The sequence below is a fragment of the Ligilactobacillus salivarius genome (genome assembly GCF_035231985.1).
GTDB classification, from domain to species: Bacteria; Bacillota; Bacilli; order Lactobacillales; family Lactobacillaceae; genus Ligilactobacillus; species Ligilactobacillus salivarius.
In genome coordinates this window covers 230,686-440,000 of the sequence record NZ_CP117983.1, presented here as the reverse complement: position 1 = coordinate 440,000, position 209,315 = coordinate 230,686, and the positions used below count along the sequence as shown (strand labels likewise).

At 34.3% G+C, this 209,315-nt stretch carries 158 protein-coding genes, 15 tRNA genes, 5 rRNA genes, 4 pseudogenes and 1 riboswitch (2 of these 183 only partly in view); of the genes and pseudogenes, 36 read left to right on the top strand and 146 right to left on the bottom strand.

Annotated features, from left to right (window positions below; translation table 11 throughout):
- The 12 genes from PTA89_RS01815 to PTA89_RS01760 form a co-directional block, all read right to left on the bottom strand.
- Positions 1 to 190: ribosomal RNA gene (locus tag PTA89_RS01815) — 23S ribosomal RNA — on the bottom strand (it extends 2,726 nt beyond the left edge of the window).
- 158 nt (positions 191 to 348) lie between these two features.
- Positions 349 to 421, bottom strand: a tRNA-Ala gene (locus PTA89_RS01810).
- A 31-nt stretch (positions 422 to 452) separates the two neighbouring features.
- Positions 453 to 527, bottom strand: a tRNA-Ile gene (locus tag PTA89_RS01805).
- 85 nt (positions 528 to 612) lie between these two features.
- A 16S ribosomal RNA gene (locus PTA89_RS01800) occupies positions 613 to 2,174 on the bottom strand.
- Together the 16S and 23S rRNA genes with 2 tRNA genes alongside form the textbook arrangement of a ribosomal RNA operon.
- A 317-nt stretch (positions 2,175 to 2,491) precedes the next feature.
- Positions 2,492 to 4,561, bottom strand: coding sequence for an LTA synthase family protein (locus PTA89_RS01795; protein WP_324177301.1), 2,070 nt, complete (start codon positions 4,559 to 4,561; stop codon positions 2,492 to 2,494).
- 111 nt (positions 4,562 to 4,672) lie between these two features.
- Positions 4,673 to 4,906 (bottom strand): YkuJ family protein, encoded by a 234-nt coding sequence (locus PTA89_RS01790; RefSeq protein ID WP_003699512.1) that lies wholly within the window; start codon positions 4,904 to 4,906, stop codon positions 4,673 to 4,675.
- Between the two features lie 127 nt (positions 4,907 to 5,033).
- A complete protein-coding gene (locus tag PTA89_RS01785; protein ID WP_003710704.1) occupies positions 5,034 to 6,053 on the bottom strand; it encodes a lysylphosphatidylglycerol synthase transmembrane domain-containing protein in 1,020 nt (339 codons plus the stop codon).
- A gap of 4 nt (positions 6,054 to 6,057) precedes the next feature.
- Complete coding sequence (locus PTA89_RS01780) at positions 6,058 to 7,068, bottom strand: glycosyltransferase family 4 protein (RefSeq protein ID WP_034998230.1); 1,011 nt, start codon at positions 7,066 to 7,068, stop codon at positions 6,058 to 6,060.
- A 2-nt stretch (positions 7,069 to 7,070) separates the two neighbouring features.
- Positions 7,071 to 8,270, bottom strand: coding sequence for a glycosyltransferase family 4 protein (locus tag PTA89_RS01775; protein WP_044004569.1), 1,200 nt, complete (start codon positions 8,268 to 8,270; stop codon positions 7,071 to 7,073).
- Between the two features lie 176 nt (positions 8,271 to 8,446).
- Positions 8,447 to 10,168: a phosphoenolpyruvate--protein phosphotransferase gene (ptsP, locus tag PTA89_RS01770; protein WP_003699518.1), complete on the bottom strand. Its 1,722-nt coding sequence runs from the start codon at positions 10,166 to 10,168 to the stop codon at positions 8,447 to 8,449.
- Positions 10,168 to 10,434: a phosphocarrier protein HPr gene (locus tag PTA89_RS01765; RefSeq protein WP_003699522.1), complete on the bottom strand. Its 267-nt coding sequence runs from the start codon at positions 10,432 to 10,434 to the stop codon at positions 10,168 to 10,170. The genes ptsP and PTA89_RS01765 overlap by 1 nt, the downstream gene beginning before the upstream one ends.
- A 258-nt stretch (positions 10,435 to 10,692) precedes the next feature.
- A complete protein-coding gene (locus PTA89_RS01760) occupies positions 10,693 to 10,887 on the bottom strand; it encodes a hypothetical protein (protein WP_003699525.1) in 195 nt (64 codons plus the stop codon).
- Positions 10,888 to 11,035: 148 nt separating this feature from the next.
- On the opposite strand from PTA89_RS01760, the gene PTA89_RS01755 reads away from it, so the two are divergent.
- The 3 genes from PTA89_RS01755 (at position 11,036) to PTA89_RS01745 (ending at position 14,817) form a co-directional block, all read left to right on the top strand.
- On the top strand, positions 11,036 to 13,228 hold the full coding sequence (locus tag PTA89_RS01755) for an ATP-dependent Clp protease ATP-binding subunit (RefSeq protein ID WP_081533727.1): 2,193 nt from the start codon (positions 11,036 to 11,038) through the stop codon (positions 13,226 to 13,228).
- 121 nt (positions 13,229 to 13,349) lie between these two features.
- Entirely contained in the window at positions 13,350 to 13,628 is a 279-nt protein-coding gene (locus tag PTA89_RS01750; protein ID WP_003708317.1) for a DUF1827 family protein, read from the top strand.
- 148 nt (positions 13,629 to 13,776) lie between these two features.
- Positions 13,777 to 14,817: a MucBP domain-containing protein gene (locus PTA89_RS01745; protein WP_324177300.1), complete on the top strand. Its 1,041-nt coding sequence runs from the start codon at positions 13,777 to 13,779 to the stop codon at positions 14,815 to 14,817.
- A gap of 42 nt (positions 14,818 to 14,859) precedes the next feature.
- Here PTA89_RS01745 and PTA89_RS01740 read toward each other — a convergent pair whose 3' ends face one another.
- The 4 genes from PTA89_RS01740 to PTA89_RS01725 are packed head-to-tail and all read right to left on the bottom strand — an operon-like array spanning position 14,860 to position 20,779.
- Entirely contained in the window at positions 14,860 to 17,055 is a 2,196-nt protein-coding gene (locus PTA89_RS01740) for an alpha-galactosidase (RefSeq protein WP_324177299.1), read from the bottom strand.
- Between the two features lie 31 nt (positions 17,056 to 17,086).
- The gene (gene galT, locus PTA89_RS01735) at positions 17,087 to 18,574 is read right to left on the bottom strand and encodes a UDP-glucose--hexose-1-phosphate uridylyltransferase (protein ID WP_081540576.1); all 1,488 of its coding nucleotides are present in this window, start codon (positions 18,572 to 18,574) and stop codon (positions 17,087 to 17,089) included.
- Between the two features lie 18 nt (positions 18,575 to 18,592).
- Positions 18,593 to 19,588, bottom strand: coding sequence for a UDP-glucose 4-epimerase GalE (gene galE / locus PTA89_RS01730; RefSeq protein WP_324177298.1), 996 nt, complete (start codon positions 19,586 to 19,588; stop codon positions 18,593 to 18,595).
- 27 nt (positions 19,589 to 19,615) lie between these two features.
- On the bottom strand, positions 19,616 to 20,779 hold the full coding sequence (locus PTA89_RS01725; protein ID WP_003699538.1) for a galactokinase: 1,164 nt from the start codon (positions 20,777 to 20,779) through the stop codon (positions 19,616 to 19,618).
- A gap of 171 nt (positions 20,780 to 20,950) precedes the next feature.
- Between PTA89_RS01725 and PTA89_RS01720 the strand changes: the two genes are divergently transcribed.
- Positions 20,951 to 21,949: a LacI family DNA-binding transcriptional regulator gene (locus tag PTA89_RS01720; protein WP_087448892.1), complete on the top strand. Its 999-nt coding sequence runs from the start codon at positions 20,951 to 20,953 to the stop codon at positions 21,947 to 21,949.
- A gap of 59 nt (positions 21,950 to 22,008) precedes the next feature.
- Here PTA89_RS01720 and PTA89_RS01715 read toward each other — a convergent pair whose 3' ends face one another.
- The 8 genes from PTA89_RS01715 to rlmD form a co-directional block, all read right to left on the bottom strand.
- Entirely contained in the window at positions 22,009 to 23,943 is a 1,935-nt protein-coding gene (locus tag PTA89_RS01715) for a PTS sugar transporter subunit IIA (RefSeq protein ID WP_324177297.1), read from the bottom strand.
- 201 nt (positions 23,944 to 24,144) lie between these two features.
- Entirely contained in the window at positions 24,145 to 27,168 is a 3,024-nt protein-coding gene (locus PTA89_RS01710) for a glycoside hydrolase family 2 TIM barrel-domain containing protein (protein ID WP_324177296.1), read from the bottom strand.
- A gap of 177 nt (positions 27,169 to 27,345) precedes the next feature.
- Entirely contained in the window at positions 27,346 to 28,923 is a 1,578-nt protein-coding gene (locus PTA89_RS01705) for a peptide chain release factor 3 (protein WP_003704258.1), read from the bottom strand.
- Between the two features lie 88 nt (positions 28,924 to 29,011).
- Positions 29,012 to 30,454 (bottom strand): ATP-binding cassette domain-containing protein, encoded by a 1,443-nt coding sequence (locus PTA89_RS01700; protein ID WP_003699545.1) that lies wholly within the window; start codon positions 30,452 to 30,454, stop codon positions 29,012 to 29,014.
- Positions 30,455 to 30,589: 135 nt separating this feature from the next.
- The gene (locus PTA89_RS01695) at positions 30,590 to 31,606 is read right to left on the bottom strand and encodes an NAD(P)H-dependent glycerol-3-phosphate dehydrogenase (RefSeq protein ID WP_003704207.1); all 1,017 of its coding nucleotides are present in this window, start codon (positions 31,604 to 31,606) and stop codon (positions 30,590 to 30,592) included.
- 84 nt (positions 31,607 to 31,690) lie between these two features.
- Positions 31,691 to 32,821, bottom strand: coding sequence for an AI-2E family transporter (locus PTA89_RS01690; RefSeq protein ID WP_003704251.1), 1,131 nt, complete (start codon positions 32,819 to 32,821; stop codon positions 31,691 to 31,693).
- A gap of 101 nt (positions 32,822 to 32,922) precedes the next feature.
- Positions 32,923 to 33,468, bottom strand: coding sequence for a nucleoside tri-diphosphate phosphatase (gene ntdP, locus PTA89_RS01685; RefSeq protein WP_003710725.1), 546 nt, complete (start codon positions 33,466 to 33,468; stop codon positions 32,923 to 32,925).
- 127 nt (positions 33,469 to 33,595) lie between these two features.
- Positions 33,596 to 34,975 (bottom strand): 23S rRNA (uracil(1939)-C(5))-methyltransferase RlmD, encoded by a 1,380-nt coding sequence (gene rlmD, locus PTA89_RS01680; protein ID WP_324177295.1) that lies wholly within the window; start codon positions 34,973 to 34,975, stop codon positions 33,596 to 33,598.
- A gap of 85 nt (positions 34,976 to 35,060) precedes the next feature.
- Here rlmD and recX point away from each other — a divergent pair, with 85 nt between their 5' ends.
- Complete coding sequence (recX, locus tag PTA89_RS01675; protein ID WP_324177294.1) at positions 35,061 to 35,864, top strand: recombination regulator RecX; 804 nt, start codon at positions 35,061 to 35,063, stop codon at positions 35,862 to 35,864.
- A 68-nt stretch (positions 35,865 to 35,932) separates the two neighbouring features.
- Entirely contained in the window at positions 35,933 to 36,511 is a 579-nt protein-coding gene (locus tag PTA89_RS01670; RefSeq protein WP_003705743.1) for a sigma-70 RNA polymerase sigma factor region 4 domain-containing protein, read from the top strand.
- A 55-nt stretch (positions 36,512 to 36,566) separates the two neighbouring features.
- Here PTA89_RS01670 and PTA89_RS01665 read toward each other — a convergent pair whose 3' ends face one another.
- A complete protein-coding gene (locus PTA89_RS01665; RefSeq protein ID WP_003699572.1) occupies positions 36,567 to 36,800 on the bottom strand; it encodes a cytochrome b5 domain-containing protein in 234 nt (77 codons plus the stop codon).
- Positions 36,801 to 36,960: 160 nt separating this feature from the next.
- On the opposite strand from PTA89_RS01665, the gene PTA89_RS01660 reads away from it, so the two are divergent.
- The gene (locus tag PTA89_RS01660; RefSeq protein WP_324177293.1) at positions 36,961 to 37,890 is read left to right on the top strand and encodes a diacylglycerol/lipid kinase family protein; all 930 of its coding nucleotides are present in this window, start codon (positions 36,961 to 36,963) and stop codon (positions 37,888 to 37,890) included.
- Positions 37,891 to 37,938: 48 nt separating this feature from the next.
- Here PTA89_RS01660 and PTA89_RS01655 read toward each other — a convergent pair whose 3' ends face one another.
- Positions 37,939 to 38,655: an SAM-dependent methyltransferase gene (locus PTA89_RS01655; protein WP_193524705.1), complete on the bottom strand. Its 717-nt coding sequence runs from the start codon at positions 38,653 to 38,655 to the stop codon at positions 37,939 to 37,941.
- A gap of 98 nt (positions 38,656 to 38,753) precedes the next feature.
- Here PTA89_RS01655 and PTA89_RS01650 point away from each other — a divergent pair, with 98 nt between their 5' ends.
- Genes PTA89_RS01650 through PTA89_RS01640 form a run of 3 tightly spaced genes read left to right on the top strand, consistent with a single transcriptional unit; the run spans position 38,754 to position 41,123 of the window.
- Positions 38,754 to 39,164, top strand: coding sequence for a peptide deformylase (locus PTA89_RS01650; RefSeq protein ID WP_324177292.1), 411 nt, complete (start codon positions 38,754 to 38,756; stop codon positions 39,162 to 39,164).
- 13 nt (positions 39,165 to 39,177) lie between these two features.
- The gene (locus tag PTA89_RS01645; RefSeq protein ID WP_324177291.1) at positions 39,178 to 40,269 is read left to right on the top strand and encodes a phosphoesterase; all 1,092 of its coding nucleotides are present in this window, start codon (positions 39,178 to 39,180) and stop codon (positions 40,267 to 40,269) included.
- Between the two features lie 17 nt (positions 40,270 to 40,286).
- Positions 40,287 to 41,123 (top strand): DUF72 domain-containing protein, encoded by an 837-nt coding sequence (locus PTA89_RS01640; protein WP_069468639.1) that lies wholly within the window; start codon positions 40,287 to 40,289, stop codon positions 41,121 to 41,123.
- 41 nt (positions 41,124 to 41,164) lie between these two features.
- Here PTA89_RS01640 and PTA89_RS01635 read toward each other — a convergent pair whose 3' ends face one another.
- The 14 genes from PTA89_RS01635 to PTA89_RS01570 all read right to left on the bottom strand — a co-directional run bounded on the left by PTA89_RS01635 (position 41,165) and on the right by PTA89_RS01570 (position 53,688).
- Positions 41,165 to 41,533 (bottom strand): type II toxin-antitoxin system PemK/MazF family toxin, encoded by a 369-nt coding sequence (locus PTA89_RS01635; RefSeq protein WP_003699581.1) that lies wholly within the window; start codon positions 41,531 to 41,533, stop codon positions 41,165 to 41,167.
- A gap of 15 nt (positions 41,534 to 41,548) precedes the next feature.
- Positions 41,549 to 41,797 carry a hypothetical protein gene (locus tag PTA89_RS01630; protein ID WP_003699582.1) on the bottom strand — a complete coding sequence of 83 codons (249 nt, stop codon included), beginning with the start codon at positions 41,795 to 41,797 and terminating at the stop codon, positions 41,549 to 41,551.
- Between the two features lie 46 nt (positions 41,798 to 41,843).
- Complete coding sequence (alr, locus tag PTA89_RS01625; protein WP_003699584.1) at positions 41,844 to 42,959, bottom strand: alanine racemase; 1,116 nt, start codon at positions 42,957 to 42,959, stop codon at positions 41,844 to 41,846.
- 18 nt (positions 42,960 to 42,977) lie between these two features.
- Positions 42,978 to 43,385 carry a holo-ACP synthase gene (gene acpS / locus PTA89_RS01620; protein WP_283473643.1) on the bottom strand — a complete coding sequence of 136 codons (408 nt, stop codon included), beginning with the start codon at positions 43,383 to 43,385 and terminating at the stop codon, positions 42,978 to 42,980.
- 129 nt (positions 43,386 to 43,514) lie between these two features.
- Positions 43,515 to 44,993 (bottom strand): DEAD/DEAH box helicase, encoded by a 1,479-nt coding sequence (locus tag PTA89_RS01615; RefSeq protein ID WP_324177290.1) that lies wholly within the window; start codon positions 44,991 to 44,993, stop codon positions 43,515 to 43,517.
- A gap of 135 nt (positions 44,994 to 45,128) precedes the next feature.
- Positions 45,129 to 46,499, bottom strand: a complete 1,371-nt coding sequence (locus PTA89_RS01610) for a UDP-N-acetylmuramoyl-tripeptide--D-alanyl-D-alanine ligase (protein WP_003699588.1) — start codon at positions 46,497 to 46,499, stop codon at positions 45,129 to 45,131.
- 137 nt (positions 46,500 to 46,636) lie between these two features.
- On the bottom strand, positions 46,637 to 47,410 hold the full coding sequence (locus PTA89_RS01605) for a TIGR02452 family protein (RefSeq protein ID WP_324177289.1): 774 nt from the start codon (positions 47,408 to 47,410) through the stop codon (positions 46,637 to 46,639).
- A 142-nt stretch (positions 47,411 to 47,552) separates the two neighbouring features.
- Complete coding sequence (locus PTA89_RS01600; protein ID WP_003710749.1) at positions 47,553 to 48,866, bottom strand: NCS2 family permease; 1,314 nt, start codon at positions 48,864 to 48,866, stop codon at positions 47,553 to 47,555.
- A 400-nt stretch (positions 48,867 to 49,266) separates the two neighbouring features.
- Complete coding sequence (locus PTA89_RS01595) at positions 49,267 to 50,610, bottom strand: RNA-guided endonuclease InsQ/TnpB family protein (RefSeq protein WP_113896079.1); 1,344 nt, start codon at positions 50,608 to 50,610, stop codon at positions 49,267 to 49,269.
- Positions 50,603 to 51,208: an IS607 family transposase gene (locus PTA89_RS01590; protein ID WP_101898091.1), complete on the bottom strand. Its 606-nt coding sequence runs from the start codon at positions 51,206 to 51,208 to the stop codon at positions 50,603 to 50,605. Before PTA89_RS01590 ends, PTA89_RS01595 begins: the two co-directional genes overlap by 8 nt.
- 8 nt (positions 51,209 to 51,216) lie before the next feature.
- Positions 51,217 to 51,471: a hypothetical protein gene (locus PTA89_RS01585; RefSeq protein ID WP_223657469.1), complete on the bottom strand. Its 255-nt coding sequence runs from the start codon at positions 51,469 to 51,471 to the stop codon at positions 51,217 to 51,219.
- A gap of 10 nt (positions 51,472 to 51,481) precedes the next feature.
- Positions 51,482 to 52,519: a DUF916 and DUF3324 domain-containing protein gene (locus PTA89_RS01580; protein WP_324177288.1), complete on the bottom strand. Its 1,038-nt coding sequence runs from the start codon at positions 52,517 to 52,519 to the stop codon at positions 51,482 to 51,484.
- A gap of 17 nt (positions 52,520 to 52,536) precedes the next feature.
- Entirely contained in the window at positions 52,537 to 53,160 is a 624-nt protein-coding gene (locus PTA89_RS01575; RefSeq protein ID WP_324177287.1) for a WxL domain-containing protein, read from the bottom strand.
- 324 nt (positions 53,161 to 53,484) lie between these two features.
- Positions 53,485 to 53,688, bottom strand: coding sequence for an LPXTG cell wall anchor domain-containing protein (locus PTA89_RS01570; protein ID WP_003708362.1), 204 nt, complete (start codon positions 53,686 to 53,688; stop codon positions 53,485 to 53,487).
- Between PTA89_RS01570 and PTA89_RS01565 the strand changes: the two genes are divergently transcribed.
- Entirely contained in the window at positions 53,603 to 66,508 is a 12,906-nt protein-coding gene (locus PTA89_RS01565; protein WP_324177286.1) for a hypothetical protein, read from the top strand. The two genes, PTA89_RS01570 and PTA89_RS01565, sit on opposite strands and share 86 nt — an antisense overlap.
- A gap of 2,735 nt (positions 66,509 to 69,243) precedes the next feature.
- Here the strand turns inward: PTA89_RS01565 and PTA89_RS01560 are convergent.
- Positions 69,244 to 69,465 (bottom strand): annotated as a pseudogene (locus PTA89_RS01560) (KxYKxGKxW signal peptide domain-containing protein); the annotation flags it as partial.
- Positions 69,466 to 69,970: 505 nt separating this feature from the next.
- Here PTA89_RS01560 and PTA89_RS01555 point away from each other — a divergent pair.
- Positions 69,971 to 72,340 (top strand): ATP-dependent DNA helicase, encoded by a 2,370-nt coding sequence (locus PTA89_RS01555; protein ID WP_324177285.1) that lies wholly within the window; start codon positions 69,971 to 69,973, stop codon positions 72,338 to 72,340.
- 24 nt (positions 72,341 to 72,364) lie between these two features.
- On the opposite strand, the gene PTA89_RS01550 is transcribed toward PTA89_RS01555, so the two are convergent.
- The 9 genes from PTA89_RS01550 to PTA89_RS01510 form a co-directional block, all read right to left on the bottom strand.
- A complete protein-coding gene (locus PTA89_RS01550) occupies positions 72,365 to 73,021 on the bottom strand; it encodes a hypothetical protein (protein WP_113896077.1) in 657 nt (218 codons plus the stop codon).
- 85 nt (positions 73,022 to 73,106) lie between these two features.
- Positions 73,107 to 73,355, bottom strand: a complete 249-nt coding sequence (locus PTA89_RS01545) for a type B 50S ribosomal protein L31 (protein WP_003699599.1) — start codon at positions 73,353 to 73,355, stop codon at positions 73,107 to 73,109.
- A gap of 105 nt (positions 73,356 to 73,460) precedes the next feature.
- A complete protein-coding gene (gene rho, locus PTA89_RS01540; RefSeq protein ID WP_178847649.1) occupies positions 73,461 to 74,744 on the bottom strand; it encodes a transcription termination factor Rho in 1,284 nt (427 codons plus the stop codon).
- A 10-nt stretch (positions 74,745 to 74,754) separates the two neighbouring features.
- Positions 74,755 to 76,026 (bottom strand): UDP-N-acetylglucosamine 1-carboxyvinyltransferase, encoded by a 1,272-nt coding sequence (locus PTA89_RS01535; RefSeq protein WP_003699603.1) that lies wholly within the window; start codon positions 76,024 to 76,026, stop codon positions 74,755 to 74,757.
- A gap of 255 nt (positions 76,027 to 76,281) precedes the next feature.
- Positions 76,282 to 76,482, bottom strand: a complete 201-nt coding sequence (locus tag PTA89_RS01530; RefSeq protein WP_003699605.1) for an LBP_cg2779 family protein — start codon at positions 76,480 to 76,482, stop codon at positions 76,282 to 76,284.
- A 111-nt stretch (positions 76,483 to 76,593) separates the two neighbouring features.
- A complete protein-coding gene (locus PTA89_RS01525) occupies positions 76,594 to 78,192 on the bottom strand; it encodes a CTP synthase (RefSeq protein ID WP_034983749.1) in 1,599 nt (532 codons plus the stop codon).
- Between the two features lie 174 nt (positions 78,193 to 78,366).
- On the bottom strand, positions 78,367 to 78,957 hold the full coding sequence (gene rpoE / locus PTA89_RS01520) for a DNA-directed RNA polymerase subunit delta (protein WP_003708857.1): 591 nt from the start codon (positions 78,955 to 78,957) through the stop codon (positions 78,367 to 78,369).
- Positions 78,958 to 79,002: 45 nt separating this feature from the next.
- Positions 79,003 to 79,440, bottom strand: a complete 438-nt coding sequence (locus PTA89_RS01515; RefSeq protein WP_324177284.1) for a DUF1934 domain-containing protein — start codon at positions 79,438 to 79,440, stop codon at positions 79,003 to 79,005.
- A 101-nt stretch (positions 79,441 to 79,541) separates the two neighbouring features.
- Positions 79,542 to 80,210, bottom strand: coding sequence for a type 1 glutamine amidotransferase (locus PTA89_RS01510; protein WP_094371949.1), 669 nt, complete (start codon positions 80,208 to 80,210; stop codon positions 79,542 to 79,544).
- Positions 80,211 to 80,425: 215 nt separating this feature from the next.
- Here PTA89_RS01510 and PTA89_RS01505 point away from each other — a divergent pair, with 215 nt between their 5' ends.
- From PTA89_RS01505 to PTA89_RS01485, 5 genes are all read left to right on the top strand, one after another.
- A complete protein-coding gene (locus PTA89_RS01505) occupies positions 80,426 to 81,757 on the top strand; it encodes an HD domain-containing protein (protein WP_275066595.1) in 1,332 nt (443 codons plus the stop codon).
- 15 nt (positions 81,758 to 81,772) lie between these two features.
- Positions 81,773 to 82,594, top strand: coding sequence for a Cof-type HAD-IIB family hydrolase (locus PTA89_RS01500; RefSeq protein ID WP_324177283.1), 822 nt, complete (start codon positions 81,773 to 81,775; stop codon positions 82,592 to 82,594).
- Positions 82,595 to 82,657: 63 nt separating this feature from the next.
- Entirely contained in the window at positions 82,658 to 83,425 is a 768-nt protein-coding gene (locus PTA89_RS01495) for a DMT family transporter (protein ID WP_324177282.1), read from the top strand.
- Between the two features lie 177 nt (positions 83,426 to 83,602).
- Complete coding sequence (locus PTA89_RS01490) at positions 83,603 to 84,823, top strand: RNA-guided endonuclease TnpB family protein (protein WP_087251119.1); 1,221 nt, start codon at positions 83,603 to 83,605, stop codon at positions 84,821 to 84,823.
- 141 nt (positions 84,824 to 84,964) lie between these two features.
- Positions 84,965 to 85,168 carry a DMT family transporter gene (locus PTA89_RS01485; protein WP_087251151.1) on the top strand — a complete coding sequence of 68 codons (204 nt, stop codon included), beginning with the start codon at positions 84,965 to 84,967 and terminating at the stop codon, positions 85,166 to 85,168.
- Between the two features lie 68 nt (positions 85,169 to 85,236).
- Here the strand turns inward: PTA89_RS01485 and PTA89_RS01480 are convergent, their stop codons facing one another.
- The 8 genes from PTA89_RS01480 to PTA89_RS01445 all read right to left on the bottom strand — a co-directional run bounded on the left by PTA89_RS01480 (position 85,237) and on the right by PTA89_RS01445 (position 96,985).
- A complete protein-coding gene (locus tag PTA89_RS01480) occupies positions 85,237 to 86,322 on the bottom strand; it encodes a DUF4767 domain-containing protein (protein WP_324177281.1) in 1,086 nt (361 codons plus the stop codon).
- A gap of 53 nt (positions 86,323 to 86,375) precedes the next feature.
- Positions 86,376 to 88,991 (bottom strand): DUF7017 domain-containing protein, encoded by a 2,616-nt coding sequence (locus tag PTA89_RS01475; protein WP_324177280.1) that lies wholly within the window; start codon positions 88,989 to 88,991, stop codon positions 86,376 to 86,378.
- A complete protein-coding gene (locus tag PTA89_RS01470) occupies positions 88,984 to 90,996 on the bottom strand; it encodes an ATP-dependent helicase (protein ID WP_324177279.1) in 2,013 nt (670 codons plus the stop codon). Before PTA89_RS01470 ends, PTA89_RS01475 begins: the two co-directional genes overlap by 8 nt.
- A complete protein-coding gene (locus PTA89_RS01465) occupies positions 90,989 to 92,284 on the bottom strand; it encodes a hypothetical protein (protein WP_324177278.1) in 1,296 nt (431 codons plus the stop codon). Before PTA89_RS01465 ends, PTA89_RS01470 begins: the two co-directional genes overlap by 8 nt.
- A gap of 3 nt (positions 92,285 to 92,287) precedes the next feature.
- Complete coding sequence (locus tag PTA89_RS01460) at positions 92,288 to 93,895, bottom strand: AAA family ATPase (RefSeq protein ID WP_069468661.1); 1,608 nt, start codon at positions 93,893 to 93,895, stop codon at positions 92,288 to 92,290.
- Positions 93,895 to 94,920, bottom strand: coding sequence for a hypothetical protein (locus PTA89_RS01455; RefSeq protein WP_324177277.1), 1,026 nt, complete (start codon positions 94,918 to 94,920; stop codon positions 93,895 to 93,897). Before PTA89_RS01455 ends, PTA89_RS01460 begins: the two co-directional genes overlap by 1 nt.
- Positions 94,921 to 95,138: 218 nt before the next feature.
- Positions 95,139 to 95,888: a YibE/F family protein gene (locus PTA89_RS01450; RefSeq protein ID WP_081536719.1), complete on the bottom strand. Its 750-nt coding sequence runs from the start codon at positions 95,886 to 95,888 to the stop codon at positions 95,139 to 95,141.
- Complete coding sequence (locus tag PTA89_RS01445) at positions 95,885 to 96,985, bottom strand: YibE/F family protein (protein ID WP_324177276.1); 1,101 nt, start codon at positions 96,983 to 96,985, stop codon at positions 95,885 to 95,887. The genes PTA89_RS01450 and PTA89_RS01445 overlap by 4 nt, the downstream gene beginning before the upstream one ends.
- Positions 96,986 to 97,113: 128 nt before the next feature.
- Between PTA89_RS01445 and PTA89_RS01440 the strand changes: the two genes are divergently transcribed.
- A complete protein-coding gene (locus tag PTA89_RS01440; RefSeq protein WP_324177275.1) occupies positions 97,114 to 98,079 on the top strand; it encodes a biotin--[acetyl-CoA-carboxylase] ligase in 966 nt (321 codons plus the stop codon).
- 49 nt (positions 98,080 to 98,128) lie between these two features.
- Here PTA89_RS01440 and PTA89_RS01435 read toward each other — a convergent pair whose 3' ends face one another.
- The 3 genes from PTA89_RS01435 to PTA89_RS01425 all read right to left on the bottom strand — a co-directional run bounded on the left by PTA89_RS01435 (position 98,129) and on the right by PTA89_RS01425 (position 101,329).
- Positions 98,129 to 98,788, bottom strand: a complete 660-nt coding sequence (locus PTA89_RS01435) for a metal-dependent hydrolase (RefSeq protein WP_324177274.1) — start codon at positions 98,786 to 98,788, stop codon at positions 98,129 to 98,131.
- Positions 98,789 to 98,861: 73 nt separating this feature from the next.
- Positions 98,862 to 100,484: an ABC-F family ATP-binding cassette domain-containing protein gene (locus PTA89_RS01430; RefSeq protein WP_003702586.1), complete on the bottom strand. Its 1,623-nt coding sequence runs from the start codon at positions 100,482 to 100,484 to the stop codon at positions 98,862 to 98,864.
- A 74-nt stretch (positions 100,485 to 100,558) separates the two neighbouring features.
- Positions 100,559 to 101,329, bottom strand: coding sequence for a nucleoside phosphorylase (locus PTA89_RS01425; protein WP_087118578.1), 771 nt, complete (start codon positions 101,327 to 101,329; stop codon positions 100,559 to 100,561).
- Between the two features lie 142 nt (positions 101,330 to 101,471).
- Here PTA89_RS01425 and PTA89_RS01420 point away from each other — a divergent pair, with 142 nt between their 5' ends.
- Both PTA89_RS01420 and PTA89_RS01415 read left to right on the top strand, forming a co-directional pair.
- Positions 101,472 to 101,708, top strand: a complete 237-nt coding sequence (locus PTA89_RS01420; protein ID WP_003699642.1) for a hypothetical protein — start codon at positions 101,472 to 101,474, stop codon at positions 101,706 to 101,708.
- A 5-nt stretch (positions 101,709 to 101,713) separates the two neighbouring features.
- Complete coding sequence (locus PTA89_RS01415) at positions 101,714 to 102,553, top strand: aldo/keto reductase (RefSeq protein ID WP_324177273.1); 840 nt, start codon at positions 101,714 to 101,716, stop codon at positions 102,551 to 102,553.
- Positions 102,554 to 102,726: 173 nt separating this feature from the next.
- On the opposite strand, the gene PTA89_RS01410 is transcribed toward PTA89_RS01415, so the two are convergent.
- From PTA89_RS01410 to PTA89_RS01375, 8 genes and pseudogenes are all read right to left on the bottom strand, one after another.
- A complete protein-coding gene (locus PTA89_RS01410) occupies positions 102,727 to 103,227 on the bottom strand; it encodes a GNAT family N-acetyltransferase (RefSeq protein WP_087251100.1) in 501 nt (166 codons plus the stop codon).
- A gap of 71 nt (positions 103,228 to 103,298) precedes the next feature.
- A complete protein-coding gene (locus tag PTA89_RS01405; RefSeq protein ID WP_003699646.1) occupies positions 103,299 to 104,276 on the bottom strand; it encodes a ribose-phosphate diphosphokinase in 978 nt (325 codons plus the stop codon).
- Positions 104,277 to 104,366: 90 nt separating this feature from the next.
- Positions 104,367 to 105,776 carry a bifunctional UDP-N-acetylglucosamine diphosphorylase/glucosamine-1-phosphate N-acetyltransferase GlmU gene (gene glmU / locus PTA89_RS01400; protein WP_324177272.1) on the bottom strand — a complete coding sequence of 470 codons (1,410 nt, stop codon included), beginning with the start codon at positions 105,774 to 105,776 and terminating at the stop codon, positions 104,367 to 104,369.
- Between the two features lie 142 nt (positions 105,777 to 105,918).
- Complete coding sequence (locus tag PTA89_RS01395) at positions 105,919 to 107,136, bottom strand: MFS transporter (protein ID WP_324177271.1); 1,218 nt, start codon at positions 107,134 to 107,136, stop codon at positions 105,919 to 105,921.
- A 132-nt stretch (positions 107,137 to 107,268) separates the two neighbouring features.
- Positions 107,269 to 108,108 (bottom strand): pur operon repressor, encoded by an 840-nt coding sequence (gene purR, locus PTA89_RS01390; protein ID WP_003709294.1) that lies wholly within the window; start codon positions 108,106 to 108,108, stop codon positions 107,269 to 107,271.
- Positions 108,109 to 108,424: 316 nt separating this feature from the next.
- Positions 108,425 to 108,769 (bottom strand): annotated as a pseudogene (locus tag PTA89_RS01385) (MerR family transcriptional regulator); the annotation flags it as partial.
- A gap of 192 nt (positions 108,770 to 108,961) precedes the next feature.
- The gene (locus PTA89_RS01380) at positions 108,962 to 110,308 is read right to left on the bottom strand and encodes an RNA-guided endonuclease InsQ/TnpB family protein (RefSeq protein WP_003709287.1); all 1,347 of its coding nucleotides are present in this window, start codon (positions 110,306 to 110,308) and stop codon (positions 108,962 to 108,964) included.
- Positions 110,298 to 110,903 (bottom strand): IS607 family transposase, encoded by a 606-nt coding sequence (locus PTA89_RS01375; RefSeq protein WP_034984098.1) that lies wholly within the window; start codon positions 110,901 to 110,903, stop codon positions 110,298 to 110,300. Before PTA89_RS01375 ends, PTA89_RS01380 begins: the two co-directional genes overlap by 11 nt.
- 349 nt (positions 110,904 to 111,252) lie before the next feature.
- Here PTA89_RS01375 and asd point away from each other — a divergent pair, with 349 nt between their 5' ends.
- Positions 111,253 to 112,344, top strand: coding sequence for an aspartate-semialdehyde dehydrogenase (asd, locus tag PTA89_RS01370; protein ID WP_003699652.1), 1,092 nt, complete (start codon positions 111,253 to 111,255; stop codon positions 112,342 to 112,344).
- A gap of 80 nt (positions 112,345 to 112,424) precedes the next feature.
- Here asd and PTA89_RS01365 read toward each other — a convergent pair whose 3' ends face one another.
- Genes PTA89_RS01365 through PTA89_RS01355 form a run of 3 tightly spaced genes read right to left on the bottom strand, consistent with a single transcriptional unit; the run spans position 112,425 to position 115,673 of the window.
- Complete coding sequence (locus PTA89_RS01365) at positions 112,425 to 113,474, bottom strand: PTS sugar transporter subunit IIC (protein ID WP_324177270.1); 1,050 nt, start codon at positions 113,472 to 113,474, stop codon at positions 112,425 to 112,427.
- 18 nt (positions 113,475 to 113,492) lie between these two features.
- Entirely contained in the window at positions 113,493 to 114,482 is a 990-nt protein-coding gene (locus PTA89_RS01360; protein ID WP_003709274.1) for a D-2-hydroxyacid dehydrogenase, read from the bottom strand.
- A gap of 15 nt (positions 114,483 to 114,497) precedes the next feature.
- Positions 114,498 to 115,673 carry an aminotransferase class I/II-fold pyridoxal phosphate-dependent enzyme gene (locus tag PTA89_RS01355; protein ID WP_324177269.1) on the bottom strand — a complete coding sequence of 392 codons (1,176 nt, stop codon included), beginning with the start codon at positions 115,671 to 115,673 and terminating at the stop codon, positions 114,498 to 114,500.
- Between the two features lie 562 nt (positions 115,674 to 116,235).
- Here PTA89_RS01355 and PTA89_RS01350 point away from each other — a divergent pair.
- Complete coding sequence (locus tag PTA89_RS01350) at positions 116,236 to 117,447, top strand: argininosuccinate synthase (RefSeq protein ID WP_324177268.1); 1,212 nt, start codon at positions 116,236 to 116,238, stop codon at positions 117,445 to 117,447.
- A gap of 23 nt (positions 117,448 to 117,470) precedes the next feature.
- Positions 117,471 to 118,853: an argininosuccinate lyase gene (gene argH, locus PTA89_RS01345; RefSeq protein WP_003701659.1), complete on the top strand. Its 1,383-nt coding sequence runs from the start codon at positions 117,471 to 117,473 to the stop codon at positions 118,851 to 118,853.
- A 51-nt stretch (positions 118,854 to 118,904) separates the two neighbouring features.
- On the opposite strand, the gene PTA89_RS01340 is transcribed toward argH, so the two are convergent.
- Complete coding sequence (locus PTA89_RS01340) at positions 118,905 to 120,212, bottom strand: ammonium transporter (protein WP_324177267.1); 1,308 nt, start codon at positions 120,210 to 120,212, stop codon at positions 118,905 to 118,907.
- Positions 120,213 to 120,427: 215 nt separating this feature from the next.
- Here PTA89_RS01340 and ispE point away from each other — a divergent pair, with 215 nt between their 5' ends.
- Complete coding sequence (gene ispE / locus PTA89_RS01335; RefSeq protein ID WP_003699663.1) at positions 120,428 to 121,297, top strand: 4-(cytidine 5'-diphospho)-2-C-methyl-D-erythritol kinase; 870 nt, start codon at positions 120,428 to 120,430, stop codon at positions 121,295 to 121,297.
- A gap of 38 nt (positions 121,298 to 121,335) precedes the next feature.
- On the opposite strand, the gene PTA89_RS01330 is transcribed toward ispE, so the two are convergent.
- The 10 genes from PTA89_RS01330 to PTA89_RS01285 all read right to left on the bottom strand — a co-directional run bounded on the left by PTA89_RS01330 (position 121,336) and on the right by PTA89_RS01285 (position 130,972).
- Positions 121,336 to 121,806 carry an arginine repressor gene (locus PTA89_RS01330; RefSeq protein ID WP_003702207.1) on the bottom strand — a complete coding sequence of 157 codons (471 nt, stop codon included), beginning with the start codon at positions 121,804 to 121,806 and terminating at the stop codon, positions 121,336 to 121,338.
- Between the two features lie 43 nt (positions 121,807 to 121,849).
- Positions 121,850 to 122,968, bottom strand: a complete 1,119-nt coding sequence (locus PTA89_RS01325; protein WP_003707040.1) for an aminotransferase — start codon at positions 122,966 to 122,968, stop codon at positions 121,850 to 121,852.
- A 12-nt stretch (positions 122,969 to 122,980) separates the two neighbouring features.
- Positions 122,981 to 123,829, bottom strand: a complete 849-nt coding sequence (locus tag PTA89_RS01320) for an alpha/beta hydrolase (RefSeq protein ID WP_011475603.1) — start codon at positions 123,827 to 123,829, stop codon at positions 122,981 to 122,983.
- A 95-nt stretch (positions 123,830 to 123,924) separates the two neighbouring features.
- Positions 123,925 to 124,158: a Veg family protein gene (locus tag PTA89_RS01315; protein ID WP_003704867.1), complete on the bottom strand. Its 234-nt coding sequence runs from the start codon at positions 124,156 to 124,158 to the stop codon at positions 123,925 to 123,927.
- A gap of 87 nt (positions 124,159 to 124,245) precedes the next feature.
- Positions 124,246 to 125,136: a 16S rRNA (adenine(1518)-N(6)/adenine(1519)-N(6))-dimethyltransferase RsmA gene (gene rsmA / locus PTA89_RS01310; protein ID WP_324177266.1), complete on the bottom strand. Its 891-nt coding sequence runs from the start codon at positions 125,134 to 125,136 to the stop codon at positions 124,246 to 124,248.
- Between the two features lie 11 nt (positions 125,137 to 125,147).
- On the bottom strand, positions 125,148 to 125,705 hold the full coding sequence (rnmV, locus tag PTA89_RS01305) for a ribonuclease M5 (protein ID WP_080767637.1): 558 nt from the start codon (positions 125,703 to 125,705) through the stop codon (positions 125,148 to 125,150).
- A gap of 10 nt (positions 125,706 to 125,715) precedes the next feature.
- Positions 125,716 to 126,486 carry a TatD family hydrolase gene (locus PTA89_RS01300; protein WP_069468680.1) on the bottom strand — a complete coding sequence of 257 codons (771 nt, stop codon included), beginning with the start codon at positions 126,484 to 126,486 and terminating at the stop codon, positions 125,716 to 125,718.
- A gap of 133 nt (positions 126,487 to 126,619) precedes the next feature.
- Positions 126,620 to 128,647, bottom strand: coding sequence for a methionine--tRNA ligase (gene metG, locus PTA89_RS01295; protein ID WP_014568129.1), 2,028 nt, complete (start codon positions 128,645 to 128,647; stop codon positions 126,620 to 126,622).
- A 103-nt stretch (positions 128,648 to 128,750) separates the two neighbouring features.
- Entirely contained in the window at positions 128,751 to 129,707 is a 957-nt protein-coding gene (locus PTA89_RS01290) for an IpaB/EvcA family protein (protein ID WP_147759547.1), read from the bottom strand.
- Positions 129,707 to 130,972: a hydroxymethylglutaryl-CoA reductase, degradative gene (locus PTA89_RS01285; protein WP_081561251.1), complete on the bottom strand. Its 1,266-nt coding sequence runs from the start codon at positions 130,970 to 130,972 to the stop codon at positions 129,707 to 129,709. The genes PTA89_RS01290 and PTA89_RS01285 overlap by 1 nt, the downstream gene beginning before the upstream one ends.
- A 79-nt stretch (positions 130,973 to 131,051) precedes the next feature.
- On the opposite strand from PTA89_RS01285, the gene PTA89_RS01280 reads away from it, so the two are divergent.
- Positions 131,052 to 131,855, top strand: coding sequence for a substrate-binding periplasmic protein (locus PTA89_RS01280; RefSeq protein WP_268857706.1), 804 nt, complete (start codon positions 131,052 to 131,054; stop codon positions 131,853 to 131,855).
- Positions 131,856 to 131,891: 36 nt separating this feature from the next.
- Here the strand turns inward: PTA89_RS01280 and PTA89_RS01275 are convergent, their stop codons facing one another.
- The 5 genes from PTA89_RS01275 to trpS form a co-directional block, all read right to left on the bottom strand.
- On the bottom strand, positions 131,892 to 132,539 hold the full coding sequence (locus tag PTA89_RS01275) for a TetR/AcrR family transcriptional regulator (RefSeq protein WP_268857705.1): 648 nt from the start codon (positions 132,537 to 132,539) through the stop codon (positions 131,892 to 131,894).
- Positions 132,540 to 132,551: 12 nt separating this feature from the next.
- Positions 132,552 to 133,664: an ABC transporter permease gene (locus tag PTA89_RS01270; protein ID WP_268857704.1), complete on the bottom strand. Its 1,113-nt coding sequence runs from the start codon at positions 133,662 to 133,664 to the stop codon at positions 132,552 to 132,554.
- A 2-nt stretch (positions 133,665 to 133,666) separates the two neighbouring features.
- Positions 133,667 to 134,392, bottom strand: coding sequence for an ABC transporter ATP-binding protein (locus PTA89_RS01265; RefSeq protein WP_268857703.1), 726 nt, complete (start codon positions 134,390 to 134,392; stop codon positions 133,667 to 133,669).
- A gap of 126 nt (positions 134,393 to 134,518) precedes the next feature.
- The gene (locus PTA89_RS01260; protein WP_069468687.1) at positions 134,519 to 135,448 is read right to left on the bottom strand and encodes a Ppx/GppA phosphatase family protein; all 930 of its coding nucleotides are present in this window, start codon (positions 135,446 to 135,448) and stop codon (positions 134,519 to 134,521) included.
- Between the two features lie 88 nt (positions 135,449 to 135,536).
- Positions 135,537 to 136,556, bottom strand: a complete 1,020-nt coding sequence (gene trpS, locus PTA89_RS01255; protein ID WP_003699680.1) for a tryptophan--tRNA ligase — start codon at positions 136,554 to 136,556, stop codon at positions 135,537 to 135,539.
- Between the two features lie 317 nt (positions 136,557 to 136,873).
- Here trpS and PTA89_RS01250 point away from each other — a divergent pair, with 317 nt between their 5' ends.
- The 3 genes and pseudogenes from PTA89_RS01250 to PTA89_RS01240 all read left to right on the top strand — a co-directional run bounded on the left by PTA89_RS01250 (position 136,874) and on the right by PTA89_RS01240 (position 140,432).
- Entirely contained in the window at positions 136,874 to 137,899 is a 1,026-nt protein-coding gene (locus PTA89_RS01250; protein ID WP_268857702.1) for a cation diffusion facilitator family transporter, read from the top strand.
- Positions 137,900 to 138,022: 123 nt separating this feature from the next.
- A pseudogene (gene helD, locus PTA89_RS01245) lies at positions 138,023 to 140,291 on the top strand (RNA polymerase recycling motor HelD).
- A gap of 68 nt (positions 140,292 to 140,359) precedes the next feature.
- A tRNA-Thr gene (locus tag PTA89_RS01240) sits at positions 140,360 to 140,432 on the top strand.
- A gap of 104 nt (positions 140,433 to 140,536) precedes the next feature.
- Here PTA89_RS01240 and htpX read toward each other — a convergent pair.
- The 5 genes and pseudogenes from htpX to PTA89_RS01220 form a co-directional block, all read right to left on the bottom strand.
- The gene (htpX, locus tag PTA89_RS01235) at positions 140,537 to 141,424 is read right to left on the bottom strand and encodes a zinc metalloprotease HtpX (RefSeq protein WP_003699683.1); all 888 of its coding nucleotides are present in this window, start codon (positions 141,422 to 141,424) and stop codon (positions 140,537 to 140,539) included.
- Positions 141,425 to 141,435: 11 nt separating this feature from the next.
- Entirely contained in the window at positions 141,436 to 141,993 is a 558-nt protein-coding gene (locus tag PTA89_RS01230; protein ID WP_003699684.1) for a LemA family protein, read from the bottom strand.
- Between the two features lie 99 nt (positions 141,994 to 142,092).
- Complete coding sequence (locus PTA89_RS10305) at positions 142,093 to 142,611, bottom strand: O-acetyl-ADP-ribose deacetylase (RefSeq protein ID WP_442916314.1); 519 nt, start codon at positions 142,609 to 142,611, stop codon at positions 142,093 to 142,095.
- Positions 142,612 to 142,875: 264 nt separating this feature from the next.
- A pseudogene (locus PTA89_RS10300) lies at positions 142,876 to 143,319 on the bottom strand (tetratricopeptide repeat protein); the annotation flags it as partial.
- 411 nt (positions 143,320 to 143,730) lie between these two features.
- Positions 143,731 to 144,165 carry a GNAT family N-acetyltransferase gene (locus PTA89_RS01220; protein ID WP_268857698.1) on the bottom strand — a complete coding sequence of 145 codons (435 nt, stop codon included), beginning with the start codon at positions 144,163 to 144,165 and terminating at the stop codon, positions 143,731 to 143,733.
- Positions 144,166 to 144,277: 112 nt separating this feature from the next.
- Here PTA89_RS01220 and PTA89_RS01215 point away from each other — a divergent pair, with 112 nt between their 5' ends.
- On the top strand, positions 144,278 to 144,418 hold the full coding sequence (locus PTA89_RS01215; protein ID WP_003699688.1) for a hypothetical protein: 141 nt from the start codon (positions 144,278 to 144,280) through the stop codon (positions 144,416 to 144,418).
- A gap of 55 nt (positions 144,419 to 144,473) precedes the next feature.
- Here PTA89_RS01215 and PTA89_RS01210 read toward each other — a convergent pair whose 3' ends face one another.
- The 14 genes from PTA89_RS01210 to rpsL form a co-directional block, all read right to left on the bottom strand.
- Positions 144,474 to 146,297 (bottom strand): ABC transporter ATP-binding protein, encoded by a 1,824-nt coding sequence (locus PTA89_RS01210; RefSeq protein WP_268857697.1) that lies wholly within the window; start codon positions 146,295 to 146,297, stop codon positions 144,474 to 144,476.
- The gene (locus PTA89_RS01205; RefSeq protein WP_081540523.1) at positions 146,297 to 148,030 is read right to left on the bottom strand and encodes an ABC transporter ATP-binding protein; all 1,734 of its coding nucleotides are present in this window, start codon (positions 148,028 to 148,030) and stop codon (positions 146,297 to 146,299) included. The genes PTA89_RS01210 and PTA89_RS01205 overlap by 1 nt, the downstream gene beginning before the upstream one ends.
- 21 nt (positions 148,031 to 148,051) lie before the next feature.
- Entirely contained in the window at positions 148,052 to 148,702 is a 651-nt protein-coding gene (locus tag PTA89_RS01200) for a TetR family transcriptional regulator (RefSeq protein ID WP_081540522.1), read from the bottom strand.
- 10 nt (positions 148,703 to 148,712) lie between these two features.
- Positions 148,713 to 150,698, bottom strand: coding sequence for an ABC transporter ATP-binding protein/permease (locus PTA89_RS01195; protein ID WP_268857696.1), 1,986 nt, complete (start codon positions 150,696 to 150,698; stop codon positions 148,713 to 148,715).
- A gap of 119 nt (positions 150,699 to 150,817) precedes the next feature.
- Positions 150,818 to 152,578, bottom strand: a complete 1,761-nt coding sequence (locus tag PTA89_RS01190; RefSeq protein ID WP_268857695.1) for a 1-deoxy-D-xylulose-5-phosphate synthase — start codon at positions 152,576 to 152,578, stop codon at positions 150,818 to 150,820.
- A gap of 120 nt (positions 152,579 to 152,698) precedes the next feature.
- Positions 152,699 to 153,868 (bottom strand): MFS transporter, encoded by a 1,170-nt coding sequence (locus PTA89_RS01185; protein ID WP_201898505.1) that lies wholly within the window; start codon positions 153,866 to 153,868, stop codon positions 152,699 to 152,701.
- Positions 153,869 to 153,988: 120 nt separating this feature from the next.
- Complete coding sequence (locus tag PTA89_RS01180) at positions 153,989 to 154,858, bottom strand: aldose 1-epimerase family protein (protein WP_201898506.1); 870 nt, start codon at positions 154,856 to 154,858, stop codon at positions 153,989 to 153,991.
- Between the two features lie 91 nt (positions 154,859 to 154,949).
- Positions 154,950 to 156,101 carry a sensor histidine kinase gene (locus PTA89_RS01175; protein WP_098034777.1) on the bottom strand — a complete coding sequence of 384 codons (1,152 nt, stop codon included), beginning with the start codon at positions 156,099 to 156,101 and terminating at the stop codon, positions 154,950 to 154,952.
- A gap of 27 nt (positions 156,102 to 156,128) precedes the next feature.
- The gene (locus PTA89_RS01170; protein WP_003699697.1) at positions 156,129 to 156,818 is read right to left on the bottom strand and encodes a response regulator transcription factor; all 690 of its coding nucleotides are present in this window, start codon (positions 156,816 to 156,818) and stop codon (positions 156,129 to 156,131) included.
- A 154-nt stretch (positions 156,819 to 156,972) separates the two neighbouring features.
- The gene (locus PTA89_RS01165; RefSeq protein ID WP_201898507.1) at positions 156,973 to 158,157 is read right to left on the bottom strand and encodes a MalY/PatB family protein; all 1,185 of its coding nucleotides are present in this window, start codon (positions 158,155 to 158,157) and stop codon (positions 156,973 to 156,975) included.
- A gap of 17 nt (positions 158,158 to 158,174) precedes the next feature.
- Positions 158,175 to 158,906, bottom strand: coding sequence for an NAD-dependent protein deacylase (locus PTA89_RS01160; protein WP_201898508.1), 732 nt, complete (start codon positions 158,904 to 158,906; stop codon positions 158,175 to 158,177).
- Between the two features lie 104 nt (positions 158,907 to 159,010).
- Complete coding sequence (gene fusA / locus PTA89_RS01155) at positions 159,011 to 161,104, bottom strand: elongation factor G (protein WP_011475578.1); 2,094 nt, start codon at positions 161,102 to 161,104, stop codon at positions 159,011 to 159,013.
- A 120-nt stretch (positions 161,105 to 161,224) separates the two neighbouring features.
- Positions 161,225 to 161,695, bottom strand: a complete 471-nt coding sequence (gene rpsG / locus PTA89_RS01150) for a 30S ribosomal protein S7 (RefSeq protein WP_003699701.1) — start codon at positions 161,693 to 161,695, stop codon at positions 161,225 to 161,227.
- A gap of 34 nt (positions 161,696 to 161,729) precedes the next feature.
- Complete coding sequence (gene rpsL, locus PTA89_RS01145) at positions 161,730 to 162,143, bottom strand: 30S ribosomal protein S12 (RefSeq protein ID WP_003703807.1); 414 nt, start codon at positions 162,141 to 162,143, stop codon at positions 161,730 to 161,732.
- A gap of 284 nt (positions 162,144 to 162,427) precedes the next feature.
- Here rpsL and PTA89_RS01140 point away from each other — a divergent pair, with 284 nt between their 5' ends.
- Entirely contained in the window at positions 162,428 to 163,144 is a 717-nt protein-coding gene (locus PTA89_RS01140; RefSeq protein ID WP_081533569.1) for a prepilin peptidase, read from the top strand.
- Between the two features lie 45 nt (positions 163,145 to 163,189).
- On the opposite strand, the gene rpoC is transcribed toward PTA89_RS01140, so the two are convergent.
- From rpoC to PTA89_RS00985, 31 genes are all read right to left on the bottom strand, one after another.
- Positions 163,190 to 166,855 (bottom strand): DNA-directed RNA polymerase subunit beta', encoded by a 3,666-nt coding sequence (gene rpoC, locus PTA89_RS01135; RefSeq protein ID WP_003701972.1) that lies wholly within the window; start codon positions 166,853 to 166,855, stop codon positions 163,190 to 163,192.
- A gap of 28 nt (positions 166,856 to 166,883) precedes the next feature.
- Positions 166,884 to 170,483: a DNA-directed RNA polymerase subunit beta gene (rpoB, locus tag PTA89_RS01130; RefSeq protein ID WP_003707088.1), complete on the bottom strand. Its 3,600-nt coding sequence runs from the start codon at positions 170,481 to 170,483 to the stop codon at positions 166,884 to 166,886.
- A gap of 287 nt (positions 170,484 to 170,770) precedes the next feature.
- The gene (locus PTA89_RS01125; RefSeq protein ID WP_201897352.1) at positions 170,771 to 173,257 is read right to left on the bottom strand and encodes an ATP-dependent Clp protease ATP-binding subunit; all 2,487 of its coding nucleotides are present in this window, start codon (positions 173,255 to 173,257) and stop codon (positions 170,771 to 170,773) included.
- A 21-nt stretch (positions 173,258 to 173,278) separates the two neighbouring features.
- A complete protein-coding gene (locus tag PTA89_RS01120; protein WP_003701965.1) occupies positions 173,279 to 173,746 on the bottom strand; it encodes a CtsR family transcriptional regulator in 468 nt (155 codons plus the stop codon).
- A 191-nt stretch (positions 173,747 to 173,937) separates the two neighbouring features.
- Positions 173,938 to 174,011 (bottom strand) — tRNA-Pro (locus PTA89_RS01115).
- A 36-nt stretch (positions 174,012 to 174,047) separates the two neighbouring features.
- On the bottom strand, positions 174,048 to 174,992 hold the full coding sequence (locus tag PTA89_RS01110) for a dihydroorotate dehydrogenase (RefSeq protein ID WP_324177264.1): 945 nt from the start codon (positions 174,990 to 174,992) through the stop codon (positions 174,048 to 174,050).
- Between the two features lie 18 nt (positions 174,993 to 175,010).
- Positions 175,011 to 178,196: a carbamoyl-phosphate synthase large subunit gene (gene carB, locus PTA89_RS01105; RefSeq protein WP_268857694.1), complete on the bottom strand. Its 3,186-nt coding sequence runs from the start codon at positions 178,194 to 178,196 to the stop codon at positions 175,011 to 175,013.
- Positions 178,189 to 179,277, bottom strand: coding sequence for a carbamoyl phosphate synthase small subunit (locus PTA89_RS01100; RefSeq protein ID WP_003709212.1), 1,089 nt, complete (start codon positions 179,275 to 179,277; stop codon positions 178,189 to 178,191). Before PTA89_RS01100 ends, carB begins: the two co-directional genes overlap by 8 nt.
- The gene (locus tag PTA89_RS01095; RefSeq protein ID WP_003699711.1) at positions 179,277 to 180,566 is read right to left on the bottom strand and encodes a dihydroorotase; all 1,290 of its coding nucleotides are present in this window, start codon (positions 180,564 to 180,566) and stop codon (positions 179,277 to 179,279) included. Before PTA89_RS01095 ends, PTA89_RS01100 begins: the two co-directional genes overlap by 1 nt.
- Positions 180,566 to 181,516, bottom strand: coding sequence for an aspartate carbamoyltransferase catalytic subunit (locus tag PTA89_RS01090; protein WP_087367019.1), 951 nt, complete (start codon positions 181,514 to 181,516; stop codon positions 180,566 to 180,568). Before PTA89_RS01090 ends, PTA89_RS01095 begins: the two co-directional genes overlap by 1 nt.
- Before the next feature lie 402 nt (positions 181,517 to 181,918).
- A tRNA-Pro gene (locus PTA89_RS01085) sits at positions 181,919 to 181,992 on the bottom strand.
- 4 nt (positions 181,993 to 181,996) lie between these two features.
- A tRNA-Arg gene (locus PTA89_RS01080) sits at positions 181,997 to 182,070 on the bottom strand.
- A gap of 47 nt (positions 182,071 to 182,117) precedes the next feature.
- Positions 182,118 to 182,191, bottom strand: a tRNA-Arg gene (locus PTA89_RS01075).
- Positions 182,192 to 182,199: 8 nt separating this feature from the next.
- Positions 182,200 to 182,285: transfer RNA gene (locus tag PTA89_RS01070), tRNA-Leu, on the bottom strand.
- A 9-nt stretch (positions 182,286 to 182,294) separates the two neighbouring features.
- Positions 182,295 to 182,366, bottom strand: a tRNA-Gly gene (locus PTA89_RS01065).
- Between the two features lie 4 nt (positions 182,367 to 182,370).
- Positions 182,371 to 182,443: transfer RNA gene (locus PTA89_RS01060), tRNA-Thr, on the bottom strand.
- Positions 182,444 to 182,451: 8 nt separating this feature from the next.
- A tRNA-Leu gene (locus PTA89_RS01055) sits at positions 182,452 to 182,537 on the bottom strand.
- 15 nt (positions 182,538 to 182,552) lie between these two features.
- Positions 182,553 to 182,625, bottom strand: a tRNA-Lys gene (locus tag PTA89_RS01050).
- Positions 182,626 to 182,628: 3 nt separating this feature from the next.
- A tRNA-Val gene (locus tag PTA89_RS01045) sits at positions 182,629 to 182,701 on the bottom strand.
- A gap of 5 nt (positions 182,702 to 182,706) precedes the next feature.
- Positions 182,707 to 182,823, bottom strand: a 5S ribosomal RNA gene (rrf, locus tag PTA89_RS01040).
- A gap of 76 nt (positions 182,824 to 182,899) precedes the next feature.
- A 23S ribosomal RNA gene (locus tag PTA89_RS01035) occupies positions 182,900 to 185,815 on the bottom strand.
- A gap of 158 nt (positions 185,816 to 185,973) precedes the next feature.
- Positions 185,974 to 186,046: transfer RNA gene (locus PTA89_RS01030), tRNA-Ala, on the bottom strand.
- A 31-nt stretch (positions 186,047 to 186,077) separates the two neighbouring features.
- Positions 186,078 to 186,152 (bottom strand) — tRNA-Ile (locus tag PTA89_RS01025).
- Positions 186,153 to 186,237: 85 nt separating this feature from the next.
- A 16S ribosomal RNA gene (locus PTA89_RS01020) occupies positions 186,238 to 187,799 on the bottom strand.
- Positions 187,800 to 188,300: 501 nt separating this feature from the next.
- Positions 188,301 to 189,578 carry a serine--tRNA ligase gene (gene serS, locus PTA89_RS01015; RefSeq protein WP_003700886.1) on the bottom strand — a complete coding sequence of 426 codons (1,278 nt, stop codon included), beginning with the start codon at positions 189,576 to 189,578 and terminating at the stop codon, positions 188,301 to 188,303.
- A 293-nt stretch (positions 189,579 to 189,871) separates the two neighbouring features.
- Positions 189,872 to 191,323 carry an amino acid permease gene (locus tag PTA89_RS01010; RefSeq protein WP_003704926.1) on the bottom strand — a complete coding sequence of 484 codons (1,452 nt, stop codon included), beginning with the start codon at positions 191,321 to 191,323 and terminating at the stop codon, positions 189,872 to 189,874.
- A 111-nt stretch (positions 191,324 to 191,434) separates the two neighbouring features.
- Positions 191,435 to 191,619, bottom strand: a riboswitch (Lysine riboswitch).
- A gap of 47 nt (positions 191,620 to 191,666) precedes the next feature.
- On the bottom strand, positions 191,667 to 192,383 hold the full coding sequence (budA, locus tag PTA89_RS01005; RefSeq protein ID WP_003709207.1) for an acetolactate decarboxylase: 717 nt from the start codon (positions 192,381 to 192,383) through the stop codon (positions 191,667 to 191,669).
- A 21-nt stretch (positions 192,384 to 192,404) separates the two neighbouring features.
- Positions 192,405 to 194,090 carry an acetolactate synthase AlsS gene (alsS, locus tag PTA89_RS01000; protein WP_003707103.1) on the bottom strand — a complete coding sequence of 562 codons (1,686 nt, stop codon included), beginning with the start codon at positions 194,088 to 194,090 and terminating at the stop codon, positions 192,405 to 192,407.
- A gap of 222 nt (positions 194,091 to 194,312) precedes the next feature.
- Positions 194,313 to 194,783 (bottom strand): GNAT family N-acetyltransferase, encoded by a 471-nt coding sequence (locus tag PTA89_RS00995; protein ID WP_003704932.1) that lies wholly within the window; start codon positions 194,781 to 194,783, stop codon positions 194,313 to 194,315.
- Between the two features lie 14 nt (positions 194,784 to 194,797).
- Positions 194,798 to 195,463 (bottom strand): phosphatase PAP2 family protein, encoded by a 666-nt coding sequence (locus tag PTA89_RS00990; protein WP_003700878.1) that lies wholly within the window; start codon positions 195,461 to 195,463, stop codon positions 194,798 to 194,800.
- A 17-nt stretch (positions 195,464 to 195,480) separates the two neighbouring features.
- Positions 195,481 to 196,338 (bottom strand): LysR family transcriptional regulator, encoded by an 858-nt coding sequence (locus PTA89_RS00985; RefSeq protein WP_324177263.1) that lies wholly within the window; start codon positions 196,336 to 196,338, stop codon positions 195,481 to 195,483.
- Between the two features lie 122 nt (positions 196,339 to 196,460).
- Between PTA89_RS00985 and PTA89_RS00980 the strand changes: the two genes are divergently transcribed.
- From PTA89_RS00980 to PTA89_RS00970, 3 genes are read left to right on the top strand one after another with little or no spacing between them, the layout of a single operon-like run.
- Entirely contained in the window at positions 196,461 to 197,306 is an 846-nt protein-coding gene (locus PTA89_RS00980; protein WP_161022987.1) for a sulfite exporter TauE/SafE family protein, read from the top strand.
- A 1-nt stretch (position 197,307) separates the two neighbouring features.
- Positions 197,308 to 197,673: a DUF1634 domain-containing protein gene (locus PTA89_RS00975; protein WP_003704937.1), complete on the top strand. Its 366-nt coding sequence runs from the start codon at positions 197,308 to 197,310 to the stop codon at positions 197,671 to 197,673.
- A 13-nt stretch (positions 197,674 to 197,686) separates the two neighbouring features.
- A complete protein-coding gene (locus PTA89_RS00970; protein WP_324177262.1) occupies positions 197,687 to 198,769 on the top strand; it encodes an LCP family protein in 1,083 nt (360 codons plus the stop codon).
- 61 nt (positions 198,770 to 198,830) lie between these two features.
- Here PTA89_RS00970 and PTA89_RS00965 read toward each other — a convergent pair whose 3' ends face one another.
- The 6 genes from PTA89_RS00965 to menB form a co-directional block, all read right to left on the bottom strand.
- On the bottom strand, positions 198,831 to 200,249 hold the full coding sequence (locus PTA89_RS00965) for a C69 family dipeptidase (protein ID WP_324177261.1): 1,419 nt from the start codon (positions 200,247 to 200,249) through the stop codon (positions 198,831 to 198,833).
- 95 nt (positions 200,250 to 200,344) lie between these two features.
- The gene (locus PTA89_RS00960) at positions 200,345 to 200,749 is read right to left on the bottom strand and encodes a MarR family winged helix-turn-helix transcriptional regulator (protein WP_225359942.1); all 405 of its coding nucleotides are present in this window, start codon (positions 200,747 to 200,749) and stop codon (positions 200,345 to 200,347) included.
- A 22-nt stretch (positions 200,750 to 200,771) separates the two neighbouring features.
- Positions 200,772 to 202,142: an MFS transporter gene (locus PTA89_RS00955; protein WP_324177260.1), complete on the bottom strand. Its 1,371-nt coding sequence runs from the start codon at positions 202,140 to 202,142 to the stop codon at positions 200,772 to 200,774.
- A 133-nt stretch (positions 202,143 to 202,275) separates the two neighbouring features.
- The gene (locus PTA89_RS00950) at positions 202,276 to 203,016 is read right to left on the bottom strand and encodes a L,D-transpeptidase (protein WP_069468715.1); all 741 of its coding nucleotides are present in this window, start codon (positions 203,014 to 203,016) and stop codon (positions 202,276 to 202,278) included.
- Positions 203,017 to 203,090: 74 nt separating this feature from the next.
- Entirely contained in the window at positions 203,091 to 204,524 is a 1,434-nt protein-coding gene (locus tag PTA89_RS00945; RefSeq protein ID WP_161022991.1) for an o-succinylbenzoate--CoA ligase, read from the bottom strand.
- Positions 204,524 to 205,345 carry a 1,4-dihydroxy-2-naphthoyl-CoA synthase gene (gene menB / locus PTA89_RS00940; RefSeq protein ID WP_003704061.1) on the bottom strand — a complete coding sequence of 274 codons (822 nt, stop codon included), beginning with the start codon at positions 205,343 to 205,345 and terminating at the stop codon, positions 204,524 to 204,526. Before menB ends, PTA89_RS00945 begins: the two co-directional genes overlap by 1 nt.
- 81 nt (positions 205,346 to 205,426) lie before the next feature.
- Between menB and PTA89_RS00935 the strand changes: the two genes are divergently transcribed.
- Positions 205,427 to 205,786 carry a PaaI family thioesterase gene (locus PTA89_RS00935; protein ID WP_003704948.1) on the top strand — a complete coding sequence of 120 codons (360 nt, stop codon included), beginning with the start codon at positions 205,427 to 205,429 and terminating at the stop codon, positions 205,784 to 205,786.
- A gap of 44 nt (positions 205,787 to 205,830) precedes the next feature.
- On the opposite strand, the gene PTA89_RS00930 is transcribed toward PTA89_RS00935, so the two are convergent.
- Complete coding sequence (locus tag PTA89_RS00930) at positions 205,831 to 206,496, bottom strand: type 1 glutamine amidotransferase (protein WP_003709201.1); 666 nt, start codon at positions 206,494 to 206,496, stop codon at positions 205,831 to 205,833.
- 28 nt (positions 206,497 to 206,524) lie between these two features.
- Positions 206,525 to 207,460 (bottom strand): glycosyltransferase family 2 protein, encoded by a 936-nt coding sequence (locus tag PTA89_RS00925; RefSeq protein WP_003700854.1) that lies wholly within the window; start codon positions 207,458 to 207,460, stop codon positions 206,525 to 206,527.
- Positions 207,461 to 207,681: 221 nt separating this feature from the next.
- On the opposite strand from PTA89_RS00925, the gene PTA89_RS00920 reads away from it, so the two are divergent.
- Together PTA89_RS00920 and PTA89_RS00915 are read left to right on the top strand one after the other, a co-directional pair.
- Entirely contained in the window at positions 207,682 to 208,545 is an 864-nt protein-coding gene (locus tag PTA89_RS00920) for a DegV family protein (RefSeq protein ID WP_081537714.1), read from the top strand.
- Between the two features lie 132 nt (positions 208,546 to 208,677).
- Positions 208,678 to 209,315, top strand: the start of a protein-coding gene (locus tag PTA89_RS00915; protein ID WP_003704955.1) for a heavy metal translocating P-type ATPase. It continues 1,177 nt past the right edge of the window; only the first 638 of its 1,815 coding nucleotides appear in the window; the start codon lies at positions 208,678 to 208,680; the stop codon falls past the right edge of the window.

Below are 209,315 nucleotides of genomic sequence, written 5' to 3'. Positions count from 1 at the left end.
CCACGTCTACCTTCAACTAAGCTATGAATTCACTTAGTGATAACAGGCGGTAAAACCTGTTAGGTTTCCCCATTCGGAAATCTCCGGATCATAGTTTACTTACAACTCCCCGAAGCATATCGCAGTTAGTCACGTCCTTCATCGGCTCCTAGTGCCAAGGCATCCACCATACGCCCTTAATAACTTAACCTAATATTATCTAACGATAATAGGTTATGAGTTTAGCGATTAAGAACTATAATTCTTGTTTTAAACTCTTTAAAACGCGGTGTTCTCGGTTTATTTTTAAGAAATAAATCAATATCTAGTTTTCAAAGAACAAAATCATTTGATAACTCTCGTTATCAATGGAGCCTAGCGGGATCGAACCGCTGACCTCCTGCGTGCAAAGCAGGCGCTCTCCCAGCTGAGCTAAGGCCCCATAAGAAAATTATGAAATTTTCATAAAAGAATGGGCCTAAATGGACTCGAACCATCGACCTCACGCTTATCAGGCGTGCGCTCTAAACCAGCTGAGCTATAGGCCCATAAGCCATTCTTTAACAGAGAGTAAATCTCTGGAAACTAAACAAAGTATTCAATAAATGTACAGGTTCCGTAATTATTCCTTAGAAAGGAGGTGATCCAGCCGCAGGTTCTCCTACGGCTACCTTGTTACGACTTCACCCCAATCATCTGTCCCACCTTAGACGGCTGGCTCCTTGCGGTTACCCCACCGGCTTTGGGTGTTACAAACTCTCATGGTGTGACGGGCGGTGTGTACAAGGCCCGGGAACGTATTCACCGCGACATGCTGATTCGCGATTACTAGCGATTCCGACTTCATGTAGGCGAGTTGCAGCCTACAATCCGAACTGAGAACGGCTTTAAGAGATTAGCTAAACCTCGCGGTCTCGCGACTCGTTGTACCGTCCATTGTAGCACGTGTGTAGCCCAGGTCATAAGGGGCATGATGACTTGACGTCGTCCCCACCTTCCTCCGGTTTGTCACCGGCAGTCTCGCCAGAGTGCCCAACTTAATGCTGGCAACTGACAACAAGGGTTGCGCTCGTTGCGGGACTTAACCCAACATCTCACGACACGAGCTGACGACAGCCATGCACCACCTGTCACTTTGTCCCCGAAGGGAAAGCCTAATCTCTTAGGTGGTCAAAGGATGTCAAGACCTGGTAAGGTTCTTCGCGTTGCTTCGAATTAAACCACATGCTCCACCGCTTGTGCGGGCCCCCGTCAATTCCTTTGAGTTTCAACCTTGCGGTCGTACTCCCCAGGCGGAATGCTTATTGCGTTAGCTGCGGCACTGAAGGGCGGAAACCCTCCAACACCTAGCATTCATCGTTTACGGCGTGGACTACCAGGGTATCTAATCCTGTTTGCTACCCACGCTTTCGAACCTCAGCGTCAGTTACAGACCAGAGAGCCGCTTTCGCCACTGGTGTTCTTCCATATATCTACGCATTTCACCGCTACACATGGAGTTCCACTCTCCTCTTCTGCACTCAAGTCTTCCAGTTTCCAATGCACTACTCCAGTTAAGCCGAAGGCTTTCACATCAGACTTAAAAGACCGCCTGCGTTCCCTTTACGCCCAATAAATCCGGACAACGCTTGCCACCTACGTATTACCGCGGCTGCTGGCACGTAGTTAGCCGTGACTTGCTGGTTAGATACCGTCATCGAATGAACAGTTACTCTCACTCGTGTTCTTCTCTAACAACAGAGTTTTACGATCCGAAGACCTTCTTCACTCACGCGGCGTTGCTCCATCAGACTTGCGTCCATTGTGGAAGATTCCCTACTGCTGCCTCCCGTAGGAGTTTGGGCCGTGTCTCAGTCCCAATGTGGCCGATCAACCTCTCAGTTCGGCTACGTATCATCACCTTGGTAGGCCGTTACCCCACCAACTAGTTAATACGCCGCGGGTCCATCTAAAAGCGATAGCAAAACCATCTTTCATCTAAGGATCATGCGATCCTTAGAGATATACGGTATTAGCACCTGTTTCCAAGTGTTATCCCCTTCTTTTAGGCAGGTTACCCACGTGTTACTCACCCGTCCGCCACTCAACTTCTTACGGTGAATGCAAGCATTCGGTGTAAGAAAGTTTCGTTCGACTTGCATGTATTAGGCACGCCGCCAGCGTTCGTCCTGAGCCAGGATCAAACTCTCATTTTAAAGTTTGTGACTCATTATTTTTTACTAGCGAATTGACTTCGCAAATGTTTTTGCTTCTTTCATAGAAGCCCTGCACATTTGTTTCATCGAAACTTTGTTTAGTTTTCAAAGATCTACTCATCAGCTATCAACAACTGACAACTTTTATATCATATCAAGTTGTCATATATTTGTCAATAACTTTTTCATTTAATATTTTTTATCACTTTCTAAATCAGCGACAAGTAATATAATAGCAAACTTATTTTTAAGAGTCAATTATTTTTTTACAAAAAAATACTGTTAAGTATCTCTTACGACACTTAACAGTATTTATATTATTTCTCTTTTAGTTCTGGAGCATCAGTTGAGAACATATCCTCTGTCGATTTACTATTATTCTTTGTTAATAAACTTGTTTTCTTTTTCTTCTGTGCTTCTTTCAATTCCTTCATGGCTACACTCTTCTTATAAGTATATTGTGACTTGTCTACTTTCTTAAAGCCTTCCAAATTGTAGAATCTCAGTAAATCACCTGTTATTATCTTATCAGACATATTCAACTCACTGTCTGCTTCATCTTGTTGCTTTTCAACTTCCTTAGACTCCTTAGAAGTTAACTTAGAATTTACAACTTCACCATTATTATTATAAACTTTGCTTCCAATTTTACTATAAACAGGAGATACAAAGTCACCATTTCTAAACGCAACTGTCTGACTTCTATTATTTGATAACAAATCTTGTCCAAGTTGAACAGTTCCTGTATCTTTTATTCCTAGTAAGTCCATTAACGTAGGCATTACATCAATTTCTCCACCATATGTATGATTAATGCCACCTTTCAATCCATTTAAGTGGATCATGAATGGAACTTTTTGGAACATAGCCAAATCATAACTAGTTACTTTCTTTTTACCCAATAATTGCGCAATTGCTTTTTTATGGTTATTTGAGATACCATAATGATCACCATATACAACAATCATTGAATTATCATATAATCCAGCCTTCTTCAAATAATTAATAAATTCTTCAAATGACTGATCGAGGTAGCGTGCAGTTTGGACATAACCATCAACAGTTGCATCTCCTGTTGTTGTTTTCGCAATTGATTGATTCTTTTTATCCAATTCATATGGATAATGGTTTGTTAGAGTAATAATTTTTGCATAAAAAGGTTGTGGCAATTGTTCAATATATTTTACGGATTGTTTTAAGAAAATCTTGTCTTTTAATCCATAACCTATATTATAATCTTTCTTACTCTTATAGTAGTCTTTACTAAAGAAATATTGATATCCCCAAGACTTATAGGTATTATCTCTATTCCAGAAACTTCCTACATCTCCGTGGAATGCAGCTGTGGTATATCCTCTTTGATCTAACATTGCTGGCAATGCTTGGAACGTATTTCCAGCTCCATAACTTGTCATAGCAGAACCTGATGGCAATCCATACAATGAATTCTCTAACATAGTTTCTGCGTCAGAAGTCTTACCCTGTCCTACTTGATTAAAGAAATTATCAAATGCTAATGTATTAGAATCATGATAAAACTTATTTATATTTGGTGTTACTTCTTCACCATTAACTTTATAATCAATCATAAATTGTTGGAAACTTTCTAAATGGAAAATAAACACGTTCTTTCCTTTAGCCTTTCCATAATACTCAATATTAGGAGATGTTCTATTTTTATTAATTTTCTTCAGAATTTCATCTAGGTCTTTCTTGCTAGCATTAGCTCTAGTTGCAGATTCTTGATGAGCTTGATATGTACTGTAACCCGCAAAGAAATCTAAACCTAAGTACTTAACAATGTAATTATTATCAAATGTTCTTGTTAATAGTTGCGAACGGTCTTTCTCGGCTAAACCTAAATTAATAGCAAATAAAACTAGTGAAGACACCGTAATTATTATAGGTCTCCAAATTTTCACAGGGCTCAAATCAGGTTTGATTACTTTAAAAATCACCAATAGGGCTAAAATAATTACATCTAAAAATACTAAAAAGTCTGTTCCATGTATAATCTGACTAATACTTAAACTTAAGTTATTTGAAACAGAACCCGATGATTTTATGATACTCATCGATAGAAAATCTGAAAATTCTCGATAGTATAAAATATTGGCAAACAACCATAACGATTGTAGCAGATTAATGACTATCATAATCCAATAAGATTTTCTACCTCTGAAATAAAGTGCTATTCCAAATAATAATAATCCTGCCGGTATCGGATTCAAAGCTAACAAGAATTCTTGCATTCCATCCGATACTCCCAAAGTGAATTTAGTATTGTATACGATATAAGTCTTCATCCAAAAAAGGAAAAGCGTTAATGTAAAGAAACCTATTCGTGTACTCAATCCATCTCGAATTTTTCTTAATGCTAATCGCATCTCTTTTTGCCTCCATAACAGATTAATACAAAACGATTATAATAGAAAAGATGGCCTATTTAAATAATAGTAAGCCATCCTTCATAATTACTTAACAAATTAAAGTTAAGACTAATCATCCAACAAATCAAAAATTTCAATAGCTGCTAGATCAATATCATCAAATTCAAACTTTTGATGTGTCTGCATCTCTTCAAGAGTGTAAGTATTTGTAGTTGGATCATATGCTACTTGACCACGTTCAGAGCCATTTTTTTCAAAACGTCTAACTTGAACTTCATCGCTATCACTTTTAGCCATAGCATCAAGACGTGTGATAATCGCTACAAGTTGTGAATTTTCCATAAATTACAGCCTCTTTTCTTTAAACAATAATCGTTATTGCAATACTTATAATATACAAACATGATAATATCATGTTTACCATATTTTTACATTAGATTTTATTAAAAATTTCCCTTTTCTATACAATCTATTTTTTTGTTACAATTTGTTTAGGTTGAATTAACATTGCTATCAAGCCACTCAGCATCCCAAAATAATAAGTAACTATTCTCCATAAAAGCATTGCTAAAACTAACTTACTTCCAGTACCGATAAAACTACTAAAGATTACCGAAAAGCTATATTCAGCTCCTCCAGCTCCTCCAGGTATTGGAAATAAAGATACAACCATAACTATCAAAACATGCATAGAAACTACCATAATGACGTTAACATGTGTCACTCCTAACGATAATAGGATGAAGTATGGAATAATATAATATACAGCTAACTGTACAAAAGTTATTGCACTTATTTTTAATAATAATTTCCAATTAGATTTCAATTTTAAACTCTCTTCATAGAAATTATCAATTTTCTCATCAACTATTTTATTCCAATTTTGATATTTTTCGTCATTAAATATCCATTTTATTGGTAATAATGTTACTTTTATAAACTTCTTAGTAAAATCATACCAATACATCACCATTAGCAAACTAACGATAACAGCTAGGTGTATAATAAAACCAAATACTACCAACCACGCTAGCGTATGTATTTTTTCTTGAATAAAATTAAAACCTATTAATAAACACAATACAAAATTAACAACTATCATAGCTTGGTAAACAATAAATTTCATCAATGTACTTGACGTTGCACGTCCAGCATCTAAGCCTGATTGCATTAATGCAAATAATTGTGCGGGTTGTCCCCCTGTTGAAAAAGGTGTTATCCCATTAAATAGTTGCTCTAACATTGGCACTCGTAACGCATCAAAAAATGGATAACTTTTAATCTGCCTTTGAACTAGTATTTTTATGACTAACGCTTCAAATACTAAAGAAAGAAACATACACAAAAATGCTATTCCTAACCACCACAAATTTAAGGTGGTAACATCATGTACAAAGCTACGAAAAGATATTTCTCGTAAAGAGAGTAAAAAAATCGCTATTCCTATACCAAACATTATGAATAACACTATTCTATTTTTTCTTGTCATAATCTTACCTACTAAATTTTTGATAATAAGCTAGCCATATTTTTGCTAGTCTTCTTTCAGAATAATATTCTGCAGCTTTTTTAGACTTTTCTTCCAATTTTTCTAATTTTTTTCTATCTTGCGATAAATTAATAATTTTTCTATTCATATCATTTACATCCTTAGCCGGTTCATAGTAACCATCAATGATTGAATAATATAAATCTAAATCACGTAACATAACTGGCAGACCTGCACTAAATGCTTCTAATACACTCATTGGAAACAATTCATTGTATGAAGGAAGCAAAAATAAATCAGCAGCATTATAATACTCATTCATTTTATTCCTATCAACTATTCCCGGAAATTTCAAATTTGCAGGAGGATTCTTTATAACTTTTTTTAGTTCGTCATATCCATCAGTAATAGCTCCAAAAGAAAACCCACCTACCCAAACAAACTGTATGCCAGGATTTAGTTTAGCTAGTTTCACAAAGTCAGGTACTCCCTTACGTTCTTGTACTTGTCCTACACCAACTATTGTAAATTTATTATCTAAATTCAATTTCTTTCTCAAATTCTCTTTTGAATCTGAAATTTTATAAAAAGTATCACTAGATACAAAATTAGGTATATATGTTATTTTTTCTCTCTTTATTCCATAAGCCGTCAATTTCTCAATAAATGATGGATTAACAACTACTAGCTGATCCATTCTTTTATAAAAAGAAATTATATATTTAAAAAAAACTTTTTTCGCTAACCAAGGTAATTTCAAACTTCCATCTATCGTTTCCGGTAAAAAATGTACATATCCAATTTTACAGCCTCTTCCCGGAAAAAAAGTAGATAAATAAAATTGTGGATCAATAGTGTGATAATGGCTAATATTTACACGGTTAAATTTATTAATCTCTATATTAAGTTCTTGCGAATAATATTTTTTTAATAAATTTATTAACTCTGTATATGCACTTCCAACACCTTGTCCTTTAACCTTAGTTGCCGAAGAAAACATCCCTATCTTTATCAAAATTATCTTCCTTTCGCTTTGTTCAGCTCATCAGAATTAAATCTTAATTTCTTTTTCATATCAAAATCTAGCATGCATTTTTCATAAAAAGAAACAACTTTTCTCCCAAAATTATCTGCAGAAATACTATTCAACAATTCTTCTCTCGGTTTAGAATCATTATATTTTTCACCATTTAATAGATAATCAACAACCTTGTTAACCAATTCATCTTCGCCTGTAAAGGTCATACCTATACTTGCATCTGTCAAAATTGAATCTGTATATGGACTGTGAGTAGTAATTACTTTTGTACCTGAAGCAATTGCTTCTATATAGGTCAATCCTTGTGACTCTGATACTGAAGTTGAAACGAAAACATCAGCTGCCTTATAGTAGCTACCTACTTCATCATTGTTAATTTCTCCAGTAAAAATAACGCTATCAGTTAAATTCATATCAGATACCTGTTGTACCAAACTCTCTCTAGCAGGTCCATCGCCACAAATCATCAATTTAGTTTCTGGAACTCTAGCTAAAATATCCGGCATAGCATTTAGTAACTTATCTATATTTTTTTCAAAGGCCAATCTACTCAAAGTTAGTAGTAAAGGTTGCTCTGAATTTATTTTATATTTTTCTCTAATATTTTCATTTGTACTTTTAGAAAATTTAGAGATATCTACTCCAGTTGGAATTATTTCAATAGGTTCATCAATTCCATATCGTTCTAATGTCTCTTTAACTCTTAAACTAGGTGCTACTATTCCTGACATGTGGTAACAAAAAGATTTAGACATTTGTTTAACATGATAAGGCTTTAATAATCTTCCTTTAGCCACATAATGTAGATAGTCCTCATACATTGTATGATAAGTATGTATGCATGGAATTTTCAAATTTTTAGCGACGAATTTCCCAATTAATCCCATCGAAAATTCTGTTTGAGTATGAATAATATCTAAATTTAATTCTTTAGCTACTTGATAAGCATGAAAAAGTCCCCTTACAGCAATACGTCTATCTGTAAATGAAATGAATGGAATACTTGAAAAGCGAAAAATATTACGCTCATAAATACTTTTGTCAACATTAGGATCAGTTGTCGTAAAAATGTACGCTGTGTGACCTTGTTTCTCTAATTGTTCTCGTAACGTTTTGATAGAGGTCGCAACACCACTTACTTGCGGATAATAAGTATCCGTAAATATTCCGATATTCACATATATCCCCCTCTGTCATTTTATAGTCATTGTTAATTATATGTTTTTAACAAAACCATTGCAATTAAAACCCATAATTTGATCAACAAATATCCCAAATTTTACAAATAATTTACAAATCAAAAAAGCTCGAGAAGGTATTCCCCTCTCAAGCCTTTTATATAAGTTATACTAAACTATTTTGTGTATTGATTTACAAGTTCTACAACTTCATCAGCTGTTTCACAATCATTAACTGCTTTATCAGCTAATTCTTCCATCTTCTTAGAATCTAGTGTCTTCAACAAACTACGTGTCTTCAAAATTGAAGTAGCACTCATTGAGAATTCATCTAAACCTAATCCTAATAAGATAGGAACTGCAACTTGATCTCCAGCCATTTCACCACACATACCAGTCCATTTACCTTCTTTGTGTGATGCTTCAATTGTATTCTTAATTAATCTCAAGATTGAAGGGTTATATGGTTGGTATAGGTAAGAAATCTTTTCATTACCACGGTCAGCAGCCATAGAATAACCGATTAAGTCGTTTGTTCCAATACTGAAGAAGTCAACGTACTTAGCTAATTTATCTGCAACCATTGCAGCAGCTGGAACTTCCATCATCATACCTACTTCGATATCATCAGATACTGGAACACCATCTGCAACAAGTTTTGCTTTTTCTTCTTCAAAGATTGCTTTTGCATCCTTAAATTCTTGGACAGTAGCAATCATTGGGAACATGATAGCTAAGCTACCATAATGGGATGCACGCAACAAAGCTCTTAATTGTGTGCGGAAAATATCTTGGCGATCTAAAGAAATACGAATAGCTCTATATCCTAAGAAAGGATTTTGTTCTTCTGGTAATGGAAGATATGGTAATTCCTTATCTCCACCAATATCCATTGTACGAACAACAACTTGCTTACCATTCATACCTTCAACAGCAGCTTTATATGCCTTAAATTGATCTTCTTCAGATGGCAATTCAGAAGCATCCATGTAAAGAAATTCAGAACGGAATAAACCGACTGCTTCTGCACCATTATCATTTGCACCTTCAACATCTTTAGGTGTACCAATGTTTGCAGCTAATTTAACTTCTTTACCATCTGCTGTAACTGACTTAGCATCCTTCAATAATTTCCATTCTGCTTTTTGATCAGCAAAAGCTTTGGCTCTAGCCTTGTAATCTTCTAATTCTTCGTCAGTTGGTTCTACTAATGCTTGTCCATCTAAACCATCAATAATAACCATTTGACCTTCAGAAATTTCACTTGTAGCATTACCAGAACCTACAACTGCAGGAATTTCTAATGTACGAGACATAATAGCAGAGTGAGAAGTACGTCCGCCAATATCTGTGATAAATCCCTTAACAAAATTACGATCCAATTGAGCTGTATCGGAAGGAGTTAAGTCATGAGCAACAATAACTACTTCTTCATTAATTAATGCAGGGTTAGGAATAGATACTCCCAACAAGTGACCCATAACACGCTTAGTAACATCGCGAATATCACCAGCACGTTCTTGCATATAAGCATTATCTTCCATTGCTTCGAACATTTGAATGAACATATCAGTTACACTCTTCAAAGCAGCTTCAGCATTTACTTTGTCATTTTTAATTTTATCGTTAATTTGTCCAAATAATTCTGGATCAGATAAAATTGTCAAATGAGCTTCAAAAACTTGTGCTTCTTCAGCACCTAGATTTTCAGTAGCTTTTTGCTTAATGACTTCAAGTTCTTGTTTGGAAGTTTCAACAGCTACACTTAAACGTTCGATTTCAGCATCTGGATTATCAATAGTTTTTTCTTCAAATGATAAATCAGGTTGAACGAGCATGTAAGCTTTAGCAGCTGCAATACCATCACTAGCTGCGATACCGTTTAAAACCTTAGTCATTATTCAGCTAAACCTTCCTTTTTCATTGTTTCTTCAATAGCAGCAATTGCTTCTGCTTCATCTGCACCGTCTGCAGAAATTACAACATCAGCATTTTGGCCTACACCTAAGGACATAACACCCATGATAGACTTCAAGTTTACAGACTTGCCATTGTATTCCAATGTTACATCTGAGTTAAATTTGCTTGCTGCTTGTACCAACAATGTAGCTGGACGTGCGTGAATACCTGTTTCTGCGATTACGTGAAATTCTTTCTTTTCCATTATTAATCAATCTCCTTTGAATAAGTAAATATATGTGATTAAGAGCCTTGTTAAGAACACGTTTACATTAACAATATGCAAACGATAACAATCTCGATACTATGATAATAACATGAAAACCTTAGTAAGACAAGACTTACTTCATTTTAAATTTATACATATTTTTTAGGTATTTTTACTGTTAAATAACTGTCTTTACTGATTTATACTTAAAATATACTTGCTAAAATCATTATCATGCACAAAACATAATTAATACTAAATTAATTTGGATTCCTTACTATAAATATAGGTAGCTCCCCCACCTCGTTTAGCTGTTCCAACAATATTCTTTCTATGACTATAATTCATAAAAGCTTTTTGAAAATCCATGAATTCTTCTGTATTTATTTCTAACTTATCTAGTGTTCCTTCTCTAAGTTCGTCTAACAATGCAGTATAATCTTTTTCCATAAAAATCACCTCGCGCACAAAATTATAACATATATTTTATCCAAGTCTTTATACTTGAACTTTATACCTAACATTGTATAATGAAGTCATTAAGGTCAAAGTTGGTCAAAATAACTTTGATATGTTGATAGAAAGGTCGTGAAAATCAATGTTATGTCAAAATTGTCATAAAAATCCTGCGACAATTCACTTAACAACTAATTTAAACGGTCGCCAAACCTCTATTGATCTTTGTCAAAATTGTTACCAAGAAATCAAAAATGAAGCTAACGGCTTTAATAATATCGGACAAGATCCATTTGGTTTTGGTAGTTTAGATGATATTTTCAAAGCTATATCTAATCCTAATTTTTCTAACCAACAAAGTATGTCTCAAGAGCCACCTACACAAAGTGGTCGCATAGGTGGAAATAACGGTAATCGTAATGGTGATTCCTCTATTCTGGGACAATATGGATTAGATTTAACAGAAGAAGCAAAAAATGGTCAAATCGATCCAGTTATTGGACGTGATAAAGAAATAGCCAGAGTAATTGAAATTCTAAATAGACGTACTAAAAATAATCCTGTTTTAATTGGTGAAGCTGGTGTTGGTAAAACTGCTGTTGTTGAAGGACTCGCCCAAAAAATTGTTAATGGCGATGTTCCTCAAAAACTAATCGGGAAAAAAGTTATTCGTCTAGATGTTGTTTCTTTAGTACAAGGAACTGGTATCCGTGGACAATTTGAACAAAGAATGCAACAACTAATGAAAGAATTGAAACAACAAAAAGATGTAATCTTATTTATTGATGAAATTCATGAAATTGTTGGTGCTGGTAATGCTGAAGGTGGAATGGATGCTGGTAATGTGCTCAAGCCATCTCTTGCTCGTGGAGAATTCCAATTAGTAGGTGCTACTACCCTAAATGAATTCAGAACAATTGAAAAAGATGCCGCACTCGCTCGTCGTCTTCAACCAGTTCAAGTTGATGAACCTAGTGTAGAAGAAACTATTAAAATTCTAAATGGTATTCGTAATAAATATGAAGCTTATCATCATGTAAAATATACTGATGAAGCTTTAAAGGCTGCTGTAACTTTATCTAATAGATATATTCAAGATAGATTCTTACCGGATAAAGCAATTGATTTATTAGATGAATCTGGATCTCGTAAGAATTTAACGATTCATGCAACTGATCCAAAAATTATTGAAGAACGCATTAAGAATGCCGAAAATCAAAAACAAGCTGCACTAAAAGAAGAAAATTATGAAAAAGCAGCTTACTATCGTGACCAAGTATCACGTTTTGAAAAGATGAAAGACAATGCTTCAGATGAAGATACTCCAGTTGTTACCGAAAAAGATATGGAACATATCATAGAAGAAAAAACTAACATTCCTGTTGGTGAGTTAAAAGCTAAAGAAAAGGAACAACTTCGTGATTTAGGCTCTTCACTTGAAAAACATGTTATTGGTCAAGATGAAGCTGTAGATAAGGTTGCTCGTTCAATTCGAAGAAATCGTATAGGTTTCAATAAATCAGGACGTCCAATTGGTTCATTCTTATTCGTTGGTCCTACTGGTGTAGGTAAAACTGAAACAGCTAAGCAATTAGCCCGCGAGTTATTTGGTACTGAAGACTCAATGATTCGATTTGACATGAGTGAATACATGGAGAAATTCTCAGTTTCTAAATTAATCGGTTCTCCTCCTGGATATGTTGGCTATGAAGAAGCTGGCCAATTAACTGAACAAGTTCGTCGTCATCCTTATAGCTTAATTTTACTTGATGAAGTTGAAAAAGCTCATCCTGATGTAATGCATATGTTCTTACAAATTCTTGATGATGGACGCCTAACTGATTCTCAAGGAAGAACAGTTTCATTTAAAGATACTATCATCATTATGACAAGTAATGCTGGTAGTGGTGATTCTGTAGTATCGGTTGGTTTTGGAGCTGAAGCAAATGGTTCATCTCATTCAGTTATTGATAAATTAACCAAATACTTTAAACCTGAATTCTTAAATCGTTTTGATGATATCATTGAATTTAATCCATTGTCTAAAGATGATTTAGTCAAAATTGTTCGGTTAATGCTAGATGATGTTAATAAAATGATGGCTGATCAAAATATGCACATTGATGTTAGTGATAAGGTAGCAGATAAACTTGCAGAATTAGGTTATGATCCTAAGATGGGTGCTAGACCACTTCGTCGTGTAATTCAAGAACAAATTGAAGATAAAATTGCTGATTTTTATCTTGATAATCCAAATGTTCAAAATTTTGTTGCTGATTTAGATGAGAATGATGATATCGTAATTAAATCTAAGTCTAAAAAAAATGAAGACTAATTTTTTGAGAGAGTTAATTTTTTAACTCTCTTTTTTATGCTTTTTTATTCAATATTTTTGATAAAATTAATATATTTAGCTATAATATAATTAGAGATATAGGAAAGGTTCGGTGATTATTATGATGCATTTAGTTGATGTAACTGCTAGTCATGCTAAAGACATTCAACGTGAATTAGCAGCCACCCCTGTCCACTTCATTAAAGTTTATACTTTAGGAAATTCACGTGTTGTATATAAAAAGAAACATGGATTTTCTGAAATTATAATTTCTAATAAATTACGTGGAATAACTGACAAAGAAATAAATTTTGTTGTTGAAAAACTTTTGAAGAATGACACTAAAAATATGGAGATTACTAAACAAAAGAGTTTAGTTGAAATCATCGTTAATAACTAATTCATATATGACTACTACTTATTAGCCCCAGATTGATATTTTACATCAAATTTGTCGGGCTTTTATTATTTCACAAATTCATTTAAAATCTTGTTTATTTTAATGATATAATAGAAGATAATAGTTCTTCATGAAATGAGGTGAAATAATGGCATTCTTAGACTCAGTAAAAAACTTGATGAAGTTTAATAAAAATAATGAAGCAAAACAAAAAAATGATATATCCACAGTTGAAAAAAGTGATCTCTCAGATAAAAATAAAGAACCTATCACTAAAGTTGGACATAACGCTACTTTAATCATCATATATCAAGATGATCGTGGTCAAAGTCTGACTACTCCACAAATTATTTCTGGATATATTGGCGAAGAACTTCATTTAAGATTCAAAGAATTTCCCAACTATGACTTAATTAATATTTCAGGATTTACCAGTGCCTTTGTTGATCAATATGGTTCTATAACTCTTACCTATCGTAAACATCAAGGGGCTGATGTTTGGCTATTTTCACAAGATATTGATAAGCAAAAGTTACTGATGCGTCCTGTCTTTATCCGAGGAGATTTTGGGGAACGTTTTGAATTAAATGCCCCTACCATCCCTGACTATTCACTACAAAAAGCTGTTGGTCCTACTCGTGGTGTCTTCTCAGATAAACAACAATTAGTCACATACTATTATCGTAAATCACGTTGGAAAATTGTTGATCATAATGTGCATTATCTTCGTATCAATTCTTATTGTTTAAGTTATACAGAACCCGAAGGACATGATATATCTGTCACACTTGCTCCAGATACTGTTTGGCAAACATTTGAGTCTATTCAGCTTATCAATAATGATTGGTGGTATAACATTGGCGGAAATGCCTGGGTTAAATTTGATGAACAACGTATGGAATTACTAGAAAACAATCCATATACTTTATCAGATACATTAAAGATCGCTCCTATCCAGGATGATCCTGAACTAAGTATTCCTGAACCAGTTAAATTATCTGTTACTGCTGAAATTAACTTTGTACCTAACCAAAAACTTGCTCTTTATGATCGACCATTCGGTAAAAAAATTAATGAGATAGAAAATGGAAAAACTGTGCTCATAACTGCTCGTAACCGTGTCGGTCATATGCTTTGGTTTGAAGTTGATGGTCTAGGTTGGACAATTTGGGAATATCTACAATTTTAAAAAGAGATGTAGTTGAAATTCAACTTACATCTCTTTTTTTATTTATTCAGCTTTTAAATGATACATTGTAGCAGCATAGTCATTACGGATAATAGGATCATAGAATCCTAATTCCATTAATTCATCGCCACCATAAACCTTATTAGTTTCAACATCACGGTAGTTCCTATTGGTATCTAATCCATATAATTTAGTTTTCGTTAATACAGGTTGAGCTTCTGCTAAAACTTTACATACCATTACTACTGCTTCATCTTTTTGAGGGCTTATAAACATCCAAGCTGTTTTATTACCATCTTTAGAAGATTGTAAACGATAGAAATCTCCATATTGGACTAATTTTCTAATACCCTTGTATTGATTTACTTGTTTTTTAACAATTTCTTTTTCTTCGTCTGTCAATGTTGTTAAGTCTAACTCATAACCAAAGACTGCACTCATAGCAACTGCACCTCTAGTATCGATTGGTGTCACTCTACCAGTTTGATGATTTGGAACTGCAGACACATGAGCTGTCATCATTGATGGTGGATATACTAAACTTGTACCATATTGAATAGTTAATCTGGCAATCGCGTCCGTATTATCACTAGTCCAGCTTTGTGGCATGTAGTAAACAAAGCCTGCATCAAATCGTCCACCACCGCCAGAGCAGCCTTCAAATAAAACATCTGGGAACTTGCTAGTTATTCTTTCTAAAATATCATAAACCCCTAAAACATAGCGATGATAAACTTCACCCTGTCTATCTGCAGGTAGATTTTGTGAATAGATATCAGATAAATTACGATTCATATCCCACTTAACATAATCAATGTCATTATCAGCAATAATAGTTGAAATCTGATCAACTATGTCATCTCTGACATCTTTTCTTGTCATATCTAAAATATATTGATTACGTGATGGACTTGGTTGTCTTCTTGGAACTTGCATCAAATATTCAGGATGGCTTCTATATAATTCCGAATCCATTGAAATCATTTCTGGTTCAAACCAAATACCAAATTTCAAATCTTTGCTGTGTACGTAATCTGCAAAATGTTTTAAGCCTTGAGGGAATTTTTTCTCATATACATTCCAATCACCTAATGATGAATTATCGTCATCGCGATGACCAAACCATCCATCATCTAATACAAACATCTCTATCCCCAGTTCCTTGGCTTCGTCTACGATTGGCTTTAATTTATCTTCATCAAAGTCAAAATATGTAGCTTCCCAATTATTAACTAGAATTGGGCGTTCCTTATATTTATATTTGGAACGTGTAATTCTATCTCTGACAATATTATGAAATGCCTTACTCATAGCATTCAATCCATTATCAGTATATGTCATTAATACTTCTGGAGTTTGGAAACTTTCCCCTGCTGGCAATTGCCAATTGAAATTATAACCATTAATCCCTACTAATAATCGAACTTGATCAAGTTGATCTTTTTCAATTTCAAAAGCATGGTTTCCTGAGTAAACTAACGCAAAGCCATACGCAGCACCATTGAATTCATCAGTATTACTATCAACCAAAGCAACAAACGGATTCATTTGATGACTAGAAGTACCACGAATGCTACCAAATGTTTGAATCCCATATCCTAATTTTTGTCTTTCTAAATGACGTTCGTTTACATGGGCTCCTGGTAAACTAATTACATCAAAGTCTCGTTGAGAGAAATCTATTTGCATGGATGCAACTTTTTCCAAGTTTACATTTTCTTGTCCTAGATTCTTAACCTTAACTGAACGTGTAATAATTGGATAATCACGATATATTGTATATAGTAAGTCAAATAAAACTCCACTTTTCTCGTCTTCTAGCGTAACAATCAAAGTATTAGCTTCCGATTCTGACTCTACATAAGCTGCTGGAAGTCCTGTCAATTCAGGTTTTCCTTCTTCAACTTTGTAAGTCTTATATTTTAGCATTAATCCATTTGAGCCATCTTTTTGACGCACTACTGTTGCGGGAACTCGATAATCCATCTCACCGGCACTACTATATTCTTGTGGCAAAGTATCTTTGGAAAAGGTTCTATCTAAACTACCTGGTAAATTACCAGAAAATCCTCTATCTACTCGTGGATAACGTAATTGTCCATGATAACTTTTTACCCTTTTACCAAAATATAAATGACTAATAGTATCGCCATCTTCAATTGAAAAAATATATGAAAGTTGCTCATTATGCAAATGAAAAACTCGATTTTCTTTATCTACTGTAATTAAATCTACCATTTTACCAAACCTTCCTTAGCTATAGTTTACTTTAATCCACAATGCCTACTTCTTCTACAAAACGTTTAAATGCCATTCTACCGGTTTCATCATGCTTATAAACTCCAGCATCTTCTAGCACTCTAGCAAATACTCGACCTAATTCTTGATGAATAATTGTATCAACATTATCTTGATTTATATCTGAATATTTTTGTTTAATATCATCAGCCCACACTTGATGATATTCTTCCATTTTATTTTCTTGACCTAATAAGTATTTCTCAACTTCTTGAAGTTCACCTTTCAAACGAGGAGGTAAAATTGCTAATCCCATTACTTCAATTAACCCAATATTTTCTTTCTTAATATGTTGAACATCTGGATGAGGATGGTAGATACCATCTGGATATTGTTCTGAAGTTTGATTATCACGCAATACCAAATCTAATTCTAACTGTCCATCTCGTTTGCGAGCAATTGGCGTAATCGTATGATGTTTTTCACCATTAGATTCAGCTAAGACAGAAACTTTTTCATCTGAATATCCACGCCAAGTTTTTAGAATTTTATCAGCTAGATCTACTAAATCTTCTTTTGAATTTCCACGTAAACGAATAACTGACATTGGCCATTTAACAATTCCTGCTTGTATATCTTCATAACCTGCAAATTTTAATTCTGTTTCTATTGGTGCTTTTTCCATCGCGAAAGTATGACGTCCACCTTGATAATGTTCATGTGTTAATATAGAACCACCTACAATTGGCAGATCAGCATTACTTCCTACAAAATATCCTGGAAATTGCTCAATAATACCTAACAAATTATTGAATGTTTGCTTGGTGATTTCCATTGGTTCATGAATTGTATCTAAGAAAATACAATGTTCATTAAAATAAGCATATGGCGAATATTGGAATCCCCATTGTTTATCATCTAAATCGAAACGAATAATTCTATGATTTGCTCTTGCAGGATAATTAACTCTTCCTTGATAGCCTTCATTTTCCATACAAAGTTGACATAGGGGGTATCCACTTGCCTTCATCTTTTTAGCCAAAGCAATTTGTTTTGGATCCTTCTCAGGCTTCGATAAATTAATTGTTATCTCTAATTGTCCATATGATGTTTCAACTGGAAAATAAATATTTTTCGCAATAGCTTTTGTCTTAATATAGTCATTTCGCTTACTTAAATCATAAAAATTCTGAATAGCTTCTTCTGGTGAATTTTGTTGGTAAGTTTGCCAAAAATCTTGATTAACTTTACTTGGTAAAGGAGTAATGAAATTCATCAACTCTGCGCCTAAACAATCTTGTTCATTCAAAGTTTCACCAACTTTACCATGTTGGACAGCATATTCGACTAGCTCATCTTTTAAGTCAATAATTTCATTTTTAGTAGTTGTTAGTTTTTCAACACCTTCTCCTACCAAATTCAAAATCCGATTATATAAGTAATTCCTATCAAGTTCTGTATAATTTCCTTGTTCAATTACTTGTTTTATAAATGTATCTAATAGTAATTTATCATCCATCTTTCTCAGAACCTCTCTTTACTTATCTTGATAACCTTCTGGATGTAAAATGTGCCACTTCCACGCTGTCTCAATGATTTTACTAATATCATCAAATTGGGGTTTCCAACCTAAAACTTCTCGTGCTTTTGCAGAAGAAGCCACTAATACATCTGGATCTCCACCACGTCTAGGTGCTATTTCAGCTGGGATTTCTTTATTTGTAACCTTTCTTGCAGCTTCTAAAATTTCTCGATTAGAAAAACCTGTAGACGAACCTAAGTTAAATGCCGTACTTGGATTACCGGCTTTTAGATAATCTACCGCTAGAATATGCGCATCTGCCAAATCTAAAGGATGAACATAATCTCTTATATTAGTACCATCTGGAGTATTATAATCATCGCCAAAGATTTGTAGCTTATCTCTTTTACCCATTGCTACTTGTAACACAATTGGTAAAAGATGAGTTTCAGGCATATGATCTTCACCGATTGATCCATCAGGTTTAGCACCAGCCACATTAAAGTAACGTAATGGTACAAATTTTATTCCATATGCTTTATCAGCCCAACGCATAATCTTTTCCATCATTAACTTACTTTCTCCATATGGATTGATTGGATTTTGTGGAGTTGTTTCCTTAATGGGAACTTCTTCTGGAATACCGTAAGTAGCTGCTGTAGATGAAAAAACAATTTTATCAATTGAAAATTCATTCATTACTTCTAATAACTTAACCATTCCAGCAGTATTGTTATCAAAATACTTCAATGGCTTTTTCATGGACTCTGCTACTAAAGAATAGGCAGCAAAGTGAATGACCGCATCTATATCAGAGTTTTCTTTAAAAACTTGACGCATAAAATCTTTATCTGCAATATCTCCTTGATAAAACTTAGCATCCTTGTTAACCGCTTGACGATGTCCAGTCACCAGACTATCAACAACGATTGTTTTTTCACCCTTCTCTATCAATCTATCCACTGTATGTGAACCAATATATCCAGCTCCACCTAAAACTAAAGTAGCCATCAAAATCCCTCCATTAATTATTCTTTATTAAAGTACTTTTGTTCCATCTGCAATTTCTGCAATATAGAATGCAGGAGCATAACCTATCTTTTCTGTATAAACCTTACCCACATTTTCTTTAAATGCTTCAACTTTGTCTTTATCAACAATTGCGATACCACAACCACCAAAACCAGCACCAGTCATACGAGCTCCAAGTACACCTTCTTGTTTCCAAGCAGTATGTGCTAATGTATCAAGCTCGATTCCTGTAACTTCATAATCATGTTCAAGTGAAACATGTGATGCATTTACTAAGCGACCGAATTTTTCTAGGTCACCTTCTTCTAATGCAGCTTGTGCTTGCATTGTACGTTGATTTTCCCATACAGCATGGCGTGCTCTCTTCAAACGATTTTCGTCTTCAATTAAGTAAGCATATTCATCAAAAGTTTGAGCATCTAGTTCACCTAAAGTATTAATATCTAATTTAGCTTGCAATTCACCTACTGCAGTTTCACATTCACTACGACGTTCATTATACTTAGAATCAGCTAATTCACGACGTTTGTTTGTATTCATAATAACAATTACGTTATTTCCCATATCTACTGGTGCATATGAATATTCAAGAGTATTAGTATCTAATAAGATTGCTTGGTTTTGTTTACCCATTCCTACTGCAAATTGATCCATAATACCAGAATTTACACCAATAAATTTATTTTCTGTTTCCATTCCTAACTTAACTAAGTCAACACGATCAATATCTAAGTTAAATAATTCTTGGGCAATTACACCAATTAACATTTCTAATGAAGCAGATGAAGATAAGCCGGAACCATTAGGAATATTTCCTTCAATAAAGATGTCCATTCCTTTATCAACATCATGACCAGTTTCCTTTAAGAAATAAATCATCCCTTTAGCATAATTTACCCAATTGTCTTTTTTGTCGTACTTTAAATCATCAAGTGATGTTTCGATAATTCCTAAATCTTCAAAGTTAGCGGAATAAAAACGTAATTTATTATCTTCACGTTTACGAGCAGCACCATAAGTTCCTAAGCTAATTGCACATGGGAAAACATGACCACCATTATAGTCTGTATGTTCACCAATTAAATTAATACGTCCTGGTGAGAAGAATGTAGCTTCAGCTTGTTCACCAAAAATTTCTGTAAATTTATCATTAATTACCTTTTTATCCATAATAGAATCCTCCTCGTTATCTCGTATAAAGAAAACGTTTTATTAACAATTTTATTGTAGTACTTTTTAGTAAACTTTTCAATAAAATTTACTAAAAATATGAGAAAAATTTATTATTATATCAATCTATGATACAATATATATTGAAGTTACTTAGAAAGATGGGGTTATATGGCTACTATTAAAGATATCGCCAAACTTGCAGGCGTTTCACCAGCAACCGTCTCTCGTGTTTTAAATTATGATGAATCGTTATCTGTTGGTGATGAGACTAAAAGAAGAATTTTTAAAACTGCTGAAAAGTTAAATTATTCTAAACATAAAAAGAAGAATAAAGAAGAACATTTAAATAAGATAGCAATTGTGCAATGGTATACTGAAGCTCAAGAATTAACAGACTTGTACTACTATTCAATTCGTCTAGGAATCGAAAAAAGAGCTCAAGAATTGGGATATGAAGTTGTTCGTATTTTCCACGATGATCCTTTAGATGCAATCCAAAATGTCGATGGAATCATTGCAATTGGAAAATATAGTACTAATGAAATACAACAACTTGATAATCTAAATGCTAATTTAATCTTTGTTGACAGTGATTCCTTAAGCAATGGTTTTAGTTGTGTCGTAACTGATTTCCAAAATTCCGTTATCACTGTTTTAGATCACTTCTTAGAAAAAGGTCAAAAAAACATCGGATTATTAGCAGGTGAGGAACATACTTCTGATAATTCTCAAACTTTGATTGATTTACGTTTTACTATATTTAAAGATTATCTTAGTCGTTTAAATCTTTACAACCATCAAAATGTATATGTTGGAAGTTTTAATCCTGAATCTGGATACAAAATGATGAAAAAAGCTATCGTAGAATTAGGCGATAACCTTCCAGAAGCATTTTTTGCTGCTAATGATGCTATTGCTATTGGCGCAGTCAGAGCGCTTCAAGAAGAAAAGATTTCTATTCCTGATCGAGTAAGTATCATTTCTTTTAACGATACTTCTATTACTAAATATGTTTACCCATCATTAAGTAGTATTAAAGTATTCACTGAAGAAATGGGCGTTGAAGCCGTTAACTTACTATTGGATTACATCGCTCATCCATTTAACGTTGCAAAAAAAGTTATCTTAGGAACAAAATTGGTTCTTAGAGATAGCACTATCAATTAATTATTTATCTTCACAAAAAAAGTATGAGTTCAATCGAGCTCATACTTTTTTATTAATCTCTATTTCTTTATTTCAATAGCTGTATTTGTATTAACAACTTCTGAACCAACTGGTACTTTTACATCAAATTCCTTAAATAAATCTGAATGTGTAAAGGTCATTAATACTGTATCATCTAAACCAGCTTTCTTAATTGCTGGATCCCAGAATTCAAGAATTTGTTGACCTTTCTTGACATGTTGTCCTTCTCTGACATATGTTACAAAACCTGTACCCTTCATAGAAACAGTACCAATACCTACGTGAATTAGAACTGGAATTCCGTTATCAGAAACCAAACCAATAGCGTGACGAGTTGCAAAGACTGTCTTAACTTCAGCATCAAATGGGGCATATACTTTACCATCTGTAGGTTTAATTGCAATACCTTGTCCCATCTTACCCGTTGAAAATACTTCATCAGGTACATCTTTCATAGCAATAACTTTACCTGCTACTGGAACCATTGCAGTTAATTTGTCAGACTTAATTAACTTATCGTTTTCTGCATTAGATTGATCAAATTGATCGCCCCAAGTCTTTTCAAGTTCTGCAACGATTTCTGCATGTCGCTCTTCAGTTAAAGTAATCTTCTTCCAGAAAACAAACATCCCAATTAAAATGAAGATTGCTGGAACACCAAACATCATAAATTTGAAGACCATTTGTTGATGCATAGTGATAGAAGCAGCAGTTGCACCAGTAGTCATTCCTGCTAAAACAGCAATTTGTCCTACAACACCGTTAGAAACAGCTCCACCGAACTTATCAACTAAAGGACGAACTGATAAAGCAAGTGATTCGTCACGATGCCCTAACTTCCATTGACCATATTCAACGGAGTCAGTAATAATCATTAAAATAACTAAGAAAACAATTGGTTGAGGAATGTAGAATAATTCAGCGGCAATCAATACAAGCAATAAACTCTTGCCAGCGACAGTGAATAAACCAATTCCAATTAACATAGTTACTAAACACCAAATAAATAATGGCTTACGATTTAATTTATCTGCTAATTTAGGGAAGGCACTTACAGCAAAAATACCTACAAACATGTTTATAAATTGTAGTAGACTGAAACCTTTTGGATTCCCCATAATATATTGGAAGTAGTAAAGTTCTAGAGCATTTACTAAGTTAACTCCTACACCATATAGTAAGTAAGCCAAAGCTACCCACATTAATTGGTCATTCTTAACTAACATCTTGAAAACTGCACTTACACCAGCTGTATCTTCTTTATTTTCACGTAATTTATTGTCAACTTCACGTGTTCCAATACCAACTGCTAATGCTGTTACAAAAGCAACTGCAGCTACAATAAAGCCAAACCAGAACCAACCCCTGTCATCACCTGTTCCTCCATTACTTTGAAGGGAGAAGAATAATACAAGAGGCATAACAACAACACCAACTAAGGAACCACCGATTGAAGAACCGATACGAGCAAACGTAGCTGTCTTTTCACGTTCTCTTGAATCAAATGATAGCGCTGGCAACATAGACCAGAAACCGACGTCTTTAAATGAATAGAATATATCCATTGCAATATAAAGAAATGCAAAAATTACTAAATATAACCATGGATGTGTTTTAGTTAAACCACCCATATTTGAGAATAATGCCAATAAAGCAATTGATGAAACAGTACCACCAATTACTACCCAAGGACGAAAGTGTCCCCAGCGTGTCTTGGTACGGTCGATAGCGTTACCAATAAATGGATCAATTAATAATTCAACAATACGTAAAACCATGATAATCAATGTAACAGCACTAACTAAATGGTTATTTAACGTTTTATCCCCTGTATCAAACAAATGAGATGTAATAAAATTAATTAAATATGTAGACATCGCTGCATAAAACACATCGTTACCAAAGGCACCAAAGGTATATGCAATACGAGAAGTAATCTTCTCACTTTTACTTTGTGAATTTCTTATTTCCATATAACGAAATCCCCTTTACTATTTTTTACAACTTTATAGTAAACGATTTCAACGATTAAGTCAATAATATTTAGTAAATTTTCAGGGTATTTTTTATTATTTTTTACTAAAGTTATTTTAGTGACATCATATATATTTACCACCTGTTCTTTTGTATCAAAAAAGTCTCATACTTCATAAGAAATAAGAGACTCTATTTTGTTAAATTGTTGGTTCAATTGTAAATGATACTGTCAAATCTTTATTTGATGGAATCCAAAATTGTTTTTGTACAGGTGCACCCCAAGAATCATCTCCACCTACACCCATTTGAGCAGCTAATAATCTTACCCAAGTATAATGAGGATTACTCAATTCTTCTTGATGCATTGCTTGTTCTATTTCATATTCGCTATATGGAAGTACTGAACTTTCGAAAGTATCACCGTTCGCCACAAATCTTAACCCTTCTCCATATACATCAGTTACTTCCAACCATCTAGTACCACGATGATTCCCTGTTTCTTGTGGTACTAAATATGGAGCTAAATTAGTATCAGCATCACCTTCATATATGCCTAGTTTTACCCCATTATCTCGATCGATATAGTTTTCATCTGGACCTAATCCGTAGAATTTATACTGATTGTATTTACGTTTTAATTTTAACTCATAACCATATGCAGGTAATGATGGTAGTCCGTCAACTCCAAAATATTTAGCAGTTACTTTTACTTTTCCATCTGGTGTAACTGTATAACTTATTACGTTATATACTTCTTTAGCTAATGGCAATTTCCATTTAAATGAAACAGTTATCTCACTTAATTCTTCCTTTACATTAACATCAACTAATTTTTGATATAAACCTGCTTGCAACCATACCCCACGATCGAAACCATGCTTAACACCACGATCATTATCAGTCATCGCTCTCCAAAATGTTGTTTTAGGTGTACGTGTAATATACTCTTTACCATTATAAGCCAAAGATACTATTCCACCTTCAGCTCTAGAAAGTAGCACACTAAACCCATCACCATTTATACCAATATTAACATCACCATGCACAACATTTAATTTCCCAGATACTATTTCATTATCCTTAGACGATACTTTAGTTACTAACTGTCCGAATGATAATTCATGTCTTTCATTTGCCCAAGCAACGCTCTCTTTTAGACAAACATTTACTTCAAAAATATATTCTCCTGGGATTTTTTCAATGTTTGGCCAATCAATGACTTCTTCTTGTTTTGTTTGTGGTAAAACGTTAAATGAATAATCTTTCTGCCATATTTTTTGACCATCACGTTTTACAATAGTTTCAAAAATATATGCACTTGTGTCAATGAAGAGATTGTCATTCTTTATAATTACTCCTTCTTCAGTAACTTTCACTTTAACATTAGCATACAATTGCTTAACTTCAGCAGCTTTAGGAGACGGTGTACGATCTGCAAAAACAATACCGTCTCCAGAAAATTCATAATCAGTTGCCCTCTCATCAAAATCTCCACCATAACCTAAAACTTTTTCGCCAAAGTCATCAGTTTTTAACATTGCTTGATCAACATAGTCCCATATGAAACCACCTTGATATTGTGGATATTTATCTTCTAAATCTGTATATAACTTCATACCACCTGTGGAATTTCCCATCGAATGCATATATTCACAAGATATATATGGTTTTGAAGGATTTCCTTGCAAATACTCTTCGATTTCTTGAGGTTTAGCGTACATTCTACTTTCCATGTCAGTTGCTTCCTCAAAATCACGATTCCAAGTTACACCTTCATAATGTACTAAACGTGAATCATCTACTTTATGGAAGAAATCATGCATTTTTACGATATCATCACCAGCATAGGATTCATTACCACATGACCATATAATTACAGATGCATGATTCTTATCACGCTGAAACATTGAATTTGCCCTATCTAAGACATTATCTAACCATTCTTCTTTGCTTCCAGGCACATTCCAAGATGGTTCACATTCACCCAATTTTTGCCATGAACCATGACTTTCTAAGTTAGTTTCATCAATAACATAAATACCGTATTCATCACATAGTTCATACCATCGTGTTTGATTAGGATAATGTGAAGTTCTTACAGCATTAATATTATTTTGTTTGAAAAACTTAATATCATGTAGCATTACATCCTCAGAAATTGCTCTACCATGGAGATAGTCAAATTCATGACGGTTAACCCCTTTAAAAACAATTCGCTTCCCATTGATTAGCATGATTCCGTCTTTCATTTCAAATCTACGGAAACCTATTTTTTGAGTTGCTACTTCGATTACTTCTCTATTCTTTACCAATGTAATCTTCAAACCGTAGAGATAAGGCGTTTCAGCACTCCATTTTTTTATATTTTCCAGTTTTATGTCCATAAATGTTTTCTCACGTGCTTTTTCTTTTCGAGACCAAACTACTTGATCTTCATCATATAACTCTACATTAATTTCTGTATTTTCTAGATTTCCTTCTAACTTAGTATCTAATAGCAAAATTCCATCCTTATAGCTATCATCTAAAGTAGTTTTTGCAAATATATCACGCACATGAACCTCTGGAATTGCATAAAGGAATACATCACGGAAAATTCCAGAAAATCTGAACATATCTTGATCTTCTATCCAACTTGCTGATGAACGTTTATATACTTCAACTGCTAACCTATTTTCTGAATCTTCTCTAATAAAGTCAGTAAGTTCAAAATCATGAGGTGTAAATGAATCTTCACTATAGCCAATAAATTTTCCATTTAACCAAAGATACATCGCAGTTTCAACGCCCTGAAACGAGATAAAGATACGCTTATTCTTTAAAGATTTATCTACTGTAAATGTCTTAACATAGCTTCCAACTGGATTATATTTTCTTGAAATATATGGTGGTCGTAGTTCATCTAATCCATCCCATGGATATTGTGTATTGATATACTGCAAATGATCATATCCCTGAGTTTGAATGTGACCAGGAACCTTTATCGTATCAAACCCACTATCGTTAAAATCTTCTTTATAGAATTTTTTTACTCTTAAATCTGGATTTTGTGCATAAGAAAACTTCCATAATCCATTCAAACTTTGTTTTAAACTTGTTTCCTTATTTTGATATTCTTCTTGACTAGCATAAAATTTATGACTTGAATAAGCCTCCAAACGATTTATTGCAAAAACATCGGGTTTCTCTAGCCAACTTAACTTTGCTTTTGTATTTTCCATTACTATCAACCTTTCTAAGAAAATGCTTACATTGTTGATTATAACTCATAGTTTTTATATAACCAACCTATTTTTACTAAAATATTAGTAAATTTAATAAAAATTTTACTTAGAAAGTGTCTTTGTCTTTATAAAAATAAAAAGCCATTAGAAATTTTTCTAATGACTTAGTTATTATTATAATTTAGCTGTTAATTTAACATCTGGATATTTATCCATAAACCATCTTTCAGCGAATTCATTTTCGAATAAGAATAATGGCATACCAGCTCTATCCTTAACTAGAAGATTTCGTGAACTAGACATCTTTTCATCTAATTGTTCTGGATCAATCCAACGTGCAATCTTATGTCCCATTGGAGTCATAACAACTTCAGAGTTATATTCATTTGCCATTCTAAATTGGAACACTTCAAATTGAAGTTGTCCTACAGCACCTAAAATATAATCTCCAGTACTGTAACTTTGATAAAGCTGAACTGCACCTTCTTGTACTAATTGTTGAATTCCCTTATGGAAAGATTTTTGTTTCATAACATTCTTGGCAGTCACACGCATAAATAATTCTGGTGTAAATTGTGGCAATTTTTCGAATTTAACAGCTTTTTTACCTGTATAAATTGAATCTCCAATTTGGAAGTTACCAGTATCATATAAACCAATAATATCCCCAGCAACAGCGGTTTCCAATGTTTCACGTGTATCAGCCATAAATTGAGTTGAATTAGATAATCTTAGTTTCTTGCCTGTTCTTTCTAGGAACACATCCATTCCTCTATCAAATTCACCGGAACAGATTCTAACAAAAGCAATACGGTCACGATGATTTGGATTCATGTTGGCTTGAATCTTGAAGATAAATCCAGAGAAATCTTTTCTATCTGGCTCTACTTCTGAACCATCTTCTGTTTTATGTGCTGCAGGCTTTGGAGCGTATTTTAAGTATGCATCTAAGAATGTCTTAACACCAAAGTTTGTCAGTGCAGATCCGAAAAATACTGGTGTCAATTCACCTTTAGCGATTTTTTCTTCATCAAATTCACTACCTGCACCTTCAATAAGTTCTATTTCTTCTAAAACTTGTTTGTAGATACTTTCATCTTTTAATGGGTTATCTCCTTTTATTTCACCATTATCGTCTAATTCTAAAAAGGCTTGACCTTCATCTTCAGAACGGTACAATTCAATGCGATGATTATAAATGTCATATAACCCCTTCAAACCTTTACCCATACCAATTGGCCAGTTCATAGCATAGGATTCAATTCCCAAAACATCTTCCAATTCAGCTGTTAAATCTAATGGTTCTCTACCATCGCGGTCCAATTTATTAATAAAAGTAAAAATTGGAATACCTCTCATACGACAAACTTGGAATAATTTCTTTGTTTGTGGTTCAATACCCTTAGCTGAGTCAATAACCATGACAGCTGAGTCAACCGCCATCAAAGTACGATATGTATCTTCGGAAAAATCTTCGTGCCCAGGTGTATCAAGAATGTTGACTCTTTTCCCAGCATAGTCAAATTGCATTACCGAACTTGTTACAGAAATTCCACGTTTCTTTTCAATTTCCATCCAGTCAGACTTAGCAAAATTTCCACTTTTTTTAGCTTTAACAGTTCCTGCTTTTCTTACAACTCCACCAAAAAGTAATAATTGTTCAGTTATCGTAGTCTTACCAGCATCCGGGTGAGAAATAATCGCAAATGTACGACGATTATTAACTGATTCTTCTAATTGTTTTTTATCCATTTTAAACCTCTCTAATTAATTCTTTTCAAATACCATTTTCTATACTACATAAGAAAAGAGCAGGTTTCAACACCTACCCCTTATATTTCTAATTACTATTTGGAACTCTAATAGTTTGCCCAGCCGTTAATGAGTTACTTGTCCCCATATCATTCAAATCTTGAATAGCTTGTGCTGTCGTTCCATATTGGCTAGCTAACGTTGCTAAAGTATCACCATCATTAACTGTCACTTCCTGTGAGTTTGATAACATAGAAGCTTTACTTTCACTGGCAGCACTCTCACTAGCTTTTCTAGCACTTTCACTTGCAGCGGCAGCACTTGAGGCTGCTGCTTCACTTGCGCGTTTACTTTCTGCTAAACTTTGCTCTTTCTTTGAACTCTCAATCTTACTTTGCTTGCTTGCTTCCTCAGCTTTAGAGATAGATACTGATTTGCTATAGCGTTTCTTAGCTTCAACTTTTTTACTAGATTCCACTTGTCTGTTTTTTGTTTCATGGTGTGAATGCAACACCTTACCTACACCTAGTAATAAGATTAGAACTAGTACAACACCTACAACTCTAACTAATCCCTTATTACCTTTTTTCTTTTTATGTCCTTTAACATTCTTATTCAGATTGTTATTTTTTACTTCTTTCTCTGCTTCAGATATTACTGGGTCTTGGCGATGATTGTGATAAAATGCTTTTTTCATTCTAGGTTCATCGCGTCTAGTATATCCATGCTCAAATTGTTCAACTTTGAACTCATTATACACTTTAGTAATATCAAAATTTTCTTGTTCTATTTGCTTTTCTTTTAAGTATTTATTTTTTTCAGGTAATGTTAGACCATTATACCAATCATTTTGATACTGGAATTTACTCATTACAATTTGAGTAGGACCTAATTCTTTTACTTCACCAAAGTCTAACCACATCGAACGTTCACATAGAGTTTCTAATACTAAACCAGTCGTAGCTGTAATAATAAAAGATACTCCATGATCTTTTAAATCTTGAATTTTTCGAATAACTTTTTCAAAGAATGCTCTTTCTAACGATGCAAATACTTCATCCAACAAAACTACTTCAGGTTTGTTAAATAAAGCTATCGATAATGCTAGTCTAGACAACATTCCTGTTGAGTATTCTGATACTGGTCGATATACCCATTGCCCGATCTCAGTAAAATCAATAATCGCCTTAACTACATGATCAGCTTCAATTTCATCATCGTATGCTTGGTCTACTTGTTTTTTTATATTTTCAAGTCCTGTTAACTGAAAATTAATAGAATTTGTCATTGATGCTAAATATATATGGGACTTTGTTGATATAAATCCTGTAGTAGGTTCTTCTAGCCCTGCTAATATTTTTAGTAACAAGGCTTTTCCAGAACCATTCCTCCCAATCAAACCTATCGCTTCGCCTTCAGTTACGCTAAAAGTGATCCCTCGTAAAGACCAAAAATTATTTTCTGATTTTTTATTCTTATCGCTTAAAAGCGGACTTTTTTTAGTTAAATACTTTATACTTATCTTTTCCATGTCCACTACTCACCTTTTATTTTAATAATAACTATTATCATTATACCTGTAATTTTTGATTATTAAAATACTCTAGTTTTTTATCGTTAACTTATATAAAAAAGGTAGCCTCAATCAGACTACCTCAAAAAATAATTATTTAATTTCTTCTTTTCCTTCGCGTTGCATCAATAAACTAATTTCATCTTTAATATCTTTACCATTATAAAGAACATTATAGATAGCTTCAGTAATTGGCATTTCAATATTTTTTTGTTGAGCTAATTCATAGGCTGCTTTACAAGTATTGATACCTTCAATAACCATGCCCATATCTTGAATAACTTCATCAAGTGCCTTACCCTTACCTAGTTGATTACCTGCACGCCAGTTTCTTGAATGAACACTAGTACATGTAACGATTAGATCACCTACACCTGATAAACCGATAAATGTTAGTGGATCAGCACCAAAAGCAACACCTAATCTACTAATTTCAGCCAAACCACGTGTCATTAAAGCGGCTTTAGCGTCATCACCATAACCTAAACCATGCAAAGCACCTGCACCAATCGCAATAACATTCTTAAATGCTGCTCCTGTTTCAACACCTATTACATCTTTATTTGTATAAATTCTTAAATAATCATTCATAAATAAAGATTGTACCTTCTTAGCTGAATCTAAGTTTTCACAAGCTGCCGTAATTAAAGTAATATCTTTACGTGCTACTTCTTCAGCATGACTTGGTCCAGATAAGACTACTACATCTTTACGATATTCACTTGGAATTTCTTCTTCTATTACTTCAGAAATTCGTTTGTGAGAACCTAATTCAAGCCCTTTACTTGCATGAATAATTAATGGCTTTTGTCCTAGTTCTTTTAAAACTTCAACTAATTGTTGAGCAACTAGTCTTATTACTTTAGTAGGTACTACGAATAAAACTGCTGAAGCTCCATCAACTGCCTCTTTAAGATTTGTTGTAGCCTTAATTGTTTCTGAATACTTGTGTCCTGGTATGTAATGTTCATTAGTATGGTTTTCATTTAATTCTTTGGCTTGTGATTCTTTATTAGTCCACAACCATACTTCGTTTTTATTTTCATCTAAAACACCAGCCAAGATACTTCCCCAAGATCCAGCACCAAGAACTGCAATTTTTTCTGTCATCTCGCTCATCCTTACTTTTTAGAGTTCTACTCTTATATGTTATCACTAATCATTAATAGTTTCAGATAAATCTTAATATTTTAATTATTTTTCAATTTTTGCTTCATCTGAAGATTCATTCTCTAAAATAATAACTTCCCTTACATGTTTAACAATTACCTTGATGATTGCATAAAATGGTATACATAAGATAATACCTAGTAACCCAGCAATTTTTCCAGCTACCAACAACAATAAGATAATTGTTAGAGGATGGATATCGACTGATTTTCCGATAACATTTGGATATATCAGATTACCATCAATTTGCTGTACGATAATGCAGACTATTATTGCCATTACTGCAGTGTTAAAAGAATCAGTTAAGGATAGGATCAAAGCTGGAACTAATCCAATATAAGGACCGATATATGGAATAATATTAGTTGCCCCAGCAAATATTCCTGTCAATAAGGCATAAGGTACACCGGCAAGTCCATAACCAATAGCTGTACAAATACCAACAAAAATACATTCAATTGCTTGCCCACTAATGTATTTTGATAAAGTATTGCTCATATCTTGTAACATTGCTTCAACTTGAGCAGTACGTTTACGCGGTACAAACTTTAAAATACTAGGCATTAATTTATAACCATCTTTTAACATATAAAATAACATAAATGGAACAGTTAAAACTGTAACTGTGATATTAGTTATTGCGGAGATAATACTTCCTAAACTGTTAGTTAATGACTTCATAAATTTAGCTATCATCTCACTACCGGATCCTTCAAAACGGTTTAAGTAAGATTGCAAATCAATATCTTTCAACCAACTACTTCGACTATCATATTTCAAAAAATGTTGGAAATTCTTCTCCAACTGAGAAACATAGGTTGGAGATTTTGTAATTAAATTTTCTACCTGCACAATAATTTTGGGTAAGAGGAAAGCAATTGACATCGCAATAATCGCAAACACTGCTATAAAAACAATGGCGACTGCTCCAGTTCGATTAATTTTAAATTTCCCAATCTTAACCTTCATTAGTAACTTCACTAATGGTAGTAGCATGTAATACAAAAATCCTGATATGATTACCGGGATAAATAAGGTTGAAAAGAATGCTGCTACTGGTTGAAAAACAAAATTTATCTTCATACAAACCCAAATTAATGTTGCAACAATCAAAATTTCTAACGACCAAAACATCAAATTCTTTTTATTAGGCATAGAAACCTCCTCAAAAAACTATTGCTAAATAAGAGAGAGGCTGTGATATAACATCGCAACCTCTTTTTACTCCTTAGAATATATTACATTACAGCGGTAATTCACTGTTGACGCGACAATTCTAAATAACGGTTATACCAAATTTCAACATATTCTTTTGAAAATGGACCTTTACCATTATTTATCCAATCAACTAAAACCCTAACGTTATGTTTCAAAATCTTATCAATGTCTGCCGAATAATGCCACTTATTTCCATGATCCTCATATTCATCGACATCTAGCAAACGTTTTTCACCATTAGGAAAGACTTTGACATCTAAATCATAGTCAATATACTTCAAAGCCTCTTTATCTAATACAGCAGGTGAGGCTAAATTACAATAATATGATACTCCGTTCTCACGAATCATTGTCACAATATTAAACCAATAATGTTTATGAAAATAAACTAAAGCTGGTTCTCTTGTAATCCATCTTCTTCCGTCAGATTCTGTTACTAAAGTATGGTCATTGCAACCAATTAACGCATTCTCACTGGTTTTAAGTACCATTGTATCTCGCCACGTTCGATGTAAACTACCGTCATGCTTATAACTTTTAATAGTTATGAAATCGCCCTCTCGCGGACCAGATATATTCATCATAAGAAAATCCTCCGCTTCTTCATAAACACGAATGTAAATTACACCGATATTCATTGATATTATACCAGATATTTCTCTAAATACACAAAAAGAGCTAATTAATTTACAAAAAATGTATATTATTTAATTACTTTTTACTCAATTTAACAACGGCTTCTACTCTTGCTGTTTGTGGAAACATATCTACTGATTGAATGTACTCAACATTATATATTTTGACCAACTTCACTAAATCTCTAGCTAAAGTTGACGGATTACATGAAACATATACAAATTTATTGGGACGATACTTTAAAATAGTCTCTATCATCTTATCATCCAGTCCAGTTCTTGGAGGATCAACTACCAAATCATCTGGCACAAAATTATTTTTAGTCCATTTGGCAAAAAGATCTTCTGCCTTCCCTACTTCGTAATGAATATTCTTTCTACCTGATAATTCTGCATTTTTCTTAGCATCTTCTATTGCTTCAGGAATAATATCCATTCCTCTTACTTCTTTGGCGTCTGGTGAAACAAATAAACCAATTGTCCCTACTCCACAATAAGCATCTACTAGTGTTTCATCTTCTTTCAAATCCAATGCTTTTTTTACTTCTGTATATAATACTTCAGTTTGACTAGGATTTAATTGGAAAAATGAACGTGCAGATAATTCAAACTTTATATCTCCTAATTGTTCTAGTAATCTATCCGTTCCAGCTAACTTAAAGGTTTCTTCACCCCAAACCAAGGAAGAACGGCTTGGATTAATATTTTGCATGACTGATACGATTTGTGGATATGCTGACATAATTTCGTTTACAACCTGATTTAAGTTAGCACAATTATTTCTTGCCGTTACAAATACTACTTGAACTTGTTCTGTCTTTAGCGTTTGTCTGATTACAACCGTTTTTAAGATTCCAGAATTTCTTCTTTCATCATAAATTGAAATATTCCATTTTTCTAATAGCTTAACTATCTTTCTCATTATTTCCATTGTTAATGGCATTTGAGTTTTAAAAGTTGGTAAATCTACTAAGATATGGCTATTAGGTTTGTATAATCCGGCAATTACCTTATTTCCCTTAACTTTTCTTACTTGAAATTGGGCTTTATTTCGATACTCATAAGGTACTTCCATCCCTAAGGTTGGACGTAATTCCATATTTTCATAATTGGTTGGTTTGAATTTTTCTAAAGATTGACGAATAACATCCGTTTTAAATTCTAACTGCTTGCTATACGCTAAATGTTCAAGCTCTATCCCGCCAACATCATAATTATCAACAGGTTCTACCCTATCAGGACTTGCTTTTCTAATTTTCTTTATTTTCGCATTTAAATACTTAGGATGAACTTTAGTTACTTCAGCCAAAATTACTTCACCAGGAAGTGCTTGCGGAACAAATGTTATCTTACGCTTAAAGTATCCAATTCCTTCACCATTTATTCCTAGTCTTTTAATTGTTAAAGGAAACTTCTGTCCAACTTTTATTTTTATATCATTCTTTACCTTTTGCATGAATAATCTTAACCTCTCGAATTTTTCTCTGATTTATTATAACATGATAACAGTAAATATTAGTTGATTTAGGAAGGTTGATTGTGTGGTTAAGAAAATAACGATGATTCAAACTCAAAAAAAAGTTGGACGTTTCAATATTTATATTAATAATAAATATGCATTTCCAGTTAGTGAAAGTGTCCTAATTAAGTATCGTTTACATAAAGGACAAGAACTTGACGAAAATTTAATAGAAGAAATTAAATTAGCTGATGACATTTCTAAGGGCTATAATGCTGCTTTAAATTATCTATCCTATCAACTCCGTACTAGAAAAGAAGTCGAAGATAAATTACGCTCTCTTGATATTCATGAAGATTATATTCCTGAAATTATCAACAAGCTTATTGATCTGGATTTAATTAATGATAAAAATTACGCTGAAAGTTATGTTAGAACTATGATGAATACTTCTGACAAGGGACCTAAAGTTATTAAACTTAATCTCTTAAAAAAAGGAGTTGATGATAATATAGCTGAAGATGCTTTAATTCTTTACACTGACAAGTTACAAGTAGAAAAAGGTGTCACTTTAGCTGAAAAACTAGCTAATCGCTATAATCATGATTCATATCGTAATAAACAAAATAAAATCAAACAATCATTACTAACAAAGGGATTTTCATATGATATTATCGATACAATCATTCAAGAATTAGATTTAATTTTCGATGATGATACAGAACGTGAGATTTTATTGGAAAAAGCCAATAAACTTTGGTCACGTTATGACAATTTAGATATTAAGAAGAGAAAATTTAAGATTCAACAAGCTCTTTTTAAGCAAGGATTTTCTTTTAGCGATATTACATCAGCTTTAGATGAAATAGAAGATACTAACATATAATTATGTAAAAAAATATACATCATTATATTTTGATATATGCTATATTCTTCTCTAAAGGAGGATGTGGCGTGAATTTAAATTTAGATAATATTCTTTTAGAGAACTTCAAAGAACAACCTAGCGATGATAATTTTAACAAACTATTTCAAAAATATACTCCCCTTGTTTTTAAATTAATAAATAGTTATCATTTTACTTTTTACGAACGAGACGATTTAATTCAAGAAGCTAAAATTGTTTGTTATTCCTCAGCCTTACGGTATAGGTTGCCATCTAATATTACTTTTGGATATTATTTTCAGATTAATCTTCGCAATAAATATAATTCCCTCTACCGACTAGAACATGCCTATAAGCGTAAATCCGAAAAGGAATCAACCTCCTACGAACAATTGTCTTCTAACTTAAAAGAAGTCGTCATTGGTTCTGATTATAAAAATCACGCTCCTGATAAGAATATTCTGGTGAAAGAAGCTATTCAGGCATTTCTTCACTCTTTAGATGAAAAAAATTGTCGCTTATTTAGAGATATAATTTCTGGTAAAGTTCAAAAGAAGGATATTTTACAAGACTCCAAATTACGTTATCGCTATTATAAGCTTAAAAATCAATATAAAAATAATGTATTTGATATTTTTTTCAAGTAAAAAGCATCTGCTTTATTAATCATAACTAGATTAATAATAAGTAGATGCTTTTTTACTATCCTAATTTTCCTACAATTTCTAATTTTTCTAATGTTGACTTACCATGTGGTGCTTTGACGATTCTATCCGAAACATCATTTCCAGCATTATTTCCATGATGAGTCCCACCTTGCCAAGCAGCAACGTTAGTAACATCATAAACAACACCATCAACTGCAATATATGCTTTGCGACCTTCCTTACCATCATAATTCTTTAACTCATCTAAAGTGAAAATTTTTTCTGTCATATTAAACGCTTCCTTCCTTTATATTTCTATGTTTATATTATCATAGATATGATTTTTAGTATTGGAAAAAGACTAAATTTTCTTTTTGTTATACTATATTTTTTCTAGTCCAATTAAATTTTTTACTATATAATAGCTTTATGTGTATTTGGAGGAAAATATGATTGAAAAAAAATATTTCTTTATTATCAATCCTATCGCTGGCAATGGTCGTGGACTAGCAGCATGGAAAAAAATAAGAAAGACATTACAAGAACAAGGTATTTCTTATACTCATAAATATACTTTTCCAAACCAAGAATCTAATCAAGAAATGATTTTAAACACTGTTGATAAAAATCATATAATTGTTGTACTTGGTGGAGATGGAACAATTAATGAAATTCTAAATATTTTAATTGATTGTCATCTACAAAATCCTTTAAGCTACATTGCCTGTGGTTCTGGAAATGATTTTGCTAGAGCAATTTCACTTCCTTCTAACCCTCTTAAAGCTTGGGAATATATTCATCATCAAGCTACTATTAAAAAAATTTGTGTTGGAAAAGTTAAAATAAACGATACAGAACGCTACTTTTTAAATAATGTTGGTATTGGCTTTGATGCTAGAATTGTTTATTCAGCTAATCATTCTAAATTAAAAATGTTGTTGAATAAAATCCATTTAGGAGCTTTAGTATATGCATCCTTTTTCTTAAAAGCACTTATTATTCAAAAATTTTTTCCTACATTGTTTAAAAATGATGGAACCTCTGTCCAGAAATATAAAAAAACTTTTTTATGCACGATAACTAATCACCCTTTCTTTGGCGGTGGAGTTAAATTAGTTCCTAAAGCTAGTGTTTTTAACCAAAGTATCGATGCAATTATTTTAGAGAAAAGTACTAAATTAGGCTTTTTAATTAATTTTCTTCGTACAATCTTACCATTAAAAAATCCTAGTAATAGTAAAAATTGGCATCATCAATATGGTAAAGAGTTTAAAATAACTATCAACTCTCATCAGCCTATTCATATTGACGGTGAAGCAAGTATTATCGACTTAGATACTGTTTCTTTTGATACAATTACTTTTCCATTCCTAGCTTAAAATCCCTTATATCATGGTAGTTTTTTCTCCATAATATAAGGGATTTTATTATTTAACTAAATAAACTTGATCTTTAATAAAATCAAATGGCTTATGATGTTGATTCAAGTTAACTGGTCTTTCAAGATGAGCCTCTTTCCAAAAAGCTTTCGAGTTTGTAGCACCCTGTTTTTCTCCAAGTACTATCAAATTTCCCTTCCATTTTTTCTGACGTAAATAATGCAAAATTTGCATGTCTATGTCAGTACCGTCTGGACACCATTCTATAATAATATTGGAAACATTATTCAAATACTTCTTCACTGCCTCTAAAGCGTCCAATTGCTCTACCTTAGTCCAAGGATTAGGATGTTCATTATCTTGATGACGCCAATCTAAATTGTCAGTACAAATAATATTTTTCAAAAATTTTCCCAACATTGCATTTCCAGCCATTACCATTAAAGTTAATTCATTGCCTAAAAACTTCTCTAAATCCTGTAACCACTCTTGCGAATATATATGCCAGATTCCATATTCTTCAATTATATATTCTCTAAAATCTAGTAAATGACTCTCTAGTTCCATAATATTTGGGAATTCTGTTAAATGTTCTAAAATCTCTGTTTCCGTAAATTCTAAATTAGGCAACGATTTAGTTGGAATATTACCTTTCTTATAACAGTTATCCGCTTCAAGTAAAGCAGTTATTTTCTTTTTAGCTATTGGTAATTTATCGAATTCCACTAAATAGTTTTTCAAATTTTGAATATATTCTTCTTCCATCACATCTAACCTCTTATATGCCGTTTACTTTTCTTTAACCAATATAACCCAACTTTTGCTATAATAAAATAGAAATACGCTAGAAATGGGGTTTACTCATGATAAGAGATATAAATCACGATGTTAAAATTCTTTCTAAAAAAAGTACACCTGCTTCAAAAAATGATATAGCAATCGTTCAAGATTTAGTTGATACTTTAACCTATCATCGTGATCATTGTGTTGGCATGGCCGCTAACATGATTGGTAAAAATAAATGTATTATTGCGTGTCAATTCGGTCCTTTAATTGTTGCTATGATTAATCCAGTAATAACTAAAAAATCTCAAAAATATTCTACTTCTGAGGGTTGTCTTTCTTTAACTGGTGAACGTGAAACCACTCGTTTTAATAAGATTGAAGTTAGCTACTTGAACCAATCTTTTCAAAAAGTTCATGCTACTTTTGAAAGCTTTAATGCACAGATTATCCAACACGAAATAGATCACTGTAATGGTATCTTAATTTAGGGGGAGACTTACTTTGGTAAACAAACAACATATTAAAATTTTTTCTCATAATGATTTAGATGGTTTTGGTGCTCCAGTTTTACTTAAAACACTTCAACCATACTTATTTAAAAATGCTACCTTTGACCTAACTACTTGTTCAGCTGGAAATTTAGATAGAGAGTTATCTTACTGGTTTCGTCAACCTTCATTACACCAATATACCGATATTTTCATCGCTGACATGACACCTGATAGTGACTACTCATTCCAACAACTTGAACAACATTTTCCAAATCATTGGTTAATTTTTGATCACCATGAGAGTAAAGAAAAACTTCGCCAAAAATATCGTCAAAACTGTATTATACCTACTAATACAGATATTAATCCTAGCGCAACAAGTTTAGTCTGGGATTGGGTAAGTCAAAATGTTAATTTCAGTAATATTCCTAGTAAACGTCAAAATGACTTACATTACTTAGTAGAACTTATCCGCGCTTATGATACATGGGATTGGAAAAATGATCCTAACATGGACAGTGCTACACGTTTAGCTGCTGATGAATTAAACCAATTATTCTGGTTCTATCCATTAAGTCGTTCAGAAATGTTTGTCACTGAAGTCTTTGGGACTAGTTGGGAACAATACCGTCAAAACAACAGTCTTTTGATTAATACCTTGAATGGTAGAAGACAACGTTATTTAGATAAACACCTCAAAAGTGTGCTTACCTTTGAACTTGATGGCCACAGTTTTGGAATTGTTTATGCTAGTGATTATAAGTCTGAAATTGCTCATGCTTTATTAAAGAATCATCCAGTCGATGCCGCACTAGTAATAGACAATCGCAGTATTTCCTTACGTAGTAACGGTAAGTTAGATGTTGCTTCCTTCTCTGAAAAATATTTTAATGGTGGTGGCCACTCAGATTCAGCTGGTGGCACCTTAGAATTCAATCCTGTTGAAACGGGAGAACAAGCTGTAATTGATGCTTTAAAACACCAATTTGAAATCAATAAAAAACTAGAGAAGCAAGAAAAAGAAGAAAGTAGCAGTACTTTCGCTGATAATCTTGATCCTGAAATGGCTGCTAAATTGGCTAGTCTATTTAATAATAATTAAGTAAAGAATGTGATTATTTGATAACATTAGGTCTAACAACTTGGAATGAACATCCTGCTTTGATTCACAATGAAGATCGTCCGGTTACACTTTCCGAATATTCTGCTTACTTTCCAACAGTAGAATTAGATACATTTTTCTATGGCATTCCTAGAATTTCCACTGTTGAAAATTGGCAGGCTCAAGTTCCTGAATCTTTTCAATTTGTTGTCAAAGCTAACAAAGTTCTAACCTTACATGAACAAAGTGATATTCAGCACATTAATTTAACTTTTCATAACTTTCTGGAGAGTTTACAACCTTTAATAGACAAAAATCAATTAAAAACTGTACTATTTCAATTTCCGCCGTACTTTACTTTAAACAAGAAAAGTACTAATTATTTACGTTATTTAAGGCAGAAATTGCCAAATATTTCTATTTCTCTGGAATTTAGACATAAAAGTTGGTATAACGATACTAAAAAATTAGTTAATTTTTGTCGAGAATTAGGTTTTACTTTAGTTATTGCTGATGAACCATCTCGTCTAGACTCTTCGGTTCCTTTTCTCCCAGTTATAACTAATCCTGATCTAACATTTTTCAGATTACATGGGCGTAACATTGAAGGTTGGGAAAATCCCGGAAAAAATTGGCGTGCCAAACGTACATTGTATCGCTATTCTGATGATGAGTTGTTGGAACTTAAACAAGTAATTCAAAAATTACAGAGCGATACTAAAGAAATTTGTGTAATCTTTAATAATAATTCTGGTAAAGATGCTGCTCCTAATGCCTTAAAATTACAAGAGTTTCTAAATATTACTTTTGATAATTTGGGACCAAAACCACCTGAACAACTTAATTTCTTTTAAAATAAATAAGAGGATGATTAACCATAAAAGATTAATCATCCTCATTTTTTATGTATAGAGGCCAACCCCACACTGATTTTCAGTGCGTTATTGACTCTCTGCATTAATTTTTCATCTATATGTGTTACTTTATCTTTTAATCTTTGCTTATCAATCGTTCGTAACTGTTCTAGTAATACTACTGAATCTTTTTCCAAACCAACCTCTTTAGCAACTAATCCTATATGTGTAGGCATTTTTGGCTTTGAGATTTTTGAAGTTATTGCAGCAATTATTACTGTAGGACTAAATTTATTACCAATATTATTTTGAATAATTAATACTGGCCTAACTCCCCCTTGTTCCGAACCAACTACAGGTGATAAATCAGCAAAAAAGATATCCCCACGTTTCACCTCAAAATCACTCATATCATCGACTCCACTCTATTCTTTTAACTCATCTGCATGATCTGAAGAACACTCACAATTCCAAAATTCACCACAAATTTCTTGATTTAAAGCTCCCATTTCCATATAACCAGCTATCAGTTGTTCCAAGCTAGTCTGGTTTTCTTGGATGTGATTCATCAAACTATCATCATTTACAACTTCATTGCTGTCAACAGAATAAAAACTACAATATTCTACAAAATTCTTATCTTTAATAATAGCTTTTACACTTTTCTTAATCATAAAAATTACCTCGCCTTACATTATAATTAAGATATTCTTTTACCTACTACTTGTAAATTCTTGGAACTCTCTCCGTTATATTACACATAATTTCATAATGAATTGTATCGGCATAGTTAGCCACATCTTGAGCTGTAATAACTTTACCATTATTTTCTCCAATTAAAGTTACTTTTGTACCAAGATCATACTTTTTAGGTAGTCTAACCATAAATTGATCCATACAAACTCTACCGACAATTTCACAATATTGACCATCAATCAAAACTTTAAAACCTTGCATTCTTCTTAACCAACCATCAGCATAACCAATTGGCACAGTTCCAATCCATTCTGATTGAGAACTAGTATAGGTAGCACCATAACCAATGGATGAACCAGCTTCTACTTCTTTAACTGCTACTAATTCACTTTCCAAACTTAATGCTGGCTCTAAATTCCAAGTTTCATCAATCACATCGCCAGAAGGATTTAATCCATACATTGAAATTCCCATTCTTACTAGATTTCCTTCAAAATTTGGATGCCATAGAGCTGTAGCTGAGTTAGCTTGATGAATATATTTTGGTTTCTTTTTCAATACTCCCACTAACTCATCAAACTTTTGAGATTGCTTTTCAAAATATGCTGGGTCCTTACTATCAGCAGTTGAAAAATGTGTAAATACTCCTTCACACTTTAATTGATCAGAATGTTTTTCAATAAAATCAACAGCTTCTTTCAAATCTTCAGTATTTCTAAAGCCAATTCTTCCCATACCTGTGTCTAATGCTAGGTGGATCTTTAAGCTTTGTTTTTCTTCTTGAAGTAGCTTTTGAGCTTCAGTCAAAAATTCTAAAGTCCCTACAGCCACAGACAAATCATGTTTAGCCATACAAACTGCTTCACTCGCTGGATTTACACCTAAGATCAAAATCGGATCTTTTATTCCACTTTCTCGTAAAGCTATTCCCTCATCAATAATAGCCACACAAAAGCCGTTAGCTCCTGCTTCTTTAGCAGCTTTGGCTACAGGAATCATTCCGTGCCCATAAGCATTTGCTTTAACTACTGCAAATAAAGATTGACCATCCTTTAATTTTGAAATTTGGGTTGCTACATTATGCTTAATTGCTTCTAGGCTAATTATAGCACGCGTATTGCGATGTCTTCCAATTACCATTCCTACACTTCTTCTCTCTTACTTTTGCTTAATTAAGAATTTTTTTATCTTAGTCTGCCATGTTAATTTTTCTAATATCACTTCTGTAACTACATATTCACCAGAGTGAGAAATCGAAATCTTGGCTTGCAATTTATTATCTCCAGGGAATTTTATAATTTCTGGTCTTCCAGTTTGACTATCATTTAAAATCTCAATATCTTGAAAACCAACCTTTTTTCCAATTCCAGTTCCATATGCCTTACTAAATGCTTCTTTAGCAGAAAACCGACCGGCTAAAAATTCATACTTTCGATTTCCTTTATATTTTTCAAATATAGCTAACTCATTTACAGTTAGTATACGTTTAGCAAAACTCTCACGCTTCTCTTGCGCTTTTTGAATTTTCCTTATTTCTTGTATATCTATTCCATTTCCATAAATCATAGTTATCGTTAGCTCACCCCTCAGAATATCACACCTATTTTACCAAATCATCTAAGAAGTTGCACCAATTTATTGTAAACAAAAACTGATATATACTTTTTACCAGTATACATCAGTTCTTAAACTTAATTAAGCTTTCTTTGTTCTAATAGTAAATCTATTTTTTTTGCCACTTCTGCGCTTATTATCACGATTATTTCTATCGTGCTTATTAAATCTCTTACTACGCTTAAAGTTATCATTACCGCGACGATAATTTCCGTTACGACGACCTTTTTTACGGCGAGGCAGTGGTTTTTCTGGTGTAATCTTAACAGGAACGTCAGAAGCATCCTTCTTAGTCATATTATTCAAAAAGGCTGCTACTACTTCAACTGCATCATATTGTTCCAATAGTGCTTGTGCTTGTGCTTCATAGCGTTCTGTATCTGTATCAGCTATTAAATCTTTAATATCATCTAAAGCACTTGAAACTTGTCCAATAAATGCTTCATCTTGAGTTGGTGGCTTCAATGGATCCATGCGTTTCTTAGTTAATTTCTCGATAACACGTAGGTAATCCATTTCGTTAGGTGTAACAAATGTTACGGAAGTTCCATGGTGTCCTGCACGACCAGTTCTACCAATACGGTGAACATAACTTTCCGGATCTTGTGGAATATCATAGTTGTAAACATGAGTAACTCCTGAGATGTCTAAACCACGGGCTGCGACATCAGTTGCTACTAAGATATCCAAATCTCCATTTTTAAACTTACGTAATACGTTCATACGACGTTGTTGAGTCAAATCACCATGAATGCCAGCTGCATTGTAACCACGTGCTTCTAAACCTCGAGAAAGTTCATCAACACGACGCTTAGTTCTACCAAAAACGATTGTTAATTCAGGAGCTTGAACATCAATCAATCTAGTCATAATATCGAATTTTTCGAATTCTTTTGTCTTCACAAAATATTGATCAACTAAATCTGTTGTTAACTCTTTAGCTTTGATTTTTACAATTTGTGGATTAACCATAAATTTTTCGCCAATCTTCAAGATTTCTTTAGGCATAGTTGCTGAGAATAATAAAGTTTGACGTTCAGCTGGTACTGCTTGGATAATCTTTTCAATATCATCCAAGAATCCCATGTCTAGCATTTCATCAGCTTCATCTAAAATCAAATGTTTAACATGAGCCAAGTTAATTGTTCCTCTTTGAATATGATCAAGTAATCGTCCTGGTGTTCCTACTAAAATATGTGGTGTGTGTTGTTCAAGTTGCTTAATTTGACGTCTAATGTCAGCTCCGCCATACACAACTTGGACCTTAGCTTTTTTTTCTTTTCCTAAATGAAAAAGTTCTTCTTGTGTTTGAATTGCTAATTCACGAGTTGGTGAGATTATTACTGCTTGAATTTGTCTCAAATCCAAATCTAATTGTTGTAATACTGGCAAACCAAAGGCTGCAGTTTTACCGGTACCTGTCTGTGCTTGTCCAATTACATCATTACCAGCTAAAACAAGTGGTATTGTTTCTGCTTGAATAGGAGTAGCTTCTTCAAAACCACTTCTCTTTACAGCCTTTAACAAACTTTTATCTAATCCTAATTCGCCAAATTTCAAAATTCTTCCTCCTAAAAACAATAGAAACCGAAATGGTCTTGCGCGTCATAACCATTCATTCGGCTTCTATTAACGTTCAGCCATTATTAAGGCTTCTTTCTCATCATAAATTTACTCTAGATTGGCATTCAATGCTTAAATTAATTCACTTACAACGTTTTCCAAATGAATTCCGTGACTAGCTTTTAATAAAACAATATCATCAGGCATTAATTCATTTTTTAAATCAGAAGTTAAAGTTAGTAAATCATCTTTTTGATAGTGATGAATTTGAGTTTCATCAAATTTCTCTCTTAATTTTTCAGCTAAATATCCCATAAGTTCTCCACATAGATAGACACTGTCTATTCTATCAGGATTAATAGCTTGGGCTAAATCACTGTGCATTTCAGCAGCTTTCTCACCTAATTCAAGCATATCACCTAGAACAATAATTCTCTTTCCTTCAGTTGGAACTTGTTCAAAAGCGTATAAAACTTCTTTAACTGCTGTTGGATTTGAATTATATACATCGCTCAAAATCTTTGCACCATTTTTAGCTTCTAACCATTCTGTTCGATTGGCTGTTAAATCAAATGATGCTAAAGCTTTTTGCATCTTATCTACTGGTATATGATAAATATTACCCACACTTAAAGCTGCTAAAGCATTGAAAACATTATATGCACCAATCATATTGATCGTGAAATCTACTTCAGGCCAAGTTGCTACTTTAAAACTTGTCTTAGTAGCATCACTAACAATATCCATTGCACGCATATCATTATTATCAAGGCTACCAAAGGTTAGTACTTCTTGACTAACTTCTTTAGCTTTCGTAGTCAATAATGGTTCGTCACCATTAATTACCAATTCTCCATCTTCTTTTAAACCATGTGTAATTTCCATCTTAGCGTCAGCAATATGATCTCTTGTTCCAAAGAATTCTATATGCGCTTCACCAATCATAGTAATTACTGCAACATCAGGTTCAGCTAATTTACTCAAAAAATCCAATTGACCATAACGATCCATACCCATTTCTACTACTAGAACTTCTGTATTAGGTTCCATACTTAAGATTGTCATAGGTACTCCAATTTCATTATTGAAATTAGCAAAAGTCTTATGAACATTGAACTGTGTAGCCAACACTGCTGCTGTCATATCTTTTGTTGTAGTTTTTCCGTTACTTCCTGTAATAGCTACTACTTTAGGATTAATTTTCATTAAATAATGCTTACCTAATTGTTGTAGAGCAACTAAAGTATCAGAAACAGGTAATACTGCAATACTATCTGGGATATTTTCAGAATGATCTTCTTGCCATAGTGTAGCAACTGCCCCACCATTGATTGCAGCTTCTACATACTTATGACCATCATTTTCAGCCACCAAAGGAATAAACAAAGCACCAGACTCGATTTTACGGCTATCGAAGCAAACACTTGTAATTGAAATATCTTCCCATTCTTCTTTAGCTTCGATATTGAGTGCTCGTGCTACTTCGGCTAATTGCATTTTCATGCTCAAACCTCTCCCTTTCAATATTATCAATTTGCAGGTATATTTAACCTCTTAATCATTATAATTATAGTAATCTACCAATTTAGAGTTCTAAATCATTGTAACATATTAACCAGAGTAATGCTTTAGATTTATCATCAATCTTTCAAAGTATTTTCAAAAATTTTCAAGACTTGTGGATTTTTCATAATATCAAAATATATTTCTTCAAATACGCCCTCGAACTCTGATCTATCTAGGACTTGCTTAAATATTTTTGCTACCATCTGTGGATCGTTTCCAAATGCACCACAACCAAAAGCACCTAATATTAAAACTTTAGTTTCATGATTTTTGAAAACACGCAAAGTTGCTAAAACTTTATTATATATATCTTCAGCAATCTTTTCTGCCGGTAAAACTTTATTATTTTCTCGCATTGAAGTTACATCAGGTGCTGCCACAGATACAACATCAGCAAACTTTCCTTTCAAGATTTGGTCTTCTTTTTCATCGCGAATAAATTTAATATCACTAGCATAAATTAAATATGGACTAAATAAAAAATCATTGGGGTTTTGAATATTATGATAATAATATGTCCTGCGGTACTTCTTTAACTCTGGGTATAGAAAACTATTTCGGCAAATTGTTTGTTCTTGCGCATTTACACCATATTGAAAATTTCCGCCAATTGTAACCGGACTTGCAAAACTCATTACTCCTAGTTTCTTATCTTCAGGAACCTTAAAAATTCTATAAAGTAAATTTTCATCCTTTACCACTATCTTAGTTTCATATTGATTTAATGTTTCCGTTTCTACAGGTAATTCTGTAATTAATTCCGAAGATTGTGGTAGTTGTCGCATTTCTACTTGATATATATTCATCGTTTTATGCGCTAATAATTGTAATCTCTCTTTATTCATCATTTCACCCCTCTATTTTTTAATCTAATTTTAATTTTATCATATAAAAAATAAAACTCAAATTTCTTATCTTAGTAGCAAAAAAACAGCATTAACAAGATTATTCATCAAGTTAATGCTGCTTTTTAATATTCATTTAAATTAATTATTCGCCTGTTTGCAAAATCCATAAGAAGATTAAAAATACGAAGAATAATACATACATCAAAGGTGGAACTTCTTTACCACGTTTTGCAGTAATCATTGTGATTGGGTAGAAGATAACACCTAATGCAATACCGTCAGCGATACTATATGTCAATGGCATAGTTGCAAGGATAACGAATGATGGAATAGCAATTTCCAACTTATCCCAGCTAATACGTGCCATGTTACCTGCCATTAAAACACCTACCATAATCAAAGCTGGTGCTGTAACGTATGATGTAACTACTGTTAACAATGGTGAGAAGAACATACCTAAGATGAACAATACACCAGTTGTAACAGCCGTTAAACCTGTACGTCCCCCTACCGCAATACCAGCAGATGATTCAACATAAGCACCAATTGGAGATGTACCTAAAACAGAACCCACTAACATAGCACTGGAGTCAGATAGTAAAGCCTTACCTACACGAGGCATCTTATTATCTTTCATAAAACCGGCTTGTTGTGCTAAACCAACTAATGTACCAGCTGTATCAAAGAATGTTACCAATAAGAAAGTAATTACAACTACGACTAATTGCATTGTATTAATATCTGTAACATGCTTGATTGCTTGACCAAATGTTGGTGCTAAACTTGGAGCAGATGAGATGAATTGATGTGGTGCTGGAATTAAACCTGTTACCATACCAATGATTGCAGCTACAAGCATAGCGATAAAGATTGCACCTGGAACGTTTAATAACATTAATACTGCCATTAAAACAAAACCTATAATTGATAACCATGTTTGACCTTGGAATGTTCCTAAACCAACTAATGTAGATTTGTTAGCAACGATAATTCCTGCACTCTTCATACCGATAAAAGCAATGAATAAACCAATACCAGCAGAGATAGCATATTTCAAGTCTTGCGGAATAGAGTCAATGATCATTTCACGTAACTTAAATACTGTAATTAATAAGAAAATAATGGCTGCAACGAATACGCCAGCTAATGCTGTTTGCCATGGAATACCCATACCAATAACAACTGAATAAGCGAAGAATGCATTAACACCCAATCCTGGAGCTGTTGCAATAGGATACTTAGCATAGAGTCCCATCATTAAACATCCAAAGGCACTAGCTAATGCCGTAGCTGTAAATACGGCCCCCTTATCCATATGAGCAGCACCTAAAACTGTTGGGTTAACAAATAAAATATAGGCCATTGAAATAAATGTAGTAAAGCCGGCTAAAATTTCACGTTTGATAGTAGAACCGTGCTTATCAATGCCAAAGTATAAAATAACTTTATCTTTCAAAATAATTCTCCTCTTTCGGTTTTAATAAGAAATAAGTACATTAGACTTAACTTACAATGTAAATATACACTAAAAACCGAATATTGTAAATAGTATTTAGCAAAACATTCTAAAAAAAATAATGGAAACTCTTTTTTCATTGAGTTTCCATTATTCTTCATGATTAATTCGATGCCATGATCGGTGTCTCAGGTGAGAGATTCCAATTAAGATTAATAATTTTCTAGTCTTTTTAAACAAATCATATCAAATGATACTAATTAAAAAGACACTTCACTCAACCTAATAGAGTCAACCAGTCTACAAACTTTTGGACTAATTCTAAAAGTTCTCGTGGACAACTTTACAACTCGTTTGGCAGTCGTGTTTTGTTTCGAAAATTGTTCGTAAGCCTCCTAAATTAGAAATTTAAGTTTAGCTTAACTGGAACTAATCCGATTCCATCTATACCGTCAGCAAAAGCATTCGGTACTACTTTTCTTAATATCTGTAACGCTCCATTAACGTCGGCGTTAATTAAGATACCCTTATTCGATTTAAATAAACCACGTTTAATGCGTCTTTTGACAGGACTTAACCCTTTACGTTTACGAGCTTTATCGCCATTTTGGTTAATTGGTAATTCATTATCTAAAAATGAGGTTTGACTTGTATAAGCTTCGTTAGCTTGAATTACGACTATCCCTGCTAAATTAGCTTTATATTCAATCATCTCAATCATTTTTTGATGTGGAATGCCAATAAAGTTTTGATTTATTCGTTTTCCCATATTACTAGAGCGTTTTTGTCCTTTATTTTTACCAATAACAATCGTGTTTAACTCATGGCTTAACGCTATCTCAACAATGCGTTTACTTGCTTCATGAGCGAATTTTAACATTTTTTGATTACGATAAAAATCAAGTTTATTTAAACGTTTAGTATTACGATTTTGTTTTGACAAGTCATAAATTCTAGTTAATCTAGCTTTTTGCTTGTTATAGTATTGATTGACTGACTTTAAAGGACGTCCATTAATAATGACAGGTTTAAATCCTTTAACATTAGATGCCAACGTAAAAGCATTATCAAGTCCTGGGTCAATCGTTAAATAGCGTCCATTATCTTCTTTGTAGTCAATAACCTTGTTAGTTTTATAAACTATTTCAATTACAAAAGTATTATTTTTAGGAATGACTCTAACTTGTTGAATTTTATTAGTTTCTTTGTGTTGTAACTTAATTTTCAAGCTATCCATCACAGGTATTTCTACAATTCCATTAGCTCTTAATTTAGCAGTTTGGTTATCTACGATAACAATATTTTTACCGCCTTTAGTTTTATATTTGGGTATTTTAGGCTTGCCAGTGAACTTTTGCGGTGTCTTTAAATATGCTTTACGAGCTTTATTCCAAGAAGTCATATTTTGATTGACTAACTTTAAAATTTGTTGAGCTAAATGTACACTTTTCATAGAACGATACAGCATACAGTCCTTTTGATTAAAAGATTGTTTAAATGATTTGTCTAGTTTTTCGTAACTCAGCCACTTACCCTTAAAGAAAGCTTGTCTAAAACGATATAGAGCTTGGTTGTAGATATTATTGGATAGATGAGAGTATTTATCTAAAATAGCATAACGTGCATCATTAGATTTAATAATATGCTTTTCCACCAAATACTCATATTGAACTTCCGTTTTCTCTGCTCTTACTTCTTTAAAAGTTTTTATGACTTTCTTCTTTGATTTTTGCTTTTTAACCATCCTTGTTCACCTCCTTATCTTCCAAAGCTTCTTTAATTTTCTTTCTTCTACTCGAGTACATTCTCATTGAAAATGCATTCAACAAGCTAATGATTTCTTCAAATATTTCTTGTTGGTCTGTCTTTTTATCGGTTAATTCTGACATCACAATTATCTCGGTATGATACTTGGAAAATAAGTATTTAAACAGATCGAAACCAACACGACTTAATCTATCCTTGTAGGTGATAATAACCTTTGATACTTTACCACTAATTACAAGGTCTAATAATTCAAAAAACTCCTTTCTTCTTTCAAAAGAAATTCCACTAGCTATATCTTTGTATAGACCTTTAACTTGATAACCATTTTTCATCGCAAAACTTTGCAGGTTTTCAATTTGGTTTTCAAGGTCTTGTTTTTGTTTAGGTGTAGACACTCTAGCATATAAATAAACACCACGAACTTCACCTTTATTTAATATTTTAAAAACAGAATTAGCGTCCCAATCATATTGCCCAGAAGGCAATTTAGTAGCTTTTAAAATTCCATCTTTTCGCCATCTTAGTAAAGTGGAACGACTAATTTGTAATAATTTCATTACTTCATTTGCTTTCATACCATAGATTATATCATATAACATAGTTTGATATAAAATAAATAATTAAAATTAACTATATAGTAACCTTCATCTTTATTAATTATAAAACCATATATATTTCTCGTTAAACTTCCATCTAACCTTCTACCTTGTGTCCAAGTTGCAAATGAAGTTGTCGGCCAAGTTACCGCTGCTTTAACAGTATTGGTATTCATTATAGTAAATAGCAATATTAATGCCATACCTGAAATAAATAATAGTAATTTTCTCTTAGTATTCATTTGTATCACACTAACTTTTTAATTTTTTTCTCTGCCACATAATAACTGCAACTAGGCTTGCAATAATCAAAATTAAAATTATTACTACTATCCACAGCATCATTGATATACCTAACCATCCTGTTTGCTTAGTCAATGGTACTCCTTGTTTTGATGTAATTACAAAATCTTTTACCAGATGCCATTTTCTTTTTCCTGACTGCAGATGCATATCTAATGTGTATTTACCTGCTCCAAGCTGATTACTACTATCAGAAACTAAATAATCAAAACTAGAATTAGGAGCTACTTGATAATTATTTACTTTCTTATGTACTAATACCGTTGAACGATTCTTTTTTGTTATTTTTGAATCTATCGATAGTTTTCCAAACATTACTGGCTTTACATTATGTAATTTAGCAGTTATTTCTGGTCCTTTTTTTACAACTACATTATCTAACTTCATTTTTGCAATTCTTTTAGCTTTTGCCTGTTCAGTTATGACAACTGGTAATGTCATAGAAAAATGATTCTTAGTATTTACACCATTTTTAGTATTGTCATAAGAATTGGTTAACCGTTCTACATAAATTCCTCCAACGATTACCCCAGCAAAAGCTTGTTTGGGTACATTTAAATTTACTATAACTTCTGTACTTTCTCCTGCTTTTACCGTAACTTTTTGTTTCAATTCTTTCTTTGATACTAAATCAGTAAGTTGATATTTTGCAGTTTTATCTTTTTTATTTTTAAAATCTGTGTAATTAATCGTCCCATTATTGTTTGTAATTGCATTTCCAACTTTTACAATATAATCTATATCTTGATTTTTATTTAAATTAGAAATTTTTACTTTTACAGGTACCTTCGTTGATTTTTTTACATTTAAATCAAAATATCCTGCATCATCCTCCTTTTGTTCACGAGGATATACAGGACTTATCGTAAATTCAGCCGCGTTGTTAGCTATACTATCAGCACTTACATTTGGTACCTTGAAAAAACAAATACATAGTACAATACACAGAAATAGTTTTACTATTGAATTTGTTTTCAATCTTACCATACCTTATCTATTTATTATTATTCACTCTCAATTGATGAATCTTTTGTTGCTGCAGTTAAATTCCATGTCAAATTAGCTGTGTAGCTACCCGGAACAATTGCATCATGCCCATTAAATTTCAAAGTTGCATGTTGAATTGTTGAAGTTGCTGTACCTTTTTTAGCACCTGTTGAAGTTGCTACTTGATTAGATACACTACTTGGTAATTCCAAACTAGTTTGTGCTTTAGACCAAGTCCAGCCTTCTGCCGCACCGTCACTAAACTGGAATGCTGATGGTGTAAATTGAATAGTACCATTAATTTTACTATCACCATTCACAAACGCTGTCGTATTAGTAACTGCCAAATTCCATCCAATATTGCTTAAACGTGTGTCAGTAACTACTACATTATTATTGTTAGTCAATCCTTGATCCACTGATTGACCACTAAAAATAGTACCTGCTTTAACATTATTAAATGGAAAACTTGGTACTTTGTCTAATGATAATTTAGCAGTTGTATCTGTATTCTCATCTTGAATATTAAGAGTTGCTGTACTCTGTTGATTAGTAGTATCAGCTTTTACCATTGGTACACTCAAAACCAAAGTTCCACCAAGTACTAACGTTAATAAATTTAACTTTGAAAATAACTTCATTGTGTTAATTCCCCCAAAAAAATTATATTCTTTACAGTCATATTATAGCACTATTTATAAAAAAATTGATAATACATTTTTTTATAAATGTTTTTTATTATCTTTATTTATTGAATTAATCTAATAGAATTGTACAATTCCACTCTTTTAATTTAACTTTTACTGATATTCAATAAGCCTTTTAATTAATGATATTTTTTATAATTTAATTAATTATTATTTAATGATAAAGTTATTATATTCAAAAAGGGCAAGCAGTTATAACTGCTTGCCCTTTCTTAGATTCAATCTAATTCAACGATATTTAGGGGGGATTATCGTTTATTAGTCTTTTTTCTTCTTAGCTTTCATTAATGCTAAGCTTGTCAATACGAATAGTCCACCTAGAACTCCTGCATTAGTTGAACTATCACCTGTTTGTGGTAATTCTTTACGTTGTACCGTGTGTTTCAAACTATCACTTGAAACTTTATTCACTGCTCCAGGATTTGTAGTTCCTATCATATTTCCGTTATTTCCATCATTCATGTTTTCAGATGAAATAGTATTAGATAGACTTTCACTCAAACTATCAATTAGAGATGCACTTGCACTCAACGAACTTGATGTACTTAAGCTTTCGCTTTCGCTCAAGGATCTACTCAAACTATCTGATGCATCTGTATTCATTGAAGAACTTCCACTCAAGGATTTACTCAACGAACTTGATGTGCTTAAGCTTTCACTCAAGGATTCACTTTCGCTCAAGGATCTGCTCAAACTATCTGATGCATCTGTATTCATTGAAGAACTTCCGCTCAAGGATTTACTCAACGAACTTGATGTACTTAAGCTTTCGCTTTCGCTCAAGGATCTACTCAAACTATCTGATGCATCTGTATTCATTGAAGAACTTCCACTCAAGGATTTACTCAACGAACTTGATGTGCTTAAGCTTTCACTCAAGGATTCACTTTCGCTCAAGGATCTGCTCAAACTATCTGATGCATCTGTATTCATTGAAGAACTTCCGCTCAAGGATTTACTCAACGAACTTGATGTGCTTAAGCTTTCACTCAAGGATTCACTTTCACTCAAGGATCTACTCAAACTATCTGATGCATCTGTATTCATTGAAGAACTTCCACTCAAGGATTTACTCAACGAACTTGATATGCTTAAGCTTTCACTCAAGGATTCACTTTCGCTCAAGGATCTACTCAAACTATCTGATTCATCTGTATTCATTGAAGAACTTCCACTCAAGGATGTGCTCAATGAACTTGATGTGCTTAAGCTTTCACTCAAGGATGTGCTTGCACTTAAGCTTTCGCTTAATGATGTGCTTGCACTCAAGCTCTCACTCAAGGATGTACTTGCGCTCAAACTCTCACTCAACGATGTGCTTGCACTCAAGCTCTCACTCAAGGATGTGCTTGCACTCAAGCTCTCACTCAAGGATGTGCTTGTGCTCAAGGATTCACTCAAGGATGTACTTGCACTCAAGCTCTCACTCAAGGATGTACTTGCACTCAAGCTTTCGCTTAGGGATGTGCTTGCGCTCAAGGATTCACTCAACGATGTGCTTGCACTCAAGCTTTCGCTTAGGGATGTGCTTGCGCTCAAGGATTCACTCAACGATGTACTTGCACTTAAGCTTTCGCTTAGAGATGTGCTTGCGCTCAAGCTTTCACTCAACGATGTGCTTGCACTCAAGCTTTCGCTTAGAGATGTGCTTGCGCTCAAGGATTCACTCAACGATGTGCTTGCACTCAAGCTTTCGCTTAGAGATGTGCTTGCGCTCAAGGATTCACTCAACGATGTGCTTGCACTCAAGCTTTCACTCAAGGATGTGCTTGCGCTCAAGGATTCACTCAACGATGTGCTTGCACTTAAGCTTTCGCTTAGAGATGTGCTTGCGCTCAAGGATTCACTCAACGATGTGCTTGCACTTAAGCTTTCGCTTAGAGATGTGCTTGCGCTCAAGGATTCACTCAACGATGTGCTTGCACTCAAGCTTTCGCTTAGAGATGTGCTTGCGCTCAAGCTTTCACTTAAGGATGTGCTTGCACTCAAGCTTTCGCTTAGAGATGTGCTTGCGCTCAAGGATTCACTCAACGATGTGCTTGCACTCAAGCTTTCACTTAAGGATGTGCTTGCACTCAAGCTTTCACTCAAGGATGTGCTTGCACTCAAGCTTTCACTCAAGGATGTGCTTGCACTCAAGCTTTCGCTTAGAGATGTGCTTGCGCTCAAGGATTCACTCAACGATGTGCTTGCACTCAAGCTTTCGCTTAAGGATGTGCTTGCGCTCAAGGATTCACTCAACGATGTGCTTGCACTCAAGCTTTCACTCAAGGATGTGCTTGCGCTCAAGGATTCACTCAACGATGTGCTTGCACTTAAGCTTTCGCTTAGAGATGTGCTTGCGCTCAAGGATTCACTCAACGATGTGCTTGCACTTAAGCTTTCGCTTAGAGATGTGCTTGCACTCAAGCTCTCACTCAACGATGTACTTGCACTTAAGCTTTCGCTTAGAGATGTGCTTGCGCTCAAGGATTCACTCAACGATGTGCTTGCACTCAAGCTCTCACTCAACGATGTACTTGCACTTAAGCTTTCGCTTAGAGATGTGCTTGCGCTCAAGGATTCACTCAACGATGTGCTTGCACTCAAGCTTTCGCTTAGAGATGTGCTTGCGCTCAAGCTTTCACTTAAGGATGTGCTTGCACTCAAGCTTTCGCTTAGAGATGTGCTTGCGCTCAAGGATTCACTCAAGGATGTGCTTGCACTCAAGCTTTCACTTAAGGATGTGCTTGCGCTCAAGGATTCACTCAACGATGTGCTTGCACTCAAGGATTCACTCAACGATGTGCTTGCACTTAAGCTTTCGCTTAGAGATGTGCTTGCGCTCAAGGATTCACTCAACGATGTGCTTGCACTCAAGCTTTCACTCAACGATGTACTTGCACTTAAGCTTTCGCTTAGAGATGTGCTTGCACTCAAGCTTTCGCTTAGAGATGTGCTTGCGCTCAAGCTTTCACTCAAGGATGTGCTTGCACTCAAGGATTCACTCAAGGATGTACTTGCACTCAAGCTTTCGCTCAAGGATGTGCTTGCACTCAAGCTTTCACTCAACGATGTGCTTGCGCTCAAGGATTCACTCAACGATGTGCTTGCACTTAGGCTTTCGCTTAGAGATGTACTTGCGCTCAAGGATTCACTCAACGATGTGCTTGCACTCAAGCTTTCGCTTAGAGATGTGCTTGCACTCAAGCTTTCGCTTAAGGATGTGCTTGCGCTCAAGGATTCACTCAACGATGTGCTTGCACTCAAGCTTTCGCTTAGAGATGTGCTTGCACTCAAGCTTGCACTCAAGCTTTCGCTTAAGGATGTGCTTGCGCTCGAGGATTCACTCAACGATGTGCTTGCACTCAAGCTTTCGCTTAAGGATGTGCTTGCGCTCAAGGATTCACTCAAGGATGTGCTTGCACTCAAGGATTCACTCAACGATGTGCTTGCACTCAAGCTTTCACTCAAGGATGTGCTTGCACTCAAGCTTTCGCTTAAGGATGTGCTTGCACTCAAGCTTTCACTTAGGGATGTGCTTGCGCTCAAGGATTCACTCAACGATGTGCTTGCGCTCAAGGATTCACTCAACGATGTGCTTGCACTCAAGCTTTCGCTTAGGGATGTGCTTGCGCTCAAGGATTCACTCAACGATGTACTTGCACTTAAGCTTTCGCTTAGAGATGTGCTTGCGCTCAAGGATTCACTCAACGATGTGCTTGCACTCAAGCTTTCGCTTAGAGATGTGCTTGCGCTCAAGGATTCACTCAACGATGTGCTTGCACTCAAGCTCTCACTCAAGGATGTGCTTGCGCTCAAGGATTCACTCAAGGATGTGCTTGCACTTAAGCTTTCGCTTAGAGATGTGCTTGCGCTCAAGGATTCACTCAACGATGTGCTTGCACTTAAGCTTTCGCTTAGAGATGTGCTTGCGCTCAAGGATTCACTCAAGGATGTGCTTGCACTTAAGCTTTCGCTTAGAGATGTGCTTGCACTTAAGCTTTCACTCAAGGATGTGCTTGCGCTCAAGGATTCACTCAAGGATGTACTTGCACTCAAGCTTTCGCTTAGGGATGTGCTTGCGCTCAAAGATTCACTCAATGATGTACTTGCACTCAAGCTTTCACTCAAGGATGTGCTTGCACTTAAGCTTTCACTTAGGGATGTGCTTGCGCTCAAGGATTCACTCAACGATGTACTTGCACTCAAGCTTTCACTCAAGGATGTGCTTGCACTCAAGCTCTCACTCAAGGATGTGCTTGCGCTCAAGGATTCACTCAAGGATGTGCTTGCACTTAAGCTTTCACTCAAGGATGTGCTTGCGCTCAAGGATTCACTCAAGGATGTGCTTGCGCTCAAGGATTCACTCAACGATGTGCTTGCGCTCAAGGATTCACTCAAGGATGTGCTTGCACTTAAGCTTTCACTCAAGGATGTGCTTGCACTCAAGCTCTCACTCAAGGATGTGCTTGCGCTCAAGGATTCACTCAAGGATGTGCTTGCGCTCAAGGATTCACTCAAGGATGTGCTTGCACTTAAGCTCTCACTCAAGGATGTGCTTGCACTTAAGCTTTCGCTTAGAGATGTGCTTGCACTCAAGCTTTCACTTAGAGATGTGCTTGCGCTCAAGGATTCACTCAAGGATGTGCTTGCACTTAAGCTTTCGCTTAGAGATGTGCTTGCGCTCAAGGATTCACTCAAGGATGTGCTTGCACTTAAGCTTTCGCTTAGAGATGTGCTTGCGCTCAAGGATTCACTCAAGGATGTGCTTGCACTCAAGCTTTCACTTAGAGATGTGCTTGCGCTCAAGGATTCACTCAAGGATGTGCTTGCACTTAAGCTTTCGCTTAGGGATGTGCTTGCACTTAAGCTTTCACTCAAGGATGTGCTTGCACTTAAGCTTTCACTCAAGGATGTGCTTGCACTCAAGCTCTCACTCAAGGATGTGCTTGCGCTCAAGGATTCACTCAAGGATGTGCTTGCGCTCAAGGATTCACTCAAGGATGTGCTTGCGCTCAAGGATTCACTCAAGGATGTGCTTGCACTTAAGCTTTCGCTTAGGGATGTGCTTGCACTTAAGCTTTCACTCAACGATGTGCTTGCACTTAAGCTTTCACTCAAGGATGTGCTTGCACTCAAGCTCTCACTCAAGGATGTGCTTGCGCTCAAGGATTCACTCAACGATGTGCTTGCACTTAAGCTTTCGCTTAGAGATGTGCTTGCGCTCAAGGATTCACTCAAGGATGTGCTTGCGCTCAAGGATTCACTCAAGGATGTGCTTGCACTTAAGCTTTCGCTTAGGGATGTGCTTGCACTTAAGCTTTCACTCAAGGATGTGCTTGCACTTAAGCTTTCACTCAAGGATGTGCTTGCACTCAAGCTCTCACTCAAGGATGTGCTTGCGCTCAAGGATTCACTCAACGATGTGCTTGCACTTAAGCTTTCGCTTAGAGATGTGCTTGCGCTCAAGGATTCACTCAACGATGTGCTTGCACTTAAGCTTTCGCTTAGAGATGTGCTTGCGCTCAAGGATTCACTCAAGGATGTGCTTGCACTTAAGCTTTCGCTTAATGATGTGCTTGCACTCAAGCTTTCACTCAAGGATGTGCTTGCACTCAAGCTTTCACTTAGAGATGTGCTTGCACTTAAGCTTTCGCTTAATGATGTGCTTGCACTCAAGCTTTCACTTAGAGATGTGCTTGCGCTCAAGGATTCACTCAAGGATGTGCTTGCACTTAAGCTTTCGCTTAGGGATGTGCTTGCACTTAAGCTTTCACTCAAGGATGTGCTTGCACTTAAGCTTTCACTCAAGGATGTGCTTGCGCTTAAGCTTTCACTCAAGGATGTGCTTGCGCTCAAGGATTCACTCAAGGATGTGCTTGCGCTCAAGGATTCACTCAAGGATGTGCTTGCACTTAAGCTTTCGCTTAATGATGTGCTTGCACTCAAGCTTTCACTCAAGGATGTGCTTGCACTCAAGCTTTCACTTAGAGATGTGCTTGCACTTAAGCTTTCGCTTAATGATGTGCTTGCACTCAAGCTTTCACTCAAGGATGTGCTTGCACTCAAGCTTTCACTTAGAGATGTGCTTGCGCTCAAGGATTCACTCAAGGATGTGCTTGCACTCAAGCTTTCGCTTAGGGATGTGCTTGCGCTCAAGGATTCACTCAAGGATGTGCTTGCACTTAAGCTTTCACTCAAGGATGTGCTTGCGCTCAAGCTTTCACTTAGAGATGTGCTTGCGCTCAAGGATTCACTCAAGGATGTGCTTGCACTTAAGCTTTCGCTTAATGATGTGCTTGCACTCAAGCTTTCACTCAAGGATGTGCTTGCACTCAAGGATTCACTCAAGGATGTGCTTGCACTCAAGCTCTCACTCAAGGATGTGCTTGCACTCAAGGATTCACTCAAGGATGTGCTTGCACTCAAGCTCTCACTCAAGGATGTGCTTGCGCTCAAGGATTCACTCAAGGATGTGCTTGCACTCAAGCTCTCACTCAAGGATGTGCTTGCACTCAAGCTTTCACTTAGGGATGTGCTTGCACTTAAGCTTTCACTTAGGGATGTGCTTGCGCTCAAGGATTCACTCAAGGATGTGCTTGCACTCAAGCTTTCGCTTAGGGATGTGCTTGCGCTCAAGGATTCACTCAAGGATGTGCTTGCACTTAAGCTTTCACTCAAGGATGTGCTTGCGCTCAAGCTTTCACTTAGAGATGTGCTTGCGCTCAAGGATTCACTCAAGGATGTGCTTGCACTCAAGGATTCACTCAAGGATGTGCTTGCACTCAAGCTTTCACTCAAGGATGTGCTTGCACTCAAGGATTCACTCAAGGATGTGCTTGCACTCAAGCTCTCACTCAAGGATGTGCTTGCACTCAAGGATTCACTCAAGGATGTGCTTGCACTCAAGCTCTCACTCAAGGATGTGCTTGCGCTCAAGGATTCACTCAAGGATGTGCTTGCACTCAAGCTCTCACTCAAGGATGTGCTTGCACTCAAGCTTTCACTTAGGGATGTGCTTGCACTTAAGCTTTCACTTAGGGATGTGCTTGCGCTCAAGGATTCACTCAAGGATGTGCTTGCACTCAAGCTTTCGCTTAGGGATGTGCTTGCGCTCAAGGATTCACTCAAGGATGTGCTTGCACTTAAGCTTTCACTCAAGGATGTGCTTGCGCTCAAAGATTCACTCAAGGATGTGCTTGCACTTAAGCTTTCACTCAAGGATGTGCTTGCGCTCAAAGATTCACTCAAGGATGTACTTGCACTTAAGCTTTCACTCAAGGATGTGCTTGCACTCAAGCTTTCACTTAGAGATGTGCTTGCGCTCAAGGATTCACTCAACGATGTGCTTGCACTTAAGCTTTCACTTAGGGATGTGCTTGCGCTCAAGGATTCACTCAAGGATGTGCTTGCACTTAAGCTCTCACTCAAGGATGTGCTTGCACTTAAGCTTTCGCTTAGAGATGTGCTTGCGCTCAAGGATTCACTCAAGGATGTGCTTGCACTTAAGCTTTCACTCAAGGATGTGCTTGCACTTAAGCTTTCGCTTAGAGATGTGCTTGCACTCAAGCTCTCACTCAAGGATGTGCTTGCACTCAAGCTTTCACTTAGGGATGTGCTTGCACTTAAGCTTTCACTTAGGGATGTGCTTGCGCTCAAGGATTCACTCAAGGATGTGCTTGCACTCAAGCTTTCGCTTAGGGATGTGCTTGCGCTCAAGGATTCACTCAAGGATGTGCTTGCACTTAAGCTTTCACTCAAGGATGTGCTTGCGCTCAAGCTTTCACTTAGAGATGTGCTTGCGCTCAAGGATTCACTCAAGGATGTGCTTGCACTCAAGGATTCACTCAAGGATGTGCTTGCACTCAAGCTTTCACTCAAGGATGTGCTTGCACTCAAGGATTCACTCAAGGATGTGCTTGCACTCAAGCTCTCACTCAAGGATGTGCTTGCACTCAAGGATTCACTCAAGGATGTGCTTGCACTCAAGCTCTCACTCAAGGATGTGCTTGCGCTCAAGGATTCACTCAAGGATGTGCTTGCACTTAAGCTTTCACTCAAGGATGTGCTTGCGCTCAAGGATTCACTCAAGGATGTGCTTGCACTTAAGCTTTCGCTTAATGATGTGCTTGCACTCAAGCTTTCACTTAGAGATGTGCTTGCGCTCAAGGATTCACTCAAGGATGTGCTTGCACTCAAGCTTTCACTTAGGGATGTGCTTGCGCTCAAGGATTCACTCAAGGATGTGCTTGCACTTAAGCTCTCACTCAAGGATGTGCTTGCACTTAAGCTTTCGCTTAGAGATGTGCTTGCACTCAAGCTTTCACTTAGAGATGTGCTTGCGCTCAAGGATTCACTCAAGGATGTGCTTGCACTTAAGCTTTCACTCAAGGATGTGCTTGCACTTAAGCTTTCGCTTAGAGATGTGCTTGCACTTAAGCTTTCACTCAAGGATGTGCTTGCGCTCAAGGATTCACTCAAGGATGTGCTTGCACTTAAGCTTTCGCTTAGAGATGTGCTTGCGCTCAAGGATTCACTCAAGGATGTGCTTGCACTTAAGCTTTCGCTTAATGATGTGCTTGCACTCAAGCTTTCACTTAGAGATGTGCTTGCGCTCAAGGATTCACTCAAGGATGTGCTTGCACTCAAGCTTTCACTTAGGGATGTGCTTGCGCTCAAGGATTCACTCAACGATGTGCTTGCACTCAAGCTTTCACTTAGGGATGTGCTTGCGCTCAAGGATTCACTCAACGATGTGCTTGCACTCAAGCTTTCGCTTAGGGATGTGCTTGCGCTCAAGCTTTCACTCAAGGATGTACTTGCACTTAAGCTTTCGCTTAGAGATGTGCTTGCGCTCAAGGATTCACTCAACGATGTGCTTGCACTTAAGCTTTCGCTTAGAGATGTGCTTGCGCTCAAGGATTCACTCAACGATGTGCTTGCACTTAAGCTTTCGCTTAATGATGTGCTTGCACTCAAGCTCTCACTCAAGGATGTGCTTGCACTTAGGCTTTCGCTTAGGGATGTGCTTGCACTCAAGCTCTCACTCAATGATGTACTTGCACTTAAGCTTTCGCTTAGGGATGTACTTGCACTCAAGCTCTCACTCAAGGATGTGCTTGCGCTCAAGGATTCACTCAATGATGTACTTGCACTCAAGCTCTCACTCAATGATGTGCTTGCGCTCAAGGATTCACTCAATGATGTACTTGCACTCAAGCTTTCACTCAAGGATGTGCTTGCACTTAAGCTTTCGCTCAACGATGTGCTTGCGCTCAAGGATTCACTCAATGATGTACTTGCACTTAAGCTTTCGCTCAAGGATGTGCTTGCGCTCAAGGATTCACTCAACGATGTGCTTGCACTCAAGCTTTCGCTTAGGGATGTACTTGCACTCAAGCTCTCACTCAAGGATGTACTTGCACTTAAGCTTTCGCTTAGGGATGTACTTGCACTCAAGCTTTCGCTCAAGGATGTGCTTGCGCTCAAGGATTCACTCAAGGATGTGCTTGCGCTCAAGGATTCACTCAACGATGTACTTGCACTCAAGCTTTCACTCAAGGATGTGCTTGCGCTCAAGGATTCACTCAAGGATGTACTTGCACTCAAGCTTTCACTTAAGGATGTGCTTGCGCTCAAGGATTCGCTCAAGGATGTGCTTGCACTTAAGCTTTCACTCAAGGATGTGCTTGCGCTCAAGGATTCACTCAAGGATGTGCTTGCACTCAAGCTTTCGCTTAGGGATGTGCTTGCGCTCAAGGATTCACTCAAGGATGTGCTTGCGCTCAAGGATTCACTCAACGATGTGCTTGCACTCAAGCTTTCGCTTAGGGATGTGCTTGCACTTAAGCTTTCACTTAAGGATGTGCTTGCGCTCAAGGATTCACTCAACGATGTGCTTGCACTCAAGCTCTCACTCAAGGATGTGCTTGCACTCAAGCTCTCACTCAAGGATGTGCTTGCACTCAAGCTCTCACTCAACGATGTGCTTGCACTCAAGCTCTCACTCAACGATGTGCTTGCACTTAAGCTTTCGCTTAGGGATGTGCTTGCGCTCAAGGATTCACTCAACGATGTGCTTGCACTCAAGCTTTCGCTTAGAGATGTGCTTGCGCTCAAGGATTCACTCAACGATGTACTTGCACTTAAGCTTTCGCTTAGAGATGTGCTTGCGCTCAAGGATTCACTCAACGATGTACTTGCACTTAAGCTTTCGCTTAGAGATGTGCTTGCGCTCAAGGATTCACTCAACGATGTGCTTGCACTCAAGGATTCACTCAACGATGTGCTTGCACTTAAGCTTTCGCTTAGAGATGTGCTTGCACTCAAGCTTTCGCTTAAGGATGTGCTTGCGCTCAAGGATTCACTCAACGATGTGCTTGCACTCAAGCTTTCGCTTAAGGATGTGCTTGCGCTCAAGGATTCACTCAACGATGTGCTTGCGCTCAAGGATTCACTCAACGATGTGCTTGCACTTAAGCTTTCGCTTAGAGATGTGCTTGCGCTCAAGGATTCACTCAACGATGTGCTTGCACTTAAGCTTTCGCTTAGAGATGTGCTTGCGCTCAAGGATTCACTCAAGGATGTGCTTGCACTTAGGCTTTCGCTTAGAGATGTGCTTGCACTTAGGCTTTCGCTTAGAGATGTGCTTGCGCTCAAGGATTCACTCAACGATGTGCTTGCACTTAGGCTTTCGCTTAGAGATGTACTTGCGCTCAAGGATTCACTCAACGATGTGCTTGCACTCAAGCTTTCGCTTAGAGATGTGCTTGCACTCAAGCTTTCGCTTAAGGATGTGCTTGCGCTCAAGGATTCACTCAACGATGTGCTTGCACTCAAGCTTTCGCTTAAGGATGTGCTTGCGCTCAAGGATTCACTCAACGATGTGCTTGCGCTCAAGGATTCACTCAATGATGTACTTGCACTCAAGCTTTCGCTTAGGGATGTACTTGCACTTAAGCTTTCGCTCAAGGATGTGCTTGCGCTCAAGGACTCACTCAATGATGTACTTGCACTCAAACTCTCGCTCAAGGATGTGCTTGCACTCAAGCTTTCACTTAAGGATGTGCTTGCACTCAAGCTTTCACTTAAGGATGTGCTTGCGCTCAAGGATTCACTCAAGGATGTACTTGCGCTCAAGGATTCACTCAAGGATGTGCTTGCACTCAAGCTCTCACTCAAGGATGTGCTTGCACTTAAGCTTTCGCTTAGAGATGTGCTTGCGCTCAAGGATTCACTCAAGGATGTGCTTGCACTCAAGCTTTCACTTAGAGATGTGCTTGCGCTCAAGGATTCACTCAATGATGTACTTGCACTCAAGCTTTCGCTTAGGGATGTGCTTGCGCTCAAGGATTCACTCAAGGATGTGCTTGCACTTAAGCTTTCGCTTAGGGATGTGCTTGCACTCAAGGATTCACTCAAGGATGTGCTTGCACTCAAGCTTTCGCTTAGAGATGTGCTTGCACTCAAGCTTTCGCTTAGGGATGTGCTTGCGCTCAAGGATTCACTCAAGGATGTGCTTGCACTTAAGCTTTCGCTTAGGGATGTGCTTGCACTCAAGGATTCACTCAAGGATGTGCTTGCACTCAAGCTTTCGCTTAGAGATGTGCTTGCACTCAAGCTTTCACTTAGGGATGTGCTTGCACTTAGGCTTTCGCTTAGGGATGTGCTTGCACTCAAGCTTTCACTTAGAGATGTGCTTGCGCTCAAGGATTCACTCAACGATGTGCTTGCACTTAAGCTTTCGCTTAATGATGTGCTTGCACTCAAGCTCTCACTCAAGGATGTGCTTGCACTTAGGCTTTCGCTTAGGGATGTGCTTGCACTCAAGCTCTCACTCAATGATGTACTTGCACTTAAGCTTTCGCTTAGGGATGTACTTGCACTCAAGCTCTCACTCAAGGATGTGCTTGCGCTCAAGGATTCACTCAATGATGTACTTGCACTCAAGCTCTCACTCAATGATGTGCTTGCGCTCAAGGATTCACTCAATGATGTACTTGCACTCAAGCTTTCACTCAAGGATGTGCTTGCACTTAAGCTTTCGCTCAACGATGTGCTTGCGCTCAAGGATTCACTCAATGATGTACTTGCACTTAAGCTTTCGCTCAAGGATGTGCTTGCGCTCAAGGATTCACTCAAGGATGTGCTTGCACTTAAGCTTTCGCTTAGAGATGTGCTTGCACTCAAGCTTTCACTCAAGGATGTACTTGCACTTAAGCTTTCGCTTAGAGATGTGCTTGCGCTCAAGGATTCACTCAAGGATGTGCTTGCACTCAAGCTCTCACTCAAGGATGTGCTTGCGCTCAAGGATTCACTCAACGATGTGCTTGCGCTCAAGGATTCACTCAACGATGTGCTTGCACTCAAGCTTTCGCTTAAGGATGTGCTTGCGCTCAAGGATTCACTCAACGATGTGCTTGCACTCAAGCTTTCGCTTAAGGATGTGCTTGCGCTCAAGGATTCACTCAACGATGTGCTTGCGCTCAAGGATTCACTCAACGATGTACTTGCACTCAAGCTTTCACTTAGTGATGTGCTTGCGCTCAAGGATTCACTCAAGGATGTACTTGCACTTAAGCTTTCACTCAAGGATGTGCTTGCACTCAAACTCTCGCTCAAGGATGTACTTGCACTTAAGCTTTCGCTCAAGGATGTGCTTGCGCTCAAGGATTCACTCAACGATGTACTTGCACTTAAGCTTTCACTCAAGGATGTGCTTGCACTCAAACTCTCGCTCAAGGATGTACTTGCACTTAAGCTTTCGCTCAAGGATGTGCTTGCGCTCAAGGATTCACTCAACGATGTACTTGCACTTAAGCTTTCGCTCAAGGATGTGCTTGCACTCAAGGATTCACTCAAGGATGTACTTGCACTCAAGCTTTCGCTCAAGGATGTGCTTGCGCTCAAGGATTCACTCAAGGATGTACTTGCACTCAAGCTTTCGCTCAAGGATGTGCTTGCGCTTAAGGATTCACTCAAGGATGTACTTGCACTTAAGCTTTCGCTCAAGGATGTGCTTGCGCTCAAGGATTCACTCAAGGATGTACTTGCACTTAAGCTTTCGCTTAGGGATGTGCTTGCGCTCAAGGATTCACTCAAGGATGTACTTGCACTTAAGCTTTCGCTCAAGGATGTGCTTGCGCTTAAGGATTCACTCAAGGATGTACTTGCACTTAAGCTTTCGCTCAAGGATGTGCTTGCACTCAAGCTCTCACTCAAGGATGTGCTTGCACTTAAGCTTTCACTTAGGGATGTGCTTGCGCTCAAGGATTCACTTGCACTCTTACTTAGCGATTGAGATACACTCATTGATTGTGACGAACTTGTAGACAAGCTTAAACTTTCTTCTTTTTCATCTTTTAAATTGTAAATTGCATCATTCAAACCTGAAAGAGCATCAAATATTTGTGAGTAAGTTCCTGTTGCTCCAGCATTCCCCATTTGTCCAGGTTGAATTAGATCTATAACCTCTTGTTTAGCTTTCTCATACTCTGCTCTAGTCGCAGCACTTGCTTTTTCAACAGTTACACCCTTAGCATTTTGTGTAATATCCAGTAAACGGTTAGCTTCTTGTGTAACAGACGCATTATATGATCTAAAAATGTCTTGCCAATCCTGTAATGCTTCATTGGCTAGATTCTTCCCTGTTTTAAGATTCTTATAGGCATCATTTCCAATATGAGGTCTTAAACCCTTTACCGAATCAAGATATAAGTCTCTAACATCGCCTAACTGTTCACCAGTAAGCTCTGCAACCTTTTCCATGGACTCGGTTATTTGTTTGAGAACTTTTAATTCTTCGGCATTGCTAGGATTAGTAGCCAATAGTGCATTGATTTCCGAAATAATATTCCCTTTCATTTCGGCAATATCATAATAATCCTGTCTAACTTTACTTTCTAAATCACTTCCGTTTAAAGTTGAAAGGGCAGTTCCATCTAAACTTTTCAGCTGGTTTGTTTGATTTGCTACATTTTTTGTAAATGCTACAATTTTTTCCTGTAAGTTACCAATATCCGTTCGCAATTGTCCTGTATCATTAATTTTACTGGTATCTATTTTGGTAAATGTAAACGTATTTACTTGCGTTTGAATACCATCAATAATCTTAATTTCTGAGGTAAGACTTCTTCTAAACCCTTCAATAGTTGGTAAGGTAGAATCATTTAAGACTTTTTGGAAATATTCTTTTATTTGTTCTGCGGTATATTTACTATCAATATCCGTGAAATCAACTACATTGCGTTCCTCTCCATTTACAACAGCGGAGTTAGTAACATCAAAAGTTTTATTATTAGTAATTCCCCTCATCACATACTGATGTTGCGGAATTTCCATACTAGATTGTCCGCCTAAAACGTATTTTTCCTTAAATATGACTCTAATTGGTGTAGTTCGGCTACTTGCTTCTTCTCCTTCATAAATCGAGAACATATTCTGCCATGCATTTTGATAAGATTTAACGGCTGCTGTTAAACCAGAAAATGTTTGGTAACCATCTTTTCCTACTTGTAGATTTGCTTGATGTTGGAGATTATGCTCTGTTTCAAAACTTATTGTGAATGAAGAACGCTGTGAACCACTTGTTATTCCCCATGACTTAAAGTACATCATGGTGTGGTAGTTATTTGAACTATAGTGTCCAGGGTCATCCTTCCCACCATTGGTAATGAGTACTTTATCGTTGGTAGAAACTGCATTACTGCTATTTCTAGCTGTTTGCCCCTGTAAATTAAGTCCATCTGTAACAATACCTGTTCCGGCTTCCGTCTTACCTTCTGTAATTAATGCAGACTGAATCGTTTTGGTGAAAATATCAGGCGTTACTTTGTCAGAGACAAAATACACTTTTTGCAAATATGGGTTCATTACAGTAGCAGATGGATTAAGTGTTGTAACCGCACCACTATTTGCATCAACATCTTTATTAGGATCAAATTCCATTTCCTTATGTGGTTCCACATCAGCTTGTTGATACTCAGTCCCGAATGTCAAATCATTAGGATCAGTATCTACAACAATCTTTACTGGTGAAACAACATTGTAATCACTGGTTAATCCAATACCAAATTTCGCATTAACAAGACCATTTCCGCCTTTATCTCCTGGATTTCCACTATTAAATGCTTTTTCCGGAAAGAAGGTTACCGTCCATCTATCGCGTCCATTCTCTAATGTTTCACGGTTGACCTTAATATTTGCCTCAACATAACCCCATCCTTGGCCTGAATCTCGCGAAGCAACTAAATGAGGCTGTGGCGAACCAGTAGTAAAATCGGTCCAAATTCGTCCGTATTTATCACCAACAATATATCTACCACCCTTACCATTTTCAAGCATTGTGGCAGTTTGTTGAGTATCTTGCGCTGCTCCCACAGCAAATACTTGAGGTTGAAGCGTTGTTGTTCCGGTAAATACGCCTTGTAGTTCACCTAAACTTGCAACACCATATTGGTAATCTTCTTCTGATAAATTGTTTGCAGAATCAGACAAAATTTCTCGATAATATTGAACAGCCGCAATGTAAGCAGTCTGATATTCTTGGCTCGCATTTTGGAAGCCTTCTGTATGCATCATTGAATCTGCTTGCATAAGCATTTGTTCAAGTTGTGCTTTAGAACTTGTTACATTACTACTATTATTTATGCTGCTAGAAGATGCTAGTGATTCACTTCTACTAATGCTTTGAGAAGTGCTTGCTTGACTTTGTGAATTAGACTTACTTTCAGAAATAGATTCACTACTGGAATTACTATTTGATTTAGTTTCACTTGTTGAACTGCTATTAGTATTTAGAGATACAGATTCACTCTTGGAAACAGATGCTTCTGATTGCACGTCGCTTTCACTTGTACTTAAACTATCACTTACACTACTGCTACCAGATCCTGAACTTAAGTTAACAGTCTCTTTATTTACTAAATTTTGATTGCTGTCTAACTGCTTTGTATCAGCTAAAGCAGTGTTAGCAGTTAATACCGTACCTCCGGCAACTGCTCCCAATGCCGCAGCACCTTTCAATGCTGCGGTTATGCCATCTGAACTTAATTTATCCTCTGATTTCTTATCCTTTTCTTTGCTAACAAGTTGAGTATTCATAGTAGATTTATCTAATTTACCTTTAAATACTCTTATTAATCCTATAGAAGAGATTAAGGAGCTTACCCATTGCTTGCCAGCTTTATAGAGTTTGACGTGTGTCTTTCTATCATTTTCAAATTCAAAGAAATCTTTCTTATTTCTTCTGAATTTCAATGTTCAATCCCCCATATCTAAATTGAATTATAGAATCAATCAAAACAAAAATATTTTAATCGATCTATCCCCTAATTATATACGTTTCACACAATTATTTCAATATTTAAAAATGTCAAAAAAATAAAAAAAATAGCCCTATTAAACAACTAAAAAAAGCTATAATGTAAAGCTTTTTACAGTTATAATCAACACTGTGTTGATTATGTTAAATAGAAATTTTTCCGATAAAGCTTGGTATATAAACTTTATCAACTGTAACCAATTATGTCAAAATATTTTATTTATAATTTTATTGTATTTTTAAAAATGTAAATTAGTCACTATAACTTCTTTATATAAACTTAATATTTAATGTAAAATAAAAACTTCACTCTTTATTATAAAGTTATATAAATGATAAATATTTAATTATAACACAAGCATAATGACTACTTATAAAATTTATGCTACGATATCTATGAATCTTTTTTTGATACTTAATATGTAAGGGGATGGTGTTAGTTTGCAAACTTCTATTGGTGTCAGAAAATTAGTTGAATTTATTTTAAAGAAGGGAAATCTAATATCTAGTGTTAATTCTCAGAATACTGCCTTAGATGGAATTAATATCCACCAACAATTACAAAAAAAATTTTCTAAAGATACTAAAGCTGAATTTTCTTTAAAAAAAGAATTGCTTATCGATGGCGAGTCTTGGATACTTCATGGACGAGCTGATGGTCTTAAATGTATTGATGACATTCCAAGTCAAATCGTTGAGATTAAAACTTCTAGTCTCGAATTTGAAGAACTCTCTGCTAATACACTTGAACTTTATTGGGCACAGGCTAAAATTTACGCTCACATAATCATGGAAAAAGAAGGTTTATCAGAATTATCACTTAAATTAATTTATGTCCAAACAACTACTAATGTAACAACTGAAAAAATTCAAGTTATAAACCAAAATAAAGCTAAAGACTTCTTTAATGAAGTTATTGAATCCTTTACCAATTGGATAAAACTCCAACATCAACTAAAAAAAGAACGTGATTTGTCAATTAATAATTTAGACTTTCCTTTTTCATCTTATCGACAGAATCAATATGAATTTGCTACTGCAGTTTATAAAACAATTGCTTTAAATAAAAAATTATTGGTTGAAGCTCCCACTGGAACTGGAAAGACTATTTCAACTATTTTTCCTGCAATTAAAGCTTTAGGTACCAGTAAATGTCAAAAAATATTCTATCTAACTGCCAAACAAAGTACTCGACAGGTAGCAGAAGAAACTTTGCAGTTATTAGTAGACCATGGTCTTTCTATTTCAACTATTACTCTAACTTCCAAAGAACAAATTACCTTCGCTGAAGAAATAGATATACCAGATGATGAAAATCCCTATTATTTAGGTTATTATGACCGTTTACGTCCAGCTTTAATGGATATTTTAACCAATGAAAAAATTATCACTCGACAAGTCATTGAAACTTACGCTAAAAAACATTTACTAGATCCATTTGAATTTTCTTTAGATGTTAGTAATTTCTGCGATTTAATTATATGTGATTATAATTATCTTTTCGATCCCTTAGTTAAATTACAACGCTTCTTTACAGAAAAAAATTATGGCTATACATTTTTGATAGACGAAGCCCATAATTTAATTGATCGCTCTCGAGCCATGTACACAAAGGAAATTTCTTCTGAAGAAGTTAAAAACTTATTAGATAAACTTCACTCACTTCCACAACCTCCACAAGAAGTTGTGAATAAGTTAAACACACTTTTAAATGCTTTTGATTTAATTAAGGAACCACTATTAAATTATCAACAACAGGATGTAATAATTAAAGAAAAGCTTTCTTCAATAACAAAAAAATTGATGTACTTTTGTGACTTTATTACAGAATGGTTAAAAGAAAATCCAGAATTTTCACTTAAAGATGAGTTATTGGAACTTTTCTTCACTGCTTATACTTTTGTCAAAGTTAGCGACTATTATACTGAAAGTTTCAGAACACACCTGTTAATTACAAAAAATTCTGAATTATTAATTAGGGTATTTTGCTTAGATTCTAGCAGCTTAATTGCTAATAGTCTTAATTTAGGGGGTAGTGCTATACTATTTTCAGCTACCCTATCTCCTTTAAATTACTATCAAGAAATGTTTGGCTTAATTGATGACAGCTTATTATATCAACTAACTTCACCCTTTAATGAAAGTAATCTTAACTTGTTGATAACTTCATACATTCCTGTGACTTATCAACAAAGACAACATAGTTTAACTAAAATTATTACGGCTATTTATACCATGATTACTGCCAAAACTGGTAATTATCTGGTATTTTTACCTTCATATACTTTTTTAAAGCAAGTGGTTGTAGCTTTCAATCAAGCTTATCCACATGTAGATACTATAATTCAAGAAACTAATATGACTAGAATACAACAAGAGGAATTTTTAAAGCAATTTGTTTCAAATCCATCTAAAGTTTTACTTGGTTTTGCCGTATTAGGTGGTAGTTTTGCTGAAGGTATTGATTTGAAAGGTGATCGTCTAAATGGCGTAGCTATAGTTAGCGTTGGACTTCCAATGTTGAATTCAGAAACTAATGAACTAAAAGAATACTTCGATAATAAGCAAAAGAATGGATTTCAATACGCTTATCAGCTGCCTGGACTTAATAATATTTTCCAAGCTGCTGGTCGTGTCATCAGAAGTTCTACTGATATTGGTGTTGTACTCTTAATAGATTCTCGTTTTTCAACAGCTCGTTATACACAATTTTTTCCACCACATTGGAAATATGCACATATAGTCCACAATAAGCTCGAATTACAAAATAACCTATTTAAATTTTGGGATAATAAAAATACAGGCAGCTAAAATTCAAATTAGCTGCCTGTATTTTTAAAATCTAAATGACTTATGAAAATAAAATCCCTGTAACCATCGTGATGAACGTTTAATATTAAAATATGCATAAATACATAGCAATCCTGCACCAATTGTATCAGCAATTAGATCTCCCATAGTATCCATCAATGCTGCTCGACCTAGAAAAGCTTTCCCTGCACTGCTAGCATAACGCTGTAAGTTCATTCCAAATAAACCATCGCAAGTAAACTCATAAAATTCCCAACACACTCCACAAAAAATTGCAAATGATAATGCATAAAGTACTAAGAATCCAGCTGGCATATGTTCTCTTAAGTGCTTAGGAACAAGCATGCCATATAGTGAAAATCCAAAACTAGCCAATAAGGCACCACTTATTAAATGAAGTCCCTTATCCCAATAAGGCACGCTATAAAAATGTAATAATGTACCTAGATAAACTGAACCATATATAAATAATAAATAAAACGCATTTAGGAATTTAGGCAAGTTAAATCTAAAAAGGCTTGAGGCAATCACAGGAGCCAAAGCTAGTAAAATCCCTGCAATTGTTTCTGCTATGTATAACATACTTTTATGTTCAATAAAACTTGAAACTAATGATACCAGCATTGAAATTTCAATAAATATTAGCATAATTATATCAAATGACCAATTAAATTTTTTCATATTATAATTCACCTCACAACAAAAAAATCTGTTACCCACCTCAATTATGAGGCAAGTAACAGATTTTGACAAGTTATCCACAATCTTAGTTTGTGAAACCGTACTTCTTGTTGAAACGATCCACACGTCCGTCTGCTTGTGTAAACTTTTGACGACCTGTGTAGAATGGATGTGAATCACTAGAGATTTCAACACGAATCAATGGATATGTGTTGCCATCTTCCCATTCAATTGTTTCTTCAGAATTCTTTGTAGAACCTGATAAAAATTTATAACCTGTTGCAGAGTCCATGAAAACAACTTCATGGTAATCTGGATGAATTCCTTGTTTCATTTCATTTCGCTCCTTTGCCCTGAGTCATTTGCTGAGTCAGAGTTATTCTGTGTATTACAACAAGAAACATAATAACATGTTTCAAAACATTCTGCAATAAATTTTTTATTTCATCATTTTTTCAATTTTACCACAAAATTCAACATTATCTTGCGAATTACGTAAAAGTTGTAGCACCTGTTCAGTGTCAGAAACTAAATCATTACTCAAGTTTTTACGCAATTTCCATAATGCATCCAATTTCTCTTGTGATAATAATAATTCTTCTTTTCTTGTTCCTGAACGCTTTATATCGACAGCAGGAAAGACTCTTCTTTCTGCCAATTCACGTGATAAGTGAAGTTCTTGGTTACCAGTTCCCTTAAATTCTTCATAGATAACATCATCCATACGAGAACCAGTATCTACTAATGCAGTCGCCAAGATCGTCAAGCTTCCGCCCTCTTCAATATTCCGTGCTGCACCAAAGAATTTCTTTGGTTTATATAAGGCTGCCGGATCAATCCCACCAGAAAGTGTACGTCCACTTGGCGGAACTACTAAGTTATAAGCTCTGGCTAAACGAGTCAAAGAATCCAATAAGATAATAACATCTTGTTTATCTTCAACTAATCGCATCGCTCTTTCCAGCAATAATTCTGCTACACGTACATGATTTTCAGGACGTTGGTCAAAAGTTGAGTAAACAACTTCACCGTTAACTGTTCTTTCTAAATCTGTAACTTCTTCTGGACGTTCATCAATTAGTAATAATAACAATTTCGCATCTGGGTAATTTGCAGAAATTCCCTTGGCAATTGCTTTTAACAAACTAGTCTTTCCAGCTTTAGGTGGCGCAACAATTAAACCACGTTGACCAAATCCAATCGGTGCAAACAAGTCTATTACACGTGTAGATAATTGTCCCTTAATTGTTTCCAATTCTATCTGTTTATCTGGATAAATTGGCGTTAAAGCTGGAAAATGATCGCGTTTCTTGGCTTCTTCAGGATCCTTATTATTTACAGAATCAACGTGTAAAATTCCATAAAATTTTTCGCCTTGTCGAGGTGGGCGAGCTGTCCCTGCAACTTCATCACCATTTCTTAAACCAAATCGTCTAATCTGTGATGCTGAAATATAGATATCCTCTTGTGATGGTCCATAATTGATAGGTCTCAAGAATCCATAACCATCTTGATTAGGAACTATTTCTAAAATTCCTTTCATATAGAAACCATTTTTATTTGCTTGTGCTCGAATTACCGCTAAAGATAATTCTTTTTTATTCATTTTGCTATAGTAAGGAATTTTATAAATTCTTGCGTAATTATAAATTTCCTTTAGCGTCATGTTTTCCAATTCAGCAATTGTTAATTCTTTGATATCTTTATTTTCAGATGTCGCCATTACATTTCCCCTATTCTCGGTTATCTGTAATAATTTCTACTTTTACAGACAGACCTTTTAATTTATCTACTATTCTGTCATAACCACGTAAAATATTATCAGCCTTTGTGATCACAGTTGTTCCTTCTGCCATTAATGCTAAACCTAGTAATGATACTCCAGCTCTAATTTCGCTAGCTTCAACTGTTGTTCCTAGTAAGTCTTTAGATCTCTTAACAGTAATAATTCCATCTTTACTAGAAATCTTTGCACCCATTTTACGCATTTCAGGAATATGTTTAACTCGTTCAGGATATAATGTATCAATAATTCTAGAACTACCTTGTGCTTTTAATAATAGTGGAGTTAGTGGTTGTTGCAAATCTGTCGCAAAACCTGGGAAAGGAGCTGTTTTAACTGTGACAGGGACTAATAAATCGCCACCAGGAACATAGATGCTATCTTCATGAATTTCTAAACGCACGCCCATCTCTTGTAATTTGGCGATGAATGGATCTAAATGTTCTGTAATAACATTTTTTACTAATACACCGTTACCGTTTGCTGCTGCAAATGCTAAGTATGTACCTGCTTCAATTCTATCAGGAATAATTGTATGAGTATTTGTAGCTCTTAATTCATCTACACCCTCAATTCTAATAACATCTGTACCTGCTCCACGAATTCGAGCTCCCATATTATTTAAAAATGTAGCTAAGTCGACAATTTCAGGTTCTTTAGCTGCATTTTCAATAATTGTAGTTCCTTTAGCTTTAACTGCTGCTAATAAGACATTAACTGTAGCCCCTACTGAAACTAAGTCAAAGAAGATTCTTGCACCCTTCAAACCTTCAGGACCAGTCTTGATATATACTTTATCTTTTTCTTCTACAACTTTTGCACCTAAAGCTTCGAAGCCTTTAATATGTTGATCAATAGGACGTGGACCAATATTATCGCCACCAGGAAAATCAACAATTGCTTCACCAAATCTACCTAACAAAGCTCCCATGAAATAATAAGAAGCTCGCAAACTTCTAATAGCTTTACCAGGAAGTGGAGCTTTCTTAATTTCAGTAGGATCTATCATCAATTCCCCATGTCCAAAATGGGAAGAAACATTCATAGACTTTAAAATAATCATCAAATTATGTACATCTAAAATATCCGGTACACTATCAAATCTTACAACTGTGTCCGCCAAAATAGCTGCTGGAATCAGTGCCACTGTACTGTTTTTAGCACCTCCAACAGTTACTTCTCCAGATAAGGTCTGCTTACCTTTAACAATCATTTTTTTCATTTATTTATCTATCCTCTATCTAAATTAATATCATTAAATGGTGCATCCTTAATCACTATAAAGCTTCATGATGCACAGAGCGTACTCTTCTCTTTATCTTACAAGATTGACGCTCTGTTTTCAACGATAATACGGCGTTTTCATTAATATTTAACAATAACTAATATTACTGGAATAATTATTACATATATAACAATATATTAAAAAAACTACTTCCAAATCATCAACAGATTCGAAAGTAGTCTCTATCTATTTTTAATCCAGCTTTTGTCCATTAATGACTGCTGTAATTTCGCGATACTCATCGTTAGTAGGTTCAGCTTCCATTGTCTTCAAGGCATGGATTCTTTCAACTGAGCGATGACTTTCCAAAGAAAAATCAGCATCTGTTAAATGATTTTTTTCTTGATATTCAATGATTGATTTTGCAAATGGACTTAACTCTCTAGCTACCATTTTCCCTACCTCCAATTCTATACAATTTAATCATAGCACAATTTACAGAATTGGATAATAAAAAACAATATATCCATAATCAAATACAGATATATTGTCTTTAAATCAATATTACTTACCAGCACTAGCATTAATAAATGCTTGGAATAGACCTTCTGGACGTTGTGGACGTGATAAGAATTCTGGATGGTATTGTGCAGCAACAAAGAATTTGTTTTCTGGAATTTCAACAACTTCAACTAAACGGTTGTCTGGAGAAGTACCAGAGAATACTAAACCTTTAGCTGCCAATTCATCGCGATACTTGTTGTTAAATTCATAACGGTGACGGTGACGTTCTTGAATTACATCTTGGTTACCGTATGCAGCAGAAGCAACAGAACCAGCCTTCAACTTGCATGGGTATAGACCTAAACGTTGTGTTCCACCCATATTTTCAACATCTTCTTGATCAGCCATCAAGTCGATAATCTTATTAGCAGCCTTTGGATTTACTTCACCAGTTGTTGCATCTTCAATACCAGCAACATCACGAGCAAATTCAATACATGCCATTTGCATACCTAAGCAAATACCTAAGTAAGGTACATCATTTTCACGAGCATAGCGAATTGCTTGAATCATACCTTCAAGACCTCTATCGCCAAAGCCACCAGGAACAATGACACCATCATAACCCTTCAATTCATCAGCAACATTTTCAGCAGTTAACTTTTCAGAATCGAAGTAATCAATCTTAACGTTAGCTTCAATTGTGTATCCAGCATGTTTCAATGCTTCGTTAACAGAAATGTAAGCATCTGGTAATTGAACATACTTACCAACCAAAGCAATCTTAACTTCACCTGAAAGATTCTTAACTTTATCACGTAAAGCAGCCCATTCAGTCATATCTGCAGCTGGTGTATCTAAGTGTAATTTCTTACATACAATTTCATCCATGTTTTGAGCTTGTAGATTCAATGGAATTGAGTAAAGTGTATCTACGTCCATAGATTCAATTACTGCTTCTGGTTCAACGTCACAGAAGTTAGCAATCTTATTACGCATGCTTTGAGAAATTGGCTTTTCAGTACGTACAACTAAAATATTTGGTTGAATTCCTAAACCACGTAGTTCTTTAACACTATGTTGAGTTGGCTTAGTTTTCATTTCTCCAGCAGCATGTAAGTAAGGTACAAGTGTTGTGTGGATGTAAACTACATTTTCACTACCTACTTCAGACTTCATTTGACGTAAAGCTTCCAAGAATGGTAATGATTCAATATCACCAACAGTACCACCAACTTCTGTAATTACTACATCAGCATCTGTGATTGTACCTGCACGCATGATTTTTTCTTTAATCATGTTAGTGATATGTGGAATAACTTGAACAGTTGCACCTAAGTAATCGCCACGACGTTCTTTCTTCAACACTTCAGAATAAATCTTACCTGTTGTTACGTTAGAATACTTGTTTAAGTTAATATCAATAAAACGTTCATAGTGACCAAGGTCTAAATCCGTTTCTGTACCGTCATCTGTCACGAAAACTTCTCCATGTTGATATGGACTCATTGTCCCTGGATCTACGTTGATATAAGGGTCAAACTTTTGAATTGTAACTTTCAAGCCACGATTCTTCAACAAACGTCCGAGTGATGCAGCTACGATTCCTTTACCTAATGAGGAAACAACACCACCAGTAACAAAAATATACTTGGTCATTATAACTCTCCTTGTGTTAAATTAATTATTTAAGGACTATCACAAAAACAAGAAACTCCCTATTCGCTTATCTTTGAATAGGGAGCCTTATTATCCGTTCTTTACTTCATAACTCATATGAAGTGCCCGTATTGTATTCTACATACTCTTTAGGCACACGTCAAGAATTAAATCTTAATCTTGATTTTCTTCATCAAGATCTGCGTCAGAAAATTCTGTTAATTGACCTTCAATTCCGTCAGCTAATTCATCTTCTGGATCATCGCCATCATCAATATCATCTAAATCTTTAGTATATTGTTTTAATTCATGACTACCTTCATCGTCGTCATCATCTTCATCATCATAATCATTGTCAAGATCTTCATCTTCTGGATCATCGTCATCATAGTCGATAACATCATCATCATCAGAAACATCGGCCAAGAAGGCGTTAACTTTCTTACGTTTCTTACGTGGACGTTCCTCGTCTTCTTCGTCTTCGCCATGAACGAGTGCTTCGTCAATGGAATCATATGGATACCATGAACGTAACCCCCAAACATTATCCCCTAATGAAATGAAGCTACCATCAATATTCAAATCTGTATAGAATTGTGCTAGACGGTCACGGATCTCTTCATCAGACTTACCAAGATAGACTTGGATTTCGTTAGTTAAATCAACAAATGCCATTGTTTCGCCACGTTGATGTAAAATCTCGTGGGCTACTTCAATCATAGACAATTCATCTTTATTTGCATCTTTGAATTTTTCAAGCTCCAAACTGGTACACGTCCTTTCAAACAGTTTACTCTTCATACTACAATATTAAGCAGTAAATTGCAATCTAATTTTGTATTCCCCAACAATTTTTTCTTGGGAATATAGTAAATAATCTACTTCTACTTTAGCAGAAATTGGCATATCTTTCTTGGAAATATTGACTTTATTAGTCAAAGTTTCAATTGGGATTACTCCATATGGTGTTTTATATGTTGTAGATACTCTTTTTTGACCAGCAAAATATAATCGCATCTTCATCTCACCTTGTTGACGGTTTAATTGAACTTCACCATCATCAGTGATCTTAAAGGTTACTGTTGCATCCTCGTGTTGATCATGCTTTTCTTGATAGCGCAAATAAATATTTGATCCCATTTTTACATATTGTCCATTAAAAGTCTCAGTATACTTGGATACTTCACCATCTTGTTTACGAATTGTTTCCACTTTTACAACAATAGGTGTTCCATTCTTTAATTCCATATGATCCTTCCTTCAAAGTTAATTATATGTTTTGTGATTACATTCAAAAAAGACAACTAACACTTCCAAAATAAAAGTTAAATTGCCCTTTATTTTCTATCTTAAACTAATAAATAGTCCAATAATTTAAACAAAATTTCTTTATTTTCCTTAGGTACTCCATGTTTTATTATATCTTCTGGAGTTTGATGTAATGCATTATTTTGTAGTGCATAATTACCGTCATTCAAAGCTACTTCTCGCACAGAATCTTCATCTTGTTCAAAATGAAATTGCAGACCGACTACATTATCTCCCAATATAAAGCCTTGATTTTTAACTAAATCGCTACTAAATAACAATTTAGCTTCTTGTGGTACCTCAAACATTTCCTCATGCCAATGAAATGCAGTAAAACTATCAGGTAATTCTAAATTAATATCACATTGTCGATAAACTTTTGCCCAACCAACTTCCTTGTATGGTGATTTAGTTACTTTATACCCTAAAGTTTTAGCAATTTGTTGTGCCCCATAACAGAATCCAATAATTGGCTTCTTTCTAGCTAACAGTTCTGCAATTATTTTTCTTTCTTGCACAATCCAATCTAAATCATCATTAGGACTCATAGGTCCACCTAAAATTATTAAAAAGTCAATCTCGTTTGCTTGTGGTAAAATCCCAAATTGATAAGGATGATAAACATATAACTCATGCTTATGCAAATGAGCATAATCTCTAATCATGCCTAAACCTTCATTGGGTGTATGCTGCAAAACAGTAATCTTCATGTTTTTCCTTTCTATCAACGGCAAGGTTGTGAGTAGGTTTCGCCTGCAAATACCTATATTTACAAATATATTATAGCTTAGATATTATTTTTTTCAATTTAAACGGCATTAATCTGATTTCAATTAGTATTTTATGCTAGTATTAATATTGAAATCCATTACATTATATTTGGAACCTAGGAGGCGAATTTTTGATTTCCGATTACAAACATCAAATGTTACCTATGGAGAAAGTTCTTCGTGACCCAATCCATAATTACATTTACATTCAACACCAAGTTATTTTAGATTTAATTAACACTAGAGAATTTCAACGTTTACGTCGTATTCGACAATTAGGCGTCGCAAATTATGTATTTCATGGTGCTGAGCATTCCCGTTTTACTCATTCTGTAGGTGTTTACGAGATAACTCGCAAAATTTGTGATTTATTTCAACGTAACTACCCTTCAAAAGAAAAAGGAGACGGTCTTTGGAATGATGATGAAAGATTAGTAGCTTTATGTGCAGCACTTTTACATGATGTTGGTCATGGAGCTTATTCACATACTTTTGAACATATTTTTCATACCAATCATGAAAAAATGACGACTGAAATTATTACTTCATCTCACTCTGAAGTTAATGCTGTTTTACGCAAAGTGGCTCCCGATTTTCCAGAAAAAGTTGCGAGTGTTATTGAAAAAAGCTATCCTAACCCTCAAGTTGTTCAAATGATTTCTAGTCAAATTGATGCTGATCGAATGGACTACCTTTTAAGAGATTCTTATTTCACTGGTACAAATTACGGAACTTTTGATCTAACTAGAATTTTAAGAGTTATGAAACCATACCCTGATGGAATTAGCTTTGATATGAGTGGTATGCACGCTGTTGAAGATTATATCGTTAGTCGCTTTCAAATGTATCAACAAGTGTATTTCCACCCTGTATCACGCTCAATTGAAGTTATTCTGAGTCACTTATTAAAACGTGCCAAATATCTTTATAAAAATGGTAAAACAAATTGTCTCGGTCCAACTAATCTACTCTTTCCGTTTTTCGAAGATAATTTTAGTTTATCAGACTACTTGAAACTTGATGATGGTGTTTTAAATTCTTACTTCTCCCTTTGGCAAGATAGCGATGATAAAATTTTGAGTGATCTGGCAGACCGATTCTTAAATCGCAAACCTTTCAAATCTGTAAGAGTAAGCGAAGATACTCGTTACTTACTCCCTACTCTTCGAAAATTAGTAGCTGACGCCGGATTTGATAGTGAATATTATACGGCTACCAATGATAGTTTTGACTTGCCTTACGACACTTATTCACCATCGCAAAATAAACATCGCACTCAAATAGAGCTTATGCAAAAAGATGGATTATTAGTTGAATTATCTCAAGTAAGTAATTTAGTAGCCGCTATTTCTGGTAAAGTTTCTGGCGATGAACGTTTCTTCTTTCCGAAAGAAATGAAATCATCTGAACAGCAATTGGAATTATTCGGTCCAATATATTCTGAATTTCAGAGTTATCTAAAAAATGACACATTAATCAAAAAATAAAGGATGAAATTAACCATGAGTAAAATCAAACTGATCGCAACTGATATCGATGGAACACTAGTTGATGATGCCAAAAATCTTTCACCTAAGACAATCGACGTTTTAAAAAAAGCAAGAGCTAATGGCATTTATGTTGTCTTATGTACTGGACGTCCGCTAAGTGGCGTCGCTAATCTCCTATCTCAATTAGGTTTAGATAATGATGATAATTTTGTGATTACACACAATGGTGCCCAAGCTGTCAGTGCTAAATCTGGCAAGGCTATTTTTAAACATTTATTAGACTTTTCTGATTTCAAACGTCTTGACACTATTAGTAAGGAATTAAAAGTTAATATGCAGACAATTACTACTGATTCTCAATTATTTGTTACTTCTCCTGATATTAACTACTATTCTGTTTTAGATACTTTCTATACACATATGCAGCTGAAGTATCGTCCTGTAACAGAAATACCTGAAGATATTGAAATTGCTAAAATTATGTGGGCAGATTATCCAGAAAATATCGATTCAGCCCTTCCAAACTTGCCAAAAGACTTACGTGACAAATTTGATTGTATTCGCAGTGAAAAATGGTTCTTTGAATTTATGAATCCATTAGCAACTAAGGGAAATGCTGTTATTGAATTAGGTAAACATTTAGGTATAAGTGCTGATGAAATCTTAACAGCTGGTGATCAAAATAATGATCTTTCCATGATTGAAAAAGGCGGATTTAGTATTGCGATGGGAAATGCAATCGATACAATTAAAGAAAAAGCTGATTATATCACTGATACAAATAATAACGATGGTTTAGCAAAGGCTATTGAACAATTTGTTTTTGATAATTAGCTATTGACTTGTAGCTAACTTCAACTTGTATAGTAAGAGTAATAATTATTAGGATGTGATTACATGTTACTACTAGCTTTAATTCCCGTTTTTATGGGAAGTGGACTAGCTATTCAAACTGCAATTAATTCCAGACTAGGTAGTGTATCTGGCTCTTCCTTTCTTGCTTCAATGGTTTCATTTGTAGTTGGAGCTATCTTTTTAAATATCCTGCTCATACTTATAGGTACTTCTCCTTTAGTAAATATAACCACAATTACTAGCAACCCTTGGTGGATTTGGCTAGGTGGTGTTTTAGGAGTAGTTGGACTAACTACTAATATCTTACTTTTTCCTAAATTAGGTAGTGTACAGACTGCTGTATTACCTATCTTTGGTCAAATTGTCATGGGGCAAATTATTGATCAATTTGGTTTATTTGAATCTCCAATTTCTAAATTCACTTTCATTAAAATGGTGGGTTTATTATTAGTAGCAGGTGGCATGCTACTAGCAACAGGAGCTTTCATGCCTAAAGATAAAATGGCTAAAAAGCAACATCATTTACTACCTTATCAATTGTTAGGAATCTTCGCAGGTGTCCTAATGGCTACTCAAACAGCTATTAACGGTCACTTAGGTGTTATTTTAAAATCGTCATTACACGCTGCGATGATTTCTTTTACTGTTGGTGCTCTATTGCTAATAATTATTGTGTTGATCCTTCCTGTACAGATTTCAAATTTAAAGTTAGCTTACCAAAATTTTAGTAAGCAATGGTGGCTTTGGATTGGAGGATTTTTAGTGACAAATGAGGCTGGGAAAAAAGTCTCAAGACTTAAAAACCGTTAGAAATCACGTTACTAAAAACGTTGATTCCTAGCAGTTTTTAATATAACTATTTTCTAAAATTTATCTGAAAATATAGTTTTTTTCCAGCCTCTAGTAATAGCTCCTTTTGGAGCTATTTTGTGTCTTTTTTATCCAATATGTTATAATAAAAATATGGATAAAAGGTGGTGAAATCAAATGAAAACAGTAATTATAGCTAAAGTACGTTTATATCCTAATCAAGAACAAGTTGCTCAATTTAAAGCCGTAACTAAGGAATATCAACGTTTATGTAACCTTGTTAGTCAGTGGTATTTTGATAATGATTGTAAGGTAAATCGTAAAAAATTCAACAAAGAGATGTATCACTATTTACGTGCTGAATCTAAAGAAATTAATTCAGCTATGGTTCAGTCTACCTACCGTACCGTTGAAGCTCGTTACAAGACTGTTGAAACTCAATTAAAACAACGTCCTTATCGTTATCAAGACCAAAATACTGGTGAATGGTACCATGAAAAGCGTGATTTATCTTGGCTACATAAAGCAGTTAAATTCTCACGTCCACAAGCTGATTATGTGCGTAATATCAACTATTCTTTTGTTGAACAAGGCTCAAAAATATCTATGAATGTCTTAGGACAAAGAATAAAAGTTGCTTTTAATGGCAATTATTTAAACTTTTTTGATCCTAATTACAAACTAGGTACAGCTAAGTTAGTTCAGCTTAAAAAACATTGGTTTTTACACATTCCAGTTACCATTGAAACTGATGACTGGGAAAAAGAACATAATCAACACATTATCGGTCTTGATCGTGGATTAAGACAAATTGTTACTAGCTATGACGAAAAAGGTAAAACCAGTTTTAAAAATGGTAAAGCTATTGCTTATAAACGTAGAAAGTATGCCTATTTACGTAGTCAACTCCAAAGTAAAGGAACTAAATCTGCCAAGCGAAAACTAAAAAGACTAAGTCAAAAAGAGAACCGTTGGATAAGTGATGTTAACCATTGCCTATCTAAGACACTTGTTGACACTTACGGTCAAAATAGCTTGTTCGTTTTGGAAGATTTATCTGGAGTTACTTTTGAAAAAACTAATTCTAACAAGAATCAAACTAGAGAATTACATTCATGGGCTTTTTATGATTTACAAACTAAATTAGCTTATAAAGCACGTAAAAGCCAAAGCCAAGTCTTGATTGTATCAGCTAAATACACTAGCCAAAGATGCCCTAAATGCGGTCAAATTAGAAAAGAAAATCGTAATCATAGAATACATAGATATGACTGTGTTTTCTGTGGGTTTAAAACTAATGATGACCGTGTTGGAGCTATGAACTTGTACGAATTAGGTAAGCAATATATTTCTGGAATTGAAAACCCTAAATTTGAATTAACTAACGTTACCGACTGACATGTTGGTAATCTAGGGTGTTGTCAACCACCCAAATGTAGCCACGTATAGTGTGGGAGCAACGAAGTTGCGCTATTACCACTGACCGTAAGGTCGTGAGCTACAAGCCCCATGTCTTTAGACTGGGGCAGTTGACGTGCCATATACGTTTTAGGATGCTCTTGGTTAGTTCCACAAATTGGTACTGGTCAAGTAATTGTATTAGTATTATTCGGACAACTTTTCTTCAGTGCAATAATTGATAACTGGGGACTTCTCCATTCCAAAGTTAATCCTATTAATCTAATGCGTATTTTGGGACTTATTACTATGTTTATTGGCGTAGTTGTACTTCACTTTATATAAAGAATATTAAAAGACTGATAATCTATTCTAGTTTTGTAGATTATCAGTCTTTTGTTATTAGCTATGATTTAAAATTTATAATTTATATCATCATATTTAGCATCACTTTGTTGGTTAGCCAAATCTTCACTTGGATAGTAAACATAATCTGTAAGATTGTTTGCCCCAAAACCGTAAAGAACAAGTGGTACTTTTTGTCCGTCAATTTCTTCTTCATGTGTAAAGAAATGTTCACCACCGCCTTGAAGTTGATACCAGCCTCTCATACTGATACCATTAGTACCTATATTACCAGCACTTCTCCATTCTTCCTTACTTTGACGTTCAGATTCACTGACATCAGAAGGAGTATCTTTAGTTCTTTTATATAAAACAGCATGGTTTGTTTCACCATCTGCACTAATAAGTGTAATTTCATGTTCAGAAATCACTAATTTTTTCATTCCATCTTCGCCTTTAGAATACCATGTTCCTCTCATTGCCTCTGGCGTAGTCACATATCCCCCACGTCCTTCGCCTAAATCTTCTGTTGCTTTAGTCGAACTCGAACTTTTTGCACTACTACTTGATGATACTTTTGGCTTTTCAACATGAGTAGCTTTACCATCAAAGATGTTCACGAAATTTTCTTTAAGTGATTTATTCTTAGTTTCACTCCAGTTATTCCCACTGCCCTCATTTACTAAAACAATAGGTTCACCATCAGCTAAAGTAAATGCATAAGTTATACTAGAACTTGAAGATTTATTGTAGTTATAGATGGCTACAACATTGTAATCATTTTTACCTGTTCCTTTTTTATCCCATGCCATTGAAACATTTTGTCCATTTACTGTAGTACTATTAAAATCTTGAGGATAATTCATTCCCGAAGCCGTTTGAATATTATTGGTTCCATCATACTTTGTGTAGGTTTGGTTCATGACCTCTCCCCATTGTTTCATAAAATCTTCTAGGCGGCTGTCCTTATCGTTATTCCATAAAGAACCTGATTTCTTCTTAGCTACACCTTTTTGACTCTTTTTACTTGATGATTGTTTAACAACTTTAACCTTAGAAGTTACATTTGACTTCTTACTAGAATTAGATCCACAACCAGTCAATATGAGTAATGAACTTAGTATGACTGAACTAATGATAGTGAGTTTTTTCATAAGCAATCTATCCTTTTCTATAGTATCCACTTCCATTATATCAAATCTAACTATCACTCAGTCTCTAATTTTTTAATATCAACAATTTGCCACAGTAGTTTATTTTTCTTTTGCTTAATCTTTTGGGTTACCTTCACTTTATCATTATTTTGTAAATGATATTCTTCAACCATCCATGCTGGGATACGTTTATTTTCATAATCTGTCACAATGAGATCTCTATTATCCCAAGGATCCAAACCTTGTTTATAAACACCCTCATAATTTTGGATAAACTTCACTTTAAATGTATAATCTGTAGTTTCTTCTACATCGCCCACCAATTCAAAGCGTGGTTTCATTCCAGCTTTTTTCACTTTCTTAGGTACCAATCTAGCGAAATAACATTCATATAAGCTTATTTTTTTCAGCAATTCTTCGTCAATAATAATTCCTTCAACTTTTTCGCCATTTTTGTCTAAAACGACAACATCAATGAATTTCTTTCCATCCGAACCAGCAACATAAAAATTACGCTTTTCTATTTTCTCATTGAATTTCTGCTCAATCATCTTAGTAAATTTACGATAAAATTTCTGGTTACTTTCAGGCAATTGAGTTTCTGCATACCAAGGAAGATTTTCAAACTTAGCCTTATATTCTTTATCCTTAATCTTAGATAATTCAAACTTAATTGGACCATAGTATTCTGAATTTTTAGCTGCGATTAAATATTCTATAATTTCTTTTCTAACTTCATCGCTATCACCTTTAGTCTTTAGGAATTCAAATAAAGCTGCTATTCTAAGCTCATTATCATCTTTTACAAAATCTGCATAAGCTTTCCAGAGCCAACTATTACCTCTATCAGTTACCAAGAATTTATCGAATGCTTTACCAGTTTCTTCATCAAAGTCATGATCCAATAAAATCTTGCAATAATAGTATCCAATCCATTTATTTTCCTTATAGTTTTCAAAAACTACACTACCTAATTTATCGATAATAACTTGTACTTGTTGTTGAGTTAGAGAAGCAGATTTTTCTTTAGCTAATTTCAAGAATATCCTTAAAAACTCTCCAACAGCTTTATTACTAGTATAAACTTTCCTCACTTCAGAAAGTTGCTCTAGCCATAAATCCAAGCTCGCTAAAACATCCGTATTTGTTCTTGATACTGCTGCATAATAACTACTCAATAATTTTGCAAAGTCGCTTGGATAAGGGCGAGAGGGATCATCAGGATTCTCTACTTCTTTAAAATTTTCAGCTACAAATGACTCATCATTCGATAGTACCCAAGTCATTAATCTGAGGTATTCTTTAGGGTTGCTGATATTAAATTTAGTAATTACTAAAGCCTTGTTAAATTCTGTGACTCTATTTTCAAAGATTGTTACTGGCAATTCAGCTATCAATGTATCTGTTAAATTCTCTAATTCCTTAGGAGTAGTTTTATACACGAGATAGATTATATTCTCACCAATACTTTCACGTACCAAGTCATCGTTATATGATAACTGTTCCTTTTTCTTCAAAAAGCTACCATATTCTTGAATTAAATTTTTTTTATCTTGCACATATTCCACATATCCATAAACTCGAATAAAATCATTAATCAAGTTCTTGCCATAATGTCCTCTATATTCGCGTAATCTTTTCGTCTTTTCCAAAGCAAAGATTTCAAGCACTACCTTTAAGTATCTTTCTACACTATCTGCTCTATTACATAGCGATTTTGCGTAGCCTTGCATAATCTGGATAATTTTACTAGAATACTCTTTGTCTTCCATCACATTTTTAGTAGGCGACAAATAATCATCAGGTATTTTGCTAAAATCTAATACTTTTTCTACTAGATAAATATATCCATTTTCTCTTTTAGTAATCTCAGCTTTATTGTTACCCAATTGGTAGTATTTAATCTGTGATAAGACCAGAATCAACTCAAATGGTGTTTCAGAAAGATGCTCCCTATCTATTTCTCTAACAACCAACTTGCAACATCTATCAATTGCTGCATAATCTTTGGATTTATATTTTTTCCAAATGACCGCTGTTAGCATTATTCCTAGGACTTTACCCATATAAATGTAGTTATCTTTATACTTTGAATAGAAATTCAAAACTTCATTCATAATAGTTTGGATATCAGCATGTAAAAAATGCTCACTTCTTACATAACAACTTATTAAATCGCTTAAAAAGCCACTTATCCCTACCATTTGATTTTTTCCAGAATAATAGTTATAGGTACTTGTTAATTCGCTATCCCAATCAGATAAATTAAATTCTTGATTTACAAAAAATGTAAATGAGGTTGTTACTAACTCATGTAATTTATCCCATTTTTCTTGCTTACTAAGTTCCCAAGCTTTCCTCATTATTTGTGCTTGTGTGAGTTTTATATACAATGAGAAATATCCAATTTCATAATCATCAGAGAATATAGTCTTTTGAATCTCGTAGTTTTCTTGAACAATTCTCATGTATTTCGTAAATTCACTATCAGCTTTTAGAAAATCATACAATACCCATACTGCAGATGCAGTTACATCTAGGTTGTTTTGCTGTGCCAATTTACATACATGGTAAGCTTCTGCTAGTCTACCATCTTTTCTTAAAAAACTAATCGCATCATTTAATCCATCAACATCGCGAACTGCTATCATTTTTTCAACATCATTCATTGTCCGCACTTCCTCTAAAATTTGGATTTATCTTCTTAAATTCTGCTCCAATCAACTCTAATTTATCAGCTATTTCTAGCTTGCTACGAAGTGTTGCTTTAGTCCAAAATTTTCGACTATTATAATATGCTTGCATGACATAGTTGTTATTTTCAACATCACTTAGATAAATCAAAACAAAATATTGTTTTTCAAAATTTCTATCATCGATATTAGTAACAACTAAACCATTATTTTCAGAAATTTCTTCCACCTTATCTACTAAGCGAGCAATCTTTTCATCATTAAATTGATACTCTTCAATCTTAGTTGCCATTTCTCTTTCTTTTTCAAGATTCTTCTTTTTGCCAATAAATTCATTTGAGATATCAAAGTTACCAAATAAACTGGTTGCGTTAAATACTAATACATTCTTTATCGCTCTTGATAAAGCTGTATAAGTCCAACGTAAACTAGATTCATCTAATCCATTTCTGTCAGTAAAATCTACATATACATCATTCCATTCATTTCCTTGAACTTTATGACCAGTCATCGCATAAGCATATTTCACTTGGATACTATTATAAAATTTATCCTGATAAATCTTGTCTAGTAGTTGATATCTTTCACATTCATTTTTAGGATCACAAATCGGATGTTTTCTCAAAAGTTCTCTTATCCTATCCTTATCTGATACAGATAATCCACTTTCTCCAACATTTGCTAATTTCTTTATGGCTGTTTCCCAGTATTCATTATTACTTTTAATATGACGACGATGTTCTTCTGGAGTTTCTGTAATTCCTATACGTTCTTCAGCATCGTAAAATAGTGCTGTCCTCTCATCTGATGAAAGTTGAGAGTCATCTGAATTTAGAACATTTTCTAATAAGTAGCTCACATACTCTTTTCCTGTTCGTTCTAAACGATATTTAACCTTTACATAAGACAAAGTTACATCTTGGTTATTAACTCTTACATTACTTGATTTTCGATCATAGGTTGCGATTATTTCAGCAATATCTCCAGTGAAAAAGTCCTCATTGAACTCATTACTTGCAGCATCCATTACAAGTAAATCATATTGATTTTTAGAAAATACTACTAAATCACCACTACTAATCGGTGCATCTTCCATATTTTGAAGTTTTCTACGAATCAATTTATTATATTCTTGAGCTGCTCTAGTTGAATAAGTTACTACTACCTTATTTCTCTTATTGTCACGATTAAATTGCCCAGCAATCTTTTGTTTCTTTTCTTCCTTGCTCCAATCAGCCTCATCAATATTTCTAACATTACCAGTATTTTTAAATTCATAAGGTATTATTTTTTGATGATTTTCTACACTAGTAATCAATTCGGCATATTTATCTATACCTCTAGCTAGTTCCCCATGCATACGATATTGGGTTTTCAATTCGTATTTCATAGTATTTAAGCCTAACTCTTCAAAATAAGTTTGCTTTAAAGCTTTAGCACTAGTATCTCTAATTGGTAATAATCGATATTCATCGCCAATAAATATTATTTTGACATTACCTTTTTCAAAAATCTGAGTAGAAGTCAACAAGTCCGTTAATAATTTTCCAGAACCAAAATGCAAATTTCCCCTATTGTTTTCTTCATCAGAAATGTAAGAAGCATCGTCTATAATAAAAACATTCTTATCTTCTTGTTTGTTTAATTTGAAATCAAATATCAAATTATCTCCATCATCAATCTTTTTTGTTGCTCTTCGATAGATTTTACGATAGATCGTTTGACAATCTTGTTCTGGAATTTGAGGAAATTTTTGTTTAATTAGACCTACAGATTGCCCCGTAGGAGATAAGATCTGTGCTTGGAAATATTCATACCCATTATTCTTATTAGCTAATTCATAAATTTTTCCAGCTAAAGTCGACTTTCCACTACCAGCTCGCCCAGATACTATTAATACCTGCGTATTACTCTTTAAAAAATTCTCTACTACTTGCAACGCTTCTTTTTCAAATTTCTCGTTATCCATAGTTTCACTCATTTCTCTTTACGATTTCCTCAGCACTTTTTATTTGCTGATTTATCCATTCTTTAAATGATATCTCATCTTTTGAGTCTTCATCATCTTGCTTTTCTTCTCTATTAACAACCTTTTCAGCTAAACTTATTTGCTTTTCTATCCACTCGTCAAATGTTAATTCAGGCTCATCTGAAATTCTCGGCTTCTTTAAGTTATGACCTGTTCTTTCTTCACTCGTAACTTTTAACTCTATATCTCGTACATTTTTCCCTTTTTGCATCCAAGATACTTTACCATTACTTGCGATAGTTAAAACATCAATGCTTCCACCTACTGTTTGATTATTGTCAAAAAAGTTACGCCTAATCATAGTAGCTAAAACTAATTGTTTAGCAAAATTAGCCACCTTATCTAAGGTTAAACCATTAATGTATGCTCGATAAAATTTGTTATAGTAATCATCAACTGTTCTTTGAAATGCTTTTGTTATTTCGATAGTATCCGTACCTTGATATTTCATATACAACTTATCATAAAAGGCATCGCTAACTTTTCTATCTACACCTAACAATAAAGCATCGGCACCATCACTTTGGGCAAATTTGTATAAATTACTATAATTAGGAGAACTTAATATTTCTTTTATTGAGAAAATTTTACTGTCTAAAACACCATATAATTCATTATTCCATAATGAACAATAATTTTCTTCCTTGCCTTTTCCTGCTAATACAATTCCTGTCGTATAAAAATTGGATACAGTTTGACTAACTAGCATATAATACGCATACTCTAGTTCCTCAGTAGTATATTTATTGTCTTCACTAATCAAAAATTGACTCATTCGATCTTGATTCACGAATTTCTGAAACTCTTGAAAAGTATAAGGTATTTTTTCTTCTTGAATTTCTTTTTTTACTTCAATCAGATTTCCTAACAAGTCTTGAGTTTTGTAAGTGCTATGTAAGTTGTTCAATATATCTTCTAGTTTCTGCTTAATATATTGCTCATATTCTCTGTTTGCTGATTTAATCAAATATTCCTTAAACAACTGAACGTATTCTGTAAATTTATTTAATGGCTCTTCACCTAAGTATTGGTTAAACCCTTCAACAATTGATTGTATTTTTTGACCATTGATTGTAGCATTTCCATAAAACATAATAGCTACACTATGCTTCAATGATAACTTAAAAATTTTTTGGCCAGTTATATAATATTTTCGGGCGCTATGGTCTTGCATTGTTAGACTACTATCAGCAGCCAGAACTACTCCATAACCATTTGTTATTCCTAATTCTGCAGTCATAGTCTAACCCCCTATTTGCCAATTAACGCTATCTCTTAGAACTTCATTAAACAATCTATTTCTAGGAAATTGTGGATGCTTAGCACAATAACTCAATTGCTTTTCTATCAATTTTTGAGCATAATTTCTTGCCCAACGCGCATTAGACTTTTTGTCATCTGGAATTTGATCATAAAGATTAATCGCCACTGCTTTTACATATTTTTCATTAAACTCTATTTTGTTCTTCTTTAAAATGTTAACCACTATTTGAGCTACAACCTGGGGCTTATATGATTCAAAAATTATTTTATGTTGAAAACGTGAAGCTAATCCTGGATCAAATTTCAAAAATTCTTCCATTTCTTTAGTATATCCTGCAATAATTGCGATAAACTTTTCTCCGTCATTTTCTAGTCGAGGTACAAAAGCCTGAATAACTTGTTTTCCTTTGTCATAAGGATCCTCTTTGTTATAAAGTTGATGGGCTTCATCAATGAAAAGTACTCCACCTAAAGCAGAATCTACCTTTTCATTGATTTTTCCACTTAAATCACCAACCCATTTACCTTCTAATTCATTACGTTTAGTTTCAATTACCGTTGTATTCTCTAAAATGCCTAGTGCATAGAATAAACGTGCAACTATTCTAGCAACCGTCGTTTTACCAGTTCCAGGTGGTCCTTCAAAAATCATATGATGTCTTCTAGATAATTCCATATTTCCAATATTTGCCTGTGAAACTTCCACTGCCTCACAAATCTCATGAATTTGTTGCTTCACATTATCCAATCCTTGTAGACTATCTAATTCATCCAAGATTTGCTTAACTAGCTTAGGATTATATACACTTGTGGCATCCAAAATCGATTTTTTGTCAATTACATTCGACATTCTGCTGTTTTTAGCAAAACTATTTAATATCTTTTTATTAAAACGTTCAACAACAAGCTTGGTCAAATGCTTGCTTTTTTGCACATATGACTTTAATACATTTCCATATAAAATATCATCTTCTAAACTTAGACCTTGATTATATAGGAGACTCTTGCCATAATTGATAGCTTCTTCAATTGTCAAATCTCTAATTACGAAATAATTAGTAAGATTGTTTTTCACTTCTTCTAAAGAATTTATATAGCTAATATTTTCTTCCGTATCTTCTAACAAGATTATTTTTTGACTATCAGATTTTTCAAGTATTCCCATTACATAGTTTTTATAATCGATCTTATATCCACGTCTATCTTCAGGTAAATCTCCACCAAAGGCAGACTTAGCATCTTGAATTATTATAAATGCATTATTTTCTACACTTTCCAGATATTCATACTGATCAGGAATAATATAAGTTTTATCACCAAAACTAGGGTTGAGTACCTTAATGAGTTTATATAAGATGTCTAAAAAGACTTCTGATTGTTCTTTTCCATTAGAAACTAAACAAATATTTATATCTATACTTTGAGAAACACTACTATTGCTAAACTTATGAATTACCTTATTTAAATAATCAATAACTTCATCTCTCAAATTATTATCGGAATATTCATTATTAAAAGCCTCTATATATTTTGTCGTATATGGGTATATACTGCAGAATATTCTTTGTTTTTCCGTCATTTTTTCCATTAATTGTTCACCCCTAACTCTTTTTCTATTACTATCGGTTCATCTAATAAAGAAAATTTTACTAGCTTTACTTTATTTGCTTGTAAATCTTCCCCTACCTGTGCTATTTCTAACTGGCGATGTATCCCATATACATTGAATAAAAAATCACTGATATCATCTAAACTCTTATTTCTTAAAATTTCTTGTGAGATATTATATTCATTTTGAGCAATTTCAGATAATGAACTTGTGGCTTGTAATAGATTAGGATTATTTCTATTATTCAAATTCCAGTAAAAATCATCCATAAAAGTTTGAGAAATGCCACCAATCATAATTTCAGTTGCTTCAGATTTTTCAAGATTGATAATACCCTTACCTATCTGTTGAACACTAACTAATAATTTATTATTTTCTGTTACTCCATATAATCTATAACTTGTTGCACTAATACTGGTTTCGTCATTGCCCACACCTACAAGACAAATTCCCATATAATCCTGCAAATTCTTTCTAGGATATAAATAGGCGTCCTTAACAATTTCTACTAATTTATTAAAACTTTCCTGATTAATGGAGATTTGATTTTGATTTAAAAAGTTAATTAGTTCATTAATCAAAATTGGAGTAGTTTCTTCATTTACTTGTTTATCAATTGATAATGTATCATATATTCGGTTAATATTTTCGACCAAACTTTGGATTCCGCCATTTATAGTTAGGTTATTTAAAACTGTCCAAATTATTCTTTGAATATAAAGATCTTTTCTATAGTTATCTTTTAAACTTCTTAGATATTCTTCAAATCTAAGTATACATTCTTTAAACGTGGCTATTGGTTGGTTAACTCTCATCTGAAATCCTTTTATCAAACTGTCCCAAACTAACCCATCTAATTCATACTTTCCAAAAGAAACTAAGTATATTTTGGCTTCTTTGTTTAATTGAATTATTTTATGTTCAGCTTTATTTCGTTTGGTATCAATATTATCAGCTATAATAACTGCCCCTTCATCTTTAGTAACAATTGTTGAATACGCCATAATTATCACATCCTGTCCATATAAAAAGCATAAAACTAGATAAGAAAACCCCATCTAATTTTATGCTTTACTTACTATTCGATTTTCTTATCGGATAACTTAGAGTAGACTCTTCATTTTTATATAATTTCAGCATCTTATTAATGCTGATTAACTGTACTAACTTAGTTCAAATTCTACTCTTGATAAGAAAATTTTGTCAATATTTTCAGAGAATTTTATGTCCGTCTGACTTTCTTTCCCATCATATAAGTTGTTATCCAAATTACTAAGATTATTGAAATCGATGAGAATAAAACTTCCATTGATTCTGCTACAAATATTTTGGAATTTAAGTAATATCCAAATGTCGCATCTAATTTATATAGCAAGATGAACAATGCTAAATCTCCACCAAACATTCCAAAAAATAAAGTGTTAAATGTCATACCCATAATTTGTAATCCTATATTTCGTCCACTTGTGTATAAAGCGGGCAACGTTATGTCTGGTTGTTGTTCAATTATTTCATCTAAACCACTTGCAATAGCAATCGCAGCTTCTGCAATTGCTCCTAAAGTACTCAAGATCATAGTTGAAATTACGATACTTTCAAAATTTACTCCGATTAATAAATTAAAAGCTTCTATTTCTTCAGATTGTTCCGGACTAAAGCCTTGAATTCCAACTAGTTTAATGAAAGGAACCATAACTACAACAACTATCGCTAATGAAATCAAAGTAGCTTCAAAAGCAATATTAGTGGTTTTTTCATCGCTATTTCCCATATAAATAGTAACAGCTAAAATCGCAATTCCTGCAAAAATAGTTGTCCACAAAGCTGGTACCCCTATTGAAATAAAAATTACAGTTAGAAATAAAAGTATGAAGTTTAATGCTACGCTGGAAAAAGAGGCTAATCCTCTTTTTCCACCAACTATCCACATTAGTATAAATAAAATTATTGTTAGTAGTGTGATTGTACTCATTTGTTATCACCACCCAATACTAATGAACTCAGTAAACTAGCCGAAGGAATAACTAACGTAATCCCTATTCCACTAATTAAACTTTGAATAATTCCCAATGACATTGTCCATTCAAATGTATATGCAATTGAATTTCCAGTCCTGAAGAATAAGACTGCCATTGTTACTGTTTCAGCAAAAAAGATTAATAACAAAACATTTACCAAAGGTCCCATTATTGATTTTCCAACATTTTGTCCTGAAATAAATAATTGTTTTCTAGAAATTTCAGGTTGAGTACGTTTCATTTCAAATAAGGTTGATACAATATCAGTAGCTGCATCCATAACAGCCCCTAATAATCCAATCACAGTAGCTGCTAAAAATAATTGTTTTGGTGACTGAGTAGCAAAGTCTAAAGCTTCATAATGTACTCCCTTGTCATTGGTTACTTGCATCGCCACTACTCCAATTATCATCGCTAAAGTTGTTCCGATAAATATTGAACTAAATGTTACTAGACATTGCCAATTGAAACCTATTACTAATATTAAAGACAAAGCAAGGAAAATTACTGCAACTGTAGCAAATATCCAAAAGAAATTATTGATATTCCACTTAACATCTAGTTGTACACATAATAGAAAAATTATGAAATTTAAAATAACACTTATTAGCGATGTAAATCCTCGAATTTGTGTAACTAAGAATAGTAGTACTACTACCGCCCAACATAACATTATTAAGTAAACATCTCGTTTATAATTATTTATCATTGCCATCAATTTACCGTCTGACTTTTCAAACTTTATGAAAACTTTTTGTCCGCGGTAAAATCTCTGATCATATCCACCTGATTTAGAAAAAGTATTCTTGGCTATTAACACTTCTCCTTTTCTATGACCATTGAGAACTTTTACTTTTAAGGTTTGTTCCGTCGTTATATCCTTATTTTTGTATGTATCTTCCGTTTTAGTTCCTTTTGAATTTGTTACACTTACAATCTGAGCAATAGGATCTTTATAAAAAAAAGCATCATTATTAACAAAAAAATAGATAAGAATACCACTTAAAATTATTAATAGCCATTCTATTAAATATTTTTTCTTTACTCTCATCAACTCTACACCTCTCAATCTTTACTAACGTACCACTTTTTATTTCTCAGAAAAAGAATCTGAATTAAACTTTACTAAGTCTTTGAATTTGCTACAATTAGTATATCATTGATATCGAGGTGTATTACATGAACACTGAAAAAGCTGTTTTAAATTATTTTATCCAAAATCTAGGAAATTATACATCTGGAGAAGAATTATCAAATAAACTAAATATCTCTCGCACAGCGGTCTGGAAAGCTGTCAAACAATTAAAAGAACAAGGCTATGAAATTTCCAGTAAAACAAGAAAAGGATATTGTCTAGTTGATAATGGAGTATTGAATACTGCGTTTATTAACAAATATTTACATACTGATAATCTTGATTTACATGTTTATGAAACTATTAACTCTACTAATTCTGAAGCTAAAAATATCAGTAGTCAACGTCATTCTACTGAGCCACTGGTAATTATTAGTGACCAACAAACGGCAGGTTACGGACGCTATGGCAGAAAATTCGAATCACCTAAGAATACCGGTATTTATATGAGCATCTTGCTTGAAAATCAACATCAAAATGATTTAAATCCTGGTTTATTGACTACTGCTGTCGCTATTGCGGTTAGTCGTACTATCAAAAAGTTATTCCACAAAGATACAGAAATTAAATGGGTTAATGATGTATTACTTGACGGTAAGAAAATTTGTGGCATTTTAACTGAGGGTGTTGCTAACCTTGAAACTCAAAGTATCTCACAAGTTATTATCGGAATTGGTATAAACTATACCACTCCCCTAGAAGTATTCCCTGCTGAACTTAGGGAAAGAGTTGGTTCACTTAAAGAGTTAGCTGAAAAATACCATGTATCCAGAAATATGTTTATTGCATGTTGCTTAGATGAATTTTTCGCTATTTATCGTAACTATACTTCTGCTGATTTTATGGATGAATATCGTAAATTATCTGTTGTTATCGGTAAAGAAGTTCGCATTAAACAAGGAAATAAAATAATAACTGGTGTAGTTTCTACCATTGATGATTTGGGAAGAATTGTTCTTACTGACGGACAAATTTTCAGTTCTGGTGAAGTTACCAAAATTAGATATTAAGAAAAAGACCTGGAATTTTCATTCCAGGCTTTTTTGTCAATTTAGTATTTTATAATTCAAATGGTTTGTCAATTTCAGTTATAAATTTCATATTTTCAGGAACGTCTTTCCAAAAATCATTTACATCTTGCTTAATTGGTGGGAACGTATTGAAGTGATATGGAATAACTTTTTTAGCATCAATTAATGAAGCAGCATAAGCAGCATCGTCAGGTCCCATTGTATAATAATCGCCAATTGGTAAGAATGCCAAGTCAATTTGTTGCTTACGTCCAACTAGCTTCATATCACTGAATAAACCAGTATCTCCAGCGATATAAATTAATTTTCCTTCAATTGTTAAAGCTAAACCTGTTGCCATACCTAAAGGCACATTAGCAGTAGTATGCCAAGCTGGGATGATCTTAACATCGCCCCAATCAAAATGCACTGTTCCACCATAATTAGGACCTTCAACTTTGAAACCTTTTTGTGCGTAATCATTAGCCATATCCATTTCTGTTACAATTGTCGCACCTGATTTTTTAGCTAATTCTTCTGTATCACCTACATGATCATGATGTGAATGAGTTAATAAAATATAGTCTGGATTGAAATCTTCTGGTCTAGTCTTAGTAAATGGATTTCCTGTGATAAAAGGATCAATTAAGATTTGCTTTCCATCAACTTGAATTTCGATAAAAGCATGTCCATGCCAAGTAATTTTCATATTAATCACCTCAAATTTATTATAAGAAAAAAAGCCATGCACTTCCAACAGAAAGGCATGACCTTGTATTTTCTTAATATAATTTTTCAACTTGTTCTTGAACTGAATCTAATGCCAAGAATTCATCGTAAGTAGTGTCAAAACGATCAACAATTCCCTTAGGACCTACTTCAATAATATGATTTGCGATTGTTTGAATATACTCATGATCATGAGATGTAAAAATAATCGAACCTTTGAAATCAATCATGGAATCATTAAGTGAAGTAATTGATTCTAAGTCTAAATGGTTAGTTGGATCATCCATCAATAATACATTAGCACGTTCTAACATCATTTTAGCTAGAATACAACGAACCTTTTCGCCACCAGATAATACTTTAATTTGCTTATCAATGTCATCACCTGAGAACAACATCTTACCTAAGAAACCACGTAAAAAAGTATTATCATTTTGTTCTTTAGTAGCAAATTGACGTAACCAATCTAAAATGCTTAATTCATCATTATCAAAACTAGCATTTAAGTCTTTTGACATGTAACTTTGACTTGTTGTTTGTCCCCAAGTTACAGTACCTTCATCGGGTTCAATTTCACCAGCTAAGATTTGCATTAAAGTTGTGGTTGCTAAGTCATTACGTGATAATAAAGCTACTTTTTCGCCAGGACGAATAATAAAACTTACGTTATCAAGAATCTTCTCACCATCAATAGTATGGCTAACATTTTCAACCTTAACTAAGTCATTTCCTAATTCACGTTCCATTTCAAATTTGATAAATGGATATTTTCTTGATGATGGCTTAATGTCATCCAAAGTAATTTTTTCAAGTTGTTTCTTACGTGATGTAGCTTGTTTAGATTTAGAAGCATTAGCAGAGAAACGTGCAATAAATTCTTGCAATTCCTTAATTTTTTCTTCTTTCTTAGCATTTGCATTTGCTTGAAGTTTAGCAGCTAACTGACTAGATTCTAACCAGAAGTCATAGTTACCAACATATAACTTAATCTTGCCATAGTCCACATCACACATATGTGTACATACTTGGTTCAAGAAATGACGGTCATGAGATACTACAATTACGATATTTTGATAATCTGCCAAAAAGTCTTCTAACCATGAAATTGTATGTACATCTAAACCGTTTGTTGGTTCGTCTAATAATAAAATATCAGGTTCACCAAATAAAGCCTGTGCTAATAAAACTTTAACCTTATCACTTTCAGGTAATTCGCTCATCTTAGCATCATGCAAGGATTCTGGTATGCCTAAAGATTGTAGAAGTTGTGATGCTTCTGCTTCTGCATTCCAACCATCCATCTCTGCAAATTCAGCTTCAAGTTCTGCAGCCTTAATCCCATCTTCTTCAGAGAAGTCAGGCTTAGCATAAATCGCATCTTTCTCTTTCATAATTTGATAGAGCTTTTTATGGCCTTGAATGACAGTTTCCATTACTGTGAATTCTTCAAAACCAAAGTGGTCTTGGTTCAAGCTTGAAATACGTTCATTACTACCAATTGAAATATTTCCAGTTGTTGGTTCTAACTTTCCTTCAAGTAACTTTAAGAAAGTAGACTTTCCAGCACCATTAGCACCAATAATACCGTAACAGTTTCCTGGAGTGAATTTCAAATTAACATCATCATAGAGTAAACGTCCAGAAAAGTTTAAACTTAAATCACTTACAGTAATCAAATAAATTTCCTCGTTTCATTAAAAGTAATAAGTTCAATTTAGCATAATTCTATTGTTAAAGACAAGCTAAATTATTAGTTTTTTAATTTCGCCATAACTTTTGTCGCTATTTTTAATACTTTTAGATGTGAATCAATTCCAAAATCTCGTTCATCATAATTATCAACATCTTTCAGTGAATCAGCTGTGAATAAAATCTGGGCAAAATCCACATTTCTAAACTGTGAACATGCGGCTAAAGCAGCACATTCCATCTCGACTGTAGCGACTCCTTGTTTACGATAATGATTGACTAACTCTATAGTTTCTCTATAAAATCCATCGGTTGTCCATGTTATAACTTCATGAATTCGATAGTTAAAATCTTGTAGTATTTGTTCTACTCGCTGTACAAACTTTGAATTTAATTCAATACTTTCACTAGCTGGTAAATAATGCAACGATGTTCCTTCATCTCTAATTGCTTTTGTTGGAATAACAAACTCATTTTCTTCAAAATCTTCTAGTGAACCACAAGAACCAACAGCTAATACCTGTTTTACTCCATAACCAATTAGCCAATCTAATAGTTGTGTAGCTGCTGGTGCCCCAAGTGGAGCTTGGCATAATCCTATTTTTTGTCCTTCATAATCAATTTCATAGACATTAGGATTAAAGGAAATTGTCTCCATGCTCCCTACAATTCGATAAGAATATCTTGCTAAAAATTTATCAATATTTTCTTTAGTTACAAAAGCATAAATTAATTTTTTTGGCAGCTTATAATTCAAACTCTCATGGTCTGGATTGATTACTGCGTCCTGTGGATAATCATGTATAAATAATGGCAATTTTTGATAGTCCATTCTATCATCTCATTTCAAAATTAATTTACACAATCTTAGCATATCAGTATCACTCTCACAAGTTTGGAATATAGAAATTTTTGACAATAATGGTACAATTATAGTATGAAATCATTTACACAATTTATAAGGAAGTGATCTTATGAGTGAAAATGTATTTTTCAATCCAGGACAATCAATTTCCAGCTCTTATGATTTCGATAAAGCTTATACTGCAGCTAAAATCTATCATATGAAAGCTGATAATTCTGTTCTGATCGTTCAAGAAAAAGATGGTCAACCTTATGTCATCTTTGATGAAGCTAAAGCTCTACAACAAGAAGCAGCTGAAGGCAAGAAGTATTCTGTAATCAAACGTGTTTCCCATGATAAGGAGTGATTATTTTGGCAAAAATTCCTAACTATACTTTAAATGATGGTAATCAAATTCCTGTACTTGGATTTGGTACTTATAAATTGAATGGTACTACAGGAGTTAACGCTATTAATAGTGCTTTAAATAATGGTTATTCATTATTAGACTCTGCTTTTAATTATGAAAATGAAGGTGCAGTCGGCGAAGCAATCAGACGTTCATCTCTTAAGCGTGAAGATATCTTCGTAACATCTAAACTTCCAGGAAGACATCAAGTATACGAAGAAGCTATCCCTACTATTCAAGAATCACTTTATCGTGCAGGCTTAGATTATTATGATCTATATCTCATCCATTGGCCTAATCCTAAAGAAGATCATTATGTTGAAGCATGGCAAGCTTTAATTGATGCACAAAAATTCGGTCTTGTTCGTTCAATTGGGGTCTGCAACTTCTTACCTGAACATCTTGATCGTTTAGCTAATGAAACAGGTGTGATGCCAGCTGTAAACCAAATTGAATTACATCCATATTGGTCTCAAGCTGTTCAAAGAGAATATGATAAAGAACATGGTATTTTCACACAAGCTTGGAGCCCACTAGGTAGAGCTAATTCAGTATTACAAGATCCTGTAATCGTTGAAATTGCCAAGAAGCATCATAAATCTGTTGCTCAAGTAATTTTGCGTTGGGAATTCCAATTAGGTGTAGGTATTATTCCTAAAGCTAACTCTACAAAACACCAATTATCCAATTTGGATATTTTTGATTTTGAATTATCAGCTGATGAAGTCGCAGCTATTACTAATTTGGATAAACCTAATGGCAGAACTAAGAATCAAGATCCTGCTGTTTACCAAGAATTCTAAAATTAAGATCCAAATAAAAAGGCATCTAAAAAATAATAGATGCTTTTTTATTATACGAATTTGTCTAATTTGCGTTTTAGACACAGGACCAATTTTTTAATTTCTGCAAATTCTACAATTTTTGCGTCAATTTTTGAATTGGTCCTATGTCTAGATTTGACATTTTGACTTTTTTAGAATTTTTTAGCACATACTATCCATTTAACTTCTCCGTTTTTCCAAGATGTTAATTTTTCAACCTCTTGATATCCTAATTTATGTGCCATTTTCAAACTATTAACATTATTAGCTTTAATTAACATTTTCAGAGTATTTATCTTTGTTTTTGATTTAGAGTACTTTTCAATCTCACTTATAACAGCACCTGCAATACCTTTTCCCTGATACTCTTCACTTAGCCAAAGTCCAACCTCACCCATTTTGCCATCTGGTGATATATCGCTAATATCTGCCATTCCAATAACTTTTTCATTCAGTAAAATTACAAAAGTTATTGTTGCTTCTTTACGTTCAGTGTGGATAATTTTTTGAATATATGTATGCATCTCATCTTCATTGTGAATATCTCTTATCCACTCAATCCATTTTTCCAAATTATTACGATTATCCACAATCAATTGATATAATTCTCCACTATCAGCTTCAGTTATTAACCTAATTCTTACATTATCCACCTAAATTCCCCCTTTTTGTGTAAAAAATAAGCCAGCTACATAAAGTAACTGACTTATCAACATGTTTATTATTAATCTTCCTTGTGGAAACGATTCTTGAACAATGGACTAACTGGCTTGTGTTCATGAATACGTTTAATAGCGTCACCAATAAGTGGACCTACAGAAACTTGAACAACTTTGTCAATCTTCTTGTCTTCTGGAAGATTAATAGAGTCTGTAATAACCATTTCCTTAATTGGAGATTTTTCAATACGTTCAATGGCTGGACCTGAGAATACAGGGTGTGTAGCACAAACATATACTTCTACTGCACCAGCATCTTTCAATGCTTGAGCTGCTAAAGTAATTGTTCCAGCTGTATCAATCATATCATCAATTAAGATACAACGTTTACCATCAACAGAACCAATAATGTTCATAACTTCAGCTACATTAGCCTTAGGACGACGCTTATCAATAATAGCGATTGGTGCTTTCAAGAATTCTGCTAATTTTCTAGCACGTGTAACACCACCATGGTCAGGAGAAACGACAACTGCGTCTTTTTCCAAACCATTAGTTAAGAAGTAATCAGCCAATAATGGTGCACCCATTAAGTGGTCAACAGGAATGTCAAAGAATCCTTGAATTTGAGCAGCATGTAAATCAAGAGCTACCACACGAGTTGCACCAGCTTTTTCTAACATATCTGCAACTAATTTAGCTGTAATTGGTTCACGTGAACGAACCTTACGATCTTGACGTGCATATCCATAGTAAGGAATTACAACGTTGATAGTTGCTGCACTAGCACGACGAAGAGCATCAATCATAATTAATAGTTCCATTAAATTATCATTAACAGGAGCAGATGTTGATTGAACGATAAATACTTCATCGCCACGAATACTTTCTTCAATGTTGATACGGATTTCACCATCACTGAAACGATCAACAGAGATTTTTCCCAAAGGTACCCCAACAGCTTCAGCAATTTTTTCTGCTAAAGGCTTATTTGAATTTAAAGCAAAAATTTTAAGCTTTGGATCAGAATATTGTCCAGACATAACGGCCTCCAATTATTTATACCTATTATTTTACCTACTACAATAGTACGTCAAAATATAGTCTAAAATCAAGCAAATTTAGTTTTTTTCTTACTCTTCTTTAGCTTTTTCTTCAGCAATACGTGCAGCTTCAGCTACTGGATAACGGTCAAAATAACCTTTTTTGTTAACTTGACGTCCACGAGCAATTCCCATATCATGTGCATCAATATCATCTGTAATTGTTGAACCTGCTGCTACATAAGCATGATCAGCAATATTTACAGGTGCGATAATATTTGAAGCACTACCAATGAAGGAGTAATCTCCAACTGTTGTATGGTGCTTGTTAATTCCATCGTAGTTAACAAATACTGTGCCACAACCAACATTAATATCTCTACCTAATGTTGCATCGCCAACATATGTTAAATGACCAACTTTAGTATTCTTTCCAATTGTAGCTTTCTTAACTTCTACAAAGTTTCCGATATGAGCATTTTCGCCAATTTCAGCTTTAGGACGTAAATGACTGTATGGACCAATGTTAGAATTCTTATGCATTACAGCATCTTCAATATAAGAACTTGTAACCTTTACACCATCTTCAATTATACTGTCTATAATTTCAGATTGAGCACCAATATAGCAATCAGCACCAATTTCTGTCTTACCTTTTAACTGTACTCCAGGTTCGATAACTGTATCTGATCCTACTTTTACATCAATATCAATATAAGTTGTATCAGGATCAATTAAAGTTACACCTTGACGCATCAAGTTTTCATTAATACGACGACGCATTACTTTGGTTGCATTAGATAAAGCAATACGATCATTAACACCCATTGATTCTTCAAAGTTCTTCATTTGGTAAGCAGCAACAACTTTACCTTGTTTTTGGAAGATTTCCATTACATCTGGAAGGTAATATTCACCTTGTGCATTATCATTTTTAATTTGGTGTAATGCTGCAAATAATTCTTTATTATCAAAGCAGTACACACCAGTATTGATTTCTTTTACTGCAGCTTCCTCAGCTGTTGCATCTTTTTGTTCAACAATTTTTTCCACAATTCCAATTTCATTACGGATGATACGACCATAGCCAAATGGATTTTCAGCATGAGCTGTTAAAACTGTAGCTACCGCACCTTTAGATTTGTGATATTCAAATAATTCTTCAAATGTCTTTGCTGTAAAAAGAGGTGTATCTCCACAAGCAATTAAAGTCATACCATCTTTATCACCAAGTAACTTTTCAGCTTGTAAAACAGCATGACCTGTTCCTAATTGTTCTGCTTGTAAAGCGTATTTTGTACGATCACCTAAAGTCTTTTCAACCATTTCAGCACCGTGACCTACAACTGTCACAATTTCATCCATGTTATTCTTTTCAATTTCAGTTAATACATGATCTACCATTGGCTTTCCACATACTGGATGTAGTACTTTATATAGCTTTGATTTCATGCGTGTTCCTTGACCAGCAGCCAAGATGATAGCATATTTAGAAGTCATAATATTTCTCCTTGTCAAATTAATATTTACTACTGTATCATACTCTATTTTTACCACTGATAACAAGGTTTGAAACTGAAGTCAAAATAAATCTTAATCAAGATTAGATTGCGTTCTTAGTATTCTCTTTAATTTCTAACAATTATACTAAATTCTTAGATTTTTTTCCTAAGAAAAGTAGTACAACGATAACGATGATGTTAACTACAATTCCACTAATTAGAAAGACTGTTGGATAATCAATTTTAGCGAATAAAGTACTGTAAATCAGCACTCCAACTGGTGTGAGAAGTTGTGCTAATGTATACAAGAATGTCATAACTTTTCCTAAATTTTCTTTAGGAATTACTTCTTGAACATAGGTAAATAATGGAGGATCGGATAATGCAGTTGAAATTCCTAAAATTAGTTCAAATACGATGAAGATTATCAAAGTCTCATGTTTAAAGAATGATAATGAGATCCCTAAGATCAATAACGCTACCGCAAAAGAAGAATATAGTCTTATGATAAATCTAGTAATATTCTTTATATTAATTGCAGCTATTACTGCTCCTCCTAGAACTACTCCAATAGAATACAAACTTTGAATATCTCCACTGACTACTGAGCTATATTTCAAAACATGAATAACAACATATGGAACACCAATCGTTAATGAAGTTACTGCTAAATTCAAAAGCATAGCTATCATTGTTAATCTAGTTAATTCCATATTACCTTGTAAAATTTCAATTAACTTTCTACCCGTTTCATGTACTTTTTCTTCATTTCTATGAGCTTTAAATTTAGTTATTACTGTCAAAAAGATAGTCAGAATTTCAGTTATAATTTCAATTAAAATTATGTATTCAAATGCGATTTCCCCGTAAATATATCCTGCTAATGGTAGTGCAGCAATCCCTGCAATCGCAACCCCTGTCGTTTGAATCGCATTTAGCTTCTGCAAGTAATCTTTAGAAACTATGTCTGGAGTTGATGAAAGATATGAAATTGAGAAAAATCTAGCACAAATATTACTAATGCTTACAAATACTACTGATACAACCAATAGATTAGTTTTCACTGCTAGTGGGTAAATAATTAAGAAAATTGCCAAGCAGATTACCAAAGCTATCTCTGCTACAATCGCGACATTTTTGCGTGGATATTTATCCACAACTTTACTAATAACTGGCGATAGAATTAGGCCAATGATTGGTCCAATAAATATATTCACTCCATAACCTAAAGCTGAACCTGTTATTTCTAATAGCTTTAATGACAAAGCATAAGTAAATATCGCTGCTCCTAACGCATTAATGATTGTTGTCGTTCCAGCTTTTAGTAACTGAAATAAATTAAATCTTTTATCCCCCATACAATCCACTCTCCATATATTATAATTAATTTATAATTAGTTTATCATTTTTTTTGGAAAGTTTCATTAAAAAAATGAATTATTTACTAAGTACACATATACCGTAAATAATTCATTCCTATTTTTTATATTTTAATCTTCTTTTTTGCCAAAGACTTTTTCTAAATAATTTCCTGGGCTTACGTGAATAGTTTTATCAATTGTATTGACACTATCAACTTTTAATAATGATGTGTAATCTTCAACCATTCGACGACCATCAAATGCACCTTCTGCAAAAACGGTAATTCCCACAAGTTCAGATTCAAATTCTTCAATCATGGACTTCATACCGTTAACAGTACCGCCGCCCTTCATGAAATCATCCACTACTAATACGTGAGAACCACGTTTCAAACTGCGCTTGGATAATTCCATTTTTTCAATGCGTTCACTAGACCCAGATACATAATTTACTGATACTGTAGAACCTTCAGTAATCTTAGAATCACGACGCACAATTACGAATGGAACATTTAAATATGAAGCTACACTTTGTGCAATTGGAACACCTTTAGTAGCTACTGTCATTACTGCATCAATTTGCTTATCTATATATTGACGTGCAATCACACGACCAACGTATCTCAAAACGTCTGGTCTGCCAAGTAAGTCAGATAAATATACGTATCCCCCAGGTAATAATCTATCTTGGTGTGAAAGTTGTTCAGTCATATCTTCGATAAATGCTCGTGCTTCATCTTCATCAATAGATGGGATAAAAATAGCTCCCCCTGTAGCACCTGGTATTGTTTCTAAAATTCCTATACCTCTTAACTTAACAGTACGTTTTATAATAGCCAAGTCTTCACTGATTGATGATTTAGCAGATTCATAACGTTCGGCAAAAAAAGTTAATGACACTAATGTATGTGGTCGTTCCATAAAATAACGCGTCATATCAATTAATCTGTCGCTTCGTCTTGTTTTCAAACTAATACCTCCTAAAATATCCATCTCAATTCTATTTTATAATACTTAGATATTATACGTCATTTTACGGTATTTTCCTAGTTTTTTTATTATTTTTTATAATAAAGTTCGTTTTTTAATAAAATAGAAATTTAGAGGTACTAATCTAAGAAAAAGATTAAGGTAATTTTATTTTATATCTTCAGCAATTAATTTAGGAATAAATTTTCCAATTTCAAAATATTTTTTAAACCATTGGCGATGCTTTCCTAATCTATCATCAGTTATTTGTTCTTTTTTAATCTAACTGTTAGTAAAAACATTATTCAAAATATCCTTATTTATCTTCCATAATTTTGTATTCTGTAAAATAACTTCTATGCTGTTTAATCTCTCCAGATTCATATAAACTAATCTTATGTTCTAAACGTGCAATTAAACGATTAAGATTGTGTTGTTTTTCTTTTAAATTTGCCAGTTGCTCTTTCAACAAATCTTCACGTGCTTGTAACGTTGAATCGCCTTTCTGAATCATTTCAGCATAGTCAATTAATTTTTCAATAGGTACACCCGAATGACGCAAGCAAACAATCATTTCAATCCATTCTTGCACACTATCATCGTAATAACGATTTCCATTACTTTGACGTGGAACTTTAGGTAACAGTCCTATACGTTCATAAGATTAATAATTTTCTAGTCTTTTTAAATAAATCATATCAAATGATACTAATTAAAAGGACACTTCACTCAACCTAATAGAGTCAACCAGTCAACAAACTTTTAGAATTAATTCTAAAAACTCTCGTGGACAACTTTACAACTCGTTTGGCAGTCATGCTTTGGTTCAAAAATCATTTGTAAGCCTCTTAAATTAGAAATTTAAGTTTAGCTTAACTGGAACTAATCCGATTCCATCTATACCGTCAGCAAAAGCGTTCGGTACTACTTTTCTTAATATCTGTAAAGCTCCATTAACATCAGCATTAATCAAAAAGCCTTTATTCGACCTGAATAATCCACGTTTTATGCGTCTTTTAGTAGGACTTAGTCCTTTACGTTTACGAGCTTTATCTCCATTTTGATTAATTGGTTCTTCGTTATCTAAAAATGATGTTTGACTAGTGTAAGCCTCGTTAGCTTGAATCACGACAATTCCAGCCAGATTAGCTTTATATTCAATCATCTCAATTATTTTTTGATGTGGAATCCCAATAAAATTCTGATTTATTCGTTTACCCATGTTACTGGAGCGTTTTTGACCCTTATTTTTACCAATAATAATCGTATTTAACTCATGGCTTAACGCTATTTCAACAATGCGTTTACTTGCCTCATGAGCAAATCCTAAAACTTTTTGGCTACGATAAAAGTCCAGGTTGTTTAAACGTTTAGTATTACGACTTTGTTTATTCAAGTCGTATAACTTAGTTAATTTGGCTCTTTGTTTATTATAGTATTGATTAATTGCTTTTAAAGGTCGCCCATTAATAATTACAGGTTTAAACCCTTTAACATTAGATGCCAAAGTAAAAGCATTATCAAGTCCTGGATCTATTGTAAGATAACGTTTATTATCTTTTTTATAGTCAATAACTTTATTAGTTTTGTAAACAATTTCAACTACAAACTGGTTATTTTTAGGAATGATCCTAACTTGTTGAATTTTAGTTGTCTCTTGATGTTGTAACTTAATTTTTAGATTATTCATCACAGGTATTTCAACTACACCATTTGAACGTAATTTAGCTGTTTGGTTATCTACGATAACGATGCTTTTACCGCCTTTATTCCTATATTTTGGCAATTTAGGTCTACCAGTAAATTTCCCAGGATTTTTCTGATAAGCCTTAACAGCCTTTTTCCAAGAAGTCATATTTTGAACGACTAGCTTTAAAATTTGTTGAGCTAAATGTACGCTTTTCATAGAACGATAAAGCATACAATCTTTTTGTTGATATGACTGTTTAAATGACCTATCTAATGCTCCATAACTCAACCATTTACCTTTAAATAAAGATTGCCTAAAGCGATATAAAGCTTGGTTATAGATATTATTAGCCAAGTGAGCGTACTTATCTAAGGTTAAATAACGACTGTCATTAGCTCTAATAACATGTTTTTCTACCAAGTATTCATACTGGATTTCTGTCTTTTTGGCTCTTATATCTCTAAAAGTTTGTAGAGTAGTTTTCTTAGATTTTTGTTTCCTAACCAGCATTTTCACCTCCTTTTTCTTCTAAAGCTTCCTTGATTTTCTTCCTTCTACTTGGATACATCCTCATTGAGAATGCGTGTAATAAGCTAATGATTTCTTCAAAGATTTCTTGTTGGTCTGTCTTTTTATCATTTAACTCTGACATTACAATAATTTCAGTATGATATTTAGCAAATAAATGTTTAAATAAATCAAAACCAACTCGACTTAATCTATCCTTATAAGTGATAATAACTTTTGATACTTTGCCGTCAATTACAAGGTCTAATAATTCAAAAAACTCCTTTCTTCTTTCAAAAGAAATTCCACTAGCTATATCTTTGTATAGTCCTTTAACTTGATAACCATTTTTCATAGCAAAACTTTGCAGGTTTTCGATTTGGTTTTCAAGGTCTTGTTTTTGTTTAGGTGTAGACACTCTAGCGTATAAATAAACACCACGAACTTCACCTTTATTTAATATTTTAAAAACAGAATTAGCGTCCCAATCATATTGACCTGAAGGTAATTTAGTAGCTTTTAAAATACCTTCTTTTCGCCATCTTAATAAAGTGGAACGACTAATCTGTAATAATTTCATTACTTCATTCGCTTTCACGCATTAAATTATATCATATAATACAATTTAATACAAAAAGATCATTTATTTTAAACTATATCTTAGTGTATCTGGTGTAATATTATACTTTTCTGACACTTGGGTAATTGTTAAGTTCATATTCATCCCCCTCCATTTCAATTATCAGAATATCACTTGGAGTTAGCTCGAAGTCAAGTCACTTATTTTCAAGAAATATAAATAATTTCTTAAAAAAATTTCCCACCATTTAATAAAATAATTAGTTGCATTTATTCTTTATAGAATCGCATTCTCTTTACTTGTAATTTGTATAAAATTAACTTATGATAGGTTTAATATCAATAATTATGAGAAATGAGGTTTTAAAATGAGTCAAAAATTAAAAGTAGCAGTTATTGGTGCTACTGGTATGGTTGGACAAAGATTTATTGCGATTTTGGATAACCATCCCTGGTTTGAAGTTACAGAATTAGCAGCTAGCCCTCGTAGTGCTGGTAAAACTTACGAAGAAGCTCTTAACGGTCGCTGGCGTATGGAAACACCTATTCCTGAACGTGTTAAGGATATGGTTGTTTTAGATGCTAATGATGTAGAAAAAGTTACTTCTAATGTAGACTTTGTATTTTCAGCTGTCAGCATGTCTAAAGATGAAATTAAAGCACTTGAAGAAAGATATGCTAAAACTGAAACTCCTGTTGTTTCTAATAATAGTGCTCACCGTTGGACTCCAGATGTTCCTATGATTATCCCTGAAATTAATCCTGAACATACTGAAGTTATCAAATACCAACGTGAACGTTTAGGTACAAAACGTGGCTTTATCGCAGTTAAACCAAATTGCTCTATCCAAAGCTACACACCAGCATTATCTGCTTGGAAGAAATTTGAACCTTATGAAGTAGTTGCTACTACATATCAAGCTATCTCCGGTGCCGGAAAGACTTTCAAAGAATGGCCAGAAATGGAAGGTAACATCATTCCATTTATTAGTGGAGAAGAAGAAAAATCAGAAAAAGAACCTCTTCGTATTTGGGGTCATGTAGATGCTGAAAGTAAGTCTATTGTCCCAGCTGATGATACAGTTATTACTACTCAATGTGTTCGTGTACCAGTGCTTTACGGACATACTGCAGCTGCTTTTGTTAAATTCAGAAAACCTGCTACTAAGGAAGAATTAATTAAAGCACTTGAAGATTATCGTGGTGTCCCACAAGAATTAGAACTTCCTAGTGCTCCTAAACAATTCATTCGTTATATGACTGAAGATGACCGTCCTCAAGTTGCATTAGATGTAAACTACGAAAATGGTATGGGTGTTTCCATCGGTCGTTTACGTGAAGATAAAGTATATGACTGGAAATTCATCGGTCTATCACACAACACTGCTCGTGGTGCTGCTGGTGGCGCTGTTGAATGTGCTGAATTATTAAAGGCTCAAGGTTATATCACTAAAAAATAAGCAAAATAAAGAAGCTTTGATTTTACGAATTTTTTCTCGTAAATCAAAGCTTCTTTTTTAACACAAGCCTACACAATATACTATTCGGCTTCAATTAATAAATCATTAGCTTTAACAAATTTACTTTTACCAACAAAAATATATTTCATCGCCAATCCTAAAATAATTGGCAACACTACAAACAATGTTGTTAGTAAAATTACACTACCTACTCCCGGAGACATTTGCTCATACGCTGTCATTGGCCCAATTAATCCAGCAAATCCAAAGCCCGCACTCATAGATGTTCCTTGGATTTTGAAGATAGCTCCTAAAGCACCCATAATTCCTGAACTAATTATCACTGGAATGAATAATTTCGGTCTTTCTAACATATTCCCCATTTGAATTTTAGGAGTTCCAATAAAATGAGCAAGGATTGTTCCTAAACTATTAACCGAGCTTCCCATAATCGCTAATGTGAAAGCACCAGCTGTAATTCCTAGATTAGCTGAACCAGAGGCAATCCCACTTATCCCAATGGCAGTCGCTATCCCCACTGAACTAATCGGAGATACAATCAGAACTGCAAACGATATTCCCATCAATGTTCCCATCAAAACTGGTTGAAGAATAGTAAAAGTCTTTATCATCGCTCCTACAAATCCTGTCACTAATTTGACATAAGGAAGAGTCATTAATCCTAATCCCCCACCCAATACTAAGACAAGAACTGGCATTAATAAAATTGTGTAATTCTTCAATTTATTTCCAATAACACTAGCAATGATTACTGCAAATATAATTGTTACTGCAACATTAATTACATCGCCTGTTCCAGCAAGAACATAAGTTGTCCCAGCTTTCTTCACTACACCTGATCCAATTGTTGCGGCTGCTGCAATTGAACTCATTTGAACCATGTTCATTTTAAAGAGATATCCCACACAGAATCCAGCCATTGCCGGCAATAGGCTTGCAGCAAAGTTAGTAATATCAATCACCTGACTTGCAATATGTGGCATCACTCCCATCAAAGCTTTCATTAATTGACCAACTAATGCAGAAGGAATTAAAGCTACCACAACGCCCATACTAATACCATTCAAAATATTCATTGTTCCTGTTTTTAAGCTAATCTTTTTATTCATATTTTTTACCTCATTTTATTAAATTTCATGGTCACTTCTTTTCTCTGAAATAATAGCCAGTACATCATCTAAACTAATATCAACCATATTTTGAACGGCGACATTAGTATAGAAACCAACATGCGGTGTCAAAATAACATTATTCATCGCTCTTAATTCTTTTAATTGTTCACTTGGTAATTCTTTACCACGTAAATCAAAATTAAAGAAATTCTCTTCGCCTGTAAGTGTATCTAAAGCTGCTCCTGCTAACTTCTTATTTTTTAAAGCAGCGATTAGAGCATCTGTATCTACAACTGGGCCACGACATTCATTAATTAGAAATGCAGTTGGTTTCATTAATGCCAATTCTTCACTTCCAATTAATCCTTTAGTTGTTTCATTCAAGTCGACATGTAAACTAATAACATCTGATTCTTGTAACACTTCGTTCAATGACTTATAAGTCAAAACCTCATTTAATTCTGGATTTTGCTTGATATCATAAGCAATCACTTTAGCACCTAAAGCATTAAACAATTTAGCTGCAGTACCACCAATTCTACCAGCACCGATTATCCCAATTGTCAAAGTATGGATTTCTTTTCCTTTAAGTCCAATCCATCTAAAATCTTGTTCCTCAGCTCTTTCATCAAACAATTCTAAATTACGAATTAATCGCATGGTATGTGCTAAGGCTAATTCTGCAACTGATCTTGGTGAATATGCAGGTACATTCGTTACTTTCAAACCATTCTTATGAGCTAAATCAACATTAATTACATCATATCCAGCAGTTCTTGTAGAAATTTGCTTTAATCCTAGATTCTTCAATTCAGCGTATACTTCATCTTCAACTAAACTTCTTTGTTGAATAACAACACCATCAAAACCTTTAAGTTTAGCTACTGTATCAGCATGTAGCTCACCTTCATCAATTCCAACTTCCACATCAGGATGTCGTTCACTCCAATTTTCAATAGCTTCCTTTTCATCTTCACGTACTGACATCATCAAAATTTTTTTCATCTATCTTACCTCGTTTTATTTACTTTCTTCTTCAACATACTTGGCAATTCGAGCCACGCCTTTTTTTATTTCTTCCATGCTTGTTGCATAGCTTAAACGGATATAGTGTTCTCCACCTTTACCGAAGAAAGAGCCAGCAGTTACTGCTACTTTTGCTTTTTCGACTAAGTCATAAATAAACTTCTTATCATCTTGTTCTAAACCAGCTGGAATTTTTGCGAAAATATAGAACGCTCCTTGAGGCTTAGCACATTCAAATCCTAATTTAGTTAAGTTTGAATATAGATAATCACGTCTTGCTTGATATTCTTTCTTCATTTCTTGACTATCATTCAAGCCATTTTCAAAGGCTTCTTGGGCTGCATCTTGAGCAATCGCTGTTGTTGTAGTAATTGTAAATTGATGAATCTTAGATAATTCTTTTGTTATCTCTGCAGGTGCAGTCATAATACCAATTCGATATCCAGTCATTGCATGGGATTTAGATACACCATTCAATACAATTGCTTGTTCACGTAGACTTTTAGCTAATGATGCATGTTCTTGGTCATAACATAATTCGCTATATATTTCATCGCACAAAGCAAAAATTGGTTTATCACGTATAACATCAGCTAGTTCATCCAATTCTTCTTGACTATATGTAACACCAGTTGGATTAGAAGGATAATTTAAGACTACTACTCTGACATCATCACCATGTTCATCTAACACCTCTTTTAACATGTCAGCTGATAATTTAAATTCATTCTTAGATGTATCAACAAGAATTGGTTCTGCACCTACTAATAAAGCATCAGCAATATATAATGGGAAAATTGGAGTTGGTACTACAACTTTGTCCCCAGGATTCAATACTGAAGTCAAAGCTGTATAAATAGCTTCAGTTGCACCATTTGTTACAATCACTTCATTTTCAGGATTATATTTCAATCCATATCTTTCTTTTAAGAAATTAGCTGCAGCTTTTCTTAAACCAAGCGTTCCATTTGAAGGAGCATAGTGAGAATGGTTGGCTTTAACCCCCGCAATAGCAGCTTCTTTAATGTGCTCTGGTGTATTAAAGTCTGGTTCCCCTACTGTGAATTTTGTAATATCCGGAATTTTGCTACTATATTGAGCAAATGCCAAAATTTCAGATGGCTTAACTAATTCTAATTCTTTCTTCATATATTTTGTTAAATCTACCATATTGGATCTTCCTTTCAAAAAAAAGCCCCCGAAGATGTTTAATCCTCGAGGGCTACTATTCTCTAAATTTAGTTATCTTAGGTTAATTAAGATAATTAGCTATCCCTCAGATTAATCTGCGAGATCTAATTATCTGTGCTACAAAATAGCTTTCGCTTAGAACTCACAGGTACAAACATTTAATTCCTGCTCAGTGCTTGTACCCGCATTTCTGTGAATACAATCACTGCTTCCAAAAGCGAAAGTAAAAATAAGAATTATTCAATTTTAGTTGATTTTTAATTTCTGATCTCATAATAAAATCTCCTCAGCAAATTGAATACCTATAATATACTCATGTAAGATTAAAAAGTCAACATTAAAATTAATTATTTTCACATTTAATTTTATAAATCACATCATCCGCCATACACTTATATGTATATTTAATACATAAAAGTGATTAAAAATGAATATTTTTGATTATTTTTACACTTTTTATTGATTTTTATTAAAAATACATGTATAGTGTAGTCAATGAATAGATTATGAATATTTTAATTTTATGAAAAGAGGAATTTACATGGAAAAAGAAAAAGTTGTTTTAGCATATTCTGGCGGTTTAGATACATCAGTTGAAATTGCTTGGTTAAAGAATAAAGATTATGACGTTATTGCATGTTGTATCGATGTCGGTGAAGGAAAAGATTTAGAAGCTATTAAGGAAAAAGGCTTAAAAGTCGGTGCAGTTGAATCAATCGTTATTGATGCTAAGCATGAATTTGCAGAAGAATACGTTCTTCCAGCATTACAAGGTCATGCTTACTATGAAAATAAATATCCTTTAGTATCTGCTTTATCTCGTCCTTTAATTGTAAAGAAACTTGTTGAAGTTGCTAAAGAACATGGTGCAACAGCTATTGCACATGGATGTACTGGTAAAGGAAATGATCAAGTTCGTTTTGAAGTTGGAATCCATGCATTAGTGCCTGAAATGAAAATAGAAGATCCTATCAGAGATTTACATTGGTCCAGAGAAGAAGAAATTGAATACGCTAAAGAAAATGGCATTCCCGTTCCTATCTCTAAGAAGAGTCCATACTCTATCGACGAAAACCTTTGGGGTAGAGCAAATGAATGTGGCATTTTAGAAGATCCATGGCAATCCGCACCTGCTGATGCTTACGATAGAACAGTTGCCTTAGAAGATACCCCTGACACACCTGATGTTATTGAAATTACTTTTGACAAAGGTGTTCCAACTAAGCTAGATGGTGAAGAATTACCACTTGAAGAACTTATCATGAAACTTGATAAATTAGCTGGTAAACATGGTATTGGTAGAATTGACCATGTTGAAAATAGACTTGTTGGTATTAAATCAAGAGAAGTTTATGAATGCCCAGCAGCAACTGTACTTTTGGCTGCACATAAGGATATGGAAGATTTAACTCATGAAAGAGATTTAGCTCATTTCAAACCAATTATTGAACAAAAATTGAGCGAATTAATTTACAATGGTCTTTGGTTCTCACCTTTAATGGACGCTATTCAAGCATTCTTAGCAGAAACTCAAAAAGTGGTTAATGGTGTCGTTAGAGTTAAATTATTCAAAGGCAATGTTATTTGCGAAGGTAGAAAATCCCCTAACTCTCTATATTCCGAAGAATTGGCTACTTATACTTCTGCTGATCAATTCGACCAAGAAGCTGCAGCTGGTTTCATCAAATTATGGGGATTACCAACACAAGTTTATGCTGAAGTTATGCAACAAAATGAGAAAAACAATAAGTAATTAGTAAAGGAGATAAATGATCTATGGCGATTAAAAAAATGTGGGGTGGACGTTTCCAAGAAGGTTCCAGTAAGTTAGTTGATGAATTCGGTGCTTCAATCTCATTTGATAAGCACATGGCTTATGAAGATTTAGAAGGCTCATTAGCACACGTAAAAATGTTGAAACATACTAATATTTTATCTGCTGATGATGCTGATAAAATCATCGCTGGTTTGCATATTTTACAAGACAAATTAGCTAATGGAGAATTGACTTTTTCTACTGAACTAGAAGATATTCATATGAATATGGAGTCCCTTCTAACTCAAGAAATTGGCGATGTTGCTGGAAAGCTTCATACTGCTAGAAGTCGTAATGATCAGGTAGCTACTGACCTACATTTATATTTAAAAAATCGTTTAGAAATCGTGATCGATGAAATTAAAAATCTCCAAAAAGTTATTGTAAAGAAAGCCGAAGAAAATGTTGAAACTGTTATGCCTGGTTATACACATTTGCAACATGCTCAACCTATTTCTTATGGTCATTACCTCATGGCATATTATCAAATGTTCCAAAGAGATATTGAACGTTTCGAATTCAATAAAAAGCATACTAACATTTCACCGTTAGGAGCCGCAGCATTAGCTGGTACAACTTTCCCTATTGATAGAGAATTTACCGCCAAAGAATTAGACTTCGATAATATTTATGCTAATTCTTTAGATGCTGTTTCCGATCGTGATTTTGTCCTAGAATTTCTAAGTAACGCCTCAATTCTCATGATGCACTTATCACGTTTTTGTGAAGAAATTATTCTCTGGTGCTCATACGAATTCGGCTATATTGAATTATCAGATAAATATTCTACTGGTTCTTCAATCATGCCTCAAAAGAAAAATCCTGATATGGCCGAACTTATTCGTGGAAAATCTGGCCGTGTTTATGGGCATCTAACTGCTCTACTCGCAACTATGAAGAGTTTGCCTTTAGCCTACAACAAAGACTTGCAAGAAGATAAAGAAGGAGTCTTTGATGCAGTTAAAACTGTTATTCCTAGTCTAAAGATTTTTGCTGGTATGTTAGATACACTAACTGTTAATAAAGATAAGATGCTACATGCAACTGAACATGACTTTTCTAACGCTACTGAATTAGCCGATTATCTTGCAACTAAAGGTATCCCATTTAGAAAAGCTCATGCTATCGTAGGACAATTAGTATTTGAAGGAATTGAAAATAATACAACTTTATCGGATATTCCTCTTGAAAAATACAAAGAAATTAACAGCGAAATTGGTGAGGATATTTACCAATTCCTACAATCTAAAGTTGCAGTTCAACGTCGCCATTCACTTGGTGGTACTGGTTTTGATCAAGTAAAACTACAAATTAAAAACGCTAAAAAACAACTTAATTTATAATCTTTTTTCATGAAAAAAGCAGCAAGACGAACTTGCTGCTTTTTATTATGGTTATCTTCTTTTTTCAAACTTAGATAATTGCCCTCTAAATTCGGCACGATATCTCCTAACGTCAGAAACATCGCTCTTCACATAAGAATCTACCTTTTCATTATGTTCAACTTTATCTAAGCCAATCAATTCTTCTTCACTTGTAACTCTCATCTTAACTAATTTTTTGCAACAAACTACTAAAATCGTAGATAAAATAATTACAAAAACAATTGTACAAACAGTTCCTAAAACTTGAATTAAAAACAAGTGCACCCCACCATATAATAATCCACTCTCAGAAATGTTTGAGTTTATTGCTTTATTCGCAAACACGCCTGTTAAAATCGAACCTAAAATCCCTGAAATTCCATGACATCCAAAGGCATCTAGCGGATCATCATATTTAAGTTTTGGCTTTATTTTTTCTACAAAAATAAAACTTACAATACTGCACAAAACTCCTATTATGATTGCTCCTAAAGTCGAAACATATGCTGCTGCAGGAGTTATTCCAACTAAACCACATAATGCTCCTGTACAAATCCCTACTAACGATGGTTTGGAATGAAATTTAAGATCCAATATCATCCACGCTATTAAGGAAGCACCAGTGGAAACCGTAGTTGTTAAGAAAGCTTGAATGGCTACTTTATCTATTCCTAAAGCTGAACCAACATTAAAACCATACCACCCTATCCAAAGTATACTTGTTCCAAGTAATACCCAAGGTAAATTATAGTGTTCGCTGTTTTCAATATTATATTTAATTCTAGGTCCTAGAAATATAGATATCACCAATGCAGTTATACCTGCATTAATATGTACAACTGTTCCACCAGCAAAATCCAGCATTCCAATTTTCCCTAATAAACCATCAGGACTCCAAACCATATGTACCATTGAATAATATACAAAAATTGACCATAACGATACAAACAAAATCAAAAAGTTAAATCTCATTCTCCCAACAACAGCTCCAACAAAAAGTGCTGGGGTAATAATCGAAAACATCATTTGAAATACTAGATATGTACCATTATCAATACCTAAACTTTTAGAATACATCTTCGTTAATTCATATCTACTTAGAAAGAAACTATGCCCCCAACCAAATATCCCAGATACATCTTTACCAAAACAAATTACATAACCTACAGAAACAAAGAGTAGAATTGCTAAGCCACTAATAACAAAAACAGAAAACATAGTATTAACGACATTCTTTTTAGAAACCAATCCCCCATAGAAAAATGCTAAACCAGGAGTCATAAAGAATACCAATATTGTCGAAATGAGAACAAAAGCTGTGTTTGCCTGATTAATCATAAAAAGCCCTCCTATGCCTTTGATGTCAAAAATTATAACATCAGAATAAATAAAATCAACTTTATTTTTAGATATATGTAACTTTTTATAACATAAAACATTAAAATTATTCTATTCTTTTCCTTATTTTCTATTTAAGTAATTTAACTTTTAAAATTCATTTTTCCTAAGTATAATATAAAGTAATAATTACTGATTAGAAACTAGGTGAGACTATGGAAATTTCGGAAAAAGCCCCTGCCAAACTTAATCTAAGTCTTGATACCCCTTTCCGTCATCAAGATGGCGAGCCCGAATGGCGTATGGTTATGACAGCAATCGACTTATCTGATTATGTTCATATTAAAACTATTCCTAACAGCAAAGAGATAACTGTACAAACTAATACCGGCTTTTTACCTTGTGATCAACGAAATTTAGCTTACCAAGCAGCAAAGCTTCTGCAATCTAAATTGGACAAACCAGAAGGCGTGGAAATAGAGATTGATAAACACATCCCTGTTTCTGCAGGTATGGGTGGTGGATCTGCTGATGCGGCTGCAGTTTTAAGAGGTTTAAATAAAATTTGGAATTTAAATATGTCACGTGAGGAGTTAGCAAAATTAGCTCTTACAATCGACTCTGATGTTCCATTTTGTGTATATAGCGAACCTGCCTTAGTAACTGGACGTGGTGAAAAAATCACTCCAATAGGTCCACTTCCACCAATGTGGTTAGTCATTGCTAAACCTCAAGCTAGTGTTTCAACTCCTACAATATTGCGACAAATTCATGAACAACACTTAAATCATCAAGAAGTTCAAAATGTTGTGTCCGCAATTAAGCAACAAAATTTTGATAAAATGTGTCGCCATATGGGGAATGCATTGGAACCCATTACTATGAAAAAATGCCCTGACATTATTAAAATCAAAGACAAAATGTTACAATTTGGAGCTGATGCTGCTCAGATGAGTGGTTCTGGTCCAACTGTCTTTGGTATTTCTCAAAAAAAATCTCGTGCTACTCACATTTATAATAGTTTACGTGGTTTTTGTAAGGAAGTTTATCTTGTCAGAGCGTTAGACTCGTTAACGACAAAATAAATAGGTTTGGCATCTTCGCCAAACCTATTTATTTGCTATTATTTCAAGTCATCATCCATATGTTCATAGATCATTTTATAAACAATTTCTGCATCTTCTTCATTTTTACTGAATACAACTACTGTATCATTTCCCGCCAAGGTTCCTGCAATCTCAGCTAACTCTAGGTCATCTAACTTCGCAGCTAAAATATTTGCGTAACTTGAATTTACAGTTGTTCTAATTAAATTAATAAAGTTTATTCGTTGGATTCCTAATACATTATCATTAATTTCTTGAAATAGACGTTCGTAATTTTTTTCTCCCTCTACCTTCATTTGCTTATAATATGTATTTCCATTTTGGTCACTTACTTTTACAATATTCAAAATTCTCATATCTCTTGAAATTGTAGCTTGTGTAACCTCAACTCCTTCAGCACGCAATAATTGTTGCAATTGCTCTTGAGTTGTTATCTTATTATCAGCAAAAAGTTGCTCCATCAATTCTCTTCTAGCTATTCTATTCACTTTGACACCACTTTCCTTCCTGCAAATTAAGTGTTAGTAATTATTAGTCAAATTTTCTCAAATATTCTGATAACTTCTCTAAACCTTGTTGTAGAATCTTAGGATTACAACAGTATCCTAATCTTGCATGTTGTGGTCTATCAAATGCAGTTCCCGGAACTAACAAAACACCTTTTTCTCTCAACAAATCTTCACAAAATGAATAATCATCTTGGGGAATATCTAGCTTTATAAATGATGTAGAAACTGAATGTGGTGTGCACCAACTTACTCGAGGCTCTGTTTTTAACCAATTTTCTACTATTTCTAAGTTATTCTTGACGATTTCTTCATTCCTTTGTAGAATTTTATCCCTATTTCTCAGTGCATGGACTGCCAAAGCATCATTTAATACACCACCACAAATAACTGTGTAATCACGGAACTTTCTAAATATATCCGCTACTTCTTTATTTGATGCTGTCCAACCTATTCTTAATCCAGGTAAAGAAAATGTCTTTGATAAAGAGTTTGTAGCAATTCCCTTATCATACATATCAACTATCGAAACAAATTTTCTATCTTTATTTAAAGGCATGTATACTTCATCAACTAATATATATGCATCCACTTCTTTAGCGATTTTAACAACTTCTTCCATAAAATCAGTGTCAAACACTGTTCCAGTCGGATTATTGGCATTGTTTAAGCAGATTAATTTAGTTTTAGGAGTTACCAATTCCTTCAATTCATCTATTTTAAAACTCCAGTCTTGTTTCTCATCCAAGTTCAACAATTTCACCTTAGCTCCTAAAGAGCGAGGAATATCATATAATTGTTGATATGAAGGAATCATCGAAATCACTTCATCCCCAGCTTCAACTAAAGCATATATTGCTAACATGTTAGCACCAGTTGCACCATTAGTCTGCAAAATATTATCGGCAGGCATATTTTGATATAGCTCTGCTACTAATTCTTTAAATTCAGGTGATCCTTCAATCCAACCATAATTTAATTTATCAGTACTATGTTGAGCAAAAAAATCCTCCACCTTTGTACCATCTAAACCAATTAATTCTTCTAATGTTAAAGAATCAATTGAACTTTGAGATATATCATATTTAGCACTTTTTTCCCACTTATTTAACCAGGCTTCTACACCAAATTCAGGAAGGTTCATCTTACATCCCCCTTATTTTTCTTTTTCCCACAATATTTGTTCTATTTCCTTTAAAACTTTTTCATCGCTATGCAAACCTGAATGACTTGTATCTTCAAAAGTCATCTGGCTATAATAGGCCCATTTAGGATTTACTATTTTCTGAAGAAATTCTGATTGTACATGTGGTACCGAACCATCAGTATTCTCGTTTTTTATCTCACCTAGGAAATTATAGAACTTTATCTTCGCTCTAAGTCTCAAATACTTAGTTTGCGCTACTAATTTTTGATAATTTCCATCAGTTGAGTGAATTTTCTTAGCTTTTTTATAACTAATATCATCAAAGCTCTCCTCTACTGGAACACCTAATAATATTACTCGAGAAAACTTTATCTCTTTTTGAAGTTTACTAGATCCAGCTAAGGCATGCAACCAAGCACTGCCACCCCAAGAATGGGCTATTACATTCATTTTATTTATATGATATTTATCATGTAAAATCAGCATTACATTAGTTAACCATTTTGTTTGTGGTCGGTAACTAGCAGTATAATTCCAATCAAACAAAACTTGTATCATCGCATTTTTCTTATTTTTTACAGTTCCATGTACTTTTACTTTTCCTGTTGGGCTAACATGGATTGTCATTGTTTTTTGTGCAACATTTTCATCTTGATATGTATCTATCATACGATTATATGTCCACTTATTTCCTGCCCAACCTGGAATCAATAAAGTTGGTGTATCACTATAATTTATATCATTGAGTAACTTATCTTCTCTCAATGGTTTGTTTTTACTAGGTAATAGACTTGTAATTTGAAATCCTACTAATACAAGTAAAATAATCAATACTATCTTTAAAATTATTTTTTTCACACCCCATCACCCGCATTTGTTCTGTAAAAAAGGCTGGGATAAAATCCCAACCCTATTATTTATCAATATTCTCTATCTCTTTTTTGGATGTCATCTTAACCAAAATTCAACTCAATGTTCTTAGTCAAAATATCGGTATAACTATAAGATACTCTTTCAACTGCATTTTCATCATGATTTAACTCGATTATAAAAACCGAAGGAAAAGTTTCACGCAAGACACCATGTTTAGTTTTTGACTTCTTACGTCCAAGTCGTGAGGTTATAGTTAGTGGTTCACCAATTTTGCCATCCAACTTAGCCTTAATGCTTGTTATTGTAATTGGCATATGTCCACCTCTTTGAAAGATAGTATACCATAGCTAATCAAAATAATCAATTTTATCACATTTTAGTTTTAGACTCAAGCTATTATTCTAATTAATCTCCATTTTCACTAGAGCATCTGATAAATTTATAAAGTCAGCTACTGTTAATTTTTCAGCTCTTATAGATTGTTTAACATCTGCAGCTTCCAAGGCTTGTAACATTTTTTCTTTAGTTTCAGGATCTTTTCCGTAAAGGCTTTGAAGATTATTCCATAAACTCTTTCTTCTATGCATAAAGCTACCCTTAACTAATTTCTTAAAATGTCTTTCATCCTGTGGTTCTTTAGGCTTAACTTTCTTTTTATTCAAAACAATAATTGCAGAATCCACATTAGGTTGTGGAACAAAGACTGTCTTAGGAACAATAAATGCAATTTCTGAATCCATTTCATATTGAACCGCAACAGATAAAGAACCATATGCCTTTGTTCCTGGATTTGCAGCTAATCTTTCAGCCACTTCTTTTTGCATCATTACTACAATTGTTTCAAATTCAATTCCTGAATCCAATAAGTGCATCAAAATAGGTGTAGTAATGTAATATGGCAAATTAGCAACTAATTTTAACTTATGACCTGTTTCAAAATGTTCAGCTATCAATGCCTTCAAGTCTGCTTTTAAAATATCTTGATGGACCACTTCAACATTTTCATATGGCGATAAAGTATCTGCCAAAACTGGTAGTAATCTATCATCAATTTCCAATGCCATAACTTTGTTAGCTCTTTTTGCTAATTGCTCTGTTAAAGCCCCAATTCCTGGTCCAATTTCAATTACATTATCTTCCTCACTGACTTCTGCTGCAGCTACAATATTTTTTAAAATATTAATATCTGTTAGGAAATTCTGACCTAGACTTTTCTTAAAGGTCAATCCATATGTTTCCATAATTGCTCTTGTTCGTGTTGGATTAGCAATTTCAGGTAATTCGTTTGCCATTATTTCACCTCTTAATAGTTATCTTCATTCTTTATATATTCTAGTGCTTTTTTAAACTCATCTGGTGTTATTTGGAATAATTTCAAGCGCTTATACAATTGTTTCCCATTTGTATAGCCTATTCTTAAATATTCACCTAATCTTCTGCGATATTCTTTAGCTTGTGGTCCAGATGTTAATCCCGCTACTGCTAAATCTTCCCTTGAGATTAGTGGCTCTCCATCAGGTACTTCTGTATATAGATGGGCAAGTGCCTCTCTTATCGCTTCAGGACTAGCATGTTCTACACCTAAACTACCTTTATGACTAGGAGCTGCATCATGCTTTGTCAAAAATGCATGTTTTACCCCTGGAACAGCTTCTGTAATTATCTTACGTATCTTTTCTCCAGAAAAATCAGGATCTGTAAAAACAATTACTCCACGTTTATCATATAAATCTTCAATTTGATCTAAAGTTTCGTCACTTATTGCCGATCCTCTTGTTTCTAAAGTATCAGCATTAACTGCCATTTGAATTCGTTTTGTATCATCTTTTCCTTCAACAACAATTACTTCTTTTATCTTCATTTTGTCGTTCTCATTCATTAATCTTTAAAACTCTTTCTGTATTTTTTCTTGTTATTTCAGCTAATTCTTCACTTGAAATTTCTCTTTTTTCTGCAATAAATTCAAGTGTATATCTTGTCATCGCTGGTTCATTCATTCTATTTCTATATGGCATTGGAGTTAAGTAAGGTGCATCAGTTTCAACTAACATATGCTCCAATGGTGTCATCATCATTGATTCTTGAACTTCCTTAGCACTCTTGAAAGTTACTACTCCACTATATGACAATTCCATACCTAAGTCCAAGAATTTCTCAGCCCAAGTGGTATCACCATTAAAACTGTGCATAATTCCGCCATTTTTTTGAATGTTCATATTCTTTAAAATTGCATAACAATCTTCAAATGCATCGCGATTATGCACACTTATTGGTAATTTAAGCTCTTGGGCCAAAGCTATTTGCTTTTCAAATACTTCATGTTGTACTTTTTTAGGGGAATCATGATAATAATCCAAACCTATTTCTCCCACAGCAACAAACTTTTCTAATTCCAAATATTTTCTTAATTCTTGTTCATACTCTGCATTGTAATTTAATGCATCTTCAGGATGACACCCTACCGCACCATAAATATGAGGATATTCTTGAATAATTTCTTGTAATTTTTTTCTACTATCGTCATCATATCCAATAACCAACATTTTAGTGACATCAAGTGCCTTGGCTCTTTCTATTACGTCAGGAATATCATTATCAAATTCATGTGAATTAATATGTGTATGCGAATCAAATATTTCCACTTTAAATTCCTCTCATAGTCTTCTATTTTACTTCTACAATCTTAACACACTTTTTTATTTACTAGCATTATTTTCAGCAAACAAAAAAACACTAACTTGTAAATTAAATTACAAATTAGTGTTTCTTGAATCATTATCCTACTAATGAACCATTTGGAATATTTTCTGAAACTGTAATTAATTGAACTGTTTCACCAAATTCTGCTGACAACAACATTCCTTGGCTAACTTCGCCTCTCATCTTACGAGGCTTCAAGTTAGTTACAGCAATAACTTTCTTTCCAACTAGTTCTTCTGGATTTGGATACCATTGAGCAATTCCAGAAAGAATTTGTCGGTCACCTTCATCGCCTGCATCCAATCTGAATTTCAAAAGCTTATCAGCACCTTCAACTTTAGACACTTCTTTAATTTCAGCAACTTTCAATTCAACTTTATCAAACTTATCAAATTTGATTTCGTCCTTAGTCAAAACTAAAGTTGTATTTTCAGGATCCCAGTTTTCTTTAGCTTTTTCAGCCATAGCTTTACGACCCTTAGCCTTTTCATTCTTAGTCATCTTAGACTTAATATATTCTTGTTCTTCTTCTACATCTAAACGTGGGAAGATAGGAGTCCCTTTAGCTACTACTTGTGCACCTGCAGGTAGGTCAAAGTATGAAACACCTTGAATTGCCATATCATCACTATTTAAGCCTAATTGTGCAAAAATTTCCTTAGGTGTGTGAGTCATGACAGGTTGAATCAAGATTGCAACTAAACGTAATGAAGCTGCTAAGTGAGCTAACACACTATCTAATTCATCCTTCTTAGTTTCATCCTTAGCTAAAATCCAAGGTTCTGTTTCATCAATATATTTATTAGAACGAGCAACTAATTTCCAAACTTCATCTAAAGCATTGGAGAAATGAACACTATCCATTTGTTCTTCAAAATTCTTGATAGTATTAGCAGCCACGTCTTCTAAATCTTTATCAAAAGCAGTTACTCCAGATTTCAATTCAGGAATTTGACCACCACGGTACTTGTTAATCATCGCAACTGTACGATTTAATAAGTTACCTAAGTCATTAGCTAAATCAAAATTAATCTTACCGATAAAGTCTTCAGGTGTAAATACACCATCGTTTCCAAAAGGAACGGCTCTCATTAAGTAGTAGCGCAATGCATCTAAACCATAACGTTCAACTATCATTTCTGGATAGACAACATTTCCCTTAGATTTTGACATCTTACCGTCACGCATTAATAACCAACCATGACCAATAATATGTTTTGGTAAAGGTAAATCTAAAGCCATTAAAATGATTGGCCAGTAAATAGTGTGGAAACGAACGATTTCTTTACCTACCATGTGGACATCTGCAGGCCAGTATTTCTTAAATAGACTATCATCGTCACCAGTTTCATATCCTAAAGCAGTAATATAGTTACATAAAGCATCAATCCATACATAAACTACATGCTCTGGATTAGAAGGAACTTTAACACCCCAATTGAAACTTGTACGAGTTAAGGCCAAATCTTCGAGTCCTGGTTTAATGAAGTTGTTTAACATTTCATTCTTTCTAGTATCAGGAATTATAAAGTCTGGATGTTCTTCATAGTATTTTACTAATCTATCAGCATATTTACTCATCTTAAAGAAGTAGCAATCTTCTTCAACAAGTTGCACTTCATGTCCAGATGGAGCCTTACCGCCAATCATGTTTCCATCTTCATCACGGTAAACTTCTGCTAATTGTGATTCTGTGAAATATTCTTCATCAGATACTGAATACCATCCACGATATTTACCTAAGTAGATATCACCTTTTGCCAATAATTTTTCAAAGATATTTTGAACAGCTTTTTCATGATAATCATCAGTTGTACGGATAAACTTATCATTTGTTATTTCTAGCTTTTTCCAAAGTTCTTTAATATCAGCAGCCATCTTATCTACGTATTCTTGTGGTTGCATTCCTAATGCTTGAGCCTTTTGCTCAATTTTCAACCCATGTTCATCTGTACCTGTTAAAAAGAATACGTCGTAACCTTGAAGTCGTTTGTAACGTGCTAACACATCACAAGCGATTGTTGTATATGAATTTCCAATGTGCAATTTACCAGATGGATAGTAAATTGGAGTTGTAATATAAAATGTTGGTTTTTCACCCATAGACGAATCAACTCTCCTTATTAATTTATCTCAATTAGATCTAAAAATATTTGCTAGATTTAGTATAGCATATAAACCCTTGATTTTAGTTAGTTAATCTTAATTAACGCTTTAAATATTCAATCCCAATTGAATCTAAGAAATCTGTTACTTTCATATTATAATATTCAACAAATTTCTTAGCGGAATCTTTACCTGGATCAGCTAATACAAATGAATTTTGTCCATCATTTTTCCATTGACCAACGTAAGCTGACTTAAATGTTAAATTATCATCTAATGGAGAATGAACAATATTAAATAATTGGCGAACTTGCAATCTCATTTGTCTTTCACTTAAAACAACTGATAAAGTAGCGAATTCTGTCATATTCATCGGTACCATTCCCAACTTACTCAATTCATCATCAAAAGCTTTAAATAACTTAACAACTGTTCTTCGAATTGCAAAAGCAGAATCCAAACTTCTTTCAATTAAAATTTCGTATAGTCTTTGCGCAGCCTCAAATGAAATTGGATAAAGTTCCATTAATTTGTCCTTAATAGAATCTTGCTCATCTTTAAAGAATAATAAGGTATCAAGTAAGGTTAAAATTCTTAAAACCATCCACTGATCGCGCTCTCCTTGTTCTGGTTTTAAAACTGAAAGAACGCCTTTAAAATATAATTCTTTGATTTCATCTGTCATCATTCCGAGTTCTGCTTGTTCACGATAGACATAGTCGTGCATTACAATATCGTACAATTCCAATCCTGTTGCCATGAACTTAGTATCTAAGTCTTTCTTTTTAGTTGTTAAATTAAATGAAATTTGTGGTGCTCCATTAAACATGTGTAAAAAGTGAAGTAATTCATGGGCTACAGTATAGTCAGGACGTGTCATATCATATATATCAATCATCAACTGTCCACCACGTAAATATTGTTGAGCCTGGTCATGGCGAACATATCCTAATTTAGAATCTTTTTTTACATTAATTCCTACACCTTCAGGAAAAATTTCCTCAATTTTCTTCATTAAACTTTTAGTAGCTTCACTGAAGTTAATTTCTTCTGTCATTATTTCCCCTCATTTCTTAAATTATCCAAAATTTCTTTAGCTGTACTCATATCTCGCTTATTTAACTTCTCTAATTCAGATACAACCAATGGTATTTCTTCTTCAGTTGCCCCAATTGAACTTACCAATGATTTCAACTGTAGACGCATATGTCCCTTTTGAATTCCTTCTGTTACCAAAGCATATAATGCAGCCAAATTTTGACCTAACCCTACTGATGCAACAACTTTTTCTAATTCAATTGCATTCTCTATTTCTAACAATTTATGGTTAACCTTTACTAAAGGAACGATCCCTATTGATCCCCCAACAGATCCAAGTGGTAGTGGTAAAGTAATTTCACCATGCAATGTGTCTCCAATAACTTTCCAAGTGCTTAAACCTCGATAGTTACCATCTTTGGCAGCATATGCATGAGCTCCAGCTTCAATTGCGCGCCAATCATTACCACTTGCGATAACTACTCCATCAATTCCATTCATAATTCCCTTATTATGTGTTGTAGCACGATACGGATCGATTTGTGCAATATAGCTTGCTTGGGCAATTTTCTCAGCAATCTTTTCTCCTGACATTCCATTTTTAGTCAATGAAGCAACTGGAATATCACATATAGCCGTTGCTAGACATTCAGTTGCATAATTAGATAGGATACTCATAACTACATCTTGTTCGTACTTCTCTCTAATCGTAGCTGCAATTGCTTCAAGCATTGTATTTAACATGTTAGCTCCCATAGCTTCTTGAACATCTACTGCTAAATCTATCGAGACAATACTCTTATCTAATTTACGTACTCTTATCCATCTTGCTCCTCCACCACGTCTAACAATAGATGGATGAGCTTGGTTGGCAATTTCTAACAATTCATCTTCGTTTTTTAAGATATCATCTTCGAATTTATCAACATCTTCAATTTTTTCAACAATGACTTGTCCTAGCATCAATCTTTGCTTTACAGATGCTTTAAATCCTCCCGACTTTTTTACAATACCTGCCCCATGGCTACTTGCTGCTATCACGGAAGGTTCTTCAGTTACCATAGGAATCAAATATTCTTTACCATTAATCACATAATTTAAAGCTAACCCTTCTGGCAATAAATACTGTGTTATAAAATTCTCAATTTGAGTCTCTCCTAAACTAACATCTATTGCTTGTGACTTTAATCTATCAATATCTTCCTGTGACAAAATTTCTTGTTTTTCAAGTACCTCAAGTCGTTCAGACCAACTTTTTTTATAATATTTTTTAAAACCTTCCATCTTTTTCGCACCTTTCTAAACATTAGACATCATCTATTATATAATAGATAAATAAAATATTCGATTAAGGGGAATTATTTTGAAAAAAGTTCTTATTTCTATATTATCAGGGATCATTCTCTCCTTGGTTATATTAATTTCAGCACCTACACATATTTCTGCTGATACTTTAAAAGTCGGTATTTTAGCTGATAATAAACCTTATAGCTATCTGACTAATAAAAAAGTAACTGGTTTTGAAGTAGAGCTAAGTAAAAAAATCGCTCAAGAAATGGATACTAATATCAAATTCGTTAAGGTTTCAGATCGCAAAAAATTACAAAAACTAGTTAGTGAGCATCAAATTGATCTTGCTTTAGGACAATTTGATAAGACTACACTTTCGTCTAAATTGATCACAACTAACACCTATTTATATCCACAAAATGTCTTGTTTACTGGCACACATCGCCATATTTCATCTGTTGAAGATTTACAAAATAAAAAAGTAGGTATTCTAGCTAATGGTAACCAACATCAACTTTTAACAAACCTACAAATGAAACCTAAAGTCTATAACAGTATATCTTCATTAATGAAGGCATTGGAAAATAAAAAAATAAAAGCTGGTATCCTCACAGACTATGAATATACAGCTTATCTTAATAAACATCCTGAATTGACTTCTGCTTATTTACAAGCACTTAATTCTACCAAGAAATCTGATTTACCTAAGCTGACTTTAACACGCATAAAAGATCCTCGAATCACCTCGCAACAATTAGTGGGAATTACTGATAAGAGGAATACTAAACTAAACCAAGCTTTAGATAAGTTAAAAGATGGTAATGACATTATAGACTTATCGCAAAAATACTTTTCACAGGATTTAACCAAACCATGATAAAAAAGATTGAAGCCTCATTACTTCAATCTTTTTTTATTCTAAACCACTTAATATTTGAGTTATAATCAGATCTAGATCTCTTTTTTCATCACAAGGGGCATTAGGGGCAAAAATAAATCGTTGTAAAAAGTATGCTATCATTGGCCCCGTTATTATTCTAACCAATACTATTGCATCATAATCTGGATGTTTGCTACCTACTAGTTTCCTAAATTCCGTAAATATTTCCTGATTACTTTTTATAGCTTCAACAAATCCTTCTGATACCATTTGTCTAATTTTAATTTTTGTTAGACTTTCTTGGATAAAGATTCTTAGTATCTGATGATTTTTCTTCATGAATTCAAATCGATTAATCACGATAAAAGTTACAATTTCTTTTAATGATTTATCACTTACCTCATTTACTTCACTAAAAAATTTACGTTGGAATTTTGGAAAAAGTTCAGTCGTAATTAGGTTTATGATTTCTAACAGTAACTTTTCCTTAGTTGAATAATATTTAAAAATGGTTGCTTCACTGATACCTGCATTTTTTGCAATTTGTGCTGTTGATGTTGCATCATACCCCTGCTTAGCAAACAAATTAATCGCCGATAATAAGGCTTTTTCCTGTCCATTCGTTAATTTCTTGTTACCTAAAATTTTTTCATAATCTTCTAAAATAGTCTTGTTTTCCATAACTCTCACCCATTAAACTTTTCTGTATCTTTTTAGGCCTAAAATATTCAAAATTAATAGAACTACTAAAAAGATTATCAATACTAGTATATCTTTTCCTACTTCTATTAGGCCAGCTCCTTGCATTATGATTGCAGATAAGGCTTCACCAGCATAAGTTAATGGTAAAACTTTCCCAATTCTTTGTGCCCAATCAGCCATTGAATCCAATGGAATGATACCCGAAAAGAAAATCTGAGGAACAACTACTAATGGAATGAATTGCATCATTTGAAATTCTGATGAAGCAAATGTTGATAGCAAAATACCAAAGGCTAGCGCGACAAATCCCAATAAAACTGCAATAATTATTACACTAAATATTGAGCCTATTATCTCAATGTCTAATAATTTAATTCCTACAACTGTTATCAGACTTGCTTGCGCCAATGCCATTAAGCCATAACCTAGCATATATCCATAAACTATTTCGCTTCTCTTTACAGGTGTAGCTAATAATCTTTCTAGAGTACCACTTATTCGTTCTTTTAATAGCGCCATTCCTGAAATTAAAAATACAAAGAAAAACACAAAAAATCCTATTAGTATTGGGGCCATCTTATCAAAAAAATTAGTTTTACTATTTCCATAATTATAATGATTTTTTATACTTATTTTTGATTTATTCATTTTAACAGACTCTTGTTGCCCAGTTAATTTCGCTATTACTTGTCCTTGTTTAACCACCATTGATTGTAATTTGGAAACATTATCCTTCATAAGGGCACTTTCTAATACTTTCTTTGCCATCACAGTTTTAGAAACATCTAGATTGGCATAAGTTACATCATACTGCTTACTTTTATAACTGATTACTCCGTCTAAGCTATTAGCATCTAAATCTTTTTTAGCATGTTTTTCACTTTTATATTTTTTTACGGTAATCCCATCTACTTGATCCATTTTTCGATTAATTTGATTGTTAACATCTATTGTTCCTATTGTTACTTTAGTTTTTGTACTTGCAGAAAACATCAAATTTAACAAACACAAGATCAACAATGGTGCAACAAACATCAGCAATACTGTACGCTTATCTCTAATCAATTCTATAACAACTTTTTTAGCAATCACTAAAGTCTTCATCGCTACTCACCCTCGACTTTCAAAAATACTTCTTCAATATTATTAACTTTATATTTATCTTCTAATTTCTTATGTTTATCAAAGGCTATGATTTTTCCCTCAAAAAGAAGTGCTACCCTATCTGTCAGCTCAGCTTCAGACATAACATGTGTTGTTACAAGAATACTTCTCCCCTCATCTCTTAATTTAGCTAATTCTTTCCATATTTTAAGTCTCAGAGCAGGGTCAATTCCAACTGTTGGTTCATCTAAAATAATTATTTTAGGTTTTGCTAGTAAAGCTATTGCTAGTGATAATCTTCGTTTCATCCCACCAGAATATCCTGAAACCTTCTTATCCAAATAATTAGTTAAATCAACAACTTCAGCAACATATTCTATTTCTTTTTGCAATTCTTTCTTCGCAACGTCTTTCATATAACCAAAAAAACTTAAATTCTCCCTAGCTGTCATTGATTCATAAAGCGCATCTGATTGAGCCATATAACCAATATCTGCTAATAATTTTCGATTAGGCATTCTCTTTTCTAAAATTAAAGCCTCACCTTCGTCAGCTTTTTCCATACCCAATAGAATTTTGATAGTTGTTGATTTTCCTGAGCCAGACGGACCAATCAAACCTACTATTTCTCCTGAATTTACTGTTAAATTAACAGAATTTAAGACATTATCATTTCCAAATTTCTTCTTTATATTTTGTAATTGTATTCTCTGGTTATTTATTTTCATTTTTTTCGCCTCCAAAAGTAAGTATTTACTCACTAATTCACTCTGAATTATAGTGAGTATTTACTCACTTATCAATAAAAAAAGAACTTTAAAAGAGTGAAAACTCTTTTAAAGCTCTTCAAGTAACTATTTTTCAGCTAACAATTCAAAGATGATACCTTCACGGACTCCACTCTCAGAAAACATCACATATGGACTTTCGCATTGTAACATTAACTGCATAACAGGAGTAAGTCCACCTATTATGATGTCTGCACGGCTACTTTCATCCCCTAAATCTGTAGCTCTCTCAGTTTTGTCCATATCTAACCACTTACGATATATTCTTTGAAATTCTTCTTTATATACACGGAAGTTATGAATATTAGTAGTATCTTTTTCATCTAACTTACCTAATTTTTTACGCGCAACAGTACGATTAGCCCCACCTAAAAGCACCAATGGTAAATCTTTAGCTTCAGATAGCCAAGGTAGTTTTTTAGCAAACAATTCTCGGAGAAAAACTTCAAACTCAAATAAATTTCCAGCATTTATTTTATCTTGTGTTTGAAATTTCTCAGTTAAACTAACTGCTCCATACTGAATACTGATTAAATTCAAGGCTTTTTTATTTTTCATTAAAATAACCTCAAAGCTACCCCCGCCCATATCACAGATGACAGCATCCTTAACATCTAAACAATTAGCTACTCCTACATAATCATAGTAAGCCTCAGCAGAACCAGATAAAATTTCTACTTCTACGCCTGTCAAAGACTTTATTTTCTCTAAAAATTCTTCTTTATTCTCAGCTACTCTAACTGCCGCTGTTGCAATTCCTTTAATCTTTAAATTAGGTAAATTCTCATAATGTTTCTGAAATTTTCTAACAGCATCCAGCGTTCTTTCAATTGCGTCAGCCTGCAACACTTTCTTTTCAGAATTTCCCATACCTTCCGCCATACGTGTCATTTCCTTAGCACGAAAAACTTCTCGGTACTTACCTTCATCACTAACTTCATTAATCGACAACCTTGTAGAATTAGAACCAAAGTCCAAAATTACTAAATTCTGCATCTCTGCCACCCCATATTTAAGATACACATATTGTAACACATTTTATAATAGTAATTTCATTTTAATTTAATAAATATGGCAATTCTACTTAAATATTGTCGAAGTAATTTACCCCGATTGCTCTACGTACTTCTTCTAAAGTTTTATTAGCGACTTCGTTTGCTTTTTCGCTACCTTCCTTAAGCATTGCATATACAGCTGGAATATCTTTTGCAAATTCTTCACGTCTAGCACGGATAGGTCCTAATTCAGCTTCTAAGACTTCATTCAAGTAACGCTTAATCTTAACGTCACCTAATCCACCAGCACGATATTGTTCTTTTAATTCTGCAACCTTGTCTTTGTCTTTATCAAAAATATCAAGATATGTGAAGACCATATTACCTTCTACTTTTCCTGGATCTTCTACGTGAATATGGTTAGGATCTGTGTACATTGACATTACTTTTTTACGTAATGTATCAGCATCATCAGATAAGTAAATAGCATTATTTAAAGATTTACTCATCTTTGCATTTCCATCTAAACCTGGTAAACGTCCAGATCCCTTAGGTGCAAATACACCTTGAGGTTCAACTAATACTTCGCCATAAATTGAATTGAAGGTTCTTACAATTTCACGAGTTTGTTCCAACATAGGTTCTTGATCATCACCAACTGGAACTAAATTAGCCTTAAAAGCTGTAATATCAGCAGCTTGGCTAACAGGGTAAGTGAAAAATCCAGCTGGAATTGAGCGTTCAAAATGTTTTTGTTGAATTTCAGCTTTTACAGTTGGATTACGTTCAAGACGTGAAACAGTTACTAAGTTTAAGTAATACAAATTCAATTCTGCTAATGCTGGAATTTGTGATTGCACAAAGATTGTTGATTTTTTAGGATCTAGTCCTACTGCCAAATAGTCTAATGCTACTTGTATTAATGAATTTTTTATTTTTTCAGGATCACGTGCATTGTCAGTCAAAGCTTGTTGATCAGCAATCATAATGTATGAATCATACTTTCCTGAATTTTGCATAGAAACACGTTTTTTCAATGAACCAATATAATGTCCCACATGTAATTTTCCAGTAGGTCTATCACCTGTTAAAATAATTTCTTTTGCCATAAAAATCCTCCTTAATAAAAAAGTCCTACTCATAAATATGAATAGGACGAACAAAGCCGTGGTACCACCTAATTTGCATAAAATGCCACTTAATTAAATATCAAATTTACTTTCTTCTACCAAGCCCCACTTCGATTTACTTGCTTATTTTCAGCTACCTAAGCTCTCTGTCATTGCTCATCTACTTTACTTGTTCAATGAAGATTACTCTTCCATTCTAATTTACTATTCAACTAAAGTAAAGGATTATTAACAGTAAAATGAAAATGCTTTATAATAGAAATATATTTACTTTTCTTAATCGAGGGAAGATATACATGAGTAAAATTAAGAAACATTTACAAGAAGAATTTGAAGATTGGGAAAGAGAACAACTGAAACAGCTACACAGTTTAAATGCTGCTTGGCGTCATTTAATTCTGAATGTTTTAGCATATCTTTCAATTTCTATCATTGAATATTTTTTAGCTGAAATTAGTAACTCTCAAACTTTACGTGCTGATGCTTTTAATAATATTTCTGGAATCGTATCTACAATGTTATTAATGATAGGAATTCACATTGCTAGAGACATTGATGACGATGACATTGCTGGAATGGCTCCCTTGCCTAAATTGAATATGTCGCAAAGAGGAAATGATCAAAGAGTTCAATTTACACGTTTCCGATATGAAACAGTCTTTACCCTTGTAACTGGAGTTGTTATGATTGGGATTGCCATCAGTGTTATCTCCACTGGTATCATTAATCTTTGGAAACCAGATAAACGTGTCATTCCTGAACCAATTGCTCTTGTTGGGGCTGGTATCGCTACTGTAATCATGTTAATTGTTTGGTATCTTAATCGCAGAGCTGGTAGAAAATTGCAAAATGCAGCTTTAAGTGCTTCTGCTCAAGATAGTTTAAGCGATGCTTTTACTAGTATTGGTACTCTAATCTCTATTTCCGGTGCTTTAATATTTAAGATCACCTGGCTTGATGGTGCTACTAGTATTTTAGTTGGTTTATTCATTTTATATTCTGGGTTTAAAATCTTTATGGATAGCAGTCTTAATTTAGTAGATTATTTTGATCCGGAAGTTGAAGAAGAATATCGAAATGTTGTTTTAAGCGTTCCAGGTGTAGCTCATCTTTCTGAACTGAAGGCGCACTATAATGGTAATATTGTTAGTTTGGATATTGTTGTTATGGTTAATGCTAAAATGTCCGTTTTAGATAGTTATCGTATTGCAGAAAATATTGAAAGAATTATGCATCATAGATTTGGAATTATGGATACTGATGTTGCTTTTATTCCTGATCCGAGTTCAATTGATGACGATGAAATTAAGGATAAATTTTAAAAAGAGTTTAAATTGATTACTTCAATTTGAACTTTTTTTCTTTAGGTGGCAAATACTTGCTACTAATCTTATCTACATGTTAAGATAATGTGCATTATTCTTTAGTAAAAGGTGTGATTAAAATTGGATAATGAAAAAGCTCTGGAACAAAAAAGAGTAGATGATGTAATGAATGAAATTCAAAAGCAATTAGATGCTACTCAAATTGAATATGATAAAGCTCACAAGGAAACTACTTCGGTTGAAAGAAATTATGTTCAAAACGCTAGAGTCAATACATATGAAGTTGATGATCAAATGGAAACAAACGCCGAAATTCAACAACAAAAGAACTTAGTTGCAAAAACGATTGAAAACGAAACAATTTTAAAGAAACAATTATCTACTCTAAAAATTCTACAAGATTCTGCTTACTTCGGTAGAATTGATATTCATGAGAACGGAGAAGAAGATTCCGAAACTCTTTATATCGGAACATCTTCATTAGTAGATGAAGATCAAGATTTTCTCATCTATGATTGGCGTGCCCCTATTTCTTCTATTTACTACAATGGTACACTTGGCCCTGTATCCTATGAAACACCTATGGGAGAACAATTTGCTGAATTAAAAAAGAAACGTCAATTTACTATAAAAAAAGGTGTCATTACTAATATGTTTGACACTAATGAAACAATTGGTGATGAAATTTTACAGAGTGTTTTGGGAGAACATTCTGACGAATACATGCGTAATATCGTTGCTACTATTCAGGCTGAACAAAATGATATTATCCGCGATGTTAAACATGACTTGCTTCTAGTTCAAGGAGTTGCGGGTTCTGGAAAAACTTCTGCTATCTTGCAAAGAATTGCTTTTCTTTTATATCACAGTCGTGACAAACTTAACGCTGAACAAATTGTGCTTTTCTCACCTAATCTTTTATTCAGTCACTATATTTCTGAAGTGTTGCCTAGTTTAGGTGAGAAAAACATGCGCCAAATTACTTTGGCAGAATTTCTTAATAATCGTTTTGAGGGATTACAAGTTGAAAGTCTCTTTGATAAATATGAAAAGAAGATCACTTCTTCTAAAAAAAACAAATTCAATTGAAAGTATTAAGGAAGATCCACAATTTATGCATACAGTTGAAGAATATGTCCAAAATGTTAGCTCATCCCAACTAAGATTTACTGATATTATGCTAGATTCCGAGATTTTCTTTAGTCATAATGAAATTCATGATATCTATTCCCAACTTCCACAGGCTATGAAACCTAGTCAAAAATTTGCTGAAACTAAAAACTTACTTATTAAACAATTAAACAGAAAAATTAAAGAAAATGCTCAAGCTGATTGGGTTCGTAGTGAAATCGAAAACTTATCAGATGAAGAATACTATGATTTACTTGGTACTAAAAGACGTCATGCCTTTCAAGCAATTGATGATGAAGAATTTTACATTGGTAGAAAAATCGTAAAAAAATGCTTTGCCCCCGTATATGACGCTTTATATAACAATTATTTTATTGACTACTATGCTCAATATTCTGATTTTTTAGCCAATAAATTACCAGAAGCTGTTGACCTTTTTAATCAAAATTTGGAGTTTCATAAAATAGATTTAGTTGATGCTGCTCCTCTGTTATATTTACGTGATTTACTAACAGGTAGTGGACGTAATCAAGCTATTGCACATCTATTCATTGATGAGATGCAAGATTACACATTGCCACAATTAATGTATTTAAAGTATATTTTTCCTAATGCTAAACTCACTCTTTTAGGTGATAGTGAACAAGCATTGTTCAATGAGTTTAGAACACCACAAGAGTTACTAGATTACTTTAACAAACATCTCAACGTCAAAAAATCGCGTATCATCAAGTTAAATAAAAGTTATCGTTCAACACAACAAATAACCAATTTTATGAAAGCTTTATTACCAGATGGCAATGAAATTCAAGCTTTTACACGCCAAGGTAAAAAACCTGAATTAATTATCGCTTCTAAAGAAAATGGATTACATGCATTAAAACTTGAATTAAAGCAACGTGACTTAAGTTCCCCGGTTGCTTTAATAACTAAAAACCAATCTGAAAGTGACTTCTTATATCAAAAACTTCGTAAAAGTTTCGATTCTGTCACCTTACTAGAAGATAAAGACCGTTCATTGCCTAAGGGTATCGTTATTCTACCAATTTATCTTGCTAAAGGATTGGAATTTGATGATGTTATAGCTTATGATATTTCACATGATAATTATTCTGGAATAAATGATACTGGAATTTTATACACAATTTGTTCTCGCGCGATGCACAGACTAACTTTAATTTCATGTGGAAAGCCATCATCTTTAATTATGAGTATTCCATCTGATTTATACACTACTAAGTCAACCGTTACTTTATAATCTTTACTGTAACAAATTATGCTTGCCAAAAATAGTATAATATAATATACTATTTTGGTAAGTCTGATGCCACTTTAGCTCAGTAGGTAGAGCATCACCATGGTAAGGTGGGGGTCACCGGTTCAAGCCCGGTAAGTGGCTCTTATGATTAATTGAATATGATAATGTACCAGTCTTTTATTGACTGGTATTTTTTTACAAAAAAATACAGTAGCTCACAATTGAACTACTGCACTTAACTATTTTTACATATGTTCTAGTCTATCAATTCGCTTTTCAATTGGTGGATGTGTGTCAAAAAGATGTGTCCATGAGCCATCTTTAAACGGATTAGCGATATACATCGAAGCGCTACTTGGATCTGCATTTTGCATTGGTTCACTCATAGAAATTTTTCTTAAAGCATTTATCAAACCTTGAGGATTTCTAGTAAGTTCAACAGCCGATGCATCAGCTAAATATTCTCTATTTCTTGATAGTGCCATTTGAGCCATAGATGCCGCTAACGGTCCTAAGATAATTGCTAAAACTGATAATAATAGCATTATAACTTGACCAGCATTACCATTATCTCTATCATCGCGTCTACCTCCACCCCACCACATCGCGTTCATTCCCATATTTGCTAAGAATGAAATTACAGAGGCAAGAGCCAAAGCATATGTTTGTAATCTAATATCATAATTTCTAATATGAGAAACTTCATGTGCCATTACACCTTCTAATTCCTCACGATTAAGTCTTTGTAGAATCCCAGTTGTTGCCGCCACTGCCGCATGTTCAGGATCAGGCCCGGTAGCAAAAGCATTAGGACTAGGATCGTCAATGATAAATACCCTAGGCATCGGTACTTTGCCAACCATTGCCATATCTTCTACAATATGCCATAATTCAGGAGCTTGCTGCTCGGTTATTTCCTGAGCATTATTCATACTCATTACTACATCTGTTGATTGACCTAAAATCACGAACATATAAACTATGCCGACAACAACTGCAATAATAATACCCGTTTGAGCACTTCCCATAAAGGCGTATCCAATCGCTGCCCCTATTAGTCCGGCTAAAAATACAAAGCCCGCCATTACTAGAACAGTTTTGCGTTTATTTTTTGCTATCTGTTGATATAACATTTAACTACCTCTTAAAAAGATACCTTTGGTGCTTCCTTTTCTTCAGCAGGAATTTCCAAGTAATTTACCTTTGTAAAATGATGCATCTTCGCAACTACATTAGAAGGGAAAGTTAGTAACTTTTGATTGTATACAGCTGCACTACTATTAAATAATTGTCGTGAATAAGCAATTTTATTTTCAGTATTTGTTAACTCTTCTTGTAATTGAGTGAAGTTTTGACTAGCTTTTAAATCTGGATAATTTTCAGCTAAAGCAAAAATAGATTTTAAAGAGTCTGTCAACTGATTAGATAATTCCATTTTCTTTTGTGGATCAACGTCTGCTGGCAGTGCCACCATTTGATTTCTTAATTCTACAACTTTAGACAATGTTTCTCTTTCATGTTTTGCATATCCTTTTGTAGTTTCTACAAGATTAGGAATCAAATCATTTCTTCTCTTCAATTGAACATCAATTTGACTCCACGATTCATCGGTATTTACTTTTGCACGTTGTAATCCGTTGTACATTGATATATATACAGCAACAACAATTACAATCAATGCTATTACGATTATTAAGCCCATTTAAATTCCTCCATATCATATTATTTAACTATTATTTTAACAAAAAATATATTCCCATCAAATAATTTTAACTAAGCTTAGTACTTTTTTACAAAAATATTACAATTCTATCAAATTACTTCCTGTTTCTTTGAGATAGACATTATAAGTACTATCATCAAATAAAACAAATTCCACTAAATCAAAGTCTCCAGGATTATCTTGGACATATTCTTTAACAACTTGAAATGCAATTTTAGTAGCCTCAACAACTGGATATCCATAAATTCCTGTTGAAATAGCTGGAAATGCAATTTTTCTAATATTACATTTTTGGGCTAAATGTAGACTATTTCTATAACAAGCAGCTAGGAGTTGGGATTCATCAGTATTGCCACCTTTCCAAATAGGCCCAACGGTATGAATAACATATTCCACAGGTAAATTATATCCTGATGTAATTTTAGCTTGTCCAACTTCACAGCCATTTAGTTGGCGACATTCTTTTAATAATAATGGCCCGGCTACGTGATGAATAGCACCGTCAACACCTCCACCACCTAGTAAACTAGTATTAGCAGCATTAACGATTGCATCAACATTATCAACTTTTGTTATATCTGCTTTCAATAATCTAATCTTTGTTTTATTATCTACATGATTTAAATTTAATAAAATCTTTTCACGCAAATTTTCAATTTTTCTTTTTAACTCTTCATAATTATACTTTCCAATTAACCTATCATAATAGGCACTTGTCTGAGCCAAATTAATATAGGTTAAGGCGCCCATATCATCAGGAACAACCCCTGCGCCTTGGTGGTAACAGAGTGCCAATCTATAATAAATATCCGAACGAATATCAAGATCTTTTGGCCCTAATTGTTCTTCTGATATTTGATAATATTTAAATGCTAGTAATTTATTTTTTTCTACAAAATCACCATAAAAATATGCATCTCCTACTTTATAACTACCATTACTATTTCCATCTAATGATGCTTGGACAAAATAATAAAATGCCTTTTCACTATCTTTTACACCAGTTCTTCCATAAGCATAAATATAACCTAAATTACAGGCTGCTTGACTATTTCCAAGTTGCGCCGCATCCTCATAATATTCTTTAGCTATTTCATAATCTCCTCGACGATAAGCTTGTACTCCTAAGTTCAATAAATTAATTGATAATTCTTCATCATCTACCGATTCACGCTTTAACTTATCTTCAGCTAATTTATTTTCTAATTTTCTAAAATCTGTTAACTTACATTTACGAATAATCTTTTTTATTTTATCTAAAGGATATGGAACAGTGTGTATAGTATATTTTTCTACTTTTACCACCTGTGCTATTTTTTCATGCCCATCAATACCAACCGGCACAACTACTAAATCTAAAGGCTTTATTTCTTCATCATCTGTTAGATAATAATAACTTTTCCCATTTTCTTCAAAAATAACACGACAATAAATATAATTTTCTATTGTTTCACTCACAATAATCACCCCAAACGCTCGATTATACAAAAAAAGTCAGAGAATTACTTTCTCTGACTTATGCGGCAGTATTCATATGAATAAGTTGATGCAGTTCACATCTACATCAAGCAAGTACGTTACAATCCGGTAACATCTGTACTCTGCCTTAATGAAAATAATCACTAGTCGCCGCAGCGAAACAACAAAATGTTGTCTGATTCTTCTCGACTCATCGCATCTACTTTATACTAACCTATATTAGATTAAAAATCAAATTTAAACTAACTTCTTATCCATTCGATGATGTGGCATTTCTGCATCTAGAAATCCTTCACCTACAACCTCATATCCAAGTTTTTTATAAAAAGCTTGCGCTGTATCCTGAGCACCTAATGTTAAATATGGCACCTTTGCTTTTCTCGCATCTTCCTCAATATTACGAAGTAAACTTGAACTATATCCTTTTCCACGACTATCTTTTAAGGTCGCTACTCTTTGAATATGCCAAACTCCATCATCTTCTATTTTCACTCTCGCACAAGTCACAAAATTACCATCTACATATCCACAGTAATACTTTGGACCTTCTTCACCTTCAATTTCTATTTCGATAGGAACACCTTGTTCCTTAACAAAAACATCTTCTCTAATAATTAAACTATCTCGATAAACTTGTGAATCTAACTTATTAGAATTTTTTACTTCAAACATAATTTACCTCTGATTATTCTTGAATTTACTTATTATAAAAACTATAATGAACATGTAGTTAGATATATAATATATTACACTAACTTAGCTATCGTGAAAAGAGGCGACAAGTATGGCTCAAAAGTTGAGTAAGGAAGAACGTAAAGCTATGGCTCGTAAGGCTATGGAAGCCCGTGCTAAGAATCCTAACAAGTCATCACATGGTTCTGGCTTTGCTAAGATCGACGCTGATGCTAAAAGCTTGCGCGATTAATTAATCTTATTACGATTGCAAACAAAAAAGATGAGCGGTTCGCCCATCTTTTTTATTATCTCGCAAATTGACTATTATATAGGTCTGCATAAAAACCATCTTTTTCCATTAAGGTATCATGATTTCCTGTTTCTACAATAGATCCATGATTCATTACAATAATATTATCTGCATCTCTAATTGTTGAAAGTCTATGTGCAACTACAAAACTTGTTCTTCCAGCTAACAATTTTTCCATTGCTTGTTGAATTAGAATTTCCGTACGCGTATCAACAGAACTAGTTGCTTCGTCTAAAATCAAAATTTCAGGATTAGCTAAAAACGCTCTAGCTATTGTTATCAATTGTCTTTGTCCTTGTGATATATTAGATGCTTCTTCATTTAGGATAGTTTGATATCCGTCTGGTAACTGTCTAACAAACGTATCAACATGAGCTGCCTTAGCTGCTGCAATAATTTCTTCTTCCGTAGCTTGCTCATTTCCATATTTTATATTGTCATAAATTGTACCCGTAAATAACCAAGTATCTTGTAATACCATTGAAAAATGAGATCTAATTTCTTCTCTCGACATACTTCTAGTATCTTGTCCATCAAGTTTTATACTACCACCATTAATATCGTAAAAACGTTCTAATAAGTTAATTAACGTTGTCTTCCCTGCACCTGTAGGACCAACAATTGCCACTTTTTCACCTGGACTAACATTCAAGTTAAAATCTTTCATCAATTGTTTATCAGAAGTATATCCAAAGTTCACATGATTAAAACTAATTTTATACTTACCTTGGCTACCATCATTGTTATCTTTTAGATTAGTGTCCATTTCAGCTTCATCTAAAATTTCAAAGATTCGTTCTGCAGAAGCTACTGTTGCCTGAATCGTGTTGGCTATATTAGCAATTTGTGTAATTGGTTGAGTAAATTGGTTTACATATTGCAAAAATGCTTGAACATTTCCTAATGTAACAGTTCCATTAGCGACTTGTATTCCACCTACTATTGCAACGAAAACATAGCCAATATTTTTTACCATATTCATCAATGGCATTATCAAACCAGAGATAAATTGCGCCTTCCATGAACTTTTATAATATCTTTTATTTTCAGCTTCAAATTCTTCAATTGTACTTTTTTCTTTATTAAAAGTTTTAACAACTGTGTGTCCGGCATAATTTTCTTCTACATAATTATTTAACAATCCTAAACTCTTTTGTTGTGCAACAAAATATTTTTGTGAACGGGGAGCTACCAATGAAACAACGGTTAAGCCTAGCGGAATTGTAATACAAGCAATTAAAGTTAGTTTCCAACTAATAGATAGCATCATGAAGAAGACCCCTACAAATGTTACTGTACTTGTTACAAGTTGGGCCAAATTTTGTTGCAAAGTTCCCGCTATATTATCCATATCATTAACAGCTCTAGACATGATATCTCCATTAGAATGAGTATCGTAGTATGAAACTGGCAGATACCGCATCTTAGATTTCATTGCCTTTCTAAGTCGATAAACTACCTTCTGAGAAATATTAGCCATCATTAGCTGCTGTATAAAAGATAAAGCTGCTGAAGCTAGGTATAAAACTGCTACCGTCATTAAAATTCGTTTAATGGCTGCAAAATCAATTGGATATTTTCCGATACTTTGTCCACTTGCTAAGCCTTTTTTTATTCCAATATAGATTTCAGTCGTCGCTCCACCTAAGATCTTAGGAGTTATAATTTGAAAAATTACAGACCCAATCGCAAATATAAATACTAATACAAAAGCCCATTTCCAAGGCCCCATAAATCCTACTAAGCGTTTTACGGTTCCCCAAAAATCCTTTGCACCTTCCGCTTTTGGTCCTTTCATTCTACCGCCATGTCTTTGCATTAGATTGCAGCTCCTTTCATCTGTGATTCAACAATTTCTTGGTAAGTAGTATTATCAGCTAATAATTCCTTATGTGTGCCTTGTCCTACTACCTTGCCTTCATCTAAAACAACAATATGATCTGCACCAGTAACTGTTGAAATTCTTTGAGCTACAATAACTATAATTGCTTTGCTAATTCTCTCATCTTGACGTAGTGCTAAACGTAATTTAGCATCTGTTTTAAAGTCTAATGCAGAAAAAGAATCATCAAATACATAAATTGAAGCAGGTTTGATAATTGCACGTGCAATTGCTAATCTCTGCTTTTGACCACCAGAAAAATTATCCCCGCCTTGTTCAACAACAGCATCTAATCCATCTGGTAAGTCTGAAATGAAATCTTTAGCTTGAGCTATTTCTAGAGCTTTCCACATGTCTTCTTCAGTTGCTTCAGGATTTCCAATTAGTAAGTTCGAACGAATAGTTCCTTTAAAAAGTACTGCTTTTTGTTGAACGAACGCTACCTTGTCATGCAAATCATGTAAGCTATATTTTCGTACATCATTTCCATCAATCAATACTTCTCCTGAATTTACATCGTATAGTCGAGGAATAAGATTAATTAATGTAGATTTACCAGATCCTGTCCCACCAATAATAGCTAATGTTTCTCCAGCTTTTACATCTACAGATAAATTATCCAATGCTAAATCTTCTGCACCACGATATCTAAATGATACATTCTTAAATTCTAGACTTGCTTGTATTTTATTACTGTCACGACCTATTTCTGATTCTGCGTCATTAATTGAATTTTCTATCTCTAAAACAGCATTAATACGTTTAGCAGCTGCTTCCGCTCTTGGTACCAATACAAAAATCATTGATAGCATCATAAAGCTAAATAAAATCATTGAGGCATAAGTCATGAAAGCTACTAAATTACCTACTTGCATTTCATGGTTAGCTATTAACTTAGCTCCAAACCAAATAATTCCCATATTTGTTACATTCAAAACTAAGGTCATAATAGGAAACATTAAGGAAACAATGCTGAAAACTTTAATCCCTGTTTCTGTATAATCTTTATTAGCTCTATCAAATCTTTCCTGTTCAAACTTATCTTGTCTAAAAGCTCTAATTACTCTTACACCAGTTAATCCTTCACGAAAGATTAAATTAATTCTATCGATTTGTTTTTGTAATTTTTGAAATAACGGCACTGCAAAATACATAGCACATCCAATAGCGATTAGTAATATTGGAATAGATACTAAGAATATGCTAGTTAGACGTTTTTCATTAAAATATGCCATTACACTTGCACCAATTAGCATTAAAGGTGCCATAATCATCATTCTCAACATCATTATTGTAACGTTTTGAATTTGTATAACATCATTCGTCGTCCTAGTAATTAATGATGAAGAACCAAATTTATCCATTTCATAATTTCCAAAGGATAAAACTTTTTTAAATATCTTTCCTCTTAATCTGGCACCCATTTTTTGTGCTTGAGTAGAAGCAAAATATACATTTCCTGCTGCTGCAAAAATGCCGACTAAAGTCAGGCCCAGCATTTGAAGACCTATTTGCCAAATATATCCTACATTTCCTTTAGCTACTCCGTTATTTATTAAGTTAGATGTCAAATTAGGTAAGCTTAAATCACACACCACTTGAAATCCTAAAAAGATAGTAGCAGTAATAATTGCCCACCAATCTAAATTTCGTCGCATCAACTTTACCATTTTGTTCCTCTTTTCTATTTATTATTTAGAAAAACCATACTCAATAAACTCTAATTTGTGTAAATATTCTTGCTTTTTTTCTTCAATATCTATTTTAGGAATGTCTGATTCATGCTTCATTTGCAAGAATGTATCGGTTATTACTATGATAAATGGGGTAATTAAAATTCTGATAAACATATCAAAGTCACTTCGACTTTTTATTTTTAATTTTTCTTTATCTATCATTTTATATATAACATCAAAATCTTGTTTCACATTCCAACCATGCTTACTATTATCCTTGGATTTAACTTCCTTTTGTCTAAAATCCTTCATAAAACTTGCTTGTAATAGATAGTAATAAAAATTAGAATATTCTCCTCCTAGTACTTCATGAATCTGTTTTGGAAAGACTATTTTTACAGTCGTAAAAATATCTCCATTTTGTTCATCTAATTCTTTAAAAAAGTCATCCCTAAAGTTTTGCATAATTTTTTGAGTAATATAGAGATATAGATCTCTTTTATCTTCAAAATATTGATAAAAACTTCCCCGAGGGATTTTGGCTAATTTTATAACTTCATTAATTGAAGAATCGTTATAGTTATGACTCGAGAATACCTTAATTGCCGCTTGAATTATGCGATTCTGCTTTTCTTTATCAATTCCAAAAAATGTTTCTTTTGGCATAAAATCTCCCCTATTCCTTGCGTAAAGCTTCTACTGGATCTAGCTTAGATGCTCTATTGGATGGTAAAATTCCGGCAATCATACTGATAACAACACTAATAACTATTCCAGCTATTGCATATTTAGTAGTCATGGAAACAACACTTACTTCGAAAGCCGCTTTCGTAAAGTTATTAATGAAGAAACCTAGAACATAAGTTACAACTACGCCAATTGCTCCTGATGTAATTCCAATTAAAAATGCCTCAGAAGCAAATATTCTTCTAATATCTTTTCTTCTAGCACCTAGAGCTTTAAGTACACCTATTTCTTTTGTACGTTCAACTACAGAAATATTTAAAACTACCAATATCATAATTGCTGAAACCACTAATGAAACAGCAGCGATAGCAGTTAATACCCAAGTAATAATATTCAACATTTTCGTAAACATTTCCGTCATTTGTTCTTGCATTGAACCTGTATAACCAAGATCTTTTACTTTGTCCTTAATCATCTTAGTGTTGTCTTTGTTAGCTGTATGTAGATATACTACATTTGGCAATAATTTTTCTTGGTTTGTCTTATATAGGTCTTGTAAACCTGCATAAGTAAAGAAAACTGTACTTGAACTTTGACTTTGTGATTCATATAAACCTGTTACTTTAAAGTTTTGTGTAATTGTCTTTTCACCTATCTTCAAAGTCAAAGTAACCTCTTTATCTAAAATATTCTTTCCTAGTAAATCTGCAGTAGCTCTATCTAACATTATTTCATGATTATTCTTAGGAGCTTTTCCTTCTACAATGCTTGATTTAGAAATACTATCAGACATTGTTTGCAACATCATTAAACTAGCTTGCTTATTATTATATTTAACTGTATTAGTTCCTAGTGAAAATGAACTATAACCTTTTTGATATCTATCTACATGTTTTATCTTACTTAACTTTTCTATATCCTTTTTTGTAAAACCTGTATTAGTTCCTGACCCCGTTAAAGCAGCCATATTCTCTTGCTGTTGTTTAGCTATCTCTTCACGACTCATATTTTGTGGATTTTTTGTCGTTTGTTGAGTACTACTCTTCTTATGAACTTCAGTAATATTAGGGTTAGTATATGACTTCATAGTACTACTTACATAGCTTGTTACACCTTTACCTAAAGCTAACATCAATACTACTGACATGATCCCTATACTAGACCCAAGTGCTACTAGTAAATTTCTTCCTAACTTGGCTTTCATATTTAGAAATGCTAGCTTAATTGCTTTCCACATACTCATATTCTTTACTTTAATATCTTCACGAGTATTTTCTGTGTATTCCAAATCTAATTGTTGCTCATCTGAGATTAACTCACCATTATCTATTCTCAAAACTCGACTACAATGAGAGGCTACCTTGTCAGAATGGGTTACCATTAAAACTAATTTACCTTCTTCTGCAATTTCTCTAATCATATCGAGAATGGTATCTGTCGTTTCTGCATCCAAAGCTCCTGTAGGTTCATCAGCAATAATTACATCAGGATCATTAACCAATGCACGTGCAATAGCTACACGCTGTTTTTGCCCACCAGAAATTTGATCTGGTTTTTTATACATGTGTTTTTCTAATCCAACTTTGCGTAATAATTCTTTAGCACGTTTTTTTCTAAAATCTTCACTTACATTTGATAATGTCATCGCCATTGAAACATTATCTATTAGATTTAAATGTGAGATTAAATTAAAGTTCTGAAAAATAAATCCTATACTCTTTTTATGATAGTCAACTAATTCTTGAGTTGAAAAATTACGTAAATTCTTTCCTTCATAAATAATTTCTCCACCAAAATCAGAATCTAATCCACCAATTGCATTCATTAAAGTAGATTTACCTGACCCTGATTCACCAACGATCGCCACCAGTTCTCCAGCTTCAAAACTTGCACTAATTCCTCGCAAAGCTTCAAAGGTTCCTCCACCAGCCATCTTATATATCTTAGTAACATTTTTTAATTCCATTACTGGCATTTTTTTCAATCCTTTCAGATTTATTATGACAAGTTGTCATATGACACATTGTCATAATATCATTTTAAAATTATAATTGCAATAAAAATAGACCTCTATATAGAGATCTATTTTCACAATTAATCTATAACTCTTTTTATATCATCTACAATTTGTTCAGGATTTAAATGATATCGATCATACAATTCTTCAACTGGAACCATATCAGTTAATTCCTTTTGAGCACCAAAGTTTAAAACTTTCATTTCAGAATTAGCATAGAAGTGATCTACCTTTTCTCCAAAGCCACCAACCATGCTTGCATCTTCAAGTGTTACAACTAATTCATGATCCTTCTTTAGATTATTTAAAGTTTCAACATCTAATGTTGTAGCAGAAATCGGATTAATCAATGTAGCATCAACATTCAAATCTTCTTTCAACTTTCTTTGAACATCTTCACCTAATTTATAGAATGCACCTAATCCTAAGATTGCTACTTTCTCTCCCTGGTTTGCTATACGATAATTTATCTCTGTATAATCATCGTCTGCTTCTCCATGTCGTACTTCAGTAATTGGTTCACGAATAACAACCGGTTTATCAGTTTGTGTTAATGCCCAACGTAACATTGAAATTAATTCTTCTGCATTTGTTGGAGCTAAATATTCCAAGTTAGGAATGCTAGAAATCATACCTATATCAAAAATTCCTTGATGTGTATTAGAGTTTTCAGTAATGTGCCCACCTTTTACTAGCATAACAACTGGATAACCATTTAATGCCATGTCATGTTCTAATTGATCGTATGCTCTTTGAAGGAATGTACTATTATGGAAGACTACTGGTCTTGCGCCATTAGCAGCTAATCCTGTTGCATATGTGATAGAATATTGTTCAGCAATATCAACATCATCATAATTATCAGGATATTTTTCCTTAAATGGTACTAAGTCAAATACACCTGGTATTGCAGCATTAATAGCCATAATTGGTTTACCATCATCAATTTGTCTACCTAACTCATCAAGAATTAATTTATTATATGATTCCCCTGTTGCCACATTTTTAGTTGAACCATCTTCAACATTAAATGGTACATGCCAATGGAATTCACGTTTTCTTTCTATTGCTGGTTGATATCCTTCACCCTTCAAAGTGTTGATATGAACAACAATAGGATGGTCAATATCTTTTACTTCTTCTAAAACAGAAATCATTGTTTCTAAATCATTTCCATTATCAACATAACGATAATCCAAGCCCATAGCCTTAAAGAGGTTATTAGAACTTTGTCCATTTGTTTCACGTAATTCGGCGAACATCTTATACATACCACCATTTACATCATCAATGGACATTTGATTATCATTGAAGATAATTATTAAGTTAGATTTAAGCTTAGCAGCATTATTTAACCCTTCTAAAGCTAAACCACCACTCATAGAGCCATCACCAATAACAGCCACAATATTTCCATTTTCATTCTTCATGTCTCTTGCTTTGGCCATTCCTGTAGCCAATGCAATAGATGTAGAAGTGTGACCAACTTTAAAGTAATCATGTTCACTTTCATCTTGATTACTATATCCTGTAACATCGCGATAATGATCTGGATCTAAAAATGCCTCTTTACGTCCAGTTAACATTTTATGAGGATATGATTGATGTGAAATATCCCACACTACCTTATCCTTAGGAGAGTCAAATACATAATGAAAAGCAATAGTTGTTTCAACGATGCCCAAATTAGGGCCAACATGTCCACCAATAGCGGCATCTTTTTCTACAACTAATTGTCTAATTTCAGTAGCTACTTTTTTTAAATCATCAATTGTTAAATTCTTTACATCTTTAGGACTATTAATTTGATTTAAAATATAATCTGGATGTTGATTCATTTAAAATTTCACCTCTCAATAATGATAAAAATATCATACACCTTAAAGTTAACTTTAAGTCAAGGAATAAGCATTATAAAAAAATCATTGACCACGTCTCCGACAGTCAATGATTTGGGGTTATTTAATATTTTTTACAAATGTACTTGTTATTGCTGCGATTAGAGCACATACTACTAAACCTACAAAGGCAACACTATATGAACCTGACAATTGAACTAACCATCCGATCAATAGTGGTCCTATAAATCCACCTAATTGACCACCGAAGTTTACAACTCCAATTGAAGATCCATAAGTCTTTTCATCTAAGATCTGAGCAACAAAACTAAAAATCCCTGTAAATGCTAGAGATTTTGTGAAATATACTAAAATCTCAAAAATAACAATCCATACTAGTGTAGTCGATTTATACATTCCAAACATAAATATTAGTGTTAGCAATGAAGAAATAAAGATCATCCAACGTTCACGTTTACGGAAAATATGAACCATTACAAAGCCACTAATAAATGCTGCAATACCACCAGCTATTACTGGCAATGGAACCAACCATGCTAAATTCTTTAAATTAATATGTTGAGCTTGTAAGAAATATATTGGCATCCAGGTCTCTAAACCTTTTGTAATAACATTTAATACTAAACCTATTATTACAAAGATCCATATTCTACTATCGATTTCACGCCAATTAATTTTTTTAGCAGTTGTTGTTTCCTTTTTAGATTTAATTGGTCGCTCAATTAAATAATATAGACCAACCAATATCAAGCCTAGAATTCCCAAAAAATAGAATGATACTCTCCAACCATGACTAGCAATAATTGGAACAATAATTAATGGAGCAATAGCTGCACCGGCATAGTTTGATGAAATTGTAACTGATGTAGCTTGTGAACGATCACTCTTATCATACTCTTCAGAAATTTGCTTTAGAGCTGCTGATGGATAAGGACCTTCAGCTAAACCAAATAAAAATCTGATCACAACTAATGTCATTAATGATGTAGCTAAGCCTGTAAAAGCAGTTAATAAAGACCATAGTATCAAAGATATTATAACCGTTTTTTTACTACCTAATATATCAGTGACTATACCTCCTGGAATTTGCATTAAGGTATATCCTAGAAAGAAGGCACTAGCTGTCGCACCCAATGCGGCTGGACTAATTTGAAATTCCTTTCCTATGTATGCCATAGAGATATTCATTACAGTTCTATCAGCAAATAGAAGCATGTAACCTATATATAGTAAGATCAATGAGACTATTGGTTTTATTGATTTTTTCATTAAATTCATTTCCTCTCACTTATAAAATAATTTATTGAAATTAACCAATAAACATTATAGCTCATTGCTATTAATAATAAAATGAATAATTATATTCTTATAAATCGAATGATTAGTATTTTAAAATACTGTAATTTCAAAATACGCATCGAAACTTTCTTTTCCATTTAATTTATTAGTTGCAAATTTCTCTTTAAAATTACCATCTGTATATACAGTATCTGCTAAACTCCACCAAGGTTCAATACATACAAATTGTCCTTTAGCTGGATAAGACGACCAAATTCCTGCAAACTTAGAAGTTGGAGTGAAAACTTCTACTCCGTAATTATTTTTAGTATTTTTCAAACTAAATTTTGTAGGTTCTTCACCCAAGTCATAAATAATTGCATCCTTAGCAAATACGTCATGACTAATTTCTAATCTGGATTCTCCATCAATAGTATTAATGTTATCAACTAATCCACCTTTTAAAGGCAAAACTTTTCGCGTTTTTTCCGGTGTAATTTCAAGATAATAATCATCATAAGCAGCTTCACCTAAAGGAACACTAAATGCTGGATGAGCTCCTAGTCCAAAAAACATTTCACTATCACTAGGATTTTCTACTTCATACCTTACAACTAAAGTTTCTTCTTTTAGTTCGTAGACTAAACGGAAAATAAATTCATAAGGATATTTTTCTAGTGTCTCTGTATTGGATTTTAATTCAAAACATACAGATTCCTTAGTAAGTTTTTTAACTTCAAAATCCATATCTCTAGCAAATCCATGTTGTCCCATACGATATTCTTTCCCATCAACAAACATTTTTCCATCTTTTAGTGCACCTTCAATTGGAAATAGTACCGGAGACTTTCTTCCCCAATATTTACTATCGCCACTCCAAAGATAGTTCATACCATTACTTTTATTAATTAAACTAGCTAATTCAGCACCATGTTCATTAATCGTAACAAATAATTTTTCATTTTCAATTTTTACAGCCATCTTTATTCCCCCTACTTTAAAATTCAAATTTATTATATCAAATTTATTTATACTTATGATTAAAATAAAAAATCTTAACTTCCATTTAAAGCTAAGATTTTTTTACTACATTATCATGTTTAACAGGTAATCTCATAATAAAACTAGTCAAATTTTTATTAGATTCTACATAAATATATCCATGATGCAATTCTATAATACTTTGAGCTATTGCCAATCCCAGTCCTGTCCCACCTGTTTCTTTAGAACGTGAACTTTCTACTCGATAAAATCGATCAAATACCTGTCGCAATGATTTTTCTGGAATAGGTTCTCCATCATTAGAAATCCTTATTTCTATTTCTTTTTCATCTACTTTTGTTAATTGCAAGTAAATGTTTTTACCATCACTACCATACTTCAAGGCATTCGTGATTAAATTATTAAATACTCGAGCAAGCTTTTCTGGATCAGCTTCAATTTTTACTGGACTATCGGGTAAAATTGTATTAATTTCCATACCCTTTTTATTTGCTTCCAATTCAAAACTAGCTCCTATTTGTTCTAGCATCGCATTCAATTCTAGAGATTGTATTTGTAATGGTGCATCAGTTTGACGTACTTTCGTATATTCAAATAAGTCATCCACCAATGATTTCATCTGCTTAGATTTTAAATATGCTGTATGCGTATATTTTAAAATATCTTCTTCAGATCGATATTGTTTATCTTCAATAAGACCCAAATATCCAATAATAGATGTCAGGGGTGTACGTATATCATGACTGACATTCGTTATTAATTCATCTTTAGAGCGTTCGATCTCTCTTTCATCTTCCATCGCTTTAATCGTACTATCAACAAGTGCATTGACACTTGCTACTACTCTTTGCATTTGTCCCTTTAATTGAAAAGGAATACGGTGATTAAAGTGACCATCTGCAATATAGTGGAGCTCATTAATGATATGTCTCAATTGCATTTGATGATATCGTCGAACTAATCTCCAATAAACTACGATAACATCAACTACCGCCATAAGTATAATGAATATCCAACCCCAACTCCATAATTGAATATGTGCATACTTAAAATCTAAGGAAGTTTTGATTAGGAATATTCCTGAAGCTAAATCAGGATTAGATACTAACAATTGATTCAAAATCACATAAAGCGACATATTTAACAGAATTAACAATATAATTGTTAAAATACCTTCGCCTAATAGCTCACTCTTTTCTCGACCAGTTATGTGAAATTTCACAGTTCTTTTCCCCTTTAGCTTACTAAATTAGTGTGACTCTATCTTATATCCAACACCCCAAACAGTTTGGATAACTTGTTCTCCATTAGTTGCATCTTCAATCTTATCACGCAAATGACTAACATGAACCATTACGGTCTTAGCTGATACAACAGATTCTTGTTGCCAAACTCTTTCAAAGATTTCATCAGCTGAGAAAACTCGATTAGGATGACTAGCAAGTAAGTGTAAAATTCCAAATTCTAGTGCAGTTAATTTGATTTCCTTACCTTCTAAAGTTTTTACCTCATGAGAATCTTTCTTTATAATGAGTGGCCCAATTTCGATTTGATCTGGTTCATTATTTTTAACATTATGTTCAGCTCTACGCAATAATGATTTTACACGTGCCATAACTTCCAAAGGATTAAATGGCTTTGTAACATAATCATCCGCACCTTGTACTAAACCTTGAATTTTATCCAAGTCATCCGTTTTAGCAGATAAAATTAATACTGGAATTTGTGATTCTTTTCTTACTTCACGAATTACTTCCATTCCATCCATTTGTGGCATCATCACATCTAAGATCATCAATGCAATGTCAGGATTCATGTTCAACTTAGACAAAGCTTCTTTACCATTATATGCTTTTTCTACTTCATATCCTTCATTTTCAACATATATACTTAATAATTCAACAATATCTTTATCATCATCAACAATTAAAATTTTCATTTTCTATCTCCTTAGGTATACTACTTAGATTATAGTGTACGATTTATAATACTATTGTATCAAAGTTAAGCGCTATCGCAACTGAAGTTTTCTATAAATATTCTTGATATTTTTTTGAAGTATGTCTTAAATAATTATTAAAGTAACAACCTAATTATTTATTTAGTATCAAGCTCATTAAATCGTCATCTTTTCGCTTAAATAGTACAACAGCTCGCTGCAATCTCCTCAATGCATCTTCAATTAAATCTGTTGAAGTTGCTATATTCATACGTAAGAATTGTTTTCCATTTCCATCAAATTTATCTCCAGCAGTTAAAATTAACCCTGTCTTTTTACGAATAAATTCCGTTAATTCTTGTGCATCAACATTTAATGATGATATATCCAACCAAAGAAAGTATGATGCTTCGTTTAAACTTGGTTTCACATCTGGAACATTATGCTCTAAAAAACGTTCAATGAAATTTCGATTTTCTCTTAGATATTCTTTCAATTCTTCAAGCCAAACTCTTCCTTTTGTATATGCTGCAATTGTTGCCGGAACTGCTAAACTATTAGCTTCATTAAGATGGAAACTTTTTATTGCGTTATCTACTTGCTCTTTCAACTCTTTATTTGGTGTTATTATTGTTGCAGTTTGAATTCCAGCAATATTAAATACTTTACTTGGTGAAACAGCTATAATCGTATTCTTTAATAATTTTTCGTCTAAACTAAATAATGGAGTATATTTCTTCTCAAATGTTATTTCCCCATGAATTTCATCACTAAAAATTTTAAAATCATACTTTAAACTTAATTTTAGTATCTTTTCCAAATCTTTTTGAGACCATATTTTTCCAACTGGACTATGCGGATTACAAAGAACAAATAGATTAGTCTTTTTTAATTTATCTTCTAAATCTAGCCAATTAATGTCATAATTGCGTTTTTCTTTATCGTAAATAAGTTCACTTACTAGTACTTTTTGTTTTCCTTCTCCAACTTTCTTAAATTTATCAAATCCTGGAGTTAAAACTGTTATTACACTATCTTCACTCATTAAATTAGTAATAATAGCTGATAAAGTAGCTACTACTCCTTGAGAAAAAGACATCCAGGAAATATCAAGGGTACAATTATGCATTTCTTTATACCATTTAGCTACACTTGCATAATATTCGTGCGGAATATATTCGTATCCAAAATTCTTATTTTCTATTCTTTTGTGTAATTCAGTAATTATTTCAGGTGCTACTTCAAAATCCATATCACCAAGTGTCATTGGTAATTCGCTATCATTAACATGCCACTTAAGTGAATTCTGAAATTTTTCCACCTTATCAAAATTGTACATTCTACTACCTCTCAATTTTACTCTATTATTTCATCAAAAACTTTTCCTATACTATCATGGATTAATAAATCTGCATATCTGTCATAAGGTGTCTTACTTTTATTAATTAAAATTAGTTTATTCCCATCATAATAATTAACAAAACTTGCAGCTGGATAAACATTTAGAGAAGTTCCACCTACAATTAACATGTCAGCTTTTTTTATTGCTTTAATACTATTATTGATAATTTCTTCATCTAATCCTTCTTCATATAAAACAACATCTGGTTTGATTATCCCACCACACTCTTTACATTGTGGTACACCCTTACTTTCTGTAATTGTACTTAATGGGTAAAATTTGCCACATTTCATACAATAATTTCTATGAATTGATCCATGCAATTCGTAAACAGTCTTACTTCCTGCTAATTGATGTAGTCCATCTATATTTTGAGTAACGATGGCTTTTAACTTACCTTGTTCCTCTAATTTAGCTAATCCTAAATGTGCTAAATTAGGCTTAGCACTTTCATATATCATAGTAGAACGATAAAAATCATAAAATTTTTCTGGATTTTTCATAAAAAATGAATGCGATAAAATTTGCTCTGGAGGATAACCAAAATTCTTTACTGTATTATAAATCCCTTGTTCACTTCTAAAATCTGGAATTCCACTTTCAGTAGATACTCCTGCTCCACCAAAAAAGACAATGTTGCTACTCTCTGAAACTAATTTTTTTAATTTTAGTATATTTTCATCCATGAAAATCCCTCCATTCTATAATATATCTACATCTTATTTTACCCTATATGTAAAAAAAAAGAACCCAGACTTCGTCTGAGTTCTTTATCTTAATTTACTAAGAATTATTCAGCGTTACCGCCATTTTTCTTAATAATTTCATCTTGGATGCTCTTTGGAACTGGTTCGTAGTGATCCATTGTCATTGTAAATGTACCACGACCTTGTGTTGCGGAACGTAATACAGTTGCGTAACCGAACATTTCAGCCAATGGAACAAATGCGTTAACAACTTGTGCGTTACCACGTGCTTCCATACCTTCAACACGTCCACGACGAGCTGTAACATGACCCATAACATCACCTAAGTTATCTTCTGGTGCAATGATTTCAACCTTCATAATTGGTTCAAGAATTACAGCACCACCCTTAGGAGCAGCGTTACGCAATGCTAAGGATGCAGCAACCTTAAATGCAGCTTCACTGGAGTCAACATCGTGGTAACTACCATCATATAACTTAGCCTTAACGTCGATTAATGGGTAACCAGCCAATACACCGTTTTGCATAGCTTCCTTCAAACCTTGTTCTACTGAAGGAATGTATTCACGAGGAACTACACCACCAACGATAGCATCTTCAAATTCGAAACCTTTACCTTCTTCATTTGGTGTAAATTCAATCCAAACGTCACCGTATTGACCTTTACCACCAGATTGACGAACAAACTTACCTTGTGCAGATACTTGTTTTGTAAATGTTTCACGGTAAGCAACTTGAGGTTCACCAACAGTAGCTTCAACGTTAAATTCACGCTTCATACGATCAACGATGATATCCAAGTGCAATTCACCCATTCCGGCGATCAATGTTTCACCTGTTTCAGGGTTTGTTTCAGCCTTGAATGTAGGATCTTCTTCAGCAAGTTTTTGTAAAGCAACGTCCATCTTATCTTGGTCTGCTTTTGATTTAGGTTCAACAGAAACTTGGATAACTGGATCTGGGAATTCCATAGATTCAAGAATCAATGGTGTCTTAGGATCTGTTAAGGAGTCACCTGTTGTTGTGTTCTTCAAACCAATAGCAGCAGCGATATCACCAGAGAATACTTCTGGAATTTCGTTACGGTGGTTAGAGTGCATTTGTAGTAAACGACCTACACGTTCACGTTTACCCTTTGTAGCGTTCAATACGTATGAACCAGCTTCAAGAGTACCACGGTAAACACGGAAGAATGTTAAACGACCTACGAATGGGTCTGTAGCAATCTTAAATGCTAAACCTGCGAATGGAGCAGAGTCGTCAGCTTTCAATTCAATTTCTTCACCTGTTTCAGGATCTGTTGCCTTGTATGGCTTAACATCTAATGGAGATGGTAAGTAATCATTAACACCATCTAACATCATTTGAACACCTTTGTTCTTGAAAGCAGAACCTGCAAATACAGGGAATACGTCTAAGTTCAATGTAGCTTGACGAATTGCAGCACGAATTTCATCGTTGCTGATTTCTTCACCTTCAAGATACTTGTCCATGATATCTTCATTAACGTCAGCTAAAGCTTCGATCATTTCATCACGACGAGCTTGTGCATCTTCTTTGTATTCATCTGGAACATCAACTGTATCCCATTTTGAACCTAATTCGTCTTCATCATACAAATCAGCCTTCATTTCGATTAAGTCGATAACACCTTCAAAGCTATCTTCTGCACCGATAGGCATTTGTACAGGCAATGGATTTGCTTGTAAACGATCTTTAATTGTACTTACAGAGTAATCAAAGTTAGCACCAATCTTATCCATCTTGTTAACAAAAACAATACGAGGAACACCGTATGTTGTAGCTTGACGCCAAACGTTTTCTGTTTGTGGTTCTACACCAGATTGAGCATCTAAAACAACTACCGCACCATCAAGAACACGTAATGAACGTTCTACTTCAACTGTAAAGTCAACGTGTCCTGGGGTATCGATAATGTTAATACGGTTTTCTTTCCATTGAGCTGTTGTAGCAGCAGATGTGATTGTAATACCACGTTCTTGTTCTTGTTCCATCCAGTCCATTTGGGAAGCACCATCGTGTGTTTCACCAATTTTGTGAATCTTACCTGTGTAGTACAAGATACGTTCAGTTGTTGTTGTCTTACCAGCGTCGATATGAGCAACAATACCGATATTACGTGTTTTTTCCAATGGGAATTCACGTTTGTTTGCCATTGAGAATTTCTCTCCTTCCAAAATTAAAAATTATAACTAATCGAATTAATAAGTAAACCTTCAAAAAAATGACTATTATAGGCTTTACTAAACAAACCATATAACAGCCATTTGTGAAAATTACCAGCGATAATGTGCGAATGCACGGTTAGCGTCAGCCATCTTATGTGTATCTTCACGTTTCTTAACAGCTGCACCTGTATTGTTTGCTGCGTCCATGATTTCTTTAGCTAAACGTTCGGACATTGTGTGTTCACCACGAAGACGTGAGTATTGAACTAACCAACGTAAACCTAAAGTTGTACGACGATCTGGACGAACTTCAATAGGAACTTGGTAGTTAGAACCACCAACACGACGTGCCTTAACTTCAAGTACAGGCATGATGTTCTTCATTGCTTCTTCAAAAACATCCAATGGTTCATTTCCTGTTTGTTCCTTAATAATATCAAATGCTTGGTATAAAATCTTTGATGCAGTCCCACGCTTACCATCTAACATCAAACGGTTGATTAAGCGAGTAACCAATTTTGAGTTATAAATTGGATCTGGGAGCACTTCGCGTTTTGCAACGGCACCTTTTCTTGGCATTTAAAATAACCTCCTCAAATACTAGTTACTAAAATTATTTCTTAGGCTTCTTAGCACCGTACTTAGAACGGCTTTGCATACGGCCTTCAACACCTGCTGTATCTAAAGCACCACGAACGATATGGTAACGAACACCAGGTAAGTCTTTTACACGACCACCACGAATAAGAACAACACTATGTTCTTGTAAGTTGTGTCCGATACCCGGAATATAAGCTGTAACTTCAATTAAGTTAGATAAACGAACACGAGCATACTTACGTAAAGCTGAGTTAGGCTTCTTAGGTGTCATTGTACCAACACGAGTTGCAACACCACGTTTTTGTGGAGCTGAGTTGTTTGTTTGTACTTTCTTATAACTATTGTACCCAAAGTTTAAAGCTGGGGAATTAGATTTTGAACCTTTAGATTTACGACCTTTACGAATTAATTGGTTAATTGTAGGCATCTCTAAAGCTTCCTCCTTCCTTATTTTAAGAATATTAATTAAGTACACACATCCAGGAGTTTCTTTTTTGAGTTTAAAAAAATAACGCCTCAATGTACGTCAGAATAAATGTGCTAACCTGCTCACAGCCAGCACGATCTTGAGATAACTCAAGAGAACTGTTCACATAAAGCACCTTTAATAGAATATCACGCTTAATACACTGATGTCAATTTAATTTTTATATTTTTTGTGCTAATTTTATTTATTTTCAGCGTAATTTATAATTAAGAGGTGAAATTATTATGATTTACATATTTTTTCTATTATTTATACTAGGAACTTGCTCAGGTTCATTTATTTCGTGCGTTGCTTACCGATATAAATTAGGAATAAGCATTATATATCCTAGGTCTTTCTGCGATAACTGCTCACAAACTTTGCAGCATTGGCAATTGATACCTATTATTGGCTTTATACTTCAAAAAGGAAAATGTCATTTCTGTAAGCAAAAAATTCCTTTAAGTAGTACTGTTATTGAATTAGCTATTGGTGTCATATTTATTTTTAATACGATCATAATAGCGAATACTAATTTAATTTTTACATCATTACTAGTAGTCTGGCTTACTTTAATCTCTTTAGAAGATTATTACACATTGAGCGTTGATTCAATTACTCTTGAATATGGAGGATTAATATTGCTCATTTTTAGATTTCATACCGTAATTACTAATCTAAAAGCTAATTCCCTCATAATCATTCTTTTCACAATTATTTTAATCAGTTGTAATCTTCTAAATAAATTTGGTACTGCAGATACTATCTTGATTGTTTTTAGTTTTTTATTACTAGGATTTTACAATACTCTAGTAGTAATTCTTTTATCATGTATTTTAGGAATTATTTCATATTTAATCAAAAGGGATTTTTCTGCTTCTCACCCCTTTATTCCATATTTAAGTTTGAGTATTTTAATTATTTTTTATGCAACAAATATATTTAAAATTCCAATAATATAAAAAAAATCAGGTAGAAAATCTACCTGATTTTTTTACTTCTATATTCTAGTTTGAAGATTCAACATTATTTTGTTGTTCATTAATCTTTTCTTCTAATTCAGAGATTGAATAAACACCATCTGTTACATTGCTATTAACAACTTCTGGTTCGATATCATGATACTTCTTCATACCTGTACCTGCAGGAATTGTCTTACCAATAATAACATTTTCTTTCAAACCAACAAGTGGATCGTTCTTACCGCGAATTGCAGCATCTGTCAATACACGTGTTGTTTCTTGGAATGAAGCAGCAGATAAGAAACTGTTTGTTTCAAGAGCAGCTTTAGTAATACCAAGAAGAACTGGACGTGCAGTAGCAGGAATTCTACCTTCAATGATTGCACTTGTATTGCGATCTTTGAATTGGCTAATATCCAATAGAGTTCCTGGAAGCATATCTGTATCACCTGGATCCATAATACGTACTTTACGTAACATTTGACGAGTCATGATTTCAATATGCTTATCTGAAATATCTACACCTTGCATACGGTATACTTTTTGAACTTCACGTAAAATGTAGTTTTCTGTAGATAAAACATCACGAACCTTGATAAGTTCTTTAGGATCAATAGAACCTACAGTCAATGCATCACCACGATGAACTTGATCGCCTTCCTTAACTTTAAGAACGGAAGTAAATGGCAAGCTATATGTTCTAGTATCTGTTTCACCTTTAACAGTAACTTCTTTTGTACGTTCAGCAGGATTTTCTTCAACTGTATCAACAACACCAGTAACTTCTGTAATTACTGCACGACCTTTAGGATTACGTGCTTCAAATAATTCTTGAACACGAGGAAGACCTTGAGTAATATCGTCGCCACCAGCAACCCCACCTTGGTGGAAGTTTCTCATTGTTAACTGTGTACCTGGTTCACCAATTGATTGAGCAGCAACGGTACCTACTGCTTCACCAACTTCAACTTCATCACCAGTAGCTAAGTTACGTCCATAACAACGTTCACAAACACCGTGACGTGTGTTACATGTGAATGCAGAACGAATAGTAACTTTTTGTACACCAGCATCAACAATCTTACGAGCTTCGGATTCTTCTACTAATACATTAGCAGGAACAATAATTTCACCAGTATTAGGATCTTTAACTTCTTTCATAGTATAACGACCCAAAATACGATCATATAATGGTTCAATCATTTCATTACCTTCAGTAATAGCAGTAACATCCAAACCTCTATCTGTATGACAGTCTTCTTCACGAATGATAACATCTTGAGCAACGTCTACTAAACGACGAGTCAAGTAACCAGAGTTAGCTGTCTTCAAAGCAGTATCCGTCATACCTTTACGAGCACCGTGAGAGGACAAGAACATTTCCAAAACAGAAAGACCTTCACGGAAGTTTGAAATAACAGGCAATTCCATTGTCTTACCGTTAGGAGCAGCCATCAAACCACGCATACCAGATAACTGTGTAAAGTTAGAAATATTACCACGAGCACCTGAATCACTCATCATTTGAATTGGGTTAGATGGATCCATGTTTTCAACCAATTTAGCTTGAATATCATCTTTTGCTTTGTTCCAGATAGAGATAACACGATTGTATCGTTCTTCATCTGTAATCAAACCACGACGGAATTGCTTAGCAACAGTTGCAACATTCTTATGTGCTTGTTCAATAATTTCTGGCTTTTCTTTCAAAACAGTAACGTCAGCGATACCAACAGTTAAACCTGACTTAGTAGATTCGTAATAACCTAAATCTTTCATACGGTCAAGTAATTCTGCAGTTGCAGTTACTTTATACTCTTTATAAACTTGAGCGATAATATCTGATAAGAATCCAGATTTAAATGGTCCTACTAAAGGTTGATTCTTAATGAATTCCTTAATATCTGTTCCCGGTTCTACAAAGTACTTATCAGGAGTCATTCCTGTTAAGTTTTCTTGTGTAGGTTCATTTAAGAATGGGAAATCAGCAGGTAGAATTTCATTAAAGATTGCTTTACCAGCTGTAGTTATTAAAATACGTTCTTTTTGCCAATCAGTAAATGGTGTACCTAACTTAGCTAATGAAGAAGCTTGCAAACCAATTCTTGTATGCAAATGTACATACCCGTTTTGGTAAGCTGTTCTTACTTCGTTAACATCCTTAAATACCATACCTTCGCCTTCACGACCAGCTTCTTCAAGTGTGATGTAGTAATTACCGATTGTCATATCTTGAGATGGTGAAATGATTGGTTTACCATCTTTTGGAGCTAAGATATGATGAGCAGCTAACATCAATAAACGAGCTTCAGCTTGAGCTTCATCTGATAAAGGAACGTGAATAGCCATTTGGTCCCCGTCAAAGTCGGCATTGTAAGCTTCACAAGCCAATGGATGGAGACGCATAGCTTTACCGTTAACCAATACTGGTTCGAAAGCTTGGATACCTAAACGGTGAAGCGTAGGAGCACGGTTTAGTAGAACTGGGTGTTCTTTGATAACATCATCTAAAACATCCCAAATATCTTCATCGCGGCGTTCAATCTTACGCTTAGCATTCTTAATGTTAGATGCCATTTCACGCTTAACCAATTCTCTCATCATGAATGGTTTGAACAATTCCAAAGCCATTTCATGAGGAATACCCATTTGGTTTAACTTCAACTTAGGACCTACATCAATAACTGAACGACCAGAATAGTCAACACGCTTACCAAGTAAGTTTTGACGGAAACGACCTTGCTTACCTTTCAACATGTGTGACAATGACTTAAGTGGACGGTTACCAGGACCAGTAACTGGGCGACCACGACGACCGTTATCAATTAAAGCATCAACAGCTTCTTGCAACATACGCTTTTCGTTTTGAACAATAATTCCAGGAGCATTCAAATCTAATAAACGCTTCAAACGATTGTTACGGTTGATAACTCGACGATATAAATCATTCAAGTCAGAAGTTGCAAAGCGTCCACCTTCTAATTGAACCATTGGACGAAGATCAGGTGGAATAACTGGGATTGCATCCATAACCATCCAATCAGGACGATTTCCAGAGTTCAAAAATGCTTCTAAAATATCTAAGCGACGAACTGCACGAGTACGTTTTTGACCTGTAGCTTCGCGTAATTCTTCTTTTAATTCAGCACATTCTTTTTCAAGATCTACATCTCTTAGTAAAGTTCTAATAGCTTCAGCACCCATTGCTGCCTTAAAGCCATCACCATATTCTTCACGTTTTTCACGATATTCGCCTTCAGTTAAGAGTTGTTTCTTTTCAAGTGCTGTATCACCTGCATCTGTAACTACATAAGATGCAAAGTAGATAATTTCTTCCAATGCACGTGGACTCATATCTAAGACAAGACCCATACGACTTGGAATACCTTTAAAGTACCAAATATGTGTAACAGGAGCTGCTAATTCGATATGACCCATACGTTCACGACGTACTTTTGAACGAGTAACTTCAACCCCACAGCGATCACAAACAACACCTTTATAACGGATACGTTTGTACTTACCACAGGCACATTCCCAGTCCTTAGTAGGTCCAAAAATACGTTCATCAAACAAGCCATCTTTTTCTGGTTTCAATGTACGGTAGTTAATAGTTTCAGGTTTCTTTACTTCACCATAAGACCAGCTACGGATCTTATCGGAAGAAGCAAGACCGATCTGCATACTATCGAATTTATTGACATCGATCAAAGGACCGACCTCCCTTTCTTATAATTGTCTATTCTGTCTTAGTTTCTTCTTTTTCAGCAGTTTCTTGTTCTGCTTCTTTAGCTTTCTTTTCTTCTTGTTCCTTTGCGAATTTCTTCAATGCATCAACGTTAACAATATCATCGTCTTCGTCATCCATATCACGTAATTCAATTTCATTCTTATCAGCATCAAGAACTTTCATATCCATACCTAATGCTTGTAATTCTTTAACAAGAACACGGAATGATTCAGGTACACCTGGTTTTGGAATTGGTTCGCCCTTAACGATAGCTTCATAAGTCTTAACACGTCCAACAACATCGTCAGATTTGTAAGTCAAAATTTCTTGCAGTGTGTAAGCAGCACCATAAGCTTCTAATGCCCAAACTTCCATTTCACCAAAACGTTGTCCACCAAATTGTGCCTTACCACCAAGTGGTTGTTGTGTAACTAATGAGTAAGGTCCAATTGAACGAGCATGAATCTTATCGTCAACCATATGTGCAAGTTTAAGGTAGTACATAACACCAACTGCTATACGGTTATCGAATGCTTCACCTGTACGTCCATCATATAAAACAGTCTTACCATCGCCAGGTAATCCAGCTTCTTGTAATGCACTCCAAATATCTTCATCACGAGCACCATCGAAAACTGGTGAAGCTACGTGAATACCTAATTTACGAGCAGCCATACCTAAGTGAAGATCCAAAACTTGTCCGATGTTCATACGGGAAGGCACACCCATTGGAGAAAGCATGATATCGATTGGAGTACCATCAGGCATAAATGGCATATCTTCTTCTGGAATAACAACAGAAACAGTACCTTTATTACCGTGACGTCCAGCCATCTTATCCCCAACTTGTAACTTACGTTTTTGAGCAATGTAAACACGAACCATCATATTTACACCTGGGGATAATTCATCTCCACCTTCACGAGTAAAGATTTTAACGTCTTGAACAATACCACCTGCACCGTGAGGAACACGTAATGATGTATCACGAACTTCACGTGCTTTTTCACCGAAGATAGCATGTAACAATCTTTCTTCTGCAGATAATTCTGTTACACCTTTAGGAGTTACTTTACCAACTAAAATATCTCCATCTTTTACTTCAGCACCAATACGGATAATACCAAATTCGTCAAGGTTCTTAAGAGCATCTTCACCAACATTAGGAATTTCACGTGTGATTTCTTCAGGTCCTAATTTAGTATCACGAGCTTCAGATTCATGTTCTTCAATATGAATAGATGTATAAACATCTTCTTTAACTAAACGTTCGTTAATTGCGATAGCATCTTCGAAGTTATAACCATCCCATGTCATAAATGCAATCAATGGATTTTGACCTAAAGCCAATTCTCCATTTTCCATAGCTGGTCCGTCAGCTAATACTTCATCAGCATCTACTCTGTCTCCAACACGTACAATTGGTGTTTGGTTATAGTTCTTACCACCATTAGAACGATGGAATTTCATCAATTTATACTTGTCCAAAGAACCATCGTCACGGCGAACTCTAATTTCACGAGCATCTACATATTCAACTGTACCTTCATGTTCAGAAATCAATGCTACCCCAGAGTCATGTGCAGCTTTGTATTCAATACCTGTACCAACTAATGGTGCATGCGGCTTAATCAAAGGAACAGCCTGACGTTGCATGTTAGCACCCATCAAAGCACGGTTAGAGTCATCGTTTTCCAAGAAAGGAATACATGCTGTAGCAACAGCAACTACTTGTTTAGGTGAAACGTCCATGTAGTCAACTTTTTCAGTTGAAATTTCAACGTCATCATCTTTCTTACGAGCCATAACTACATCATCAACAAAGGAACCATCATCATTTAATGGTGAGTTAGCTTGTGCGATAACGTAATTATCTTCTTCATCAGCTGTTAAGTAGTCAATTTTATCTGTAACTTTATGTGTTTTCCAAGATACACGACGATATGGTGTTTCAACAAAACCATACTTATTAATACGAGCATAAGAAGATAAACTGTTGATCAAACCAATGTTAGGACCTTCAGGAGTTTCGATAGGACACATACGACCATAGTGTGTATAGTGAACATCACGAACTTCGTATCCAGCACGGTCACGAGTCAAACCACCAGGTCCCAAAGCAGAGAAACGACGTTTATGAGACAATTCACCCAATGGATTAGTTTGGTCCATGAATTGGGACAATTGAGAACTTCCGAAGAATTCTTTAATTGAAGCAACAACTGGACGAATATTAATCAATTGTTGTGGTGTAACAGTTGATGTATCTTGAATTGACATACGTTCACGTACAACACGTTCCATACGTGATAAACCAATTCTAAATTGGTTTTGTAATAATTCACCTACAGAGCGAGTACGACGGTTACCCAAGTGGTCAATATCATCTGTTGAACCCATACCTTCTTGTAAATTGAAGAAGTAGTTCATGGAAGCTACTATATCAGCTGGTGTAATGTGCTTGAATTGGATATCAACATTTGCATTACCAATAACATTTACTACCTTTTCTGGATCCTTTGGTGAATATACTTTCACAATTTGAAGAGTCATTGGTTCTTGAACAACACCTTCTTCAGATGGATGGAAAGTAAATGTCTTGAAGTCATCTCTTGCTAAGTATGGAGCTAATTTATCCATAACTTGCTTATCAATAACTTCATCCTTATTTACAATAATTTCGCCTGTATCAGGATCAGCTAATGTTTCTGCAACAGTTAAATTCAATAAGCGTGTCTTTAAATCTAACTTCTTGTTAATCTTATAACGACCAACAGGTGCTAAATCATAGCGCTTTGGATCAAAGAAACGAGCTGTTAACAAACTACGTGATGAATCAGCAGTCTTTGGTTCACCTGGACGTAGACGTTCATAAATATCTTTCAAAGATTCTTCTACACGAGAATCATCCATATTCTTATGTACATCTTTTTCCAAAGTAAGCATCAAGCTATCGCTATTAGATCCTAAAATTTCTACAATTTCATTATCAGAACCGTATCCCAAAGCACGGATAAGTTCTGTTAATGGAATTTTACGAGTACGATCAATACGTACATATGCTACATTCTTTGCATCTGTTTCATATTCTAACCAAGCCCCACGATTAGGAATTACAGTTGTACCGTAGTTAGTACGACCATTCTTATCTAATTCGGAGTTGAAGTATACACCTGGAGAACGAACTAATTGTGAAACAATAACACGTTCTGCCCCGTTAATAATGAATGTACCTTGCTTAGTCATCAATGGGAAATCGCCAAAGAATACATCTTGTGACTTAATTTCACCAGTTTCATGGTTGATTAAGCGTAAAGTAACATGTAATGGTGCTGAATAATTAGCATCATGTTGACGTGCTTCTTCAACTGTATACTTTGGTTCTAAAAGTTGATAATCTACAAATTCAAGTGATAATTTACCTTGAAAATCTTCAATTGGCATAATGTCATCAAACATTTCACGAAGACCTTCATCTAAAAACCACTTGTAAGAATCAGTTTGAACTTCAATCAAGTTAGGTAGATCAAGAACTTCTTTAATTCGCGAGTAACTTCTACGTACACGGTGTTTACCGTATTTTACTAAGTGTCCTGCCAAGTTGTTCACCTCTCAAAAAATTTGCTGTGACTCGATTAATTTATTACAATTTTATTACAATTTTATTACAATTTTATTACAATTTTATTACAATTTTATTACAATTTTTATTTTTACCGGTTTTTTGGCAAAAAAAAGCAAAAACAGACAGAGACAAATTAAATTTGCTTCATACTATTTTTGCTTTTATCAAGTCTGCTATGGACAATATATCATAACAAACAATCAATTCACAGTTTTTCGCATTTATATATTTTAAATGGATATTCAGTATTTGTCAATACTAAATATAACTATTAACTATTTATTTTTTCTGCAGCTACTGGATTCTTAACTTTTATCGTTATTTCACCTTTTTTAGCACCTATTGTTACTGTTGCTCCAGTTTCGATATTACCTGCTAATAATTCTTCACTTAGTAAGTCCTCTATCTTATCTTGAAGGACACGTCTAATAGGACGAGCACCATATTCAGCATCAAATCCAGCTTCTGCAACTATATCTATTGCTGCAGGGGTAATTTTCAGATTAATATTTTGCTCTTTAATCCTATCTATAATATTCTTAGCCATCAATTTAACAATTTGATGAATTTCTTCTTTATTAAGCGAATGGAATACAACAGTTTCGTCAAGACGATTCAAGAATTCTGGTCTAAAAGTCTTCTTCAATGTTTCTCTAACTTTTGCTGCCATTGCTTCATAATCATCGCTGACATCTTTTGCACCAAAACCTACTGATTTTTCATCGCGTAAGGCTGTAGCACCTAAGTTAGATGTCATAATGATAATTGTATTTCTGAAGTCTACCTTTCTACCTTTAGAATCAGTTAAAAATCCATCATCTAATACTTGTAACAAGATATTGAAAACATCATTATGAGCTTTTTCAACTTCATCTAATAATACTACTGAATAAGGATTATTTCTAACCTTTTCAGTTAATTGTCCGCCTTCATCATATCCTACGTATCCAGGAGGAGATCCAATTAAACGACTAGTTGTGTATTTCTCCATATATTCACTCATATCAATTCTAATCATTGAATCCTCTGAGCCAAACATAGCTTCTGCTAAAGCTTTAGCTAATTCAGTTTTACCTACACCTGTAGGACCTAAGAACATAAATGAGCCAATTGGTCTTGTAGGATCCTTCAAACCACTTCTTGCTCTTCTTATCGCTTTACTTACTGCTTTAACAGCTTCATCTTGTCCTATAACTCGATTATGCAATATCTTTTCTAATCTAATTAGTCGGTCTCCTTCAGAACGATTAATTTGAGTTACTGGAACACCAGTCCATTCAGAAACAACTTCTGCAATATCTTCAGCCGTAACTTTTACACGATAGTTATTGCTATCCTCTTCATCTTTGTCACGTTGGATTTGCTTTTCAAGCCTTTCTTGAATCTTTAATTCTTCATTTCTGATTTCTGCAGCTTTTTCAAAATCTTCTTTTAACAACGCTTCTGTCTTCTCTTGGGAAAGCTCTGATAATTTCTTCTTTATTGCAGAAACTTTGTCCACTTTTTGTGCATTATTAATTCTTACTCTAGCAGCAGCCTCATCCATTAAATCAATTGCCTTGTCAGGTAAAAATCTTGAAGCAATATATCTTTTACTTAACTTAACTGCACTCTCTAATGCCTCATCTGTAATTTGAAGTTGATGATGTTTTTCATATTTAGGACGTAATCCTTTTAGAATTGTCAACGCTACTTCTGGGGTTGGCTCATTGATTGTCACACTAGCAAAGCGTCTTTCCAAAGCTGCATCAGCTTCAACATATTTTTGATATTCATTTAAAGTTGTTGCACCTATTACTTGTACTTCACCACGCGCTAATGCTGGTTTTAAAATATTGGAAGCATCTATCGCGCCTTCAGCACCACCCGCGCCTATTAGAGTATGCATTTCATCAATGAATAAAATAACATTGCCATCTTCACGAATTTCTTCAATAATCTTCTTTAATCGATCTTCAAATTCACCACGATATTTTGTTCCAGCAACCAAAGATCCCATATCAAGCATCATTACACGCTTATTCTTCAAATTATCAGGAACTTCACCATTTACAATCTTTTGTGAAAATCCTTCTGCAACAGCTGTTTTACCTACACCTGGTTCTCCCAAAAGAACTGGATTATTCTTTGTCCTTCTACTTAAAATTTGAACAACACGCTTAATTTCATTATCTCTACCAACTACTGGATCAATTTGATCTTTACGCACCATTTCTGTCAAATCACGTGCTAATTCATCTAACGTAGGTGTACCATTATCCTGTTTCTTTTCTGATAACGCTAATTTCTTACGTGTTCTATTAGCTGTTGTTGCATCTACACCCATTGTACGATAGGTAATATTTTTCACCTTACGTAAATCAATATTCAGAGCTGCTAGAATACGTGAAGAAATAGTTTTATCATCTTCTAATAGTGCTAACAAAATATGTTCTGTTCCTACCTTTTCAACATTAAAAAGTTTAGCATGTTCTCTAGCACGCTCTAATACATAACGAGTCCTTGGGGAATATGGTAAATAAGTATCAGCGCCTCTACGTTGTAAATTACCGTATCCTACGATATGTTCAATTTCTTCTCGCACATCTACTTCAGTTACTACAAAACTTTGTAATACTTTAGCAGCTACGCCATTTTTCTCCATTGTTAGTGCTAAAAGTAAATGCTCTGTTCCTATTGCTTGATGCTTGAAGTAATTAGCTTGTTGTTGTGCAAGAACTAATACTTGTTTAGCACTCGGTGTATACCTTTCTTCCATAGCCATAACCATTACTCCCTTCTATTCTTCGCATCTCAATTGATTTAAGATACTTACCAAAATCCTTGCGCGAATCATATTTTCCATTTCAGCAGTCGGCAAATCCAAAGCTTGTCGGCTAATAGCAGCTAAGACATAATTTGCTTCTTTTCTAGAAAAGACGCCATCCTCGTATAAACTACTAATTAATTGGTAAGCCTGGTTTTCTGTAATTTCAGTGCCAATTGCAGAAATCAAATCATCTAAAACAGACTGATTCTCTGCCAAATCTACTTTTACAATCCGAATATAGCCGCCACCGCCACGTTTACTTTTAACAACATAGCCATTTTTCAAAGTAAAACGAGTTTTTATTACATAATTAATTTGTGATGGAACACAGTCAAATTGCTGTGCAATCTCAGACCGCTTTATTTCAATTCTTCTTGAATCAGCCAATATATCTTTCAAATATTGTTCAATAATATCTGAAATGTTACGGTTCTGCATAATTCTCCATCCTCTCTTGTAGGTTTGACCTACATTGACTTTTAGTCTATTATAAATGAATTTCGGCAACAAATGCAAAAATTTAGTATCTATTAACAATCAAAAAACTCTCTTTAAAGTAGTGCAAGAATTTTTTAATCCCTACTCTACTCAAAGAGAGTTTAACAATATTGTGTTTTTTTAGAATCCTATCGGAAAAACAAGATTCGAACTTGCGACCCCATCGTCCCGAACGATGTGCTCTACCAAGCTGAGCTATTTTCCGAGTACAGATTCCATTATATTACTTTATTTTTACTTATTAAAGCTTGAACGCTCCACGTTTTTTCACATTTAAACGTAATTCCTCAAGGCTTTCAATTCCCAATTCTTCCATTCTCTTTGGAAGTTCTTCAATCAAATGTGGACAAATCATAGAATCATGGAAATGTGCAGTTCCAACAGCAACAGCTGAAGCACCAGCCATATACATCTCTAAGACATCATCTACTGTTTCTACCCCGCCCATCCCAATAATTGGCAAATCAGTATTTTGAGCGACTTGATAGATCATTCTAATCGCAATTGCTTTTACAGCTTTCCCAGATAAACCACCCATAATGTTACCAAGTACTGGTTTACCTGACGCTACATCTATGTGCATTCCTAAAACTGTATTAATCATGCTTATTCCATCTGCTCCACCACGCTCCACAGCTTTAGCAATAGCCACTATATCTGTTACATTAGGTGAGAGTTTTACATAAACAGGAACTGTTGAAACTTCCTTAACTTTCTTTGTTAATCTTTCAGCAACTTCTGGAACAGTTCCAAATGCCATACCACCTTCATGAACATTAGGACAAGATATATTCAACTCTAATGCATTAACCATTCCTGATTGTGACAATTTAGTAGCTACTTCAACATAATCATCTTCTGTTGCTCCACCAACACTTCCAATTATTGGTAGTTCAGGATATTTTTCTCTTAAAGCTGGTAACTTTTCAGACACTACTACATCTACACCAGGATTAGTAAGACCAACTACATTTAAGACTCCATCTTCAATTACTGAAATTTTAGGATCAGGATTCCCGGTTCTAGCTTCTGGAGTAGTAGTTTTTATAACCAATGCTCCTAATGTATCCAAAGAATATTTATTAGCACTTGGAACATCGCCGAAGCCAAAAGTCCCACTAGCAGGCATGATAGGATTTTTTAATTCTAGTCCAGGCAATGATACTGCCAATTTTTTTGTTTCCATGATAAATTCCTCCATTAATTAAAGTGAGTTAGTAGCAAATGAACGATTTTCAAGTGCTTTTAATAATGCATCTGCTGTATTTAATGATGTTAGCAATGCAATATTATGCTCGATAGCTAATTGACGGATTACAAATCCATCCGATGCTACTTCTTGATCATGACTCATAGTATTGATTACTAAATCAACACCATCATTAACGATCAAATCATGTAATGAAGTTTCATTACCAGTATCTTTACCTAACTTATCTACAGTTTGTACAAACAAACCATTTTCACGTAAAAATTGACTTGTTCCTTCAGTTGCGAACATACGATAACCTATCTTACTAAATCTCTTAGCAAGTGGTAATACAGCATCCTTATCTTTATCTTCAATTGTTAATAGTACATTTCCATTATCTGGTAATTCCATCTTAGCACCTGTAAATGCTTTATACAGTGCTTTTTCAAAGGTGTAGTCACTACCCATAACTTCACCTGTAGACTTCATTTCAGGTCCTAAGAAGCTATCAACATCTGCTAACTTACTAAATGAGAATACTGGTGCTTTAACATGTACCATATCACTTTCACGATATAAACCACTTTGATATCCTTGTTCTGCTAATGATTCTCCTAGAATTACTCTTGTTGCAACTTGTGCCATTTCAATTCCAGTAATCTTACTTAAGAATGGTACAGTTCGACTAGCACGAGGATTTACTTCTAACACATATGCTTCATTGTTATGGATAATAAATTGAATATTCATAATACCAACACACTTTAATGCGACAGCTAACTTTTCAGTTGCATCCACAATTTGTTGCTTTATATTTTCATCAAAACTTTGAGGTGGATAAACAGCCATAGAGTCTCCGCTGTGAACGCCAGCATGTTCAATATGTTCCATAATACCTGGAAGTAATACGTCTTTACCATCACAAATCGCATCTACTTCACATTCTAGACCTGACAAGTAAGCATCTACGAGAATTGGGTGATCAATTTCTGCAGGAGCATTTTGTGCTAAATAATCTAATAACTCTTGTTCATTATTAACAATTTCCATAGCACGACCACCTAAAACATAACTTGGACGAACTAATACTGGATAGCCAATTTCTTCTGCACAAGCAATAACTTGTTCTTGAGTAGTTGCTGTTTTACCAATTGGTTGTTTCAATCCTAAATTCTTAATTGTTTGGTCAAATAGTTCTCTATCTTCAGCTCTATCTAGATCTTCAACTGTTGTACCTAAAATCTTTACACCATGTGCTTTTAATCCAGCGGCTAAGTTAATCGCTGTTTGCCCACCAAATTGTACAATTACTCCCATTGGTTGTTCTAAATCAATCACATTTAAAACATCTTCAAGTGTTAAAGGTTCGAAATACAATTTATCAGAAATCGAGAAATCCGTTGATACTGTTTCAGGATTAGAATTCATTACAATTGCTTCATATCCTAATTTTTGGATAGCCTTAACACTGTGTACAGTTGCATAGTCAAATTCTACACCTTGGCCAATTCTAATAGGACCTGAACCTATTACAAGCACTGATTTTTTATCAGATTTTTTACTTTCATTTTCTAAATCATATGAGCTATAGAAATAAGGTGTACTTGAATCAAATTCTGCTGCACAAGTATCTACCATCTTGTAAACAGGTAGCAATTTATGTTCTTTACGTAAATTTCTTACTTCATCTTCTGTAGTGCCCCATAACTTAGCAATTGTATAATCACTATATCCGTAACGTTTTGCATGTTTTAAAACGTCTAAATCTTCTTTATTTTGAGAAAGTTTACTTTCTAACTCTACAATTTGCTTTACAATATCTAAGTAATACAAATTAATCTTGGTTAATTCGTGTACTTCTTCAATTGTGTAACCTCTACGAAATGCTTCTGCTATATAAAATAGTCTGTCATCTTGTGCGTGGAATAATTTTTCTTCTACTTCATCATCAGTTGCAGATTGTGCTTTAGCAGAAATTAAATCTTTTTCGTCAATTTCTAATGAGCGAACTGCTTTTTGTAAAGCTTCTTGAGCACTACGTCCAATAGCCATTACTTCACCAGTTGCCTTCATTTGAGTACCTAAACGACGATTTGCACGAGTAAATTTATCAAATGGCCAACGTGGAATCTTAGCAACAACATAGTCAAGAGCAGGTTCAAATTCAGCAAATGTTGTTCCTGTAACAGGATTTTTAATTTCATCCAGTGTCAATCCTACGGCAATCTTAGCTGCTAATTTAGCAATAGGATAACCTGTTGCTTTAGAAGCTAATGCTGATGAACGTGATACACGAGGATTTACCTCAATAACATAGTATCTATAACTATTAGGATCCAAAGCTAATTGAACATTACATCCACCTTCAATTTTCAATGCTCTTATTAATTTCAAAGAGCAATTACGCAACATTTGATATTCTCTATCTGATAAAGTTTGAGTTGGAGCAAACACGATAGAATCACCTGTATGTATACCAACTGGATCAAAGTTTTCCATTGAACATACTACCATCGCATTATTGTCAGCGTCTCTCATTACTTCAAATTCAATTTCTTTGTAACCCATAATTGATTTTTCAATCAAACATTGAGTTGCTGGTGAAAGTTCTAGACCGTTGGCTACTATTTCCTTTAATTGTTCAGGATTATCACACAATCCGCCACCAGTTCCTCCCATCGTAAATGCAGGACGAACAATAACAGGATATCCAATTTCAGCTGCAAAATCTAAAGCTTCTTGCACAGTTTCAACAGTCTTTGAGTCTGGAACTGGTTCATTTAATTCTTGCATTAAGTCCTTAAATCTTTGTCTGTCTTCAGCTTGATCAATTGCATCTAATTGCGTTCCTAGAAGCTTTATTCCTAATTCTTCTAAAATTCCAGTTTTAGCCAATGCGATTGCTAAATTCAAACCAATTTGACCACCTAAAGTAGGTAAAATTGCATCTGGAAATTCTTGACGAATGATTCGAGAAACTGATTCAACTGTTAATGGCTCAATATATACCTTGTCGGCAATTTCTGTATCTGTCATGATAGTAGCAGGATTGGAGTTTACTAAAACTACTTCATATCCTTCTTCACGTAAAGCCAAACAAGCTTGTGTTCCAGAATAATCAAATTCTGCTGCTTGACCGATAATAATTGGACCTGAACCAATCACCATTATTTTGTGGACATCTGTTCTTTTAGGCATTGTTTCTCTCTTCCTTTCTTTGATCAATAATTTGCATAAAATCATCAAAAATATCTATTGCATCAAGTGGTCCAGGTGCTGCATCTGGATGGAATTGCACGGAGAATGCTGGATAATACTTGTGCTTAACACCTTCTACGGTTCCGTCGTTAATTTCTGTATGTGTAACAATTAAATCTGTTCCTTCAATGGAATCTGGATCTACTGCATACCCATGATTTTGTGAGGTAAACATTATCTTACCTGTAGCAATTTCTTTTACTGGATGGTTAAAGCCTCTATGACCAAATTTCATCTTAAATGTTTTAGCTCCATTTGCTAATGACAAGATTTGGTGACCCAGGCAGATACCAAACACTGGCAATTTCCCCTCAATTTCTTTGACCATTTCAACTGCATTTTCCATCATAATTGGATCACCAGGTCCATTAGATAGTAATACTCCATCTGGCTTAAGTCTTAAAATATCTTTAGCTGTGGCCGTATAAGGTAAAACAATTGTGTTACAATCACGTGCAGCCAACTCACGTAAAATACTATGCTTAACCCCATAGTCTACTAAAACAACGTTTCGCTTATTACCAGGATTTGGATATGCTTTACTTGTAGACACTTCAGCTACCATTTGACTGGTTATTTCTGTATTATGTAATCTTTGTTTTGCTTCCTCAATGTCAACTTCAGCATCAACTAACATACCTTTCATTGTTCCGTGTGAACGTAAGAGTTTGGTTAATGCACGTGTGTCAATACCACTAATTCCTGGAATATTCATTTCTTCTAAAAATTCTGGAAAACTTTCTTGTTTGCGCCAATTAGTTGAAACTCTAGCAACCTCACGACAAACAACACCCTGACAATTTGGTTCCAAGGATTCAAAATCATCTAAGTTCACCCCATAGTTACCAATTAATGGGTTAGTGAAAACTAAAATCTGATTGGCATATGACTGATCAGTAACAGCTTCTTGATATCCTGTCATACCGGTAGTAAAAACTACTTCACCAAAAGAAGTTCTTTTTGCTCCAAATCCTTCACCTTCAAAAACAGAGCCATCATCTAAAATCAAATAGCGTTTCATTACTTTTCCTCCTTTTGGTATACTTTTTGCCCATCTACCATAGTTAAAACTGTTTGACCATACACTTTTTCGCCTGTAAAAGGTGTATTTATTCCCTTAGATAAATAATCTTCCTCTTTTATGACATATTCTTTATTTAAATCAAAGATTGCTAAGTCTGCACTCTTTCCTGGTAATAATTCTCCGGCATCTTCCATTCCAAATTTTTCAGCAGGATTAATACTCATCCATTGTAATAATTGTTCCAGTGTGAAGATTCCTGTTTTGACAAATTTGGTATACAACATTGCAAATGCTGTTTCACTACCAGTAATACCAAATGATGCCTCTCGCATATCACCAGTTTTTTCGTCAATGCTATGTGGAGCATGATCTGTAGCAATCATATCAATTGTTCCGTCTAACAAACCATCAATTAAAGCTTGTCTATCTTCTACACCTCTTAATGGTGGATTCATCTTATAATAAGGATCATTTCCAGGAATATCGACATCTGCTAGTAGTAAATGATGTGGCGATACTTCACATGTTACATTTATTTTATGTTGTTTGGCCAATCTAACTAATTCAACACTTTCTTTAGTAGACACATGACATACATGGTAATGAACTCCAGTCTCTTTGGCTAAAAGTAAGTCACGAGCAATTTGTGAAGATTCGCTAATGCCTAGGATACCTGGTAATCCTAATTCTTCAGCTCTCTTTCCTGCATTCATAACACCACCGAATAATAATGAATTATCTTCCACATGTGCTACAATCGCCATATTTAAAGCAGCTGCTGATTTCATTGCTTGATACATTGTTCCTGCAGTTTGAACACCAGATCCATCATTACTAAAAGCAAATGCACCAGCTTTTTTCATTCCATCAAAATCAACTAATTCCTCACTTTTTAGACCATGAGTTATCGAACCGTATTGTTTAACTTTAACAACACCATCTTCTTGATTACGGGAACACATTTTCTCTACCAATTCGGGTGTATCAGGTACTGGATCAAGATTAGGCATTGCACAAACTGTAGTATATCCACCATGTGCAGCTGCTAAACTTCCAGTATGAATAGTTTCTTTATATGTAAATCCTGGATCTCTATAATGAACATGAACATCAACTAACCCTGGTGCAACTAGTTTATTAGTTGCGTCAATTTCTACTAAATTTTCTTTTACTACATCTGATAAATTCTTACCAATTGCCTTAATTTTCCCATCTTCAATTAAGACATCAGCTTGATAAATTCTTCCAGCTTGGTAAAGATTTCCATTTTTAATTAATGTTGCCATTATTCTAGTCCCCCTAACTTTCGACCTCTCATTACAGCTTCAATCATTGCCATACGCATAAATACACCATTTTTCATTTGTGTTACGTATCTTGACTTAGGTGCTTCAACTAATTCATCTGCCCATTCTACACCACGGTTTACAGGACCTGGATGCATAATAATTGCATCCTTCTTTAATTTATTGTAACGCTTTTCATCAAGTCCATACAATTTATGGTACTCAGTTTCTGAAAATAATTTTTCATTTTTATCACCGTCATGACGTTCATGTTGAACTCTTAATAACATCACAACATCCATATTTTCAATTAATTCATCTAGTGGTGCATATTCCCCATATTTATCAAATTCTGAACTATACCAATATTCAGGTCCTGAGAAGTATACTTTTGCACCTAATCTAGTTAGTAATTGCATATTACTTCTCGCTACTCTTGAATTCTTTAAATCTCCAACAATCACAACTTTTAATCCTTTAAAAGCTCCAAACTGTTCGTGAATAGTCATAATATCTAACATGCATTGTGATGGATGTTGTCCACTTCCATCACCACCATTTATAATTCCCATGTTTAAATGTTGATCGGGATTTAAATTAATCAATTTTTCGTAATAATTATTTTCTGAATGTCTAATAACGGATAAATCTACTCCAAGAGCCCCAAGTGTTAATAATGTATCATATAAAGTTTCTCCTTTATTTACAGAAGAATGACCTGGATCAAAAGGAATAACTGTTAATCCTAATTTTCTTTCTGCCATTTCAAAACTTGTATGTGTTCTAGTTGAATTTTCGAAGAATAAATTAGCAACATATACTTCTTTGTTCAAATGAGGAGCTTCCCCACCATTCTTAAAATATTCTGCTCTTTTAATTAATTTTTCAACATCTTCATTTTCTAAATTTTCAACTGAAACGAAATTATTTAGACTTAATAATTTATCCATCTTTTTTCTCCTTAACAAAAAATACCCCGGAAATAATCATTTCCGGGGTAAAAGTTTATACGACATCCATTTGTATACAGTTATATCGCATCTTATAAAACCTTTTTGCACTCTCTGGAAACAATTAAATGGTTTATTATACAATAACCTATAAAAAAACACTTAGTTTAGAATTGTCCAAACTAAGTGTAGGTATAAATAGAAGATCACAGTAATTAACTATGCTTCAATCAGTATACTTTATCCGAGCTCTTAAAAAAGACGCTTCCTTCTTAGCCTCTCTGGACTATTCTTAAAGGTTTATTGCTGTAACTAAGGATACTTTAAAACAAAGTTAATGTCAAGATAAAAAATGAGAGATTCTTCGATCTCTCATTTTAGCTATATCAGAAATTAAAAAAATCGGGAAGACAGGATTCGAACCTGCGACCCCCTGGTCCCAAACCAGGTGCTCTACCAAACTGAGCTACTTCCCGATAATGCATCCAGCAGGAGTCGAACCTGCAACCTTCTGATTCGTAGTCAGACACTCTATCCAGTTGCGCTATGGATGCAAAAACTATACAAAATAAAAAAACTGAAATATATTCAGTTAACGCAATGCACCCAGCAGGAGTCGAACCTGCAACCTTCTGATTCGTAGTCAGACACTCTATCCAGTTGCGCTATGGGTGCATTAATAATGCCGAGGACCGGAATCGAACCGGTACGGTGATCACTCACCGCAGGATTTTAAGTCCTGTGCGTCTGCCAGTTCCGCCACCCCGGCAAAATTAAAAGCGGAAGACGGGATTCGAACCCGCGACCCCCACCATGGCAAGGTGGTGTTCTACCACTGAACTACTTCCGCATTATGCCGACTAGAGGATTCGAACCTCCGACCCCCTGTTTACAAGACAGATGCTCTGCCAGCTGAGCTAAGTCGGCTTCATAAATGGTGCGGGTGAAGGGACTTGAACCCCCACGTCATAAAGACACTAGAACCTAAATCTAGCGCGTCTGCCAGTTCCGCCACACCCGCAAAAAAGGCAATAAATGAGTCGTGACAGGCTCGAACTGTCGACCCTCTGATTAAAAGTCAGATGCTCTACCGACTGAGCTAACGACTCATATGGAGGATACAGGGTTCGAACCTGTGACCCCCTGCTTGTAAGGCAGATGCTCTCCCAGCTGAGCTAATCCTCCATATCGCACGGCGACTTCCTACCCTCGCAAGAGGCGTTCCTCTAACTACTCTCGGCGTTACGAAGCTTAACTTCTGTGTTCGGAATGGGAACAGGTGTATCCTTCGTGCCATCATCACCGCACTATTTACTTGAGATTTTATTCTCTCAAAACTAGATATCATTTATCTCTTTCACCGAAAACTCACGTTTTCTTTACTTGGTTAAGTCCTCGATCGATTAGTAATGGTCCGCTCCATGCCTCGCAGCACTTCCACTTCCATCCTATCTACCTGATCATCTTTCAGGGATCTTACTTACTTACGTAATGGGAAATCTTATCTCGAGGTGAGTTTCGCACTTAGATGCTTTCAGCGTTTATCTCATCCATACTTAGCTACCCAGCGATGCTCCTGGCGGAACAACTGGTACACCAGCGGTATGTCCATCCCGGTCCTCTCGTACTAAGGACAGATCCTCTCAAATTTCCTACGCCCGCGACGGATAGGGACCGAACTGTCTCACGACGTTCTGAACCCAGCTCGCGTACCGCTTTAATGGGCGAACAGCCCAACCCTTGGGACCGACTACAGCCCCAGGATGCGATGAGCCGACATCGAGGTGCCAAACCTCCCCGTCGATGTGAACTCTTGGGGGAGATAAGCCTGTTATCCCCAGGGTAGCTTTTATCCGTTGAGCGATGGCCCTTCCATACGGAACCACCGGATCACTAAGCCCGACTTTCGTCCCTGCTCGACTTGTAGGTCTCGCAGTCAAGCTCCTTTATGCCTTTACACTCTGCGAATGATTTCCAACCATTCTGAAGGAACCTTTGGGCGCCTCCGTTACCTTTTAGGAGGCGACCGCCCCAGTCAAACTGCCCACCTGACACTGTCTCCCGCCGTGATTGCCGGCGAGGGTTAGAGTGTTCATACAACGAGGGTAGTATCCCACCAATGCCTCCATCGAAACTAGCGTTCCGACTTCTACGGCTCCTACCTATCCTGTACAAGTTGTACAAACACCCAATATCAAGCTACAGTAAAGCTCCATGGGGTCTTTCCGTCCTGTCGCGGGTAACCCGCATCTTCACGGGTATTATAATTTCACCGAGTCTCTCGTTGAGACAGTGCCCAGATCGTTACGCCTTTCGTGCGGGTCGGAACTTACCCGACAAGGAATTTCGCTACCTTAGGACCGTTATAGTTACGGCCGCCGTTTACTGGGGCTTCAATTCTGAGCTTCGCTTACGCTAACCCATCCTCTTAACCTTCCAGCACCGGGCAGGCGTCAGCCCCTATACTTCATCTTACGATTTTGCAGAAACCTGTGTTTTTGATAAACAGTCGCCTGGGCCTATTCACTGCGGCTGAGCTTGCGCTCAGCACCCCTTCTCCCGAAGTTACGGGGTCATTTTGCCGAGTTCCTTAACGAGAGTTCTCTCGCTCACCTTAGGCTACTCGCCTCGACTACCTGTGTCGGTTTGCGGTACGGGTGATTAAACTCTAACTAGAAGCTTTTCTTGGCAGTGTGACGTCTCTCACTTCGCTACTAAATTTCGCTCCTCATCACAACTTGTCCTTAAGTAGATAAGCATTTGACTCATCTACAGACTTGTTGCTTGAACGTACATATCCAACAGTACGCATCGATAGCCTCCTGCGTCCCTCCATTGTTCAAACAAGTTTAACCAGTACAGGAATCTCAACCTGTTATCCATCGCCTACGCCTCTCGGCCTCGGCTTAGGTCCCGACTAACCCTGGGAGGACGAGCCTTCCCCAGGAAACCTTAGTCATACGGTGGACCAGATTCTCACTGATCTTTCGCTACTCATACCGGCATTCTCACTTCTAAGCACTCCACCAGTCCTTACGGTCTAGCTTCGCCGTCCTTAGAACGCTCTCCTACCATGTACCCTAAGGTACATCCACGATTTCGGTAATGTGTTTAGCCCCGTTACATTTTCGGCGCAGGATCACTCGACTAGTGAGCTATTACGCACTCTTTAAATGGTGGCTGCTTCTAAGCCAACATCCTAGTTGTCTATGCAATTCCACATCCTTTTCCACTTAACACATATTTTGGGACCTTAATCGGTGGTCTGGGCTGTTTCCCTTTCGACTACGGATCTTATCACTCGCAGTCTGACTCCCGGATATAAATCTGTGGCATTCGGAGTTTATCTGAATTCAGTAACCCAAGACGGGCCCCTAGTCCAAACAGTGCTCTACCTCCACGATTCTTAACTCCGAGGCTAGCCCTAAAGCTATTTCGGAGAGAACCAGCTATCTCCAAGTTCGTTTGGAATTTCACCTCTACCCACACCTCATCCCAGCATTTTTCAACATACACGGGTTCGGTCCTCCAGTGCGTTTTACCGCACCTTCAACCTGGACATGGGTAGGTCACCTGGTTTCGGGTCTACGTCAACGTACTATCTCGCCCTATTCAGACTCGCTTTCGCTACGGCTCCGGACTTTCCTCCTTAACCTCGCACGCTAACGTAACTCGCCGGTTCATTCTACAAAAGGCACGCCATCACTCATTAACGAGCTCTGACTACTTGTAGGCATATGGTTTCAGGAACTATTTCACTCCCCTCCCGGGGTGCTTTTCACCTTTCCCTCACGGTACTGGTTCACTATCGGTCACTAGGTAGTATTTAGCCTTGGGAGATGGTCCTCCCGGATTCCGACGGAGTTTCACGTGTTCCGCCGTACTCAGGATCCTGAACTGAGGAAACGAAGTTTCGCTTACGAGGCTATCACTCTCTTTGGCTAATCTTCCCAGATTATTCAACTACTTCATTTCTTGGTAACTCAAATGTTCAGTCCTACAACCCTAAGAAGCAAGCTTCTTAGTTTGGGCTCTTCCCGGTTCGCTCGCCGCTACTGAGGGAATCGAATTTCTTTCTCTTCCTGTGGGTACTTAGATGTTTCAGTTCCCCACGTCTACCTTCAACTAAGCTATGAATTCACTTAGTGATAACAGGCGGTAAAACCTGTTAGGTTTCCCCATTCGGAAATCTCCGGATCATAGTTTACTTACAACTCCCCGAAGCATATCGCAGTTAGTCACGTCCTTCATCGGCTCCTAGTGCCAAGGCATCCACCATACGCCCTTAATAACTTAACCTAATATTATCTAACGATAATAGGTTATGAGTTTAGCGATTAAGAACTATAATTCTTGTTTTAAACTCTTTAAAACGCGGTGTTCTCGGTTTATTTTTAAGAAATAAATCAATATCTAGTTTTCAAAGAACAAAATCATTTGATAACTTTCGTTATCAATGGAGCCTAGCGGGATCGAACCGCTGACCTCCTGCGTGCAAAGCAGGCGCTCTCCCAGCTGAGCTAAGGCCCCATAAGAAAATTATGAAATTTTCATAAAAGAATGGGCCTAAATGGACTCGAACCATCGACCTCACGCTTATCAGGCGTGCGCTCTAAACCAGCTGAGCTATAGGCCCATAAGCCATTCTTTAACAGAGAGTAAATCTCTGGAAACTAAACAAAGTATTCGATAAATGTACAGGTTCCGTAATTATTCCTTAGAAAGGAGGTGATCCAGCCGCAGGTTCTCCTACGGCTACCTTGTTACGACTTCACCCCAATCATCTGTCCCACCTTAGACGGCTGGCTCCTTGCGGTTACCCCACCGGCTTTGGGTGTTACAAACTCTCATGGTGTGACGGGCGGTGTGTACAAGGCCCGGGAACGTATTCACCGCGACATGCTGATTCGCGATTACTAGCGATTCCGACTTCATGTAGGCGAGTTGCAGCCTACAATCCGAACTGAGAACGGCTTTAAGAGATTAGCTAAACCTCGCGGTCTCGCGACTCGTTGTACCGTCCATTGTAGCACGTGTGTAGCCCAGGTCATAAGGGGCATGATGACTTGACGTCGTCCCCACCTTCCTCCGGTTTGTCACCGGCGGTCTCGCCAGAGTGCCCAACTTAATGCTGGCAACTGACAACAAGGGTTGCGCTCGTTGCGGGACTTAACCCAACATCTCACGACACGAGCTGACGACAGCCATGCACCACCTGTCACTTTGTCCCCGAAGGGAAAACCTAATCTCTTAGGTGGTCAAAGGATGTCAAGACCTGGTAAGGTTCTTCGCGTTGCTTCGAATTAAACCACATGCTCCACCGCTTGTGCGGGCCCCCGTCAATTCCTTTGAGTTTCAACCTTGCGGTCGTACTCCCCAGGCGGAATGCTTATTGCGTTAGCTGCGGCACTGAAGGGCGGAAACCCTCCAACACCTAGCATTCATCGTTTACGGCGTGGACTACCAGGGTATCTAATCCTGTTTGCTACCCACGCTTTCGAACCTCAGCGTCAGTTACAGACCAGAGAGCCGCTTTCGCCACTGGTGTTCTTCCATATATCTACGCATTTCACCGCTACACATGGAGTTCCACTCTCCTCTTCTGCACTCAAGTCTTCCAGTTTCCAATGCACTACTCCGGTTAAGCCGAAGGCTTTCACATCAGACTTAAAAGACCGCCTGCGTTCCCTTTACGCCCAATAAATCCGGACAACGCTTGCCACCTACGTATTACCGCGGCTGCTGGCACGTAGTTAGCCGTGACTTGCTGGTTAGATACCGTCATCGAATGAACAGTTACTCTCACTCGTGTTCTTCTCTAACAACAGAGTTTTACGATCCGAAGACCTTCTTCACTCACGCGGCGTTGCTCCATCAGACTTGCGTCCATTGTGGAAGATTCCCTACTGCTGCCTCCCGTAGGAGTTTGGGCCGTGTCTCAGTCCCAATGTGGCCGATCAACCTCTCAGTTCGGCTACGTATCATCACCTTGGTAGGCCGTTACCCCACCAACTAGTTAATACGCCGCGGGTCCATCTAAAAGCGATAGCAGAACCATCTTTCATCCAAGGATCATGCGATCCTTAGAGATATACGGTATTAGCACCTGTTTCCAAGTGTTATCCCCTTCTTTTAGGCAGGTTACCCACGTGTTACTCACCCGTCCGCCACTCAACTTCTTACGATGAATGCAAGCATTCGGTGTAAGAAAGTTTCGTTCGACTTGCATGTATTAGGCACGCCGCCAGCGTTCGTCCTGAGCCAGGATCAAACTCTCATTTTAAAGTTTGTGACTCATTATTTTTTACTAGCGAATTGACTTCGCAAATGTTTTTGCTTCTTTATAGAAGCCCTGCACATTTGTTTCATCGAAACTTTGTTTAGTTTTCAAAGATCTACTCATCAGCTATCAACAACTGACAACTTTTATATCATATCAAGTCGTCATATATTTGTCAACAACTTTTTTAATTTATTTTTTACTGACTATTTTGACATCAGCTTTATCATCATATCAAAGCCTCCGTTATTTGTCAACAAAAAATTATTTTTTATTTGCCGTCATCTCAACGACAAGTAATATAATACCAAGTACCATCACCTTCGTCAACGTTTTTTTTATAAAAAAATAAATTTTCGTTTATGTATTAATATGACTACTTTTCTCTCTATTTCGTTCGTTTTTTATTTCTATTATAAATTTTTATAACACATAATATTCGTCAATTTTATTCACCTAAAAAGAGAGATGGCTAATAATTAACCATCTCCCTTTTAAATATTATTATTTTTCTTTCTTGATAACTTCTAAACCTTGCATATATGGACGTAATGCTTCTGGAATTGTTACTGATCCATCTTCATTTTGGTAGTTTTCTAAAATAGCAGCTACAGTTCTACCTACAGCTAAACCAGAGCCATTTAATGTATGAACATATTGTAGTTTACCATTTTCATCACGATATTGAATTCTTGCTCTTCTAGCTTGGAAATCTTCACAATTAGAACAGCTTGAAATTTCTCTATAAGTATCTTGTGCTGGCATCCATACTTCTAAGTCATGTGTCATAGCTGCACTGAATCCCATATCTCCAGTAGATAGAGTAATTACATGATATGGTAATCCTAGTTTTTCCATAATGTTACCAGCATTTTTTGTCATTTTTTCCAATTCATTATATGAATCTTCTGGCTTAGTATATTTAACCATTTCAACTTTATTAAATTGGTGCATACGTATCAAGCCACGAGTATCTCGACCTGCACTTCCTGCTTCAGAGCGGAAGGATGGTGATAAAGCTGTAAAGTAAACTGGTAAGTCTTCTGTTGGGATTACTTCTTCACGATAATAGTTAGTTAAAGGTACTTCAGCTGTTGGAATTAAAGTCATATCTTCCCCATTAACTTGGTATACTTGATCCTTAAATTTAGGGAATTGGCCAGTTCCATACATTGATTTAGCTTTAACAATATATGGAGGAATTACTTCTGTATAACCTTCTTTAGCATGTTCATCTAACATAAAGTTATAAACCGCACGTTCAAGCTTTGCTCCTAATCCTTTGTAGAAAACAAATCTTGCCCCAGAAACTTTAGCTGCGCGATCGAAATCTAAAATTCCTAGGTCTTCACCAATATCCCAGTGTGCTTTAGGTTCAAAATCAAATTTACGTGGTGTACCTACTTTATAAAGTTCAACATTTGAATCTTCATCTGGTCCTACTGGAATAGTAGGATTTGGTAAGTTAGGCAAGTGAGCAGCCATAGATTTTACATTTTCTTCTACTTTAGCTAGTTTTTCATCAAGTTCTTTGATCTTAGTACCAACTTTGCGCATTGCTTGAATTTGTTCACTAGCATCTTCTTTATTTCGTTTTGCTTGAGCAATAGCTTCAGAAACTTCATTACGTTCTTTCTTTAAATTTTCAGTTTCAACAAGTAACTCTCTACGTTTCTTGTCTTCAGCTACTAATTCATCAATTTCTTCTGGTTTTACGCCTCTTGTTCCCAAGCGACGTTTATATTCTTCTGTATTTAATCGAATATCTTTAATATCTAGCATCTTTGTGTCCTCCAAATTTTTTTAACATCTTGACGTAAAAAAAGCCCTCTCGTCCCCAAAATTGGGACGAAAGGACTTCTTCTTACGCGGTACCACCCAAGTTCGACAGTAAATAACCATCACACTCAATGATTTAACGATCTCCCGTGCAGCATTACCTGCCCATACAACGAACGCTGGAGTTTCGGCTCATAGTTTTCACCAACCACTATGTCTCTTTACTGCCTACTTATGGCGAACTCCGATGTTTAACTTACCTACATGTTAAAACATTGAATTATAAAATTCAAGTATTATTTTTCTACTTTATGAGGTGTTAAATCAACTTCATCCAGTGGTATTACTTTAGTTTTATATTTTATCTTATAGTAGCAGTATAAAATCAAGAATAACGGTACAGACATGTAAGTAACACTTATAGCTTGCCAATCAAGATTAGCAAATGATTTCAAATCTTGGCCTACAATTACTAAGATACATAATACTAATGCTAAAAGTGGACCGAATGGGAACCACTTAGCATGGTAACGTAATTCGCTAAGTTCATGACCTTGTTTTTTAAATGCCCTACGGAAACGATAGTGAGAAATGGCTATACCTACCCATGCTATAAAACCTGTTAAACCACTAGCACTTACCAAGAATGTGTAAATCTTATCACCAAAAATACTTGATAAAAATGTTAGTAACGCAACAAATGTAGTTCCTAATAAAGCTGGCATTGGTATCCCACGATTATTAACGAGTGAGAATACTCTAGGTGCATCTTTAGTCAAGCTCAAAGAAAATAGCATTCTTGTGGAAGCGTACATTCCTGAATTTGCTGCTGAAATAACAGAAGTTAAAATAACAGCATTCATCACAGCGGCAGCAGAAGCCAATCCTGCACGTTTAAAGACCAAAGTAAATGGACTAATAGCAATATCAGTAGCTTCTGATCCCAATAAATTAGGACTTGTGTAAGGAATCAAACAAGCTATAACAAAAATAGCTAGAATATAGAATAATAAGATTCTCCAAAATACTTGCTTGATAGCCTTAGGAATACTTTTTTCTGGAGTTGCAGATTCACCAGCTGTAATACCTATCAATTCTGTTCCTTGGAAAGAAAATCCAGCAACTACGAATACACTTAAGACTGCCGGTATACCACCAACAAAAGGAGCCTTTTTATAAGTGAAGTTTTCTAAATATGTTGCATGACCCCCAATAATTCCAATAATTGTTAATAAACCTACAATCAAAAAGACAATAACTGTTATAACCTTGATCAAAGCCAACCAATATTCTGTTTCACCAAAAGATTTTACAGACAAGGCATTAATAGCAAAAATTACTAATAATACAATCAAACTGAAAACCCAACTAGGAATATTAGGGAACCAATAACGTAACACTATTGCACTTGTAGAAACGTCAACCGCAACAGTAATAGCCCAGTTAAACCAGTAATTCCATCCCATCGCAAATCCTAAAGCAGGATCAACAAATCTTCCTGCGTATGTTGCAAAAGAACCTGTGACTGGCAAATATGTTGCCATTTCACCTAAAGAAGTCATTAAGAAGTACACCATCAATCCAATTGCTATATAAGCAACCAAAGCTCCACCAGGTCCTGCTGTAGAGATAGCAGAACCACTTGCAACAAACAAACCTGTTCCGATACTACCACCAAGGGCAATCATAGAAACATGACGAGTTTTCAAGGATCTTTTAATTTCTCCTTGATTACTATTTTCAGACATTACGTCTTCCTCCAAACTTTTTATTCTCAGAGGTCTAGATAATAAAAGAGCACACACCTGACTAAAGAGGTATGTGCTCTATCTATCAAATATCATAATCTATAATAAAAAGCATTCGATAGCGCTCCGTAGTCAACTATTAAACTACGACAGTTCCTGACTTGTTGAGCCAGGCCCCAGCAAAATATTGAAAAAGCAATATCTTACTTCGGCAGTTTTTCCTTTCAACATTTTTCATTGCTGCTTTTTCAGCTCCAAATATTTACTGATAAAAACTGCGACCTCTGTTCGACGCTTTTTATTATACAGAAAACAATTTAAATTGCAAGAAATAATTAATTATCTACTTTTCAGCAGATGATATTGATGCACGTAAACTATCAATATCAAATTCTTCTTTCATAAAATCTTCGTTTTCAACTGGAAAATGTGTTTCTACACTTTCAAACACTTGCAAATAAACCTTTGCTTCTTTTATCTTGTAATCCAACAGATGTCCACCCAAATTATGTGCATCGTTTAAATAATGTAAGTGGAAACCTGCTGAAGCCATCCCATGGAATAATTCTGGAGAAAAGTATCCTACAATTGTTCCTTGCCCATCATTTTCTTCAAAAATAGCTTGCTTATCTGCCACCTCTGTCAATGTTGGATAAGGCTTCTTTTGTCCTTCAACAGCTCTTGTCTTTATATAATCAAATTTTCCCTTTACTTTTACAGCAAAGAAAACATTCTTCAAATTATACTTAGAGAAAATCATATCCTTTAATTGATCAGGAGTTGCATCAGTAACATCAAATTCTATTTCTGGATTATCAAAATGGGAATTGGCAAATGGAACCCTTACTTCATTAGCATCTAATACATTTACACTACCATCGCTACGTACAAGATATGGCACTCCATCAAGTATAATCATTTCGCCATCTAATCCTGTAGCTGTCCCTATTCCTGTATCACCATGTTCTAGTAAGGAACTTAAAGGTAATGTACCATCAAATAATCCTGGAACAAGTAAGGCTAATGTACCATGTTGAAATAACTTCTTTGTGTCTTTCATCTTTAAGATGCCTCTTTTCAATTAGTGAAGTTGATCTTCAAGAATTTGCTTACCTAATTCTTTATTGTCGCTGTAGTCAACTGGAATGTCAACAACTACAGGACCTTCAGTTGCAAAAGCTTGGTCTAATACTTTTTCTAAGTCTTGAGCTTTTTCCACACGTAAACCAGTAGCACCAAAACTTTCTGCATACTTAACAAAGTCTACACTACCAAAGTTTACTCCTGCACTCTTTCCATACTTCAATTCTTCTTGGAACTTAACCATATCATAGTGTCCATCATTCCAAATAATGTGTACGATGTTTAAGCCCAAACGTACAGCTGTTTCTAAATCTTGACTGGAGAATAAGAAACCACCATCACCAGAAACAGAAACAATTTGTGTATTAGGTCTTACTAAAGCAGCGGAAATAGCCCATGGTAATGCCACACCTAATGTTTGCATACCATTACTAAATAGTAAGTGGCGTGGATTATAGCTTCTAAAGTGACGAGCCATCCAAATGTAGAAACTACCAACATCAACACTAACTGTCATATCATCAGTAACTCTATCTTGTAAAGCTTGAATAATGCTTAAAGGATGGGAAGTAACTTGATTTTCAGTAACTGCTGGTGGTTCATCTCTTAATTTTAATTTTTCTTGTAGTCCATCTAAATATTCGCGTGAACTTTCAGGCAACTTGAAACCTTTCATGTATGGTAATAAGAAGTCAAGAGTTTGAGAAATATCGCCTACCAATTCACGTTCTGGTTGGAAGTTCTTATCTACTTCTGCACGCATAGAATCAATTACGATGATATTTGCGTCACCTTCGTTATTCCAGTTACGTGGTTCATATTCAATTGGATCGTATCCAACAGCGATAACTAAGTCAGCATGTTTCAATAATTGGTCACCAGGTTGGTTTCTAAATAATCCTACACGACCAAAGAAATCATCTTCTAATTCTCGAGGAATGATTCCTGCTCCTTGGAATGTTTCAACAACTGGTAAATGAGTTTCTTCAACTAAGTTTCTGATAGATTTAGTTGTTTCTGGATCAGATGCTCTCATACCTAAAAGAAGAACAGGTAGTTTTGCAGTTTTGATACGTTGGGCTAATAATGTTGATTCTACAGGACTAGCTGGTCCTAAAACAGGTGCTGGCATTGGAGCAATTGGAGCAGTTTTAACTTCTGAATCAGTAACGTCTTGTGGTACTGATACAAAACTTGCACCTTGCTTTGCAGCTTCTGCTTCTTGATAAGCATTAGCAATTACTTCAGAAATATTTTCTGGTTCTTGAACTTCAGCAGCATATTTAGTTACAGGAGCTAATAATGCAACGTTGTCCATACTTTGGTGAGTCAATCTTAATAAGTCTGTACGTTGAACTTGTCCAGAAATTGCCAACACTGGATCTCCTTCAGCAGTTGCAGTAACTAATCCAGTTGCTAAGTTTGACACCCCAGGACCAGATGTAGTTAATACAACACCTGGCTTACCAGTAATTCTACCAATACCTTGAGCCATAAATGCAGCATTTTGTTCATGACGAGTAATAATCAATTGAGGTGCTTTTTCATTTGTTGGATGTTCTAATTTTTCAAATACCCTATCAATCTTAGCCCCAGGTACCCCAAAAACATATTTAACATCATGGTTTACCAAACTATCAATAATGGCATCTGCACCATAACGTTTTCCTTTATCTTCAGTCATTTTTTCATTCCTCTTTTCATCAAATATTTACAGTATAAAATTATAATATCACTGCTAAATTCACTTTACCAGCGCTTATATAGTTTGTGAAAAATATTCTTTAGAAAACGATTAATACCATAGCATTAAGCTTAAATATATATTTAAACTTTGTGAATATTGTGTAAGATTTATCATGCAAAAAAGTTGTTATTTATCTCTTAATTAGAGCAAATAACAACTTTATAGGTTTCTTAAAAATATGTTTTTTTCTTTATCATTATCCATTATTGTTTCAGAAAAATAAAAATCATTTCTTTCTAAAACTTTTTTTGAAGCAATATTATCTACTAAGGTAATTGCTTTTATCTGACTATAATCTTCTTTCACACGGCTACATATTTCTTCAATGGCTTTCGACATATATCCACGATACCAATAATTTTGATTTAATATAAAGCCTATCTCACCTGTTTTTTTATTGCCATTTTTAACAGGTAAATCATATATACATATTACTCCCACTACTTTTTTATTAACTACCAATCCCCAGGCACCGTTTTGTAACATTTGAGATAAATAAAAACTAGCAAAACTTGAGACTGGAGCGAAACCTGCCATTCTAGCTACTTCTTTTTGTGTGATAATTTCTCTAAAATCATTAAGATCATTACTTGATAATTTTCTAATTATTAAATCTTCTACTTCTTTCAATCATCGCACCAACCTTAATAATTTGAATTTCTAAACCCCTTAATCTTCTTTAACTTTGCAGCATACCTTATGTATAAATTACTGCAGTAATATACCCAAGCAAAACCTAATGTTAATGCGCCTGTAATATCACTAACATGTAATTGACCTAAATATATACAAGCTACACTTGTCGCAATTAACCAAATTCCTAAAATGAATCCCACTAAGTAAGCCAAAGCCTTGTCTTTGAAATATGGTAAAAAGATGATATATACAATAGCCACCAGAATTGTCATCCCTAAAACGTGTAAACCTGGGAAAGCATATCCCATTTCCGGTTCAACTCTTTTACTTCCATAACGCAATATCAATCGTGCTACCCATCCTACAACTAATCCTGTTCCAACTGTAAAAGTAATCCACACACCAGGAATTTGCCATCTTATAAACCATAAAATTCCTAGTAGTACTATCGTATAAACAATTGCCATTCTGGAACTAGATAGTTCACTAATAACGTTGTAGAACATCACTTGTAAATTATTTAAGTTACGAGTTAATTTAAAATAAACTGCTGTATCTATTTTATGTAGCCATTGAGCCTGTTGAAATACAAGAAAATAATTAATAAAGAATAGTATTGTAAAAAGGTACGCTAATGGCTCTCTTTTCTTCTTCTCTTTTATAATCACGGACATCCCCCCTTAAGGCTTAATTATACACTAAATAGCTCTATTAATTTCAATATTAGTGGTGATTTATTACTATTTTTCAGCCATATTAATGTTAACTGGGTATTCCATCCCGGGTAATTTATAGGAATTATTCTACCATTCGTATAATTTTTGGCACAAGAAGCTGGAACTAAAGCCACGCCCATTTCTAACTTTGCCCAGTAAATTGCTGTTCTTGCATCATCACACTTTACTGCTATATAAGGACTTATCCCAAATTGTGAAAAAGTTTGTCGGAAAATATTTTCAAATCTCCTATATATTATTAGCGGTACTTCTTCTAAATCATCAATTCCTATCTTCTTTTTTCCTTTTAAATAATCATCGCTATTTACCACTGCTACCATTGGCTCTTCCATCACAATTTTAGTTTCAAGTTCTCTTTGATTAAAAGGAGTTCTAACCAATCCTAAATCTATCTCACCATTAAATAATTTTTCCAGTATTCCATACGTATTGCTTTCAAATATTTCAAAGTTTATTTCAGGATAATACTTTCTAAACTCTTTCAATTTTTCTATTGGTAAAGCAGCCGCGGAAGAAGAAACTGTACCTAAAGAAATTTTTCCCAATTCTCCTTTAGTGGTCTTCTTAACTTTTTCTTCAGCCACTGTAGTCAAATCCAGAATTTTTCTTGCATATTTTTCTAACATCATACCTGCATCCGTCAATGCAATTCCATGGGCAGTTCTAGTAAATAATTTAGTTTCTAATTCTGCTTCTAATTGTTTTAATTGGTAACTTAATGGAGGTTGAGCAATATTTAGTTTTTTCGCAGCAGCTGTTATCTGTTTTTCTTCCACTACCGCTATAAAATACTGCAGTTGCTTTAAATTCATCAGTACTCCCTCTTGCTTTAGATATATAAATTTTGTATATCTTATATTTTAATTTGGTATTTTTATTATAATATATTCAGTGTTAATATGATTAAGTAATTAAGCGAAGGGAGAATTTATTAATGATTACATCTACATTATTAATGCTGGCAGTCGGTTTATTCGCCGGTATTATGGGCGCCATTCTAGGAATTGGTGGCGGTATGATTATTACACCTATTATCACTTTAGCTTTAGGTTTAGATATCAAGTATGCTATCGGTGCCAGTATTATTGCCGTTATTGCAACTAGCTCTGGTTCTACAATTGCATTCTTAAAAGATGATGTCTTAAACTTACGTGTAGCAATGTTTTTAGAAATTGCTACTACTATCGGAGCTATTGTTGGAGCTATCTTAACTGGTATTTTTCATCCAGCAATCTTATATTTTTTATTTGGTTCCTTACTTATTTTTTCAAGTTGGAATATGTACAGAAAACTACGCAGTGGTAAAGAAATTTTAAAAAGAGCCAAACCTGACAAATGGGCACAAAAATTTAATCTTAACAGTTCATATTTTGACAAGAACTTAAACAAACAAATTGATTATCAAGTTGAAAATATTCCTGGCGGCTTATCTATTATGTTTGGAGCAGGTATTGCCTCTGGAATGTTAGGAATCGGTTCTGGTGCTTTTAAGGTTATGGCTATGGATAATGCTATGAAAATGCCTCTAAAACCATCTAGTGCTACCAGTAATTTAATGATGGGAGTAACTGCTGCAGCCAGTGCTTCTGTATACTTCTTCAATGGCTCTATTAAGCCTGGTATTGCTGTTCCACTCGCTTTAGGGATTTTAGTTGGAGCCACAATTGGAAGTAGAATCATGCAACATCTTCCTTCAAGAGTTATTAGAATGATTTTCATTCCTATTCTATTATATCTAGGATTACAAATGATTTTTAAGGCGTTTGGGGTGACAATATAATATGGATAAAAAGACAAAGAATGAGATGGAAACTGTAGAAATCCTAATTGGTAAAATCATGCGTATTGGAGTACTGATTGCCGCTTCCATTATGGTAATAGGTTTTATTATGCTTGTTTGCCAACAAAGCTCTGGATATCCTGGTACTACATTTCCTACAACCTTATCAGAAATTCTAAAGGGTATTACTACTTTTAAACCATATGCATATATGATGGCAGGAATTTTTTTATTAATCTTGACACCAGTCTTACGTGTGTTAGTCTCAATATATGCATTCTATAAAGAAAAAGATGTCTTATACGTTTGGATTACAACTATAGTATTCATTATTTTGATGTTTGGATTCATTTTAGGACATCATTAAAGGAGCGTTTTTAATGCCACAAGATAACAGAAAACGTCGACGTTCCATTGAAAATTATCAAAACGACACGTCTTCACACGTACCACAACGACAACATGAACATCACCATTCTCCTCATAGACTTAGTAAAACTATCTTTTTTTGGTTACTACTATCTTTAGTGGTTTTTGCTATCGTTGGTGGAAAATATCTGGAGAAGAAACTGAATAATGCACAAAAAGCTGCCAATACCATCTATAGTTCTAGTAATTTTAGCAAATCGCGTAATGTTAGCTCTACCTTAAAAAAGGGTAAACCTGTTTCTATTTTACTAATGGGAACTGATACTGGAGCTTTAGGTAGGGATTTCCGTGGACGTACTGATACATTGATTGTCTTAGTTATGAATCCTAAAGATAAAAAGATGACTCTTGTTTCACTTCCGCGAGATGAAAAAGTTGCAATCTCAGGATATGAAGAATACTATCCTAGCAAGTTAAACTCCGCTTATTTTTACGGGGGATCTAAAGCCGCTGTTAGAACTGTTCAACAAGATTTAAATATTCCAATCGATTTTTACGTTACAGTTAACATGGGCGGCTTAGAAAGTATCATTAATGCTATTGGAGGAGTTGATGTAGCTCCTACAATCTCATTCTCATATGGTGGTTACTCTTTCAAGAAAGGTAAAGTAACACATATGAATGGACCTAAAGCTTTAGCTTACGTTCGCATGAGACATGAGGATCCTTTAGGGGATTATGGTCGTCAAACTAGACAACGACAAGTCCTTATGAAAGTTGCCCTGAAGAGTAGTCACGTTTCTAATTTACTCAATCAAAAATTCTTGAACACTATTTCTAAACAAATGCAGACTGATTTATCTTTTGATGATTTATTAGCTCTTGGGACTAAATATCGTGTTGCAACCCATGGTATGGATTCAGATCATTTACAAGGTACTTCAACAATGATAATGGGTGAATCTTTTGAAGTACCTACTCTATCTGAAAAACAAAGAATTACAAGTAAAATTCGCTCTGCTTTAGATTTAGAAAAGGCTAAAACTGGTTCTACATATGGAACTGATTATGAAATAAACACTTCACAATATTAAAAAATAAGGTTTAAAGTTCAACAATTATCGTTGTCCTTTAAACCTTATTTATTTTATTAAATTATAAATTAGCGTCCATATTAAATGTTAACTTAGATAGCTTCAAACCTTCTACAAAGAAATGATTTATCATTCCCATTGTTCTTTCTTTCATGTCTGCTACCATTTCATAGTTCTTTTCTGTTAAAAATCTTGTTAAATCTTCTCCACTTAACTCTTGAGCAGCTTTATCATTTTCATCAATCAATCTATGTTGTTGTTCACGTGCAGCTGTTAAATAATCTAAATCATCTTGAATAAATTGAGCATGGTGTGATTCTACTAACATTGACAAAGCTCTATACATCCAATATGCACTATTCATATCAAATTCAAGTGGTGTATTACTCCAACTAGGATCAGTATCGTTAGAATTTGCATAAAATGGAACATATGGCGTGAATGAAGGAACACCAAAGCACATCCACATTAATCCTGCTTGTTCTTCAGGAACATTATTTCTAATTTGAAGAACATGGGAATTTTGTGTACGATTCAATGAAATTGGACGGAAACGTTTCTTATCTTCTTCACTTCCATGACCTAATGGATCATATTTAGTTTCATTGTAATGTGAACTTAATACATACTCTAAATCTTCTACTGATAATAAGCGATTAGCTCGACAGATAAATGGCAATTCAGAAGAAGTTGGTTCTTGTTCTACTTCTGGGGTGAAGTAACGTTGTCCAAACCAAACACGTGGAGTATTGTAATGTCTATCTTTTTCAGTATCCGTGCCAAAAATTTTACGGAAATTGAAGCCATCTTTATTAGGATTCAAATGATGTTCTTCTACGAATTCCAATAATCCATCTGACCACATATAATTTTCAGGATCATTAAAATCTATTTTTTGTTGTGCTACTTGGTTAGCAGCAATTGCATAGGCATCATCTGGAATTCTTGTAGCAGCCCAATGATGACCTGTTACAATTTCCATGTACCAAACTTCATCCTTATCTGCAAACAAGACACCATTTCCTTCTGGAGAACCGTATTTTTTTATAAGATTTCCTAAGTACTTAACACCATCGCGTGCAGAATCTATATATGGAGCCACCATATCTTGCAAGGAATCTTCTGCCAAGCCATTTTTTATCCATGGATCATATGCCAAAGCACGTGGATTCCCATATACAGATTCTGTAGCAGACATTGCTACATTTTTTTCGTTAATTGAAGTTTCACCAAAGACACCATTTTTTTCTACATCAGCATTGGGAGTAAAAGTTGTTCTATACCCTTCACTTGGTAATGGTGCAGTAAAACCATTTTTATTGGAAGTCCAATTTTCTTTGCGGCCAGATACAGCTGGTTGCATAACAAATCGTTGAGGAGTGATTGGTAGAAATGTGTCATCATTTCTCGCAATCATTGTTGAACCATCAACAGTTGCTTTCTTTCCTACTAAAATTGATGTACAAGCTTGTTCCATCATTATTCCATCCATCTCCTACTTTGAAGTTTTCCCTTCTAGTTTACGCCTTATTAACAAAAAAAGCATCCTAAACAGGATACTTTTCTAATACTAATTTATAAAACTTTTTGCAATAATTTTTGTAAAGTTGCACTTTCTTTTTCACTAAGATTAGACGTTACTTCAGCACTAACTTTTTCAGTAATTTCAGTAATTTCATCTATATTATCTAAGGTCTTACTTGTAGGATATAATTCAGTTTGACGATGATCAATTGTTGACTTTCTCTTTTCTAACCAGCCATTTTTGACTAAATTAGAAATTTGCTTTGTCACTATACTTTGTTCACGATCTAATAACTTGATCATCTGTACTTGATTAATTCCTGGATTATTAATAACTACAAATAAATAATAAAAATTAGCTTCATTTAAGCCATATTTGAGTAACTCTCTATTTAGACTCAATCTAATCTTACGATTGAATTTTGCAACTAAATATTCAATAGTGCTCTTGTTCATATTGTTCATATTATCCATTTAATCATCTACGGCTATCGCGATTTTTTATATAAGATATAAATACCGCCAACATTAGTAAGACTAAAACAACTGTTACCCACATGGAAATTCTCATACCTAAAACAAAGGAATGTGGAATTGAACTAATAACAATCAACATTGTAACTGAAACAGCACCTGATACTTGACGCAAAGTATTATTCAGTGCTGTTGCATGACTAATTTCACGTGGTGCTACTCCTCTGAATGACTCAGAAATAGCTGGTGAGAATACTAAGGCATTTCCCACCATACGAATCATATAGAAGACTGTCATTATCCATATTGGTGTACCTTTAGATATAATAACAAATGGAATTGCTGAAATTAACATCAAAATTCCACCAGAAATTACTAACCATTTTGCACCATATTGATCGTATGCACGTCCTACAACAGAAGCTGTCAACGCATTAGCTATCGCCCCTGGCAAAAGAATCATACCAGCAGTCATACTGCTTACATGACTGACATTTTGTGCATAAATTGATACCATTTGTTCCATACCTAGCAATACCATAAATGCACAGATTCCCACTAGAACCATCATTCTAAAAGAGTATAGTTTAATTATTCTAACATTAAGCATAGGTTGTTTTAAATTCAGCTGTCTCTTTACAAAAAAGTATAAAATAATTGCACCTACTACCAACATTGCTAATCCTAGCATCCACTGTGTTTGAACAATAGTTATTCCTATTAAAGCTAAACTTGAACCAAGTAAAGATAAAACTACAGATAAGTAATCAATCTTAATGTCCAGAGGTTCAGAGTAATTTGGAAAAACAAAGTATCCTATTATCCAAATTAATACCATGATTGGTAGGATTAAAATAAATAAATATCTCCAACCTAGTAAGTTTAAAATAAATCCTGCTAAAGTAGGACCAATTGCTGGGCCAAAAGCAATTACCAATCCAGACATTCCAATAATTGTTCCTCTTTTTTCAGGAGGATAAATTGAAATCATTGTTGTCATCTGAAAAGACATTAAAATCCCACCGGCACAAGCTTGAACTAAACGTGCCAATAGTAATAACCAAAAATTAGTTGCCAAACATCCTATTAATGTCCCAATGACAAAAGTTCCTATCGTTCCCAAAAAAACACTACGATTTGAAAATTTATCATACATATTTGATGATAATGGAGTCACAATCCCTATCAGTAATGTATATCCAGTTGTTAACCATTGAACTGTTGTTAATGACTGATTCATTTGATTTTGAATTACTGGTAATGCTGTAACCATCATCGTTTGACTCATCAAACTAATAAACGTTGAAAGTAATAAAATTATTGATACAGCTAATCTTGTTTTAGGATTAATTGTATCAGCGATATTTCTTGCCACCTATATTCCCCTCTCTCAAAAAACATTCACTTGCATGTAATTGCCAAACTTATTTTAATTAGTTCACTAACCAAATGTCAATTAAAAAAATGCCTTTCAGAAAAAATAAATTTTCTAAAAGGCATTTTCATTTTTAATGTTTAGCATTATCTGCTATAAAGTTATCAGAACTAGCATCTTCTCCATAGATTAAAACTTTAGTCCCAACTGGTAAATTCTTTTGAATCCATTCAGCATCTGGTACAGTTAACCATATAGAACCATATGCTTTAATATTATTCTTCTTAGTGATTTTTGTACTACCAAGATGTTTAGCATCTTTTTCAATTACTTTTCCATTTTCATCAACAGGTACTGATTGAAAATGATACATACCTTTACCCTTAAAAGAAGTCCAGTGTAACCCACCTAATTGGCGTGTAGCATCATAGAATTTATCTCCACGAGCTTCTTCTAATTTAAACTTTCCTACAGGTGTTACTTGATAGTTAGGGGTCTTAGAATCATAGTTCTTACCCAAAGATGCATACATTGTATATAAAACATAAGGTCCACTCATAACATATACTCTTTGCTTAGCTGAAGATACTACCAATCTAATTCGGTTAGATTTTTTCACATTCTTATACTTAGAAACATCTGGATATGCCTTAGTCATCGATGGCTTGTTCCAATCAACTTTTTTGCGCATAGCCTTTTTCTGTTCTTTAGTAATCTTCTTTATATGTCGGCTAATACTAGAACTTATCTTCATTTCACGACTAACCTTAACAGCATTTTTACTTTCCAAGTGGTGCATATGTACTGCACTCCATCCAGCAATTCCCACTAAGATAATCGCAACGATCCAGTAAATTAAATTATTTTTTTTCATTGGTTATCCCCTCAATTTAGTAATACTAGCTTATTTTATCATATATAGTACTATTACGAAAAACTTTGCTGAAATTACTTAATGAGATTCTTTTGATATTCCTTAATTTGGATCAATTCTCGTCTTTTTACTTTTCCACTAGCTGTCTGTGGATATGACATAACTTGATAAAATCTTACTGGTACTTTGTAATGCGCTAGATGTTCACGCCCATATGAAATTAATTCCTGTTGTGAAAGTTTTCTTTCCAATATTACAAAAGCAACTGGCACTTGTCCCCACTTTTTATCAGTAATTCCTGCTACAACGATATCCTTAACTCCTGTTAACTTTAAATAGCTTTCTTCTACTTCATGTGGAAAAATATTTTCTCCACCAGAAATTATCATATCGCCCTTTCTACCTTTCAGATATAAGAATCCATCTTCATCTAAATAACCAATATCTCCCGTCTTAAACCATCCATCTTCAAATACTTCTTGATTTTTCTCAGGATTATTAAAGTAACCTGGCGTGATATTAGGTGCTTTAAGTAATACTTCACCGTCATGAGCCAATTTTAATTCAACAGAAAATAACGGTTTTCCTACTGAACCAATTTTATTCTCAGCATCTTCAAAATTTAAAGCTATCACTTGCGAAGCAGTTTCCGTCATTCCATAAGACTGGATAACTGGTATATTTCGCTGTTGGCATCGCTCTAATGTAACCTTATCTATTGGTCCGCCACCTAATAAGAAGCAACGAAAATTAGAATTGTATCCTTCTTGGGGAAAGATTTCTAAAAGTTGTTGCAACATTGTGGGGACTACTGACATTGTACTTACACTACTTTTCTTTAATAAGGATGTAACTTTTTCTGCATCAAATTTATCCATCAAAGTTACAGTCATTCCATAAATCAATCCACGCATAATAATTGATAAACCACTAATATGGAAAATAGGCACTGCACATAGCCAGTTATCCTTATCTGTTAAACCTAGGTTTAAGGCCGAACTGATTGCAGAATAAAAATGATTTTCAAAAGTCTGCTGTACTCCTTTAGGTTTACCAGTTGTACCTGAAGTATACATAATAGTCGTAACTTCATCATCATTGAATTCTGATACTAATTTAAAACCTTGATTTTCCTCTAAACCTTTTATTTGATTAAAGGTTAAACTTTCAATCCCTACAAATTCTTCATGTAACAATGACTCATCATATATCAACAACGAAACTGCAGCATCTTCCAGCTGATATTGTAGCTCTTCATGCGATAATCTTTTATTCAAAAAGACAATTTCACACCCTAATTGTTGTAATGATAGAATCATCAAATAACCATCAATCGTGTTATTGGTAAGCAATGCTACTCTCATCTCTTTACGAGACTTATTAGCTAAACGTGCTGCCAATACTGCCACCCTATCACTTACTTCTTTAAAAGTTAATTTGGTATTACCAGCTTGAATGGCTATTTTATTTGGAGAAAGTAGAACTCGTTTCTTTAACCAATTTTCCATTAAGGAAACTTAGGAAATTGCTGGAAATCTGGTTTACGTTTTTCGTTAAAGGCATCGCGTCCTTCTTTTCCTTCGTCTGTTGTATAGTAAAGCATCGTTGCATCGCCTGCAAATTGTTGTAAACCAGCTAAGCCGTCAGTATCAGCGTTCATTGCAGCTTTAATAAATCTAATTGCAGTTGGTGACTTTTGTAAAATCTCGTTGCACCAATCCAAAGTTACTGATTCAACTTCATCCAAAGGAACAACTTTATTTATCCAGTTCATTTCATATGCTTCTTGAGCTGTATAAAAATGATTTAAGAACCATACTTCTTTAGCACGTTTATGTCCTATAACGCGTGCTAAATATCCTGAACCATAACCTGCATCAAAACTACCAACTTTAGGTCCTGTTTGACCAAACATTGCATTATCAGCAGCAATTGTTAAATCACAAACTAACTGTAAGACGTTACCGCCACCAACAGACCAACCTTTAACCATCGCAATAACTGGCTTAGGGATAATTCTGATTAAATGTTGTAAATCTAGTACATTTAATCTTGCAATTTTATCTGGCCCTACATAACCACCATTTCCACGAACTGTTTGATCTCCACCCGAACTAAATGCTTTATCACCAGCTCCTGTTAAAATAATTGCTCCAATCGTACTGTCATCGCGACAAATTGTGAATGCTTCAATCATTTCAGCAACCGTTACTGGAGTGAAAGCATTATGTTTTTCTGGTCTATTCATTGTTATTTTAGCAATTTGACCTGCTCTTTCAAATATGATTTCAGAATAGTCCTTAACTTTTTCCCATTCTACACTTGTCAAATGAATCACGACTCCTTATCTAAATATGTATGATAAAATATAACTTGATTATATCACTTTACCAGATTAGGAGAAATTATAATGGATTTAATCGAATATTTGGGAATTAAAAGTATTATTTCATCCAAGGATAAAGTAATCCTATCTTTAAATGTTACTGATAAAGTACAACAGCCTTTTGGCGTATTACATGGTGGAATTAATTCAGTTTTAGCTGAAACCGCTGCTAGTATTGGAGCTAATCTCAATCTTTCTCATGGTCATGCTGTTGGTGTCAATATATCTACTAACCATTTAAAAAGTGTGACTTCTGGAAAATTAACGGTTGAAGCTACACCGCTTAGAATTGGAAAAAAGATCCAAGTATGGCAAGCTAATACTTTTGACGATAAAAATAATCTAACCAGTAATTCTACAATTACTTTGACTAATATAAATTAAAAAAATGTTTAACCGATATACACAAATATCAGTTAAACATTTTTTTAGTCTTTAATATAATCTAGCATTGCAAATAATGCTTGCTTATTCATTTCAGGAATCTTATGTTTCAAAATATCAGCAGCACTTTGCTTTAACTTATTTCCTTTTATGAATTTACTATCATTTTCTACTACTTCACGCACACCTGCTTCATTCATTTCTAAATGAAATTGTAGACCAATTGCATTTTCATTAATAATAAATCCTTGATTTTCAACAAGTGGACTCGAGAAAAGTGGAGTTGCTTCTGTTGGTAATCTAAACTGTTCACCATGCCAATGTAGCACATCCAATTTTTCTGGAACTCCTGGAATTATATTGCTCAGGCGTTTCACTTCTCCCCAACCTACTTCTTTAGGACAAGAACTCACATCCCCGCCCAAAGTTTTTGAAAGTTGTTGCGCTCCAAAACAAATTCCTAAGTACGATTTATGTGCCATCAACATTCCTCTAATTAATTCTCGTTCCTTAACAATCCATTCTTCGTCGTCATTGACACTCATTGGTCCACCTAATACTACCAACATATCAGTATCAATAACTTCTGGTAACTTTACATTGTTATTAGCAGCTTGATATACATTTACTTCATATCCATTATTTTCTGCCCATTCACCAATTAAACCTATTCCTTCATGAATTGAGTGTTGTAACACATTCATCTTCAACTTAAATTCCTTCTTTCACAGCTGATGATTACTTCTTTTCTTTTATAATATACACCGGTCTTCTCTTAACTTCAGAAAAGATCTTTCCAATGTATTTACCAACAATTCCTAGACACATTAGTTGAATTCCGCTAAAGAATAGCAATAAACAAATAGTTGATGTCCAACCTGTCGTTGGATCTCCACCTTCTAAAAAGTAACGAATAATAATCCATACAATTCCAATCCCTGAAAAGAATGATGTTAACATTCCAAAATAAACAGCTATATCTAAAGGTGCTTGAGAGAAATTGACAATTCCATCAATTGAATATTTCAACAAGCTCCAAAAATTCCAACTTGTTGTCCCAGCTACTCGTTCTTGGTTTTTATATTCTAAATATTTAGTATTGAAACCTACCCAACTAAAAATACCTTTAGAAAAACGATTGTATTCTGTCATTGAAAGGATTGCATCGACCATTTGTCTTGTCATTACTCTAAAATCTCTGGCACCATCAACAATTTCAGTATCAGAAATTTTATTAATTAACTTATAAAACATTCTTGCAAAAAATGAACGAATTGGTGGTTCACCTTTTCTATTCGTTCTTCTAGTTCCCACACAATCATAATCTTCATTTTCAAGAATTTCTATCATCTCTGGCAACATATCTGGCGGATCTTGTAAATCAGCATCCATTACAGTTATATAATCTCCTGTAGCTTGTTGTAAACCACAGTATAGCGCAGCTTCTTTACCAAAGTTTCTAGAAAATGATACATAGTGTACATGTTCTTTATCTTTAGCGTTTAATTTACGCATTTCATCTAAAGTTCCATCTTGTGAACCATCATTCACAAACCAATATTCTAATTCAATTCCATTTAATTCCTTTTTAACTTTTTCAACAGCCTCATAGAACAAAGGTATAGTTTCCTCTTCGTAATAACAAGGCACTATAATTGAAAGTTTTTTTGTCATACTACATATTCCCTTCACCAAAATCAATTAGTCCTAATGATATCCACTCATTAGTATATCATTAATAACAAAAAATATATGATTTTTTTGTTAAATTCACACCAATCTAAACTCAAAGTCTAGATTACCTTGTTTAAAAGATTATTCATAGTATAATAGAAAGTGTACACTATTACTGATATAATAAAAGTATGAATAATTTGCCGAGAGGAGTTTCAACTATGGCAAACATTAAAATTTTAACAGACTCTTCTGTTCAACTTACACCAGAAGAAATTGAAAAATATAATATTACAATTGTACCCCTTTCTGTTGAAGTGGATGGTAAAAATTATGTTGATGGTGAAGATATTTCTCGTGAAGAATTAGTCCAAGCTTTAAAAGATGGCAATATTCCTAAAACAAGTCAACCACCTATCGGCAGATTTATAGATGCTTATAATGAACTAGGTAAAGATGGCAGCGAAGTATTAGCTATTGTACTTTCAGATGTTCTTTCTGGAACTTACGAAACTGCAAGTAGTGCTGCTGACATGGTAGATACTAAAGTAACTGTTATTAACAGTAAATCAACTGACAGAGGATTGGCCTTCCAAGTTCTTGCTGCTGCTAAAGATTTAGAAGCCGGTAAGAATATTGATGAGATTAAAGATCATCTTAAAGATATCTATCATCGTACAACTATTGATGTTTTGATTGATAACCTTGACTGCTTAGTTGCTGGTGGTCGTGTAAGTCGTTTAGCTGGTGCTTTAACTAAACTTATCAATCTTAAGCTTATTATTCGCTTGAACGAGGAAAGTTTGGATGTTATTGTCAAGGGTCGTAGCAAGAAGACCTTTATCAAGCATTGCAAGACTTTAGCTGAAGAATATTTACAAAACCACAACCCTATTCAAGCACTATCCTTATCAAATGTTGGTACAGATGACAGTCTGCTTCAAAAAATCAAGGATACTTTATTAGAAAATAATTCTATCCAAGAAATCCCTTATATCGCTCGTTTAACTAGTCCTATTATTATGACCCACACTGGTTTAAACGCTGTTGGAGTTATTACACTTAACGAAAAACCTACACATTAAGACAAAAAGCAAGTTTTGACTTGCTTTTTTGTTTTAATTTATAATTTTTCTAATTTACTTTTTAAAAATTATTAGTTATAATATATTTATAAATAAAACTTATTTCTTTTTTAGATATGGGGGGGATTTATTATGTCTCGTCTAAGTCATAAACAAAAATTATATATTATTGTTGGTATCGCTGCAGTCGCAGTTGTTTTACAGTACCTATTACATTTAAAATTATATGCACAAATTCTCGTTACTTTAGTCGGAGCTATCATTGCTTTATCTATGTTTAAGGAAATGGTTCATACACTTCGTTCTGGAAAATATGGCGTCGACCTATTAGCCATCTTAGCTGTTGTCGCTACTTTATCCGTAGGTGAATATTGGGCAAGTATGGTTATTCTTATCATGCTCACTGGTGGTGATACATTAGAGGATTATGCTTCTCATAAAGCAAATACAGAATTGAAAGCGTTGCTAGATAATTCACCTCAAGTTGCCCATAAAATTATGGATGATGGTGACATAGATGATGTTAGTGTCAATGACGTTAAAGTTGGAGATAAAATTGTAGTTAAACCTGGGGAAATCGTTCCTGTCGACAGTTTTATCATTAAGGGTAGCGGCTTATTTGATGAATCTTCTTTAACTGGTGAATCAAAACCTGTTGAAAAAAATCTCCGTGACAACGTAATGTCGGGTTCTTTGAATGGAGACAATTCCGTTACTTTACAAGTAAGTAAGCTTGCTAAAGATAGTCAATACCAACAGTTAGTTAAGCT

Excerpts from the sequence above, each read along its gene's own strand:
- alsS (WP_003707103.1), bottom strand. The coding sequence starts at position 194,090 with ATGACTGAAGATAAAGGAAAACGTTATGGTGCAGATGCCATTATTGAT.
- PTA89_RS00970 (WP_324177262.1), top strand. The coding sequence starts at position 197,687 with ATGCCACAAGATAACAGAAAACGTCGACGTTCCATTGAAAATTATCAA.
- fusA (WP_011475578.1), bottom strand. The coding sequence starts at position 161,104 with ATGGCAAACAAACGTGAATTCCCATTGGAAAAAACACGTAATATCGGT.
- PTA89_RS00935 (WP_003704948.1), top strand. The coding sequence starts at position 205,427 with ATGGATTTAATCGAATATTTGGGAATTAAAAGTATTATTTCATCCAAG.
- PTA89_RS01610 (WP_003699588.1), bottom strand. The coding sequence starts at position 46,499 with ATGAAAATGCAATTAGCCGAAGTAGCACGAGCACTCAATATCGAAGCT.
- PTA89_RS01460 (WP_069468661.1), bottom strand. The coding sequence starts at position 93,895 with ATGGAAAAAATGACGGAAAAACAAAGAATATTCTGCAGTATATACCCA.
- PTA89_RS01165 (WP_201898507.1), bottom strand. The coding sequence starts at position 158,157 with ATGTACAATTTTGATAAGGTGGAAAAATTTCAGAATTCACTTAAGTGG.
- alr (WP_003699584.1), bottom strand. The coding sequence starts at position 42,959 with ATGGTAATTGGAAGACATCGCAATACGCGTGCTATAATTAGCCTAGAA.
- PTA89_RS01475 (WP_324177280.1), bottom strand. The coding sequence starts at position 88,991 with ATGAATGATGTTGAAAAAATGATAGCAGTTCGCGATGTTGATGGATTA.
- asd (WP_003699652.1), top strand. The coding sequence starts at position 111,253 with ATGAGTCAAAAATTAAAAGTAGCAGTTATTGGTGCTACTGGTATGGTT.
- PTA89_RS01765 (WP_003699522.1), bottom strand. The coding sequence starts at position 10,434 with ATGGAAAAGAAAGAATTTCACGTAATCGCAGAAACAGGTATTCACGCA.
- PTA89_RS01260 (WP_069468687.1), bottom strand. The coding sequence starts at position 135,448 with ATGCAGAATTTAGTAATTTTGGACTTTGGTTCTAATTCTACAAGGTTG.
- PTA89_RS00920 (WP_081537714.1), top strand. The coding sequence starts at position 207,682 with ATGGCAAACATTAAAATTTTAACAGACTCTTCTGTTCAACTTACACCA.
- trpS (WP_003699680.1), bottom strand. The coding sequence starts at position 136,556 with ATGGCAAAAGAAATTATTTTAACAGGTGATAGACCTACTGGAAAATTA.
- PTA89_RS01495 (WP_324177282.1), top strand. The coding sequence starts at position 82,658 with ATGTTACTACTAGCTTTAATTCCCGTTTTTATGGGAAGTGGACTAGCT.
- PTA89_RS01090 (WP_087367019.1), bottom strand. The coding sequence starts at position 181,516 with ATGGATAAATTATTAAGTCTAAATAATTTCGTTTCAGTTGAAAATTTA.
- PTA89_RS01550 (WP_113896077.1), bottom strand. The coding sequence starts at position 73,021 with ATGAAAAAATTTAATTGGTCATTTGATATAATTATGCTAATATTTATT.
- PTA89_RS01605 (WP_324177289.1), bottom strand. The coding sequence starts at position 47,410 with ATGATGAATAAAGAGAGATTACAATTATTAGCGCATAAAACGATGAAT.
- PTA89_RS01185 (WP_201898505.1), bottom strand. The coding sequence starts at position 153,868 with ATGAAAAAATCAATAAAACCAATAGTCTCATTGATCTTACTATATATA.
- PTA89_RS01200 (WP_081540522.1), bottom strand. The coding sequence starts at position 148,702 with ATGCCAAAAGAAACATTTTTTGGAATTGATAAAGAAAAGCAGAATCGC.
- galT (WP_081540576.1), bottom strand. The coding sequence starts at position 18,574 with ATGGATGATAAATTACTATTAGATACATTTATAAAACAAGTAATTGAA.
- PTA89_RS01545 (WP_003699599.1), bottom strand. The coding sequence starts at position 73,355 with ATGAAACAAGGAATTCATCCAGATTACCATGAAGTTGTTTTCATGGAC.
- PTA89_RS00965 (WP_324177261.1), bottom strand. The coding sequence starts at position 200,249 with ATGATGGAACAAGCTTGTACATCAATTTTAGTAGGAAAGAAAGCAACT.
- PTA89_RS00925 (WP_003700854.1), bottom strand. The coding sequence starts at position 207,460 with ATGACAAAAAAACTTTCAATTATAGTGCCTTGTTATTACGAAGAGGAA.
- PTA89_RS01530 (WP_003699605.1), bottom strand. The coding sequence starts at position 76,482 with ATGGTAGCTAGAGAGTTAAGTCCATTTGCAAAATCAATCATTGAATAT.
- PTA89_RS01170 (WP_003699697.1), bottom strand. The coding sequence starts at position 156,818 with ATGAAAATTTTAATTGTTGATGATGATAAAGATATTGTTGAATTATTA.
- PTA89_RS01535 (WP_003699603.1), bottom strand. The coding sequence starts at position 76,026 with ATGAAAAAAATGATTGTTAAAGGTAAGCAGACCTTATCTGGAGAAGTA.
- PTA89_RS01355 (WP_324177269.1), bottom strand. The coding sequence starts at position 115,673 with ATGGTAGATTTAACAAAATATATGAAGAAAGAATTAGAATTAGTTAAG.
- PTA89_RS01660 (WP_324177293.1), top strand. The coding sequence starts at position 36,961 with ATGATTGAAAAAAAATATTTCTTTATTATCAATCCTATCGCTGGCAAT.
- PTA89_RS01315 (WP_003704867.1), bottom strand. The coding sequence starts at position 124,158 with ATGCCAATTACAATAACAAGCATTAAGGCTAAGTTGGATGGCAAAATT.
- budA (WP_003709207.1), bottom strand. The coding sequence starts at position 192,383 with ATGAAAGACACAAAGAAGTTATTTCAACATGGTACATTAGCCTTACTT.
- ptsP (WP_003699518.1), bottom strand. The coding sequence starts at position 10,168 with ATGACTAAGGTTTTAAACGGTATCGCAGCTAGTGATGGTATTGCAGCT.
- PTA89_RS01715 (WP_324177297.1), bottom strand. The coding sequence starts at position 23,943 with ATGGAAATAAGAAATTCACAAAGTAAAAGTGAGAAGATTACTTCTCGT.
- PTA89_RS01220 (WP_268857698.1), bottom strand. The coding sequence starts at position 144,165 with ATGTTTGAAGTAAAAAATTCTAATAAGTTAGATTCACAAGTTTATCGA.
- PTA89_RS01480 (WP_324177281.1), bottom strand. The coding sequence starts at position 86,322 with ATGAAAAAACTCACTATCATTAGTTCAGTCATACTAAGTTCATTACTC.
- PTA89_RS01490 (WP_087251119.1), top strand. The coding sequence starts at position 83,603 with ATGAAAACAGTAATTATAGCTAAAGTACGTTTATATCCTAATCAAGAA.
- PTA89_RS01215 (WP_003699688.1), top strand. The coding sequence starts at position 144,278 with ATGGCTCAAAAGTTGAGTAAGGAAGAACGTAAAGCTATGGCTCGTAAG.
- PTA89_RS01395 (WP_324177271.1), bottom strand. The coding sequence starts at position 107,136 with ATGGGGGATAAAAGATTTAATTTATTTCAGTTACTAAAAGCTGGAACG.
- PTA89_RS01525 (WP_034983749.1), bottom strand. The coding sequence starts at position 78,192 with ATGACCAAGTATATTTTTGTTACTGGTGGTGTTGTTTCCTCATTAGGT.
- acpS (WP_283473643.1), bottom strand. The coding sequence starts at position 43,385 with ATGATTTATGGAAATGGAATAGATATACAAGAAATAAGGAAAATTCAA.
- PTA89_RS01140 (WP_081533569.1), top strand. The coding sequence starts at position 162,428 with ATGATTTACATATTTTTTCTATTATTTATACTAGGAACTTGCTCAGGT.
- PTA89_RS01275 (WP_268857705.1), bottom strand. The coding sequence starts at position 132,539 with ATGGAAAACAAGACTATTTTAGAAGATTATGAAAAAATTTTAGGTAAC.
- PTA89_RS01665 (WP_003699572.1), bottom strand. The coding sequence starts at position 36,800 with ATGACAGAAAAAATTTTCACTTTAGATGAGTTAAAGAATTATGATGGT.
- PTA89_RS01365 (WP_324177270.1), bottom strand. The coding sequence starts at position 113,474 with ATGAATAAAAAGATTAGCTTAAAAACAGGAACAATGAATATTTTGAAT.
- PTA89_RS01100 (WP_003709212.1), bottom strand. The coding sequence starts at position 179,277 with ATGAAACGCTATTTGATTTTAGATGATGGCTCTGTTTTTGAAGGTGAA.
- galE (WP_324177298.1), bottom strand. The coding sequence starts at position 19,588 with ATGGCTACTTTAGTTTTAGGTGGAGCTGGATATATTGGTTCACATACA.
- PTA89_RS01285 (WP_081561251.1), bottom strand. The coding sequence starts at position 130,972 with ATGGAAGGTTTTAAAAAATATTATAAAAAAAGTTGGTCTGAACGACTT.
- PTA89_RS01690 (WP_003704251.1), bottom strand. The coding sequence starts at position 32,821 with ATGCCTAATAAAAAGAATTTGATGTTTTGGTCGTTAGAAATTTTGATT.
- PTA89_RS00985 (WP_324177263.1), bottom strand. The coding sequence starts at position 196,338 with ATGAATTTAAAGCAACTGCAGTATTTTATAGCGGTAGTGGAAGAAAAA.
- rho (WP_178847649.1), bottom strand. The coding sequence starts at position 74,744 with ATGGCGACATCTGAAAATAAAGATATCAAAGAATTAACAATTGCTGAA.
- PTA89_RS01195 (WP_268857696.1), bottom strand. The coding sequence starts at position 150,698 with ATGCCAGTAATGGAATTAAAAAATGTTACTAAGATATATAAGATGGCT.
- PTA89_RS01180 (WP_201898506.1), bottom strand. The coding sequence starts at position 154,858 with ATGGCTGTAAAAATTGAAAATGAAAAATTATTTGTTACGATTAATGAA.
- PTA89_RS00960 (WP_225359942.1), bottom strand. The coding sequence starts at position 200,749 with ATGAACAAGAGCACTATTGAATATTTAGTTGCAAAATTCAATCGTAAG.
- PTA89_RS01160 (WP_201898508.1), bottom strand. The coding sequence starts at position 158,906 with ATGGATGAAAATATACTAAAATTAAAAAAATTAGTTTCAGAGAGTAGC.
- PTA89_RS01265 (WP_268857703.1), bottom strand. The coding sequence starts at position 134,392 with ATGAAAATAAATAACCAGAGAATACAATTACAAAATATAAAGAAGAAA.
- ntdP (WP_003710725.1), bottom strand. The coding sequence starts at position 33,468 with ATGATGAATATATCTGGTCCGCGAGAGGGCGATTTCATAACTATTAAA.
- carB (WP_268857694.1), bottom strand. The coding sequence starts at position 178,196 with ATGCCTAAAAGAACAGATGTCCACAAAATAATGGTGATTGGTTCAGGT.
- PTA89_RS01740 (WP_324177299.1), bottom strand. The coding sequence starts at position 17,055 with ATGGTAGATTTAATTACAGTAGATAAAGAAAATCGAGTTTTTCATTTG.
- PTA89_RS01350 (WP_324177268.1), top strand. The coding sequence starts at position 116,236 with ATGGAAAAAGAAAAAGTTGTTTTAGCATATTCTGGCGGTTTAGATACA.
- PTA89_RS01360 (WP_003709274.1), bottom strand. The coding sequence starts at position 114,482 with ATGAAAAAAATTTTGATGATGTCAGTACGTGAAGATGAAAAGGAAGCT.
- PTA89_RS01745 (WP_324177300.1), top strand. The coding sequence starts at position 13,777 with ATGGCATTCTTAGACTCAGTAAAAAACTTGATGAAGTTTAATAAAAAT.
- rsmA (WP_324177266.1), bottom strand. The coding sequence starts at position 125,136 with ATGGCAAACGAATTACCTGAAATTGCTAATCCAACACGAACAAGAGCA.
- PTA89_RS01710 (WP_324177296.1), bottom strand. The coding sequence starts at position 27,168 with ATGGAAAATACAAAAGCAAAGTTAAGTTGGCTAGAGAAACCCGATGTT.
- rlmD (WP_324177295.1), bottom strand. The coding sequence starts at position 34,975 with ATGCAAAAGGTAAAGAATGATATAAAAATAAAAGTTGGACAGAAGTTT.
- PTA89_RS00945 (WP_161022991.1), bottom strand. The coding sequence starts at position 204,524 with ATGGAAAATTGGTTAAAGAAACGAGTTCTACTTTCTCCAAATAAAATA.
- PTA89_RS01110 (WP_324177264.1), bottom strand. The coding sequence starts at position 174,992 with ATGGAAACAAAAAAATTGGCAGTATCATTGCCTGGACTAGAATTAAAA.
- glmU (WP_324177272.1), bottom strand. The coding sequence starts at position 105,776 with ATGACTTCTAAATATGCTATCATCTTGGCTGCTGGTCAAGGAACACGC.
- PTA89_RS01630 (WP_003699582.1), bottom strand. The coding sequence starts at position 41,797 with ATGATTAAGAAAAGTGTAAAAGCTATTATTAAAGATAAGAATTTTGTA.
- PTA89_RS01435 (WP_324177274.1), bottom strand. The coding sequence starts at position 98,788 with ATGAAAATTACTTGGCATGGACATGCTTTTATCGAAATTCAAGTTGAT.
- PTA89_RS01205 (WP_081540523.1), bottom strand. The coding sequence starts at position 148,030 with ATGGTAAAGTTGATGCGACGAAATTTAGATTGGTGGGCAATTATTACT.
- ispE (WP_003699663.1), top strand. The coding sequence starts at position 120,428 with ATGGAAATTTCGGAAAAAGCCCCTGCCAAACTTAATCTAAGTCTTGAT.
- PTA89_RS01725 (WP_003699538.1), bottom strand. The coding sequence starts at position 20,779 with ATGGATAAAAAGGTAATTAATGATAAATTTACAGAAATTTTTGGTGAA.
- PTA89_RS01420 (WP_003699642.1), top strand. The coding sequence starts at position 101,472 with ATGAGTGAAAATGTATTTTTCAATCCAGGACAATCAATTTCCAGCTCT.
- PTA89_RS01580 (WP_324177288.1), bottom strand. The coding sequence starts at position 52,519 with ATGGTAAGATTGAAAACAAATTCAATAGTAAAACTATTTCTGTGTATT.
- PTA89_RS01505 (WP_275066595.1), top strand. The coding sequence starts at position 80,426 with ATGTTACCTATGGAGAAAGTTCTTCGTGACCCAATCCATAATTACATT.
- PTA89_RS01500 (WP_324177283.1), top strand. The coding sequence starts at position 81,773 with ATGAGTAAAATCAAACTGATCGCAACTGATATCGATGGAACACTAGTT.
- PTA89_RS01290 (WP_147759547.1), bottom strand. The coding sequence starts at position 129,707 with ATGACAGAAGAAATTAACTTCAGTGAAGCTACTAAAAGTTTAATGAAG.
- htpX (WP_003699683.1), bottom strand. The coding sequence starts at position 141,424 with ATGTTATATCAACAGATAGCAAAAAATAAACGCAAAACTGTTCTAGTA.
- PTA89_RS01230 (WP_003699684.1), bottom strand. The coding sequence starts at position 141,993 with ATGGGCTTAATAATCGTAATAGCATTGATTGTAATTGTTGTTGCTGTA.
- PTA89_RS01590 (WP_101898091.1), bottom strand. The coding sequence starts at position 51,208 with ATGAAAGCAAATGAAGTAATGAAATTATTACAAATTAGTCGTTCCACT.
- PTA89_RS01655 (WP_193524705.1), bottom strand. The coding sequence starts at position 38,655 with ATGGAAGAAGAATATATTCAAAATTTGAAAAACTATTTAGTGGAATTC.
- argH (WP_003701659.1), top strand. The coding sequence starts at position 117,471 with ATGGCGATTAAAAAAATGTGGGGTGGACGTTTCCAAGAAGGTTCCAGT.
- PTA89_RS01595 (WP_113896079.1), bottom strand. The coding sequence starts at position 50,610 with ATGGTTAAAAAGCAAAAATCAAAGAAGAAAGTCATAAAAACTTTTAAA.
- PTA89_RS01340 (WP_324177267.1), bottom strand. The coding sequence starts at position 120,212 with ATGATTAATCAGGCAAACACAGCTTTTGTTCTCATTTCGACAATATTG.
- PTA89_RS01585 (WP_223657469.1), bottom strand. The coding sequence starts at position 51,471 with ATGAATACTAAGAGAAAATTACTATTATTTATTTCAGGTATGGCATTA.
- PTA89_RS01720 (WP_087448892.1), top strand. The coding sequence starts at position 20,951 with ATGGCTACTATTAAAGATATCGCCAAACTTGCAGGCGTTTCACCAGCA.
- PTA89_RS01575 (WP_324177287.1), bottom strand. The coding sequence starts at position 53,160 with ATGAAGTTATTTTCAAAGTTAAATTTATTAACGTTAGTACTTGGTGGA.
- rpsL (WP_003703807.1), bottom strand. The coding sequence starts at position 162,143 with ATGCCTACAATTAACCAATTAATTCGTAAAGGTCGTAAATCTAAAGGT.
- PTA89_RS01760 (WP_003699525.1), bottom strand. The coding sequence starts at position 10,887 with ATGGAAAAAGATTATACTGCATTGTTAGACGAACTTAGAGAAGGAACA.
- PTA89_RS00975 (WP_003704937.1), top strand. The coding sequence starts at position 197,308 with ATGGATAAAAAGACAAAGAATGAGATGGAAACTGTAGAAATCCTAATT.
- PTA89_RS01190 (WP_268857695.1), bottom strand. The coding sequence starts at position 152,578 with ATGAATCAACATCCAGATTATATTTTAAATCAAATTAATAGTCCTAAA.
- PTA89_RS01440 (WP_324177275.1), top strand. The coding sequence starts at position 97,114 with ATGAACACTGAAAAAGCTGTTTTAAATTATTTTATCCAAAATCTAGGA.
- PTA89_RS01570 (WP_003708362.1), bottom strand. The coding sequence starts at position 53,688 with ATGAATGATGGAAATAACGGAAATATGATAGGAACTACAAATCCTGGA.
- PTA89_RS00950 (WP_069468715.1), bottom strand. The coding sequence starts at position 203,016 with ATGAAAAAAAATAATTTAATTTACTGGATCGTTGCGATTATCTTAGTG.
- PTA89_RS01405 (WP_003699646.1), bottom strand. The coding sequence starts at position 104,276 with ATGTCTGGACAATATTCTGATCCAAAGCTTAAAATTTTTGCTTTAAAT.
- PTA89_RS01515 (WP_324177284.1), bottom strand. The coding sequence starts at position 79,440 with ATGGAATTAAAGAATGGAACACCTATTGTTGTAAAAGTGGAAACAATT.
- PTA89_RS01750 (WP_003708317.1), top strand. The coding sequence starts at position 13,350 with ATGATGCATTTAGTTGATGTAACTGCTAGTCATGCTAAAGACATTCAA.
- PTA89_RS01695 (WP_003704207.1), bottom strand. The coding sequence starts at position 31,606 with ATGACAGAAAAAATTGCAGTTCTTGGTGCTGGATCTTGGGGAAGTATC.
- rnmV (WP_080767637.1), bottom strand. The coding sequence starts at position 125,705 with ATGAAGATAAAAGAAGTAATTGTTGTTGAAGGAAAAGATGATACAAAA.
- PTA89_RS01755 (WP_081533727.1), top strand. The coding sequence starts at position 11,036 with ATGTTATGTCAAAATTGTCATAAAAATCCTGCGACAATTCACTTAACA.
- PTA89_RS01450 (WP_081536719.1), bottom strand. The coding sequence starts at position 95,888 with ATGAGTACAATCACACTACTAACAATAATTTTATTTATACTAATGTGG.
- PTA89_RS01250 (WP_268857702.1), top strand. The coding sequence starts at position 136,874 with ATGAGTAAAATTAAGAAACATTTACAAGAAGAATTTGAAGATTGGGAA.
- PTA89_RS01120 (WP_003701965.1), bottom strand. The coding sequence starts at position 173,746 with ATGCAGAACCGTAACATTTCAGATATTATTGAACAATATTTGAAAGAT.
- PTA89_RS01635 (WP_003699581.1), bottom strand. The coding sequence starts at position 41,533 with ATGAGTGATTTTGAGGTGAAACGTGGGGATATCTTTTTTGCTGATTTA.
- PTA89_RS01790 (WP_003699512.1), bottom strand. The coding sequence starts at position 4,906 with ATGGAAAATTCACAACTTGTAGCGATTATCACACGTCTTGATGCTATG.
- PTA89_RS01470 (WP_324177279.1), bottom strand. The coding sequence starts at position 90,996 with ATGAGTGAAACTATGGATAACGAGAAATTTGAAAAAGAAGCGTTGCAA.
- PTA89_RS01795 (WP_324177301.1), bottom strand. The coding sequence starts at position 4,561 with ATGCGATTAGCATTAAGAAAAATTCGAGATGGATTGAGTACACGAATA.
- PTA89_RS01380 (WP_003709287.1), bottom strand. The coding sequence starts at position 110,308 with ATGCTGGTTAGGAAACAAAAATCTAAGAAAACTACTCTACAAACTTTT.
- PTA89_RS01210 (WP_268857697.1), bottom strand. The coding sequence starts at position 146,297 with ATGCAAAGACATGGCGGTAGAATGAAAGGACCAAAAGCGGAAGGTGCA.
- serS (WP_003700886.1), bottom strand. The coding sequence starts at position 189,578 with ATGCTAGATATTAAAGATATTCGATTAAATACAGAAGAATATAAACGT.
- metG (WP_014568129.1), bottom strand. The coding sequence starts at position 128,647 with ATGGGTGAAAAACCAACATTTTATATTACAACTCCAATTTACTATCCA.
- PTA89_RS01510 (WP_094371949.1), bottom strand. The coding sequence starts at position 80,210 with ATGAAGATTACTGTTTTGCAGCATACACCCAATGAAGGTTTAGGCATG.
- PTA89_RS01785 (WP_003710704.1), bottom strand. The coding sequence starts at position 6,053 with ATGACAAGAAAAAATAGAATAGTGTTATTCATAATGTTTGGTATAGGA.
- PTA89_RS01095 (WP_003699711.1), bottom strand. The coding sequence starts at position 180,566 with ATGGCAACATTAATTAAAAATGGAAATCTTTACCAAGCTGGAAGAATT.
- PTA89_RS01455 (WP_324177277.1), bottom strand. The coding sequence starts at position 94,920 with ATGGCGTATTCAACAATTGTTACTAAAGATGAAGGGGCAGTTATTATA.
- PTA89_RS01700 (WP_003699545.1), bottom strand. The coding sequence starts at position 30,454 with ATGGAAAAGATAAGTATAAAGTATTTAACTAAAAAAAGTCCGCTTTTA.
- PTA89_RS01270 (WP_268857704.1), bottom strand. The coding sequence starts at position 133,664 with ATGAAGACTTTAGTGATTGCTAAAAAAGTTGTTATAGAATTGATTAGA.
- rpsG (WP_003699701.1), bottom strand. The coding sequence starts at position 161,695 with ATGCCAAGAAAAGGTGCCGTTGCAAAACGCGAAGTGCTCCCAGATCCA.
- PTA89_RS01010 (WP_003704926.1), bottom strand. The coding sequence starts at position 191,323 with ATGTCTGAAAATAGTAATCAAGGAGAAATTAAAAGATCCTTGAAAACT.
- PTA89_RS01650 (WP_324177292.1), top strand. The coding sequence starts at position 38,754 with ATGATAAGAGATATAAATCACGATGTTAAAATTCTTTCTAAAAAAAGT.
- PTA89_RS01705 (WP_003704258.1), bottom strand. The coding sequence starts at position 28,923 with ATGGATAAAAAACAATTAGAAGAATCAGTTAATAATCGTCGTACATTT.
- PTA89_RS00980 (WP_161022987.1), top strand. The coding sequence starts at position 196,461 with ATGATTACATCTACATTATTAATGCTGGCAGTCGGTTTATTCGCCGGT.
- PTA89_RS01325 (WP_003707040.1), bottom strand. The coding sequence starts at position 122,968 with ATGAACCTTCCTGAATTTGGTGTAGAAGCCTGGTTAAATAAGTGGGAA.
- PTA89_RS01425 (WP_087118578.1), bottom strand. The coding sequence starts at position 101,329 with ATGGACTATCAAAAATTGCCATTATTTATACATGATTATCCACAGGAC.
- PTA89_RS01465 (WP_324177278.1), bottom strand. The coding sequence starts at position 92,284 with ATGACTGCAGAATTAGGAATAACAAATGGTTATGGAGTAGTTCTGGCT.
- PTA89_RS00990 (WP_003700878.1), bottom strand. The coding sequence starts at position 195,463 with ATGTCCGTGATTATAAAAGAGAAGAAGAAAAGAGAGCCATTAGCGTAC.
- PTA89_RS01445 (WP_324177276.1), bottom strand. The coding sequence starts at position 96,985 with ATGAGAGTAAAGAAAAAATATTTAATAGAATGGCTATTAATAATTTTA.
- PTA89_RS01125 (WP_201897352.1), bottom strand. The coding sequence starts at position 173,257 with ATGGAAGAAAGGTATACACCGAGTGCTAAACAAGTATTAGTTCTTGCA.